At 56.8% G+C, this 230,686-nt stretch carries 198 protein-coding genes, 2 tRNA genes, 2 other RNA genes, 3 pseudogenes and 1 other annotated feature (1 of these 206 only partly in view); of the genes and pseudogenes, 125 read left to right on the plus strand and 80 right to left on the minus strand.

Annotation, left to right across the window (positions count from 1 at the left end; all coding sequences use genetic code 11):
* Positions 1–473, minus strand: the 5' portion of a protein-coding gene (gene ldcA, locus ACE3MN_RS10305) for a muramoyltetrapeptide carboxypeptidase (RefSeq protein ID WP_049090164.1). It extends 442 nt beyond the left edge of the window; 473 of the gene's 915 nt are visible here — the first part of the coding sequence; its start codon is at positions 471–473; the stop codon falls past the left edge of the window.
* 95 nt (positions 474–568) lie between these two features.
* On the opposite strand from ldcA, the gene emtA reads away from it, so the two are divergent.
* Entirely contained in the window at positions 569–1,180 is a 612-nt protein-coding gene (gene emtA / locus ACE3MN_RS10310; protein ID WP_009651970.1) for a membrane-bound lytic murein transglycosylase EmtA, read from the plus strand.
* 56 nt (positions 1,181–1,236) lie between these two features.
* On the opposite strand, the gene ACE3MN_RS10315 is transcribed toward emtA, so the two are convergent.
* The 3 genes from ACE3MN_RS10315 to ACE3MN_RS10325 form a co-directional block, all read right to left on the minus strand.
* Positions 1,237–1,458 (minus strand): hypothetical protein, encoded by a 222-nt coding sequence (locus tag ACE3MN_RS10315; protein ID WP_064342858.1) that lies wholly within the window; start codon positions 1,456–1,458, stop codon positions 1,237–1,239.
* A gap of 26 nt (positions 1,459–1,484) precedes the next feature.
* On the minus strand, positions 1,485–2,336 hold the full coding sequence (locus ACE3MN_RS10320) for a hypothetical protein (protein WP_004138533.1): 852 nt from the start codon (positions 2,334–2,336) through the stop codon (positions 1,485–1,487).
* A gap of 154 nt (positions 2,337–2,490) precedes the next feature.
* On the minus strand, positions 2,491–4,239 hold the full coding sequence (locus ACE3MN_RS10325; protein ID WP_375364355.1) for an alpha,alpha-trehalase: 1,749 nt from the start codon (positions 4,237–4,239) through the stop codon (positions 2,491–2,493).
* 516 nt (positions 4,240–4,755) lie between these two features.
* Here ACE3MN_RS10325 and ACE3MN_RS10330 point away from each other — a divergent pair.
* The 7 genes from ACE3MN_RS10330 (at position 4,756) to ACE3MN_RS10360 (ending at position 14,712) form a co-directional block, all read left to right on the plus strand.
* Positions 4,756–6,114 carry a glycoside-pentoside-hexuronide (GPH):cation symporter gene (locus ACE3MN_RS10330; RefSeq protein ID WP_024357834.1) on the plus strand — a complete coding sequence of 453 codons (1,359 nt, stop codon included), beginning with the start codon at positions 4,756–4,758 and terminating at the stop codon, positions 6,112–6,114.
* Positions 6,115–6,216: 102 nt separating this feature from the next.
* Complete coding sequence (locus ACE3MN_RS10335) at positions 6,217–7,608, plus strand: carbohydrate porin (protein WP_024357835.1); 1,392 nt, start codon at positions 6,217–6,219, stop codon at positions 7,606–7,608.
* Positions 7,609–7,691: 83 nt separating this feature from the next.
* On the plus strand, positions 7,692–10,472 hold the full coding sequence (locus ACE3MN_RS10340; protein ID WP_375364356.1) for a glycoside hydrolase family 3 N-terminal domain-containing protein: 2,781 nt from the start codon (positions 7,692–7,694) through the stop codon (positions 10,470–10,472).
* Positions 10,473–10,766: 294 nt separating this feature from the next.
* Positions 10,767–12,206, plus strand: coding sequence for a circularly permuted type 2 ATP-grasp protein (locus ACE3MN_RS10345; RefSeq protein ID WP_024357837.1), 1,440 nt, complete (start codon positions 10,767–10,769; stop codon positions 12,204–12,206).
* Complete coding sequence (locus ACE3MN_RS10350) at positions 12,200–13,129, plus strand: alpha-E domain-containing protein (protein WP_004121935.1); 930 nt, start codon at positions 12,200–12,202, stop codon at positions 13,127–13,129. The genes ACE3MN_RS10345 and ACE3MN_RS10350 overlap by 7 nt, the downstream gene beginning before the upstream one ends.
* Positions 13,126–13,941 (plus strand): transglutaminase domain-containing protein, encoded by an 816-nt coding sequence (locus ACE3MN_RS10355; protein WP_004121934.1) that lies wholly within the window; start codon positions 13,126–13,128, stop codon positions 13,939–13,941. The genes ACE3MN_RS10350 and ACE3MN_RS10355 overlap by 4 nt, the downstream gene beginning before the upstream one ends.
* A gap of 18 nt (positions 13,942–13,959) precedes the next feature.
* Positions 13,960–14,712 carry a proteasome-type protease gene (locus tag ACE3MN_RS10360; RefSeq protein ID WP_004121932.1) on the plus strand — a complete coding sequence of 251 codons (753 nt, stop codon included), beginning with the start codon at positions 13,960–13,962 and terminating at the stop codon, positions 14,710–14,712.
* Here ACE3MN_RS10360 and ACE3MN_RS10365 read toward each other — a convergent pair.
* On the minus strand, positions 14,697–15,464 hold the full coding sequence (locus ACE3MN_RS10365) for a helix-turn-helix transcriptional regulator (RefSeq protein WP_024357838.1): 768 nt from the start codon (positions 15,462–15,464) through the stop codon (positions 14,697–14,699). The two genes, ACE3MN_RS10360 and ACE3MN_RS10365, sit on opposite strands and share 16 nt — an antisense overlap.
* A 94-nt stretch (positions 15,465–15,558) precedes the next feature.
* Here ACE3MN_RS10365 and ACE3MN_RS10370 point away from each other — a divergent pair, with 94 nt between their 5' ends.
* The 3 genes from ACE3MN_RS10370 (at position 15,559) to ACE3MN_RS10380 (ending at position 18,578) form a co-directional block, all read left to right on the plus strand.
* The gene (locus ACE3MN_RS10370; protein ID WP_024357839.1) at positions 15,559–16,698 is read left to right on the plus strand and encodes a multidrug effflux MFS transporter; all 1,140 of its coding nucleotides are present in this window, start codon (positions 15,559–15,561) and stop codon (positions 16,696–16,698) included.
* Positions 16,699–16,801: 103 nt separating this feature from the next.
* Complete coding sequence (locus ACE3MN_RS10375) at positions 16,802–17,785, plus strand: fatty acid desaturase (protein ID WP_024357840.1); 984 nt, start codon at positions 16,802–16,804, stop codon at positions 17,783–17,785.
* The gene (locus ACE3MN_RS10380) at positions 17,778–18,578 is read left to right on the plus strand and encodes a phosphate/phosphite/phosphonate ABC transporter substrate-binding protein (RefSeq protein WP_049130772.1); all 801 of its coding nucleotides are present in this window, start codon (positions 17,778–17,780) and stop codon (positions 18,576–18,578) included. The genes ACE3MN_RS10375 and ACE3MN_RS10380 overlap by 8 nt, the downstream gene beginning before the upstream one ends.
* Before the next feature lie 179 nt (positions 18,579–18,757).
* Here the strand turns inward: ACE3MN_RS10380 and ACE3MN_RS10385 are convergent, their stop codons facing one another.
* The 7 genes from ACE3MN_RS10385 to ACE3MN_RS10415 form a co-directional block, all read right to left on the minus strand.
* Positions 18,758–20,110, minus strand: coding sequence for an LLM class flavin-dependent oxidoreductase (locus ACE3MN_RS10385; RefSeq protein ID WP_082237035.1), 1,353 nt, complete (start codon positions 20,108–20,110; stop codon positions 18,758–18,760).
* A 46-nt stretch (positions 20,111–20,156) separates the two neighbouring features.
* On the minus strand, positions 20,157–21,056 hold the full coding sequence (locus ACE3MN_RS10390) for an ABC transporter substrate-binding protein (protein WP_102649726.1): 900 nt from the start codon (positions 21,054–21,056) through the stop codon (positions 20,157–20,159).
* Positions 21,057–21,097: 41 nt separating this feature from the next.
* On the minus strand, positions 21,098–21,766 hold the full coding sequence (locus ACE3MN_RS10395) for an ABC transporter permease (protein ID WP_004133632.1): 669 nt from the start codon (positions 21,764–21,766) through the stop codon (positions 21,098–21,100).
* Positions 21,766–22,395 carry an ABC transporter permease gene (locus ACE3MN_RS10400; RefSeq protein ID WP_064342852.1) on the minus strand — a complete coding sequence of 210 codons (630 nt, stop codon included), beginning with the start codon at positions 22,393–22,395 and terminating at the stop codon, positions 21,766–21,768. Before ACE3MN_RS10400 ends, ACE3MN_RS10395 begins: the two co-directional genes overlap by 1 nt.
* Entirely contained in the window at positions 22,388–23,476 is a 1,089-nt protein-coding gene (locus ACE3MN_RS10405; RefSeq protein WP_024357843.1) for an ABC transporter ATP-binding protein, read from the minus strand. Before ACE3MN_RS10405 ends, ACE3MN_RS10400 begins: the two co-directional genes overlap by 8 nt.
* Before the next feature lie 179 nt (positions 23,477–23,655).
* Entirely contained in the window at positions 23,656–24,342 is a 687-nt protein-coding gene (locus tag ACE3MN_RS10410) for an RluA family pseudouridine synthase (protein WP_024357844.1), read from the minus strand.
* Between the two features lie 59 nt (positions 24,343–24,401).
* Positions 24,402–25,295: a LysR substrate-binding domain-containing protein gene (locus ACE3MN_RS10415; protein WP_004133627.1), complete on the minus strand. Its 894-nt coding sequence runs from the start codon at positions 25,293–25,295 to the stop codon at positions 24,402–24,404.
* A 314-nt stretch (positions 25,296–25,609) separates the two neighbouring features.
* On the opposite strand from ACE3MN_RS10415, the gene pckA reads away from it, so the two are divergent.
* Positions 25,610–27,250: a phosphoenolpyruvate carboxykinase (ATP) gene (gene pckA, locus ACE3MN_RS10420; RefSeq protein ID WP_134878391.1), complete on the plus strand. Its 1,641-nt coding sequence runs from the start codon at positions 25,610–25,612 to the stop codon at positions 27,248–27,250.
* 228 nt (positions 27,251–27,478) lie between these two features.
* Positions 27,479–27,964 (plus strand): hypothetical protein, encoded by a 486-nt coding sequence (locus ACE3MN_RS10425; RefSeq protein WP_024357846.1) that lies wholly within the window; start codon positions 27,479–27,481, stop codon positions 27,962–27,964.
* 96 nt (positions 27,965–28,060) lie between these two features.
* Here ACE3MN_RS10425 and ACE3MN_RS10430 read toward each other — a convergent pair whose 3' ends face one another.
* Positions 28,061–28,588: a lipocalin family protein gene (locus ACE3MN_RS10430; protein WP_004133622.1), complete on the minus strand. Its 528-nt coding sequence runs from the start codon at positions 28,586–28,588 to the stop codon at positions 28,061–28,063.
* Between the two features lie 226 nt (positions 28,589–28,814).
* On the opposite strand from ACE3MN_RS10430, the gene uraH reads away from it, so the two are divergent.
* A complete protein-coding gene (gene uraH, locus ACE3MN_RS10435) occupies positions 28,815–29,225 on the plus strand; it encodes a hydroxyisourate hydrolase (protein ID WP_024357847.1) in 411 nt (136 codons plus the stop codon).
* Between the two features lie 69 nt (positions 29,226–29,294).
* On the opposite strand, the gene ACE3MN_RS10440 is transcribed toward uraH, so the two are convergent.
* Together ACE3MN_RS10440 and ACE3MN_RS10445 are read right to left on the minus strand one after the other, a co-directional pair.
* A complete protein-coding gene (locus ACE3MN_RS10440; RefSeq protein WP_004133620.1) occupies positions 29,295–29,729 on the minus strand; it encodes a PTS sugar transporter subunit IIA in 435 nt (144 codons plus the stop codon).
* Entirely contained in the window at positions 29,726–31,165 is a 1,440-nt protein-coding gene (locus ACE3MN_RS10445; protein WP_004133618.1) for a sugar porter family MFS transporter, read from the minus strand. Before ACE3MN_RS10445 ends, ACE3MN_RS10440 begins: the two co-directional genes overlap by 4 nt.
* Positions 31,166–32,173: 1,008 nt before the next feature.
* Here ACE3MN_RS10445 and ACE3MN_RS10450 point away from each other — a divergent pair.
* The 3 genes from ACE3MN_RS10450 to ACE3MN_RS10460 all read left to right on the plus strand — a co-directional run bounded on the left by ACE3MN_RS10450 (position 32,174) and on the right by ACE3MN_RS10460 (position 36,528).
* Positions 32,174–35,386, plus strand: a complete 3,213-nt coding sequence (locus tag ACE3MN_RS10450; RefSeq protein WP_004133617.1) for a molybdopterin cofactor-binding domain-containing protein — start codon at positions 32,174–32,176, stop codon at positions 35,384–35,386.
* 12 nt (positions 35,387–35,398) lie between these two features.
* Positions 35,399–35,857, plus strand: coding sequence for a (2Fe-2S)-binding protein (locus ACE3MN_RS10455; protein WP_024357848.1), 459 nt, complete (start codon positions 35,399–35,401; stop codon positions 35,855–35,857).
* A gap of 65 nt (positions 35,858–35,922) precedes the next feature.
* The gene (locus ACE3MN_RS10460; protein WP_004133616.1) at positions 35,923–36,528 is read left to right on the plus strand and encodes an NTP transferase domain-containing protein; all 606 of its coding nucleotides are present in this window, start codon (positions 35,923–35,925) and stop codon (positions 36,526–36,528) included.
* Between the two features lie 64 nt (positions 36,529–36,592).
* Here the strand turns inward: ACE3MN_RS10460 and fdhF (ACE3MN_RS10465) are convergent, their stop codons facing one another.
* Together fdhF (ACE3MN_RS10465) and ACE3MN_RS10470 are read right to left on the minus strand one after the other, a co-directional pair.
* Positions 36,593–38,740 carry a formate dehydrogenase subunit alpha gene (fdhF, locus tag ACE3MN_RS10465; protein WP_077253451.1) on the minus strand — a complete coding sequence of 716 codons (2,148 nt, stop codon included), beginning with the start codon at positions 38,738–38,740 and terminating at the stop codon, positions 36,593–36,595.
* A 136-nt stretch (positions 38,741–38,876) separates the two neighbouring features.
* A complete protein-coding gene (locus ACE3MN_RS10470) occupies positions 38,877–40,349 on the minus strand; it encodes a nucleobase:cation symporter-2 family protein (RefSeq protein WP_004133613.1) in 1,473 nt (490 codons plus the stop codon).
* A 510-nt stretch (positions 40,350–40,859) separates the two neighbouring features.
* Here ACE3MN_RS10470 and ygfT point away from each other — a divergent pair.
* Together ygfT and ACE3MN_RS10480 are read left to right on the plus strand one after the other, a co-directional pair.
* Entirely contained in the window at positions 40,860–42,800 is a 1,941-nt protein-coding gene (gene ygfT / locus ACE3MN_RS10475; protein WP_064342848.1) for a formate-dependent uric acid utilization protein YgfT, read from the plus strand.
* Complete coding sequence (locus ACE3MN_RS10480; protein WP_102649724.1) at positions 42,797–43,273, plus strand: 4Fe-4S dicluster domain-containing protein; 477 nt, start codon at positions 42,797–42,799, stop codon at positions 43,271–43,273. Before ygfT ends, ACE3MN_RS10480 begins: the two co-directional genes overlap by 4 nt.
* A 98-nt stretch (positions 43,274–43,371) precedes the next feature.
* Here the strand turns inward: ACE3MN_RS10480 and ssnA are convergent, their stop codons facing one another.
* Both ssnA and ygfK read right to left on the minus strand, forming a co-directional pair.
* The gene (ssnA, locus tag ACE3MN_RS10485; protein WP_177951870.1) at positions 43,372–44,703 is read right to left on the minus strand and encodes a putative aminohydrolase SsnA; all 1,332 of its coding nucleotides are present in this window, start codon (positions 44,701–44,703) and stop codon (positions 43,372–43,374) included.
* Positions 44,704–44,705: 2 nt separating this feature from the next.
* Positions 44,706–47,810 (minus strand): putative selenate reductase subunit YgfK, encoded by a 3,105-nt coding sequence (gene ygfK, locus ACE3MN_RS10490; RefSeq protein ID WP_116943556.1) that lies wholly within the window; start codon positions 47,808–47,810, stop codon positions 44,706–44,708.
* Positions 47,811–48,343: 533 nt separating this feature from the next.
* Between ygfK and ACE3MN_RS10495 the strand changes: the two genes are divergently transcribed.
* Positions 48,344–49,177, plus strand: coding sequence for an XdhC family protein (locus ACE3MN_RS10495; RefSeq protein WP_102649721.1), 834 nt, complete (start codon positions 48,344–48,346; stop codon positions 49,175–49,177).
* A gap of 48 nt (positions 49,178–49,225) precedes the next feature.
* On the opposite strand, the gene arcC is transcribed toward ACE3MN_RS10495, so the two are convergent.
* The 5 genes from arcC to ygeW form a co-directional block, all read right to left on the minus strand.
* Complete coding sequence (gene arcC / locus ACE3MN_RS10500; RefSeq protein WP_004133343.1) at positions 49,226–50,158, minus strand: carbamate kinase; 933 nt, start codon at positions 50,156–50,158, stop codon at positions 49,226–49,228.
* A 12-nt stretch (positions 50,159–50,170) separates the two neighbouring features.
* On the minus strand, positions 50,171–51,577 hold the full coding sequence (gene hydA, locus ACE3MN_RS10505; protein ID WP_024357854.1) for a dihydropyrimidinase: 1,407 nt from the start codon (positions 51,575–51,577) through the stop codon (positions 50,171–50,173).
* A gap of 50 nt (positions 51,578–51,627) precedes the next feature.
* A complete protein-coding gene (locus ACE3MN_RS10510; protein ID WP_024357855.1) occupies positions 51,628–52,839 on the minus strand; it encodes a YgeY family selenium metabolism-linked hydrolase in 1,212 nt (403 codons plus the stop codon).
* A gap of 63 nt (positions 52,840–52,902) precedes the next feature.
* Positions 52,903–54,102, minus strand: coding sequence for a diaminopropionate ammonia-lyase (gene dpaL, locus ACE3MN_RS10515; protein ID WP_049130497.1), 1,200 nt, complete (start codon positions 54,100–54,102; stop codon positions 52,903–52,905).
* A gap of 62 nt (positions 54,103–54,164) precedes the next feature.
* Positions 54,165–55,352 (minus strand): knotted carbamoyltransferase YgeW, encoded by a 1,188-nt coding sequence (ygeW, locus tag ACE3MN_RS10520; RefSeq protein ID WP_004133351.1) that lies wholly within the window; start codon positions 55,350–55,352, stop codon positions 54,165–54,167.
* Positions 55,353–55,843: 491 nt separating this feature from the next.
* Between ygeW and ACE3MN_RS10525 the strand changes: the two genes are divergently transcribed.
* Positions 55,844–57,628 (plus strand): sigma 54-interacting transcriptional regulator, encoded by a 1,785-nt coding sequence (locus tag ACE3MN_RS10525; protein ID WP_024357857.1) that lies wholly within the window; start codon positions 55,844–55,846, stop codon positions 57,626–57,628.
* A gap of 73 nt (positions 57,629–57,701) precedes the next feature.
* Here ACE3MN_RS10525 and ychF read toward each other — a convergent pair whose 3' ends face one another.
* Positions 57,702–58,796 carry a redox-regulated ATPase YchF gene (gene ychF / locus ACE3MN_RS10530; protein WP_004133353.1) on the minus strand — a complete coding sequence of 365 codons (1,095 nt, stop codon included), beginning with the start codon at positions 58,794–58,796 and terminating at the stop codon, positions 57,702–57,704.
* A gap of 117 nt (positions 58,797–58,913) precedes the next feature.
* On the minus strand, positions 58,914–59,498 hold the full coding sequence (gene pth, locus ACE3MN_RS10535) for an aminoacyl-tRNA hydrolase (protein WP_004121831.1): 585 nt from the start codon (positions 59,496–59,498) through the stop codon (positions 58,914–58,916).
* A gap of 272 nt (positions 59,499–59,770) precedes the next feature.
* Here pth and ychH point away from each other — a divergent pair, with 272 nt between their 5' ends.
* The gene (ychH, locus tag ACE3MN_RS10540; protein ID WP_004121828.1) at positions 59,771–60,046 is read left to right on the plus strand and encodes a stress-induced protein YchH; all 276 of its coding nucleotides are present in this window, start codon (positions 59,771–59,773) and stop codon (positions 60,044–60,046) included.
* A 210-nt stretch (positions 60,047–60,256) separates the two neighbouring features.
* Positions 60,257–61,303, plus strand: a complete 1,047-nt coding sequence (locus ACE3MN_RS10545) for a MerR family transcriptional regulator (protein ID WP_049133206.1) — start codon at positions 60,257–60,259, stop codon at positions 61,301–61,303.
* On the opposite strand, the gene dauA is transcribed toward ACE3MN_RS10545, so the two are convergent.
* From dauA to lolB, 4 genes are all read right to left on the minus strand, one after another.
* Entirely contained in the window at positions 61,304–62,983 is a 1,680-nt protein-coding gene (gene dauA / locus ACE3MN_RS10550; RefSeq protein WP_074181134.1) for a C4-dicarboxylic acid transporter DauA, read from the minus strand.
* Positions 62,984–63,233: 250 nt separating this feature from the next.
* Positions 63,234–64,181: a ribose-phosphate diphosphokinase gene (gene prs / locus ACE3MN_RS10555; protein ID WP_004103157.1), complete on the minus strand. Its 948-nt coding sequence runs from the start codon at positions 64,179–64,181 to the stop codon at positions 63,234–63,236.
* A gap of 183 nt (positions 64,182–64,364) precedes the next feature.
* The gene (ispE, locus tag ACE3MN_RS10560; RefSeq protein WP_162685334.1) at positions 64,365–65,213 is read right to left on the minus strand and encodes a 4-(cytidine 5'-diphospho)-2-C-methyl-D-erythritol kinase; all 849 of its coding nucleotides are present in this window, start codon (positions 65,211–65,213) and stop codon (positions 64,365–64,367) included.
* Positions 65,213–65,824: a lipoprotein insertase outer membrane protein LolB gene (lolB, locus tag ACE3MN_RS10565; protein WP_004133358.1), complete on the minus strand. Its 612-nt coding sequence runs from the start codon at positions 65,822–65,824 to the stop codon at positions 65,213–65,215. The genes ispE and lolB overlap by 1 nt, the downstream gene beginning before the upstream one ends.
* A 273-nt stretch (positions 65,825–66,097) precedes the next feature.
* Here lolB and hemA point away from each other — a divergent pair, with 273 nt between their 5' ends.
* Genes hemA through kdsA form a run of 6 tightly spaced genes read left to right on the plus strand, consistent with a single transcriptional unit; the run spans position 66,098 to position 71,418 of the window.
* Entirely contained in the window at positions 66,098–67,354 is a 1,257-nt protein-coding gene (gene hemA, locus ACE3MN_RS10570) for a glutamyl-tRNA reductase (protein WP_375364357.1), read from the plus strand.
* A gap of 43 nt (positions 67,355–67,397) precedes the next feature.
* Positions 67,398–68,480, plus strand: coding sequence for a peptide chain release factor 1 (gene prfA / locus ACE3MN_RS10575; protein ID WP_004133359.1), 1,083 nt, complete (start codon positions 67,398–67,400; stop codon positions 68,478–68,480).
* Positions 68,480–69,319, plus strand: coding sequence for a peptide chain release factor N(5)-glutamine methyltransferase (prmC, locus tag ACE3MN_RS10580; RefSeq protein ID WP_049130988.1), 840 nt, complete (start codon positions 68,480–68,482; stop codon positions 69,317–69,319). The genes prfA and prmC overlap by 1 nt, the downstream gene beginning before the upstream one ends.
* On the plus strand, positions 69,316–69,708 hold the full coding sequence (gene sirB2 / locus ACE3MN_RS10585; RefSeq protein ID WP_154954955.1) for an invasion regulator SirB2: 393 nt from the start codon (positions 69,316–69,318) through the stop codon (positions 69,706–69,708). Before prmC ends, sirB2 begins: the two co-directional genes overlap by 4 nt.
* Positions 69,709–69,711: 3 nt before the next feature.
* On the plus strand, positions 69,712–70,524 hold the full coding sequence (gene sirB1, locus ACE3MN_RS10590; RefSeq protein ID WP_024357862.1) for an invasion regulator SirB1: 813 nt from the start codon (positions 69,712–69,714) through the stop codon (positions 70,522–70,524).
* 39 nt (positions 70,525–70,563) lie between these two features.
* The gene (kdsA, locus tag ACE3MN_RS10595; protein ID WP_004851877.1) at positions 70,564–71,418 is read left to right on the plus strand and encodes a 3-deoxy-8-phosphooctulonate synthase; all 855 of its coding nucleotides are present in this window, start codon (positions 70,564–70,566) and stop codon (positions 71,416–71,418) included.
* Between the two features lie 89 nt (positions 71,419–71,507).
* Here the strand turns inward: kdsA and chaA are convergent, their stop codons facing one another.
* Complete coding sequence (gene chaA / locus ACE3MN_RS10600) at positions 71,508–72,608, minus strand: sodium-potassium/proton antiporter ChaA (protein WP_024357863.1); 1,101 nt, start codon at positions 72,606–72,608, stop codon at positions 71,508–71,510.
* A 265-nt stretch (positions 72,609–72,873) separates the two neighbouring features.
* Between chaA and chaB the strand changes: the two genes are divergently transcribed.
* Together chaB and ACE3MN_RS10610 are read left to right on the plus strand one after the other, a co-directional pair.
* A complete protein-coding gene (gene chaB, locus ACE3MN_RS10605) occupies positions 72,874–73,104 on the plus strand; it encodes a putative cation transport regulator ChaB (RefSeq protein WP_004133373.1) in 231 nt (76 codons plus the stop codon).
* Positions 73,105–73,254: 150 nt separating this feature from the next.
* Entirely contained in the window at positions 73,255–73,935 is a 681-nt protein-coding gene (locus ACE3MN_RS10610; RefSeq protein WP_142476359.1) for a gamma-glutamylcyclotransferase, read from the plus strand.
* Between the two features lie 35 nt (positions 73,936–73,970).
* Here ACE3MN_RS10610 and ACE3MN_RS10615 read toward each other — a convergent pair whose 3' ends face one another.
* Both ACE3MN_RS10615 and ACE3MN_RS10620 read right to left on the minus strand, forming a co-directional pair.
* Positions 73,971–74,213 (minus strand): DUF1883 domain-containing protein, encoded by a 243-nt coding sequence (locus tag ACE3MN_RS10615; RefSeq protein WP_002910387.1) that lies wholly within the window; start codon positions 74,211–74,213, stop codon positions 73,971–73,973.
* Between the two features lie 238 nt (positions 74,214–74,451).
* Positions 74,452–74,805 (minus strand): DsrE/DsrF/TusD sulfur relay family protein, encoded by a 354-nt coding sequence (locus ACE3MN_RS10620; RefSeq protein WP_014229754.1) that lies wholly within the window; start codon positions 74,803–74,805, stop codon positions 74,452–74,454.
* 68 nt (positions 74,806–74,873) lie between these two features.
* On the opposite strand from ACE3MN_RS10620, the gene nasR reads away from it, so the two are divergent.
* The 7 genes from nasR (at position 74,874) to ACE3MN_RS10655 (ending at position 87,416) form a co-directional block, all read left to right on the plus strand.
* Positions 74,874–76,064: a nitrate regulatory protein NasR gene (gene nasR, locus ACE3MN_RS10625; RefSeq protein ID WP_004133379.1), complete on the plus strand. Its 1,191-nt coding sequence runs from the start codon at positions 74,874–74,876 to the stop codon at positions 76,062–76,064.
* A gap of 248 nt (positions 76,065–76,312) precedes the next feature.
* Positions 76,313–77,569 (plus strand): CmpA/NrtA family ABC transporter substrate-binding protein, encoded by a 1,257-nt coding sequence (locus ACE3MN_RS10630; RefSeq protein ID WP_004133381.1) that lies wholly within the window; start codon positions 76,313–76,315, stop codon positions 77,567–77,569.
* Position 77,570: 1 nt separating this feature from the next.
* The gene (gene ntrB, locus ACE3MN_RS10635) at positions 77,571–78,455 is read left to right on the plus strand and encodes a nitrate ABC transporter permease (RefSeq protein WP_049088167.1); all 885 of its coding nucleotides are present in this window, start codon (positions 77,571–77,573) and stop codon (positions 78,453–78,455) included.
* Between the two features lie 10 nt (positions 78,456–78,465).
* The gene (locus ACE3MN_RS10640; RefSeq protein WP_049130989.1) at positions 78,466–79,254 is read left to right on the plus strand and encodes an ABC transporter ATP-binding protein; all 789 of its coding nucleotides are present in this window, start codon (positions 78,466–78,468) and stop codon (positions 79,252–79,254) included.
* A gap of 9 nt (positions 79,255–79,263) precedes the next feature.
* Positions 79,264–83,334 (plus strand): nitrite reductase large subunit NirB, encoded by a 4,071-nt coding sequence (gene nirB / locus ACE3MN_RS10645; protein WP_375364358.1) that lies wholly within the window; start codon positions 79,264–79,266, stop codon positions 83,332–83,334.
* On the plus strand, positions 83,334–85,934 hold the full coding sequence (locus ACE3MN_RS10650; RefSeq protein WP_375364359.1) for a molybdopterin-dependent oxidoreductase: 2,601 nt from the start codon (positions 83,334–83,336) through the stop codon (positions 85,932–85,934). The genes nirB and ACE3MN_RS10650 overlap by 1 nt, the downstream gene beginning before the upstream one ends.
* Positions 85,935–86,096: 162 nt before the next feature.
* On the plus strand, positions 86,097–87,416 hold the full coding sequence (locus ACE3MN_RS10655) for a YchO/YchP family invasin (RefSeq protein ID WP_181247226.1): 1,320 nt from the start codon (positions 86,097–86,099) through the stop codon (positions 87,414–87,416).
* Here the strand turns inward: ACE3MN_RS10655 and narL are convergent.
* Complete coding sequence (gene narL / locus ACE3MN_RS10660; protein ID WP_004132998.1) at positions 87,413–88,063, minus strand: two-component system response regulator NarL; 651 nt, start codon at positions 88,061–88,063, stop codon at positions 87,413–87,415. The two genes, ACE3MN_RS10655 and narL, sit on opposite strands and share 4 nt — an antisense overlap.
* 10 nt (positions 88,064–88,073) lie before the next feature.
* Positions 88,074–89,852 carry a nitrate/nitrite two-component system sensor histidine kinase NarX gene (gene narX / locus ACE3MN_RS10665; RefSeq protein ID WP_024357868.1) on the minus strand — a complete coding sequence of 593 codons (1,779 nt, stop codon included), beginning with the start codon at positions 89,850–89,852 and terminating at the stop codon, positions 88,074–88,076.
* 311 nt (positions 89,853–90,163) lie between these two features.
* On the opposite strand from narX, the gene ACE3MN_RS10670 reads away from it, so the two are divergent.
* The 5 genes from ACE3MN_RS10670 to narI all read left to right on the plus strand — a co-directional run bounded on the left by ACE3MN_RS10670 (position 90,164) and on the right by narI (position 98,608).
* Positions 90,164–91,552, plus strand: a complete 1,389-nt coding sequence (locus tag ACE3MN_RS10670) for a NarK family nitrate/nitrite MFS transporter (RefSeq protein ID WP_024357869.1) — start codon at positions 90,164–90,166, stop codon at positions 91,550–91,552.
* 396 nt (positions 91,553–91,948) lie between these two features.
* The gene (locus ACE3MN_RS10675) at positions 91,949–95,692 is read left to right on the plus strand and encodes a nitrate reductase subunit alpha (protein WP_024357870.1); all 3,744 of its coding nucleotides are present in this window, start codon (positions 91,949–91,951) and stop codon (positions 95,690–95,692) included.
* Complete coding sequence (gene narH, locus ACE3MN_RS10680; protein ID WP_024357871.1) at positions 95,689–97,224, plus strand: nitrate reductase subunit beta; 1,536 nt, start codon at positions 95,689–95,691, stop codon at positions 97,222–97,224. The genes ACE3MN_RS10675 and narH overlap by 4 nt, the downstream gene beginning before the upstream one ends.
* Positions 97,221–97,931 carry a nitrate reductase molybdenum cofactor assembly chaperone gene (gene narJ / locus ACE3MN_RS10685; protein WP_004133005.1) on the plus strand — a complete coding sequence of 237 codons (711 nt, stop codon included), beginning with the start codon at positions 97,221–97,223 and terminating at the stop codon, positions 97,929–97,931. Before narH ends, narJ begins: the two co-directional genes overlap by 4 nt.
* Positions 97,931–98,608 (plus strand): respiratory nitrate reductase subunit gamma, encoded by a 678-nt coding sequence (narI, locus tag ACE3MN_RS10690; protein ID WP_004121739.1) that lies wholly within the window; start codon positions 97,931–97,933, stop codon positions 98,606–98,608. The genes narJ and narI overlap by 1 nt, the downstream gene beginning before the upstream one ends.
* Here narI and ACE3MN_RS10695 read toward each other — a convergent pair.
* Positions 98,605–99,501, minus strand: coding sequence for a DMT family transporter (locus ACE3MN_RS10695; protein ID WP_024357872.1), 897 nt, complete (start codon positions 99,499–99,501; stop codon positions 98,605–98,607). The two genes, narI and ACE3MN_RS10695, sit on opposite strands and share 4 nt — an antisense overlap.
* A 107-nt stretch (positions 99,502–99,608) precedes the next feature.
* Between ACE3MN_RS10695 and ACE3MN_RS10700 the strand changes: the two genes are divergently transcribed.
* Positions 99,609–100,052, plus strand: a complete 444-nt coding sequence (locus ACE3MN_RS10700) for an Lrp/AsnC family transcriptional regulator (RefSeq protein ID WP_004133011.1) — start codon at positions 99,609–99,611, stop codon at positions 100,050–100,052.
* 107 nt (positions 100,053–100,159) lie between these two features.
* Here ACE3MN_RS10700 and ACE3MN_RS10705 read toward each other — a convergent pair.
* The 5 genes from ACE3MN_RS10705 to ACE3MN_RS10725 all read right to left on the minus strand — a co-directional run bounded on the left by ACE3MN_RS10705 (position 100,160) and on the right by ACE3MN_RS10725 (position 102,042).
* Positions 100,160–100,290: non-coding RNA, RtT sRNA (locus tag ACE3MN_RS10705), on the minus strand.
* 44 nt (positions 100,291–100,334) lie between these two features.
* Positions 100,335–100,419 (minus strand) — tRNA-Tyr (locus ACE3MN_RS10710).
* A 35-nt stretch (positions 100,420–100,454) separates the two neighbouring features.
* Positions 100,455–100,539, minus strand: a tRNA-Tyr gene (locus tag ACE3MN_RS10715).
* Positions 100,540–100,698: 159 nt separating this feature from the next.
* Entirely contained in the window at positions 100,699–101,541 is an 843-nt protein-coding gene (purU, locus tag ACE3MN_RS10720; protein WP_024357873.1) for a formyltetrahydrofolate deformylase, read from the minus strand.
* Positions 101,542–101,583: 42 nt separating this feature from the next.
* Positions 101,584–102,042 carry a YchJ family protein gene (locus tag ACE3MN_RS10725; protein ID WP_004132203.1) on the minus strand — a complete coding sequence of 153 codons (459 nt, stop codon included), beginning with the start codon at positions 102,040–102,042 and terminating at the stop codon, positions 101,584–101,586.
* Between the two features lie 112 nt (positions 102,043–102,154).
* On the opposite strand from ACE3MN_RS10725, the gene rssA reads away from it, so the two are divergent.
* The 3 genes from rssA (at position 102,155) to galU (ending at position 105,257) form a co-directional block, all read left to right on the plus strand.
* Positions 102,155–103,054, plus strand: coding sequence for a patatin-like phospholipase RssA (rssA, locus tag ACE3MN_RS10730; RefSeq protein WP_102649715.1), 900 nt, complete (start codon positions 102,155–102,157; stop codon positions 103,052–103,054).
* Between the two features lie 89 nt (positions 103,055–103,143).
* Positions 103,144–104,157, plus strand: coding sequence for a two-component system response regulator RssB (rssB, locus tag ACE3MN_RS10735; protein ID WP_375364360.1), 1,014 nt, complete (start codon positions 103,144–103,146; stop codon positions 104,155–104,157).
* A 197-nt stretch (positions 104,158–104,354) separates the two neighbouring features.
* Complete coding sequence (gene galU / locus ACE3MN_RS10740) at positions 104,355–105,257, plus strand: UTP--glucose-1-phosphate uridylyltransferase GalU (protein WP_004121722.1); 903 nt, start codon at positions 104,355–104,357, stop codon at positions 105,255–105,257.
* A gap of 134 nt (positions 105,258–105,391) precedes the next feature.
* Here the strand turns inward: galU and hns are convergent, their stop codons facing one another.
* Complete coding sequence (gene hns, locus ACE3MN_RS10745; protein ID WP_004121719.1) at positions 105,392–105,799, minus strand: histone-like nucleoid-structuring protein H-NS; 408 nt, start codon at positions 105,797–105,799, stop codon at positions 105,392–105,394.
* 556 nt (positions 105,800–106,355) lie between these two features.
* Here hns and tdk point away from each other — a divergent pair.
* The gene (gene tdk, locus ACE3MN_RS10750) at positions 106,356–106,973 is read left to right on the plus strand and encodes a thymidine kinase (RefSeq protein WP_004132199.1); all 618 of its coding nucleotides are present in this window, start codon (positions 106,356–106,358) and stop codon (positions 106,971–106,973) included.
* A 174-nt stretch (positions 106,974–107,147) separates the two neighbouring features.
* Here tdk and adhE read toward each other — a convergent pair whose 3' ends face one another.
* The gene (gene adhE, locus ACE3MN_RS10755; RefSeq protein WP_004132197.1) at positions 107,148–109,823 is read right to left on the minus strand and encodes a bifunctional acetaldehyde-CoA/alcohol dehydrogenase; all 2,676 of its coding nucleotides are present in this window, start codon (positions 109,821–109,823) and stop codon (positions 107,148–107,150) included.
* 478 nt (positions 109,824–110,301) lie between these two features.
* Here adhE and ACE3MN_RS10760 point away from each other — a divergent pair, with 478 nt between their 5' ends.
* From ACE3MN_RS10760 to ACE3MN_RS10790, 7 genes are all read left to right on the plus strand, one after another.
* The gene (locus tag ACE3MN_RS10760; protein ID WP_004132196.1) at positions 110,302–110,949 is read left to right on the plus strand and encodes a YchE family NAAT transporter; all 648 of its coding nucleotides are present in this window, start codon (positions 110,302–110,304) and stop codon (positions 110,947–110,949) included.
* 747 nt (positions 110,950–111,696) lie between these two features.
* The gene (gene oppA, locus ACE3MN_RS10765) at positions 111,697–113,328 is read left to right on the plus strand and encodes an oligopeptide ABC transporter substrate-binding protein OppA (protein ID WP_004134042.1); all 1,632 of its coding nucleotides are present in this window, start codon (positions 111,697–111,699) and stop codon (positions 113,326–113,328) included.
* Positions 113,329–113,416: 88 nt separating this feature from the next.
* Positions 113,417–114,337, plus strand: a complete 921-nt coding sequence (gene oppB, locus ACE3MN_RS10770) for an oligopeptide ABC transporter permease OppB (RefSeq protein WP_004121700.1) — start codon at positions 113,417–113,419, stop codon at positions 114,335–114,337.
* Between the two features lie 14 nt (positions 114,338–114,351).
* Positions 114,352–115,260: an oligopeptide ABC transporter permease OppC gene (gene oppC / locus ACE3MN_RS10775; protein ID WP_049085441.1), complete on the plus strand. Its 909-nt coding sequence runs from the start codon at positions 114,352–114,354 to the stop codon at positions 115,258–115,260.
* 11 nt (positions 115,261–115,271) lie between these two features.
* On the plus strand, positions 115,272–116,285 hold the full coding sequence (locus ACE3MN_RS10780; RefSeq protein ID WP_024357876.1) for an ABC transporter ATP-binding protein: 1,014 nt from the start codon (positions 115,272–115,274) through the stop codon (positions 116,283–116,285).
* Positions 116,282–117,286, plus strand: coding sequence for a murein tripeptide/oligopeptide ABC transporter ATP-binding protein OppF (oppF, locus tag ACE3MN_RS10785; protein WP_004121693.1), 1,005 nt, complete (start codon positions 116,282–116,284; stop codon positions 117,284–117,286). The genes ACE3MN_RS10780 and oppF overlap by 4 nt, the downstream gene beginning before the upstream one ends.
* Before the next feature lie 45 nt (positions 117,287–117,331).
* A complete protein-coding gene (locus ACE3MN_RS10790; RefSeq protein WP_098065656.1) occupies positions 117,332–118,168 on the plus strand; it encodes an ion transporter in 837 nt (278 codons plus the stop codon).
* A gap of 67 nt (positions 118,169–118,235) precedes the next feature.
* On the opposite strand, the gene ACE3MN_RS10795 is transcribed toward ACE3MN_RS10790, so the two are convergent.
* Both ACE3MN_RS10795 and cls read right to left on the minus strand, forming a co-directional pair.
* Positions 118,236–118,565, minus strand: a complete 330-nt coding sequence (locus ACE3MN_RS10795; RefSeq protein ID WP_004103097.1) for an HI1450 family dsDNA-mimic protein — start codon at positions 118,563–118,565, stop codon at positions 118,236–118,238.
* A 34-nt stretch (positions 118,566–118,599) separates the two neighbouring features.
* A complete protein-coding gene (cls, locus tag ACE3MN_RS10800; protein WP_004134054.1) occupies positions 118,600–120,060 on the minus strand; it encodes a cardiolipin synthase in 1,461 nt (486 codons plus the stop codon).
* A 143-nt stretch (positions 120,061–120,203) separates the two neighbouring features.
* On the opposite strand from cls, the gene ACE3MN_RS10805 reads away from it, so the two are divergent.
* On the plus strand, positions 120,204–120,377 hold the full coding sequence (locus ACE3MN_RS10805) for a YciY family protein (protein WP_004121687.1): 174 nt from the start codon (positions 120,204–120,206) through the stop codon (positions 120,375–120,377).
* Between the two features lie 58 nt (positions 120,378–120,435).
* Here the strand turns inward: ACE3MN_RS10805 and ACE3MN_RS10810 are convergent, their stop codons facing one another.
* From ACE3MN_RS10810 to ACE3MN_RS10820, 3 genes are all read right to left on the minus strand, one after another.
* Complete coding sequence (locus ACE3MN_RS10810; RefSeq protein ID WP_004103089.1) at positions 120,436–120,732, minus strand: YciI family protein; 297 nt, start codon at positions 120,730–120,732, stop codon at positions 120,436–120,438.
* Positions 120,733–121,732: 1,000 nt separating this feature from the next.
* Complete coding sequence (locus ACE3MN_RS10815) at positions 121,733–122,086, minus strand: hypothetical protein (protein WP_170918840.1); 354 nt, start codon at positions 122,084–122,086, stop codon at positions 121,733–121,735.
* Entirely contained in the window at positions 122,079–122,600 is a 522-nt protein-coding gene (locus tag ACE3MN_RS10820; RefSeq protein WP_375364361.1) for a hypothetical protein, read from the minus strand. The genes ACE3MN_RS10815 and ACE3MN_RS10820 overlap by 8 nt, the downstream gene beginning before the upstream one ends.
* 1,267 nt (positions 122,601–123,867) lie before the next feature.
* Here ACE3MN_RS10820 and ACE3MN_RS10825 point away from each other — a divergent pair.
* On the plus strand, positions 123,868–124,185 hold the full coding sequence (locus ACE3MN_RS10825; protein WP_375364362.1) for a hypothetical protein: 318 nt from the start codon (positions 123,868–123,870) through the stop codon (positions 124,183–124,185).
* 46 nt (positions 124,186–124,231) lie between these two features.
* Here the strand turns inward: ACE3MN_RS10825 and ACE3MN_RS10830 are convergent, their stop codons facing one another.
* From ACE3MN_RS10830 to ACE3MN_RS10845, 4 genes are all read right to left on the minus strand, one after another.
* Complete coding sequence (locus tag ACE3MN_RS10830) at positions 124,232–124,594, minus strand: protease inhibitor I42 family protein (protein WP_052954250.1); 363 nt, start codon at positions 124,592–124,594, stop codon at positions 124,232–124,234.
* 330 nt (positions 124,595–124,924) lie between these two features.
* Positions 124,925–125,548: a recombinase family protein gene (locus ACE3MN_RS10835; RefSeq protein WP_042947327.1), complete on the minus strand. Its 624-nt coding sequence runs from the start codon at positions 125,546–125,548 to the stop codon at positions 124,925–124,927.
* Between the two features lie 210 nt (positions 125,549–125,758).
* Positions 125,759–126,256 carry a PH domain-containing protein gene (locus ACE3MN_RS10840; protein ID WP_004898926.1) on the minus strand — a complete coding sequence of 166 codons (498 nt, stop codon included), beginning with the start codon at positions 126,254–126,256 and terminating at the stop codon, positions 125,759–125,761.
* A 339-nt stretch (positions 126,257–126,595) separates the two neighbouring features.
* Positions 126,596–128,167: a recombinase family protein gene (locus ACE3MN_RS10845; protein ID WP_375364363.1), complete on the minus strand. Its 1,572-nt coding sequence runs from the start codon at positions 128,165–128,167 to the stop codon at positions 126,596–126,598.
* Positions 128,168–128,256: 89 nt separating this feature from the next.
* On the opposite strand from ACE3MN_RS10845, the gene tonB reads away from it, so the two are divergent.
* Positions 128,257–128,985 carry a TonB system transport protein TonB gene (tonB, locus tag ACE3MN_RS10850; protein ID WP_217993227.1) on the plus strand — a complete coding sequence of 243 codons (729 nt, stop codon included), beginning with the start codon at positions 128,257–128,259 and terminating at the stop codon, positions 128,983–128,985.
* A 19-nt stretch (positions 128,986–129,004) separates the two neighbouring features.
* On the opposite strand, the gene ACE3MN_RS10855 is transcribed toward tonB, so the two are convergent.
* The 3 genes from ACE3MN_RS10855 to pfkB all read right to left on the minus strand — a co-directional run bounded on the left by ACE3MN_RS10855 (position 129,005) and on the right by pfkB (position 131,293).
* Positions 129,005–129,877, minus strand: a complete 873-nt coding sequence (locus ACE3MN_RS10855; protein ID WP_024357879.1) for a fructosamine kinase family protein — start codon at positions 129,875–129,877, stop codon at positions 129,005–129,007.
* 106 nt (positions 129,878–129,983) lie between these two features.
* Positions 129,984–130,268, minus strand: a complete 285-nt coding sequence (ghoS, locus tag ACE3MN_RS10860; RefSeq protein WP_004134059.1) for a type V toxin-antitoxin system endoribonuclease antitoxin GhoS — start codon at positions 130,266–130,268, stop codon at positions 129,984–129,986.
* Between the two features lie 92 nt (positions 130,269–130,360).
* Positions 130,361–131,293 (minus strand): 6-phosphofructokinase II, encoded by a 933-nt coding sequence (pfkB, locus tag ACE3MN_RS10865; protein WP_024357880.1) that lies wholly within the window; start codon positions 131,291–131,293, stop codon positions 130,361–130,363.
* 290 nt (positions 131,294–131,583) lie between these two features.
* Here pfkB and ACE3MN_RS10870 point away from each other — a divergent pair, with 290 nt between their 5' ends.
* From ACE3MN_RS10870 to btuC, 11 genes are all read left to right on the plus strand, one after another.
* Positions 131,584–132,342, plus strand: a complete 759-nt coding sequence (locus tag ACE3MN_RS10870; protein WP_004121674.1) for a YdiY family protein — start codon at positions 131,584–131,586, stop codon at positions 132,340–132,342.
* Between the two features lie 270 nt (positions 132,343–132,612).
* On the plus strand, positions 132,613–132,846 hold the full coding sequence (locus tag ACE3MN_RS10875) for a hypothetical protein (protein ID WP_064411005.1): 234 nt from the start codon (positions 132,613–132,615) through the stop codon (positions 132,844–132,846).
* A 449-nt stretch (positions 132,847–133,295) separates the two neighbouring features.
* Complete coding sequence (gene thrS / locus ACE3MN_RS10880) at positions 133,296–135,224, plus strand: threonine--tRNA ligase (RefSeq protein WP_024357882.1); 1,929 nt, start codon at positions 133,296–133,298, stop codon at positions 135,222–135,224.
* Between the two features lie 3 nt (positions 135,225–135,227).
* On the plus strand, positions 135,228–135,770 hold the full coding sequence (gene infC, locus ACE3MN_RS10885) for a translation initiation factor IF-3 (protein ID WP_071830666.1): 543 nt from the start codon (positions 135,228–135,230) through the stop codon (positions 135,768–135,770).
* Positions 135,771–135,866: 96 nt separating this feature from the next.
* Complete coding sequence (gene rpmI, locus ACE3MN_RS10890) at positions 135,867–136,064, plus strand: 50S ribosomal protein L35 (protein ID WP_001124225.1); 198 nt, start codon at positions 135,867–135,869, stop codon at positions 136,062–136,064.
* Positions 136,065–136,114: 50 nt separating this feature from the next.
* Complete coding sequence (gene rplT / locus ACE3MN_RS10895) at positions 136,115–136,471, plus strand: 50S ribosomal protein L20 (protein ID WP_004102963.1); 357 nt, start codon at positions 136,115–136,117, stop codon at positions 136,469–136,471.
* Positions 136,472–136,589: 118 nt separating this feature from the next.
* Positions 136,590–136,715 (plus strand) — a sequence feature (Phe leader region).
* On the plus strand, positions 136,595–136,639 hold the full coding sequence (gene pheM / locus ACE3MN_RS10900) for a pheST operon leader peptide PheM (RefSeq protein WP_001386830.1): 45 nt from the start codon (positions 136,595–136,597) through the stop codon (positions 136,637–136,639). It overlaps the preceding feature by 45 nt.
* Before the next feature lie 154 nt (positions 136,716–136,869).
* The gene (gene pheS, locus ACE3MN_RS10905) at positions 136,870–137,853 is read left to right on the plus strand and encodes a phenylalanine--tRNA ligase subunit alpha (RefSeq protein ID WP_004134066.1); all 984 of its coding nucleotides are present in this window, start codon (positions 136,870–136,872) and stop codon (positions 137,851–137,853) included.
* A gap of 15 nt (positions 137,854–137,868) precedes the next feature.
* Complete coding sequence (gene pheT, locus ACE3MN_RS10910) at positions 137,869–140,256, plus strand: phenylalanine--tRNA ligase subunit beta (RefSeq protein WP_102649713.1); 2,388 nt, start codon at positions 137,869–137,871, stop codon at positions 140,254–140,256.
* Positions 140,257–140,260: 4 nt separating this feature from the next.
* The gene (gene ihfA, locus ACE3MN_RS10915; protein WP_004102960.1) at positions 140,261–140,560 is read left to right on the plus strand and encodes an integration host factor subunit alpha; all 300 of its coding nucleotides are present in this window, start codon (positions 140,261–140,263) and stop codon (positions 140,558–140,560) included.
* A 96-nt stretch (positions 140,561–140,656) separates the two neighbouring features.
* On the plus strand, positions 140,657–141,643 hold the full coding sequence (gene btuC, locus ACE3MN_RS10920) for a vitamin B12 ABC transporter permease BtuC (protein ID WP_004134071.1): 987 nt from the start codon (positions 140,657–140,659) through the stop codon (positions 141,641–141,643).
* Positions 141,644–141,667: 24 nt separating this feature from the next.
* Here the strand turns inward: btuC and ACE3MN_RS10925 are convergent, their stop codons facing one another.
* Positions 141,668–142,468 carry a MetQ/NlpA family ABC transporter substrate-binding protein gene (locus tag ACE3MN_RS10925; protein ID WP_102649712.1) on the minus strand — a complete coding sequence of 267 codons (801 nt, stop codon included), beginning with the start codon at positions 142,466–142,468 and terminating at the stop codon, positions 141,668–141,670.
* A 224-nt stretch (positions 142,469–142,692) separates the two neighbouring features.
* On the opposite strand from ACE3MN_RS10925, the gene ACE3MN_RS10930 reads away from it, so the two are divergent.
* The 4 genes from ACE3MN_RS10930 (at position 142,693) to selO (ending at position 146,108) form a co-directional block, all read left to right on the plus strand.
* A complete protein-coding gene (locus tag ACE3MN_RS10930) occupies positions 142,693–143,244 on the plus strand; it encodes a glutathione peroxidase (protein WP_004134072.1) in 552 nt (183 codons plus the stop codon).
* Complete coding sequence (btuD, locus tag ACE3MN_RS10935; RefSeq protein WP_049088741.1) at positions 143,244–143,993, plus strand: vitamin B12 ABC transporter ATP-binding protein BtuD; 750 nt, start codon at positions 143,244–143,246, stop codon at positions 143,991–143,993. The genes ACE3MN_RS10930 and btuD overlap by 1 nt, the downstream gene beginning before the upstream one ends.
* An 81-nt stretch (positions 143,994–144,074) precedes the next feature.
* Positions 144,075–144,539 (plus strand): NlpC/P60 family protein, encoded by a 465-nt coding sequence (locus tag ACE3MN_RS10940; protein WP_004134084.1) that lies wholly within the window; start codon positions 144,075–144,077, stop codon positions 144,537–144,539.
* Between the two features lie 126 nt (positions 144,540–144,665).
* Positions 144,666–146,108: a protein adenylyltransferase SelO gene (gene selO, locus ACE3MN_RS10945; RefSeq protein WP_102649711.1), complete on the plus strand. Its 1,443-nt coding sequence runs from the start codon at positions 144,666–144,668 to the stop codon at positions 146,106–146,108.
* A 34-nt stretch (positions 146,109–146,142) separates the two neighbouring features.
* Here the strand turns inward: selO and hemP are convergent, their stop codons facing one another.
* The 3 genes from hemP to ACE3MN_RS10960 all read right to left on the minus strand — a co-directional run bounded on the left by hemP (position 146,143) and on the right by ACE3MN_RS10960 (position 148,522).
* Positions 146,143–146,322, minus strand: a complete 180-nt coding sequence (gene hemP, locus ACE3MN_RS10950) for a hemin uptake protein HemP (protein WP_162685329.1) — start codon at positions 146,320–146,322, stop codon at positions 146,143–146,145.
* Between the two features lie 165 nt (positions 146,323–146,487).
* The gene (aroH, locus tag ACE3MN_RS10955) at positions 146,488–147,534 is read right to left on the minus strand and encodes a 3-deoxy-7-phosphoheptulonate synthase AroH (RefSeq protein WP_102649750.1); all 1,047 of its coding nucleotides are present in this window, start codon (positions 147,532–147,534) and stop codon (positions 146,488–146,490) included.
* Positions 147,535–147,688: 154 nt separating this feature from the next.
* Positions 147,689–148,522, minus strand: a complete 834-nt coding sequence (locus ACE3MN_RS10960; RefSeq protein ID WP_004119141.1) for a pyruvate, water dikinase regulatory protein — start codon at positions 148,520–148,522, stop codon at positions 147,689–147,691.
* A gap of 342 nt (positions 148,523–148,864) precedes the next feature.
* On the opposite strand from ACE3MN_RS10960, the gene ppsA reads away from it, so the two are divergent.
* On the plus strand, positions 148,865–151,243 hold the full coding sequence (gene ppsA / locus ACE3MN_RS10965; RefSeq protein ID WP_024357890.1) for a phosphoenolpyruvate synthase: 2,379 nt from the start codon (positions 148,865–148,867) through the stop codon (positions 151,241–151,243).
* A 79-nt stretch (positions 151,244–151,322) separates the two neighbouring features.
* Here the strand turns inward: ppsA and rprA are convergent.
* Together rprA and ydiK are read right to left on the minus strand one after the other, a co-directional pair.
* Positions 151,323–151,430, minus strand: an RNA gene (rprA, locus tag ACE3MN_RS10970) — antisense sRNA RprA.
* A gap of 213 nt (positions 151,431–151,643) precedes the next feature.
* Complete coding sequence (gene ydiK, locus ACE3MN_RS10975) at positions 151,644–152,765, minus strand: AI-2E family transporter YdiK (RefSeq protein WP_024357891.1); 1,122 nt, start codon at positions 152,763–152,765, stop codon at positions 151,644–151,646.
* Positions 152,766–152,968: 203 nt separating this feature from the next.
* Between ydiK and ACE3MN_RS10980 the strand changes: the two genes are divergently transcribed.
* From ACE3MN_RS10980 to ACE3MN_RS10990, 3 genes are all read left to right on the plus strand, one after another.
* Positions 152,969–156,025: an FAD-binding and (Fe-S)-binding domain-containing protein gene (locus ACE3MN_RS10980; RefSeq protein ID WP_049088738.1), complete on the plus strand. Its 3,057-nt coding sequence runs from the start codon at positions 152,969–152,971 to the stop codon at positions 156,023–156,025.
* Complete coding sequence (menI, locus tag ACE3MN_RS10985) at positions 156,022–156,432, plus strand: 1,4-dihydroxy-2-naphthoyl-CoA hydrolase (protein ID WP_004132130.1); 411 nt, start codon at positions 156,022–156,024, stop codon at positions 156,430–156,432. Before ACE3MN_RS10980 ends, menI begins: the two co-directional genes overlap by 4 nt.
* A 335-nt stretch (positions 156,433–156,767) precedes the next feature.
* Positions 156,768–157,016, plus strand: a complete 249-nt coding sequence (locus ACE3MN_RS10990; RefSeq protein ID WP_004102935.1) for a GlsB/YeaQ/YmgE family stress response membrane protein — start codon at positions 156,768–156,770, stop codon at positions 157,014–157,016.
* A 516-nt stretch (positions 157,017–157,532) separates the two neighbouring features.
* Here the strand turns inward: ACE3MN_RS10990 and ACE3MN_RS10995 are convergent.
* Both ACE3MN_RS10995 and ACE3MN_RS11000 read right to left on the minus strand, forming a co-directional pair.
* On the minus strand, positions 157,533–158,162 hold the full coding sequence (locus ACE3MN_RS10995) for a helix-turn-helix domain-containing protein (RefSeq protein WP_004132907.1): 630 nt from the start codon (positions 158,160–158,162) through the stop codon (positions 157,533–157,535).
* Positions 158,163–158,241: 79 nt separating this feature from the next.
* On the minus strand, positions 158,242–158,901 hold the full coding sequence (locus tag ACE3MN_RS11000) for a winged helix-turn-helix transcriptional regulator (RefSeq protein WP_004132909.1): 660 nt from the start codon (positions 158,899–158,901) through the stop codon (positions 158,242–158,244).
* Positions 158,902–159,333: 432 nt separating this feature from the next.
* Between ACE3MN_RS11000 and ACE3MN_RS11005 the strand changes: the two genes are divergently transcribed.
* The 12 genes from ACE3MN_RS11005 to ACE3MN_RS11060 all read left to right on the plus strand — a co-directional run bounded on the left by ACE3MN_RS11005 (position 159,334) and on the right by ACE3MN_RS11060 (position 171,714).
* Complete coding sequence (locus ACE3MN_RS11005; RefSeq protein ID WP_004132911.1) at positions 159,334–159,864, plus strand: fimbrial protein; 531 nt, start codon at positions 159,334–159,336, stop codon at positions 159,862–159,864.
* A 58-nt stretch (positions 159,865–159,922) separates the two neighbouring features.
* On the plus strand, positions 159,923–160,600 hold the full coding sequence (locus ACE3MN_RS11010; protein WP_049088737.1) for a molecular chaperone: 678 nt from the start codon (positions 159,923–159,925) through the stop codon (positions 160,598–160,600).
* A 44-nt stretch (positions 160,601–160,644) separates the two neighbouring features.
* A complete protein-coding gene (locus ACE3MN_RS11015) occupies positions 160,645–163,188 on the plus strand; it encodes a fimbria/pilus outer membrane usher protein (RefSeq protein ID WP_102649710.1) in 2,544 nt (847 codons plus the stop codon).
* 2 nt (positions 163,189–163,190) lie between these two features.
* Positions 163,191–164,138 (plus strand): fimbrial protein, encoded by a 948-nt coding sequence (locus tag ACE3MN_RS11020; RefSeq protein WP_049130945.1) that lies wholly within the window; start codon positions 163,191–163,193, stop codon positions 164,136–164,138.
* An 11-nt stretch (positions 164,139–164,149) separates the two neighbouring features.
* Complete coding sequence (locus ACE3MN_RS11025) at positions 164,150–164,662, plus strand: fimbrial protein (protein ID WP_064342829.1); 513 nt, start codon at positions 164,150–164,152, stop codon at positions 164,660–164,662.
* A gap of 442 nt (positions 164,663–165,104) precedes the next feature.
* Positions 165,105–165,482, plus strand: a complete 378-nt coding sequence (gene sufA, locus ACE3MN_RS11030; protein ID WP_004119171.1) for a Fe-S cluster assembly scaffold SufA — start codon at positions 165,105–165,107, stop codon at positions 165,480–165,482.
* 2 nt (positions 165,483–165,484) lie between these two features.
* Entirely contained in the window at positions 165,485–166,972 is a 1,488-nt protein-coding gene (sufB, locus tag ACE3MN_RS11035; protein ID WP_024357897.1) for a Fe-S cluster assembly protein SufB, read from the plus strand.
* Between the two features lie 16 nt (positions 166,973–166,988).
* Complete coding sequence (gene sufC, locus ACE3MN_RS11040; protein WP_004132414.1) at positions 166,989–167,735, plus strand: Fe-S cluster assembly ATPase SufC; 747 nt, start codon at positions 166,989–166,991, stop codon at positions 167,733–167,735.
* Positions 167,710–168,984: a Fe-S cluster assembly protein SufD gene (gene sufD, locus ACE3MN_RS11045; protein WP_101867915.1), complete on the plus strand. Its 1,275-nt coding sequence runs from the start codon at positions 167,710–167,712 to the stop codon at positions 168,982–168,984. Before sufC ends, sufD begins: the two co-directional genes overlap by 26 nt.
* The gene (gene sufS, locus ACE3MN_RS11050; RefSeq protein WP_064342828.1) at positions 168,981–170,201 is read left to right on the plus strand and encodes a cysteine desulfurase SufS; all 1,221 of its coding nucleotides are present in this window, start codon (positions 168,981–168,983) and stop codon (positions 170,199–170,201) included. Before sufD ends, sufS begins: the two co-directional genes overlap by 4 nt.
* Before the next feature lie 11 nt (positions 170,202–170,212).
* Complete coding sequence (sufE, locus tag ACE3MN_RS11055) at positions 170,213–170,629, plus strand: cysteine desulfuration protein SufE (RefSeq protein WP_024357900.1); 417 nt, start codon at positions 170,213–170,215, stop codon at positions 170,627–170,629.
* Between the two features lie 101 nt (positions 170,630–170,730).
* Positions 170,731–171,714: a L,D-transpeptidase family protein gene (locus ACE3MN_RS11060; RefSeq protein WP_049086017.1), complete on the plus strand. Its 984-nt coding sequence runs from the start codon at positions 170,731–170,733 to the stop codon at positions 171,712–171,714.
* A 64-nt stretch (positions 171,715–171,778) separates the two neighbouring features.
* On the opposite strand, the gene lpp is transcribed toward ACE3MN_RS11060, so the two are convergent.
* Both lpp and pykF read right to left on the minus strand, forming a co-directional pair.
* On the minus strand, positions 171,779–172,015 hold the full coding sequence (lpp, locus tag ACE3MN_RS11065) for a murein lipoprotein Lpp (protein ID WP_003029373.1): 237 nt from the start codon (positions 172,013–172,015) through the stop codon (positions 171,779–171,781).
* Positions 172,016–172,326: 311 nt separating this feature from the next.
* Positions 172,327–173,739, minus strand: coding sequence for a pyruvate kinase PykF (gene pykF / locus ACE3MN_RS11070; protein WP_004119183.1), 1,413 nt, complete (start codon positions 173,737–173,739; stop codon positions 172,327–172,329).
* Between the two features lie 509 nt (positions 173,740–174,248).
* Between pykF and fumD the strand changes: the two genes are divergently transcribed.
* On the plus strand, positions 174,249–174,461 hold the full coding sequence (gene fumD, locus ACE3MN_RS11075) for a fumarate hydratase FumD (RefSeq protein WP_004132406.1): 213 nt from the start codon (positions 174,249–174,251) through the stop codon (positions 174,459–174,461).
* Between the two features lie 26 nt (positions 174,462–174,487).
* Here the strand turns inward: fumD and ACE3MN_RS11080 are convergent, their stop codons facing one another.
* On the minus strand, positions 174,488–175,126 hold the full coding sequence (locus tag ACE3MN_RS11080) for a TetR/AcrR family transcriptional regulator (protein WP_004132404.1): 639 nt from the start codon (positions 175,124–175,126) through the stop codon (positions 174,488–174,490).
* Positions 175,127–175,252: 126 nt separating this feature from the next.
* Between ACE3MN_RS11080 and ACE3MN_RS11085 the strand changes: the two genes are divergently transcribed.
* The 3 genes from ACE3MN_RS11085 to ACE3MN_RS11095 all read left to right on the plus strand — a co-directional run bounded on the left by ACE3MN_RS11085 (position 175,253) and on the right by ACE3MN_RS11095 (position 179,365).
* Positions 175,253–177,106, plus strand: a complete 1,854-nt coding sequence (locus ACE3MN_RS11085) for a bifunctional sugar phosphate isomerase/epimerase/4-hydroxyphenylpyruvate dioxygenase family protein (RefSeq protein ID WP_024357902.1) — start codon at positions 175,253–175,255, stop codon at positions 177,104–177,106.
* Positions 177,107–177,185: 79 nt separating this feature from the next.
* The gene (locus tag ACE3MN_RS11090; protein ID WP_024357903.1) at positions 177,186–178,505 is read left to right on the plus strand and encodes an MFS transporter; all 1,320 of its coding nucleotides are present in this window, start codon (positions 177,186–177,188) and stop codon (positions 178,503–178,505) included.
* Between the two features lie 23 nt (positions 178,506–178,528).
* A complete protein-coding gene (locus tag ACE3MN_RS11095; protein WP_024357904.1) occupies positions 178,529–179,365 on the plus strand; it encodes a shikimate dehydrogenase in 837 nt (278 codons plus the stop codon).
* A 63-nt stretch (positions 179,366–179,428) separates the two neighbouring features.
* Here ACE3MN_RS11095 and ACE3MN_RS11100 read toward each other — a convergent pair whose 3' ends face one another.
* Positions 179,429–180,235 (minus strand): DNA-binding transcriptional regulator, encoded by an 807-nt coding sequence (locus ACE3MN_RS11100; RefSeq protein ID WP_102649709.1) that lies wholly within the window; start codon positions 180,233–180,235, stop codon positions 179,429–179,431.
* A gap of 190 nt (positions 180,236–180,425) precedes the next feature.
* Between ACE3MN_RS11100 and ACE3MN_RS11105 the strand changes: the two genes are divergently transcribed.
* The 9 genes and pseudogenes from ACE3MN_RS11105 to ACE3MN_RS11145 all read left to right on the plus strand — a co-directional run.
* A complete protein-coding gene (locus ACE3MN_RS11105; protein WP_049099399.1) occupies positions 180,426–182,093 on the plus strand; it encodes a bifunctional 3-(3-hydroxy-phenyl)propionate/3-hydroxycinnamic acid hydroxylase in 1,668 nt (555 codons plus the stop codon).
* Position 182,094: 1 nt separating this feature from the next.
* The gene (gene mhpB / locus ACE3MN_RS11110) at positions 182,095–183,039 is read left to right on the plus strand and encodes a 2,3-dihydroxyphenylpropionate/2,3-dihydroxicinnamic acid 1,2-dioxygenase (RefSeq protein WP_102649708.1); all 945 of its coding nucleotides are present in this window, start codon (positions 182,095–182,097) and stop codon (positions 183,037–183,039) included.
* 17 nt (positions 183,040–183,056) lie between these two features.
* Positions 183,057–183,923, plus strand: coding sequence for a 2-hydroxy-6-oxonona-2,4-dienedioate hydrolase (mhpC, locus tag ACE3MN_RS11115; RefSeq protein ID WP_064342823.1), 867 nt, complete (start codon positions 183,057–183,059; stop codon positions 183,921–183,923).
* A gap of 9 nt (positions 183,924–183,932) precedes the next feature.
* On the plus strand, positions 183,933–184,739 hold the full coding sequence (gene mhpD, locus ACE3MN_RS11120) for a 2-keto-4-pentenoate hydratase (protein ID WP_102649707.1): 807 nt from the start codon (positions 183,933–183,935) through the stop codon (positions 184,737–184,739).
* Entirely contained in the window at positions 184,732–185,682 is a 951-nt protein-coding gene (gene mhpF / locus ACE3MN_RS11125) for an acetaldehyde dehydrogenase (protein WP_049088727.1), read from the plus strand. The genes mhpD and mhpF overlap by 8 nt, the downstream gene beginning before the upstream one ends.
* Positions 185,679–186,695 (plus strand): 4-hydroxy-2-oxovalerate aldolase, encoded by a 1,017-nt coding sequence (mhpE, locus tag ACE3MN_RS11130; protein ID WP_024357910.1) that lies wholly within the window; start codon positions 185,679–185,681, stop codon positions 186,693–186,695. The genes mhpF and mhpE overlap by 4 nt, the downstream gene beginning before the upstream one ends.
* Positions 186,696–186,769: 74 nt before the next feature.
* The gene (mhpT, locus tag ACE3MN_RS11135) at positions 186,770–187,966 is read left to right on the plus strand and encodes a 3-(3-hydroxy-phenyl)propionate transporter MhpT (RefSeq protein ID WP_160183510.1); all 1,197 of its coding nucleotides are present in this window, start codon (positions 186,770–186,772) and stop codon (positions 187,964–187,966) included.
* A gap of 177 nt (positions 187,967–188,143) precedes the next feature.
* On the plus strand, positions 188,144–188,878 hold the full coding sequence (locus ACE3MN_RS11140) for a polyphenol oxidase family protein (RefSeq protein ID WP_375364364.1): 735 nt from the start codon (positions 188,144–188,146) through the stop codon (positions 188,876–188,878).
* A 6-nt stretch (positions 188,879–188,884) separates the two neighbouring features.
* Positions 188,885–189,137: pseudogene (locus ACE3MN_RS11145) on the plus strand (DUF1996 domain-containing protein); the annotation flags it as partial.
* Between the two features lie 259 nt (positions 189,138–189,396).
* On the opposite strand, the gene ACE3MN_RS11150 reads toward ACE3MN_RS11145, so the two are convergent.
* On the minus strand, positions 189,397–190,977 hold the full coding sequence (locus ACE3MN_RS11150) for a rhodanese homology domain-containing protein (RefSeq protein WP_160183511.1): 1,581 nt from the start codon (positions 190,975–190,977) through the stop codon (positions 189,397–189,399).
* Between the two features lies 1 nt (position 190,978).
* Positions 190,979–191,575, minus strand: a complete 597-nt coding sequence (locus ACE3MN_RS11155) for a cysteine dioxygenase (protein ID WP_024357913.1) — start codon at positions 191,573–191,575, stop codon at positions 190,979–190,981.
* 107 nt (positions 191,576–191,682) lie between these two features.
* Between ACE3MN_RS11155 and ACE3MN_RS11160 the strand changes: the two genes are divergently transcribed.
* The 7 genes and pseudogenes from ACE3MN_RS11160 (at position 191,683) to ACE3MN_RS11190 (ending at position 198,727) form a co-directional block, all read left to right on the plus strand.
* The gene (locus ACE3MN_RS11160; protein ID WP_004139949.1) at positions 191,683–192,576 is read left to right on the plus strand and encodes a LysR family transcriptional regulator; all 894 of its coding nucleotides are present in this window, start codon (positions 191,683–191,685) and stop codon (positions 192,574–192,576) included.
* Between the two features lie 145 nt (positions 192,577–192,721).
* Positions 192,722–193,826: pseudogene (locus tag ACE3MN_RS11165) on the plus strand (LLM class flavin-dependent oxidoreductase).
* A gap of 34 nt (positions 193,827–193,860) precedes the next feature.
* A complete protein-coding gene (locus ACE3MN_RS11170) occupies positions 193,861–194,949 on the plus strand; it encodes an acyl-CoA dehydrogenase family protein (protein WP_050498334.1) in 1,089 nt (362 codons plus the stop codon).
* 11 nt (positions 194,950–194,960) lie between these two features.
* Positions 194,961–195,935 carry an ABC transporter substrate-binding protein gene (locus ACE3MN_RS11175; RefSeq protein WP_024357915.1) on the plus strand — a complete coding sequence of 325 codons (975 nt, stop codon included), beginning with the start codon at positions 194,961–194,963 and terminating at the stop codon, positions 195,933–195,935.
* Positions 195,932–196,969 (plus strand): ABC transporter substrate-binding protein, encoded by a 1,038-nt coding sequence (locus tag ACE3MN_RS11180; protein WP_024357916.1) that lies wholly within the window; start codon positions 195,932–195,934, stop codon positions 196,967–196,969. Before ACE3MN_RS11175 ends, ACE3MN_RS11180 begins: the two co-directional genes overlap by 4 nt.
* Positions 196,950–197,945 carry an ABC transporter permease gene (locus ACE3MN_RS11185; RefSeq protein WP_024357917.1) on the plus strand — a complete coding sequence of 332 codons (996 nt, stop codon included), beginning with the start codon at positions 196,950–196,952 and terminating at the stop codon, positions 197,943–197,945. The genes ACE3MN_RS11180 and ACE3MN_RS11185 overlap by 20 nt, the downstream gene beginning before the upstream one ends.
* Entirely contained in the window at positions 197,939–198,727 is a 789-nt protein-coding gene (locus tag ACE3MN_RS11190; protein ID WP_004139963.1) for an ABC transporter ATP-binding protein, read from the plus strand. Before ACE3MN_RS11185 ends, ACE3MN_RS11190 begins: the two co-directional genes overlap by 7 nt.
* A 195-nt stretch (positions 198,728–198,922) precedes the next feature.
* Here the strand turns inward: ACE3MN_RS11190 and ACE3MN_RS11195 are convergent, their stop codons facing one another.
* Entirely contained in the window at positions 198,923–200,944 is a 2,022-nt protein-coding gene (locus tag ACE3MN_RS11195; protein ID WP_171820841.1) for a TonB-dependent siderophore receptor, read from the minus strand.
* Positions 200,945–201,500: 556 nt separating this feature from the next.
* On the opposite strand from ACE3MN_RS11195, the gene ACE3MN_RS11200 reads away from it, so the two are divergent.
* The 8 genes and pseudogenes from ACE3MN_RS11200 to ACE3MN_RS11235 all read left to right on the plus strand — a co-directional run bounded on the left by ACE3MN_RS11200 (position 201,501) and on the right by ACE3MN_RS11235 (position 208,655).
* Positions 201,501–202,322: an ABC transporter ATP-binding protein gene (locus ACE3MN_RS11200; RefSeq protein WP_024357919.1), complete on the plus strand. Its 822-nt coding sequence runs from the start codon at positions 201,501–201,503 to the stop codon at positions 202,320–202,322.
* The gene (locus tag ACE3MN_RS11205) at positions 202,319–203,344 is read left to right on the plus strand and encodes an iron ABC transporter permease (protein WP_024357920.1); all 1,026 of its coding nucleotides are present in this window, start codon (positions 202,319–202,321) and stop codon (positions 203,342–203,344) included. Before ACE3MN_RS11200 ends, ACE3MN_RS11205 begins: the two co-directional genes overlap by 4 nt.
* Complete coding sequence (locus tag ACE3MN_RS11210; protein WP_024357921.1) at positions 203,341–204,393, plus strand: iron ABC transporter permease; 1,053 nt, start codon at positions 203,341–203,343, stop codon at positions 204,391–204,393. The genes ACE3MN_RS11205 and ACE3MN_RS11210 overlap by 4 nt, the downstream gene beginning before the upstream one ends.
* Positions 204,384–205,357, plus strand: a pseudogene (locus tag ACE3MN_RS11215) (ABC transporter substrate-binding protein); the annotation flags it as partial. The gene ACE3MN_RS11210 and the pseudogene ACE3MN_RS11215, both read left to right, overlap by 10 nt.
* Complete coding sequence (locus tag ACE3MN_RS11220; RefSeq protein WP_004139584.1) at positions 205,354–206,253, plus strand: MurR/RpiR family transcriptional regulator; 900 nt, start codon at positions 205,354–205,356, stop codon at positions 206,251–206,253. The pseudogene ACE3MN_RS11215 and the gene ACE3MN_RS11220, both read left to right, overlap by 4 nt.
* A 95-nt stretch (positions 206,254–206,348) precedes the next feature.
* Positions 206,349–207,116: a basic amino acid ABC transporter substrate-binding protein gene (locus tag ACE3MN_RS11225; protein ID WP_004139585.1), complete on the plus strand. Its 768-nt coding sequence runs from the start codon at positions 206,349–206,351 to the stop codon at positions 207,114–207,116.
* Positions 207,117–207,181: 65 nt separating this feature from the next.
* Positions 207,182–207,946, plus strand: a complete 765-nt coding sequence (locus ACE3MN_RS11230; protein WP_004113535.1) for an amino acid ABC transporter permease — start codon at positions 207,182–207,184, stop codon at positions 207,944–207,946.
* Positions 207,933–208,655 (plus strand): amino acid ABC transporter ATP-binding protein, encoded by a 723-nt coding sequence (locus tag ACE3MN_RS11235; protein WP_024357923.1) that lies wholly within the window; start codon positions 207,933–207,935, stop codon positions 208,653–208,655. The genes ACE3MN_RS11230 and ACE3MN_RS11235 overlap by 14 nt, the downstream gene beginning before the upstream one ends.
* A gap of 100 nt (positions 208,656–208,755) precedes the next feature.
* Here ACE3MN_RS11235 and ACE3MN_RS11240 read toward each other — a convergent pair whose 3' ends face one another.
* The gene (locus ACE3MN_RS11240; protein WP_004139588.1) at positions 208,756–209,961 is read right to left on the minus strand and encodes an MFS transporter; all 1,206 of its coding nucleotides are present in this window, start codon (positions 209,959–209,961) and stop codon (positions 208,756–208,758) included.
* 283 nt (positions 209,962–210,244) lie between these two features.
* Here ACE3MN_RS11240 and ACE3MN_RS11245 point away from each other — a divergent pair, with 283 nt between their 5' ends.
* Entirely contained in the window at positions 210,245–211,396 is a 1,152-nt protein-coding gene (locus ACE3MN_RS11245; RefSeq protein WP_064411024.1) for a M20 aminoacylase family protein, read from the plus strand.
* Between the two features lie 151 nt (positions 211,397–211,547).
* Here the strand turns inward: ACE3MN_RS11245 and fdhF (ACE3MN_RS11250) are convergent, their stop codons facing one another.
* Positions 211,548–213,698 (minus strand): formate dehydrogenase subunit alpha, encoded by a 2,151-nt coding sequence (gene fdhF, locus ACE3MN_RS11250; protein WP_024357925.1) that lies wholly within the window; start codon positions 213,696–213,698, stop codon positions 211,548–211,550.
* A 237-nt stretch (positions 213,699–213,935) separates the two neighbouring features.
* Positions 213,936–215,018 (minus strand): malate/lactate/ureidoglycolate dehydrogenase, encoded by a 1,083-nt coding sequence (locus ACE3MN_RS11255; RefSeq protein ID WP_102649706.1) that lies wholly within the window; start codon positions 215,016–215,018, stop codon positions 213,936–213,938.
* 497 nt (positions 215,019–215,515) lie between these two features.
* Between ACE3MN_RS11255 and ACE3MN_RS11260 the strand changes: the two genes are divergently transcribed.
* From ACE3MN_RS11260 to ACE3MN_RS11270, 3 genes are all read left to right on the plus strand, one after another.
* Entirely contained in the window at positions 215,516–216,604 is a 1,089-nt protein-coding gene (locus tag ACE3MN_RS11260; protein WP_004136699.1) for an ABC transporter substrate-binding protein, read from the plus strand.
* A 71-nt stretch (positions 216,605–216,675) separates the two neighbouring features.
* Positions 216,676–218,445: an iron ABC transporter permease gene (locus tag ACE3MN_RS11265; protein ID WP_024357940.1), complete on the plus strand. Its 1,770-nt coding sequence runs from the start codon at positions 216,676–216,678 to the stop codon at positions 218,443–218,445.
* The gene (locus ACE3MN_RS11270) at positions 218,438–219,508 is read left to right on the plus strand and encodes an ABC transporter ATP-binding protein (protein ID WP_102649705.1); all 1,071 of its coding nucleotides are present in this window, start codon (positions 218,438–218,440) and stop codon (positions 219,506–219,508) included. Before ACE3MN_RS11265 ends, ACE3MN_RS11270 begins: the two co-directional genes overlap by 8 nt.
* A 57-nt stretch (positions 219,509–219,565) precedes the next feature.
* Here ACE3MN_RS11270 and ACE3MN_RS11275 read toward each other — a convergent pair whose 3' ends face one another.
* Genes ACE3MN_RS11275 through budA form a run of 3 tightly spaced genes read right to left on the minus strand, consistent with a single transcriptional unit; the run spans position 219,566 to position 222,829 of the window.
* Positions 219,566–220,336 (minus strand): (S)-acetoin forming diacetyl reductase, encoded by a 771-nt coding sequence (locus ACE3MN_RS11275; RefSeq protein WP_049085106.1) that lies wholly within the window; start codon positions 220,334–220,336, stop codon positions 219,566–219,568.
* Positions 220,337–220,359: 23 nt separating this feature from the next.
* On the minus strand, positions 220,360–222,039 hold the full coding sequence (gene alsS / locus ACE3MN_RS11280) for an acetolactate synthase AlsS (RefSeq protein WP_024357943.1): 1,680 nt from the start codon (positions 222,037–222,039) through the stop codon (positions 220,360–220,362).
* Positions 222,040–222,049: 10 nt separating this feature from the next.
* The gene (gene budA, locus ACE3MN_RS11285; protein WP_004119304.1) at positions 222,050–222,829 is read right to left on the minus strand and encodes an acetolactate decarboxylase; all 780 of its coding nucleotides are present in this window, start codon (positions 222,827–222,829) and stop codon (positions 222,050–222,052) included.
* A 106-nt stretch (positions 222,830–222,935) separates the two neighbouring features.
* Here budA and ACE3MN_RS11290 point away from each other — a divergent pair, with 106 nt between their 5' ends.
* Positions 222,936–223,808, plus strand: a complete 873-nt coding sequence (locus ACE3MN_RS11290) for a LysR family transcriptional regulator (protein WP_024357944.1) — start codon at positions 222,936–222,938, stop codon at positions 223,806–223,808.
* 48 nt (positions 223,809–223,856) lie between these two features.
* Here ACE3MN_RS11290 and cspF read toward each other — a convergent pair whose 3' ends face one another.
* Together cspF and ACE3MN_RS11300 are read right to left on the minus strand one after the other, a co-directional pair.
* Entirely contained in the window at positions 223,857–224,069 is a 213-nt protein-coding gene (cspF, locus tag ACE3MN_RS11295) for a cold shock-like protein CspF (RefSeq protein ID WP_004136705.1), read from the minus strand.
* 170 nt (positions 224,070–224,239) lie between these two features.
* Positions 224,240–224,410, minus strand: a complete 171-nt coding sequence (locus ACE3MN_RS11300) for a YnfU family zinc-binding protein (RefSeq protein WP_216356110.1) — start codon at positions 224,408–224,410, stop codon at positions 224,240–224,242.
* Between the two features lie 467 nt (positions 224,411–224,877).
* On the opposite strand from ACE3MN_RS11300, the gene ACE3MN_RS11305 reads away from it, so the two are divergent.
* Both ACE3MN_RS11305 and ACE3MN_RS11310 read left to right on the plus strand, forming a co-directional pair.
* Positions 224,878–226,065 (plus strand): PLP-dependent aspartate aminotransferase family protein, encoded by a 1,188-nt coding sequence (locus ACE3MN_RS11305; protein ID WP_098067566.1) that lies wholly within the window; start codon positions 224,878–224,880, stop codon positions 226,063–226,065.
* Complete coding sequence (locus ACE3MN_RS11310; protein ID WP_375364365.1) at positions 226,058–227,476, plus strand: Na+/H+ antiporter NhaC family protein; 1,419 nt, start codon at positions 226,058–226,060, stop codon at positions 227,474–227,476. The genes ACE3MN_RS11305 and ACE3MN_RS11310 overlap by 8 nt, the downstream gene beginning before the upstream one ends.
* A gap of 92 nt (positions 227,477–227,568) precedes the next feature.
* Here the strand turns inward: ACE3MN_RS11310 and ACE3MN_RS11315 are convergent, their stop codons facing one another.
* Positions 227,569–228,906, minus strand: coding sequence for a serine dehydratase subunit alpha family protein (locus ACE3MN_RS11315; protein WP_375364366.1), 1,338 nt, complete (start codon positions 228,904–228,906; stop codon positions 227,569–227,571).
* A 278-nt stretch (positions 228,907–229,184) separates the two neighbouring features.
* Complete coding sequence (locus tag ACE3MN_RS11320) at positions 229,185–229,325, minus strand: hypothetical protein (protein WP_098067567.1); 141 nt, start codon at positions 229,323–229,325, stop codon at positions 229,185–229,187.
* 306 nt (positions 229,326–229,631) lie between these two features.
* Between ACE3MN_RS11320 and ACE3MN_RS11325 the strand changes: the two genes are divergently transcribed.
* Positions 229,632–230,540: a DUF535 family protein gene (locus tag ACE3MN_RS11325; protein ID WP_004136711.1), complete on the plus strand. Its 909-nt coding sequence runs from the start codon at positions 229,632–229,634 to the stop codon at positions 230,538–230,540.
* Positions 230,541–230,686 lie beyond the last annotated feature (146 nt).

Consider the following 230,686-nt stretch of genomic DNA (forward strand, 5'->3'; position numbering starts at 1 on the left):
TCGAGGGTAAACGCCGGGTCGCGCAGCGCCTGCCAGAAATGGTGTTCAGTAAATTCGTTCAGCGTTTCCGCGCCGAAGTTTCCCGCCAGCATCGGTCCGCTAAAAGTGATTATGCTACCCTTTGCCAGCAGGCCCATCTGAACGGCGGTGAAATCGCTGTGGCCGCAAATAAGCAGCGGATCCTGCTGCTGGCGGGCGATCAGCGCCTGCCAGTCAATGTGCGGCAGCAGGCGAGTCGCGCCGTAGCCGCCGCGTACCGCCAGCACGATACGGTTTTTGCCGTCGAGGGCGGCGAGCTGGTTGATGTCGCCAAGGCGTTCATTCTCAGTTCCGGCAAACCGCAGCGCCCGGCGGGGAATGACCTGCTGGTGCGCGACCTGATGCCCGGCCTCCTGCAGACGCTGTACGCCGCGGTACGCCGCCTCCTGGTTGATGCAGTAACCGGAAGGGGCGATGAGATAAAACTGAGACATGACAATTCCTTGCTAAGAATGAAAGGGTTATCATGCCGCCTGGAGCGTTTATTGTCATCTCCGTGCGGCAAACTTCAGCCAATAAGGATAGATGTGTGAAATTGAGATGGTGTGTTTTTTTATGTGTATTATTGGCCGGTTGTAGTTCAAAACACGATTATCGTAATCCGCCGTGGAACCCGGAAGTGCCGGTTAAGCGGGCGATGCAGTGGATGCCAATCAGCGAAAAAGCCGGTGCGGCATGGGGCGTTGACCCGCAGCTGATTACCGCGATCATCGCCATTGAATCCGGCGGCAACCCGACGGTGGTCAGCAAATCCGGCGCGGTTGGCCTGATGCAGCTGAAACCCTCGACCTCCGGTCGCGATGTTTACCGGCGGATGGGCTGGAGCGGAGATCCTTCGGTGAGCGAGCTGAAAAATCCCGAGCGTAATATATCCATGGGGGCCGCTTATTTAAGCATTCTCGAAAACGGTCCGCTGGCGGGAATTAAAGACCCGCAGGTGATGCGCTACGCGGTGGTGGTCTCCTATGCTAACGGCGCAGGCGCGCTGCTGCGGACGTTCTCGTCCAATCGCCAGGATGCGATCGAGGAGATTAACGATATGGACGCCGATGATTTCTTTGAGCATGTAGTGAAGAAACACCCGGCTCCGCAGGCGCCGCGCTATATCTGGAAGCTGCAAAAAGCGCTGGACGCGATGTAGGGCATCATTTTACCCCGCGGACCAGGCGTTGTGCGGGGTAAACTCTTCAGGTATTCCTAATCCTCCGTGCGAAGCGAAGAGATATAGCTTATCGGAGCAATCAAATCTTTATATTCCCGATAGCTTTCCGGGAGAGAATCGACACCGTTTACCGCAAGACAGAGCATGGCCGTGGCGCCATCCATTTTATCGCTATTTAGCGCCAGTGCCCCTCGCAAGAAATCGATGCAGGCATGGGCGCCGTTATACGAGATATCGTTGTTATCCAGTCGAAGCATTTTGCTTATAGCGTCTCACCCGATGGTTAATCAAGCCGTTGCACAGAAAATGGATAATTTATCGATTTGATGATTTCCCGGTATTCGCGATAGCGCTCGGGGAGCAGGCTGGTTTTGCCGATAGCGACGCAATAATCAGCCGTTTCATCGGTTATCTGTTCCTTATCGGCGACAAGAGTATTCTTTAATTTATCAACATAACTACGAAGAATATTAATCGAGATACCTTCCCGGTCCAGCCGGGTAACATTTAAGGTGATGAGTAACATTAACAGCCACCACAGACCGGAAACGACAAACATCGCAAGCCAGCTAAATACGCTGAAATTAAGCAGAGCGTTATTAGCGAATAACGTTTTCCAGCCTAATATGGCGATTAAAAACAATGAAGGAACGGCAACTAATATCATGTTCCACGTTTGTTGCGTAGGGCTTAGCATCAGGCCCGCGCAGCGGGTATCCGTAGACCAGTGATTTTTCTGGGCGACGTAAAGTTCAAGGGGTAAATTCTGGTTGCCGGGTTTTGGTGAAGAAAAGTGGTTAAAGAGGATTTTTTCTACGCACGTCATTTTACACTCCGCGTACTGCTGATTCGCGCGCAGCTCGATACCCTGGGCTGAATGAATGATGGTGACGTAATTTTTCCTTAATAGTCTAAACGTAGCCAACTGAATAATACCGGTCGCTTTATCATGCAGCCAGGCTAAAAATGAGGGGGGGATGGAATAGGGGGGCGGTATCGGCGTGCCTTTCTCAGTAGGGCGAGTCATCGATATAATGATATTGGCCACGATATATATAACCGTGGTGGATAAAACGTGATAGCCCATAAAGGATAATGGATGTAAATCGGAGATAAAACTGACGACTGCATTCACTTTTTATTCCTTGTGCCAGTCATAACAGGCGTTTCCCGGGAGAGGTCTTCCCGAGTGCCAGAGTAGTATTTTTAATTAGCCGACTCAAGATAAGCGTAAAAATATAACCATATGGAGAAAATAGATGCGCGGCGGAGACCCGCCGCGCGAAGGTTTACTGCGCGACTTTTTTATCCCCTGGCGCAATAGAATTATTGGCCGCGGGTTGAGCCGCGTTATCTGTCGCCTTACTGGTATCGTCATTCGCCGCCGGGCGGGTGGCCGGAACCGAATCACAGGGTTTCTCTTTCGGACACACCAGGTCCAGCATCTTCAGGGTGACTCCGTTAGTCCAGCCAAATCCGTCCTGTAACGGATACTCGCCGCCGCCGCCACCGGTTCCCGTCGAGCTGACGTCATATTTTTCCACCAGCTTCTGTTCGCTGTTGTAGGTATGCTGAACATTGCTGAGGAAACGCCAGCTCACCTCCATCGCTATTTTCTGTTGACCATATTTTTGCAGGCCTTCCGCGGCGACCCACTGCAGCGGCGCCCAGCCGTTTGGCGCATCCCACTGCTGGCCGCTATTGACGGTCGTGGTGGTCAGGCCCCCCGGTTTGAGCAGGCGCGCTTCGGTCGCGGCGGCGACTTTAGCGGCGCGCTCGCTGGAGGCGGCGTTGACGTACAGCGGGAACAGCGCCGCGGCGGTCAGCTGATTGCGCACCTTATGACTTTTCAGATCGTAATCGGCGTACCAGCCCTCTTTATCGTTCCACAGGTATTTCTCCAGCGCTTTCTGTCGGGCGTTGGCCAACGCGTCATACTGCGCGGCTTTCGCGCTATCGCCAGCGGCTTTACTGGCGCGGGCGATGGCTTTTTCCATGTGGAACATCAGCGAGTTGAGGTCGACCGGAACAATCGAGGTGGTGCGGATGGTGCCGAGCTGCTGCGGGTTATCCATCCAGCGGGAGCTGAAGTCCCAGCCGGATGCCGCGGCGGAGCGCAGATCGCGGTAGATTTCAGTGGCCGGGCGGTTGGGATTGTTTTTGGCGGTGGTGACATCGTCCAGCCAGGATTCCGGACGCGGCGTGTCGTTATCGTCCCAGTAGCGGTTCAGCAGCGAGCCATCGGCCATACGCACCACGCGCTTATTGGCGCCGCCGGGCTCAAGCGCTTCGGCGCCATCCATCCAGTACTGGTACTCTTTCTCCATCTGCGGCAGCCATTTTTTGAGCGCCTCATCGCCATCGTGCGTGGCCAGCAGTTCGACCATAAACGGGAAGAACGGCGGCTGCGAGCGGCTCAGATAGTAGGTGCGGTTGCCGTTGGGAATATGCCCCCAGGCGTCGATTTCTGCGGCAAAGTTGGTCACCATATCTTCAATTTTATCCCAGTGGCCGCTCTCCGCGAGTCCTAGCATTGTGAAGTAGCTATCCCAGTAATAGACTTCACGAAAGCGTCCGCCGGGCACCACGTAGGGTTTTGGCAGCGGCAACAGTGAATCCCACTTTTCCACCTCGACGGTGCTGCGGGTCAGCACCGGCCATAAACCGTTGATATGCTGGCGCAGCGTTTGTCCTTTTGGCGGAACGTACTGGTCGTTTTCGCGAGGCAGGGTAAAGTTGAGCTCGACGAAGTGCCGCAAATCAAAACTGGTCTGACTTTTCTGCATACGATAATCGGCCAGGATCATCAGCGGGTCGCCGTTCGGGATGGCGTCGGCAAACGTTTTCTGGTCGGAAAAAAGCTTTGCGCTTTGCACATCGTTAAATAGCGGACCGAGCAGAATATCGGGTGATTGCGGGATTGGGCGGGTTTCTTCAGCCTGAGCCGTCAGCGTCGCCAGGGCGACAAACGCGCCCCCGAGCGCGAGACGAAGAGCATAGGGCAGGGTGGCGGGGCGACGGGAAACGGGACTCGTCATAGGTTGTTCTCCTTATCATTGCAGACTATGTGCCACTGCATTCGGCCATCAGAAAACCTTAGACGAATATCCGCCGCTGCGCGTGTCGAAGCTAACATTTTGCAGCAAAACAGAGAAATTACCTGCCTCAGAAGACCCCCGGCCGGCCATCTCCTGAACAGTACAATATTATAATCTTAATTATATAAAACCAGGCTATTTATATTTCTAGTGTGAATGTTTTCGTATAAATTAAAAACGCCGTGCGAGCCTCAGGTAAGAAAATAGAAAACTAGCTGCTATTTATATATGCGGGTGCTGTTTTCGCTTATCGCGTATTAAAAAATACGCAAAGGATTAAAAGCTGTGATCTGTCATGCAAAAAGTCTCGGATTAATACGGCTGAAAGCTGACAGGATCACATAAATTAAAAAACATAAATAATTAATAAAAAAACATAATGGCGCCAGCATAGCGGATAAGTAAAAAATGCAGACATTACCGAAACCGGTTTCATTTTGCATAAAGGAGTGGTGTATGTCCGCTGGCGACAAAATTTCAGTCAGAGAAAAAGTAGGCTATAGCCTCGGGGACGCGGCAAGTCACATCGTGTTTGACTCGTCCGTGGCAATCCTCGCTTACTTTTATACCGATATTTATGGCCTGCCGCCCGCCGTGATGGGGACGATGTTTTTGCTGGTTCGTCTGCTGGATGCGATTACCGATCCGATCATGGGGGCGATTGCTGATGCCACCTCTACCCGCTGGGGACGCTTCCGTCCGTGGCTGCTGGCGATCTGCGTGCCCTTTGCGGTGAGCTGCGTGCTGGTGTATTCCATTCCGTCCTTTTCCGACTCGGGGAAAATTGTCTACGCCGTTGCGGCTTATATATTCATGACGTTGATGTATACGGCGATTAATATTCCTTATTGCTCGCTGGGGGCGGCCCTGACCTCCGATCCGCGCGAGAGCCTCTCCCTGCAATCCTGGCGTTTTGCCATCACTCCGATTGGCGGCGCGCTCGGTACCGCGTTTATTTTGCCGCTGGCTGATTTTCTCTATCCTGGCGACCGCGCTACCGGTATTCAGGTCTCCATGGCGTTATTCGGCGTGATTGGCTGCCTGATGTTTGTTATCTGCTTTGCCACCACCAAAGAACGCGTGCAGCCGATCAAAGAAGAGAACCTGAATATTGCTCGCGATGTGAAAATTCTTTTTCGTAACGATCAGTGGCGTATTCTTTCCGTTTACAACTTTATGATGCTGGTTGCCGTGGTTATTCGCGGCGGTGCGGTGGTGTATTACGTGAATAACGTGCTGAATAAAGGCTCGGACGTTATTACGATATTCATGCTCGGCGGCATGTTTGCCTCAATGCTGGGGTCGGTGCTGGCCAAACCATTCGGCACCCGTTTCTGTAAGGTCAGATTTTCGTTCTGGGTTAATCTGCTCACCGCTGCGCTGGGCGTCGTATGCTTTATGCTTCCGGTGCAATACTGGATTGCGGTACTCGGCGTGCATATTCTGATTTCCATCATTCAGGGCGGCAACGGCGCGCTGCAGTGGTCGATGATTACCGACGTCAATAACTATGGCGAATGGAAAACCCAGCGGCGTATAACCGGTATGAACGTCGCGGCAAATATCTTTGTCATTAAGCTGGGCGTGGCGGTCGGCGGGGCGATTCTTGGCTGGGTGCTGGCCTATTACCACTACGCCGCTAACACCGCGGTGCAGCCGGCTTCAGCCGTCCAGGGCGTGGTGCTGCTGTTCACGTTAGTTCCTTCCATTTTTTATGTTCTTACCGCTATCTCTATTAAATTTTATGGCTTAACGGAAAATAGAATGAACGGCATCGTCGATGACTTGAACCACGGAACCTTCGCCGAATCCTGATAATTCAACGCTGTATTAAAAGGGCTATGCAGGTTATTTCCCTGAATAGCCCCGGTGAAAATCTGGATGAAACAAATAATAATGTAATTAGGGACGTTAATAATGAAAGTGAAATATATAGCTCTGGTTATTAGTGGCGTATTCTCCTCTGGTCTTTTGGCCGCGACAAATAATCAATCTGCGGATATTGAAAAACGGTTAGCCCAGCTGGAACAGCGTTTAATGAACGCTGAGCAACGGGCGGCCGATGCGGAAGCGAAGATCCAGACGTTAACCCGGCAGCAGGCCGTCGCGGCGAAAAGCGCGCCAACGGTGAAGGTGCAGTCCGCGGAGCCTGTCGCACCGGGCGCTGAGCCGACGAAACTGACGCTCTCCGGCTACGGCGATATCAAGTTTTATGGCGATGTCGAATTCAACATGGACGGCGCCAGCAGCAGCGGCAGCCTGACCTCGGTAAAAACCACGGCGAATAAAGACTGGGCGCCGGGCAATAACGAACGCTGGGATATTAACGGCCGACTGCTGTTAGGTTTTGACGGCATGCGCAAAATGGATAACGGCAATTTCGCCGGTTTTTCCGTCCAGCCGCTGGCGGACCTGAACGGCAAAATGAACCTTGATGATGCGGTGTTCTTCTTTGGTCAGGAAAAAGACTGGAAGGTGAAGGTTGGGCGCTTTGAGGCTTACGATATGTTCCCGCTGAACCAGGATACGTTCGTGGAATACTCCGGCAACACCGCCAACGATCTTTACAGCGACGGCTACGGCTATATCTACATGATGAAGGAAGGGCGCGGCCGTAGCAGCAGCGGCGGCAACTTCCTGGTCAGCAAAACCTTTGATAACTGGTATTTCGAACTCAATACCCTGCTGGAAGACGGCAGCACGCTGTTCCAGGATAAGCAGTATCACGGGACTGACCTGGAAAATGAGAAAAATGTGGCCTATTTGCGCCCGGTCGCCGCGTGGAACAGCGGGCGCTTCTCCACCGCCATCGCGATGGAAAGCAACGTGGTCAATAACGCCTATGGCTATCACGATGCGAAAGGGCACTGGGTCGATCAGTCCAGCCGTACCGGCTATGGCTATACGATGACGTGGAACGGGCAAAAAACCGATCCGCTGGATGGCGTGGTGACCAATCTTAACCTCGCCTGGATGGACGCCGAGGATGAAACCGACTTCACCGCGGGGGTGAACTCCCTGTGGCGCGGCTTCGAGCTTGGCTACATTTACGCGCATAACAAGATCGACCGCTTTAACACCGCTAATTTTGTCGCTAACTGCGACGATAGCTGCTGGATTGCCGATCCGGGCAAATACGATATCCACACGATTCATGCGTCTTACCTGTTCCCGAACGTCATGAATATGAAGAACTTCAACATCTATCTTGGCGCCTACGCCTCGTGGATTGAATCCAACCCGACCAGCGGCGACGGCCAGCAAGACTCCCGCTATGGCGGTCGTCTACGCTTCAAATATTTCTTCTGATCAATGCAGAGCCCGCATCGTGCGGGCTCTGTTCATTACGTGATTAAGCCTCCCGCGGAGGCATGAGTTAACAGGACAACGCCATGTTTGACAGTAAAGCGGGGACCCCGCTGGAAGGGTTTGCCGAATTTGCCGCCGCCGCTGCCGCCGAAGGCGCGGTGCTGCTGAGAAACGATCGCCAAATGCTGCCGCTCGATCCCGGGCAGCCGGTTTCGTTGTTTGGCCGTACGCAGATTGACTACTATTGCAGCGGCACCGGGTCAGGCGGGGCGGTTAACGTGGTGAGCCGGACAACCTTGCTGCAGGCGATGCGCGCGCGAAACGGGGAGAGGCTGAATGAGCAACTGGCCGGGCTCTATGAACGCTGGATTGCGCAGCATCCCTTTGACAACGGCGGAGGAGCCTGGGCCGCCGAGCCCTGGCATCAGCAGGAGATGCCGCTTAGCGACCAGCAGATTCGCCAGGCGCGCGCCGTCTCCAGCCTGGCGGTGATTGTGCTTGGCCGTACCGCGGGGGAGGACCAGGACAACGGCGATGTAGAAGGCGGCTATCGGCTAACCGCCGACGAGATAACTCTGCTGCGCCAGGTCTGCCGCGAGTTTGATGACGTGACGGTGGTGCTGAATACCGCCGGGCTTATCGATCTCTCGTGGGCTGACGATCCTCTGCTGCGTAAACGCGTTCGTGCGCTGCTGTACGTCTGGCACGGGGGCGCCGACGGCGCCCGGGCGGCTGCGTCGCTGCTGTACGGCGATGTAACGCCCTCCGGTAAGCTGGTAGGCAGCATCGTCGCCTCTCTGGATGACCATCCGGCATCGCCCTGCTGGGGAGCACAAGCGCAAAACCTTTATCAGGAAGATATTTACGTCGGCTATCGCTACTTCGAAACCTTTTGTCCCCAGCGCCTGCAGTTTCCTTTCGGGTTTGGTCTCTCATACACCCGCTTCACCCTGTCATCGGCGCGGGCGCAGGCCTTCGGCGATCGGATCAAGGCGACCGTTACCGTGACTAACCGCGGCGACCGCTTTGCCGGCAAAGAAGTGGTGCAAATCTACCTCCAGGCACCGCAGGGATCCCTCGGCAAACCGGCCCGGGCGCTGATGGCCTTCGCTAAAACCCACCTGCTGCAGCCGGGTGAAAGCGAAACCTTAACGCTATCGATCCCGCTGGAGCGTTTTGCGTCTTTGGACGATAGCGGGGCGACAGGTCACCCGCATTGCTACGTGATGGAACCCGGTCTTTACCGCGTGCTGATCGGCAACAGCGTACGCGATCTGCAGCCGTTACCGGTTGACGGAGAGGCGGGGTATTCGCAGAAGACGCTGCGGGTCCTGTCCCGTCACCAGCAGGTACTGGCCCCGACGGTGCCTTTTGTCCGTATTAAACCGGTTGCCGACGGCGACGATGGCCGCTATCAGATCGAATGGGAAGACGTGCCGCGCCGGGAGATTAATCTGCGCTCGAGGATTGAGGCGCGCCTGCCGGAGACGATTACCCTCACCGGCAACCAGGGGCTTACTCTCAGCGACGTTGCTGAAGGGCGCGCCACGATGAACGCCTTTATTGCCCAGCTGTCGGTGGAGGAGCTGGCCTGCCTGGCGCGCGGAGAAGGCATGTGCAGCCATAAAGTCACCCCCGGCGTCGCGTCGGCCTTTGGCGGAGTGGCCGATAGCCTGCTGGAAAAAGGGATCCCGCTGGCATCCACCGCCGATGGGCCTTCCGGCATCCGTATGGATAACGGCGCGAAGGCCACACTGCTCCCCAGCGGGACGCTGCTGGCCTCCAGTTGGGATCCGATCCTCGTTGAGCGCTTATACGTGATGGAGGGAAAAGAGCTGCTGCGCAACGGTATTGACCTGCTGCTGGGGCCGGGGATGAACATCCAGCGCCATCCGCTCAACGGGCGTAATTTCGAATACTTTTCTGAAGACCCGCTGCTTAGCGGAATGATGGCGGCGGCGGTGGTTCGCGGCATTCGCAGCGGCGGCGGGATAGCGACCCTCAAGCACTTCGCCTGTAATAATCAGGAATTCGCCAGAGCCAGGGCGGACTCGGTGGTGTCGGAGCGCGCGCTGCGCGAAATCTATCTGAAAGGTTTCGAATACGCGGTGAAAACCGGCGGCGCCAGCGCGGTGATGACCGCCTATAACCCGCTCAACGGCTACCATGCCGCATCCAACTACGATCTCACCACCACCGTACTGCGCGAGGAGTGGGGCTTTCGCGGGATCGTCATGACCGACTGGTGGGCTACGATGAACGACCCCATCGATGGCGGCGCGGCGAGCACCCACAACACCGCGGCGATGATCCGCGCGCAGAACGATCTCTATATGGTGGTCAACAATAACGGCGCGGAGATTAACGCGGCCGGGGATAATATCCTTGCGGCGCTGGCGAAAGGTGAACTGACGCTCGGCGAACTGCAGCGTAGCGCGGCAAACATCCTCCATTTTATGCTGCAGACCCAGGTGTTTAAGCGCGGGGAGAAACCGCGGGCGGATATCGTCCGTCTGGCGGCGGAACCGGGCTGCGCCGCGGACTGCGAGGGAGCGATAAAAATCGCCGAGCAATCGCGTCTGCGCTGCGACGAGGAGCTGGTGCTGAGCGTTGAGCAGGCCGCGCGCTACGATGTTCTGGTCAATGTACACGCCAACGGCGCGCCGCTGGCGCAAACCGCCTGCAATCTGCTGCTCAATGACCAGTTCGTGGCGACCATCCAGACCAACGGCACTCTTGGCCGGGAGAGCGTGCAGAAGCTGTGCCGGATCGAGCTGCAGCCGGGGAAATATCGGGTGGGCTTTGATTTTATCAAACCGGGTCTGGTGGTGGACTGGCTGGAGCTAAGGCACGTTAACGACTGACCGCTGCTGATGTTTGGCCAGAGGAGCGCCTTTTACCGAATGGCCCGACGGGTTGGGTACCCTCGGCGATGTGGGACGGGCGCAGGCGGCAAAGCGGAAACGGACGCCCCATATTGGTGCATTTCGGGCGTCCAACAAACCATAAATAAGCAAAGCGTCTGGTTGTTTTTTATTCAATTGGGCGCGGCGGCGCGATAACGTTACCCCCAGCAGCCGCGCTGCGCTACCTGGCATAATTAATGCTTATCTCTTACCGGGATTACCTCAAAGTGAGTACAACCGGAGGAGACGGCCATGATAAAAATAACGCTTCCTGACGGGCATTATTATGATGAGATGCTTACCGCACAGGGAGAGCAGCGTCAGCACTATAACGCCTGGTGGCAATGGTTTCGCAGTACCGATCAATTCTCTATCCGGCAGAAAAAAGCGCAGGCGGAGCTGCTCTTTCACCGTATCGGCATCACCTTTAACGTTTACGGTGAGGATGAGGGCACCGAACGACTGATCCCATTTGACAGCGTGCCGCGCATTATTCCCGCCGGCGAGTGGCAGCGGATTGACCGCGGCATCCGCCAGCGGGTGAAAGCGCTCAACGCTTTCCTTTACGATATTTACCACGATCAAAACATCCTCCGCGCCGGGCTGATCCCGGCCGAGCAGGTGCTGGCGAACGAACAGTATCAGCCCTGTATGCAGGGGATAAATTTACCCAATAACACCTATGCCCATATCACCGGGGTCGATATGGTGCGCAACAGCGACGGCCAGTATTACGTGCTGGAGGATAATCTGCGCACGCCTTCCGGCGTCTCTTATATGCTGGAAAACCGCAAAATGATGATGCGGCTGTATCCTGAAATGTTCGAACAGCACCACATTGCGCCGGTCGAACGCTACCCCAGCTATCTGCTGCAAACGCTGCGTGAAAGCTCGCTGGTGGACGATCCGTGCGTGGTGGTGATGACGCCCGGACGGTTTAACAGCGCCTATTTTGAACACAGCTTTTTGGCCCAGCAGATGGGCGTTGAGCTGGTGGAAAGCGCGGATCTGTTTATTAAAACCGGGGCGGTGTACATGCGTACCACCGAGGGGCCGCGGCGGGTGGACGTCATTTACCGGCGTATCGACGACGCGTATCTTGACCCGCTGGCCTTCCACGCCGACTCGATGCTGGGCGTTCCGGGGCTGCTGTCGGTGTATCGCGCCGGGGGCGTGGTGCTGGCGAACGCCATCGGCACCGGCGTCGCCGACGATAAATCGATCTACCCCTTCGTGCCGGAGATGATCCGCTTCTATCTGGGCGAGCAGCCGATCCTGAGCAATATCCCCACCTGGCAGTGCCGTAAAGCGGAGGATCTCAGCTACGTGCTGAGCAATCTTGAACTGATGGTGGTGAAGGAGGTTCACGGCGCGGGCGGCTACGGCATGCTGGTCGGTCCGCGCTCGACTAAAGAGGAGCGCGAAGCGTTCCGCCAGCGCCTGCTGGCGAATCCGGCCAACTATATCGCCCAGGACACCCTGGCGCTGTCGACCTGCCCAACCTTTATTGACGAGGGGCTAGCGCCGCGCCATATCGATTTACGTCCCTTCGTGCTCTCCGGCCAGGAGATCCGCCTGGTTCCCGGCGGCCTGACCCGGGTGGCGCTAACCGAAGGCTCGCTGGTGGTGAACTCGTCGCAGGGCGGCGGCACCAAGGATACCTGGGTGATGGAGGATGATGAATCATGTTAAGCCGCACAGCGAGTGAACTCTTCTGGATGGCGCGCTACCTTGAGCGCGCGGAAAGCTATGCCCGGGTGCTGGACGTAACCTGGAAGCTGTCGATGATCCCCCGCCATAGCCAGCAGTCGCGGGATCTAGCCTTGCCGCTCAATCTGTCGCTGACTCATGAGCTGTTTCAGGCGCGCCACGCGCGTTTCACCATGAGCAATCTGCTCAATTTTTTCGCCCTCGACGGCAACAACCCGTACAGCATTTTCAGCTGCGTCGAGATGGCGTGGAACAACGCCCACGCGGTGCGCGGCAGCCTGTCGGCGGAGGTGTGGGAAAGCATCAACGCCACGCGCATTGAGCTGCGAAAACTGCGCCAGCAGGGGATCGGCGAGCTGGGCAATGACGCTTTTTTTGAATGGGTCAAAGAGCGGGTGCATCTGTTTCGCGGTGCGATTCTCGGCACGCTGCTGCGCAATGACGCCCTGAGCTTTATCGGCATCGGGACGCTGATCGAACGGGCGTCCGCCACCGCGCAGCTGCTGTTGATTAAGGATCAGCAGTTGACCAGCGATCCCGACCCGGTACGCGAGTACTACCGGCTGGATACGCTGCTCAACGCGGTCAGCGCCCGCGAGGCCTATAACAGCATCTACCGCCAGCCGGTAAGCCGCGAGACGGTAATGGAACTGCTGATCCTGCGCGACGATGTACCGAGATCGCTAAGAGCGAGCATCTCCGACCTCGTCGGGCAGCTGGAGCAGATTGCCAACGATCGCTCGCACCTGCCGCTGCGCCTGGCGCACCAGCTGAACGTCGACCTGCGCTTCAGCACCCGCGACGATCTGGCGCAGGCCGATTTACAGATCACCCTTAATGCACTGCTGGCGCGGATTAACGCGCTTTCTGACAGCATCAGACAAACCTATCTGGAGGCGTTATGAAACTGGTTATCGATCACCTGACCCGCTACGGCTACGATGAAGAAGTGAAGTTTTCGACCCAGTATCTGCGCCTGACGCCGCGCAGCACCGGTCGCCAGAAGATCACCGCCTGGTCATTGACCTTGCCGGACGGTTCCGCCGTCGCCACCACCGACGCGTGGGGCAACGTGCTGCACGTGCTGACGCTGGATAATCCGCATAAAGAGATAACCATTCGCGCCAGCGGGATCGTCGATATTGCGGAAGAGGGGGACGATATCGGCGCGGAGCCGCAGGAGCTGCTGTCGCCGCTGGTTTTCTTGCGCTGTACGCCGCTTACGCGCGCTGACGGCCCGATCCGCGAATTCGCCCAGCGCTGGTATCAGCCCGAGGCGCAGGAAGAGAGCCTGAACCAGTTAATGGGCGAACTACTGCTGAGAATGCCCTATTCGCCGGGCGCCACGCAGGTGCAGGATTCCGCCGCCGATGCCTTTGCGCGCGCGAAGGGCGTTTGCCAGGATCACACCCACGTGTTTCTCGCCTGCTGCCGGGCGCTGGAGATCCCGGCGCGCTACGTCAGCGGCTACGTCTACAGCGATAATGCCGAGCACGTCGCCATGCACGCGTGGGCCGAAGTGTGGCTCAACGAGCGCTGGCAGTCGTTTGATATCACCAATAACACGCGCAGCCTCAATCAACATTTGCGGCTGGCGACCGGGCTGGACTATCTTGATGCGTGCCCGGTTCGCGGCACCCGCCTCGGCGGCGGGGGAGAAATCATGTTAACTAACGCTGAAGTGCGCGAACATTCGCAGCAGGCGCAGCAGCAATAACGGCAGGAACGAAAAACGATGACCTACTGTGTGGCCATGTGTTTGTCAGATGGACTGGTATTTGCCTCAGACTCCCGCACCAACGCGGGAGTAGACCATATTGCAACGTTTAAAAAACTGCACGTTTTCCATCAGGATGGCGAACGGGTCATGGTGCTGCAGTCGGCGGGCAACCTGGCCACCACGCAAAGCGTGATTAGCCTGCTCAGCGGCCGCATTCGTACCCAGCAGGAGCCTAATCTGATGCAGGTGACCTCGTTATACGACGCGGCGATGCTGATCGGTAAAACCTTGCAGGAGGTGATTCAGCGCGACAGCAGCAATCAGCAGAACTGCGGCAATACCAACTTCAACTGCAACCTGCTGCTCGGCGGGCAGATCGCCGGGGAAACGCACCGGCTGTTTCATATCTACCCGGAAGGCAACTTTATCGAAGCCACGCGCGACACGCCCTATTTCCAGATTGGCGAGAGCAAATACGGCAAGCCGATCATCGACCGGGTGTTGACCATCGATACTCCGCTGGAGCAGGCGATGTGCTGCGCGCTGATCTCGATCGACTCCACCCTGCGCAGTAATCTTTCGGTGGGGCTGCCGCTGGACACGCTGCTGTACCGCAGCGGGAGCCTGAGCAGCGCCGAACAGCATCGGATCACCGAAAGCGATCCCTATTTCAATACCATTCGCAAAGCGTGGTCCGAGGGGCTGCAAAGCACCTTTCTCAAGCTGCCGCCGTTTACGCCGGGCGGCCAGAATCAGGCGGAAAAATAACGCCCCGGGGTCATGCCGGTCATGGTGCGGAAAAAGTAGATAAAAGCGCTATCGCTGGCGAAGTCGAGCGCCTGTGCCGTATCGGTGATGCGCTCCCCGGTTGCCAGCATCTCGACCGCTTTCATTAATCGCCACTGTTGTCGCCACTGCTGGTAGGTCATCCCGGTATCGCGGCGGAACAGGCGGCTGATGGTTTTTTCGCTGGCGCCGCAGCGGGCAGCGAGCGCCCCAAGCGCCGGCGGCAGCGCGTCGCCGCAAACCATCGCCAGCCGTTTATCCTGCGGCAGCGCGAGCATCATCGGCTCCCGGGCCGCGAGGCGAATTTCCGCCTGGCACAGGGCGGCAAGATGCCGCGCCGGTTCGGCTTCCCAGTCGGTATCCCAGGGGCTGGCGCTGATGCGTTCTAATAGCTCGCGCAGCAGCGGCACCACGTTGAGTATCGCCGACTGCGTTGGCAACTGAGGGTAACGCTGCGGCTGAAACCAGACGGAACGATAGTCGACAATGTTTTTCATCTCCGCGCGATGGCGGACTTCGGCGGGGATCCAGGCCGCGCGCCCCGGCGGAAGCAGGCACAGCAGGGCGCCATCGTTAAGGGTCAAACGGACGCATCCCTGACGGGTAAACAGAATCTGCGCCATCTTATGCTGGTGGCTACCGGAATCGTGATCCCCTAACGCCGACTGCACGCCAATCAGGTGAGTTTTTAAGGTATCCGGATCGAATGCCGCATCAGCGTCAAGCCAGGCCATAATGTCTGATTTCCGATATTTAAAGTCATTATGTTTATAATGTTCGAAAAACGGCCTGCCTACAATAGCGCCTCTTGTTTATCAGGAGGTGGATATGTTGGGACGTGCCGCGCGGGTGCTGGTGACCGCGCTACTGATGTTTCCGCAAATAGCGGAAACGATTTATAGCCCGGCGCTGACCGATATCAGCGCCCAATTTTCCGTGAGCGCGCCGCAGGCGGCGCAAACCCTCTCCGTCTACTTTATCGGTTTTGCCGTCGGCGTACTGCTGTGGGGCGGATTCAGCGATCGCTACGGTCGGCGTCCGGCTCTGCTGGTCGGACTGGGCGTTTATGCGATGGGATGTCTGATGGCGCTGTGGGCCGCGGATTTTTCGCTGCTGTTGGCGGCGCGGATAGTGACGGCTATTGGCGCGGCAACCGGCTCCGTAGTGACGCAGACGGTCCTGCGGGACTGCTATAGCGGGCGGCAGCTGGCGGGGATTTTTTCGTTTATCGGCCTGGCGCTGGCGGTGAGTCCGGCCGTCGGGGTCTATATCGGCGGCGGACTGACCGCCATCTGGGGGATGCGCGGCGTCTTCAGCGCGCTGGCGCTTCTGGCCGCCGTGCTCCTGCTGGGCTGCCTGCGGCTGATGCCGGAAACGCGTCCGCAAAATCGCGCTGGGGAGCCGTTTCTTCGCGTGCTGCGGCGGATGGCGGGGGATAAATATATTGCGCTGGCGGCAATACTGGTGGCGGCATTTAACGTCAGCCTGTTCAGCTACTACAGCCTGGCCCCCTTTCTCTTCGCCCGATTCGATCTTGATACCCTGACCTTTGGCTACAGCGGCATGGCGCTTGCCGCCGGTTCGCTGCTCGGCGCGCTGCTTAACCGCGTGCTGCTGCGTCAGCATGTCCCGCTGGGGCGGATACTCGCCATCGCCTGCATTCTGCACTTCGTCGGCGGCGTCGCGGTGTACGTGCTGCGGGAATCGATCTGGTTTGTGGCGCCGGTGGCGCTGGTCACCCTTGCCTGGGCCATGGCGATCCCGCTGGTGCTGGGGTCGGCGCTGAGCGCCTACGGCGACTGTCGGGGCACCGCCGGCGCCTTTTTCGGCCTGTTTTATTATGTGCTGATTGGCGCCGGTCTGCTGGCGGCCGGGTGGGGGCAATCGCTGGGAGCGTCGCTGCTGGTTTGCGCAGGCGTGAGCATTTTTGCCGGGTGGCGCTATATCACCGTGTTCGACAGAGGGTAAGGTCATTTTCTGGCAAAGCTAAGTGATTTAACTTCTTTGTTATTTAACGCGTTATCTCACATCTTCGGGGGACAAAAGATAACGCGAAAAGGTAGCGGCAGGAATGGCAAAAAGCAGGTCGGTCTATCTGCATCCGCAGCAGCGTGAGCGGATTCATCAGTTTTCCCGTAGCTGGTTGTGGCGCAGCGAGCTGCCCACCTGGCTGCTGATCGTTGCCGTCTACGGCGGCTGGTTTGCCTCGCTGGCCTGGTGGCGCGAGCTGGGGATTTTCCCCGCCACGCTGCTGCTCATCTGGTTCACCGCCTGGTATATGTCATTGCAGCATGAGCTTATTCACGGTCACCCCACGTCGCGGCCATGGTTTAATCAGCTGCTGGGGACGCTACCGCTGGCGGTCTGGTATCCCTACGGGCTGTATCGCGACTCGCACCTGGCGCATCATAATCATCAGCTGCTGACGCAGCCCGTTGACGATCCGGAATCCTACTATTTTACGCCGCAGAGCTGGCGACGTTTTGCCCCCTGGCAGCGCAGCCTTATTCATCTGCGCAATACGTTTCTCGGCAGGCTGCTGGTGGCGCCGCTGCTGGATATTGCCCAGACGCTCGCCAGCGCGCTGGCGGCATTTCGTCACCGGCGGGTGAACGTGATAGCGATGTGGCTGGTTCACGGCCTGCTGCTGGCGGCGCTGTTCGCGTGGATGAATCACCTCGGCTTTTCGCCGCTTTATTTCGTGCTGGCTATCAGCTACCCGGCGCTGGCGTTGACCAAAGTGCGCTCTTTCCTTGAACACCGCGCCGCGGACGATCCGCTGGCCCGTTCGGTGATTAACGAAGCGGGGCTGGTCTGGCGGGTGCTGTTTCTCAATCTCAACTACCATTCAGTGCATCACGATTTGCCGGGCGTGCCGTGGTACGGGCTGCGAAAAATCTATCTGTTTAATCAGGCGGACTACCAGCGGCGCAACGCCGGGTTTGTGGTGCGCGGTTACGGTGAATGGCTACGGCATTTTTTTGCCAGATCGGTGGCGGTGAATGCTCATCCCGGGTTCAACCAGCAGGGTAAGGCGGATAAAGACCATGAGTGAAAGGCTGGCGTTTCCGATGTACGCGGTGAATGACGAGGATACTCAGGCGCTCTGGCGGGCGGTGCGGCAGCTGCTGGCGGCCCGTGGCGTGGTGGATGAGGATACGCTGTCATATCAGGTACCTGAGGATCTGCTGACCCACTGGCGCCATCCGGCGCTGCTGCTGAGCCAGACCTGCGGTTATCCGCTGATGACGCGGCTGCCGGCAGCGCAAACGGTGGGCTGTTTTCACTATTCGGCGCCGGGGTGCGAAGGGCGGAACTACCGCAGCCTGCTGGTGGTGCGTGAGGCGGAGAGCCGGCAGACGCTGGCGGATTTTCGCGGGCGTCGGGTCGCGTGCAATTCGCCGGATTCCCAGTCCGGCTATAACGTGCTGTTAAAAATGGTCGCGCCGCTGTCGCGCGATGGGCGTTTCTTCTCGGCGGTAGCGTTTAGCGGCAGCCATCGTCAGTCGCTGCGTGAACTTCAGCAGGGGACAGCGGATATCGCCGCCATTGATTGCGTGAGCTGGGCGCTGCTGCAGCGCCATCAGCCGGAGGCGCTAGCGGGGCTGGTGGTGATTGCGCATAGCCCGCTCGCCCCGGGTCTGCCGCTGATTACGTCGGCGACGACGTCCGCGGCGACGCTGGGGCTGCTGAGAGAGGCATTGCAGCAGTTGGTGAGCGATGAACGCTACCGGCCGCTTTGCGAAGCGCTGTTTATCTGCGGCTACAGCGATATGCGGCGCGCGGACTATCAGCCGCTGCTGGCGTGGCGTGATGAGGCGGCGGCCAGAGGCGTCGTGCGGCTGTAGGCGGCAATTTTCCCGGGCAAGGCGCGTTGAGCGCCGCCCCCGGGAGCAGAGCGCAGAGTGGCTGAATTGCCCGGGGGCGATGCTTGCGCATCTGTCCGGGCTACCGGCCCTCAGACGGCTGGGAACCCGTAGCCCCGGTAAGGCGCCAGCCGCCACCGGGGAAATAAGCAGAAGCCGCGCTATGACGCCTGCGGTTTGCCATCCCGGCGGGCGAAGCGGTTTTCGACGACCGGCAGGCCCAGCTTCTCGCGCAGCGTGCCGGTCGGATAGCGATCCCGCATCGCGCCGCTGCGCTGCAGAATCGGCACCACCTGCTCAACGAAGCGGTCGAAGTCCCCCGGCAGCAGCGGGAACATCAGGTTAAAACCGTCGGCGGCGCCGGCGCGCCAGGTTTCCGTCAGCGTGCTGGCGATCTCCTCGGCGCTGCCGATTAGCAGCCAGCTATCGGAGCTTTGCAACAGCAGCTTGCCCAACGCCAGGATCGTCAACCGCGGATCGTAATCACGAATTAGCCTGAGGGCGGTGCGGATCCCATCAAAGGTCTCTTCCTCCGGCAGCGGCGGCAGCGGTTGGTCGACGGGATAAGCGGATAAATCCATGCGCAGATAGGAAGAGAGCAGGTCGATGGCCATCTGGTCGCTCATTAGCTGCTCGTTAAGCCGCTGGCGTTCCTCCTTTTCCGCGTTTGAATTCACCACCACCGGTAAAACGCCGGCGATGATTTTGAAATGCGCCGGATCGCGGCCGTGGCTGCGCAAACGCTGGTTTATCTCCTCGCGGTAGGCCAGCCCCTCAGCGATAGATTTGATAAACACAAAATGCATATCTGACCAGGCGGCGGCGAGGTTTTTACCCGCCTCAGACGAGCCGGCCTGCACCAGGACCGGATGCCCCTGCGGCGGGCGAGGGACGTTCAGCGGCCCGCGCACGCGGAAGAACTCGCCCGCGAAATCAAGATGATGCACCTTGCTGGAATCGGCAAATAGCCCGCTGGCTTTGTCATAGCGCACCGCGCCGTCTTCCCACGAGTCCCACAGCTGAGTGACCACATCAATAAACTCGCCGGCGCGCTGGTAGCGGCTGCCGTGCTGCGGCAGGTGGTCAAGGCCGAAGTTGGCCGCTTCCTCCTCCAGCCATGAGGTCACGATATTCCAGCTGGCCCGCCCGTTGCTGAGAAAATCGAGGGAGGCGAAATAGCGGGCGAGATTATAGGGCTCGTTATAAGAGGTGGACGCCGTGCCCATCAGGCCGATATGTTCTGTTACCGCCGCCAGCGCCGAGAGAAGAGTGATGGGCTCCAGCCGGGCGTTGGCGTAATGGGTTAAGCCGCTGGGCACCGTATCCCAGATAGCGATATGGTCGGCGATAAAAATGGCGTCGAGCGTCGCGGCCTCCGCTTTACGGGCCAGATCGACATAGTACTTGAGGCTGAAAATTTCCTTCTCCGGCGCCTGCGGGTGACGCCAGGAAAAGCGGTAGTCACCCTGAGGATTGAAGAAGAAAAGGTTCAGGATCATAGGATTATTTGGCATTTTCTCGGCTCATTTGGAGGTGATGCCTTCCCTGGCATGGCGGCGATCAGTTGCCGTTGAGGTGCGTTTTGACCCACTGTTCGGCCACCGCCGCCGGATCTTTATGCTGCAGATCGACCTGCTGGTTAAGTTCGATCAGCGCGGCGTTGTTCAGCTTGCCGGAGACCTCATTGAGCACTTCGCTGATTTTCGGCGTCAGGCTGGCTTTGCGCACCAGCGGCACCACGTTCTGGCTTGGCTGTTCATGCTTATCATCCTCCAGGACTACCCAATCCTCTTTTGCGAGGTTGCCCTGAGTGGAGACAACCGTGGCGACGTCGATTTTGCCGGAGTTAAGCGCCAGACGGGTCAGCGGACCGCCCATATCCAGAGATTTCACCGCCTTAAATTCAAGCCCGTAGACGCGCTTAAGGCCCGGCAGGCCCAGGGCGCGTACCGGGAATTCCGGCGGGCCGCCGATAGTCAGCTGATGGGCCACGGGCTGCAGGTCGGAAAGCTTGCTGAGGTGATATTTTTTTGCCGTTTCCGCGCGCACGGCCCAGGCGGTAATGGACGAGGCCGGGGAGGGGGTGAGCAGCGTAAAGTCCGCCGGCAGCGCTTTGGCTAACTCAGCGCTAACGTCGCTCTGGCTGGTGGCCAGCGTTTTGCCGTCATAATAGTTCAGCAGGGCACCGAGATATTCCGGAACAATATCAATTTCGCCGCTCTGCAGCGCCGGAATAATAATCTCGCGATTGCCGAGATTAAGGCGGGTTTTCACCGCAATATCGTTTTTCTTTAGTGCGCTGGCGTAAATATTGGCAAGGATTGAACTTTCGGTGAAATTCGCTCCGCCAATGGTGACGCCCTGCGCCAGGGCGTTAAAACTTAAGCTTAATAATCCCGCGGTGAATACCGAAAGACGCAAGCGGCGACGATGCGCGGAAATGCCAAATAGCTGCTTCATAATACCTCTTTACCTGCAGGTGGTTTTTTGTTGTTGGGGAATTAATTTATTTGCGCGACCGGCGCCGGGACGATGCGCCGGGAGAGTAATGAAAAAAGCAGTTCGCAGCCGATGGCCAGCAGCGATACCACTAGCGAACCGGCAATAACCTGGGGAATATCGCGCTGGCCAAGTCCGTCGATCAGAAAGCGCCCGAGGCCGCCAAGGCCGGCGTAGGCGGCGACGACGGCGGTCGCGATCAGCTGTACCAGCGCGGTCCGCAGGCCGGCGAGTATCAGCGGCGCGGCGAGCGGTATCCGCAGCTGCCACAGGCTCTGGAGCGGCGTCATGCCCAGCGCTTTTGCCGCATCGCACAGCTGACGGTCGGCATGATAAATGCCAACCCAGGCGTTGGTGAGGATCGGCGGAATCGACATCGCCACCAGCGCGGTAAATACCGGAATATCATTAAAGCCAAACACAATAATGCATAACAGGATTAAACCTAAAGAGGGAATGGCGCGACCAATATTAAACAGATTAATAATCACAAACGCGCCCTTGCGCCAGTAGCCGAGAATAATCCCCAGCGGCAGCGCAATCGCCGAGGCAACGACTATGCTGATCAGCACATAATAAAGATGTTCGCGCAGGCGAAGTAATATTCCCGCATCGCCTGTCCAGTGCTGCGGTTGTAATAACCAGTGAAACGTTGCTTGCAGGATATCCATTAGCGGGCCCACGGCGTTAGCCAATAGCCGATGCGGGCAATCAGCGAATCCAACAGCAGAGATAGCACAACGCTGAGCGCCAGGCTGACCGCGATAGGCGTGACAAAGTTCTGGTTAAACCCGGCTAACAGAAGCTGTCCGAGACCGCCCTGGCCAATTAAGGCGGTGACCGTCACCAGCCCGACCAGCGTCACCGAAGCGATGCGTAACCCGGCGAACAGCGAGGGCAGCAGCAGATGCAGCTCTATATCGACAAAACGAAACCCGCGGGTATAGCCCAGCGCGCGCGCCGACTCCAGCACCGGCGCCGGGAGTTTCTCTATTCCGGCGATAACGTTGCGCAGCAGGATCAGCAGCGAGTAGAGCGTCAGGCCGATAATTGAGGTCATCAGCGACAGTCCGGTAAACGGCAGTAAGAGAATAAACAGCGCCAGAGACGGGATAGTGAACAGGATCCCGCACAGGTAGATCAGCGGCTGGGCGGCCGCGGGCCAGCGCAGCGTCAGGCTAATCAATACGCCGGTGAAGAGGGTGCCGAAAAACAGCGAAACGATCACCAGCTGTACATGCTGCCAGAGCAGTTCGCCGATCATGATTTTGTTGTCGAGGATCCACGGCCAGTCAATCATAGCGGCGAAGATCCACGTGGCCTTCCAGCACGTTCTGCAGCAGAGCGTGGGAGATGCTGCCCTGATATTCACCGTCGGCATCGACATGAACCACTACGCCGCCGGGGGCATCCAGCAGCGCGCTGTAGGCAAAGCGCAGCGTGTTGATAGCCGCCAGCGGCGCGTCGACCGGCAGCGTCCGGCGCTTAACCGGATCGAACCAGTTTAGCGGACGCCGTTTTTTGTCCAGCACCAGGCGCAGCGGACTGGCGACCGGCGGATGCGGGCTGGCGATGGGGGAGAGGCTCTCATCAATAAGCGGCACGTCATGGCGCGGGAGCTGTCCGACCTGAATTCTCCCCAGCCGTTGCAGATTCGGTTCGGGGCCGATAAAGCGGCGCACAAAGTCGCTGGCCGGATGCGACAAAATATGGTCAGGCGTAGCGAACTGCGCCAGCTCGCCGCCCTCCTGGAAGATAGCGATTCTATCGCCAAGGCGGATAGCTTCATTGATATCATGGGTCACCAGGACGATCGTTTTGCGCAGGCGCTGTTGCAGCAACAGCAGCTCGTCCTGCAGGCGCTCGCGAACGACCGGGTCGATAGCGGCAAAAGGTTCGTCCATCAGGAGAACAGGCGGATCGGCGGCCAGCGCTCTGGCGATCGCCACGCGCCCCTGCTGGCCGCCGGAAAGCTGGTGCGGATAGCGGGGCAGGACGTTGCGGTCGAGAGACATCAAATCCACTAATTCGTCGATGCGCGCCTGGATATGCTTTTTGCTCCAGCCGAGAAGGCGCGGAACCGTGGCTATATTTTGCGCGACCGTACGATGTGGAAAGAGGGCGGCGCTTTGCATGACAAAGCCAATTTGGCGGCGCACCTGAATAATATCGGCAGCGGCAAGCTTAACGCCCTGAACGTATACGTCACCGGCATCAGGAACATCCAGCTGATTAATCATCCGCAGTATGGTTGTTTTTCCGCACCCGCTGGGGCCAACGAAAGTGCACAGTTCGCCGCTATTAATCACCAGACTAAGGCCGCGAATAGCCGCATGCGCGCTGCCGGGGTAGGTCTTGCGAATATTATCGAGTTTAATCATAAAGCCGTTGTGCCCTGAATGTTCTTTCATGAAAAGCATGAATAGAGCACAAGCTACAGAGGCGGTGATTAACGAGCAAATATGATATTTGCATTTGCAATGCCGCGATTCGAATTAAAGCGTCGACGTCAATCAGCGTGCGGGAGAGATTCGGTACAGGGGCTGGCGAGTGGGGCGAGTTAAAATCCGCTGGGACTTATCGCATCGATCCGCTCTCCGCTAACCGGATGCATGAAATGCAGTTCGCTGGCGTGCAGCATCAGGCGCGGCGCCTGTTCTGTTCCCGGAAGTAGCAGACCGCCGTAGAGGTCGCAGCCCAGAATAGGGTGACCAAGCTGCTGGCAGTGAATACGCAGCTGGTGGGTGCGGCCGGTTTCCGGCGTCAGCTGGACCCGCGTCACCGGCACGCTATCTTGATAACGCAGGCGCTCAACCACCCGATAGCCGGAACGGGCTGGCTTGCCGCGGCGCGGGCAAATCGTCATCAGCGGAAACAGCGCCGGATCTTTGGCTATCGGGGCGTCAATGGTACCTTCATCGTCCGCCAGATGCCCGCACAGCAGCGCGCTGTAGACTTTGCTCACCGCACGCTGGCTGAACTGCTGGCAGAGGGCGGCGTTGATGACCTTGTTGCGCGCAATCACCATCAGCCCGGAGGTGCCGAAATCAAGACGATGCGCCAGAGCGCAGCCGGGAAACTGCTGTACCAGCCGATAATGTACCGAGTCGAGATTGCGCGGATTTTTCCCTGACAGACTGAGCAAGCCTGCGGGTTTATCGATCAGCAGCAGATGCTCATCCTGATAGAGTATGTCGATTTCAGCGTGGCACGGCGGGGCGATAAAGGTATCGATAATCGTAGACATCAGGCTGCGCGAATAAGGAGTGGATGCGGATGATAGCGAATTTTCCGCCGCCAGGCGAATTATGCGCTCACGGCGCTCGTCGACTTAATATGCTGCCAGAAACGCTCGGCGGACTGATTGAGCCGCGCGCCGGAGCGATAGATGTAGGCGCCGATGGGCAGCGACAGGCTCGCATCCATAATCGCCAGGCGGCCTTCCTCAAGCTCGCGCTTGATCGAGTACTGCGGCAGCCAACCCACCCCGTCGCCGTTGAGGATCATGCGTTTTAATAGCTCGCTCATGGAAGATACGAAGGTTAACGAGAAGGTAATCTCCGGCTTGCGGTCGATAACCTGGTTCACCTGGCGACCCATATAGCTGTCGTTGGCGTATTTCATCAGCGGCAGCACCCCGCGGTGCAAATTAAAAAGCGGCCTGCCGTGTTTATCGCAGGGGGAGACGAGATGCAGCGCCGAGTCGAATATTTTGTGATTGATAAACGGATAGTTCATCAGCTCTTCATTATAAAACGACAGGATAAAATCACTCTTGCCTTCTTTCAGATTGAACACGGCGTCGTTGACGTTAATCGATTCAACATGAAAAGTTTTATTCTTTCTGTCGGTATAACCGGCGATAATTTCGGGGAGCAATAAAACGGAAAGCGAAGGCGCCGCGTCGATTCTTATTTTCTGAGTCGTGTTGTTCAGCCCTTTAATTCGGCTGATCTGGAAGTCCATATCGTCGAGCATATTACGCGCATAGCCGATAAAAATCTTTCCGCGGTTGGTGAGCTGGAGCGGGTTCGCCGAGCGGTCGAAGATGCTGAAGCCCAGCGAAGCCTCAAGCGCCTGAATCCGGCGGCTGAACGAGGATTGTGAGATATTCCGGCTTTTTGCCGCCAGCGTAAAGCTTCTGGACTCCTCAAGGGCAATCACATCGTAAAGCCATTTTACTTCCAGATTTGCCAGCACAGACTCTTTCCCCACCCCTGCAATAATAGCTATGCAATTTTAGCATAACGCATAGAAACTATGCAATTAACATAATTATCTACAGGTGTTAACATTTTTTGCAGAGTTAGCTTATGACTTATTCGTGTAAGCGATATGTCTAAAGTACAGGCGAAACCCTACACGAGCACGATTTTAAATCGCCGGCTCTGGTCTGCTCATCCTGTTTATTTAATTACCCGATGGTTTTTTATTAAAATAAATCCATCCGTTTCACTGACAGGTTGAAATAGCCTAATAGCATCTTATCCAGCCAATAGTTTGTCAGGAGTGCCATGTCACGTATTGAATCAGTAAAAGACGCTCTTCTTTCGCTCGGTATTCAGGAGAGCAGCGAGCTGTTTTATAACCCCGATTACGACTTGCTGATTGCGCATGAAACCAGCCCGGAATTAACCGGCGCGGCGCGCGGCGTCATGACCGAGTCCGGGGCGGTTGCCGTGGATACCGGGATCTTTACCGGGCGCTCGCCGCGCGACAAATATATCGTCAGGGACGAGCTGACGCGTGACACCGTCTGGTGGGCCGATTCCGGCCTGGGCCGCAACGATAATAAGCCGCTGAGCAGCGAAATCTGGGCTGACCTGAAGGCGCTGGTCGCCGGGCAGCTGAGCGGCAAGAAACTGTATGTTGTTGATGCCTGGTGCGGCGCCAGCCCGGCGACGCGCCTCGGCGTCCGCTTTGTCACCGAGGTGGCCTGGCAGGCGCACTTTGTGAAAAACATGTTTATTGCGCCGAGCGCCGAGGAACTGGCGGAATTTACGCCGGACTTCGTTGTCCTCAACGGCGCGGGCTGCACCAACGATAAATGGCAAGAGCAGGGGCTTAACTCCGAGAACTTTGTCGCGTTTAACCTCAGCGAAAAAATTCAGCTGATCGGCGGCACCTGGTACGGCGGCGAGATGAAGAAAGGCCTCTTCTCGGTGATGAACTATCTGCTCCCGCAGCAGGGAATTGCCTCGATGCACTGCTCGGCGAACCGCGGCGAAGCGGGCGACGTGGCGCTGTTCTTCGGCCTTTCCGGCACCGGTAAGACCACGCTTTCCACCGATCCGCTGCGTCAGCTGATCGGCGATGACGAGCACGGCTGGGATGATGACGGCGTGTTCAACTTCGAAGGCGGCTGCTATGCCAAGACCATTAATCTTGACCCGCAGGCCGAGCCGGAAATCTATCGCGCGATTCGCCGTAACGCGCTGCTGGAAAACGTGGTGGTCAGAGCCGATGGCAGCGTGGATTACGCCGACGGCCGTAAGACTGAAAATACCCGCGTCTCTTATCCGTTATCGCATATTGAAAACATCGTGAAACCGGTGTCGCGCGCGAGCCATCCGTCGAAGGTGATTTTCCTCGCCGCCGATGCGTTTGGCGTGCTGCCGCCGGTATCCCGCCTGACGACCGAGCAGATGCAGTATCACTTCCTGTCCGGTTTCACCTCGAAGCTGGCCGGCACCGAGCGCGGCATTACTCAACCGACGCCGACGTTTTCCGCCTGCTACGGCGCGGCGTTCCTGCTGCTGCACCCGACGCAGTACGCCAGCGTTCTGGCGGCCAAAATGGCGGAGGCCGGCGCCGAGGCCTGGCTGGTTAATACCGGCTGGAACGGCGAAGGCAAGCGCCTTTCGCTGCGCGATACGCGCAATATCATCAGCGCGATTTTAAACGGTACCACCGGCGAGCTGCGTGAAGAAACCGTGCCGGTGTTCGGTCTCGCTATCCCGCAAAGCGTGCCCGGCGTCGACAGCGCGCAGCTTGACCCGCGTAGCGGCTGGCCTTCTGCCGACAAATGGCAGGAGAAGGCCGAGAGCCTGGCGCAGCTGTTTATGGATAACTTTAAGCAATACAGCGATACCGACGCCGGGGCCCGGCTGGCGCTAGCCGGCCCGACGCTGGCCAAATCCGCCGTCACGGCATAAGCTATTTTTTCAGCGACAAGCCCGGGCACCCGCCCGGGTTTTTTTATATCCGCAGCGTTCCTGGGCCAGGAACTTGACTCTGCCTGGTTAGCGATTATAAATAAAGGGATGCGGGGTTAAGTATTGGGGCTAAATAACTTCATGGCACAATTGTCATGAGAATTATCCTGGTAACCCTGCGGCAATGCTCTTCCCGCTACGGGGATATGGATAAATAAAGGAATGACTATGAAACTCTGGAGTAAAACGCTGATCGCTTCTGCCGTATGCTTATTTCTTGCCGGCTGTGATGATTCATCAAAAGTGGATGCCAATCTGGATAAAGCTAAAGACAATGCGCAACAAATTAAAGAGGCGGCGTCCGATAAAGCCGAGGCAATTAAGGATCAAGCCGATAAACACATCGACGCGATAAAAAAACAGGCGGCGGACGAGGCCAACAGCCTCAGCAGCCAGGCCTCCAGCATCAAGGCGGAAGCGGATAAAAAAGCGGAAGCTATTGCCCAGCAGGCACAAGCTCAGGCCGATGCCGTTAAGCAGGATGCCCGACAGAAAAGCGATCAAATTGTCCAGGAAGCGGGAAAAATTAAAGACAACGCGATTGTTGACGCGAATAACCTTGCCAGCGATGCCGCGAATAAAACCAAAGAGATTAAAGAGAGTATCGCTCCCGCGAAAAGCGCTGACGATGCGGCTGCGGCTCCCCAGCAATAACTCTGTCATTATCACCCCCTTTTACGACATTATCTTCAGACCTCAGGTTGGCTGAAGATAATGTTGGTAAAAGAGGCCCGCGAACTATCCCCGGCGCTATCGATGATTCACCCAGACGAGCTTTTCGACCGGGAAACCGAGCTCCCGCGCAATGCCGAGATACTCCTGCCTCACGGATTCCGGGATGGTCGGCGTGCGCGACAGGATCCATAAATAGCCGCGATCGGGGCCGCTGACCAGCGCATATTGATACTGGCTATCCAGCGCAATCACGTTGTAGCCGCCGTAAAACGGGCCAAAAAAGGAGACTTTCAGCGCGGCGGTGGTCGGCGCGCCGGTGAAATACGCTTTACCTTCGCTCTCGCTCCATTTCTGTTTCCGCGGATCATAACCGCGGTTGAGAACGCTGATACCGCCGTCTTTCCGTTGACCGTAGGTCGCGGTAACCCGCTCCAGACCGCGTTCAAAGCGGTTTTCGAGCCGGGCCACCTCATACCATTTCCCCAGATAACGGCTTGCGTCAAAGTTATTTATCGGCTGGACGCCCTTGGGCGGCGTAGGGGATTTACAGGCGACGAGCGTTAATGCGATAGCAACACCCGTCAGAACAGGCCAAATCTTCATGTGAAGTCCTTTTGTGAACGCGGAGAAAATAAGTATAGCGCAAGCGAGCGGGCCTTTATTCACGCCCCAGGGATGCACATTATATTCAGATAATTCTATAACTTCGAATGTGCTCGCTATTTTCCTCGTCCTGCTTTCGTTAAGGCGATTATCACAAAAAGTTGAATATATTTTAGCGGCCCAGGTGCTAACGTTTGAACGTTATTATTCACAACGGGAAAAGATCGTGAAAAAATTATCCAGTTTGATTCTGTTATCTGCAATCTCTGTCGCTCCAGCCGCGTTTAGCGCCCCCGTCGGGACGCTCAGCGTGCATATCCTCAATCAGCAGACGGGGCTGCCTTCGTCGGGTGTGACCGTTACCCTTGAAAAACAGCAGGCGGATAAATGGACGGCGCTCGCGAGCGGCGTCACTGATAACGATGGGCGTATTAAATCGCTGTATCCAGCAGAAGGGGATATGCAGCCGGGGGTTTATAAAGTGACCTTTAAAACCGGCGATGATTTCAGCAAACAGAAGCTGGCGACGTTTTTCCCGGAGATCCCGGTACTGTTTACCGTGACGCGTACCAATGAAAAGCTGCATATTCCGCTGCTGCTCAGCCAGTACGGCTACTCCACCTACAAAGGCAGCTAGGCGCGACGTCTATCCTGAATAAGCAAAAAGCCTGCGCGTAAGCAGGCTTTTATCAGGCGATGGCCGTGCTTAGTGATTCTGCTGGAGGATCCTTAAAAAATCCTCTTTATTGGCAATCAACGACAGCGCTCTGGCGATGACTTCGTCGCTAAAGATCGACGCCACCTCTCTCAGCACATCAATATGCTCACTCTCTTTGGCGATCACGCCAATGGCAATAAACATGACGTTATTTCTGTCCCAGATCACTCCGTCAGGGAACTGATAAATCTCCACCCCCGTTTTGACAATGATGCTGGTGGCTGATTTAGGCAGATGCGGCAGCGTAATGCCGTTACCCAAAAAGGTGGAGACCTGGCGCTCTCTTTCGGCAAGAAACGCCACGCAATCTTCGCTGACGTACCCTCTGGACCTGAAGTCCGCGCCAATCATGGCCAGCACTTCCGCTTTATTTTTCGCCCGGCACGACAGATGGAGATTATCCTGCGTAATAGTATCGATCATAATCCGCTTTCCTTGGTGGCCGTATTGAATCCTGCAGTAGATTTATTTGCCGACAGCTCCTCTTCCAGCTGCTCCAGCGATTTATTCGATGTTTCTGGCAGCGCCGTTATCACAAAGACAATCGCCAGGTAGTTGATCGCGGCAAAAATCAGGAATACCGGACCTAAACCGAGCTTGGCCTGCAATAATGGGAACAGATAGCTGACGATGGCGTTCATCACCCACATGAAAAATACCGATATGCCCATCGACAGTCCGCGAAACTTCAGCGGGAAAAGCTCCGCCAGCACCACCCAGGTGATAAAGCCCATGGTTCCCTGCATAACGCCAACGAACATCGCGCCGAGCAGCCAGATTGCCGTTGCTTTGATGTCACCGACCAGCGTGTAGTCTACGCCGGCAATGATAAGGTGCAGGGTGGCCATCAGCGCGAAACCATAAATAATGATGGTTTTACGTTTAAAACGGTCAACGAGGAATAGCACGCCAAAGAGCATGCCGCCGACGGAGAACACGCCATTGAGTACGTTGCAGATGAGGGAGGTTCTTTCTGAGAAGCCGGCGCTGCTGAGGATCTCAGTACCATAGTACATGATGACGTTGACCCCGGTGGTTTGCTGCAGCGCCGCCCAAATCACGCCGACCAGCAGGAGTTTGAAAATCCACGGCGTCTGAAGAATGGTGATAAAGGCGTTCTGGGAATGCAGCTTTTTGTCCGCCTCGGCCTTAATCAAGGTGGTGATATCGTTGAACTCTTTGGTTGCACGTTCAAGCGGGCGGATTTGTTTTAATATTTCCAGCGCTTCTTCATGACGGTTTTTACTGATTAGCCAGCGCGGGCTTTCCGGCGACCGCAGCATACCGATAAACAGGCAGATGGCGGGGATCGTCTGCACCATCAGCATATAGCGCCAGACGTCCGGTAGATGGCCCCAGAGAATGCCAATAATGGCGTTGATAGCAAAGGCGGCGAGCTGCCCGATAACAATGGCGACTTCGTTTAAGCCGGTCAGCTTACCGCGCATTTCGGTGGGCGCCACTTCAGAAATAAAGGTGGGCGCGGTGACCGAGGCTCCGCCGACGGCATAGCCGAGGATGAAACGTGAAATAAGCAGTACGGTAATGTCCGGCGCCAGCGCGGACATTAAGGCGCCGATGAAAAAGATGAAGGATAAAAAGAGCAGGTACTTTCTTCTGCCAAAGAAATCCGCGAATTTTCCGCCGAAAACGCTACCTAGCGCGGCGCCGATCAGCAACACGCTCATGACCAGACCTTCTGTGGTCGGGGTCAAGGCCATATATTGTTTCAGTGAGGAAAATGCGCCATTAATAACGCCGGTGTCATAACCGAATAACAGGCCACCGAATGTCGCTACTAAGGTTATTTGGTGTAGTCGCTTTCTCTGCTGTAGGTTCAGATTCATAATAAGAGACATTTTTATACCTTTTGTTTTGATTAACGGCACGAGATAAAAATGTGTCATCCCATCCCAACCACGCTCTGTCTTTTCGCTTTATGAAGCCTGGCTGACATAAAATGGTTTTTTGCCCTGAGTGCTCCTATCCAGCGCGATTGCAGCGCGCTAAATAAAACCGGTCAAAGAGGTTTCTTTTTGATGAATGATGAATCATCGGTATACGCGGGGTTTTGTCCTCCGGGATGGGTGAGGTTCAACATGTCCCGGGCAGCGTTGTGGTATGAACGGATGGTATGGCAAGGGCCAACATAAACGGTTCTGATAACTCCTGATCTCACTTCCTTCATTGCATCCTCCGGGGTTTGGATTTCTGCTGCACCATCAAGGTGGTCAGGGTGCGTTTAGTGAGAGGGTATTATTACCGCTGTAACTGAAACAAAAGTGCAAATAGATCACATTTTGAAAGTTTTATTTCGCTTTGTCGTTGTGGATTATCTGTAACATCTATGTGTCTATAAAGGCTGTTTTTATAATTAACTGATATATAAAGTAATTCTTATGATTGATTATCGCCTTTCACAGCGACCTCAGGGAAGTGAATTGTTAAAATTATGATATATATCACATTTGTTAACACGCCTGGTTATGGAATTTAAATTTCATTATTGAATTTATTTTATTTTTTATTCGAAATTTGAGGGGCGCTGCGGTAAGGGAAAAGTTGAACGGATCGCGCCGTCAGCGCGCTTTTTGACGCCGGTTGATGGAGGGTAATGATACTTATGGTCAATACCTGGCGGCGGGCCCTCTCTGAGAAATACCATTGAGAAGCGCCAATTATCATTGTGATACGCACGCTCTCTTTTTGATAATCCTCCCGACGATATCATCCGCTTTTTCTGGTTTAACCTGCCGCTATTTTTAGAGGCGCCTCACATAACTAAGCCTGAAATAACCCTTTATTTATAGGTGGCATAGCCATTGCTTTATTCCGTTATCTTTCTTTGTGAGTGGAGACTGAAAAATATGGATACATTGCTGGTTGGCAGTGAGGTGCCCCGCGTCGATGGGCTCGCCAAGGTGACGGGTAAAGCGGTCTACGGCGATGACATTATTATGAACAATATGCTGTATGGCGTCTGTCGCTACGTGGATATACCTGCCGGGCGCATCGACGCGCTCGACCTGTCGGAGGCGGAAAAAGTGCCCGGCGTCGTGCGTATTGCCACCTGGAACGATATTCCCGGCCAGCGCAAGCTGGGGGCGATCGTTCCCGATCATCCGCCGATTATCGACAAGGAGATCGCCTATCGCGGCGACGTGGTTGCCGTGGTGGCGGCGGAAACCTACGAGGCAGCCTGCATCGCGGTCGATAAAATCAAAATCACCTACACCCCGTGGGAGCCAATTACCTCCCCGGAAGAGGCGATGAAGCCCGGGGCGCGCCTTATTCACAGCGAACTCGATAGCAACATCATTAACCGCCACCATACGGCGAAGGGCGATATCGACGCCGGATTCGCCGCCTCCAGCCATATTTTCGAACGCGAGTATGAGGTGGGTTTCCAGGAGCACGGCTATATTGAGCCGGAATCGATTACCGCCTATCTGGATAATAATGAACAGATCATGACCATCGAGGGGTCGATTCAAAACGCTCACCGCACCCGGGCGGTGATTGCCAAATATCTTGACCTGCCCCAGGCGAAGGTGAACATTAAGCGCTCCGTGCTGGGCGGCTCTTTCGGCGGCAAGGATGACATTATTGATAACGTCTCCTGCCGGGCGGCGCTGCTGGTGCACCTGACCGGGCGGCCGGTAAAAATCTCCTATAACCGCGAACAGTCGATGCGCGAAAGCTACAAGCGCCACCCCTATAAGATGAAATACCGCATTGGCGTGGACGACGATGCGCGTATTCAGGCGATTAAAATCGACATTATCGCCGATGGCGGCAGCTACTGCGGCCAGACGGTGTTTGTCACCTGGCGCAGTTCCGTGCAGGCGGCGGGCCCCTACAATATTCCTAACGTGCGCGTCGATCTGGTGGGCGTTTACACCAACAACAACTACACCTCGGCCTACCGCGGCTACGGCGCGCCGCAGGTCATTTTCGCCAACGAATCGCTGATGGATGACGTGGCGGGCGAACTGGGCCTGTCGCCCGTCGAATTCCGTCTGCGCAACATACTTAAGCAGGGCGACACCAGCATGGCCGGGCAGGTCTTCAGCGAGCATACCGTCTCCGCGCAGGAGGTGCTGGAGAAAACGCTGCTCAAGGCGGAATACGAGGCCAAACGCGAGCACTACAAAAAGCTTAACGCGGAAGGCGGACCGATCCGCTACGGGATTGGCTTCGCGCTGAGCCATCGCGGCTGCTCTCTGGGGGCCGAGGGTCTGGATGCGTCCTCGGCGCTGATTCAGGTGAATGCCGACGCCAGCGTCAACATCTCCACCTCGGTATCGGAGAACGGACAGGGGCTGCAGACCACCATGTCGCTGCTGGCGGCGGAAGCCTTTGGGATTGGGCTCGAGCGGGTGATGTTCAGCGAACCGGCCACGGCGATGATCGCCGACGGCGGCTCAACGGTCGCTTCGCGCGGTACCCTGATGGGCGGACAGGCGATTCTGAGCGCGGCGAACAAAATTAAACAACGCATGGCGGAGGCCGTCAGGGAAACGCTGAAAGCGCAGAGCATCGACGATATCGCCTGGCAAAACGGCAAGGTGTTTAACCGCCGCCGCCCGGAGCTGAGCCTCAGCTTCCAGCAGGTGTGCGATATGACCCGGGCTACCGGGGCCAACCTCTCCGCCTACGGCTGGCACGTGGCGCCGAATATTCACTGGGATGAAGAGAAGGGCTGCGGCAGCCCCTATTTCACCTGGGTGTACGGCTGCCAGCTGGCCGACGTGGCGGTGGATATGCGCACCGGCAAAATCACCGTCAATAACGTCGTCGCCACCCACGATGTCGGTAAAGTCATTAACCCGGTTGGTTTTAGCGGCCAGGTTTACGGCGGCGTGCTGCAGGGGATGATCGGTTACGGCATGCTGGAGGATTTCAACACCGAGCACGGGGTGGTGAAATCGGAAAACTTTGATACCTATCTGCTGCCGACCATCAAGGATATGCCGCACATCGATATCATTGCGGTGGAAAACTACGATAAAGCGGGGCCGATGGGGGCGAAAGTTATCGGCGAACCGGTACTGGAGCTCGGCGCTGCGGCCCTCAACAATGCGGTGAGCTTTGCCATCGGGCGGCCTAACCGGACCCTGCCGCTGACCCTCGAGCAGGTTCGCCTGGGTTACAACCTCAAAAAGCCGGAGCGCCAGAGCGAGCAGATGCTGGAGTCCGGCGATAAGAAACAGGTTCATCGCCTCAATACCCTGTCGCTGAGCGTCCCGCAAACCCTGAAGCAGGCCCTGACGCTGATGGCCGGGAAGGGGGCGATGCCCATCGCCGGCGGTACCGATGTGCTGGTGCAGGCCCGGATGCTGTCCGGCGAGGTGCCGCTTGTCAATATCGCCGGGCTGGCGGAGCTGAAGGAGATTTTTGACGTTGAGGGCGGCGTCTCGATTGGCTCCGGCGTCTGCTTTACCGATCTGGTTAAGCATCCGTTGATTCAGCAGCGCTATCCGCTGCTGGTTACCGCCTGTAAAACCGTCGGCTCCCTGCAGCTGCGCAATCGGGCAACGATCGGCGGCAACATCGTCAACGCCGCTCCGTGCGCGGATTCTATGCCGCCGCTGATTATTTACGAGGCGGAGGTGGAGCTGCGCAGCGCGCGTGGGACGCGCCGGATGCCGGTCAGCGAATTTGTCATCGGCGGCTATCGCACCCTTCTTGAGCCCGATGAGCTGGTTATCCGCTTTATCCTGCCGGCGCCGACCCAGCAGCCGCTGATCAATCGCTATCTGCAGCTTGGCCGGCGCAATGCGTTGAACATTACGCGCCAGAGCTTGACCGGGCAGTTCATGGTCGATAAAGGCGTGGTTCGCCTGTGCCGTCTGGTGGATGGCGCGCTGCTGGCCAAACCGCAGCGGCTGCTTGAGGTTGAGCAGGCGCTCATCGGCCGGACGCTGGACGCCGCCACCATTGACTACGCGGCCGGCGTGCTTCACGCCAGGGTAGAGAAAGCCATCGGGGGACGCTGGTCAGCGCCTTATAAGGTCCCGGTATTTATCGATATGTTCCGGCAGATGCTGCAGGAAGTCATGACAGAGCAGAAAAAATAAGGAGCCATGAACATGAATCATATTGAGCTAAAAGTGAATGGCATCCGCATTGCCCGCGATGTGAAAGACAATGTCCGCCTGATCGATTTTCTCCGTGAGGAGCTGAAGCTAACCGGCACCAAAGAGGGCTGCTCGGTGGGGGAGTGCGGCGCCTGCACCGTGATTATGGACGGCAAATCTGTCTGCTCCTGCCTGCTGCTGGCCGCCCAGTGCAACGGGGCGGAGGTCACCACCGTCGAAGCGCTGCACCACGATCCGGTCGGTAAAAAACTGCAGAACGCATTTATTCGTCACGGCGGCGTTCAGTGCGGCTTCTGCACGCCCGGCGTGTTGATGAGCGCCAAGGCGCTGCTGGATACCAACCCGAACCCCAGCGACGATGAGCTGAAAGAGGCGCTGGAGGGCAATATCTGCCGCTGTACGGGATATCAGCCGATCATCACCTCGATTAAAGCGGTGCTGAAATCCTGATCGCCGCAAGCGCCGCCGTCGCCAGTCGACGGCGGCGCTTTTTCGGCTGCAGGAGGAGGATGACAATGAGCAAAAAAGTCGATAAGCAGTGCATTATGCTGGCCGCCGGGCTCTCAAGCCGGATGGGCAAGTGGAAAATGATGCTGCCGTGGGGCAAAGGAACGATTCTGGATAGCGCCCTGGCCAGCGCCCTGGCGTTCTGCGATCGGGTGGTGCTGGTGACGGGGTTTCGCGGTGATGAATTGGCCGCGTGCTATCAGGATCATCCGGGCGTTGAGGTAGTCTTTAACCCGCAATATCAGGACGGCATGTTCTCTTCTGTGCAGTGCGGGGTCAGCCATATTCGCGACTCCCGGTTCTTTCTGGCGCTGGGCGATATGCCGGAGGTGACGCCGGGCGTCTACCGCCGGCTGTGGGACAACCCCGACGCCGAGAGCTGTCTTATTCCCGCCTACGAGCGCGGTAAAGGCCACCCGGTTCTTCTGCCGCAGCGGGCAATCTCGCTGATTCATCGCGCCCCGCAAGGGGCCACCCTACGAGACGTTATCGGTCAGATGGCGGTGCGCGTTATTCCCGTGGCGAGTCAGGGGATTCACTGGGACGTTGATACTCCGCAGCAGTATCTTGAGGTCGCGCGTCGCTGCCGTAAGGATCAGGCCGCTGTCGGTTAGCGTTGGCGAAGGGAATGAGAAGAGACACTATCGCCCCGGGGTGCGCACCGCGGGGCGATATTTTTTACCCTGCGGCGCTGTCGCGCAGACGGGTTTTCAGCTGGTTGTATTGATCAATAACGTACCGTTCGGCGGCTTGGCGATCGGCAATGCGCTCAACGTTAACCGCGCAGTACTTATACTCCGGGGTTTTAGTTATCGGGCTGAGATTCTCGGTGACCAGCTCGTTGCAGGCGCCGATCCACCACTGGTAGGTCATATAGACCGCCCCTTTATTCGGCCTGTCGCTGACCTTCGCCCGGGAAATCACCTTGCCTTTGCGCGAGTTAACCCACACCAGTTCTTCGTCCTCAATGCCGAGCCGTTTGGCGTCGGCGGTGTTGATCTGGATGTATCCCGGTTCGTCCGCCAGTTTGGCCAGCGCCGCGCAGTTGCCGGTCATCGAGCGGCAGGAGTAGTGGCCCACTTCGCGCACCGTGGAGAGCACCAGCGGATACTCGTCGCTCAGCTTATCGATCGGCGCCTGCCATTCACAGGTGAAGAACTGCGCCAGCCCGTTCGGCGTTGAGAAGCGCTCCGCAAACAGATACGAAGTGCCCTGGTCCGCCTCCGACTCGTCGCGGCACGGCCACTGCACGTAGCCCAGCTCTCCCATCTTCTCGTAGGTCGCGCCGAAAAAGTTGGGACACAGCTGGCGGAGCTCATCCCAGATCTGCTGCGTGTTGTCGTACTTCATCGGATAACCCATGCGGGTGGCGATCTCGCCGATGATCTGCCAGTCGGTCTTCAGATCCCACTTCGGCTCTACCGCCTTGAAAAAACGCTGGAAGCCGCGGTCCGCAGCGGTATAGACGCCCTCATGCTCGCCCCATGAGGTCGAGGGCAGAATCACATCGGCCGCCGCGGCGGTTTTGGTCATGAAAATATCCTGGACGATAACCAGCTCCAAATCCTCGAAGGCCTGACGCACGGCGGATAGCTCGGCGTCGGTCTGCAGCGGATCTTCCCCCATGATATACGCCGCCCGCACTTCACCGCGCGCCACGCGGTGCGGCAGCTCGCTGATGCGGTAGCCGGGGTTCTCCGGCAGGCTCTCGACGCCCCAGGCGTTGGCGAACTTCTCCCGGTTTTCCGGGAATTTCACATACTGATAGCCCGGAAAGGTGTCCGGCAGCGCGCCCATGTCGCAGGCCCCCTGGACGTTGTTCTGGCCGCGCACCGGGTTAACGCCGACGTGCGGTTTCCCCAGGTTGCCGGTGAGGATCGCCAGGCTGGTCAGGGAACGCACCGTTTCGACGCCCTGCCAGAACTGGGTCACCCCCATTCCCCATAGAATCATGGCGTTTCCGGCGGTGGCGTACAGCCGCGCGCATTCGCGAATCTGCCTGGCGCTGATGCCGGTGATGGCTTCCACCGATTCCGGCGTATAGCTTTCGACGATGTTGCGATACGCGTCGAAGCCTTCGGAACGCCCGGCGACGAAGGATTTATCGTACAGATCCTCTTCGATAATGACGTGCCCGATGGCGTTGAGCAGCGCAATATTGGAGCCGTTTTTCAGGGCAAGGTGCAGATCGGCAATGCGCGCGGTTTCGATTTTACGCGGATCGCAGACGATAATTTTCGCCCCGTTGCGTTTGGCGTTGAGGATATGATTCGCCACGATAGGGTGCGAATCCGCCGGGTTATAGCCGAAAATAAACACCAGATCGGTATTATCGATCTCGGTGATGGCATTACTCATCGCGCCGTTGCCGACCGACTGGTGCAGACCTGCAACCGAAGGGCCGTGTCAGACGCGAGCGCAGCAGTCGACGTTATTGGTACCAATAACGGCGCGCGCGAATTTTTGCATGATGTAGTTGGTTTCATTGCCGGTGGCGCGCGAAGATCCGGTGGTCTGAATCGCGTCCGGCCCATACTTCTCTTTAATGGCGCTCAGACGGGTGGCGACGTAATCGAGCGCCTCATGCCAGGAGACGGATTCTAGCCTGCCGCCGCGTTGGCGGCGGATCATCGGGGTTTTCAGGCGCGGCGTGAGGATCTGGGTATCGTTAATAAAATCCCAGCCGTAGTAGCCCTTCAGGCACAGCGTACCCTGATTGTTTTTTCCCATCGCGGCGTCGGCGCGGGTAATATTTCCCTCCTCTACCGTGAGCTGCATTTTGCAGCCGGAGGCGCAGTAGGGGCAGACGGTCGTTATTCTCTTCATAGCAAGGGTCCTTAACCTTAGAACAGCAGGGCAAAACTAAAGCGGCCGTTCAGGCCCTGGGCGATCCCCTGCTGCACGACGGGGATCGCCAGCAGCAGCAGGGTTAGCAATGCGAACAGGAGTCTGGTGAGCATCATTACCCCTCCTGGGCTTCTTCCGGCTGTCTCTCCTTTTGAACTTTGCGCAGCAGGAGCCACATTCTGACGGTTCTGACGGCCATGTTGCGCGCCGCCGAGCTTGGCGGGGCCGGATCGGGGACCGGCGTTTCGTGGTTAACGCGCAAAGGTACGCTGCCGTTGAGGGTGAGGTTGGCGACGATAGCCGTCAGGGTACCGATCGTAATCCCGCTGTGCAGAAACAGCTGAACCATCGGCGGAAACTGGGTGAATAAGTTGGGCACCAGCACCGGCATCATGCCGAGGCCGAGCGTTAATGCCACCACCATACCGTTATTATTGTTGCGGTAGTTGACCTGCCCCAGGGTACGGATACCGGACACCGCCACCATACCGAACATGACGATGCCCGCGCCGCCGAGGATCGGTTTCGGTATCAGCACCACCAGCGCCGCCATCCTTGAGAACACGCCCATCAGAATCAGAATGATGCCGGAGACCGACACCACAAAACGGCTGCGCACCCCGGTTAAACCGATCAGGCCGACGTTCTGCGCGAACGCGGCGTAGGGAAACAGATTGAAGAAGCCGCAAATAGTGGTCGCGATACCGCAGGTGTTAAGGCCGTTGCGCAGCATCTTCGCGTCCACCTTTTTCCCGACGATATCCCCGGTCGCCATCATCGAGGACATGGTTTCCACCATTACCACCACCATCACCATCGACAGCAGGGCGACGGGAATAATGTGAAACTCAGGTTTGGCGAAGGGCATCAGGGTCGGTAGATGGAGCCAGGGGGTGGCGTGGACGAGGCTAAAGTCGAGAGGCTTAAAGCAGCTCCAGAGTACGGTGCCGATGATAAGACCGATCAGCACCGACGTGTTTTTCACGACGCCGGAGGCAAAGGTGTAAATATTGAGAATAATCACCAGCGTAATCGCCGCCATCAGCAGCGAGAAGGGGGCGCCAAAGCCGCTCATTTCGCTGCTGCCGCCGCCAATCCATCCGCCTGCGACCGGCATAATTGACATGCCGATAAGCGTGACGATGCTGCCCATCACCACCTTGGGAAAGAAGCGGATGAGCTTACTAATCCACGGCGCGCAGCAGAGGATGAATATACCGGACACGATCACCGCCCCGGAAATACCGCCGATCCCGTACTCCTTACCGATCAGCACCATCGGGATTAGCGCCGCGAAGGTGCAGCCCTGGATAAGCGGCAGCCGACAGCCGAGCCACTTACCGACCCCCAGCGACTGCACGATGGTGGCCGCGCCGCAGATAAACAGGTCGGCGCTGATGAGTAAAATAATGTGTTCCGGCGGGAGCCCTACCGCGTTGCCCACCACCAGCGGAACCGCGACGGCGCCGGCGTACATCACCAGCACGTGCTGTAGCCCATAAAGAATCATTTGCGTAACGGGTAAAACTTCATCGACCGGCGCGGTCGAGCTCCCGTTTCGTGAGGCGGAATTGGCGATATCTTTCATGAAGTTGTTATCTCCTGTACGACTTCACTCTGTATAAGCGAGGACAAAGTTGAAGTTACGATTCGAAGGCCGCTGCCTCCCTGAGCCGATACGTTCATCAGCGTGTTGCGCGCACAATGAGGGATATGCGTAAGCTGTGCCAAAAATAAGCGCTGAGGGAATTGATGGGGAATTGTGTGAAATAACTCACGCGAAAAGGGCGGAATATCTTCCAGTCTGAAATTTCCTGCAAGACGCCCCGCGATAAATAAACGCGCGCTATCACATTGAGATAGGCAGAATCTCATTTTGGTATCGCGATCGATACGGTGAATTATCAACATGATTAAACCCGGGTGAAGGAAAACATCATCGCTCCGCGGCAGGGGATATTTATCGAGTCGCTAAGCGGGAATAAAGCCGTTTTTTTGAGGCTGCTCGCAAAAATGAGCGGCATATTAATCGCTTTTAAAAATGCGTCTGATTATTGCATTGCTCCCCGGTGAGTCCTGGAATAATAAAGGGAAGCAAATGAATAAATTTATCGTTGCCGATTCTGCAAACTGTATTGGCTGCCACGCCTGTGAAGTGGCCTGCGTCACCTCTCATCGCCAGGACAGCTGGCCCCAGCAGCGCAGCGACTTTCTTCCGCGCATCCGCGTGTTCTTCAACCGCAAGGCCAGCAGCGCGACGACCTGCCGCCACTGCAACGACGCCCCCTGCGTCGGCTCGTGCCCGACTCAGGCGCTGAGCGTGGCTAACGACAGCGTTCAGTTTACCGAGGCGCTGTGCATCGGCTGTAAAAACTGCGTCATCGCCTGTCCTTTTGGCGCCATTGAGATGGTGGCCAACGATGACGACGCGCCGCAGCTGGCGCAGAAGTGCGATCTTTGCCGTCAGCACCCGTCCGGCCAGCAGGCCTGCGTAGCCAGCTGTCCAACCCAGGCGCTGCGCCTGATGGATGAAGCCGCCGTTAACCAGCTGCGCACCGCGCGGCAGATCCGCTCCGCGCTGGAAAGACCGCTGGAGGGCGTTCGCGGTGCGAGACGTAACGCGATACTCAATAAACCTCCGCGCGTTGGGGCGAAAAAAGTGCCCGCCGATGACCGCCTGCGGCATTTCGGCGAAATCTATCAGCCGCTGAGCGAGCGCGATGCGGAATATGAGAGCGAACGCTGCCTCTACTGCGCACAGAAGGCGTGGTGCAACTGGACCTGTCCGCTGCATAACCACATTCCCGATTTCATCCGCCTGGTGAACGAAGGCAAGATTATCGAGGCGGCGGAACTGTGCCATCAAAGCAGTTCCCTGCCGGAGATTTGCGGCCGCGTCTGTCCGCAGGACAGGCTGTGCGAAGGGGCCTGCACCTTAAAGAACGAGGGCGGCTCGGTCGCCATTGGCAATCTTGAGCGCTATATCACCGATACCGCGCTGGCGATGGGCTGGCGACCGACCATCGACAACGTGGCCCCGCGCCCGGAGCGGGTGGCGGTGATTGGCGCCGGGCCCGCCGGACTGGGCTGCGCCGATATTCTGGTGCGCGCGGGCGTGCACGTTGACGTCTTCGATCGCCATCCGGAAATCGGCGGCCTGCTGACCTTCGGTATTCCGCCGTTCAAGCTGGATAAAAACGTGCTTGAGAGGCGGCGCGACGTTTTTAGCGCCATGGGCGTCAATTTTCATCTCAACCAGGAGGTGGGACGCGACGTGGCTTTTGCCGATCTGCTGAAAAACTATGACGCCGTTTTCCTCGGCGTGGGCACCTACGGTCTGATGGCCGCCGGTCTGGAGGGAGAGAACGCCCCCGGCGTGATTCAGGCGCTGCCGTTTCTGATTGCCAGCACCCGCGAGGTGATGGGGCTCGAAGAGAGCGCCGAGTATCCGCTGACCGACATCAAGGGGAAACGCGTGGTGGTGCTTGGCGGAGGCGATACGGCGATGGACTGCCTGCGCACCGCCGTTCGCCGCGGGGCCGAGAGCGTAACCTGCGCCTACCGTCGCGATGAGCTAAGCATGCCCGGGTCGAAAAAAGAGGTGGTGAACGCGCGGGAAGAGGGGGTGAAATTTGAGTTTAACGTGCAGCCGCAGCGCATTCAGCTCAACCGTAAGGGGCAGGTCTGCGCGGTGGAGATGATCCGCACGAAGATGGGCGATCCGGGCCCGGACGGCCGCCGCCGGCCGCAGCCGATCCCGGACTCCGGGTTTGAACTTAAAGCCGATGTGCTCATTATGGCGTTTGGCTTTCAGGCTCACGAGATGCCGTGGCTGCGCGGCCACGGCATTAAGCTGGACCGCTGGGGGCAGATAGTCACCGGCGGCAAAGGGCGCGGAACGACGCAAACCAGCCATGACAAAATCTTTGCCGGCGGCGACGCCGTGACCGGCGCGGACCTGGTGGTCACCGCCATGGTCGCCGGGCGGCAGGCGGCCAGCGAGATGTTGGCGCAATTCACGGCCCGGGAGGAGATATGACCCGTTTTATCGTTGCCAGTTCGCAGGCCTGCATCGGCTGCCGGACCTGTGAGGTAGCCTGTGCGCTGGAACACGTGGCGCCGGGGGCGGAGTTTCACCCCCGCCTGAAGGTGATGCGCCTCGACGATCTTAGCGTACCGGTGATGTGTCATCAGTGCGAGAATGCGCCCTGCGTGGGCGCCTGCCCGACCGGGGCGCTGAGCATGGGGGCGGAGAAGGTGGAAGCCGACGGCGGGCGCTGCATTGGCTGCCAGAGCTGCGTTGTCGCCTGCCCGTTTGGGGCGATTACCATCGAGGTGGAGGCCGGTCTGACGCCGGTTATCGTCAAGTGCGACCTTTGTGGTACCCGCGAGCGCGGCCCCGCCTGCGTTGATGTCTGCCCGACGGCGGCGCTGAGTATCATGACCGAAGAGCAGCTCAGAGCGCTGCAAAAGCAGCGCAATATCGCTACTGCCGCGCTGCTGTCGCTATAAACGTTGCGCCCGGCGGCGCGTAAGCTGCCGGGTCATTTCACGCGCGCTGTCTGCAAAAAAAACCGGCTTGTCAGGCCGGTTTAGCATTTTTGCACGGGCTATGCGGGGAGCGCATCCATTCGCGCCCACATTTTTTTCGCCACTTTCTGCGCTTCGCGGAATATCGGCTCGCAGTCGAAGCTGAACTGGCGATCCTCGTAGATCATCACGCCGTTCACCATCACGCTGCGCACGCTGTTTGCTCCCAGGCCGAAGGCGATATGTCCGGCGATGTTTTCCGCGATAAGCGGCGTCGGCGCCATATAGTCGCAAATGGTGAGGTCCGCTTTATAGCCCGCCTCAAGGCGGCCAAAGTGGGCGTTGAAGTTGCGATTCAACAGTTCATTACCGTTACTCAGCGCCTTCGCGAAGCTGTCCGGCCACAGCGGGCCGCCGGCGTCGCGGTGTTTAAAGAAGGCAAACTTCAGCTCCTCGAACATATCGGAACCAATGCCGTCGGTGCCGAGCGCCAGATTACGGATCTGCGGCAGGTGGTAGTTGTAGCCGACGTGATTGTTCATATTGGAGCGCGCGTTATGCACCAGGAAACCGTCCTGCGCATTGAGCAGCTCCACGTCAGCATCGGAGATGTACAGACCGTGAGCAATCAGCGTTTTACTGTTGATAAGGCCGAACTCCGCCAGCCGCGCCAGCAGATCCTTGCCGTAAAGGTGATGGCTGTGAGAGACATCGTAGCGGTCTTCCGCCGCGTGGATATGCAGGCCGCGGCCGGTGGCTTTTAGCGCTTCGCCCAGCATCGCCAGACCTTCATCCGGCACGGTGAACGGCGCATGGGCGCCGATATGGGCCTCGACCAGATAAGGCTGGTCTCCCTTCTCGCGGGCGGCGTCGATCTCTCTGGCGAAACGAATGTTCTCCTCAACGCTGTCGCGCAGCTCGCGGCTGCCAAAGTTGCGGTCGGTGGTTTCGAAGCAGGTCATCCCGCGCAGCCCGATTTTGAGGAAGGCGTTGCGCAGCTGGCTCAGGGAGCCCGTGATATAGTGGGGCGACGCATGGTGATCGATAACCGCCGTGCAGCCGCTACGTACGGCCTCCATAGCGCAGATCAGCCCGCTGTAGTAGAGCGACTCTTCGTCCAGCGCCCGGTCAAGGCGCCACCACAGGTTTTTCAGCGTGGAGATAAAGTCCGGACTGGGGGCGATATTGGCCTGAATCCCCCGGGAAAGGCCGGAATAAAAGTGATTGTGCGAGCAGACCATGCCGGGCATCACCAGTTGCCCGCGCATCTCTTTCACCTGCGCCTGCGGATAGCGCTGGCACAGGCCGGGGCCGACAGCGAGAATTTTATCATTCTCAATGGCGATATCGACGTTCTCCCACACTTTCGCCGGATAGATCTGCGCGGCGGTGGCATTTTTCAGGATCAGGATACTCATACTTCAACGCCTCCCAGAAGATAGCTTTGGTGCTGATGAATATGGCTTATGATGCGGCACATGGCATCCAACTGGGCCGGTACCTCGTTAAACTGGCCGCGGTCGTTTATTTCCAGCTGCCACGTCTGGTCGTCCTGACGCACTTTGACGCTGGCGCCCGCGACGAAGAAGCCCGGATTGGTGCTGTTGACAAAATCCTGCTCCAGGCTGAACACGGTGATTTTGTCTTTATACGGTTTTCCCTGCCACGGGCAGAACTGAGCGCAGTTGCCGCATTCGTTGCAATAAGCGTCCAGATGCAGGGTCTGGAAGCGATTCTGGAAGCCCGGGACGGCCACGGAAATATTGGCGCGGTTCGGACAGACGTCGACGCACTTGCTGCACACGTAGTTACACTCCAGGCAGCGGCTGGCTTCCTGCTCGACAAAAGCCTCGCGCTGGTTTTTATCCACCAGGGTGACGGCGATGGCGCCTTTGCGCTGGTACACCTTCGCCGGATCGACATTGTTCCAGACTTTGTTTCCGTAGCGGCTGGCGATATTTTCCCGGGCCAGAATCACGTCCGTGGCCCGTCGCGCGTTGCCGATAGCGGAGACGATAGATGAGGGGCCGCGCTGAACGTCGCCGATCAGGAAGACGTTCGGCTTGCTGGTCTCGCCATCGGCGTTGACCACCGGCCAGCCCTGCGGGTCGAGCGGGATCCCCATTGCCGACAGCGCTTCGCCGTCCTGCTGCTCGCCGATGGCGGTAATCAGGGAGTCGACTTTCAGCGTGCGAAGTTCATCGGTTTCTACCGGACGGCGGCGGCCTTTCTCATCCGGCTCGCCCAGCTTCATGACGCGTACGACGAGCGTTCCGTCGGCGTTAAACTGTTCCGGGTTACATAGCCACTCGAAGCCGACGCCGTCGAGCAGCGCCTCATCGTACTCTTCGCGCCAGGCGGGCATCTCCTGCTGAGAACGGCGATAGACGATGGTCGCGCTCTGCACGCCCGGTACGCGCAGCGCCGCGCGGGCGCAGTCCATCGCGGTATTGCCGGCGCCGACCACGGCCACATGTTTGCCCAGATTCAGCTCGGCGCCGCGGTTAAACTGACGCAGGAACTGCAGCGACTTATGCACGTTCTGGTTGTCGCCGCCCAGCTTCACGCCGCTGTTTTTATCGGTACCGGTGCCGACCAGCACGTAACGAAAACCTTTCGCCAGCAGCTTTTCCACGCTCAGATGCGGATCGCAACCGTATTCAATTTTGACGCCGTGGGCGACGACAAAATCAATATCGTGCTGGATAAGTTCCCCGGGAATGCGGAACTGCGGAATGATATTCTGTACCACGCCCCCGGCGTTGGCTTCACGTTCAAAAACCGTGACCGGATGCCCGGCGCGGGCGAGGAAGTAGCCGGCGGCGAGACCGGCAGGGCCTGCGCCGATCACCGCTACCGGGTGCCGGGAGCCGGATCCCGCGGGCTTATGCCAGCGGCTACGGTACGCGTCCCAGCCTTTCTCCAGCGCCACTTTTTTCAGTTCGCGGATGTTGAGCGCGCTGTCGTAATCCAGCCGCGTACAGTTGTACTGGCACTGGTGATCGCAGATATGGCCGGTGATGGCCGGTAAAGCGTTGCGCTGATAGATCAGCTCCAGCGCGTCGGCGTAGCGATGCTCGCCCAGCAGGCGGATATACTCCGGAATATCCTGCTTGATGGCGCAGGCCGTCACGCAGGGGGCGACGTAGCAGTCCAGCAGCGGCAGCGGCTCGCCGGTATCAATGCGCTCTTCCGGCTTCCACTGTTTCTGGGTGTAGTCCATGCGCACCGCTTTTTCCGCCAGCGCGTTGAGGCGCTCGACATCGATCTGCGTCATGTTCCAGCCGTCGGCTTTCTCCAGCTCGCGCATGCACTCGCTCAGGCGCAGATATCCTCCCGGCTTCAGCAGGTCGGTGGCCATGGTGATAGGGCGAATACCGGTGTCGAAAATCTCGCGAATGTTGAGCTGGCTGGCGCCGCCGGAGTAGGAGATCGGCAGCTTGCCGTCAAACGCCCGCGAGAGCAGGGCGGCCACGTTGATAGAGAGCGGGAACAGCGCGCGCCCGGACATATACATTTCATCCCCGGGCAGCGCCCCCTTGTTGTTGACGGTGCCGAGGGTGTTGGTCAGCTTGACGCCAAAGCCGAGGCTGCGCTCCTTCGCCAGCGCCATCAGGCGCGTCAGCATCTCCAGCGCCCGGTCGATCTTAAGGTCGTGGTCAAACGACGCTTCGCTAAGGCCGATATAGCCGAAGCCGCAGGCGTCGAGGATCTGGCGCACGCGCGGATAGCCGAGCAGGGTCGGATTGAGCTTCACAAAGGTATTGAGATTTTTCTCGGTCAGCATATAGCGGCAGATGGCTTCAATCTCATCCGGCGGGCAGCCGTGCATCGTCGAGAGGGTGACGCCCTGGACCAGCCTGGCCGGTACGCGCTGCGCCAGGTTGTCCAGCCCGTCTTTGCGCGCGCATGTTGGCAGGCTGTCAATAAAGGGTTTATTTTGCAGCCAGCGGTTCAGCGTGTCGCGGTACTGGGCGAATTTAGGATGCGCGGAGGCGTCCATCATGTTGTCGATAAATTCCTGCATCGGCGGCTGCTTAATACCGTCAAGGTTGTAGCCGACGCTCATATTGAAAATAAACGACTTGCTCTCTTTATTCGTCGCCAGCGGAAAGATCTGCTCCAGCAGATGCAGGGCGAACCAGGCTTTCAGGTACTCATCCCAGGCTTTGTTCAGGGTAAATTCGGTGGACCATTCGGTGTTGAAGCACTCATCTTCCGCATCGATACAGGGCTTTTCCAGCTCCAGGCGGTCAAGGATCTGAACGGTTTTCAGCTCTATAAACCGTCCGCCGGTTAGCCAGGCGGTAATAATGTTCTGCGCCAGCTGGGTGTGCGGCCCGGCAGCCGGGCCGAGAGGCGTGGCGCAGCTTTCGCCGAATACGCCGATCGAATGCTGCGCCTGCGGCGAATAAAACTGCTGTTCAGGAATGCCAAAAATAGATCGCTGACTCTGATACTCATCGAAAATGCGCGTTAATAGCTCCTCAAACGGCACGGGACGCATTATATCTCCCATAACCCACTCCTTAGATATCATTGTAAGATCGACATTGCCGGTGGTCATCATCCCGACGGATAACGGAAGAGGAGCAACAATCACACCAGTTATTCAAACCGCGGCGGCGGAATAATTAATTTGTGAACCAGGTCGAAACTCAACGCCGCGGCGTGAATAATTTCATCGTTGGGGAATGAGAACTCAAATCAATACGTTTTTTGAGCGGGTGAGATTTCTCAAAATCAGATCGCAAATATCAGAATGATAATTTACCCGGGCCGCCCGGCGGCGTTTTCAGCGGGCGGCGGAAATTTGGCTCGGCGGTTGACGGAATAATCGGCGCGATAGCCTAATTTCAACGTCGCCAGGGCTAAAAAAATGACCTGATTCACAATTCGCGATAAAAAACGGCGGGGCAGTATAAATATTGCATAGCCATAATCGGTCGCTGCGACGGTATTTTCAACGGAGGGTGAGCTCTCAAACTGAGAAGCCGGGCAATATCGCAGACAATCCCCAAAACCGTAAAAGAAATTGCCTTTGAGGTTGGTATGAATATTTTCGCAGAAGCAGCACGGCTTGAAGAACAGAACCGCCCCTTTGCCCTCGCGCAGATTGTTGAAAGCCGGGGCTCCACCCCCCGACACGCCGCTCAGATGCTGATCCGAGAGGACGGTTCGATTGTGGGGACCATTGGCGGCGGGATGGTAGAGCGTAAAGTTATCGATGCGGCGCAGGCGGCGCTGCGCGAGCGGGAATCGCGAATGTTTCACGGCCGTATGGCGCGCACCGGCAGCGACGCCGTGGGCTCCGACTGCGGCGGCGCGATGTCGGTATACATCAGCGTTCACGGCCTGCGCCCGCGCCTGCTGCTGGTCGGCGCCGGGCACGTTAACCGCGCGGTTGCCCACGCCGCGGCGCTGCTGGATTTTGATATCTGCGTCGGCGATACCTATGCCGCAAGCCTCTGTCCCGACGCTTTCCCCGCTTCGGCGCGGCTGGCGTACGCCGCCAGCTTCACGGACGTGGTGGAGGCGATGGCGGTACGGCCGCAGGATTTCGTGCTGATTGCCACCAACAACCAGGATTGGGAGGCGCTGGACAGGCTGATAACCCAGCCGGTCGCCTGGCTGGGGCTGCTGGCCAGTCGGCGGAAAGTGCAGGCCTTTGTACGCCAGCTGCGGGAGAACGGCGTGCCGGAGGCGGATATCAGCCGCCTGCGGGCGCCGATTGGCTACGACATCGGCGCCGAGACGCCAAACGAGATCGCCATCAGCGTGCTGGCGGAGATCCTGCAGGTGAAAAACGGCGCGCCGGGGGGGCTGATGAACCAGGTGAAACAGGCGGGCCAGCAGGAATATGCCGTGGAGGCGGTGGAAATCTGAGGTCCTGCCAGGGGAAATGTTGCCGGGAGGCGCCCGGCAACGCGTGGCTTACTGGCTAATGATGGTGCCGGTTTTCCCTTCGATACCCTCTTTGGCTTTGCTTAACATGGTGATCAGCGCCTGGCGTCCCGGCCGGGAGCGGGCGAAGGCGGCGGCGGCTTCCACTTTCGGCAGCATCGAGCCTTTGGCAAAGTGTCCCTCTGCGATAAAACGTTCGGCATCGCGCAGGGAGAGGTTATCCAGCCACTGTTCGCCAGGTTTACCGAAGTTGATCGCCACCTTTTCCACGGCGGTGAGAATGATCAGCAGGTCGGCGTCGATCGTCTCCGCCAGCTTCGCGCTGGCCCAGTCCTTGTCGATGACCGCGCTGGCGCCGCGCAGATGGTTACCCTCGCGAATCACTGGAATGCCGCCGCCGCCGACGGTGATCACCACGTGGCAGTCATCCATCAGCGCTTTTACCGTTTGTTTCTCGATAATATCGACCGGCTTAGGCGATGCCACGACGCGACGGTAGCCGCGCCCGGCGTCCTCTTTCATGATGTAGCCGTTTTGGCTCAGCTTTTCGGCCTCTTCTTTGCTGAAGAACGAGCCGATGGGCTTGGTCGGATTAAGAAAAGCTTCATCGTTAGCGTCCACTTCCACCTGGGTTATCAGGGTCGCCACTGGAATATCCAGCTGGCGCGACAGCAGCTCTTCGCGAATCGCGTTCTGCAGGTCGTAGCCGATGTAGCCCTGGCTCAACGCTACGCAGACCGACATCGGCAGCATGGGCGTGTGGGCCTCGGTCTTGGCCGCGGCTTCAAAGGCCTGGTTGATCATGCCCACCTGCGGGCCGTTACCGTGAGTCACCACCACCTGATGACCAAGGGCGATAAGATCGACGATCGTCCGCGCGGTGTGCCGTACGGCCTGCATCTGTCCGGCGAGATCGTCGCCCAGCGCATTCCCGCCGAGAGCGAGAACAATTTTTTTACTCATAGCATCCTCTCATTACGTTTCTGTTCCGCTGACGGCCAGGTGAGCGGTGGAAAAGGGTTGTCGGCGTAAAAAACGGCCCTGCCCGGCGGTGCCGCTAAAGGTGCCGTTATCAAAAATCACCCTGCCGTGGGAGAGCGTCTGGCGAATCGCGCCCTGGCAGATAAAGCCCTCATAGGGTGAATAGTCAGCGTTGTCGTGCAGCATGTCGTGGCGAATGGTGGTGGTGCGTTTGGGGTCGATGATCACCACGTCGCCATCGGCGCCGGGCGCCAGCAAGCCCTTCTGCGGCCACAGGCCAAACAGCTTCGCCGGATTGGCGCTGGTGAGCGCCACAAAGCGCTCGGGGGTGATGCGCCCGGTCATGACCCCATGCGAGAACAGCAGCAGCAGGCGGTTTTCCACTCCCGGCAGACCGTTCGGGCAGCGGCTAAAGTCGCCGCCGGAGATCTGCCTGCGCTGCTGTGCTGAGAACGCGCAGTGGTCGGTGGCGACCGTGTCAATGTCGCCATTGCTGATACCACTCCATAGCGCATCGTTGTTGCTGGCGTTGCGCAGAGGAGGGCTGAGCAGATAGTTAAGTGCGTCTTCGCGCTCGTAGCAGCGCTCGTCCAGCAGCAGATACTGCGGACAGGTCTCCACCCACACCGGCTGGCGGCGTCTTCTGGCCAGGCGTAGATATTCCAGACCCAGGGCGTTGGAAAGATGCACGATATACAGCGGCGCGTTACCCGCCAGCTGCGCAAGGTTGATGGTTCGGGCGATAGCTTCCGCCTCGCACTCCAGCGGGCGGCTCAGGGCGTGATAGCGCGGCGCGGTTTTACCGGCGTTGATAAATTCAGCCCGGCGCTGGGCGATGGCGGCATCGTTTTCGGGATGCACGGTAGTCAGCGCGCCGGCGCGCTGGAGGTGGCGCATCGCCTGCAATATCTCATCATCGTTGAGTTTGTACTGGTAGGTCAGATAGAGCTTAAAGCTGCTGATGCCGCTATCCACCATCATCGGAATCTCGTCGAGAATGCCGTGGTTAACGTGCTGGATAACGCCGTGAAAACTGTAGTCGATAACGGCTTTATAGGCGGCGTAGCCGCGATAGACTTCGAACTGGTGGCGTAGATGGCAGCCGACGGGCCCGAAGCCCATATGATCAACAATGGTAGTGGTACCGCCGCAGGCCGCGGCCCGGGTGCCGGTAAAGAAATCATCGCAGCTGCGGGCGAGACCCACGTCAATATTGAAATGGGTATGAACGTCGACGCCGCCGGGCATCACGTAGCAGCCCTCGGCGTCAATCACTTCGCAGGGTTGTTCGGCCTCAATTGAATCGGCAAGGCGCTTGACGAGGCCATCTTCGATAAGCAGGTCCTGCTTTACCTGGCCGTCGGCGTTGACGACGAGGCCATTTTTAATCAGTACGCGCATAGAAACCTCAATATGCCGCCGCAGGACGCGGCGGCAGACAGGACGAACGATTACTCCGTGGCCAGCCAGCTCAGCGGGATGGCGGCATACATCGCGGCGCAGGTCACCAGATGCGATTTCCAGGTTTTCTCATTTGGCGCATGCGCTTCCGGCTCTTTCCCTGGCCCAAAGCCGATAACCGGAATGCCGTGGCGGCCCATAATGGAGACGCCGTTGGTGGAGAAGGTCCACTTATCCACCACCGGCGCTTTGCCGAACAGCCCTTCATAGGCGTTGCTCAGGGCGCGGACGGTGAAGTGGTTCTCTTCCACTTTCCAGGTCGGGAAGTAGCATTCGGTCGGGTAGACCAGGCCGGTCCAGGAGGGACGCTCGTAGTTGTACATCGAGACCACCGCGGCGGCTTTTTTCACCGCCGGCAGCGCGCGGATTTCATCCAGCGCGCCTTCCCAGGTTTCGCCCCAGGTCAGACGGCGGTCGATGGAGACGGCGCAGCTATCCGCCACCGCGCAGCGGCTCGGCGAGGTGAAGAAAATCTCGGAAACGGTCAGGGTGCCTTTGCCGAGGAATTCGTCATAGCCCAGCTTCTGCGAAAGCTGCTCCAGCTCGGTCAGGATCGGCGCCATTTTGAAGATGGCGTTATCGCCGCGCTCCGGGGCGGAGCCGTGGCAGCTGACGCCCTGAACCTCCACGCGGATCTCCATACGCCCGCGCTGCCCGCGGTAAATCTGGCAGTCGGTGGGCTCGGTGCTGACCACAAATTCAGGACGTATGCCGGATTGTTCGATGATGTACTGCCAGCACAGGCCGTCGCAATCCTCTTCCTGAACGGTACCGGTGACCAGCAGGGTATACTCATCTTCCAGGCCCAGATCTTTAATAATTTTACCGGCGTATACCATGGAGGCCATTCCGCCCTCCTGGTCAGACGCGCCGCGTCCGCCGATCAGCTCATCGGTTTCCATACCTTCGTACGGGTCGAAGTTCCAGTTTTTGATATTGCCAATACCGACGGTATCAATGTGCGCGTCCATCGCCAGCAGACGCGGGCCGTGGCCGATGTAGCCCAGCACGTTGCCCATCGGATCGATTTCAACTTTATCGAAGCCGACTTTTTCCATCTCTTCTTTAATGCGGTGCACCACGCGCTTCTCATCGCTGCTTTCGCTGGGGATAGCGATCATATCGCGCAGGAAACGGGTCATCTCTTTTTCGTACTGTTTTGATTTTTCCAGGATTGCGTTGAACGGAATTTGCTTAGCCATAACGATGTTCTCCAGTTCTGAATACGAGCTTCCCGCACGGCGGGAGGAATTTTGCCAAGTCGGCTACTGCGCCGCCGGATGCCTGCCTTCCCAGACGACTTCGCGATAGTGCTTAACGTCGGTGTCGCCTTCGGTGCTAATCACCAGCACCACGGAGCGGCTGTCCAGCTTGAGCTTGTGCATCAGCGCGTCGCGCTGCGGATGGAAATGAATCGCCGCCAGCAGGCCGAGACCGACAGCGCCGGATTCGCCGGAAATAATGCGCGGATCCTGGCCCGTCGGGTTTCCCAGCACTCGCATGCCGAGGGCGGCGACGGCGTCCTGGCAGGAGACAAACTGCGTGGCGCAGTTGCGCAGCACTTCCCAGCCCAGCGGGTTGGGCTCACCGCAGGCAAGGCCGGCCATAATGGTCGCCATATCGCCGCTGACGTTGACCATCTGGCCCTTCAGCGCAGAGCGGTAGAGACAGTCGGCCAGCTCCGGCTCGACGATAATGGAATGGAGATGCTTTGCGCCGTAGACGTCGGCCAGATAGCCCAGCACGCCGCCGGCCATCGCGCCCACGCCGCCCTGCAGGAGCACGTGCGTAGGGCGGGCGATACCCATTGAGGAGAGCTGTTCTACCGCTTCATCGGCGAGGGTGGCGTAGCCCTGCATAATCCAGGTCGGAATTTTTGTGTAACCTTCCCAGGCAGTGTCCTGCACCACCTCCCAGCCGTTTTTCTGCGCGGTCTGCATGGTAAAGCGGACGGTGTCGTCGTAGTTCATGTTGGTGACGATGCATTCCGCGCCGAGGCGCAGAATGGCGTCAACCCGCTCCTGCGCGGAGCCTTTCGGCATATAGATGACCGCGTTCTGGCCTAACTGGCGGGCCGCCCACGCCACGCCGCGGCCGTGGTTGCCGTCGGTGGTGGTGGCGAAAGTCATCTTCTCTTTGATGCTGGATTTAAGCGTTTCGAAGGAGAGGTCGTTGATATCTAAATCGTATTTTTCACATAGAAGCCGGGCAATGGCGTAAGAGCCGCCGAGCATTTTGAAGGCGTTGAGGCCAAAGCGCCGGGATTCGTCTTTGACGAGGATTTTTTGCACGCCAAACAGGGCGGAAAGTTCGTTCAGCGCCACCAGCGGCGTGGGCTTATAGCCGGCAATCTTTTGATGAAAGCGGCGAGCCTGCTGCGCCTGCTGGCGTGAAAACAGCGGTGAAGTCTCCGCGTTAAAAAAACGGTTTTCGGCAATATCCATTTTCAATGAGAAAGCAGACATACTCGATCCTTATCCTTTGAAGTTCGACAGTCGTGGGGCTGGCCCGTGGGCCAGCCGGGGGATTATTTGATGCGTTTCTGCGCGTCCTTGAGCAGCTGCTCCAGCACCTTGCCCGGGTTCGCGTATTTGCGGCAGACGATCATCGCGGCGATGATGTACGGCTTCCAGCTTGCCTCTTTGTAGGTCGGGATCCGGTACTTCTCGAAGACCCCTTCGGTGACTTCGCCCGCCTCGCAGGAGACGCCGGTGATATCCGCCGGCAGGCAGTGCATGTACAGCGCTTCGCCGTCGCGGGTATGCTTCATCATCTCTTCCGTACAGTGCCAGTCTTTATGCCCGGCGTTCTGTTCCAGGCAGGCTTTCTCCAGCGCCTTCAGCCCTTCGTGGTCGTTAGCGCGCAGCAGTTCGGTGCGTTTTTCCATCACTTTGTACGGCGCCCAGGATTTCGGATAGACGATATCGGCGTCTTTAAAGGCTTCCTCCATGCTGTTGACCTGGCGGAAGCTGCCGCCGGAGGCCTGTGCGTTGTTTTTCGCCACTTCGATAACGTCCGGGATCAGGTCGTAGCCTTCCGGGTGGGCGAGGGTGACCTCCATACCGAAGCGGGTCATCAGGCCGATAATGCCCTGCGGTACCGAAAGCGGTTTCCCGTAACTCGGCGAATAGGCCCAGGTCATGGCGATCTTCTTGCCTTTCAGGTTCTCCAGCGAGCCGAAGTGCTCGCGCAGCCAGGCGAGGTCCGCCATGGACTGCGTTGGGTGGTCGATATCGCACTGTAAATTGATCAGCGCCGGACGCTGCGGCAGCACGCCCTGCTTGTGGCCGTCATCCAGCGCTTCGCCGACTTCGCGCATATAGGCGTTGCCCGCGCCAAGGAACATGTCATCACGGATGCCGATGGCGTCGGCGCAGAAGGAGATCATGTTGGCGGTTTCACGCACCGTTTCGCCGTGGGCAATCTGCGATTTTCCCTCATCCAGATCCTGCTGCGCCAGACCTAACAGGTTGAGCGCGGAAGCATAGGAGAAGCGGGTGCGGGTTGAGTTATCGCGAAACACGGAAATACCCAGGCCGCTGTTAAACACTTTGGTGGCGATATTTTCAGCGCGCAGCGTTTTCAGCGCGGCGGCGACATCCAGCACCTGTTTCAGCTCATCCGGCGTTTGTTCCCAGGTCAGCAGAAAGTCTTTCTCACTGAGATGCGAGTTAAGTTGATTGATATCCTTAATCAGTTCGTTAACAGTTTTCATGTTTCAATCCTGGTCGTAAATGACGGCTTAATGATTGCTGTGCGGTCGGATATGCAGAGTTGCCGAATTAGCGACTGCCAGCGCTGTATTATCACTAACAATAAGCGTGCCAAATTCTCGAGGAGAGGCGGCGGACAGGATTGAACGGTTAGGATTATGCTAAGTCTGTCACGAATTCAGGATAGTATTTGTCGACGGGGAGAGGGGACGTTTTTACTCCCGCCATAAATTTCAGCGTAATGGGCAATTGCTGGCGTCAGGAATAATGGGATTATCATCTGCGCATCGCACCAATATGATAAAAGTCGCCATAAATTTATCATAATGATAAGAAACTGTGATTCCTATTGCATATTTAAGATAAGGTGCCGAGATTAGCCCTATCTATATCAATGCTCCCTGGCAAAGGGAGTGATATCATCTGCAGAACATAAATAAAGCCACCGCGCTCGACGCTCTTCAGGTGCGCAATAATGAGAAGGCCGATATACATGATACCGTCCAAAACACCCTCCATTTTAATGCAAATTCAGCCTACAATTCAGAAGTTTGCACGGATGCTTTCCAGCGTCCTCCAGCTGGAAGTCGAAATTGTCGATAACGAATTATACCGGGTAGCCGGAACCGGGGCTTATAGTAAGCAGATTGGCTATAAATTAAATTCAAATTCGCGGCTTCTTCGCTACATTATTGAAACACAGACCGAAAAGGTCGTCACTCATTCCCGCTTCGACCCCCTTTGCAAAGGCTGTAACAATAAAGATAAATGTGAAGAGAAAGCCTTTCTTGGCACCCCGGTGATGTATCACGACCGCTGCGTCGGCGTTATTAGCCTTGTCGCGCTGACGCGCGAGCAGCAGGAGCGTATTAATGCGAATATCCAGGAGTTTTCTGATTATGTTCGCCATGTATCAACCATATTCGTTTCCCGATTTTTACAGGAACGAGCGGTCGGCGACAATATCCATAAAATATTTTTAACCATGATTGAAAATATGGATCAGGGCGTGCTGGTGGTGGGTAACGATCAAATAGTCAAATTTGCCAATCAGGCCGCGCTGAAAATAATGAGCGTGACGCAGGGACAGGTTATTGGTAAGGCAATCCAGTTTCAGCCGTTGACCTTCGAAGATAATTTCAAGCACGGACATATGCAGCACATTATCTCCTTTGACGATCGCAAGGAGCTCATTATCGGCCAACTGCACGCGGTGCAGGATCAATGGCTATTTTTAATGGCGTTCCATCAGTCGCACTCGTCCGCCGATTTTAGCAGCGGGCAGGAAGGGCCGCAGATTGAGGCGATGGTCGGAGAGTGTCGGCCCATGCGGCAGCTTAAAAAGCTGATCAGCCGCGTGGCGCCGAGCCCTTCCAGCGTGATGATTGCCGGCGAGAGCGGCACCGGCAAGGAGGTTGTGGCCCGCGCAATCCACAAGCTCAGCGACCGCCACGCAAAGCCCTTTATCGCGATTAACTGCGCTGCGATACCCGAGCAGCTGTTAGAAAGCGAACTGTTTGGCTACGTGAAGGGGGCGTTTACTGGCGCATCGGCAAACGGTAAGACTGGCCTGATTCAGGCGGCGAATAGCGGGACGCTGTTTCTTGACGAGATTGGTGATATGCCGCTTACGCTACAGGCCAAGCTGCTGCGGGCCATCGAATCGCGGGAGATTCAGCCGGTGGGTGCCAGCCACCCGGTTCAGGTCGATATTCGTATTATTTCCGCGACCAATCAAAATCTTGAACTGTACATCGCGGAAGGAAAGTTTCGCGAGGACCTCTATTACCGTCTGAACGTGATCCCGCTGCGCCTGCCGCCGCTGCGCGAACGGCAGGAGGATATCGAGCTGCTGATTCACTATTTCCTGCATCTGCATACCGGCCGGCTCAACCTGGTATACCCCGGCGTGGCGCAGGATGTGATCGATTTCCTTAAACGCTACCGCTGGCCGGGCAATATTCGCGAACTCAGCAACCTGATGGAGTACCTGGTCAACGTGGTGCCGTCGGGAGAAATCATCGATATGTCGCTGCTGCCGCCCAATCTGCTGAGCAGCAGCGAGCTGGCGAGTCAGCCGCCGTCTTCTGCTTCCGCGGCAGCGACCCTCGCTCAGGAGGAGAACGTGACGGCGCTGGAAGAGATGGAGCGGCAGATGATCCGCGATGCGCTCTCGCGCTACAGTAATAAAAAACAGGCGGCGGACGAGCTGGGGATTGGTATCGCTACGCTGTATCGCAAAATAAAGAAATATTCGCTGGCGGCGGGCCAGAACTGACGGCAATGGCGGGCAATAAAAAAATCCACGCGAGCGCGTGGATTTTATGGATGATGTTACTGCGAAGAAAAGCTTAGACGTTGAACAGGAAGTTCATCACATCGCCATCTTTCACGATGTAGTCTTTACCTTCGGCGCGCATTTTCCCGGCTTCTTTGGCGCCCTGTTCGCCTTTATAGGTAATAAAGTCTTCATAGGCGATGGTCTGCGCGCGGATAAAGCCTTTTTCAAAGTCGGTGTGGATTTTACCCGCGGCCTGCGGGGCAGTGGCGCCGACCGGGATGGTCCATGCGCGGACTTCCTTCACCCCTGCGGTGAAGTAGGTCTGCAGGTTCAGCAGCTCGTAACCGGCGCGGATAACGCGGTTCAGGCCCGGCTCTTCCAGACCCAGCTCGGCCATAAACTCATCGCGGTCGGCATCGTCCAGCTCGGCGATATCGGACTCAACGGCGGCGCAAACGGCGACGACCACCGAACCCTCGGCGGCGGCGATTTCGCGGACTTTATCGAGATAGGGGTTGTTCTCAAAGCCGTCTTCGTTGACGTTGGCGATATACATGGTCGGCTTCAGGGTCAGGAAGCTCAGGTATTTAATCGCCGCTTTGTCTTCTTCGGTCAGGTTTTTCAGCGCACGCAGCATACCGGCGTTTTCCAGCTGCGGCAGGCATTTTTCCAGCGCCGCCAGCTCGGCTTTCGCGTCTTTATCGCCGCCTTTGGCTTTCTTCTGCACGCGGTGGATAGCGCGCTCGCAGGTATCCAGGTCGGAGAGCGCCAGCTCGGTGTTGATAACCTCGATATCGTCAGCCGGATCCACTTTATTGTTAACGTGGATGATGTTGTCGTTTTCGAAACAGCGCACGACGTGGCCGATAGCTTCGGTTTCGCGGATGTTGGTCAGAAACTGGTTGCCCAGACCTTCACCTTTCGACGCGCCTTTTACCAGGCCCGCGATATCGACGAATTCCATCGTGGTCGGCAGAATACGCTGCGGTTTGACGATTTCAGCCAGTTTGTCCAGACGCGGATCGGGCATCGGCACGACACCGGTGTTCGGCTCAATGGTACAGAAGGGGAAGTTGGCCGCTTCAATACCCGCTTTGGTGAGCGCATTGAACAGGGTGGATTTGCCGACGTTGGGCAAACCGACGATACCGCATTTGAATCCCATGATTTAAATCACCTTAATCTTTGGATAATCAACCTGTTACAGCGAACAGATTGCAGAAAAGTAAATAGCTTCGCCTATTATACACGGTGCGTGACAAAAATTCCGCACGCCGACCGGTTATTGCGCTTTAAAAGCGTGTAAACGGTTGGTCGCTTTGGTCAGGCCATCCTTCAGCCACACCTCGGTGCAGCGTGCCGCTTCGTCAACGGCCTCATCAATCAACTTCTGTTCGCTGGCGGGCGGTTTGCCCAACACAAAACCGACAACTTTATTTTTATCGCCCGGATGGCCGATTCCCACGCGTAAGCGGTGAAAGTTCGGGTTATTGCCCAGCTTGCTGATGATGTCTTTCAGGCCATTATGGCCGCCATGACCGCCGCCCAGCTTGAACTTAGCCACGCCTGGCGGTAAATCGAGCTCATCGTGGGCGACGAGGATTTCGTCCGGGTTAATGCGAAAGAAGGTCGCCATCGCGCCGACGGCTTTGCCGCTCAGGTTCATAAAGGTGGTCGGCACCAGCAGGCGGACATCTTCGCCGGCAAGGTTAATCCGCGAGGTGTAGCCGAAGAATTTACTCTCTTCGCGCAGCGGCGCGCGGTGGCGTTCCGCCAGTAAATCCACGTACCAGGCGCCGGCGTTATGTCGGGTCGCTGCGTATTCAGCGCCGGGGTTCGCCAGGCCGACAATCAATTTTATGCTCACTTTTTTATCCTGCTTGGGTCGTTCTCTGGCGCGTAGTGTACTGTCTGCGCGCGCGGTTGACAAAGTTCTGCCAGCGAAGCGCGGCTGACAGAGGTAATAACGGGTTTGAATAATTAGAATTTGATGTTGTTCAGTGGGTTATTTGTAAACTTTTGTGGGCAAGATGTTCGCTTCTGTGATCCTTCACGCAATCGGTATATTGCTCATTGTCTATACTACACCTATAAGATTTGGGGATATTCCCATGCAACCCAAGGTTCCGGAGGTGACATATGAAACGCAGAAACGCTTCGTTACTCGGTAATGTGCTGATGGGGTTGGGGTTGGTCGTCATGGTTGTCGGCGTTGGTTACTCTATTTTAAACCAGCTTCCGCAGCTTGACCTGCCGCAGTTTTTCGCACACGGCGCGATCCTGAGTATCTTTGTCGGCGCGGTACTGTGGCTGGCTGGCGCTCGCGTCGGCGGTCATGAACAGGTTAGCGACAGATACTGGTGGGTTCGCCACTACGACAAACGCTGCCGCCGCGATCAGCATCGCCACAGTTGAGTGAATTCCATACCACCAGCCGTTGTGAACGGCTGGTGCGTTTTAACGCCGTCCGTTCAGGCTGCCCGCTTGTTGTTGTCTCAAATCCTCCTTATCTCTCTTCATCTTTCATCGGCACAGTCTGCCTAATACAATTCCGGTACTGAGCGCTTGACCCTGACGTAACGTCAGGCTGCAGAGTGGCGCCACTGGCCGATGAAAGGAGCAATCATGTTAATTCAGGTGGGAGAACTGGCGAAACGCGCCGGAATAACCGTCCGTACGCTACATCACTATGAACAAACGGGATTGCTAACGCCTTCGGCCAGAAGCGCGGCGGGTTACCGGTTATATAATCTGGCGGCCGTTAAGCGGCTGCATATGATCAAAGCGCTGGCGCAGGCCGGGCTGGAACTCGCCACTATCAAGGACTATCTCGACCGGGACACTTTCTCGCTGTCCGATCTGCTGGTTAAGCAGATAACCACCCTCGACCGGCAGCTACAAACCCTCTCAACGCTGCGCCAGCGCCTGGCGCTGCTGCGCGAAGAGCTGGACAGCGGAGGCGAACCCGACCTGGAGTCCTGGCTACAAACGCTGGAGTTAATGAAAATGTACGATCGCTGGTTTAGTCAACAGGAGTTACAGGTGCTGCCGTTCGCGGAGCAGGATGAGCAGCGCAATCAGATCTGGCTGGAGCTGGTTAACAAAGCGCAGCAGCTCATGCGCCAATGCTGTCCGGCAGACGCGCCGCAGTCAATGGCGCTGGCAACCCGCTGGATGGAGCAGCTGGAGCAGGATACCGCCGGAAGGCCTGAGTTTCTGACCCGGCTGAATGACATGCACGCCGCCGAGCCGCAGATGCGCGAGCAAACCGGGGTGACCCCGGAGACGATTGATTTTATTACCCGCGCCTTTGCGGAAAGCAAGCTGGCCATCTGGGCGCGCTATCTGAATGCCGAAGAGCTGGCGTTTACGCGGCAGCACTATTTCGATCGCCTGATGGAGTGGCCGGCGCTGGTGGCCGACCTGCATCGGGCCTGTCGTGAAAAGCGGGACCCGGCATCGGCGGAGGGGCAGCAGCTGGCGCAGCGCTGGCTGGCGCTGTTCCAGTCTTATGCGGGAACGGATCCCCACACGCAGCAGAAGTTTCGTTATGCCATGGCGCGGGAGCCGCATTTGATGAAGGGAACCTGGATGACGGCGGAGGTGCTTGGCTGGCTTCAGCAGGCGATTGGCGTGATGATGCGGCAGGCGTCAGGGCCTGCCGCCGGGTAATTAAATATCCGCCAGCGCGGCGTTGCGGTCCGGGTAGAAGCTCAGGCGGCCCGGAATCGGTTTAACGCCTGCCCGCGCCAGGGTGCGCAGCGGCTGAAATTCCAGGTTCGACACGCGCAGCTCACAGCCTTCCGGCAGCTTCTTCACGAAACGCTGGAAGGCATCCAGTCCGCCGGCGTCCAGCACCGGCACCGCATCCCATTTCAGTACCACGATACGCTTGCCTGCGACCCGCGTTTCCAGATCGGTAAATAATCCTTCCGCGGCGGCGAAAAACAGCGGACCTATGACGCGCAGCACCAGCACATCATCCGGAACCTCAACGTTGACCGGCGCCAGGCGGGTCATCCGCGCGATCCGGCGCATAAACAACAGGGAAGCCAGCACGATGCCGACGCTAATCGCGATGACCATATCAAACAGTACGGTCAGCGACATGCACATCAGCATAACGATAATGTCGTCTTTTGGCGCATAGCGCAGCAGGTTAACGACCTTGTGCGCTTCGCTCATATTCCATGCCACCATCAGCAGCAGCGCCGCCATCGCGGAAAGCGGCAACCAGGAGAGCAGAGGGGCAAGCACCAGCAGCGCCATGATCACCAGCAGCGCGTGGATCACGGCGGAAACCGGCGAGGTCGCCCCGGCGCGGACGTTGGCCGCCGAGCGGGCGATGGCGGCGGTGGCGGTAATGCCGCCGAAGAACGGCGCCACGATATTGCCGAGCCCCTGGCCAATCAACTCGCTGTTGGCCTTGTGTTTGGTGCCGGTCATGCCGTCCAGCACCACGGCGCACAGCAGGGACTCAATCGCCCCGAGCATGGCCATGGAAAACGCCGCCGGCAGCAGCGCCTGCAGCGAGGACCAGCTGAGGGTGAAGTCTGAACCCGGCATATCCCACGGCAGCACCAGCTGCGGCAGCAGCTGCGGAATACCGTTGCCCTGGCTGCCGTCGGCGAGAATATAGTGGAACTGAGAGCCAATGGTGGCGACGTGCCCGCCAAGCAGGTTGACCACGCCCATCACCGCGCAGCCCGCCAGCAGGGCCGGCAGGTGGCCCGGCAGACGAATCCCCAGACGCGGCCAGATAATCAGCGTGCCCAGCGTGACAACGCCGATGGCGGCATCGCCGGGATTAATGGTCGGCAGCGCCATCGCCAGCGCGCCGACTTTCTGTAGATAATGTTCAGGCACGTGCGCCATCTGCAGACCGAGAAAATCTTTAATTTGCATGGTACCGATGGTGATACCGATCCCGGAGGTGAAGCCGAGGGTGACCGATAGCGGAATATACTCAATCAGGCGGCCAAAGCGCGCCAGGCCGAAAAGAATCAGGAAGATCCCCGACATCAAGGTTGCGACCAGCAGTCCGGCAAGCCCGAACTGCTGCGAGACCGGGTAGAGGATCACCACGAAAGCGGCGGTAGGCCCGGAAACGCTAAAGCGCGAGCCGCCGGCTAACGCAATGACGATCCCCGCCACCGCGGAGGTATAGAGACCGTACTGCGGCGCCACCCCGCTGCCAATAGCCAGCGCCATCGCCAGCGGGATAGCGATAATCCCGACGGTAATCCCGGCAATCACATCACGAGTAAACCGCGAAGCGGTATATTTTTCTTTCCAACAAGCGTCGATGAGGGCGCGGAAAGGCATCACATGTGAGGAAAATAATCTATTCACAATAATGTTTCATCCATGAGCGCATCATCTGTCAACTAAATGGCAGGTGAAGGAGGCATCGGTCATTTCCACGTCATCCTTCGGGATGCCTCTGTGTTGGCTGCGTTCATTTACCCCGATCCCGTACTGCCTGTACGCTGCCGGAGATTCATTCACTTGCCGCCTTGACGCATGCCGAATGATTTTGTGGAAGAATAAAAGGTTCAGAGACAAAAAAACCCGCCGCAGCGGGTTTTTGTGCCGGGCTCGATTAATGTTCGAACATAGCAGAGATAGATTCTTCGTTGCTGATACGACGAATCGCTTCGGCCAGCATACCAGACAGCGTCAGGGTACGGACTTTTTCCAGCGCTTTGATTTCCGGCGTCAGCGGAATGGTATCGCAGACGACGAATTCGTCAATCACTGAGTTTTTGATGTTCTGGATAGCATTGCCGGAGAAGATCGGGTGCGTTGCGTAAGCGAAGACGCGTTTAGCGCCGCGCTCTTTCAGCGCTTCAGCCGCTTTACACAGGGTGCCGCCGGTATCGATCATATCGTCAACCATCACGCAGTCGCGGCCGGCGACGTCGCCGATGATGTGCATCACCTGAGAAACGTTAGCGCGCGGACGGCGTTTGTCGATGATAGCCATATCGGTATCGTTCAGCAGCTTGGCGATAGCGCGAGCGCGAACCACGCCGCCGATGTCCGGAGAAACCACGATAGGGTTGTCCAGGTTCAGCTGCAGCATGTCTTCCAGCAGGATCGGGCTGCCGAATACGTTATCAACCGGAACGTCAAAGAAGCCCTGAATTTGTTCTGCGTGCAGGTCAACGGTCAGAACGCGGTCGACGCCGACGCTGGACAGGAAGTCAGCAACCACTTTCGCGGTGATAGGCACACGAGCAGAACGAACACGACGGTCCTGGCGAGCATAACCGAAGTAAGGGATAACAGCGGTGATACGACCTGCCGAAGCACGACGCAGAGCATCAACCATAACAACCAGTTCCATCAGGTTGTCGTTGGTGGGAGCACAAGTGGACTGGATGATGAAAATATCACCACCGCGTACGTTTTCATTGATTTGTACGCTGACTTCACCGTCGCTAAAACGACCTACGGCGGCGTCGCCAAGAGAAGTGTACAGGCGGTTGGCAATACGTTGTGCTAGTTCCGGGGTGGCGTTACCAGCAAAAAGCTTCATATCAGGCACGAGAAGAACCTCAGGCATGCGTCCAGTGGTGGATGAAATGGGCCAAAAAACTGTGCGGGTGGGCACGATTTCATCCAGGCGGTGTATTAAAGAGCCCGATGCAACGTCTGGAACAGGGTGACGTTGTCACCGTAACTCAGTTTCCCCGGCGTTTTCGCCAAATTTGCAATAATTTAGCAGAACTTAGCGCAGCGCCTGCTTGAGCGGAGAGATGTTAACACCTCGCGCCACGAAGCCATGCAGCCATGCCGGGGCTTTTTCAAGCACCTGACGAGCGGCGGATTCAGTGTCAAATTCAGCAAATACACATGCACCGGTGCCAGTCAGGCGCGACGGCGCATATTCTAACAGCCAGGAAAGCGCCGCATCAACCTCACGAAAACGTTTTCTTGCGATAACCTCGCAATCATTGCCGAATTTACATTTTAATAACGTATTAATTGACCTGGCCGGGGTATCGCGCGGCAGTTGCGGATCGCGAAAAATGATCGGCGTTGGAATGCTGACCCCCGGATGCGCCACCAGATACCATTTTTCCTCCGGTTCGACCGGGGTCAGAATTTCCCCGATGCCTTCGGCAAAGGCCGCATGGCCGCGAACGAACACCGGCACGTCGGCGCCCAGCTGCAGACCCAAAGCCGCCAGCTCATCTTCCGAGAGATTACAGCCCCATAAATGGTTCAGCGCCACCAGAACGGTCGCGGCGTTGGACGAGCCGCCGCCGAGGCCGCCGCCCATCGGCAGCACTTTGTTGATGCTGATATCGGCGCCGCTGCCCGCAGGAAGCGTCCCGGCCTGCGCTGCGGCCTGCATTAATAGCCTGGCCGCGCGGATGATCAGGTTCTCTTCATCCGGCACGCCGTCAACCGGCGTCAGCAGACGCAGCTGGCCGTCGTCGCGCGGCTCAATCGTCAGCGTGTCGCCATAATCCAGAAACTGAAACAGCGTTTGCAGCGTGTGGTAACCGTCGGCGCGCCGCCCGGTAATGTACAAAAACAGGTTCAGCTTTGCGGGAGAGGGCCAGCGGGTCATCATTTCACAATCCAGTTATCCATTTTCAGCTTGATGCGCTGGCTTCCGTCGTTAAGCTCCATATTGGCCGGCAGCGACGGTTTGGTGTCGGAGGTGTAGCCGCCCCAGGTGACATGCCAGGTCTTGCCGTTTTGCGTGTAGTTCAGTTCGCGCAGGCGGTACTGGTCATCAAGCGAGTAGTCGGTGGCGTCGCCAGGCAGGCCAATAATCCACTGGCGCAGGCTATTGAGCGGAATCGGCATACCGGTCAGACGGCCAATCATCTCTTCGGCATCGGTCGCCGTGTAGGTCTGTCCTTTATTGTCAATCAGCTGCACGTTGCCCGGCTGGGCGGTTAACGACAGCTCGGTGCTGCCGAGCGGGTTAGTCAGCAGCAGGCGATAGCGGTCCTGGCCGGTTTGCTGCCAGAAGAAGCGGGCATACACCTTTTGCTCATCCGAGAGATAAGCGAAAGCGCCGCGCGTCTGGAACTGATTAAGATTGCGGACATCTTGCTGGTGCTGACGCCACTGCGGTGAATCCGGGCTTTTACCCGGCCCTTTCGGAGCATTAATCGCACAGGCGGTCAGAACGAGGCTTGCCAGCGGCAACAGGCGGAACAGTCGATTCATAATGATGACAAATCCTTGATGTCTACAGTGAAATGCGGCAAATGAGAGTAACAGCTGGCCGATTTGTGTAGCGGGTTACAATAATAACCATTAATGCTAGCGTTGCCGGGCGGTAGCGTCTACGTTCAAGTTGTCTGAAATCAAAAAATTACCGTTAATGGCTATTACAGATTAGCTATTACTCCAAAAGGGGAGCCTCTCTTTTATTGATTACGCGCATCCTGTATGATGCCTGCAGACTAACCTTAGCAACGCTGGTACTACTCCCTCACAATGACGCTTTTAGCTCTTGGCATTAACCACAAAACAGCTCCTGTAGCGCTGCGAGAACGCGTAACGTTTTCGCCGGATACGCTCGACCAGGTGCTGGAGAGCTTGCTGGCCCAGCCAATGGTGCAGGGCGGGGTGGTGCTGTCGACCTGTAACCGCACGGAACTCTACCTCAGCGTCGAAGAGCAGGATAACCTTCAGGAAGTTCTTATCCGCTGGCTGTGCGATTACCACGGCTTAAATGAAGACGACCTGCGCAAAAGCCTCTACTGGCATCAGGACAACGATGCGGTCAGCCATCTGATGCGCGTCGCCAGCGGTCTTGATTCGCTGGTGCTGGGCGAGCCGCAGATCCTCGGGCAGGTGAAAAAAGCCTTTGCTGATTCCAGTCGCGGACATCTGAACGTCAGCGAGCTGGAGCGCATGTTCCAGAAGTCGTTCTCGGTGGCCAAACGCGTGCGTACCGAAACCGATATCGGCGCCAGCGCGGTCTCCGTGGCGTTTGCCGCCTGTACTCTGGCGCGACAAATCTTTGAATCGCTCTCCAGCGTTACCGTGCTGCTGGTCGGCGCCGGTGAAACCATTGAGCTGGTGGCCCGCCATCTGCGCGAGCATAAGGTGCGCAAAATGGTGATTGCCAACCGCACCCGCGAGCGCGCTCAGGCGTTGGCCGATGAAGTCGGCGCGGAGGTGATCGCCCTGAGCGACATCGATGAGCGGCTTAAAGAAGCGGATATCATTATTAGTTCTACCGCCAGCCCGCTGCCGATTATTGGTAAAGGGATGGTGGAGCGCGCGCTGAAGGCGCGCCGCAACCAGCCGATGCTGCTGGTCGATATCGCCGTTCCGCGCGATGTCGAACCGGAGGTTGGCAAACTGGCGAACGCCTATCTCTACAGCGTGGACGATCTGCAAAACATCATTCAGCACAACCTGGCGCAGCGTAAAGCCGCGGCGGTGCAGGCGGAAACCATTGTTGAGCAGGAAGCCAGCGAATTTATGGCCTGGCTGCGCGCCCAGAGCGCCAGCGAGACTATCCGCGAATATCGCTCCCAGGCCGATCAGGTCCGCGAGGAGCTGACGGCTAAAGCGCTGGCGGCGCTCAATCAGGGCGGCGATGCGCAGGAAATCATGCAGGATCTGGCACGCAAGCTGACTAACCGCCTGATCCACTCGCCAACCAAATCTCTTCAGCAGGCCGCCCGTGACGGGGATGATGAACGCCTGCATATTCTGCGCAACAGCCTCGGGCTGGAATAGCGCACCTTTCTCTCTTTTTTTAGGACAGGGTGAATTCACGCCTATGAAGCCTTCTATTGTTGCCAAACTGGAAGCCCTTTACGAACGCCATGAGGAAGTTCAGGCGCTACTCGGCGATGCCGCGACCATCGCCGATCAGGATAAGTTTCGCGCGTTATCCCGCGAATACGCGCAGCTGAGCGACGTCGCCCGCTGCTACACCGACTGGCGCCAGCTGCAGGATGATATCGAAGCCGCGCAGATGATGCTCGATGACCCGGAAATGCGCGAAATGGCGCAGGAAGAGCTGCGCGAAGCGAAAGAGAAGGGCGAACAGATGGAGCAGCAGCTGCAGGTTCTGCTGTTGCCCAAAGACCCGGACGACGAGCGTAACGCGTTTGTTGAAGTTCGCGCCGGCACCGGCGGCGATGAAGCGGCGCTGTTCGCGGGCGATCTGTTCCGTATGTACAGCCGTTACGCGGAATCACGCCGCTGGCGCGTGGAAATCATGAGCGCCAACGAAGGCGAACACGGCGGCTTTAAAGAAGTGATCGCCAAAATCAGCGGCGACGGCGTCTATGGGCGACTGAAGTTCGAATCCGGCGGCCATCGCGTGCAGCGCGTACCGGCCACCGAATCCCAGGGGCGTATCCATACCTCCGCCTGCACCGTGGCGGTGATGCCGGAGCTGCCGGAAGCCGAAATGCCGGATATCAGCCCGAGCGATCTGCGCATCGATACCTTCCGCTCCTCCGGCGCGGGCGGTCAGCACGTCAACACCACCGATTCGGCGATCCGTATTACCCACTTGCCGACCGGTATCGTCGTCGAGTGTCAGGACGAACGCTCCCAGCACAAAAACAAAGCGAAAGCGTTGTCGGTGCTTGGCGCGCGCATCCGCGCCGCGGAAGTGTCCCGGCGCCAGCAGGCGGAAGCCTCCGAGCGCCGTAATCTGCTGGGTAGCGGCGATCGCAGCGATCGCAACCGCACCTATAACTATCCGCAGGGCCGCGTGACCGATCATCGCATCAACCTGACGCTTTATCGTCTGGACGAAGCGATGGAAGGCAAACTGGATATGCTGATTGAGCCGATCGTTCAGGAATATCAGGCCGATCAGCTGGCCGCCCTTTCCGAGCAGGAATGATGACTTTTCAGCAGTGGCTGACCCAGGCCATCGCCCGCCTGAGCCAAAGTGAAAGCCCGCGCCGGGATGCCGAAATCCTGCTGGGCCACGTGACCGGCAGGGCGCGGACCTATATCCTCGCCTTTGGCGAAACGGCGCTGACCGCGGCGCAGGCCGCCGAGCTGGAAACGCTGCTGAGCCGTCGCGCCCGGGGCGAACCGGTGGCTCACCTGGTGGGCCAGCGCGAATTCTGGTCGCTGCCGCTGTTCGTCTCTCCCGCGACGCTGATCCCGCGTCCGGATACCGAGTGCCTGGTTGAACAGGCGCTGGCGCGCTTATCCGATGAGCCGTGTCGCATTCTCGATCTCGGCACCGGCACCGGCGCGATCGCCCTGGCGCTGGCCAGCGAACGCCCGGACTGCCGCGTCACCGCCGTCGATGTGATGCCCGATGCGGTCGCGCTGGCCGCGCGTAACGTTGAGCATCTCGCGATCCCTAACGTCAGCGTACTGCAAAGCGACTGGTTTAGCGCGCTCGCCGGACAGCAGTTCGACATCATCGTCAGCAATCCGCCCTATATCGACGAAACCGACCCGCATCTGGCGCAGGGCGATGTCCGCTTTGAGCCGAAAACTGCGCTGGTCGCCGCCGATGGCGGTCTGGCCGATCTGGCGCATATCATCCGCGAAGGCCGCCGCTATCTGGCTGCCGGCGGCGTGATGTTGCTGGAACACGGCTGGACGCAGGGCCAGGCGGTGCGGGAACTCTTTCGCGAGGCGGGTTATGGCAATATTGCCACCTGCCGCGATTATGGAGACAACGAGCGCCTGACGCTCGGGCATTATCAGGGAGAGGTATGAATCTGTTTAACGCGGTACTGTATTTGCATATCGCCTGCGTGGTGGTCTCGGTCAGCCTGTTCGTGCTGCGCTACTGGTGGAGCTGGAGCGGGAACCGCCTGCTCGACCAGCGCTGGGTCCGCATTGCGCCGCACTGTAGCGATACGCTGCTGTTTCTCAGCGGCGCTGGATTAATGGCAATAACGCACTATCTGCCGTTTACCGAAGAGGGTACATGGCTGACTGAGAAGCTGTTTGGCGTTATCATTTATATCGTATTGGGATTTATCGCGCTGGGCCGTCGTCGCTCGCGCAGTCAGCAGAGCCGGTTTGTCGCCTTTCTGCTGGCCCTGGTGGTGTTGTTTATCATTATTCAACTCGCCATCACAAGAATACCGTTATTGGGGTAAGGCATGAGGTCGTTAGCTGATTTCGAATTTAATAAAGCGCCGTTATGTGACGGCATGGTCCTCATTTCTGAATTAATCCGCGACGATTTTCCGACGCACTATGTGCAGGATGAGCTGGAGCGGCTGCTGGCCCTGGCGCAGGAGGAGATTGCCTCTTCCTGGGACCAGGAGCGCCAGATAGAGCGTCTGCTGGAGCTGTTCTATCACGACTGGGGCTTCAGCGATTCGCGCGGCGTTTACCGTCTGTCCGATGTGCTCTGGCTTGATAAGGTTCTCAACAACCGCCAGGGCAGCGCGGTGTCGTTAGGCGCAATCCTGCTGTGGATCGCACAGCGTCTGGCGCTGCCGGTGGTACCGGTTATTTTCCCGACCCAGATGCTGCTGCGCGCCGATCCGCAAGAGAGCGAAGAGATGTGGCTCATTAATCCGTTTAACGGCGAAACGCTGAACGAGCATACGCTGGAAGTGTGGCTGAAGGGCAATATTAGCCCGGTCGCCGAGCTGTTTAACGAAGATCTCGACGAAGCCGACAACGCGGAAGTGATCCGCAAGCTGCTCGACACGCTCAAATCGGCGCTGATGGAAGAGCGGCAGATGGAGCTGGCGTTACGCACCAGCGAGGCGCTGCTGCAGTTCAACCCGGAAGATCCGTACGAAATTCGCGATCGCGGGCTGATATACGCCCAGCTCGATTGCGATCACGTGGCGCTGCAGGACCTCAGTTACTTCGTTGAACAGTGCCCGGAGGATCCCATCAGCGAGATGATCCGCGCGCAGATCAACACCATTTCGCATAAACAAATTACATTGCATTAGTCTGAAACCATTCCGGTTACACCCTGATAAGGCGAACTTATGAAACAAAAAGTGGTTAGCATTGGTGATATCAACGTAGCAAACGACCTGCCATTCGTGCTGTTTGGTGGCATGAACGTGCTGGAATCCCGCGATCTGGCGATGCGTATATGCGAACACTACGTGACCGTCACGCAGAAGCTGGGCATTCCTTATGTGTTTAAAGCCTCTTTTGATAAAGCTAACCGTTCTTCCATCCACTCCTATCGCGGGCCGGGGCTGGAAGAAGGGATGAAGATTTTCCAGGAGCTGAAGCAGACGTTCGGCGTGAAAATCATCACCGACGTTCACGAAGCCAGCCAGGCTCAGCCGGTGGCTGATGTGGTTGACGTTATTCAACTGCCAGCGTTCCTCGCCCGCCAGACCGACCTGGTTGAAGCGATGGCGAAAACCGGCGCGGTGATCAACGTGAAAAAACCGCAGTTTGTGAGCCCGGGCCAGATGGGCAATATCGTCGATAAGTTCATCGAAGGCGGCAATGACAAAGTCATTCTTTGCGATCGCGGCGCGAACTTCGGCTACGACAACCTGGTGGTCGACATGCTGGGCTTCGGGGTGATGAAAAAAGCCTCCAATAACTCACCGGTTATCTTCGACGTTACCCACGCTCTGCAGTGCCGCGACCCGTTTGGCGCCGCGTCCGGCGGACGCCGCGCGCAGGTTGCCGAACTGGCGCGCGCCGGGATGGCGGTAGGCATCGCGGGCCTGTTTATTGAAGCGCACCCGGATCCGGAACATGCGAAATGCGACGGTCCATCCGCGCTGCCGCTGGATAAACTGGAGCCGTTCCTCAAGCAGATGAAAGCCATCGACGATCTGGTTAAAGGCTTCGATGAGCTGGATACCAGCAAGTAATCGCGCCTGAAATGACAAAAGCCTGCCCGTTGCAAAACCGGCAGGCTTTTTTTATCTCCCCGGCAGAGGTAGAGGCCGCCGGGGGAGGCTCAGGCAAAAATGGTCATCAGGTAGGCGGCGAACAGCGCCAGGTGCGCCGCGCCGTTCAGCACGTTGGTGCGTCCGGTAGAGAACGAAATCTGGCACAGCAGCAGGGAGGCAACCATCACCACCATTTCCGGTGCCCCAAGGCCAAAGCGTAGTTCGTTACCGGTGAGGAAGGCGATAAGCGTTACCACCGGCACCGTCAGAGAAATGGTGGCCAGCACGGAGCCGAAGAACAGGTTCATCGCCCGCTGGACCTGATTGTTCAGCACCGCTTTCAGCGCGCCAAGGCCTTCCGGAGAGAGGATCAGCAGCGCGACCAGGAAGCCGGTAAAGGCCACGGGGGCGTTCATGCTGGTCAGCAACGTCTCAAGCGGATTGGCGTTCATTTTGGTTACGGCGATCACCGCAACCAGGTGTACCAGCAGCCAGGCGGTGTGCCACTTGCTGCTATGCGCCGACGGTTTGCCGTGGTGCGGGTCATCGTCGTCGCCATCATCTTCATGCTCGTAAACAAACAGGCTCTGGTGCGTTTTCGTTTGAATCAGCAGGAATACGCCGTACATGGCGGCGGAAATCAGCGCAACCAGCAGCGCCTGGCCGGTGGTGAAGTTAGCCCCGGGCAGCGCCATCGGGAAGACCAGGACGATAATCGCCAGCGGAAAAAGGGCGATCAGGTACTGTTTAAGGCCGAACAGATTCATATACTGGGTGGCGAATTTGCGCCCGCCCAGCAGTAAAGAAAAACCCACCAGCCCGCCGGTGACAATCATGATGATTGAATAAAGCGTATCGCGCATTAGGGTCGGCGCGGCATCGCCGGTGGCCATTAATGCGGAAATCAGGCTGACTTCGAGAATAACCACTGAAAGGCTTAAAATTAATGAACCATAGGGTTCGCCAAGGCGGTGCGCCAGAACGTCGGCGTGGCGAACAACGCTGAACGCGCTGCTCAGAATCCCGACCAGCGCCAGGATATTAATGGCAACGACCACTGGCAGTGACTGGCTGCTTCCCCAGAAAAACAGCACCGCCAGCGCCAGAACCGGAAAGGCGAGGGAGGTCTCCTTGTGGCGGGTCTTCACCGCCTCATGTGCATCGGTCATGAATTATCTCCAGGTATGCAGGTGTTATAATTATAGATATTGTAAGTTAATAAAATAACAGACATTGCGGGGACTATTTTGTTTTTTTACTTAAATTTACCACTCTGACTCTGTAAAAGTGGTAGATTGGCATAAACTGCGGTTACTATTTTTTTGTATTTATTATTCAGATAATTACTAAAACATCTTTCTCATTTATCTCTCGCCTTGCCAGCCGGCTGATCCTCTACCAGACTCACTATTCACCCTTAAACCGGAGGTTGCCATGCCCTATAGCAACAAAAGTGAATTGCCCGACAGCGTTCAGCACGTTCTGCCCGCGCATGCTCAGGAGATTTACAAAGAAGCCTTTAATAGCGCCTGGGAACAGTATAAGCATAAAGAAGACCGACGCGACGACGCCAGCCGTGAAGAGACCGCGCACAAAGTCGCCTGGGCGGCGGTGAAAAATGAGTACCAAAAAGGCGATGATGATAAGTGGCATAAGAAGAAGTAATCGCTTTTGCTACGACATGTGCTGCCTGAGCCCTTGCCCGCGGCTCGTTCATTGCTTATTGTCAAATAAAGCTGGATAATAATTCGGCAATACTTCACGGATGGCACCAGATCATCGCCGGGAAGCGGGCAGTGGCGGAGGTAGTAGAAAGTGTTAACGCGTGATTTCTTACTGAATGCGGATTGTAAAACAGCGTTTGGCGCTATTGAGGAATCGCTTCTTTGGTCGGCAGAGCAGCGGGCAGCCTCTTTAGCGGCGACCCTGGCCTGTCGTCCGGACGATGGCTCGGTGTGGATCTTTGGCTACGGTTCGCTGATGTGGAACCCGGCGCTGGAGTATCGTGAATCCTGTACCGGTACCCTACCGGGCTGGCACCGCGCGTTTTGCCTGCGGCTCACCGCCGGGCGAGGTAGCGCAACTCAGCCTGGCCGTATGCTGGCGTTAAAAGAGGGCGGGCGTACCACCGGCGTCGCCTATCGTCTGCCTGATGAAACCCTGGAAGAAGAGCTGACCCTGCTGTGGAAGCGGGAGATGATCACCGGCTGCTACCTGCCGACCTGGTGCAAGCTGGATCTGGACGATGGCCGCACCGTCAACGCATTAGTTTTTATTATGGATCCGCGTCATCCGCTGTTCGAGGCGGACACCAGCGCGCAGGTCATTGCGCCGCTGATAGCGCGCGCCAGCGGGCCGCTTGGCACCAACGCTCAGTATCTGTTCTCGCTCGATCAGGAGCTGCGGAAGCTCGGTATGCACGATGCCTGCCTCGACGATTTAGTCGGCAAGGTGCGTCATCTGATGGGGGAAAGTAGCCAGCCCGGGCTGGCTTAAGAGTACATCGCCCGGGTTTCCCCGGGCGTTTGCTATCAGGCGGGAACGTAGCTTATTGAATGCTCCAGCGACTGGCTATGGCTGTCGATAAGAACGTTCCAGGTGCCGCTGTAAGGCACGGTCAGATACGCGCTATCTCTGTCCTGTACGCTCAGAATATCCGCATGACTATCGCCAGGCACTTTGGCGCTCATCAGGTGAATGTGGCAGCGTTCGGAACAACGCACCACCAACGTATCACCGCCAAACAACGTTAAACTTGCTTTTACCATTGCCATTTAATCTTAACCCCGTTTCTGTCTACAGCATCCTGCCAGCCCATTAACCCGCGTGATATTGTTCACACTTTGCTCTGTGCATAACACCAAAGGGGAGGGAGGCAGATGCTGATTTTGATCAAAAAAAAGAATAAAGATTAAACAAAAATGACGTTGTTCCTGAAAGCTTTCAGCTGGCATTGTTTTCGGTCACCAAACGCCGCCAGCTTGATATTTAATCCCGTTGAACGGGAGATATTTAGAAGGTCAGAACTTTATCCGCCGCCAGCGTCCACTGCGCCAGCTCGACGAGGGTACCAATCTCCACGCCGTCAATCAGCGGCAGCGCGCCGATCCCCCGGCCATCGGCGCAGGTTTTACACAGCTTCACCGGCACGTTTTGCGCGGTGAGGATCTCCAGCATCTGCTGAATGTTGTAGCCTTCCGCAGGCTTCTGGCCGCGCAGGCCGGCGGTCACCGCATCGGACATTAAAAACAGCTTCAGTTCGAGGTCCGACTGCTGCTCGCGCAGGGCGATCGCCAGACGCAGGCTATTAAACAGGGATTCGCTGCCGTAGGCGGCACCGTTCGCGATAATCACAATACGTTGCATAAGGACTCCTTCTATAAGGCACGGTTATTGCTTGGCTGAAGTATAAAGCGTTAAGCCGGGAGAGGGGTATGAATAATATGGCGGGCAATACGCCTGAGGTGGTCGACTGGTTTGCGCGCGCGCGTCGCTTACAGAAGCAGCAGCTGCACCAACTGGCGCAGCAGGGGACGCTGGCAGGCCAGATAAGCGCGTTGGTACATATGCTGCAGTGCGAGCGTGGCGCGTCAAATATCTGGCTGTGCTCGGGCGGCAGACTGTATGCGGCGGAGTGCCGGGCGGGCGCGGCGCTGGTCGATGAGCAGCTCACGCGGTTTTATGCGGCGCTGGAGCCCGCGCGCGACGCCGCCAGTAGCGCGCTATGCTGGCGCATTGCCTGCGCGGTGTGGTATCTGCCCCAGCTTGCGGCGCTGCGTAAACGCGTGCGCGACCGGGAGATTGCCGCCGAAGAGGCCACCGGGCAGTTTAGCCGCATTATCCGCCACTTGTTGAATATCGTACCGCAGCTCAACGACAGCATCGACGATCCGCAAATCGCCGGCCGCATGGTTGCGCTTTACAGCTTTATGCAGGGAAAAGAGCTGGCCGGACAGGAGCGCGCGCTGGGCGCGCTGGGCTTTGCCCGCGGGCAGTTCAGCGATGAGCTGCGTCAGCAGCTGGTGGACCGCATTGACGGCCAGCAGCCCTGTTTCGACAGTTTTCAGGCCTTGGCCCAACCGCCGCAAACCGCCCTGTTCGCTGAACAGTGCCAGGCCAGCCTGGAGATTGAACAGCTACGACGGGTTGCCTGCACCCGTCAGCCGCCGGCGGACGAGGGAGAAACGGCGCTGCGCTGGTTTTGCGCTCAGACTCAGCGCCTCGAGCAGCTGCGCGGCGTGGAAGAACTGCTGATCGTTGATCTGCTTAACGCTGCGGACGCGCTGCTCGAGGGCGAAGAGCCGGAGGCTCAGCTACCGCCCGCTGACTGGCAGGAGGACAGTATAGCCCTGCGGCTGGATAAGCAGCTGTTGCCGCTGGTGCGCCAGCAGGCCCATGAGCTACAGCAGCTCTCCGGCCAGCTTGCGTCATTAAAAGATGCGCTTGAAGAGCGCAAGCTGATTGAAAAGGCCAAAAGCGTGCTGATGACCTACCAGGGAATGCAGGAGGAGCAGGCCTGGCAGGCGCTGCGTAAAATGGCGATGGACAAGAATCAGCGCATGGTTGAGATAGCCCGCGCGCTGCTGACGGTAAAGGCTCTATGGCGCGTAACCCCAAAGGAGTAGATGCACAATCAGCGGGCATTTATTGCCAGCCGACGGTGCATTTTTCGCTTTAAACGCGCCCGGGTAGTGAGCCAAAGCGCGTGAAATGGCCTTCGGAAAAACTGGCATTAGCTTTGCATTAGATAAAATGAGTGAATAAAAGGTTTTGGGCAGCGCGCCAATGGCGGCGCGTATGTCCAGGGATAAAGGCGTCCAGCGGTGCGTAAGCACCGCCGGGCGCTTTTTTTTTGCGCGTTTCTGGAGCGGTTATGGGCGATAAGTTTTCGATTTCACGGCGACGTTTATTACAGACGGGGGCGGCGCTGGGCGGCGCGATGCTGCTCCCCGGCATAATGCAGGCGGCGTGGGCGGCTGGGTCGGATAAACCGGAACAGACCACCGTGCGGGTGGGGTTTATTCCGCTAACCGACTGCGCTCCCTTAGCCATTGCCTCCCTGAAGGGGTTCGATAAAAAGTACGGTATCACCCTCGTGCCGAGCAAAGAGGCCAGCTGGGCCGCGGTGCGCGACAAGCTGGTTGCCGGAGAGCTCGACGCCGCGCACATTTTGTACGGCATGCTCTACGGCCTGGAGCTGGGGATCGCCAGTAAACCGCAGGCGATGGCCAACCTGATGACCCTTAACCGCAACGGCCAGGCGATTACGCTCTCCAGCGAGCTGCAGGAACAGGGCGTCACCGACCTGAGCGGGCTGAAAAAACGGATCGGCCAGCACGCGCCGGGCAGCTACACCTTCGCCCACACCTTTCCCACCGGTACCCACGCGATGTGGCTTTACTACTGGCTGGCGAGCGGCGGAATTAACCCATTCGCCGATATTCGCACCGTCGTCGTGCCGCCGCCGCAGATGGTGATGAACATGCGCATCGGCAACATGAGCGGCTTTTGCGTCGGCGAGCCGTGGAACGCGCGCGCCATTAACGATCGTATCGGCTTCACCGCCGCCACTTCTCAGGATATCTGGCCGGAACACCCGGAAAAAATTCTCGGCACCCGCAGCGAATGGGTTACGCGTCATCCCAACACCGCGCGCGCGCTGGTAGCGGCGCTGATGGAGGCCCAGCGCTGGATTGAAGCCTCCGCCGACAACACCCGCGAAACGGCGCGCCTCCTTGCCAGACGCGCGTGGCTGAACACCAAAGAGCAGTACCTCACCGGGCGCATGCTCGGCGAATACGACAACGGTATCGGCCGCCGCTGGCAGGACGCGCATCCGATGCGCTTCTACGAACAGGGGGAAGTGAGTTTTCCGTGGCTCTCGGACGGCATGTGGTTTTTGACCCAGTTCCGCCGTTGGGGATTGCTGAAGTCGGCGCCGGATTATCTGGCGGTGGCCCAGCGCATTAACCGGATTGACGTCTGGAAAGAGGCCGCCCAGGCGGTCGGCGGCATCAGCGCGCCGACGCAGGCGATGCGCAGCAGTACGCTGATCGATGGCAAGGTCTGGAATGGGGTCGATCCGGAAGGCTACGCCCGCAGTTTCGCGATTCAACGTAAGGGGGCATGAGATGAAACACGCATATAAACCGCAACCGCCGGCCAGCGCCGATAAAGCGCCCGGCGAAATTATTACCCTGCCGCCGCTGCAGGTGCGCAAAACCACGCCTCCGCTCAGCCGCTGGCTGCGCGATGTTACCCAACGTCTTCTGCCGCCGCTGCTCGGGCTGGGATTGCTGCTGCTGGGCTGGCAGCTGGCGGCGATGAACAGCAAAGGTTTCCCGACGCCGCTCTCCACGCTGGATTCGGCGCTGACCCTTTTCGCCGACCCGTTTTATCAGGACGGACCGAACGACATGGGCATCGGCTGGAACGTGCTGGCGTCATTGCAGCGGGTGGCGGTGGGGTTTGGCCTCGCCGCGCTGGCGGGAATTCCGCTCGGCTTCCTGATTGGCCGCTCGCTGTTTTTCGCGCGGATGTTTAACCCGCTGATTGCGCTGCTGCGCCCGGTGAGCCCGCTGGCCTGGCTGCCTATTGGCCTGCTGCTGTTCCAGAAAGCGGAACCGGCCTCCAGCTGGACCATTTTTATCTGCTCGATCTGGCCGATGGTGATTAACACCGCCGAGGGCGTGCGGCGCATTCCTGAGGATTACCTCAACGTCGCCCGGGTGCTGCAGCTTTCCGAATGGACGGTGATGCGCAAGATCCTCTTTCCGGCGGTATTGCCGGCGGTGCTGACCGGGGTTCGTCTCTCCATCGGTATCGCCTGGCTGGTGATTGTCGCCGCCGAAATGCTCACCGGCGGCTTAGGGATCGGCTTCTGGATCTGGAACGAGTGGAACAACCTCAACGTCGAAAACATCATCATCGCCATCGTCATTATCGGCGTGGTCGGTCTGCTGCTGGAACAGGGGCTGATGCTGCTCGCCCGCCGTTTTAGCTGGCAGGAAAAATAAGGAGTCGCAGATGAAACCATTAATTCAGGTCCAGGGCGTCAGCCAGCGTTTTAACACCGCCAGCGGCGAATTCCTCGCATTGCAGAACGTCTCCTTCGACATCTACGAAGGGGAAACCATCAGCCTGATCGGCCACTCCGGCTGCGGTAAATCAACCCTGCTGAATCTGATAGCCGGGATAGCCCTGCCGACGGAGGGCGGCCTGCTGTGCGACAACCGCGAAATCGCCGGGCCGGGACCGGAACGCGCGGTGGTGTTTCAGAACCACTCCCTGCTGCCGTGGCTGACCTGCTTTGACAACGTGGCGCTGGCGGTGGACCAGGTCTTTCGTCGCAGCATGAGCAAAGGCGAGCGCAAAGAGTGGATTGAGCACAACCTCGAGCGGGTACAGATGGGCCACGCCCTGCACAAGCGTCCGGGGGAGATCTCCGGTGGGATGAAGCAGCGCGTTGGCATTGCCAGGGCGCTGGCGATGAAACCGAAAGTGCTGCTGCTGGATGAACCCTTTGGCGCCCTTGATGCCCTGACGCGGGCGCATTTACAGGACGCGGTGATGCAGATCCAGCAGTCGCTGAATACCACCATCGTCATGATTACCCATGATGTGGATGAGGCGGTGCTGCTTTCCGACCGGGTGCTGATGATGACCAACGGACCGGCGGCGACGGTCGGGGAGATCCTCGACGTCAATCTGCCGCGACCGCGCAATCGCGTGCAGCTGGCGGACGACAGCCGCTATCACCATCTGCGCCAGCAGATCCTGCACTTCCTCTATGAAAAACAGCCGAAAGCGGCATAGGGGGCGGCGATGACGCGGCAACTGGTGATTATCGGCAACGGTATGGCGGCCACGCGCCTGGCGCAGGCGCTGGTGGAGCGGGATGCGCGGCGGTTTAGCATCACCATTATCGGCGATGAACCGCGCCAGGCCTATAACCGCATTCAGCTTTCGCCGGTGCTTGGCGCGGAGAAAACCGCAGGCGCGACGCGACTGCTGCCCGCAGAGTGGTATTCGCAACATAACGTCACGGTACGCGCCGGTGAAACGGTTACCGCGGTGGATATGGCGGCCCGTACGCTGCAGACCACCGCAGGCGAACTTGGCTGGGATGAACTGGTGTTCGCCACGGGGTCGCTGCCGTTTCTACCGCCGCTGCCGGGCATCACGCTGCCGCACGTTTTTGCTTTCCGCACCCTGGCGGACGTCGAAGGCATTCTGGCCATCGACGGCCCGGCGGTGGTCATCGGCGGCGGCGTACTCGGCGTGGAGGCCGCCGCGGCGCTACGTCGTCATGGTGACAGTGTCACTTTACTGCACCGCGGAAGCTGGCTGATGGAGCAGCAGACTGATGCCTTTGTCGGCGAACAGCTGCAAATGCTGCTCGCCGAGCGCGGGATCGGCTGCGTGATGGAGAGCCGTATCGCCGCCATTGATGAACATCAGGTGCTGCTGGAGGACGGCCGCGCGTTTGCCGCCTCGCGGGTAGTACTGGCGACCGGCGTACAGCCGAACAAACGGCTGGCCGAGCGCAGCGGGCTGGCGTGCGGTCGCGGAATTCTCGTCGACCGCCGGCTGGCAACCGCGCAGCCGGGAGTCAGCGCCCTCGGCGAATGCTGTGAAATCGACGGTCAGACCTGGGGGCTGGTGGCGCCGTGCCTGCGCCAGGCGGAGGTGCTGGCGGACCGCCTGTGCGCTATCCCTGGCGAAGATTTCCGCTGGCAGGATAGCGGCACCCGCCTGAAGGTCACCGACATTGAACTGTTCAGCGCCGGCGAGCTGCGGGCCGATGAGCAGGATGACGTTTATACCAGTTGGGATCCGCTGGACCGCCACTACCGTCGCCTGCTGCTGCGCGACGGTAAGCTGCGCGGCGTACTGCTGCTCGGGGATTGCAGCAGCGCCGCGCCCCTCACCGCTCTGCTGGGGGCGTCAGCGCCCGCGCCGGCAGAGTGGCTTTTCGACCCCTCTTCAACGATGCAGCCGCGCGCTGTGGGACAAACTACGATGACAAAACCTGTATTAGTGCTGGTCGGACACGGTATGGTCGGCCACCATTTTCTTGAGCAATGCGTCAGCCGTGACCTTCATCAACAGTATCGGATTGTGGTGTTCTGCGAGGAGCGCTATGCCGCCTATGACCGGGTGCATCTGACGGAATATTTCGCCGGACGCAGCGCGGAATCGCTGTCGCTGGTGGAAGGGGATTTTTTCACTCAGCACGGTATTGAGCTGCGCCTGAGCGAATCGGTCGCCAGCATCGACCGCGAAGCGCGGGTGGTGCGCGATGCCTTCGGTCACGAAACCCACTGGGATAAGCTGGTGCTGGCGACGGGCTCTTACCCGTTTGTTCCGCCGGTGCCGGGCCATAATCTTGAGGGCTGTTTTGTTTACCGTACGCTGGACGACCTCGACCAGATTGCCGCCCGCGCCGCAACCGCCCGACGGGGCGTGGTGATCGGCGGCGGCCTGCTCGGGCTGGAAGCGGCCAACGCGTTGAAGCAACTGGGGCTGGAAACTCACGTTGTCGAGTTTGCGCCGAACCTGATGGCGGTGCAGCTGGACAACGGCGGCGCGGCGATGCTGCGGGAAAAAATCAGCGAGCTGGGCGTCGGAGTGCACACCAGCAAGGCGACGACGGAAATTGTTCGCAATGAGCAGGGGCTGCAGCTGAACTTCGCCGACGGCAGCTCGCTGGCGACGGATATGCTGGTGTTCTCCGCCGGTATTCGCCCGCAGGACGCGCTGGCGCGCAGCGGCGGACTGAGCGTAGGTGAACGCGGCGGGATCTGCATCGACAACCAGTGCCGTACCTCCGACCCGGACGTGCTGGCGATCGGCGAATGCGCCCTGTGGGAGAACAAAATTTATGGCCTGGTGGCGCCAGGCTATCAGATGGCGCGCGCCGCGGCGGCCACTCTGGCGGGCGAGGCGGGCAGCTTTAGCGGCGCGGATATGAGCACTAAGCTGAAGCTGCTGGGCGTTGATGTCGCCTCGTTCGGCGACGCCCAGGGGCGTACCCCGGGCTGTCAGAGCTATCAGTGGACGCACGGGCCGCAGCAGGTCTACAAAAAAATCGTGGTCAGCGCGGATGGCAAAAACCTGCTCGGCGGGGTGCTGGTCGGGGATGCCGGCGACTACGCTACGCTGCTCCAGATGATGCTTAACGGGATGGCTTTACCCAAACACCCGGAAAGCCTGATCCTTCCGGCGCTGGAGGGCAGCGCGCCGAAGGCGCTCGGGGTCGCGGCGCTGCCGGACGGCGCGCAGATTTGCTCCTGTCACAACGTCAGCAAAGGCGATATCTGCCAGGCGGTGAGCGCCGGCGCGGGCGACATGGCGGCGATAAAAAGCCGCACCAAAGCGGCGACCGGCTGCGGCGGCTGTAGCGCGCTGGTGAAACAGGTGATGGAGTACCAGCTTGCCGAGCAGGGCGTCGAAGTTAAAAAGGATATCTGCGAGCACTTTCCGTGGTCGCGCCAGGAGATCTATCACCTGGTTCGCGTCAACCATATCCGCACCTTCGAACAGCTGATTGCCCGTTATGGACAGGGCCACGGCTGCGAGGTCTGTAAACCTCTGGTCGCCTCGGTACTGGCCTCCTGCTGGAATGAATATCTGCTGAAGCCGGCGCATCTGCCGCTTCAGGACACCAACGATCGCTACTTCGCCAATATTCAGAAAGACGGCACCTATTCGGTGGTGCCACGCATGGCGGCGGGAGAGGTGACGCCGGACGGTCTGATTGCGATCGGCCAGATCGCCAAACGCTATCAACTGTACAGTAAGGTGACCGGCGGCCAGCGTATCGACCTGTTCGGCGCGCGCCTGGAACAGCTCCCGGCAATCTGGCGCGAGCTGGCCGAGGCGGGATTCGAAACCGGCCACGCCTACGGCAAATCCCTGCGGACGGTGAAATCCTGCGTCGGTTCGACCTGGTGCCGCTACGGCGTCCAGGACTCCACCGGCCTGGCGGTCACCCTCGAACATCGCTACAAGGGGCTGCGCGCGCCGCACAAAATTAAAATGGCCGTCTCCGGCTGTACCCGCGAATGCGCGGAAGCCCAGGGGAAAGATATTGGGGTTATCGCCACGGAGAAGGGGTGGAACCTGTACGTTTGCGGCAACGGCGGCATGAAGCCGCGCCATGCCGACCTGTTCGCCAGCGATCTTGATGAAGCCACGCTTATCCGCAGTATTGACCGGCTGCTGATGTTCTATATTCGTACCGCCGATCGCCTGCAGCGCACCAGTACCTGGATGGATAACCTTGAGGACGGGGTCGACTATCTGCGCGAGGTGATCCTCGAAGACAGCCTCGGCATCGGCGAAGAGCTGGAGCAGGAGATGGCGCGGGTGGTCGAGAGCTACCAGTGCGAATGGCAAACCACCCTTAACGATCCGCAGCGGCTGGTGCTGTTCCGCTCCTACGTGAACAGCGATGAGCCGGACGAAACCGTACAGCGGCAAACCCTGCGCGGCCAGCCGCAGCTGGCCCCCTTCGCGGCGCAGGGCGAACCGGCGCTGCCGTCGCGCCCGTGGCAGGCCATTTGCGATCTCGACGCCATTCCGCAGCAGGCGGGGATTGGCGCGCGGCTCGGCGAGCGGCAGATTGCACTGTTCCGCTTTGGCGACCAGGTGTATGCCCTCGATAACCTCGAACCGGGCAGCGAGGCCAACGTTCTGTCGCGCGGTCTGCTTGGCGATGCGGGCGGCGAACCGATCGTGATTTCACCTCTGTATAAGCAGCGAATCCGCCTGCGCGATGGCCGCCAGTGCGACGGCGGCGAACAGGCGGTGCGCGCCTGGCCGGTCAAAGTGGAGAACGGCAAGGTGTGGGTTGGCAACCAGCAGCTGCTGGCGCGCGCGGAGGCCTCCTGATGACGGAAACCAGAACCACGTGCCCCTATTGCGGGGTTGGCTGCGGGGTTATCGCCAGTAGGGCGCCTCACGGTCAGGTGAGCGTGCGCGGCGATGAGCAGCACCCGGCAAACTTTGGCCGCCTGTGCGTTAAAGGAGCGGCGCTGGGCGAAACCGTCGGCCTGGAGGGACGAATGTTATTCCCGGAAGTCGACGGCGAACGCGCGACCTGGCCGCAGGCGCTGGCGCTGGCAGGTTCGCGCCTGCGGGAGATTATCGATCGGCACGGGCCGCAGGCGGTGGCGTTTTACGCCTCCGGCCAGCTGCTCACCGAGGACTATTATGCGGCGAATAAGCTGATGAAGGGGTTTATCGGCGCGGCGAATATCGATACCAATTCGCGGCTGTGCATGTCTTCAGCGGTCACCGGCTACAAACGGGCGCTGGGCGCGGACGTGGTGCCGTGCAGCTATGAGGACGTGGAAAACAGCGATCTGGTGGTGCTGGTCGGGTCGAACGCCGCCTGGGCGCATCCGGTGCTTTATCAGCGGCTGGCGCAGGCGAAGCGCGACAATCCGCAGATGCGGGTAGTGGTCATTGATCCGCGTCGGACCGCCACCTGCGATATCGCCGACCGGCATCTGGCGCTGGCCCCCGGCAGCGACGGCGGGCTGTTTGTCGGCCTGCTGAACGCCATTGCCGCCAGCGGCGCCATCAGCGACGATTTTAACGATGCGCAGCGGGCGCTGACCATCGCCCAGGACTGGGACCTCGACAAAGTGGCGCAGTTCTGCGGCCTGCCGCGCCAGCAGATTGCCGATTTCTACCGCGAATTTATCGCCGCCCCGCGCGCCATCACGCTCTATACCATGGGAATCAACCAATCCGCCAGCGGCAGCGATAAATGCAACGCTATCATCAACGTACACCTGGCCTGCGGTAAATACGGGCGTCCGGGCTGCGGGCCGTTTTCGCTGACCGGTCAACCTAACGCCATGGGCGGGCGCGAGGTGGGCGGCCTGGCGACCATGCTGGCGGCGCATATGAACTTTGACCCCGACGATTTACGGCGCCTGGCGCGATTCTGGGGCAGCGAACGTCTGGCGCAAACGCCGGGGCTGACGGCGGTGGAGCTGTTCGCCGCCATTGGCCGCGGCGAGGTAAAAGCGGTATGGATTATGGGCACCAATCCGGTGGTGTCGCTGCCGGACAGCCACGCGGTAAGCGAAGCGCTGGCGCGGTGTCCGCTGGTCATCGTCTCCGACGTCGTCGCTGATACCGATACCGGACGCTTCGCCCATATCCGTTTTCCCGCGCTGGCGTGGGGAGAGAAGAGCGGCACGGTGACCAACTCCGAACGGCGGATCTCCCGCCAGCGCGCTTTCATGCCGCCGCCGGGAGAGGCCAGGGCCGACTGGTGGATCGTCGCCCGCGTGGCCGAGGCGCTGGGCTTCGGCTCCGCCTTTGCCTGGCAGCATCCGCACGAGGTGTTCAGCGAACACGCCGCGCTTTCAGGATATGAAAACGATGGCCAGCGGGCGTTTGATATCGGCGGACTGGCGGATCTCAGCCGCGAAGCGTGGGATGCGCTGGAACCGGTGCGCTGGCCGGTGAGCCGCAGCGAAGCAGCCTGGAGTGTGCATAAGGGCTGGCATCGCGACGGTAAACTGCGGATGGTGCCGGTCGCGCCGCAACCTACCCGGGCGACCACCGATGCGTTCTATCCGCTGATACTCAACAGCGGGCGGATCCGCGATCAATGGCACACCATGACCCGCACCGGCGCGGTGCCGCGTCTGATGCAGCATATTAACGAGCCGGTGGTGGAGGTCGCGCCGGCGGACGCGCAGCGTTATCACCTGCTGGAAGGTGAACTGGCGCGGGTCCGCTCACCGAATGGGGTGATGGTCGCAAAAGTGACGATCGGCGACGGGCAACGGCCCGGGTCGCTGTTTGTGCCGATGCACTGGAATAATCAGTTTGCTCGTCAGGGACGGGTGAACAACCTGCTGGCTGCGGTCACCGACCCGCACTCCGGGCAGCCGGAAAGTAAACAGACGGCGGTGGCGATAGCCACCTGGCTTCCTGCGTGGAAAGGCGAGCTTTTTTCGCGCCAGCCGGTTCCGCTGCCCGCTTCGCTGCACTGGCGGCGGCGGGCGGCGCAGGGCATTATCCATCTTTCGCTGGCGGGGGATACCCGCTCCCGCGACTGGCTGGTGGAGTGGTGCCAGCGGCAGGGATGGCAGATGCAGGTAGCCGAGGGCGGCAAGGTCTGGAACCTGCTGGCGTGGCGGGCGGGAGAGCTGATGCTCGGCTGGTGGAGCGACGCCAGCGAGCCGGCTATCGATGCCGACTGGATTCACGCCGCGTTTCGCGTTCCGCCGCAGAACGCCGCCCGGCGCCACGCGTTATTGAGCGGCAGAAAAGGCGGCGTTGAGATGCCGCGCGGGCGTATTATCTGCAGCTGCTTTAGCGTGGGCGAACGGGCGATAGGCGAAGCCATTGTCGGCGGCTGCCGTACGCCCGGCGCGCTGGGGGGAAAACTGAAATGCGGCACCAACTGCGGCTCCTGCATCCCGGAGCTGAAAGCGCTGCTGGCGGCGAAGCTGGCGCAGGCCTGAGATTCAGCATATTCCTGGAATCGTCCGCAGGGCTGCGGGGGAGCGCAAAAAACGATAAACTCATGTTTTGCCGCCACCACTTCGTGAGTAGACGTAACCGATTTGAGCTCTCTGCCGTTCCGCGTAACCCCGCTTTTACCGCTTCTCCTGCTGCTGACAGGCATGCCCGCCCGCGCGCTGCAGGATAACCAGGCGTTCTCTAAGGGGCCTGAGACCTTACCCGACCTCGGCCTCGCGCCGCAGGTGGATGACGATGCAAAGCACTTTGCCGAGATGGCGAAAAAATTTGGCGAAGCCAGTATGAGCGATAACGGGCTGACAACCAGCGAACAGGCGCGAGTATTTGCTATCGGTAAGCTGGGGAACGAGGTCAGCCACCAGCTGGAGAACTGGCTTTCGCCGTGGGGCAACCCCAACGTCGATCTGCTGGTCGACAAAGAGGGCAATTTTACCGGCAGTAAGGGGAGCTGGTTTGTCCCGTTGCAGGATAACGGCGACTACCTTACCTGGAATCAGTACTCGGTCACCCAGCGGGATACGGGTCTGGTCGGCAATATTGGTCTCGGCCAGCGCTGGCGGATGGGCTCCTGGCTGCTGGGCTACAACTCTTTCTACGATAAAGCCCTGGACGATCGCATGGCGCGCGGCAGCGTCGGGGCCGAAGCCTGGGGCGAGTCGCTGCGCCTGTCGGCGAACTACTACCAGCCTCTTGGCGGCTGGCAGCAGGGGAGTAGCCTGACCCAGCAGCAGCGTATGGCGAGCGGCTACGATGTGACCGCCCAGGCGCGGCTGCCGTTTTATCAGCACATTAATACCAGCGTCAGCGTGGAGCAGTATTTTGGCGATAGCGTCGATCTGTTCCATTCGGGTACCGGCTACCACAACCCGGTCGCGGTGTCGGTGGGGCTGAATTACACTCCCGTTCCGCTGGTGACGGTGACGGCTAAGCATAAGCAGGGCGAGAGCGGCGTCAGCCAAAATGATGTCGGGCTGAAGCTGAACTATCGCTTCGGCGTCCCGCTGAAGCAGCAACTGGCGGCCGATGAAGTCGCCGTTAGCCGATCGCTTCGCGGCAGCCGCTACGACAGCCCGGAACGGGATAACCTGCCGGTCGTTGAATATCGCCAGCGCAAAACGCTGTCGGTTTATCTGGCGACGCCGCCCTGGGATCTTCAGCCGGGGGAGACGGTGCAGCTGAAACTACAGATTCGTAGCCTGCACGGCATTAAGTCGCTGAGCTGGCAGGGGGATACCCAGGCGCTAAGCCTGACCTCGCCGATTGAGGCCAACAGTACGGACGGCTGGACCGTGATTATGCCGCGCTGGAGCAGCGAAGCCGGGGCGAGCAACCGCTGGCATCTTTCGCTGGTGGTGGAGGATAAAACGGGTCAGCGCGTCTCATCCAATGAGATCGCACTGGCGCTGACGGAGCCGTTGGTACACGTACCGGCCGAGGGCGTTTCGTGGCCGCAACAGCCCTAGAATACGCGTTCCTGATGGACCCAAACCGCCGCTTCCACGCGCGATTTTAGCTTCATTTTCTTGAGCATATGCTTAACGTGCACTTTAACGGTGCTTTCGGTGATATCCAGACGGCGGGCAATCATTTTATTCGGCAGGCCCTGGGCAATCAGCTTGAGAATATCGCGCTCGCGCGGGGTCAGTTGGCTGATGTCGCGGTCCGAGGTGGCGCGATTGGCGCGCAGGCTGGCCGCCAGCACCGGGGTTAACGCTTCGCTGAGCACCATTTCGCCCGCCGCCGCCTGCTGCAGCGCTTTCAGGAGATCTTCCGGTTCCATATCCTTCAGCAGATAGCCGTCGGCGCCGCGTTTCAGGGCGGTCACCACATCTTCTTCATGATTAGAGACGCTAAACACCACCACGCGGCCGGAAAGCGACTTCTCGCGCAGCCTGTCGAGGGTTTCCAGACCGTTCATGCCCGGCATATTGAGATCCAGCAGAATTAAATCCGGATCTAAGGCTTCCGCCATCGCAATACCCTGCTCGCCGTTGCTGGCTTCGCCGATCACCTGGATGTCCGGCGCCATGCTGATCAGCTGTTTGACGCCGGTGCGCAGCATGGGATGGTCGTCGATGAGAAGGATGGTTGCCCGTTCCTGTTGACTCATGGAGTTCTCCTTATTGAATTGAAAACGATTTTTCAGGGATAAAAGTAACCACCACTTCGGTTCCGCCGGTTTCCCGCCGCCGGACCTGGCAGTCCCCGCGCAGGCTTTGCGCGCGATCGCGCATGATAATCAAGCCGTAATGGTTGCTGCGTTCCGCGTGGTCCGGCACGCCGCGGCCGTTATCGGCGACCACCAGGCGGACCTGATTCTCCCGCAGCGTCACGCTGACGCTGACCTCCGTGGCGCTTGCGTGCTTCAGCGCGTTGCTGAGCGCCTCGCGGGCGATTTGCAGCAGATGAATGGCCTGGTGCGACGGCACAAAACGCGGCGGCAGTTGGTAATCCAGGCGCACCGCAAAACCGAAGCGGGCGCTGTATTCCTGGCAGCTGGCCTCCAGCGCCGGGCGCAGCCCCGGTTCGGTGAGCTGTAGCCGGAAGGTCGTCAGCAGTTCGCGCAGCTGGGCCCAGGAGGTATTGAGTTCATTACGAATTTGCCCCAGCAGCTGGCGGCTCGCTGCCGGCAGATCGTCGCCCTGCATCTGCAAGCAGCTGACCTGCATTTTCATACAGGAGAGCGACTGGGCGATGGAGTCGTGGAGTTCGCGGGCGATGGTGGCGCGCTCCTCCATGACGATAAGCTGCTGCTGGCGCTCCTGATGCCGATCGAGGGCGAGGGTGCCGGTGAGTTGTTCAACCAGCGTATCCACCAGCTGCTGCTGATCGTGGCTCAGATGGCGACCGGTGGGCAGGGTGGCCAGCAAAATACCGTACTGATTATGGGCGTCCGACAGCCGCCATTTTAAGGTGGTGCCGGTATCTGGCAGCGGCGGCAGGTCGCGCGGGCAGAGGTAGCAGCCTCTGTCGTCGCACTGAATATCGGAGTGGCAGGAAAACTCCTGATGATTGTCTTCATCTTCGAGGTCGTAAACGCGAACTTCAATATCGCGCAGCAGGGTTAACCCCTGCAACCCGTTCAGAACCGGAGAAATGCGTTCGCAGAGCGGCGCGTTCGAGTGCAGACGGCGGTTGGCCTGCCACAGGAAGGCGAGGATCTCGTTTTTCTGCTCCAGGCCCGCGGTTTTTTCCTGCACCCGGCGTTCCAGCACCGAATAGCTCTCCGCCAGCTCTTCAGACATATTGTTCAGCGCCATGCCGAGCGTCGCCATCTCGTTGCGTCCGCTAATCTGCGCGCGCTGGGTAAAATCGCGTCGGCTCACCGCGCGGGCCATACCCAGCAGCTGTTTCCACGGGCGCAACAGGCGCGCGCGCAGCCAGACGATGGTGAACACCAGCAGCAGCGCCATTCCCACAGCCATGATGCGCTGGATCCAGACAACGTGTTTAATCCGCTCTTCGGTGGTGTGATCGAAGGCGGTAACCAGCTGGTCTATACGGTCGACAAACCCGGCGACATCGGTCGCCACCGAGGCCTGATTTTGCGCTTTGCGCATGCCCGGCGCCAGCTCCAGCTGCCAGTAGTGCTGCAGCGCCTGGAGCTGCCGCTGCTGATCGTCATGGCGCGCGGCGTACTGCAGTTCCGGGCTAAAGACGGTTGCCGTCATTTCATCCAGCAGCTTTTCATCGTTTTCGCCCAGCGGTACTGCCGCCAGCAGGCGATAGCTCTGCATGCGCAGCGAACCGGCTTTATTAATGGCGTGCGCGCTGCCCTGGACGCCGTGCACCAGGCGAGAAGAGATCGCCATTCCGGCGACGCCGATGAGGGTAGCCAGCAGAACGATCAGCGCGAGTTGATTCACCAGCGTCAGCGGCGTAAAAAGACGTTTCAACATGGGGTACGGGGCTCCTGACCGGTAAATTATCCGGGAGTGGCGCTTATTCTCGGCCATCCCCCGGAGTATACCCATACCCCTAAAGGATTACCCCTTAATTGTCAGGGCGGGGTGGGCTGGTGGCAGGTGTTCGGGGAATTCCAGCACTGGCGTGAAAAACCACACTTTTTTCCGCAGAAATAGCTACTCACTTCGGGTGATGCGTTTTTTTTCGCCAAATCGGCGCCCACTTTTCCTTTGATTTATATCAACTTACCGCCGCCTGTAACCCATAAGGTAGCCAGGGTTAATACGAATTATCAGAGGTGTCTATGAGTCACTCTTCAATCCCGGAGAAGACTACCCGCTCAGTCATTAGCGACTGGCGTCCCGAAGATCCTGAATTCTGGCAGCAGCGCGGTCATCGCGTCGCCAGCCGCAATCTGTGGATCTCCGTTCCATGTCTTTTGCTGGCATTCTGCGTCTGGATGTTGTTCAGCGCCGTTGCCGTCAACCTGAATAAAGTCGGCTTTCAGTTTACCACCGACCAGTTGTTTATGCTGACCGCGCTTCCGGCGCTGTCCGGCGCGCTGCTGCGCGTGCCGTACGCGTTTATGGTGCCGCTGTTCGGCGGCCGTCGCTGGACCGCGTTCAGCACCGGGATTATGATCGTCCCCTGCGTCTGGTTAGGCTTCGCGGTGCAGGATACCGCTACGCCCTTCAGCGTTTTCGTGATTATTTCTCTGCTGTGCGGCTTTGCGGGGGCGAACTTTGCTTCCAGTATGGCTAACATCAGCTTCTTCTTTCCGAAACAGAAGCAGGGCGGCGCGCTGGGCATCAACGGCGGCCTCGGGAATATGGGCGTCAGCGTAATGCAGCTGGTTGCCCCTCTGGTGGTATCGCTGTCTATTTTCGCCGTCTTTGGCGGAACCGGCAGCGAGCAGCCGGATGGCTCCATGCTGTATCTGGAAAACGCGGCGTGGATCTGGGTGCCGTTCCTGATTATCTTCACCCTGGCGGCGTGGTTCTTTATGAACGACCTGTCGGCGTCGAAGGCCTCGCTGAGCGAGCAGATACCGGTACTGAAGCGCGCGCATCTGTGGATTATGGCGCTGCTCTATCTTGCCACCTTCGGATCGTTTATAGGCTTCTCTGCGGGCTTCGCCATGCTGTCGAAGACCCAGTTTCCGGATGTGCAGATTCTGCACTATGCCTTCTTCGGGCCGTTTATCGGCGCCCTGGCGCGCTCAACCGGCGGGGCGATCTCCGACCGCCTCGGCGGGACGCGCGTGACGCTGGTGAACTTCGTGGTGATGGCTATCTTCTGCGGCCTGCTGTTCCTGACGCTGCCGACCCACGGCGAGGGCGGTAACTTTATCGCCTTCTTCGCGGTATTTATGGTGCTGTTCCTGACCGCCGGTCTGGGCAGCGCGTCGACCTTCCAGATGATCTCGGTTATTTTCCGCAAAATGACCATGGATCGCGTTAAGGCCCAGGGCGGCAGCGAAGCGCAGGCCATGCGTGAAGCGGCGACCGATACGGCGGCGGCGCTGGGCTTTATTTCGGCGATTGGCGCGATTGGCGGGTTCTTTATTCCCAAGGCGTTTGGTATTTCGCTGGATCTGACCGGTTCGCCGGCCGGCGCCATGAAGGTATTCCTGGTGTTCTATATCGCCTGCGTGGTGATTACCTGGGCGGTCTACGGACGTAAGCAGAAATAATATTTCTTTTTGAATTTCTGCAAAGGGCGCAACGATATTTGCGCCCTTTTTATTGGTTATTACTTAGTTACAACATACTAGTGGTTTTGGGGGATATTAAAAGCCGCCTGAAGTCACAAAAAAAATGACTTCAGGCGCGCCTACCCCTTAATACCGTGGGGAATAACAAACCCCGGGTTTCTGCAGGCTTTTTCATTAAATATCTTTATTTATCAATAAAATAATAAATAGAAATAAATACTACTTTGGTGGTAATTCGCGTTTTACCTCGCTTTTATAAGCCCTATGCTCTTGATCGTTATCAATTCTCGCCCTCTTTCATAGCGTTACCTTCGCTGCAAATCCAGCAATGTCGATTTATCAGAGAGCCGTCAGGCTCCACACAGGAGAAACCCGATGAGTAAATTCCTGGACCGGTTTCGCTACTTCAAACAGAAGGGTGAAACCTTTGCCGATGGGCACGGCCAGCTTCTAAAAACCAACCGGGACTGGGAGGATGGATACCGTCAACGTTGGCAGCACGATAAAGTTGTGCGCTCCACCCACGGCGTCAACTGCACCGGCTCGTGCAGCTGGAAGATTTATGTCAAAAATGGTCTCGTCACCTGGGAAACCCAGCAGACTGACTATCCGCGCACCCGTCCGGATATGCCAAACCACGAGCCGCGCGGCTGCCCGCGCGGCGCCAGCTACTCCTGGTACCTCTACAGCGCCAACCGCCTGAAGTATCCGCTGATGCGCAAACGCCTGATGAAGATGTGGCGTGAAGCGAAGGCGCAGCACAGCGATCCGGTTGACGCATGGGCCTCGATTATTGAAGACGCTGATAAAGCGAAAAGCTTCAAGCAAGCGCGTGGTCGCGGCGGTTTCGTGCGTTCATCCTGGCAAGAGGTGAACGAGTTGATTGCCGCCTCGAACGTCTATACCGTCAAAAACTACGGCCCGGATCGCGTGGCGGGCTTCTCGCCCATTCCGGCGATGTCGATGGTCTCCTATGCCTCCGGCGCGCGCTATCTGTCGCTGATCGGCGGCACCTGCCTGAGCTTCTACGACTGGTACTGCGACCTGCCGCCTGCCTCTCCGCAGACCTGGGGCGAGCAAACCGACGTGCCGGAATCCGCCGACTGGTATAACTCCAGCTACATCATCGCCTGGGGTTCCAACGTTCCGCAGACCCGTACCCCGGATGCCCACTTCTTTACCGAAGTGCGCTATAAGGGCACCAAAACCGTTGCTATCACCCCTGACTACGCCGAAATCGCCAAGCTTTGCGATCTGTGGCTGGCGCCGAAGCAGGGTACGGATGCGGCGATGGCGCTGGCGATGGGCCACGTGATGCTGCGCGAGTTCCATCTCGATAAACCGAGCCAGTATTTCACCGATTACGTGCGTCGCTACACCGACATGCCGATGCTGGTGATGCTCGAAGAGCGCGATGGCTATTACGCGGCGGGCCGTATGCTGCGCGCGGCGGATCTGGTCGATGCGCTAGGTCAGGAAAAGAATCCGGAATGGAAAACCGTCGCTTTTGATGAGAAGGGCGAAATCACCGTACCGAACGGTTCTATCGGCTTCCGCTGGGGCGATAAAGGCAAATGGAACCTTGAACAGCGCGACGGTAAAACCGGCGAAGATGTCGAGCTGCGCCTGAGCCTGCTGGGTAGCCATGACGATATCGCCAACGTCGGCTTCCCCTATTTTGGCGGCGAAGGTACCGAACACTTTAATAAAGTCGAACTGGAAAACGTGCTGCTGCACAAACTGCCGGTCAAACGCCTGCAGAAAGCCGACGGCTCTAGCGTGCTGGTCGCCACCGTGTACGATCTGACCATGGCCAACTACGGTCTGGATCGCGGTCTGGGCGATGAAAACTGCGCCAGCGGCTATGATGACGTGAAAGCGTATACCCCGGCATGGGCGGAGAAAATTACCGGCGTTTCCCGGGCGCATATTATCCGTACCGCGCGCGAGTTCGCCGATAACGCCGATAAGACCCACGGCCGTTCGATGATCATCGTCGGCGCCGGTCTGAACCACTGGTTCCACCTCGATATGAACTATCGCGGCCTTATCAATATGCTGATCTTCTGCGGCTGCGTCGGTCAGAGCGGCGGCGGCTGGGCGCACTACGTGGGCCAGGAAAAACTGCGTCCGCAGACCGGCTGGCAGCCGCTGGCGTTTGCCCTCGACTGGCAGCGTCCGGCGCGTCATATGAACAGCACGTCGTACTTTTATAACCACTCCAGCCAGTGGCGCTATGAAACCGTCACCGCGCAGGAGCTGCTGTCGCCGTTAGCGGATAAATCCCGCTACAGCGGCCACCTGATTGACTTCAACGTGCGCGCTGAACGTATGGGCTGGCTGCCGTCGGCGCCGCAGCTGGGCACCAACCCGCTGCGCATTGCGCAAGAGGCGAAAAAAGCGGGCATGACGCCGGTCGACTACACCGTCAAATCCCTGAAAGAGGGCTCCATTCGCTTTGCCGCTGAGCAGCCGGAAAACGGTAAGAACCATCCGCGCAACCTGTTCATCTGGCGTTCCAACCTGCTGGGCTCTTCCGGTAAGGGCCACGAGTACATGCTGAAGTATCTGCTGGGTACGGAAAACGGTATTCAGGGCAAAGATCTTGGCAAGCAGGGCGGCGTGAAGCCGGAAGAGGTGGAGTGGAAAGACAACGGTCTCGACGGCAAGCTGGATCTGGTGGTGACGCTGGACTTCCGTTTGTCGAGCACCTGCCTCTACTCTGACATCGTGCTGCCGACCGCCACCTGGTATGAAAAAGACGACATGAATACCTCGGATATGCATCCGTTTATTCATCCGCTGTCTGCCGCCGTCGATCCGGCCTGGGAATCGAAGAGCGACTGGGATATCTACAAGGACATCGCGAAGAAATTCTCTGAAGTTTGCGTAGGACACCTGGGCAAAGAGACCGACGTAGTGACGCTGCCCATCCAGCACGACTCCGCCGCCGAACTGGCGCAGCCGCTGGACGTTAAGGACTGGAAAAAAGGTGAATGCGACCTGATTCCAGGCGTCACCGCGCCGCATATCATGACCGTTGAACGCGATTATCCGGCGACTTACGAACGCTTCACCTCTATCGGCCCGCTGATGGAGAAAATCGGCAACGGCGGTAAAGGCATCGCCTGGAATACCCAGAGCGAGATGGATCTGCTGCGTAAGCTCAACTACACCAAAGCGGACGGTCCGGCCAAAGGTCAGCCGATGCTTAATACCGCAATTGACGCGGCGGAGATGGTGCTGACCCTGGCGCCGGAAACCAACGGTCACGTGGCGGTGAAAGCCTGGGCGGCGCTCAGCGAGTTTACCGGTCGCGACCATACGCATCTGGCGAAGAATAAAGAGGAAGAGAAAATTCGCTTCCGCGATATTCAGGCCCAGCCGCGCAAAATTATCTCCAGCCCGACCTGGTCAGGGCTTGAAGACGAGCACGTTTCCTATAACGCCGGCTACACCAACGTTCATGAGCTGATCCCGTGGCGCACGCTTTCCGGCCGCCAGCAGCTGTATCAGGATCACCAGTGGATGCGCGACTTCGGCGAAAGCCTGCTGGTCTATCGTCCGCCAATCGACACCCGTTCGGTGAAAGCGGTGATGGGTAAGAAATCCAACGGCAACCCGGAAAAAGCGCTGAACTTCCTGACGCCGCACCAGAAGTGGGGGATCCACTCCACCTACAGCGACAACCTGCTGATGCTGACGCTGTCCCGCGGTGGCCCGATTGTGTGGATGAGCGAGGCGGATGCCAAAGATCTGGGGATTGAGGATAACGACTGGATTGAAGTGTTCAACAGCAACGGCGCGCTGACCGCCCGCGCGGTGGTCAGCCAGCGCGTGCCGGCCGGGATGACCATGATGTATCACGCCCAGGAACGTATCGTAAACCTGCCGGGTTCAGAGGTAACCGAGCAGCGCGGCGGGATTCATAACTCCGTGACCCGTATTACGCCGAAGCCGACCCATATGATCGGCGGCTATGCCCAGTTGGCCTACGGCTTTAACTACTACGGCACGGTAGGGTCTAACCGCGATGAGTTCGTGGTGGTACGTAAGATGAAGAATATTAACTGGTTAGATGGCGAAGGTAACGACCAGGTACAGGAGAGCGTAAAATGAAAATTCGTTCACAAGTCGGCATGGTGCTGAATCTCGATAAGTGCATCGGCTGTCATACCTGCTCGGTCACCTGTAAAAACGTCTGGACCAGCCGCGAGGGGATGGAGTACGCGTGGTTTAACAACGTTGAAAGTAAACCGGGCGTCGGTTTCCCGAACGACTGGGAGAATCAGGAAAAGTGGAAGGGCGGCTGGATCCGTAAGATCAACGGCAAGCTGCAGCCGCGCATGGGCAACCGCGCGATGCTGCTAGGTAAAATCTTTGCGAACCCGCATCTGCCGGGCATCGACGATTACTACGAGCCGTTTGACTACGACTACCAGAACCTGCACAACGCGCCGGAGGGCAAACATCAGCCGATCGCCCGTCCGCGCTCGCTGATCACCGGCCAGCGGATGGATAAAATCACCAGCGGCCCGAACTGGGAAGAGATTCTGGGCGGCGAGTTCGAGAAACGCGCCAAAGACCAGAACTTCGAGAACATGCAGAAGGCGATGTACGGTCAGTTCGAAAACACCTTTATGATGTATCTGCCGCGCCTGTGCGAGCACTGCCTGAACCCGGCGTGCGTCGCGACCTGCCCGAGCGGCGCCATCTATAAACGTGAAGAAGACGGCATCGTGCTGATCGACCAGGACAAGTGCCGCGGCTGGCGTATGTGCATCACCGGCTGTCCGTACAAGAAAATCTACTTCAACTGGAAGAGCGGCAAATCCGAGAAGTGCATCTTCTGCTACCCGCGTATCGAATCCGGGATGCCGACCGTCTGCTCGGAAACCTGCGTGGGGCGTATTCGCTACCTCGGCGTGCTGCTGTATGACGCGGACGCCATTGAAAATGCCGCCAGCGCGGAGAATGAGAAAGACCTGTATCAGCGTCAGCTGGACGTGTTTCTCAACCCGAACGACCCGAAAGTGATTGAGCAGGCGCTGAAAGACGGCGTGCCGCAGGGCGTTATCGAGGCCGCCCAGCAGTCGCCGGTCTACAAAATGGCGATGGACTGGAAGCTGGCGCTGCCGCTGCATCCGGAATATCGCACGCTGCCGATGGTCTGGTACGTGCCGCCTCTGTCGCCGATTCAGTCAGCCGCCGATGCGGGTGAACTGGGCAGCAACGGCATTCTGCCAGACGTAGAAAGTCTGCGTATTCCGGTGCAGTATCTGGCCAACCTGCTGACCGCGGGCGATACCCAGCCGGTGCTGCTGGCGCTGAAGCGCATGCTGGCGATGCGTCACTTCAAGCGCGCGGAAACGGTGGACGGCGTCGTGGATACCCGGGCGCTGGAAGAGGTTGGACTGACTGAAGCCCAGGCGCAGGAGATGTATCGCTATCTGGCGATCGCCAACTACGAAGACCGTTTCGTGGTGCCGAGCAGCCACCGCGAGCAGGCCCGCGACGCCTTCCCGGAGAAAAGCGGTTGCGGTTTTACCTTCGGCGACGGCTGCCACGGTTCTGACAGCCAGTTCAATCTGTTCAACAGCCGCCGTATCGATGCTATCGACGTCACCAGCAAAACGGAGCCGCACCCATGATTGAACTCGTCATTGTGTCGCGTCTTCTCGAGTACCCTGACGCTGCCTTATGGCAGCATCAGCAGGAGCTGTTTGACGCTATCGCCGCTTCGGAAAAACTGGCGCCGGAGGATGCCCATAAGCTGAGCGTTTTCCTGCGCGACCTGACCGCCCAGGACGTGCTGGACGCGCAGTCTCGCTACAGCGAACTGTTCGATCGCGGCCGTGCGACCTCGCTGCTGCTGTTTGAGCACGTGCACGGCGAATCCCGCGATCGCGGCCAGGCGATGGTAGACCTGATGGCGCAGTACGAGCGCCACGGTCTGCAGCTGGACAGCCGCGAACTGCCGGATCATCTCCCGCTGTATCTGGAGTATCTGGCGCAGCTGCCGGAAGCGGAAGCGCGCGGTGGATTGCAGGATATCGCGCCGATACTCGGCCTGCTTAGCGCTCGCTTACAACAACGCGAAAGCGGCTACGCGGCGCTGTTTGAGCTGCTGCTCAAGCTGGCGAACGCGCAGGTCGATAGCCGGAAAGTGGCGGAAAAAATCGCCGATGAAGCCCGCGACGATACGCCGCAGGCGCTGGACGCCGTCTGGGAAGAAGAACAGGTGAAATTCTTTGCCGATCGGGGCTGCGATGATTCGGAGATCGCCGCTCACCAGCGTCGTTTTGCCGGAGCCGTTGCCCCGCAATATTTGAATATCTCTAACGGAGGACAGCAATAATGCACTTCCTGAATATGTTCTTCTTTGACATTTATCCGTACATCGCCGGGACGGTGTTCCTCGTCGGCAGCTGGCTGCGCTACGACTATGGGCAGTACACCTGGCGCGCGGCCTCCAGCCAGATGCTGGACCGTAAAGGGATGAATCTGGCTTCGAACCTGTTTCATATCGGGATTCTCGGGATCTTTGCCGGCCACTTTCTCGGTATGCTGACGCCGCACTGGATGTACGAATCCTTCCTGCCGATCGACGTGAAGCAGAAGATGGCGATGATTGCGGGCGGCGCCTGCGGCGTGATGACGCTGGTGGGCGGCCTGCTGCTGCTCAAGCGTCGTCTGCTGAGCCCGCGCGTTCGCGCCACCACCACCGGCGCGGATATTCTGATCCTCTCCCTGCTGATGGTGCAGTGCGCGCTGGGCCTGCTGACTATTCCATTCTCCGCTCAGCATATGGACGGTAGCGAAATGATGAAGCTGGTGGGCTGGGCGCAGTCGGTGGTGACCTTCCACGGCGGCGCTTCACAGCATCTGGACGGCGTGGCGTTTATTTTCCGCGTGCACCTGGTCTTGGGGATGACGCTGTTTGTGCTGTTCCCGTTCTCCCGTCTGGTGCATATCTGGAGCGCGCCGGTCGAGTACCTGACGCGCAAATACCAGATTGTTCGCGCCCGTCGCTAATTCGCTGTTTTGATACCAACCCCGCCTTGGCGGGGTTTTTTTTCGCCCCAGCCAAGATTGTTGCCTGCCGCAGCCAACAGGATCAGCGCGCCGCCGAACAACTGGATCAGGTTTAGCGAATGGCCAAATACCCGGTTATCGACAACGATCGCCACGACGGGATAGATAAATGACAGCGAGCCGATAATAGGGGTGGGAAGCTTCTGTATCGCGCTGTACAGCAGTTGATACATTACGCCGGTATGCACGATCCCCAGCGTTAATAGCATCACCCATGGGAAAGGAGGCGTGAGCGACGGCATATGCGCCAGCGGTAAAAGCATTACCACGCCGGTGAGCACCTGAATAAAGGCGATATGCTGCGGCGCGAGGGATTTGAGCTTGCGGGTAATTATTGCCGTGAGCGCGTAGAAGAAGGCCGCGCCCAGCGCGAGGCCGATACCGGCGAGCCAGTCGGCGCCACGAGCGCCGGTTAACTCCGTGGAGAGCAAAATGACCACGCCGCCAAAGGCGAGGAACAGCCACCCCCATTTCACCAGGCTGACGCGCTCACCGAAAAGCATCCCCATCAATACCAGCATAAACGGCTGGGTGTTATACACCACGGTAGAAAGACCAATAGAGATCCGTTCATAGGCGGCGAAGAGCAGGAGCCAGTTCACCACTAAGGCCACGCCGCCGAGAATAGCCAGCAGCAGCGTAATGCGGGTGAGTGGGCTAAACGGTTTTCGACTCATCCGAATAAAAATAAACAGTGCAATAGCCCCGATAAGACAGCGCCAGAATACGACTTCGGTCACCGGCAGGCCGGAAAGTAAAACAAACGCGCCAATCGATCCGGAAATTAACATCGCCAGGCTCATTTGCCAGACGCCTTTATGTAAATCACGCATCATCCACCTCCTGATTAATGACGCTATTGTTGAAAATTGCTGTCGGCTTTTACAGGGGTGATATAAGGTTGAAAACGTAAATGGCTTTTTAAAATTAGGTGAAAATGATGGATAACCTTATTGATGATATTGACCGACAAATTTTAGCCTGTCTGGTGGAGGATGCGCGCGTCTCGCTGAAGGTGCTGAGCGGTCATATTGGCCTGACCTCGCCCAGCACGGCGGAGCGTCTGAAAAGGCTTGAGGAGCGCGGGGTGATTCAGGGTTACGGTGCGCGGGTGAATCTTGCGGCGTTAGGCTATACGCTGCAGGCGCTGGTGCGGGTTCGCCCATTGCCTGGGTTGTTACATAAAGTGGATAAGTACATTCAGGCGATGCCGGAGTGCATTGAAAGCGACAAAGTGACCGGCGAGGATTGCTTTGTCATCAGGCTGGTGGTGCGGTCGATAGAGCAGTTGGATACGCTGCTCGATGGCCTGGCGGAGCATGCCCAGTGCAATACCTCTATCGTGAAGAGTTCGCCGGTCAAGCGCCGGCTGCCGCCGATGTAGCCGTGCGTCGCCGGGTGACGGCAGAGTCTTACCCGGCCTACGACAAGGCAACGACATAACGGGTGGCAATGTATTTTTCAGGGATAATTAAGCTACAGAAGAAATGATGGTGGTGGGGGAAGGATTACTCGTCGCGCTGCGCCTCGCCCTTCGGGTCGTTGCCTGCGGCAACGCTTTCTCGCTTCGCTCGAATCGAACCTTAGTCGAAGCTTCTCATCCTTCCCACATGGGATGAATACGGGGCGCTGAGCGAAGTGTGAATTTAAAACGATATGCAAGTGATGGTGGTGGGGGAAGGATTCGAACCTTCGAAGTCGATGACGGCAGATTTACAGTCTGCTCCCTTTGGCCGCTCGGGAACCCCACCAGGGGTAATTTAAATTTTGAGGTCAAGCTGCGAGATGGTGGTGGGGGAAGGATTCGAACCTTCGAAGTCGATGACGGCAGATTTACAGTCTGCTCCCTTTGGCCGCTCGGGAACCCCACCACGGGGTAATGCTTAATACTGGCCTGCTTCCTTATCGGTAAGCGGGGCGCATCATATCAAATGACGCGCCACTGTAAAGTATTCCTTTGATAAAAATAAACTGATTGCCTGATTTTTATGCGTAAAGACGCAAAGCTAACCAGCTAATTTCATTATCGATTAAAGAATAATCGTCCGGTTACCGTAAACGAATACCCGCTGAGCAAGAACCTGATACAGCGCGCGGCTCAGAACGTTTTTCTCGACGTCGCGTCCAGCGCGCATCATATCTTCCGCAGTGTAGGTATGATCGACGTGAATGACATCCTGCATAATGATTGGACCTTCATCCAGATTATCGTTCACGTAGTGTGCGGTGGCGCCGATGATCTTCACCCCGCGGTCATAGGCCTGGTGATACGGACGCGCGCCGATAAAAGCAGGCAAGAATGAGTGGTGGATATTAATAATTTTATTCGGGAAGCGAGAGACAAACTCGGGGGTCAATACCCGCATGTATTTCGCCAGCACGACATAATCTGGTTCAAGCGCGGCGATAGCGTCGCCCATCTTTTTATCATGCTCTTCGCGGGTTAACCCCTCATGGCTCACCAGTTGGAAGGGAATATCAAAGCGTTCTACCAGCGAGCGCAGAGTTTCGTGATTGCCGATGACGGCGGCGATTTCTACGTCCAGCCCGCCATAGTTGGCTTTCATCAGCAGATCGCCGAGGCAGTGCGCTTCTTTGGTGACCAGAATGACGACCCGACGGCGTCCTGCCGGGTTGAGCTCACGAATTGAACCTTCCGGCAGCGCGCTGTCGAGGTCAGCCAGGAGAATGGAGTCATTGAAAATACCCTCGAGCTCGGTACGCATAAAGAAGCGGCCGGTCCGGTGGTCAACGAACTCATTGTTCTGCACGATGTTAAGTTCGTGCTTGTAGCAGATATTCGTGATACGCGCGATGAGGCCTTTCTGATCAGGGCAAATGGTGCGTAGTACTTTACGTTGTAGTGAATGCATCGCGGGGAAAATCCTGTAGTGTTTGCTATTCCTGCTGCTGGCTTACTGGCCGCAGCATTTTTTAAATTTTTTACCTGAACCGCAAGGGCAGGGATCGTTACGACCGATTAGCGGTCGCGTGCCGTCAATATAATACCACTGTCCGTTTTCTTTTAAGAATCGGGATCGTTCAATAATGGCCCCGGAGCGGTTATCGTCAGCGTAACGAGCGATAAAGCTGACGAAGCCCTCATCGGGGCTCTTGCCTTTATCGGCGGCAAAGACGGTGAGACCATGCCACTGCGTGCGGGTAAAACCGTTTTCAAGGTCAGCGCGAAACTGCTGCGCCTGGCAGGAGGGATGCCAGGTTTTAATCAGATAGTCGGCGTCTTTCATTACAAACGCGCTATAGCGGGAGCGCATCAGCTGTGACGGATCGGGCGCCAGCTGCGCGCCAGCCAGATAACGCTGACAACATGAGCTATACTCCAGAGCGCTGCCACAGGGGCATAATGGCGACAAAACGGCCTCCATGGGTAAAAGAGAGACGGCGCTATGCCGCCAAAGCGCATTATGTTAACTGAGGTATGGCGATGATGCCATGCCCGGAGTGGAAGGATATGTTTCGGCACTAATGAGAAAGCTTAAAATTGGATTGGCGCTAGGGGCTGGCGCCGCTCGGGGATGGTCGCATATCGGCGTGATTAATGCGTTACGGCGGACGGGTATCGACATTGATGTTATCGCAGGGTGCTCAATTGGCTCACTGGTAGGGGCGGCGTACGCCTGCAACCGACTTCCGGCGCTGGAGAAATGGGTCTGCTCCTTTAGCAACTGGGATGTCCTGAAATTAATGGATCTTTCCTGGCAGCGGGGCGGCCTGCTGCGGGGCGAGCGCGTATTTAGCCAATACCGTAAACTCATGCCCGTCAGCGAGATTGAGCGCTGCGAGCGCCGGTTTGCGGCGGTCACCACGAATTTAAGCACCGGTCGCGAACTGTGGTTTACGGAAGGGGATCTGCATCTGGCGATCCGTGCGTCCTGTAGCATGCCTGGCCTGATGGCGCCGGTGATACATAATGGCTACTGGCTGGTGGATGGCGCGGTGGTGAATCCGGTGCCGGTATCGCTGGCTCGGGCAATGGGCGCAGATATTGTCATTGCCGTTGATTTGCAGCACGATGCGCATCTGATGCAGCAGGATTTGTTATCCATGGAGGTGCCGCATCCGGAGAGCGAAGAAGATTTCTCGTGGCATTCACGGTTGCGTTCTCGCCTGGCGCGTATGACTTCGCGACGGGTGACGAGAGCGCCAACGGCGATGGAAATCATGTCGACGTCTATTCAGGTTCTGGAGAATCGCCTCAAGAGAAACCGCATGGCGGGCGACCCGCCTGATATTCTGATTCAGCCCTTTTGCCCGCAAATCTCCACGCTTGATTTCCATCGGGCTGGCGAAGCTATCGCCGCCGGGCATCTGGCAGTGGAAAAGAAAATGGATGAACTATTACCTTTAGTGCGTACCTCCGTGTAGCGCATTTGATGCATACTTAAGTAAATTCTGACAGGCGGTAGTGTGAATATCATGCCACTATTAAATTATCGTCAGTCAGGGGAGAGATCATGACGCAGCCATTGGCGGGAAAACAGATTCTGATAGTTGAAGACGAACCCGTTTTCCGCTCTCTTATGCACACTTGGTTGGCTTCACTTGGCGCGACCATCGTCCAGGCGGAAGATGGTGTGGATGCGCTGCAAAAAATGGCCGAGTCCAAACCCGATTTGATGATTTGCGATATTTCAATGCCGCGAATGAACGGTCTGCAGCTGGTAGAGCATGTGCGTAACCAGGGCGAGCAGTTGCCGATTCTGATGATTTCAGCGACGGAAAACATGGCGGACATCGCCAAAGCGTTGCGCCTGGGCGTTCAGGATATTCTGCTCAAACCGGTAAAAGATTTCGATCGCCTGAGAGAAACCGTTTATGCCTGCCTCTATCCCAATATGTTTAATTCACGTGTTGAAGAAGAAGAGCGCCTGTTTGAGGACTGGGATGCGCTGGTTAGCGATCCTACCGCGGCGTCAAGGCTGCTACAGGAGCTCCAGCCGCCGGTGCAACAGGAAATGTCACGTTGCCGGATTCACTATCGGCAGCTTGTCTCCGCCGATAAGCCTGGATTAGTGCTGGATATTGCGCCGCTATCAGAAAACGATCTGGCGTTTTATTGTCTGGATGTCACACGAGCAGGTGATAATGGGGTCCTGGCAGCCTTATTGCTGCGCGCGCTGTTCAATGGGTTGCTGCAGGAACAGTTTGCCCATCAGGGTCAGCGTTTACCAGAGATGGGCAGCCTGTTAAAACAGGTTAACCAATTGCTGCGGCAGGCTAATTTACCGGGGCAATTTCCATTATTGGTAGGGTATTACCACAGTGGCTTGAAAAATTTAATTTTAGTCTCTGCGGGTTTGAATGGCACGCTGAATACGGGGGAGCACCAAATTCAGATTAGTAATGGCGTTCCGTTGGGGACATTAGGTAATGCATATCTTAACCAAATTAGTCAACGCTGTGCATCATGGCAGTGCCAAATTTGGGGGGCTGGCGGACGTTTACGCCTGATGTTGACTACGGAGTGAACAATTGTACTTATTTTTAGGCTCGCGGGATTACCACGCGATCTTTTGTGGTGGTACTATCGCCGGGTTTAATGCGTAAAATTCCTAATTCGAAGATATCTAATCCTTTTCGGAACAGGTTTGTCTGATCAGGCTGATATACTCGATACCATATTATTAACGAGAAGTTTAAAAAACGAACAGTCCAGGAGATTTCAATGGCTGCGCTTAATTCAAAAGTAAGAAAAGCTGTCATCCCGGTTGCGGGATTAGGCACCAGGATGTTGCCCGCTACTAAGGCTATTCCGAAAGAAATGCTGCCGCTGGTAGATAAGCCATTAATTCAATATGTTGTTAACGAATGTATTGCCGCCGGGATTACTGAAATTGTTCTGGTTACGCACTCTTCGAAAAACTCTATCGAAAACCATTTCGATACCAGTTTTGAACTGGAAGCGATGCTGGAAAAACGCGTAAAACGCCAGCTGCTGGAGGAAGTACAATCTATTTGTCCGCCGCACGTAACTATTATGCAAGTGCGTCAGGGGCTGGCTAAAGGTTTGGGTCACGCTGTGCTTTGCGCGCACCCGGTTGTGGGTGATGAGCCGGTCGCGGTCATTTTACCGGACGTTATTCTTGATGAATATGAATCCGATCTGTCTCGCGACAACCTGGCCGAAATGATGGCTCGTTTTGATGAGACCGGCGCAAGCCAGATCATGGTTGAACCGGTTGCTGACGTCACCGCGTACGGCGTTGTCGATTGCAAAGGCCTGGCCCTGCAGCCGGGTGAGAGCGTGCCGATGGTTGGTGTCGTTGAGAAACCGAAAGCGGACGTGGCGCCATCTAATCTGGCGGTTGTCGGCCGCTACGTGCTGAGCGCGGATATTTGGCCGCTTCTGGCAAAAACGCCTCCGGGAGCCGGGGATGAGATTCAGCTGACCGATGCCATCGATATGCTGATCGAAAAAGAAACGGTAGAAGCCTATCATATGAAAGGCAAGAGCCACGACTGCGGTAATAAACTGGGCTATATGCAGGCTTTTGTTGAATATGGCGTACGCCACAAGTCGCTGGGCGAAGAATTTAAAGCCTGGCTGGAAAAAGCCGTAGCGAAGTAATCGTTCGTGACAGAATGCGAAACCGGGAGCGAAATTCGTTTCCCGGTTTTTTTATGCCCGACCGGGACCGGTCCCGAATAACGGATAAAAAAAATCCCGCCGAAGCGGGATTTTTAAACGGATACGATAGCTTATTACAGCAGGAAATCGTCCAGGGATTTACCTTGCTCATCCATCGCTTTCTTGATCACTGCCGGAGTACGACCCTGACCAGTCCAGGTTTTAGTTTCGCCATTCTCGTCAACGTAGCTGTATTTAGCCGGACGTGCAGCGCGCTTGGTTTTCGTTCCTGCTTTAACTGCAGCCATGGTGCTCAGCAGTTCATTAGGATCAATACCGTCTGCAATCAGCATTTCACGGTATTGCTGCAGTTTACGAGTGCGTTCTTCAATTTCCGCAGCCGCAGCGCTTTCTTCTTCACGACGTTCGTTAACGACAACTTCTAATTTTTCCAGCATTTCTTCGAGCGTTTCAAGGGTGCATTCTCTTGCCTGCGCACGAAGAGTACGGATGTTGTTCAAAATTTTAAGTGCTTCGCTCATTGTAGTAATCTCAAACTTATATTGTGGGGTGGTTTGTTGGACTAATAATAGAGCGATAAATTCAGATGTGCAATAGGGGAGAATGTAAGGAAGTCAAAATAACTTGTTATTTGTCTCGGGAATTAATTCATTTAACTTAAATTTTATGTGCGGGTTCACATCTTTTTTGCTTATAGGATGGCGGAAGGCATTAGCTAAAACCCTGAGATAGTATGCTTTTTCCGACGCGCGGTGGGGAAAATTATACTGTGTATGGATAAATATCTTTGTGGGTATTAGCGCAGCAGCGGCGATGATGTTTAATATAAAACACTTGTCCACAGCGGTTATAGCTATCAGAAAATGCTCGATAAGCACAAAAGGGCAATAGTGACGTCAGCGTGGCCGCTTGGGTCGCACCAATAGCAGGCATTACCATTCAATTAAGAGGCTTAATCTTTCGGGTATCCACACCGTGAACATTACCGGCAATACCCACACGGAGAGGGCTGATAGTAGGTGAATATATGATACAATTTTACGGCAAAAAAACACATTGATTGGGGTTACGCGGCCGATGGCACAACTTTATTTCTACTATTCAGCAATGAATGCAGGCAAGTCTACCGCTCTGTTGCAGTCTTCATACAATTACCAGGAGCGAGGGATGCGCACGCTGGTTTATACCGCGGAGATTGATGACCGCTTTGGTTCGGGGAAAGTGAGTTCAAGGATTGGCCTCTCATCGCCCGCGCGGTTGTATAATACTCAGACGGCGTTATTTGCAGACATTGCGGCAGAACATAAGCGTCAGCCGATTCACTGCGTATTAGTTGATGAGAGCCAGTTCCTGACCCGTGAGCAGGTACGCGACCTGTCTGAGGTGGTGGACCAGCTTGATATTCCGGTGTTGTGTTATGGGTTGCGAACAGATTTTCGCGGCGAACTTTTTACGGGCAGCCAATATTTGCTGGCGTGGTCCGATAAGCTGGTTGAATTAAAAACTATCTGTTTCTGCGGTCGTAAGGCGAGTATGGTTTTGCGCCTCGATCAGGAAGGGCGCCCGTACAATGAAGGGGAACAGGTCGTGATTGGCGGTAATGAACGTTATGTCTCGGTATGCCGTAAGCATTATAAAGAGGCGCTGAGCGAAGGTTCTCTGACCGCTGTACAGAACAAACAGCACATTTGCTAACCCTCCCCGCCAAACCCTCTCAGGCGCTTTTACAGCGCCTTTTTTCCATCGCTAAGCTAGCGCCTGGATTATACGTTTCGGCTGTCTGAGGCGATTTGTCGGCTGCTGAACGGCGGATAAAAAAAGCCCCATCAAAAGATGGGGCTTCGCGTCACTGACTTTACAGCTGTTGGATTAAGCGGATTTTTTCGCTTTCTTCTCAGCTTTAGCCGGTGCGGCTTCTTTTTTCTCTTCCACACCGCCTTCAACGTAGTTACGTCCGTAGAAGGTATCCAGCAGAATCTGTTTCAGCTCGGCGATCAGCGGGTAGCGCGGGTTTGCGCCGGTGCACTGGTCGTCAAAAGCGTCTTCAGACAGCTTATCAACGTGGGCCAGGAAGTCAGCTTCCTGCACGCCAGCTTCGCGGATAGACTTAGGAATACCCAGTTCAGCTTTAATTTCGTCCAACCAGCCAAGCAGTTTTTCGATTTTCGCTGCGGTGCGGTCACCCGGAGCAGTCAGACCCAGATGGTCAGCGATTTCAGCGTAGCGACGACGAGCCTGTGGACGGTCGTACTGGCTGAAGGCCGTCTGTTTGGTCGGGTTGTCGTTAGCGTTATAACGAATCACGTTGCTGATCAACAGGGCGTTCGCCAGACCGTGAGGAATGTGGAACTGAGAGCCCAGTTTGTGCGCCATTGAGTGACATACGCCCAGGAAGGCGTTCGCAAACGCGATACCGGCGATGGTCGCAGCACTGTGTACACGCTCACGCGCTACCGGGTTTTTAGACCCTTCATGGTAGGACGCCGGCAGGTTTTCTTTCAGCAGCTTAAGCGCCTGCAGAGCCTGACCGTCAGAGAACTCGGAAGCCAGTACGGAAACGTAAGCTTCCAGGGCATGCGTCACGGCATCCAGACCACCGAAAGCACACAGTGACTTCGGCATTTCCATAACCAGGTTGGCGTCAACAATCGCCATGTCCGGAGTCAGCGCATAGTCTGCCAGCGGATATTTCTGACCGGTTGCGTCATCGGTAACCACGGCGAACGGCGTAACTTCAGAACCGGTGCCGGAAGTCGTGGTGATCGCCACCATCTTCGCTTTGACGCCCATTTTCGGGAACTTGTAGATACGTTTACGGATATCCATAAAGCGCAGCGCCAGTTCTTCGAAGTGGGTTTCCGGATGTTCGTACATGACCCACATAATTTTCGCAGCATCCATCGGGGAGCCGCCGCCCAGCGCGATAATCACGTCTGGTTTGAAGGAGTTGGCCAGCTCAGCGCCTTTACGTACGATGGTCAGGGTCGGGTCAGCTTCAACTTCAAAGAAAACTTCCGTTTCTACGCCAGCGGCTTTCAGCACAGAAGTGATCTGGTCTGCATAGCCGTTGTTGAACAGGAAGCGGTCGGTCACGATCAGCGCGCGTTTGTGACCATCAGTAATCACTTCATCCAGCGCGATTGGCAGTGAGCCACGACGGAAGTAGATAGATTTCGGAAGTTTGTGCCACAACATGTTTTCAGCTCGCTTAGCAACGGTTTTCTTGTTGATCAGGTGCTTAGGACCAACGTTTTCCGAGATGGAGTTACCACCCCATGAACCACAACCCAGAGTCAGGGAAGGTGCGAGTTTGAAGTTATACAGGTCACCGATACCACCCTGAGAAGCCGGGGTGTTGATCAGGATACGCGCGGTTTTCATCAACTGGCCGAAGTAAGCAACGCGTTCTGGCTGGTTGTCCTGGTCGGTATACAGGCAGGAGGTGTGGCCGATGCCGCCCATTGCTACCAGTTTTTCAGCTTTATCAACTGCGTCTTCGAAATTCTTCGCACGATACATCGCCAGTGTCGGAGACAGTTTTTCGTGGGCAAACGGTTCGCTTTCATCAACGTCGGTAACTTCACCAATCAGAATTTTGGTGGAAACAGGGACGGTGAAGCCAGCCAGCTCAGCGATTTTATACGCTGGTTGACCAACGATCGCGGCGTTCAGCGCGCCGTTTTTCAGGATGATGTTCTGCACAGCCTTCAGTTCCTGGCCCTGCAGCAGATAGCCGCCGTGGCTGGAGAAACGTTCGCGAACGGCATCGTATACGGAATCAACAACCACAACGGACTGCTCAGAAGCACAAATAACGCCGTTATCGAAGGTTTTTGACATCAGTACGGAAGCGACAGCACGCTTGATATCAGCCGTTTCGTCGATGACAACCGGGGTGTTACCCGCGCCAACGCCGATGGCAGGTTTACCGGAACTGTACGCCGCTTTAACCATGCCTGGACCGCCGGTCGCGAGGATCAGGTTGATATCCGGGTGGTGCATCAGCGCGTTCGACAGTTCTACGGAAGGCTGGTCAATCCAACCAATCAGATCTTTCGGCGCGCCGGCAGCGATCGCAGCCTGCAGGACGATGTCAGCAGCTTTATTGGTTGCATCTTTAGCACGCGGATGCGGAGAGAAGATGATGGCGTTACGCGTCTTCAGGCTGATCAGAGATTTAAAGATCGCAGTTGAAGTCGGGTTAGTGGTTGGGACGATACCGCAGATAATACCAATCGGTTCAGCGATGGTGATCGTACCGAAGGTGTCATCTTCAGACAGGACACCGCAGGTCTTTTCATCTTTATAGGCGTTATAGATGTATTCAGAAGCAAAGTGGTTTTTGATCACTTTATCTTCGACGATACCCATGCCGGATTCGGCAACGGCCATCTTCGCGAGAGGGATTCGAGCATCAGCAGCGGCCAGAGCGGCGGCGCGGAAGATTTTGTCGACTTGTTCTTGAGTGAAACTGGCATATTCACGCTGGGCTTTTTTTACGCGCTCTACGAGTGCGTTAAGTTCAGCGACATTAGTAACAGCCATAATGCTCTCCTGATAATGTTAAACTTTTTTAGTCAATCAGTAGCTCGATTCGACAGTATAGACATTGTGTTAACGGCTTGCATGTAAATGTTAACGTAAAGAATTTTGTGCTTCTGACTTCACCGATTGACTAAAAAAGCTTTGCTTTATTCTTTCAGGTACCGCTGTTTTGCCTCCTCGCTGGATGTAAACAAGGTTACTCACTTCTGGGTACAATTTATGTGATCTAAATCAATAATCAGCCAAGCTGATACCTTTCAGCAGGTCGTTTTTTGACCTGTTTGATCAAGTGTAATGATTAGGTATGCTAATTAAAGGATTAAATAGCATTGCGGAAACAAATAAGTAACATCCGAGCGTAATTATGAGCTTATGCGTCAGCAGAGATGAATTATGCCATCAAACAGCGTATCTTCTCGCGGATATTTTATGCTGGTAACTATCAACAGCCATTTTTAATGATGCTGCGGAGCGCCCTGTGATTCAGTCGATGTTTGATTTTTCAGCTTACTTTAAATTTTTTATTGGATTATTTGCGCTGGTCAACCCGGTAGGCATTATCCCGGTCTTTATTAGCATGACCAGCTACCAGACGGCGGCGGTGCGTAACAAAACCAACCTGACAGCCAACCTGTCGGTGGCCATTATCCTGCTCACATCGCTATTTTTAGGCGACGCGATTCTGCAGGTCTTCGGGATTTCCATCGATTCATTCCGTATTGCTGGCGGAATTCTGGTCGTCACCATCGCCATGTCGATGATCAGCGGCAAGCTTGGGGAGGACAAACAGAACAAGCAAGAAAAATCAGAAACGGCCATTCGCGAAAGTATCGGCGTTGTTCCGCTGGCGCTGCCTCTGATGGCGGGACCCGGCGCCATCAGCTCAACCATTGTCTGGGGAACCCGCTACCATAGCGTCGCCCATTTTGTCGGATTTTCAGTGGCGATTGCTCTTTTTGCGCTGTGCTGCTGGGGGATTTTCCGTATGGCCCCCTGGCTGGTTCGCCTGCTTGGCCAAACCGGCATTAACGTGATTACCCGTATCATGGGGCTGTTGCTGATGGCGCTTGGGATCGAGTTCATCGTTACCGGGATTAAGGCGCTCTTTCCTGGCCTCGTGAATTAACCAGCGTCCGACTCGCGGGACAATCTGTTCCGCGTTTGCTCATTATCGGCAAAACATATTAAAAAAAGTGATTTTCCGCCCTGCAATACGCTTTTCTAATGCTTTGTCATTACTGTTTATTATCAAGAATTTACCCATTCCCCTCGTCACCATCGCGGCTTTTTACCCACATTAATTACTGTTATTTTCTTCACATCATTCTCTGGTGCTTGCCGTCTGATAATCGAAATGATATTAGTAATTTCCCCTATGAAGCAGATGAATGTGCTAAATAATAAGCGATTGTTAAATTTTCGTACAAAAAAGCAGCTGTTCGGCGCGGGATGACGCATAGCGTGAGGGATTTATCACAATCCTTTGATAGTAATAAGATTAATAAACTTGGCCGTGCGAATAAGGGAATAAAACTCCGCCGCCTGCGGGCCACAAAAGAGAATTCGGTAACATATTTGCAAATTGCATTGGCGGACAATAAAGCGTTTTGGTACTTTCCGGCGTGATCTTTGGCGGAATACCTACGCAAATGAGAATTTTTATTATATAGCCCCTCGGGACTAAAATTGCCTCCGGACAGGGGGGTAAGAATCGACGTCAAGGCTGCCGTTTGAGCGGCCGTAATAAATAAGTCGGTGATAGCAAGCAGTACTCTCTGACAGCAGCATAAACTCCTGCACTGTTCAGAATCCAGAAAAGAGAAAACAGGCTGGTTAAATAACCAGTAATTATAATGATTGGAGTAACAAACACATGACCATCATCACGAAAAAAAGCCTGGTAGCCGCAGGAGTACTCTCTGCGTTAATGACCATCAACGCCGCCGTTGCGGCAGATGTACCGGCAGGGGTACAGCTGGCGGACAAACAAACGCTGGTACGTAACAACGGCTCCGAAGTTCAGTCCCTCGATCCGCATAAAATTGAAGGCGTGCCGGAGTCCAATATTAACCGCGATTTGTTTGAAGGGCTGCTGGTAAGCGACCTCGACGGTCATCCGGTCGCGGGCGTTGCGGAAAAATGGGACAACAAAGATTTTAAAGTCTGGACCTTCCATCTACGTAAAGATGCAAAGTGGTCCGACGGCACGCCGGTTACGGCACAAGATTTCGTTTATAGCTGGCAGCGCCTGGCGGATCCGAAAACCGCTTCTCCTTATGCAAGCTATCTGCAGTATGGTCATTTAGCCAATATTGACGACATTATCGCCGGGAAAAAACCAGCGACCGATCTGGGCGTAAAAGCGCTTGACGATCATACCTTTGAAGTGACCCTTAGCGAACCGGTGCCGTACTTCTACAAACTGCTCGTTCACCCATCCGTTTCGCCGGTACCTAAATCCGCCATTGAGAAATTCGGTGACAAATGGACCCAGCCGGCCAATATCGTCAGCAATGGCGCGTATAAATTAAAAGATTGGGTTGTTAACGAACGCATTGTTCTGGAGCGTAATACCAACTACTGGGATAACGCCAAAACCGTGATTAATCAGGTCACCTTCCTGCCGATTTCTTCAGAAGTCACCGACGTTAACCGCTACCGCAGCGGTGAAATCGATATGACCTATAACAACATGCCGATCGAGCTGTTCCAGAAACTGAAAAAAGAGATCCCGAAGGAAGTTCACGTCGATCCGTATCTGTGTACTTATTATTACGAAATCAATAACCAGAAAGCCCCGTTTACCGACGTTCGCGTGCGTACGGCTCTGAAGATGGCGCTGGATCGCGACATTATTGTCAATAAAGTGAAGAACCAGGGCGACCTGCCAGCCTATAGCTACACGCCGCCTTATACCGATGGCATGAAGCTTATTGAGCCCGAGTGGTTCAAGTGGTCGCAGGAAAAACGTAACGAAGAAGCGAAAAAATTGCTGGCCGAAGCGGGCTATAGCGCTGATAAGCCGCTGACCTTCAATCTGCTGTATAACACTTCCGATTTGCACAAAAAACTGGCTATCGCGGTGGCGTCCATCTGGAAGAAAAACCTCGGCGTAAACGTGAAGCTGGAAAACCAGGAATGGAAAACCTTCCTTGATAACCGCCATCAGGGCACCTTTGATATTGCGCGCGCCGGCTGGTGTGCGGACTATAACGAACCGACCTCCTTCCTCAATACGATGCTGAGCGACAGCTCAAACAACACATCACATTATAAGAGCCCGGCTTTCGACAAGATTATCGCTGAAACGCTGAAAACCAGCGACGAAGGGAAACGCGCGGACCTCTATGCGCAATCTGAGCAGCAGCTGGATAAAGACTCCGTCATCGTACCGGTCTTCTATTATGTCAACGCCCGTTTGGTTAAACCGTGGGTAGGTGGCTATACAGGCAAAGACCCGCTGGATAATACCTATACAAGAAATATGTACATTGTGAAGCACTAATGGCAATACGTGGGGCAGGCGTTAACGCTTGCCTCACGGTGTCTTATTTCATCGCACTATTAAAGGCACAGGCCAGAAGGTACGGGCAATGTTAAAATTCATCTTTCGTCGCTGTCTGGAAGCGATTCCGACGCTATTTATTCTTATTACTATCTCTTTCTTCATGATGCGTCTTGCACCGGGAAGCCCTTTTACCGGTGAACGTACGCTGCCGCCGGAAGTCATGGCGAATATTGAAGCAAAATACCATTTAAACGACCCCATCATGACCCAGTACTTCAATTACCTGAAGCAGCTGGCGCACGGTGATTTCGGTCCTTCCTTTAAATATAAAGATTACTCGGTTAACGATCTGGTCGCTTCCAGCTTCCCGGTGTCAGCCAAATTAGGCTTCGCCGCGTTTTTTCTGGCGGTTGTGCTTGGCGTGAGCGCCGGGGTGATTGCGGCTTTGAAGCAAAATACAAAATGGGATTTTGCCGTGATGGGGGTGGCAATGACCGGGGTGGTGATACCGAGTTTCGTGGTCGCGCCGTTACTGGTCATGATATTTGCTATCACCCTGCACTGGCTGCCGGGCGGCGGATGGAACGGCGGGGCGCTGCAATATATGATTTTGCCGATGGTCGCCCTGTCGTTGGCCTATATCGCCAGCATCGCGCGTATTACCCGTGGCTCTATGATCGAAGTTCTCCACTCTAACTTCATTCGCACCGCCCGGGCAAAAGGCTTACCGATGCGGCGCATTATTCTGCGCCATGCATTAAAGCCCGCGCTGCTGCCGGTGCTCTCCTATATGGGGCCCGCCTTTGTCGGCATTATTACCGGCTCAATGGTTATCGAAACCATCTATGGCCTGCCGGGAATCGGTCAACTGTTCGTCAACGGCGCGCTGAACCGCGACTACTCGCTGGTCCTTAGTCTGACCATTCTGGTGGGCGCATTGACCATTCTGTTTAACGCGATTGTTGACGTGCTGTACGCCGTTATCGATCCGAAGATCCGTTACTAACGCTGGGGTTCGCCATGATGTTAAGTAAGAAAAACAACGAGGCGCTGGAAAACTTCAGTGAAAAGCTGGAAGTCGAGGGACGCAGCCTCTGGCAGGACGCTCGCCGCCGCTTTATGCATAACCGCGCTGCCGTCGCCAGCCTGATTGTGCTGGTGATTATTGCGCTGTTTGTCACCATCGCGCCGATGGTATCGCAGTTTTCCTATTACGATACCGATTGGGGCATGATGTCCAGCGCGCCCGATACGGAGTCCGGGCACTACTTTGGTACCGACTCTTCCGGCCGCGACCTGCTGGTGCGGGTGGCGATTGGCGGGCGTATCTCATTAATGGTCGGCGTGGCCGCTGCGCTGGTGGCGGTGATTCTGGGAACGCTTTACGGGTCGCTTTCCGGCTATCTTGGCGGCAAAGTGGATTCGGTAATGATGCGTCTGCTGGAAATCCTCAACTCCTTCCCGTTTATGTTCTTCGTCATCCTGCTGGTGACCTTTTTTGGTCAGAATATCCTGCTGATTTTCGTTGCCATCGGGATGGTCTCCTGGCTGGATATGGCGCGTATCGTTCGCGGCCAGACCCTGAGCCTGAAGCGTAAAGAGTTTATTGAAGCTGCGCAGGTTGGCGGCGTTTCAACGGGCAATATCGTTATCCGCCATATCGTGCCTAACGTGCTTGGCGTGGTCGTGGTGTATGCCTCACTGCTGGTGCCGAGCATGATTTTGTTCGAATCCTTCCTGAGCTTCCTCGGCCTGGGTACCCAGGAGCCGTTAAGCAGCTGGGGCGCGCTGCTCAGCGATGGCGCCAACTCGATGGAAGTTTCGCCGTGGCTACTTCTGTTTCCTGCCGGTTTCCTGGTGGTAACGCTGTTTTGTTTTAACTTTATCGGCGATGGCCTGCGTGATGCCCTCGACCCGAAAGACCGCTAAGGAGCGCCGACATGAGTACGATGGAAACGGCGAAAGCGCCGCAGGCAGCACAACAATCCGGACTGCTTCTGGATGTGAAAGATCTCCGCGTCACCTTTGGTACTCCCGATGGTGATGTGACCGCGGTCAACGATCTCAATTTTAATCTGCGGGCAGGGGAAACCTTAGGCATCGTGGGCGAGTCCGGTTCCGGCAAATCGCAGACCGCTTTTGCGCTGATGGGCCTGCTGGCGGCGAACGGTCGCATCGGCGGTTCTGCGACCTTTAACGGTAAGCAGATCCTCAACCTTCCGGAGCGCGAACTGAATAAGCTGCGCGCCGAGCAGATCTCAATGATTTTTCAGGACCCGATGACCTCGCTGAATCCGTATATGCGGGTAGGGGAGCAGCTGATGGAAGTCCTGATGCTGCATAAAGCGTTGAGCAAAGCCGAAGCCTTTGAAGAGTCGGTGAAAATGCTGGACGCGGTCAAAATGCCCGAAGCGCGTAAACGGATGAAAATGTATCCGCACGAATTTTCCGGCGGCATGCGCCAGCGCGTAATGATTGCGATGGCGCTGCTGTGCCGGCCTAAGCTGCTGATTGCCGATGAGCCGACAACGGCGCTGGACGTGACCGTACAGGCGCAAATCATGACGCTGCTTAATGAGCTCAAGCGCGAGTTCAATACGGCGATCATTATGATTACCCACGATCTCGGCGTCGTCGCCGGGATCTGCGATAAGGTGCTGGTAATGTACGCCGGGCGTACGATGGAATATGGTCAGGCGCGCGACGTCTTTTATCAACCATCGCACCCTTATTCTATCGGTCTGCTCAATGCGGTGCCGCGGCTGGATGCGGAAGGCGATGCTCTGTTAACGATTCCGGGCAATCCGCCGAACCTGCTGCGGCTGCCGAAGGGCTGTCCGTTCCAGCCGCGCTGTCCGCATGCGATGGAAATTTGCAATAGCGCTCCGCCTCTGGAGGAGTTTGCACCGGGCCGCCTGCGCGCCTGCTTTCAACCGGTGGGGGATTTGCTATGAACGCCGTAACGGAACAAAGAAAAGTCCTGCTCGAAATCGCCGATCTGAAAGTGCACTTTGATATTAAAGACGGTAAACAGTGGTTCTGGCAGCCGTCGAAAACGCTGAAAGCGGTGGATGGCGTAACGCTGCGTCTGTATGAAGGTGAAACCCTGGGCGTGGTCGGCGAGTCCGGATGCGGAAAATCGACCTTCGCGCGCGCGATCATTGGTCTGGTCAAAGCCACCGACGGTAAAGTCGCCTGGCTAGGTAAAGATTTGCTGGGAATGAAGGCCGACGAATGGCGCGACGTGCGCAGCGATATTCAGATGATCTTTCAGGATCCGCTGGCGTCGCTAAACCCGCGCATGACTATCGGGGAAATTATCGCCGAGCCGCTGCGTACCTATCATCCGAAAATGCCGCGTCAGGAAGTTCGCGATCGCGTTAAGGCGATGATGATGAAAGTGGGGCTGCTGCCGAACCTGATTAACCGCTACCCGCATGAGTTCTCCGGCGGCCAGTGTCAGCGCATCGGTATTGCCCGTGCGCTCATTCTTGAGCCGAAGCTCATTATTTGCGATGAGCCGGTTTCGGCGCTGGATGTGTCGATTCAGGCGCAGGTAGTGAATCTGCTGCAGCAGCTGCAGCGTGAAATGGGACTATCGCTGATTTTTATCGCCCACGATCTGGCGGTGGTGAAGCACATTTCTGACCGCGTACTGGTGATGTATCTCGGGCATGCCGTGGAACTGGGCACCTACGATGAGGTGTACCATAATCCGCTGCATCCTTATACCAAAGCGCTGATGTCGGCGGTGCCGGTGCCGGACCCCGATAAAGAGAAGAATAAAACTATCCAACTGCTGGAGGGGGAATTGCCATCGCCGATTAACCCGCCGTCGGGATGCGTATTTCGCACGCGGTGCCCGATTGCCGGGCCGGAGTGCGCTAAGACGCGACCGGTGCTGGAGGGCAGTTTCCGACACGCGGTTTCCTGCCTGAAGGTAGACCCGTTATAATCTCTGGGGCTGACGCAGGTCAGCCCTTTTTTTAGCGAGGTTAACGTGGCTTTTCATATTCATGCCGCTCGTCTGCGGCTGTATCATTTACTCTTCGATCAAAACCGTCGCACCGGCCGGCATTTTGAGGGATTCTGCGGCCTCTTTGCGCTGCTTAGCGTGCTGGTGATATTTATCGAGTCCGGATTGGGAACGCAATATCATCTGACGGTAGATGAATGGCATGTCTTTGTCTGGCTTGAGCTTATTGTCACCGCGGTTTTTACCTGCGAGTATATTCTGCGCATTATCAGTTGGCCGAATCCGCTAAAGTATATTTTCAGCTTTTGGGGAATTATTGATCTTGCCACTATCTTACCGCTCTACGTAATGTGGCTATGGCCTGAGATCAGTATTGAGTACGTGTTCGCCTGGCGGGCCATGCGCGCGATTCGCGCTCTGCGTATTCTTAAACTGCTGCGTTTTATGCCGTCGCTGAATATTTTCTGGACCGCCATCGTCAGCGCTCGCCACCAGTTGATTCTGTTCTACTCTTTTATTGCCATCGTGATGGTGATTTTTGGCGCCCTGATGTATCTGGTTGAGGGGCCGCGATATGGGTTTACTACGCTGAATGCGTCGGTTTACTGGGCGATTGTGACGATAACCACGGTGGGATATGGCGACATCACGCCGCATACGCCGCTCGGGCGAATTCTGGCCTCCATCCTTATCTTAATCGGCTACTCAATTATTGCGATTCCCACCGGCTTAATTACCACCCATATGACCACGACCTTTCAGAATCGCCGTACTCAGCGCATATGTTCGAATTGTCAGCATGCAAATCATGAAAAAGACGCCCGCTACTGCAACGCCTGCGGCAGTAAACTACCCGAATAAATAAAAAAGCCTGCTCTGGTTAAACCCGGCAGGCTTATTCTGTATCGTTATTTACTTAAGAAAGATTTTATTCGCGCCACAGGATATGACAGAGCTTGTGGTCTTTTTCACGGCACAGCAGCACGCGCGCAAAAATATCGTTAATCTCGCCGCCATCTTCATCGGCCAGGCCAATGACCACTTCCGCGAAGAAGTCAGGGTTGAGGTCAAAATCGACGTGCTCTTCCCAGTCAGGCGCCGGGTCAAAGAGCTCAGCGCCGCCGCGTTCTTCAAACTGCAGATTGAACAGAATGACATCCGCCGGGTCGAGGTTGTCGACGGCCAGCTCGAGGAAAATGTCGTAAGCCTGTTCAAGCGTTTCGTCTTCGGTCAGGCGATTGTTTAAATCCATATCCATGATTGCTACCCATTAAACATCTGATTGGCACGTTTTACAGCAACGGACTGAAGAAGTAAAACAGTCGCTCGGCGATCCGCTGCCACAGCGGACGTTTTAACCATAGCCTGGCGTCCAGCAGGCGCGAGCGGGAGATATAATCATCCTGCACCGCGGCCAGATCGCTGCCAAATCCGGCATCGTCAATCACCAGCGTAATCTCGAAGTTCAACCACAGGCTGCGCATGTCGAGGTTAACGGTGCCCACCAGGCTGAGCTCGCCGTCAACCAGCACGCTCTTGGTATGCAGCAGGCCGCCTTCAAACTGGTAGATCTTCACCCCGGCAGCCAGCAGTTCGGTAAAGAAGGCGCGGCTGGCCCAGCCCACCAGCAGCGAGTCGTTCTTGCGCGGCAGGATGATGCTGACATCGACGCCGCGCTGGGCGGCGGTGCAGATGGCATGCAGAAGATCGTCACTGGGCACAAAGTAGGGAGTCGTCATGATCAAATGCTCTTTGGCCGCGTAGGCGGCAGTGAGCAGAGCCTGATGGATCAAATCTTCCGGAAAGCCCGGGCCCGAGGCGATAGTGTGAATCGTGTGCCCGCTGGCCTCTTCGAACGGCATAATGTTCGCGTCCGGCGGCGGCGGTAAAATACGTTTACCGGTTTCAATCTCCCAGTCGCAGGAGTAGACAATGCCCATGGCTGTCGCTACAGGCCCTTCCATTCGCGCCATCAGATCGATCCACTGGCCAACGCCGGAGTCCTGCTTAAAGAAACGCGGATCAACCAGATTCATACTGCCGGTATAGGCAATATAGTTATCGATCATGACCATTTTACGGTGCTGACGCAGGTCCATACGGCGCAGGAAGACGCGCATCAGGTTGACCTTCAGCGCTTCGACGACTTCAATGCCGGCATTACGCATCATCGCAGCCCAGGGGCTGCGGAAAAAGGCCACGCTCCCGGCGGAGTCGAGCATCAGCCGGCAATGTACACCGCGTCTGGCCGCCGCCATTAATGATTCGGCGACCTGGTCGGCCATGCCGCCAGGCTGCCAGATATAGAAGACCATCTCAATATTGTGCCGGGCGAGCTGGATATCGCGGATGAGCGCTTGCATGACGTCATCGGACTCGGTGAGCAGCTGGAGCTGGTTTCCTTTGACGCCGCCAATTCCCTGACGGCGTTCGCAGAGTTTGAACAACGATTCGGCGACCGGGCTATTATCATCGGCAAAGATATGCTTGCAGGCTTTGAGATCTTTTAACCACTTGGCCGTCGAGGGCCACATGGCCCGCGCGCGCTCGGCGCGGCGTTTACCCAGATGCAGTTCGCCGAACGAGAGATAGGCGATAATTCCCACCAGCGGAAGAATATAAATGACAAGCAGCCAGGCCATCGCTGACGGGACCGCGCGTCTTTTCATTAATATCCGTAATGTTACACCGGCGATAAGTAGCCAGTAACCAAGTATAACCAGCCAGTTCACCACCGTGTAAAAGGTTGTCATAGATGAAAAATCCTTTTGAATGACTTGATGACATGAGTTTACGCATCAACATCCATCTGGCAAATAAAAACGCAGCGAAAGCGTTGGTTAGCCAGATTCATCGGTCTATAATGCAGGCTGTTTTCACTCGTAGAGTAGTTGTAATGAAGCGTAGTAGAACGGAAGTAGGGCGCTGGCGCATGCTTCGGCAGGTGAGCCGCCGTAAAGCACGCTGGCTGGAAGGCCAGTCGCGTCGTAATATGCGCATCCTCGCCATCAGAAAAGAGCTGGTTAAGCGGCAACGACACTCTCTGCTGTTCACCTTCTCTGAGTTTTGAGAGTCGAAACAAAAGGCACCGCTCGCGGTGCCTCTGTTTTTTGCCAACATTTGGTTCTTTAGAATACTTTTTTATACGGTTTTACAGATACTTTCTGATAAACCCCTGCGGCGATATACGGATCGTCATTGGCCCATGATTGCGCCGCTTCCAGTGATTCAAATTCCGCAATTACCGTTGAGCCGGTGAAGCCCGCCGCGCCGGGTTCATTACTGTCGACTGCGGGCATTGGGCCGGCGGTCAGTAAACGACCTTCATCATGTAATAATTGCAAACGCGCCAGGTGGGCGGGACGTACCGACGTCCGTTTTTCCAGAGAGTCGGCGATATCTTCAGCGTAGATAACGTAAAGCACGGCATGGCTCCTTATCAATAAATTGGCGAATCACGTTAAGTGAAACCGTCGTTGACTGCAATGCAAAGATGCTCACGATCCCCAGAATGCCACGTCCCGGCGGCTTTTTGTCATAAATCAGGGCAAATTTTGATACAAGCCAACAACCCTAGTTGAATATGATTGCTATTTGCATTTAAAATCGGGGCATCATTTTTCAACAGAAACGACTATGAGCGCAATGACCCTTGAATATAGGCTATTCGGGTTTTGGGTTATCTGGCGTTCATTTGACTTGCAAGCCTCCTTTAAGTCCCTTCTCATCTCACATTGCCAATTGATTGCCACGCTGGTTTTATGTACAGTGAATCGTGATAAAGCAAGTAGCATTCAGGAGATTACATATGTCCTCTTATGATTCGCGGGTTCAGTTGACGTCAAAAAGCAGCGTTATCTATAAGTTTCTGGTTCATGCGGATAGCCCGCAGGGGGCAAGAGTCAAAGTCCAAAATCATCTGAGAAAGCTGGGAGATTTTGATTTCAGTGAAATTTGCATTTCGTCTATGGAGGTGAGGGGGGATGTCTTGCTTCTAAACCCTGACGGTACAAAGTGCCTGATTATTTAAGGTACAAGCTATCATCGAAATGTATGTTTTTTGAGCAAATGGACTATAGCGATGTGATGTCGCTGCTTATCACTACACCCTGCAATACCGTAACGCTTAACCAATTCATAGCCGACCTTATCCAGCCTTTTCAGTAGCTGTTCAGGTAGCGATAAGACCAAATTAAAGGCTACGGGGGTAATCACCTCTTGCTTATCATTTTGTTTCAGTGGGTTGAATGCGTAAAGGTTCATTGTTCAGTCTCCACGTTTCGTAGCATTTCACCAATTGCCAGTATTAGACGCTGTTCTTCTGACTTAATCCCGCTACCGATTCGGCTTGCCAGCCTTTCCAGTTTCCCCAAATAAAAAGGGTGAAGGTTGAGAGCTATGTTTGCTCGTACTTTCTGACCATATTCATTGAAGAGTTGATTCATTTAGCCCTCCCATCGACTGAGCAACTTCAGCCGCTTCTGAGGCTGCTGTTATGGCTTTGTTTCGTTTTGTCTGTGCTTCAAGGATTCGTACAGTTGCATCACGCTGCAAGCGGGTGACCTTTGAAGAAGCTGCTTTCAGAATCCCGTCACAGAATGCTTTATGCTGGTTGCTCATGGCGCTGGTGGCCTTAACGTAATCAGCGGGATTAATACCTATAGCTTCACAGAAAGGCTGTACAGCGTCGATAGCAGTCACCGTATGGCGTTGCATTAACTGAGCCTGTAAAGCAGCAATCTGAGCCTTGTAAGCGGCTTCAGTGACTTTGTTAGTCATTACCCACCTCATCAGCGACAATCACAGATAGATACGATTCAAGCGGTTTAATTCCCGATAACGCTTCTTCAGCCTGTTTCACCAATACGTTGTGGGCATGGATAGCCCTATTTATCTTATTCGCTTTCTCAGTGATTCCTGCATCAACAAATTTCTCAGCAGCTTTCTTACATGCCTTTTCAATCTCAGCAAGCGGGTTATGTTTTGGTGACTGCTGTAATGGTACAAACTTGATAAATCCAGCGCCCATCTCATACACAACGTAATTCTCATTCATCATGTTCTGAATAATAGTCTGTACCATCGCTGGGTGTGTAACCTGTCGGATTCGGAACCCGTAATCTTCGACTGGCTGAGACATTAGCTGCTTAGTCTTGACAGCAATAAGAGTATCTTTATTCAGGCTGTCTGCGTTGTAAATATCCTTTGCATCTTCGATATTTTCCAGTGCAGCTTTAATTTTGGGGATGAAGTGTGATTCGATTTCAATTCGTTTCTGTGTAGGACTATTCATTATTAACGCTCTCGTGAAATTCAGATACAAAAATACACCACACAGGCCGTCTTTTTACGTAACCCGTGTAGTGTAATCTGGAATGTGTAAGGGGTTGGCTAACCTGTCTCCGAGGAAGGATGCCACAGGAAAGCCATTAATTTGTCAGGAAATCAATCCAATATACAAATGTTAACATGTTGTTAAATCCTGTCAAGGGGTTTCAGTTTCTGACAGATAGCCTTAATGATTTCGTACCGTCTGGTTTTAGTCATCATACGAGGCGGGGTGTAATCAGAGGGAGGTGTAATTCCTGTTAATTCGGAAAGGCTCTTATACTGCATGTAGAATTGATGTGTCTTTTCAGCTACGATAGTAAAGTATTTCTTCATTCATATTAATAATCCTTAAACAGGAAAGGTCACCCCCCCATGATAAAACCTGAGAAAGTGACCTGCCAGCTATTCTCATCTATCTAAGACCCTGTTGACCGATTTTGATAAATGAGCATTACTGTATTATTATCATACGTAACTGTGTTTTTGTCCAGTGGTATTTTGTTATTACTGAAATTGATGGATGGTTATTATTGGCATGGTGGAAAAGCATATTTAGCACTTTTTGCTATTGACGGATTTTTTACGATTGATATAATGCATTAAGACCTTTACAGATTGTTTTTAAAGTTTTCTGATTATCACTAATTGAATGCTGCAATAAGAAAATGGCTTACGCCAAAAGCCATTAAAATCTTATTATCTCTTCAAAGATACTTAATCAATACCTTTAAAGATTACTGTTAAGATGTGGAATCACCAATCAAGGAATTATCCTTTCAACATTCGCATGGCTTCGCGTTGTCATGCTTCTTGCTTTCGCCTTGTAATCTATTCAGATAGCCTATCAGAATCCCTCAGCGAGTGCTAAACCAGCTCAGATTATAATTGCATCAAACCATCATCTTTGATAGAATAATCAGTCTATTAGGAGATGAATGTGAAACGTCGGAAACGATGTGGTAATTCTGCTGTAACGGCTCATTTAGTTGAGTTTGTAACAGATTCCAGTAAGCCCACCCGATTAGCAATCATCAAATAACAGACCGATGAACGGTGAAGGATTCACACCCCAAATGTGACCAACCTACAGCTATCACTTATTATCGGTTCCAATCGCTGCCTACACCCTGAAACAGCAGCACATAACGCTTACACGGCAAGGGTTTTTCTTTCACTGGTGATTTCTGCTAGTGGACTTGATTAACTTTTGAACATGGACAAACAGTGTTATGAGCGTTCTACCTTTCGATTTACCTGATAAGGCTATTCAGCCAACTAATCAATTCATCTTTCTGACTGGTACAGAAGACTTCACCACACGTAAAACTGCTGCGGCAAAGATTGCCAGAGCACGCGGTCAGCGTTTCTTTGTTCACATGTGCAAGAGACATGGTGCCAGTGAACATTATTCAAGCTGCATGGCTTGTGTTGAATGCCAGAAACAATGGTACAGGGATAACGGTAAGCATAAGCCGGATCCAGACATCAAATCTTTTAGCTCTGCCTATACAATTGCAGCGGTATTTTTCAAAGGTATTAGGCTGTGAGTAGATGATACATCCCTCCCTGCGAAAACAAAGAGGGAGGGCAAGATTACTTAATCACAACTTTAACTTCTTTTTCCTGCCAGCTTGATTTGTTAAATGACTGACCGTAAATGAGTTTTAGTGTGCTTTCCCCTTTCTTTTCACCAATGAAGTGAAGCACTTCTTCACCACCGCACCCTACGGCACCTTTCGGACAGTCTTTTGACTGCTCATATCCTCCAGAAACGAAAATCAATCCGTCAGGAAGGTCTTTAATCATCCAGCCGTAACCCGTAGTCGGATTGGACTCAAGGTATAGTTTGACATCTTTACCGACTTCACCTGTTACAGTAGTGGTTTCATTTGCAGCATTGGCTGTTATAGCAGCAGACATCATAACTCCGAAAACAACAGCTTTAACTTTGTTCATGTTACTCTTCCTTTTCACATATAAATCGACCAAAAAACCAGTGATACAACAATATCTGTTTTTCCATCTGCATGATTGAATCATGGCAGACTATGAATCCATCTCGAATGGCATTAATCTTATTTTTCCCAAAATTGGGTAAGGTCGTTTGATAGTCCAATATTTATACACTATGGAACATATCTATGAGGGTCTGGAAGATTTGATGAGCAGATGAATACCTGCTTAGAAGGCGAACCTGAGAAAGTAGCGGTTAACAAGCACTTTTTTGACATATCTACAATGAAATCAACAAGAAATCCCCGCTAAGATGCAGGGCGCGACTCCAAATTAAGCTAATTCTTTGAGACTCTTACTCACCTTTGCAACAGTCGCACGTGAACAGTTCACCGTGTCCATGATGTCACTGTACGACATACCAGCCTGCAACAGCTTGGCTATCTTCTCATTCCGCTGAGTGTCTTCTGGACGCCCCTTGAACTTGCCTTCAGCTTTGGCTTTAACAATCCCCTGAGCTTGTCTTCTCTTACGGTCGGTGTAATCCTTACGTGCAATAGCTGCCAGCATGTCAAGCATCATACCATTCAAAGCCTCCAGCATACGGTTAGTGAACTCATCACCCGATTGAATCAACTGGTGGCTGGTGGGCAAGTCCAGCGCTACAACCTTCACACCTTTCTCGTTGATGAGTGAACGCAACTTGTTCCAATCTTCACCACTAAGGCGAGACAGACGGTCTACTTGTTCCACAAGCATCACATCGCCTTTCTGTGCAATCTCAAGCAGTCTGAACAGTTCAGGACGTTGAAGAGATGCACCTGATTCATTCTCGGTGAAGTACGTGGCAATTGTCATACCGTTGGATTGAGCGAATTCATCAAGCTGCTGTTTAGCTCGTGAGGCGTCTTGCTCTTTCGTCGAAGCTCTGAGGTAAGCATAAACACGTGTAGTCATAATAGTGAACCCTTGGGAGTCTGTTTAAAGTGGTTCAATTATAACAGTCTGGTTTGAGTGGTTCAATAACTCATTTTCGGGGTGAACTGGTTCACTAATTCGGTACCTGTTGAGGTATACCTTAACCAGACCAAAAAAATGACAGGAGAAAAAAGAAGGGGTAAGCGGAGATTGAGGGGCAACCTAAAGAGGAAGCCCCAGAAAAATTTATTAAGCCGAGGTTTCTTTTTCTTCTAAGAAATTGTTAACAATTCTGCGGAAATCAAGAGGTTTCTTAATTGATGGAATCGGCGTACCTGTACCGCCAGTTCCTTTTACAACAACCGTACCGTAACCCAGCAAGCGCCCTAAAAGCCCTTGATTGATACTGATACTTTCAACCTTTTCAAGGCGCAACTCGATGGTTGAGCGACGAATAAAACCGAATTTTGCAATGATACGTTTGTTGGTCAGCGCGAGTTCCGTTGTTGCAACCTTAACAACAACATTAAGCAGCATAAACAGCCCCAGAAACAGAAAGACCCAGCCTACGCTATTTGGATGAGCTTCCCCTTCTTTCGCTGCTGCCGATGCCATGAATCCACCAAAAGCAATGAAAAGAAAGAACAGCGAAACAATAATAGTGATAAGGAATGATAACCATGAGACATGTGCCCTCACGATAACCTCTTCACCTTTGGATAAGTTTGAATCAACGTAACTTGCCATGCACAATTCCTTCGCAATAGTAATAATCCGAAACATTATAAAATGTTTTCTGTTTGTAAATACATAGTGTCAGCCGATTTTTAGTGACATCCTCTGAGCATCAGTGAGTAAACTAACAGAATCAGTCCTGTAGCCTTACGTGAAACAGTAAAACGCCCTCAACCGTTGGTATCACTGGGCTGATGGTGAAACTTCAGATGCCTTGATACACTGATAAACCCTGTTAATAAAGTGATTATTTATGCGGTTTTTGCAGTATTATCAGGGTTGTGGTGTTTATTTATGCATATTTCAAAAATGAAAAAGGGAAGCCGTCAGGTCATAGCGTAAAATCTCTTGCTAAGAACGTTTTGTAACCTGCTTACCAGACTTCCTGAACTCTTCATCAGATGTAATGACGCTGAACATATCGATGTCTTTAGGTGACGGGGATGACACAACTTGCTTCATTAAATCCTGCGATAACACAGGGGATAAGTCTCTTGATTTTCCAATTACAGTACCGTTTCGAAGCGTGATTATTATCATTTCACGTTGCAACTCGATGGATTGTACGAATTTTGACAGTATGAGTTGTGCTTCTACTCTCCCTGCTTTGGTCGTCAAGTCAATCTCCGACAGGTGATGTAACGGCTTATCACTCAATGTTTCACGCTGATTGAGTTCGTCTAATTCACTTTGCATGTTACTGCGTTGAATGTTCAGTTCTTTGACCTGTTCTTTAAGCTCTGTAACATCATCCAGTTCGAGAAGCAGGGTGGCTGCCTTTTTTAACTTGCTGGTGACCAACGAAATTTGATACTCAATCTCAGCTTTACGTTTATCTGTGTTGTTACCATCAGACCTCTCAAGGAAGCCAACGATGTTATCAAGCATCCATTTATCAAAGGGTTTACGTTTAATGGTAGGAACATTGCAACGACCATCAGGGACATTGTTACAACGGTAGACACCTTGATAGGTTGCCTTGACGCCTGTGGGATGTACTGAGGCACCACATTGACAGCGAATGATTCCCTTAAACAGATTGATAGTAATTGGATTGTCACTGGCTGGCGCTCTGCCTACACGATTTTTTGACAGAATTTCCTGAGCCTTATTAAAGGTGGCAATATCAATCGCTGGTTCATAGTAGTTGGGGATAGCGGGGCGGTCATTACGCTTGGATGCCGCCAGTGTTCCAACGGTTGACTCAGAGCGTAAGATAGTACGGACAGAGTGAACACTAAAGCCATTCGCTTTTTCACGTCGAGAGAATGACTTAATGTTGTTTGCCTGAAGGTAACGAGCAATGTTGTGAAGAGATTCACCAGAAAGGAGCAAATCGAAAATTGTCACAACGGTTGATGAATGCTCGTTAAGTTTACGAGTATCAGGGTCAATCCAGCCAGGGACATTTTTAGTCAGTTGCTGTTTGCCTTCTAATGCAAGCTGTGCTCTATGCTCCCATGCAGCACTTACCTTGATTGATTTCTCTTTTGATTGCTGATGTGCGATGTGTGCGGCTATCTTCAACTGAATAGATGTATCAAGGTCATCAATATTGGTGCTGGTGTAGATTTTGCCTGATTCGAGACAAATCACATCGACACCTTTACCCGTAATGAGGTCTACAAGGCTTTCGGTATTACGTGCTTTCTGTCGGTTAAGACGGGTTTCTGATTCGACAAGTAAGACAGTTTGCCCTGACAGGTACTTACCATCCTGTATGTTTTGAAGCATTCGTCCAAAATCGCCTTTCAGATGGTGACCGTGATATGCCGATGCACCTTCATCTGAGAATTCATCGACAACTTTTGCATCAGGGTTATCTTTCAGCCATCTCTCAAATAGACCTTTCTGGCGGCGTATTGAGTCACCACGTTCTTGTGGCTTACTGCTGAAACGAAGGTATGTAATTACTTGACGCATAGTGATAGACTCGACGTAAATGATTATCAATTAGCAAAGAACCTTGAAAAACTATGGCTTATGCTACCTCGCCGAATAGCTCAAATACAATGACCTTTGATTTACCTCGCCGCTTTCCGTGGCCCACGCTACTGTCTGTGGTTATCCACGGCGGTGTTGTCGCGGCGCTGCTCTATACTTCGGTACATCAGGTTATTGAACGGCCGTCACCCTCACAGCCCATTGAGATTACTATGGTGGCCCCGGCAGATCTGGAACCGCCTCAGGCGGCTCAGCCGGTCGTTGAACCCATCGTTGAACCGGAACCAGAGCCGGAATCGGAAGTGATTCCTGAACCGCCAAAAGAGGCGCCGGTCGTTATCCATAAACCGAAACCTAAACCGAAGCCAAAGCCTAAACCGAAGCCGGAAAAAAAGGTTGAGCAACCGAAGCGTGATGTAAAACCGGCGGAAACGCGCCCGGCCTCGCCGTTTGAAAATACAAATACGGCGCCAGCGCGCACCGCGCCGAGCACCTCAACCGCGAACGCTAAACCGACCGTCACGGCGCCGACCGGACCGCGGGCGTTAAGCCGTGGAGAACCGAGCTATCCTGCTCGTGCGCAGGCGCTGCGCATTGAAGGGAATGTTCGGGTTAAGTTCGACGTCACGGCGGAAGGGCGCGTGGATAACGTGCAGATCCTCTCTGCCCAGCCGGCCAACATGTTTGAGCGTGAAGTGAAAAACGCTTTACGTAAATGGCGCTATGAACCGGGTAAACCAGGAACCGGCATTACCATGACCATTCAGTTCCGCCTGAAAGGCGTACAAATCAGCTAATCCGCATAAGCAAGGCCCCTTACGGGGCCTTATCCATGAACACGTCATCAAGCGCTTTCTGCGCCGTCACCAGATGTTGTCCGCCAAACAGAATTGCGCGATTCAGCAGCGTATAGAGCTGGTAGATGGGTTGCCGCTCAAGAAACCCGGACGGTAGCGGCGAAACGGATTGATAGCCATCATAGATTTGCGGCGGCTGTTCCGGATGCAGCGGGAGCATCGCCAGATCGCATTCGCGATCGCCCCAGTAGCAAGCGGGGTCGAAAATATAGGGTCCGTTTGGCCCAAGCGCGCAGTTACCGGACCATAAATCACCGTGGAGCAGCGACGGCTGCGGCTGATGATTGCTCAACCGCTGCTGAATAATATCAACAAGGCTATCGATATCGCCAAAATGCAGGCCTTTCTCGGCGGCGAGCTCGAGCTGCCAGCCGATGCGCTGTTCGGCAAAGAACGTGGACCAGCGACGCTGCCAGGCGTTCGGCTGGGGAGTCGTGGAAAGGTCATTGTCAAAATCCAGACCAAACTGCGGCTGATCGCTCCATTGATGCAAATGGGCGATTTGCTGGCCTAACAGGAAAGCGTTGTGCGCATCCAGCGGGCGAGGGGGGAGATATTCCATGACCAGAAAACTATAATCACGATCGCTGCCTACGGCAAAAACCTGCGGTACGTTCACGGTTTTACTTCGCGACAGCAGCTCAAGCTGGTCTGCCTCGGCCGTGAAGATGGGTAAAAGCTCACGTTCGTCGCATTTTACGAAGTAATCGCGTCCGCCAAAGCGTAAATGCCAGGCGGCGTGGATCTCTCCACCGGGTAGTTCGTTTCGCAGTTCGATTTCAGCTGCTTCGGTATGCAAATCGCTTAACAAATTGCTGATAGCTTGCCACATGCCGTCTCTCCCCATGTCTTCCAACATTTCATAAGGTTAGCGCATAACCCCGGCGTAAAATTCGAACTGACGCACAACTGAACGTTTTCCGTTGCGTCAATCGCACTTATTGAGCTTTTATCCACTCGCTGAATGTTGACACGGTGACGTCAACGGCTCTTCCCAGCGCGGTTTCGGCCAAACCCGCGCTTAACGCTTTAACTTCATCGGCATTCTGCATGGAAAGCAGGCCGAAGGTATTGGTGCCGAGCTCGTGGACGTTCCCTTCATCATCGTTTAAGACAAGGGTAAACCCGGCGCGAGTGAGATGATTACTGAGTTCGTTAATTTCCGTTAACGTCTCTTCGTGGAAACGAACCGTGACGACCCAGGCGGTAATTTCGCTACTCATTTTTCACCCCGTTGTTATCCATGGCATTTTTAGCATAGACCATCATGCTGATTTGGCGACTCCCTCCGTTTTGCCAGAGGGAGAGAAGGAGATTATAAACCGCGCAGATAATCGTAGATTTTTTGCGTATTTTCCTGCGAGCAAAGGCGGGTGCCCTGATTGATGGTGGCCGCGCTACCCGCCGCGACGCCAAAGCGAACCATATCTTCAAGCGAGGCATTTTCCGCCAGCCTTAAGGTCATCGCGCCAACCATGCTGTCACCGGCGCCGACGGTACTCTGGCTTTTCATCGGCGGCGGTACGACCTGAACGCTACCATCGGCGTCAACACCAAGCGCTCCCTGTGCTCCCAGGGAGACGACGACGCGCTGGACTTTGCCGGAACGAATTAACTCTTGCGCGGCGAGCCGCACATCATCCGGCTGGCTCAGATCCCGCTGGACCAGCGCGCTCAGCTCTTTCTGGTTCGGTTTAACCAGTTCAATATTGCCGACATCAAGCGCTGCGGCGAGAGCATCGCCGGAACTATCAACAATACAGCGCAATCCATGCCGCTGCGCGTTTTTCACCAGCTGCGTCAGGTTTTCGACGCTGATGCCCGGCGGCAGACTGCCGCTAATTACCAGCAGCGAGCCGGGGGCGATAGTGAGAACTTTTTCCTCAATGAGGCGGAGCTCATCCGCAGTTAATGCGGCGCCAGGCATCACGAAACGATATTGCTCGCCGCTGGCGTTCACATGAACGTGAAGATTCTGCCGCGTCCAGTCGTGAGTCTCTACCGTATCGACGGGAACGTGTTCATCCGTCAGCAGCGCTGTCAGGTGTTCACCCGTTGCGCCGCCGACGGGAAAGATAGCCGTGGCGCTGCCGCCAAGAAAAGTGATGGCTCGCGCCACGTTAATACCGCCGCCTCCGGGTTCAAATACGGGGGCGCTACAGCGTAGCTTGCCTTCCGGGTAAATTTGCGGGGTTTGCGTGGCGCTGTCGAGCGAGGGGGCTAACGTGAGCGTATAGATTTTGGTCATCCGGTTTCCTCCATAATACGAATTTAGCTGCTCTGATTTTTAAGCATGGCACTTAAAGGAGGTAAGGGGAAGCGACGACTAGCTTATGCCCCGGTACCCCATTTTATCTTTATGAAATAAAAATTGTTTTGCGAAGCGTCTTATACAAAAAACGAAAGAGTAATTGATTGCTAAGTTAATCGTGCTTTTTTATAATTTACTCCCTTTCTTAGGACCGGCTATTAGCGATCCTCGCGAAAGCTCCCGGGACCCTCCTGGTCTCCTTATAGGTTGTACGGACTTAAAATTAAATGAAGCTTTTGAAGACAGTACCCGCAGCGGTGATGCTGGCGGGAGGGCTCTTTGCGTCTGCGTGCGCAATGGCCGATGATTCCGTTTTTACTGTCATGGATGACCCTTCTTCTGCAAAAAAACCTTTCGAAGGTACTGTTAACGCCGGTTATCTGGCGCAGTCCGGCAATACGAAAAGTTCCTCAATGACCGCCGACTCCACGTTGACCTGGTATGGCGATACCACCGCATGGTCGCTGTGGGGAAATGCCAGCAATACGTCGTCAAACGATCAGCGCTCTTCGGAAAAGTACGCGGTGGGCGGACGTAGCCGTTATAACCTGACCGACCAGAATTATCTTTTTGGTCAGGCGAGCTGGCTGACGGATCGTTACAATGGTTATCAGCAGCGTGATGTGTTCACCGCGGGTTATGGTCGTCAGATCATGAACGGCCCGGTACACAGCCTGCGTTTTGAATTTGGTCCTGGCGTACGCTATGACGAGTATACCGATGGTGATAATGATACTCAGCCGTTGGGCTATGCTTCCGGTACCTACGCCTGGCAGATGACCGATAACGCCAAATTTACCCAAGGCGTCTCGGTATTCGGCGCTGAAGATACGACGCTGAACTCTGAAAGTGCGTTAAACGTTGCGATTAACGCGCACTTTGCCCTCAAAGTAGCCTATAACCTGACGTGGAACTCTGAACCGCCGTCATCGGCGCCGGAACATACCGATCGCCGCACCACGCTATCGCTCGGTTATAAAATGTAATATTTTCAGGCCGGATATTCCGGCCTGATTGTTTTAAATTTAGCAATAAGTGGCATTATTATTTTTGGTCTCTTGTTTTGTTTTTTATAAAAAGAAATGGTCTCCATAATTTCCTCATAATTGCTATTTTGCTGACAAATATGCAGTCAATTTGACACGAAAAGATAAATATTGGGTCGGACAAAAATGTGATCTGGATCTATACTGTTCAACACAGGCGGAGATAACGAATCCGTTCTATTATCTGCAACAAATAAGAGAATGACTATCATGAGAAATAGCAAAATCGCACTCGCGGCCGTGATGCTGTGCACGCTGTCTTTTGGCGCATTTGCCGCCGCTTCCGCACCGCAGCCGGGTAATCACGATCGTACGCCAGTGGGCATTGCCAAAGCGACCGATGTCGAAGCGGGCTCCAACATTGCTCCGGGCTCACAATCAACCGGACAGTCAATGAACGACGCGTTTGATGTTCATAAACTTGTCGCCGGCGAATGGTCCTGATATTTAAACACCATTCATAACTTCTCTTTTATTATTTCGTCAAGCAGTAAACCGGGTAATGCTGTACCGGTTTCGCTTTCCGCGTTTGGTGTTAAATCGTCATAATTTATGTGAAATCATAAATATTCTATATGCGTCATATCGCGCTGTCGTCGTTTCTTCCGATCTATCGCTGAAGCAATTATGCAGCGTTTGTTACGCCGCCCCCTTTTTTTTCCATCAACAATAACCATTTAGTCTTATGTGACTTTTATCACGCACTAATGATGTGTAAACTAACCCTCGGTGTTATCAACAGGCGGCTGCAGGTGGGGACGTGTCGGTGAACGAGCGTGCACATATTTTCGCAGAGTGAAGCGGGAACTGGGTCTGAACTTGTTGATAATTATGATTATATTGTTTTGTATGTGCTCTTTCGTGCGGGGCACCACTGCAAATAAGGACATGAAATGCCTGTAATTACACTTCCTGATGGCAGCCAACGCCATTTTGATCACGCTGTGAGCCCGATGGACGTCGCTCTGGATATTGGCCCCGGTCTGGCGAAAGCCACTATCGCTGGTCGTGTCAACGGCGAGCTGGTTGACGCCTGTGACTTAATTGAAAACGACGCAACGCTCTCTATCATCACCGCGAAAGATGAAGATGGTCTTGAGATTATTCGTCACTCCTGTGCGCACCTTTTGGGGCATGCGATTAAACAGCTGTGGCCAAATACCAAAATGGCGATCGGCCCGGTTGTCGACAATGGTTTCTACTACGATGTCGATCTGGACCATACCCTGACCCAGGAAGATATCGACGCGCTCGAAAAACGTATGCATGAGCTCGCCGAGAAAAACTACGACGTTATTAAGAAGAAAGTCAGCTGGCACGAAGCGCGTGAAACCTTTGTGAAGCGTGGCGAGAGCTATAAAGTCTCTATTCTTGATGAAAACATTGCTCATGATGACAAGCCTGGCTTGTATCATCACGAAGAATATGTCGACATGTGCCGTGGGCCGCATGTGCCGAATATGCGTTTCTGCCATCACTTCAAACTGATGAAGACCGCTGGCGCCTACTGGCGCGGCGATAGCAACAATAAAATGCTGCAGCGCATCTACGGTACCGCCTGGGCAGATAAGAAAGCGCTGAATGCCTATCTGCAGCGCCTGGAAGAAGCCGCTAAGCGCGATCACCGTAAAATCGGTAAGCAGCTCGACCTGTATCATATGCAGGAAGAGGCGCCGGGTATGGTGTTCTGGCATAATGACGGATGGACTATCTTCCGCGAACTGGAAACTTTTGTGCGTTCTAAGCTGAAAGAGTACCAGTATCAGGAAGTTAAAGGCCCGTTTATGATGGACCGTGTGCTGTGGGAAAAAACCGGCCACTGGGACAACTATAAAGATGCGATGTTTACCACTTCTTCCGAGAACCGTGAATACTGCATCAAGCCGATGAACTGCCCGGGTCACGTGCAGATCTTCAACCAGGGCCTGAAATCCTACCGCGATCTGCCATTACGTATGGCTGAATTCGGTAGCTGCCATCGCAATGAGCCGTCAGGCGCGCTGCATGGCCTGATGCGCGTACGCGGGTTTACTCAGGACGATGCCCATATTTTCTGTACTGAAGATCAGGTTCGTGATGAAGTTAACGCCTGTATTCGTATGGTCTACGATATGTACAGCACCTTCGGCTTCGAGAAAATCGTCGTCAAGCTGTCAACTCGCCCGGAAAAACGCATCGGTAGTGATGAGACATGGGATCGTGCTGAAGCGGATCTGGCGGTGGCGCTGGAAGAGAACAATATCCCGTTTGAATATCAACTGGGTGAAGGCGCCTTCTATGGTCCGAAAATTGAATTTACCCTGTATGACTGCCTCGATCGTGCATGGCAGTGCGGTACTGTACAGCTGGACTTCTCCCTGCCGCAGCGTTTAAGCGCCTCCTATGTTGGCGAAAATAACGAACGACAGGTACCGGTAATGATTCACCGTGCGATTCTTGGTTCGCTGGAGCGCTTTATTGGCATCCTGACCGAAGAGTTTGCCGGCTTCTTCCCAAGCTGGCTTGCGCCAGTGCAGGTTGTGATCATGAATATTACTGATTCTCAGGCTGAATACGTTAACGAATTGACGCGTAAACTACAAAATGCGGGCATTCGCGTAAAAGCAGACTTGAGAAATGAGAAGATAGGCTTTAAAATCCGCGAGCACACTTTACGTCGTGTCCCTTACATGTTGGTCTGTGGCGACAAAGAGGTAGAAGCTGGCAAAGTTGCCGTGCGTACCCGTCGTGGCAAAGACTTGGGCAGCCTGGACGTAAATGAAGTTATCGAGAAGCTGCAACAAGAGATTCGCAGCCGCAGTCTAAAACAACTGGAGGAATAAGGTATTAAAGGCGGAAAACGAGTTCAAACGGCACGTCCGAATCGTATCAATGGCGAGATTCGCGCCCTGGAAGTTCGCTTAACAGGTCTGGAAGGCGAAGCTTTGGGTATTGTGAGTCTGAGAGAAGCTATCGAAAAAGCTGAAGAAGCTGGAGTAGATTTAGTTGAAATCAGCCCTAACGCCGAACCGCCAGTTTGTCGTATCATGGACTACGGCAAGTTCCTTTATGAAAAGAGCAAGTCTTCTAAGGAACAGAAGAAAAAGCAAAAAGTTATTCAGGTCAAGGAAATCAAATTCCGACCTGGCACCGATGATGGCGACTACCAGGTAAAACTCCGCAGCCTGGTTCGCTTTCTGGAAGAGGGTGATAAAGCTAAGATCACGCTGCGTTTCCGCGGCCGTGAGATGGCTCACCAGCAGATCGGGATGGAAGTGCTTACCCGCGTCCGTGACGATCTGAGTGAACTGGCAGTAGTCGAATCCTTCCCAACGAAGATCGAAGGCCGCCAGATGATCATGGTGCTCGCTCCTAAGAAGAAACAGTAAGGCCTTCAAGTAGCAATGTCTGTGGAGCCTTTAGGTTCCGCAGCTGTTGTTCGCCTATGTTTCGTTTATTAACAATGCGAAGTGGAAGTTATTAAAATGCCAAAAATTAAGACCGTACGCGGTGCTGCTAAGCGCTTCAAAAAAACCGGTAAAGGTGGTTTTAAGCACAAGCACGCTAACCTGCGTCACATTCTGACCAAAAAAGCTACTAAGCGTAAACGTCACCTGCGTCCGAAAGCCATGGTTTCCAAAGGCGATCTGGGCCTGGTCATCGCGTGCCTGCCGTACGCATAAGTCGTTAACCCTTTTAACTTTTTAATTAGAATAGATACAGGAGAGCACATATGGCTCGCGTAAAACGTGGTGTAGTTGCCCGTGCACGTCACAAGAAAATTTTGAAACAAGCTAAAGGCTACTACGGTGCGCGTTCTCGCGTATACCGCGTTGCCTTCCAGGCTGTTATCAAAGCTGGTCAGTACGCTTATCGTGACCGTCGTCAGAAAAAGCGTCAGTTCCGTCAACTGTGGATTGCGCGTATCAACGCAGCAGCACGTCAGAACGGTATTTCTTACAGCAAATTCATCAACGGCCTGAAAAAAGCCTCTGTTGAAATCGACCGTAAGATCCTGGCTGACATCGCAGTATTCGACAAATTAGCGTTCACCGCGCTGGTCGAAAAAGCGAAAGCAGCTCTGGCATAAGCCAGTTGAAAGAGGGAGCTTGTCTCCCTCTTTTCGTTTCAAGGCTATCAATACATTGACTTTTATCCGCGTAAGCATTTCAATATCGGTCTTACGTTTTTTACCAGACAAGGTAATGCAAGCATGAATGCTGCTATTTTCCGCTTCTTTTTTTACTTTAGCACCTGAACTCAGGAGGCTAGCGCGTGAAAGAAGAAACGGAAAACAGCGCCAAAAAGCCTCCCCCTGTGGAGGCTTTTTTTGTATCTGAACTGGCTCGTTCTATTTCAAGCTCCAGACGCGTGGGTTGACCTGAATCATTCGGTCAACTGAAGGATTACCTACGGTCTGCGGCTCGAAATAGTGAGAGCAAAATAATAACCATAACCGGTGTCTGCACCGACATAATGAGGAAAACCATGTCACATCTCGCAGAGCTGGTTGCCAGTGCGAAGGCAGCCATTAACGAGGCATCAGATGTTGCTGCGCTGGACAACGTCCGCGTGGAATACCTGGGTAAAAAAGGGCTTCTGACCCTTCAGATGACGACCCTGCGCGAGCTGCCTGCTGAAGAGCGCCCGGCAGCCGGCGCGGTTATCAACGAAGCCAAAGAGCAGGTCCAGCAGGCGCTTAACGCGCGTAAGACCGAGCTCGAAAGCGCAGCGCTTAACGCGCGCTTGGCCTCGGAAACCATTGATGTCTCTCTGCCGGGACGTCGTATTGAGAACGGCGGACTGCACCCGGTTACCCGCACCATCGACCGTATCGAAAGTTTCTTCGGTGAGCTCGGCTTTACCGTCGCGACCGGCCCGGAAATCGAAGATGACTACCACAACTTCGATGCGCTGAATATTCCTGGCCACCATCCGGCACGCGCTGACCACGACACTTTCTGGTTCGATGCGACGCGCCTCCTGCGTACGCAAACTTCAGGTGTGCAGATCCGTACCATGGCTAACCAGCAGCCGCCGATCCGCATTATTGCGCCAGGCCGCGTGTATCGTAACGACTACGATCAGACCCACACCCCAATGTTCCATCAGATGGAAGGCCTGATCGTTGATACCAACATCAGCTTTACCAATCTGAAGGGAACGCTGCACGATTTCCTGCGTAACTTCTTTGAAGAAGATCTGCAGATTCGTTTTCGTCCGTCCTATTTCCCGTTCACCGAGCCCTCTGCGGAAGTTGACGTCATGGGCAAAAACGGCAAATGGCTGGAAGTGCTCGGCTGCGGTATGGTGCATCCAAACGTACTGCGCAACGTGGGTATCGATCCGGAAATCTATTCCGGCTTTGCCTTCGGCATGGGCATGGAGCGTCTGACCATGCTGCGCTACGGCGTGACCGACTTACGCGCGTTCTTCGAAAACGATCTGCGTTTCCTCAAACAGTTTAAATAAGGGCAGGACAGAACAATGAAATTCAGTGAACTGTGGTTACGCGAGTGGGTTAACCCAGCTATCGATAGCGAAGCGCTGTCGGACCAGATAACGATGGCCGGGCTTGAGGTTGACGGCGTTGAGCCGGTCGCGGGCAGCTTCAACGGCGTTGTTGTTGGCGAAGTGGTCGAGTGCGCTCAGCACCCTAATGCCGACAAACTGCGCGTGACAAAAATCAACGTCGGCGGCGAACGCCTGCTGAATATCGTGTGCGGCGCGCCGAACTGCCGTCAGGGCCTGAAGGTTGCCGTGGCGACCATCGGCGCCGTCCTGCCGGGCGATTTTAAAATTAAAGCGGCAAAGCTGCGCGGTGAGCCGTCGGAAGGCATGCTGTGCTCCTTCTCCGAACTGGGTATTTCCGACGATCACAGCGGCATTATTGAACTGCCCGCCGATGCGCCGTTGGGTACCGATATCCGTGAATATCTGAAGCTCGACGATAACACTATCGAAATCAGCGTCACGCCGAACCGTGCCGACTGTCTCGGTATTATCGGCGTGGCCCGTGATGTCGCCGTGCTCAACAAGGCGCCGTTGAATGTCCCGGAAATGCCCCCGGTAGCCGCCACCGTCAATGACGTTCTGCCAATCCAGGTCGATGCGCCAGAAGCGTGTCCGCGCTATCTGGGGCGCGTGGTAAAAGGCATTAATGTCAAAGCGCCGACCCCGTTATGGATGAAAGAGAAGCTGCGCCGCTGCGGTATTCGCTCCATCGATGCGGTGGTTGACGTGACCAACTACGTCCTGCTCGAGCTGGGCCAGCCGATGCATGCCTTCGATAAAGACCGCATTGAAGGCGGAATTGTCGTGCGTATGGCGCATGAAGGAGAAAGCCTGGTCCTGCTGGACGGCTCCGAGGCTAAGCTGGACACCGATACTCTGGTGATTGCTGACCATCAGAAAGCTCTGGCCATGGGGGGGATTTTCGGCGGCGAGCACTCCGGCGTAAACGATGAAACGCAAAACGTTCTGCTGGAATGCGCGTTCTTCAGCCCGCTGTCCATTACCGGGCGCGCCCGCCGTCATGGCCTGCATACCGATGCTTCCCACCGCTACGAGCGCGGCGTGGACTCCGCGTTGCAGTATCAGGCGATGGAGCGTGCGACCCGCCTGCTGATGGATATTTGCGGCGGCGAAGCTGGCCCGATCATTGACGTCACCAACGAAGCGACCCTGCCGAAGCCTGCGACCATCCAGCTTCGCCGCAGCAAGTTGGATCGTCTGATTGGTCACCACGTTGAGGATGCGCAGGTTAGCGATATTCTTCGTCGTCTGGGCTGTGACGTCACCGAAGGCCAGGACGAGTGGCAAGCCGTCGCGCCGAGCTGGCGTTTCGATATTGCCATCGAAGAGGATCTGGTCGAAGAAGTCGCCCGCGTCTATGGTTATAACAATATTCCTGACGAACCGGTGCAAGCGGGCCTGATCATGGGCACCCACCGCGAAGCGGATCTGTCGCTTAAGCGCGTGAAAACGCTGCTCAACGACAAAGGCTATCAGGAAGTGATTACCTACAGCTTCGTTGATCCGAAAGTACAGCAGTGGATCCACCCCGGCGAAGAAGCGCTGATTCTGCCGAGCCCGATCTCCAGCGAAATGTCGGCGATGCGCCTGTCATTGTGGACCGGCCTGTTAGGGACGGTGGTCTACAACCAGAACCGTCAGCAGAGCCGCGTACGCATCTTTGAGAGCGGTTTACGCTTTGTTCCTGATACTCAGGCTCCGCTGGGCATTCGTCAGGATGTGATGCTGGCCGGCGTGATTTGCGGTAACCGTTATGAAGAACACTGGAACCTGGCAAAAGAGACCGTCGATTTCTATGATTTAAAAGGCGATCTGGAGTCGGTCCTCGACCTCACCGGCAAGCTGTCCGACATCGAATTCCGCATCGAAGCCAATAATGCGCTTCATCCGGGTCAGTCGGCGGCGATTTATCTGAAAGGTGAACGTATTGGTTTTATTGGGGTTGTTCATCCTGAGCTGGAACGTAAGCTGGATCTGAACGGTCGCACTTTGGTCTTTGAACTGGAGTGGAGCAAGCTTGCAGACCGCGTGGTGCCTCAGGCGCGTGAAGTTTCTCGCTTCCCGGCGAACCGTCGCGACATCGCCGTCGTTGTGGCAGAAAACGTTCCCGCTGCCGATGTTTTAGCCGAGTGTAAGAAAGTTGGCGTAAATCAGGTAGTTGGCGTAAACTTATTTGACGTGTACCGCGGCAAGGGCGTAGCAGAGGGTTTCAAGAGCCTCGCTATCAGCCTTATCCTCCAGGATACCAGCCGTACACTCGAAGAAGAGGAGATTGCCGCTACCGTCGCCAAATGTGTAGAGGCATTGAAAGAGCGATTCCAGGCATCATTGAGGGATTGAACCTATGGCGCTTACAAAAGCTGAAATGTCAGAATATCTGTTTGATAAGCTTGGGCTTAGCAAGCGGGATGCCAAAGAGCTGGTAGAGTTATTTTTCGAAGAGGTCCGTCGCGCTCTGGAAAACGGAGAGCAGGTAAAACTCTCCGGGTTCGGCAATTTCGATTTGCGAGATAAGAACCAACGCCCGGGCCGTAACCCGAAAACGGGAGAGGATATCCCTATTACAGCCCGGCGAGTGGTGACTTTCAGACCTGGCCAGAAGCTAAAAAGCCGTGTCGAAAATGCGTCACCCAGAGATAAGTAATCTGAACTAACTAAAAAGGCCGCTATGCGGCCTTTTTTCTTTTCCTGGCCGAATACCGTAAAATCAACCACATCCTTTTTCTCGATTCAGAAATCTATGCTGACCTTTGCTCAAATTCAACGGCGCCGGAACCGGCGCTGGCTTGCGGTATTAACGTTGCTGCTGCTGGTCACGTCGACCATCAGCCTGTGCGCCGGCGATCAGTGGATTGGCCCCGGAGAATGGTTTAGCGCCAAAGGTGAGCTGTTTATCTGGCAGATTCGTCTGCCGCGCACCCTGGCCGTCCTGCTGGTGGGGGCCGCGCTGGCGCTGTCCGGGGCGATTATGCAGGCGCTGTTTGAAAATCCGCTGGCGGAGCCTGGGCTGCTAGGGGTATCAAACGGGGCTGGGGTTGGCCTGATAGCTGCCGTCTTGCTGGGAAAAGGCATGCTTCCAGGCTGGGCGCTCGGGCTATGCGCGATTGCTGGCGCGCTGGTTATTACCTTTATTTTACTGCGTTTTGCCCGGCGGCATCTCTCAACCAGTCGCCTGCTGCTGGCGGGGGTCGCGCTCGGCATCATTTGTAGCGCCCTGATGACCTGGGCGGTCTATTTCTCCACCTCTTTCGATCTCCGCCAACTGATGTACTGGATGATGGGCGGCTTTGGCGGCGTGGACTGGCAGCAGCTGTGGCTGATGCTGGCGCTGCTGCCGGTGCTGGCCTGGGTGTGTCTGCAATCGCAGCCGCTCAATCTGTTAGCGCTGGGGGAGGTTTCCGCACGTCAGCTGGGGTTGCCGCTATGGCTATGGCGTAAAGTGCTGGTGGTCGCTACCGGTTGGCTGGTGGGCGTCAGCGTGGCGCTGGCGGGAGCGATTGGCTTTATCGGTCTGGTTATTCCGCATATTTTGCGGCTATGTGGTTTGAGCGATCACCGCGCGCTGCTTCCGGCCTGTCTGTTAGCGGGAGCCAGCGCTCTGCTGGGGGCGGATATCGTCGCGCGTCTGGCGCTCTCGGCGGCGGAATTGCCGATTGGCGTGGTCACCGCCACCCTGGGTGCGCCGGTGTTCATCTGGTTATTATTAAAATCAGGCCGCCCGCAGTGACGGGCGGCCGTAAGCGGTGGCTAATTACCAGCCCTTAATCGCATCGCCTTTGTAGACTTCCGCTGCCTTGTCGGCAACCGCTTGAGTCTGGAAGGCCTCTTTCAGCTCCTGAACCTTTTTGCTGTCTTTATTCTCTTCGCGTGAAACGATGGCGTTGACGTACGGCGAGTCCGGACCTTCCATAAATAAACCATCGCGGGCGGCCGACAGGCCGGCCTGGGCAGAGAAGTTGGTGTTAATAATCGACAGGGCGACATTCGGGTCGTCAAGGGTACGGGTCAGCTGCGGCGTGTCGACTTCGACGATTTTTAGCTGTTTAGGATTGTCGATAATATCCAGCGTTGTAGGCAGATAGCCTGTCCCTTCTTTTAGCTTGATTAAACCTTGCGCCTGCAGCAGCAGCAGGCTGCGGCCCAGGGTTGTGGTTTCGTTAGAAATGGAAATCGTCGCGCCGTCAGGCAGTTCGCTGATATTTTTGATTTTCTTCGAGTAGGCGGCGATCGGGAAAACGAAGGTTTTACCGACAATCGCAAACTTATAGCCGCGCTCTTTTGATTGCGCCTCAAGGTAAGGCAGCGTCTGGAAGGCGTTAGCATCGACGTCTTTATTGTTCAGCGCTTCGTTCGGCAGTACGTAATCATTAAATGAGATAACCTCCACGTCGAGGTTATATTTCTCTTTGGCCACCTGTTCTACGACTTTCCAGATAGCCTCATCCGGCCCGGTATTAATGGCGACTTTGATCTTATTATCTTCATCCGGTGTGCAGGCCGCCAGCAGCGCGACGGAGGCCGCAATTAACACCGTGCTAAACATCTTCTTCATCAATAAAACTCTCTTAAATTAACAATTAACGAAATGCTATTACATCCATTCATCACTGTACACTGAATTGCGTGCTCCCGGTGTTGAGATGAATTCATGTTGTATGGCCTGTTACATCAAGAGACACTCCCGGGGGATTCAAAGTAGAATGACCCGGTCTGAATCCGCTACAGTAGATAGGGATCACCTGAAGCAGAAACCGGTTTATTCACTGAGGGAAGGCTATGCAACACGATATTCTCAATACTGAAGTCACCACCATCGATGGTGAAACCACAACGCTTGCCCCATGGGCGGGCAAAGTGCTGCTGATCGTTAACGTTGCTTCAAAATGCGGCCTGACGCCGCAGTATGAGCAGCTGGAAGCGCTGCAAAAAGCGTTTGAAAGCGAAGGTTTTAGCGTGCTGGGCTTCCCGTGCAACCAGTTCCTGGGGCAGGAGCCGGGCAGCGAAGAAGAGATTAAAACCTTCTGTAGCACCACCTACGGCGTCACTTTCCCGATGTTCAGCAAAATTGACGTCAACGGCGAGCATCGCGCGCCTCTATATCAGAAGCTGGTTGATGCCGCCCCGCAGGCCGTCGCGCCGGAAGGCAGCGGTTTTTATGAGCGCATGGCCAGTAAAGGCAGGGCGCCGCTGTATGTCGATGATATTCTATGGAACTTTGAAAAATTCCTGATTGGCCGGGACGGACAGGTTATCGGTCGTTTCTCACCGGATATGACGCCGGATGACCCCCAGCTGGTGGCCGCCATTAAAGGAGCTTTAGCGAAATAATGCCGTTTTTGATGCAGCTACAGGACGTAGAAGAGGCGGGGCGGCTGGCGCCGTTTTCAGCGGATATCCGGCCGGGAGAGATTATCCATCTGGTAGGGCCAAACGGCGCGGGGAAAAGCACGCTGCTGGCGCGTATGGCGGGACTTTCTACCGGACCGGGGCGGGTCAAACTGAATGAACGCCCTCTGAAGGATTGGCCTGCTCAGGAGCTGGCGCGTCATCGGGCCTATTTAAGTCAACACCAGATGCCGCCTTTCGCGATGCCGGTCTGGCATTATCTGTCGCTGCATCTGCATAACGACGCGCAAAACGCCCTGCTGACGGCTATCGCGGAGAAACTGGGCTTAGGCGATAAGCTTGGGCGCCAGGTGAATCACATCTCTGGTGGGGAGTGGCAGCGCGTGCGGCTGGCGGCGGTAATACTGCAGATTCATCGGCAGGCTAATCCGGTCGGGCAATTGCTCTTGCTGGATGAACCAATGAACAGCCTGGACGTGGCGCAGCAGTCCGCGCTCGATCGCGTATTAAATGAGCTCTGCGCATCCGGGGTTGCTATTGTGATGAGCAGCCACGACCTTAATCATACCCTCCGGCATGCCCATCGCGCCTGGCTTATCTGCCGGGGGAAAACCATCGCCTGCGGTAGTACCGCTGAAGTCCTTAACGAAGAAAACTTAACCGCCGCCTACGCCATGGACTTCCAGAGAGTCGAGGTGGCTGGTCATCTTATGCTCGTTCCGTCACAGTAGCACGCAGTCAGCTTGCCAGCGAATTGATAAACAAGCTAAATTATTCTGCTAACAGGATAAGGAACAGAGGATTCGTCTGAGATGCGTTTCTGGCTCGTTTTGTGTGTTGCGTTATTTCTGGCGGGTTGTAGCAGTCACCGGGCGCCGCCGCCAAATCCACGGCTGGCTGATTCGATTACCGTTGTGGCCAACCTGAATGAGCAGTTAAGGAACTGGCGGGGAGCGCCTTATCGCTACGGCGGCATGTCGCCGCGCGGCGTTGATTGCTCCGGGTTTGTGTTAATGACCTTTCGCGATAAGTTCGCGCTGCAGCTACCGCGTGAGACACGCGAGCAGGCGGAGATCGGCACCAAAATTGATAAGAGCGAACTGCTGCCCGGCGATCTGGTCTTTTTCAAGACCGGCTCCGGAGAGAGCGGTCTGCACGTCGGTATTTACGACACGGACAACCAGTTTATCCACGCCTCCACCAGCCAGGGCGTGACGCGCTCATCGCTGGATAATGTCTACTGGCATAAAAAATTCTGGCAGGCGCGAAGGATCTAACGTCAGCCGCCACCGGGCAATGGCAGAAGCGCGCACAATCCCCGTGCGGCTTATTATGGCAATAACCCCGTACTCGCCCCGTGTTAATAATTTGTTGAAAGCACTACACTGAAGGCAGGAGGAACCATGACCCTGTCTTTTACTACCCACTGGCGTGATGAACTGCCGGATTTTTACACTGCTTTAGCCCCCACGCCGCTGGAGAATGCGCGGCTTGTCTGGCACAACGCGCCGCTGGCGCGATCGCTGGGCGTCGCCGAGTCGTTATTTAGCCCGGAGAAGGGCGCTGGCGTATGGGGCGGCGAAACGCTGCTGCCGGGAATGTCGCCGCTGGCGCAGGTCTACAGCGGCCACCAGTTCGGCTCCTGGGCCGGGCAGCTCGGCGACGGGCGCGGCATTCTGCTCGGCGAACAGCAGCTCGCGGACGGTCGTCGCTTTGACTGGCACCTGAAAGGCGCCGGGCTCACTCCCTATTCACGGATGGGGGACGGACGGGCGGTGCTGCGCTCAACGATCCGCGAGGGGCTGGCCTCGGAAGCAATGCATGCGCTGGGCATTCCCACCACTCGCGCGCTGGCGATAGTGGCCAGCGACACCCCGGTATACCGTGAAACCGTTGAACGCGGGGCGATGCTGATGCGGCTGGCGGAAAGCCACGTACGGTTTGGCCATTTTGAGCACTTCTACTACCGCCGCGAGCCGCTCAAAGTGCAGCAGCTGGCGGATTACGTGATCCATCACCACTGGCCGCATCTGCAAAATGAAGCGGATAAGTACATTGCCTGGTACAGCGACGTGGTCGCCCGAACGGCTGAAATGATTGCCAGCTGGCAAACGGTCGGCTTTGCGCACGGGGTAATGAATACCGATAACATGTCGATCCTCGGCCTGACGATGGACTACGGTCCATACGGTTTCCTTGACGATTTCCAGCCGGGATTTATCTGTAACCATTCCGATTATCAGGGGCGCTATAGCTTTGATAATCAGCCGGCGGTAGGGCTATGGAATCTGCAACGGCTGGCGCAGACGCTGTCGCCGTTTATCAGCGCGGAGTTATTGAACGGCGCGCTGGATAGTTACCAGCACGCGCTGCTCACGGCATATGGCCGCCGCATGCGCGACAAGCTTGGCCTGTTTACCCAGCAAAAAGGGGATAACGAGCTGCTGGACGGTCTGTTTGCCTTAATGGCGCGCGAAGGCAGCGACTATACGCGGACCTTCCGAATGCTCAGCGCCAGCGAGCAAGAGAGCGCCGCTTCGCCGCTACGCGATGAGTTTATCGACCGCGAGACCTTCGATAGCTGGTTTGCCGATTATCGCGCGCGCCTGCGTGATGAACAGGTTGACGATGCGCAAAGGCAGGCGCGGATGCGCAGCGTGAATCCGGCGCTGGTGCTGCGCAACTGGCTGGCGCAGCGGGCAATTGAACTGGCGGAGCAGGGAGATATGAGCGAGCTGGAACGTCTGCATAATGCGCTATCCCAGCCTTTTATCGACAGGACGGATGATTATGTCAATCGTCCTCCTGACTGGGGAAGGCGTCTTGAGGTGAGCTGTTCCAGCTAGTCGTTATTATCCCTGCCTTAATCGGCGGGGATAATTATTTGGTCAGGATCAGCTTACCTGAATGAGTCTGGCGCAGCAGGTAGCGCTGACCGCCGTGTTCAATCACTACCCGTCCCTCGCTGCCTAATAATGTGCGGCTGCTTATCTCTCTGTCCGTCGGAACAGGGTACGGGGCATTGTCTTTAGTTTTTTCTGCTGTGGCAGTGTTATCCATACGCGTCATAGCACTAAAAATAAAAATCAAGGTAACAATGATAATCATTATCAATAATGTTGTTTTTCACGGCAAGCATTATTTATCGAAATAGCCGATTTAGCCGGTGAACGAGCGGACGAGGGCGGGAAATAACCCCGCCGCGGAGACGGCGGGGAGGGGGAACTACAGGCGAGTGGCGGTTGCGGCGGCTAATTCATCCAGCAGCCGTTCGCTATCGTCCCAGCTCAGGCAGGGATCGGTAATCGACTGCCCCCAGGCCAGCGGCTGGCCTGCGACCACCTTCTGCGTGCCTTCCTGAAGGAAACTCTCGGCCATGATCCCGGCGATAGCGGTCGAGCCGGCGCGGATCTGCTGGCAGATATCGGCGCACACCTCCAGCTGACGGCGGTGCTGTTTCTGGCAATTGCCGTGGCTAAAATCCACCACCAGCTGTTCCGGCAGGTCGAACTCAGCCAGCGCTTGACCGGCTGCGGCGATATCGGCAGCGTGGTAATTTGGTTTTTTGCCGCCGCGCATAATGATATGACCGTACGGATTACCGCTGGTCTGATAGATCGTCATTTGCCCCTGCTTATCCGGCGACAGGAACATATGGCTGGCGCGGGAAGCGCGGATAGCGTCTACGGCGATACGGGTATTGCCATCGGTACCGTTCTTAAAGCCCACCGGGCAAGAGAGCGCCGAGGCCATTTCGCGGTGGATTTGGCTCTCGGTCGTACGCGCGCCAATAGCGCCCCAGCTTATCAAGTCGGCAATAAACTGCCCGGTCACCATATCGAGAAACTCGGTGGCGGTCGGTACGCCCAGTTCATTGACCTGCAGCAGCAGGCTACGCGCCAGCTCGAGGCCGTGATTCACCCGATAGCTGCCGTTGAGGTCGGGGTCGGCGATCAGCCCCTTCCAGCCGACCACCGTGCGCGGCTTCTCAAAATAGGTGCGCATCACGATTTCCAGCTGCGGCTGGTAACGTTCGCGCATGCCCTGCAGGCGGCGCGCATACTCCATCGCCGCATCAATGTCGTGGATGGAGCACGGACCGATCACCACCAGCAGGCGACGGTCCTCACCGTTGAGGATTCTCTCAATGCGGCGGCGCGAAGCGGAGACGTGAGCTGCTGCTTCGGCAGACACAGGATGCCGTTGCGCCAGTTCCGCGGGCGTTACCAGGCTTTCAATGCGCGCGGTACGCAATTCGTCTGTTTTATTCATTGGGGTCTCAAAAATCTGTTTCTTCCGCGGCGAAAATGCCGGGAAGTGATGCGCATCACGATAAACCAATCCCCGCTTATTGCAAGAGCAGGGCATGATCCTGTATAGGCCACGGGTGATAGCATAAACAAATTTTTAATAATGTACTAGTGTGTTAGTACATTCTGCGGCTTAACCCCATAATATCCATGATTTTGGTGGCGATCTCTTCCACGGAATAGTTGGTACTGTTCAGGCAAGGTATCTTGTTTTTGCGGTAAAGCGCTTCGACTTCGGTCACTTCCATCCGGCACTGACGCATAGAAGCATAGCGGCTGTTTTCGCGTCGCTCTTCGCGGATGGCCGCCAGGCGCTCTGGATTGATCGTTAAGCCGAAGAGCTTGTGCTGTAGCGGCTTGAGGGAGGCCGGAAGAATCAGATTGTCCATATCATCGGCGATAAACGGGTAGTTGGCGGCGCGGATACCGTACTGCATCGCCAGGTACAGGCTGGTAGGGGTTTTCCCGCAGCGCGAAACGCCGAGGAGGATCACCTGGGCCTGGTCGAGGTTGCGCAGCGAAATGCCGTCATCGTGGGCAAGGGTATAATCGATAGCGGCGATGCGCGCGTCATATTTGTTGAGGTTGCCCGGCGTCAGGCCGTGGGTTCGGTGAGCGATGGGCGTCGGGTCAAGGCGCAATTCCTGCTGCAGGGGGGCCACCAGCGCCTGAACGATATCCTGACAAAAGCCTTCGCTTTGTATGATGATGTCGCGGATTTCCGGCAGCACGATGGAGTAGAACACCAGCGGTCGAATGCCGGTCTGCTGGAAAATGGCGTCAATTTGCTCCTTCACGGCGCGCGCGCGGCTGATATTTTCGACAAACGGCAGGGTTACGCTGCTGGTGGCGACCGGGAATTGCGACATGACCGCATGACCCAGCACTTCCGCCGTAATAGCGGTACCGTCGGAAATATAAAAGACGTGGCGATCTACAGCACTTTCCATTTTGACCATCCGGTATAATGAGTTTAATTGTCTGAAAGCTGATATTAAATTTAAGCATAACGCTCCAGGCTTTGTCTCATATTTAAAAAATGAAACGCTATTTTTATTTTTAATGAAAAGGTGAGTTCATTTTTCGCAACCGCGTATCTTTTGTATCAAATTTCATCAGATTTCTGAAGAATCATTAGCTTAGCTATATCTGGCAAAGAATCCTAAAAACGAAAAAATAATTTGCTTGAACGATTCACCGTTTCTTTCAGCTGGATAAATATGTCAGGATAAATCTCGTAGTCGATCGTGAATTATTTATCACTGGTATTAAATCACAAAAGGATTGTCTCGATGTCCAACAATGGCTCGTCACCGCTGGTGCTTTGGTATAACCAACTCGGCATGAATGATGTAGACAGGGTTGGGGGCAAAAATGCCTCCCTTGGTGAAATGATTACAAATCTGTCGGGTATGGGCGTTTCCGTACCGAACGGGTTTGCCACCACCGCTGATGCCTTTAATCAGTTTTTGGACCAAAGCGGTGTTAACCAGCGCATTTATGAACTGCTGGATGAAACCGACATTGACGACGTTTCCGCATTAGCGAAAGCGGGCGCACAGATCCGTCAGTGGATCATCGATACGCCGTTCCAGAGCGAACTGGAAAATGCGATTCGTGATGCCTATACCCAGCTCTCCGCCGATGACGCTGAGGCCTCTTTTGCCGTGCGCTCCTCGGCGACGGCGGAAGATATGCCGGACGCTTCCTTCGCCGGTCAGCAAGAGACATTCCTTAACGTGCAGGGCTTTGACGCCGTGCTCGTCGCGGTGAAGCACGTGTTTGCTTCGCTGTTTAACGATCGCGCCATTTCCTACCGCGTGCATCAGGGGTACGATCATCGCGGGGTGGCGCTTTCCGCCGGGGTGCAGAGGATGGTCCGTTCCGATCTGGCCTCGTCCGGCGTGATGTTCTCCATCGATACCGAATCCGGTTTTGACCAGGTGGTGTTTATCACCTCCGCCTGGGGACTCGGCGAAATGGTGGTGCAGGGGGCGGTCAACCCCGATGAGTTCTACGTCCATAAACCGACGCTGGAAGCGGGCCGTCCGGCCATCGTCCGCCGCACCATGGGGTCGAAAAAGATCCGCATGGTTTACGCCCCTACCCAGGAGCACGGCAAGCAGGTGCGTATCGAAGACGTGCCGCAGGCGCAGCGCGACGTTTTCTCGTTGACCGATGCGGAAGTGCAGGAGCTGGCGCAGCAGGCGCTACAAATCGAAAAACACTACAACCGCCCAATGGATATCGAGTGGGCGAAGGATGGTCATACCGGTAAGCTATTTATCGTGCAGGCCCGTCCGGAAACCGTCCGTTCGCGCGGCCAGGTCATGGAGCGTTATACCCTCCATGCGCAAGGACAGATTATTTCGGAAGGGCGCGCTATCGGCCATCGCATCGGCGCGGGTCCGGTAAAGGTCATTCACGATATCAGCGAAATGAACCGCATCGAGCCCGGCGACGTGCTGGTGACCGACATGACCGACCCGGACTGGGAACCGATCATGAAAAAAGCGGCGGCGATCGTCACCAACCGCGGCGGGCGTACCTGTCATGCGGCGATTATCGCGCGTGAGCTGGGGATCCCGGCGGTGGTTGGCTGCGGCAACGCCACCGATCGCATCCAGGAAAACCAGAACGTGACCGTCTCCTGCGCGGAAGGTGATACCGGCTACGTGTATGCCGAAATCCTCGACTTCAGCGTGAAGAGCTCCAGCGTTGGCGCGATGCCGGATCTGCCGCTGAAGATCATGATGAACGTCGGCAACCCGGACCGCGCCTTTGACTTTGCCTGCCTGCCGAACGAAGGCGTAGGCCTGGCGCGACTGGAGTTCATCATCAACCGTATGATCGGCGTCCACCCGCGCGCGTTGCTGGAGTTTGACGATCAGGAGCCGGGTTTGCAGAACGAAATCCGCGAGCTGATGAAAGGCTACGACTCGCCGAGAGAGTTTTACGTCGGTCGCCTGACGGAAGGGATCTCGACGCTGGGCGCGGCATTCTTCCCGAAACGAGTGATTGTGCGTCTTTCCGACTTTAAATCTAACGAATACGCCAATCTGGTCGGCGGCGAACGTTATGAGCCGGAAGAGGAGAACCCGATGCTGGGCTTCCGCGGGGCCGGCCGTTATGTGTCCGAAAGCTTCCGCGACTGCTTCGCGTTGGAATGTGAAGCGGTTAAACGGGTGCGTAACGACATGGGGCTGACCAACGTCGAAATCATGGTGCCGTTTGTCCGCACCGTCGCGCAGGCAAAAGCGGTAGTTGAAGAGCTGGAACGCCAGGGCCTCAAGCGCGGCGAAAACGGCCTGAAGCTGATTATGATGTGTGAAATCCCATCGAATGCGCTGCTGGCTGAACAGTTCCTCGAATACTTCGACGGCTTCTCTATCGGATCTAACGATATGACGCAGCTGGCGCTGGGCCTGGACCGTGACTCCGGCGTGGTCTCCGAACTGTTCGATGAGCGTAACGATGCGGTGAAAGCGCTGCTGTCGATGGCCATTCGCGCGGCGAAGAAACAGGGCAAATATGTCGGTATCTGCGGGCAGGGTCCGTCCGACCACGAAGATTTTGCCGCCTGGCTGATGGAAGAGGGGATCGATAGCCTGTCTCTGAACCCGGATACGGTCGTGCAAACCTGGCTCGGCCTGGCGGAATTGAATAAGTAAGTTCGCGCCGCATTCTCGCTAAAAAGACCATCCCCGTCAGCAGTGGCGGGGATTTTTTTTGGGGGGGAGCAGAAAACGGACAAAAAAAAGCCCATCGTGGGAGATGGGCAAAGACTACACACAGCAATTCGTTGTTTCACTCAGGGGATTTCCATGCTTATAAATCAATATGTTGATTTATAACCGTGAGCTAATACTAGGCACTGAGGCTTTTTGCGTCGATCGGATTCCTCTCAATAGTTAAATTAAGGTAAAGAATCTGTGCAGCAAAAAGGGTTAGCAGGCAGAGGAATGCGGGATGCGGTGAGAGATAGATTAGTATTTCTTAATATTTTAGATTGTCCCGCTCGATGGTTATCACGGGCGTAATGGGGAAAGGCGGGTTTCCCCGCCTTTTCGCTTACTTACCCTGCGAGGCTCGCGTATTCAGCTCGCTCAGTTCTTCAAGCACCAGATCGGGGTCTTTCGGCGGCGGCGGCGCTTCGTTAACCCACGCATCGTACAGCCGCCAGGAGACCGCCAGCAGTACCGGACCGATAAACAGTCCTATCATGCCGAACGCCACCAGGCCGCCGATAACGCCGGAAAGAATCAGAATCATCGGCAGGTCGGCGCCCATGCGAATCAGCAGCGGACGAATAAAGTTATCCATGGTGCCGACGACGCAGCTCCAGACCAGCAGCACGGTGCCCCAGGTGGTATCGCCGCTCCAGTACAGCCAGATAATTGACGGTACCAGGACCAGCAGGGGTCCCAGCTGTACGAGGCAGGTGAAGATCATCACCACGGTGAGCAGCGCGGCGTAGGGCACGCCGCTGACCGCAAGGCCAATACCGCCAAGCACCGCCTGGGCCAGCGCGGTAACGACCACCCCCAGCGCTACGGCGCGAATCGCCTGTCCGGCGAGGATCACCGCCGCGTCGCCGCGTTTGGACGCCAGGCGGGTGGCAAAATGACGGAAGCCATAGGCGACCTGTTCGCCGCGCCAGTACAGCAGGGCGCTGAACAGCAGCATCAGTCCGCAATAGACCAGCAGCTTGCCGATATGCGCCGCCTGGCCGACAAACCACGTGGTGGTGGTGCCAAGATAGGGGCGAATTTTGACCATAATCGCCGTTCCCCCCATCTCCAGTAAGTTATGCCAGCCGGTATACAGCTTATCGCCGATTAGCGGAACGCTATTTAGCCACGCCAGGTCCGGCGGCGTAAAGTTGCCGCTGGTAATCACTTTTATTAATGGCGTGCTGTTATCGACCAGGCTATTGACCAGCAACGCGATGGGGATAACGAACAGTAAAAAGAGCAGTAGCGTCATCACCAGCACCGCCAGGGCGCGCTTGCCGAACAGCAGGCGCTGCAGGCGCAAAAGTACCGGCCAGGTGGCGATAACCACGGTACCGGCCCAGGCGAATGACAGGATAAAAGGCTGCACGACCCACAGACAGGAAATAATAATCAGGGACAAAAACAGCACCGACAGCAGAACTTGCGGTATGTCCCGGGGCTGATTGGGGTTAATCATAGTGAAGTTTTACCTTTGCAGTCGCGTCAAAAGGCTGACGCAGCGTAATTCCATGTACTGATAATAATATCAATATGTTCGCGCGCCTGATTTTGCCCTTAATTCTGGCGGGCGCATATGAAAAAAATGTGATAAAAAGTTGAGGGCACTACGCAAACGTTTAATCACTTACAACACAACATAGTCAGGCAGGGTCGAGCGTCATGATCCCACAGATTTCTCAAGCGCCAGGTGTCGTTCAACTGGTGCTGAATTTTTTGCAGGTACTGGAGCAACAAGGTTTTACCGGGGATACCGCCACCAGCTATGCCGACAGGCTAACGATGGCGACTGATAACAGTGTATATCAACTGTTGCCGGATGCGATTATATTCCCTCGTTCCACGGCGGACGTGGCTCTGCTGGCCAGGCTGGCGGCGGAAGAACGTTTTAAATCACTGATCTTTACCCCGCGCGGGGGCGGTACCGGCACCAACGGTCAGGCGCTGAACGCCGGGATCATCGTCGATATGTCCCGCTATATGAACCGCATTATAGAAATCAACCCGGAAGAAGGGTGGGTGCGGGTGGAAGCCGGGGTCATTAAAGACCAGCTTAATAAATTCCTTAAGCCATACGGTTACTTTTTCGCGCCGGAGCTGTCGACCAGCAACCGCGCCACGCTTGGCGGGATGATCAACACCGATGCTTCCGGGCAGGGCTCGCTGGTCTACGGCAAAACGTCCGACCACGTGCTGGGGGTGCGCTCGGTGCTGATCGGCGGCGACATTCTTGATACCCAGCCGATTCCGGTAGCGTTGGCGGAAACGCTAAGCGCTCAGCAGTCGGCTATCGGGCGTATTTACCGCACTGTCTATCAGCGCTGCAAAGCGCAGCGCCAGCTGGTTATCGATAAATTTCCCAAACTCAACCGCTTCCTCACGGGCTACGATCTGCGCCACGTCTTTAATGACGAGATGAGCGAATTCGATCTCACCCGCATTCTGACCGGTTCCGAAGGGACGCTGGCGTTTATCACCGAAGCGCGGCTGGATATCACCCGTTTGCCGAAAGTGCGTCGACTGGTCAACGTGAAGTACGACTCCTTTAACTCCGCGCTGCGTAACGCGCCGTTTATGGTTGAAGCCAGGGCGCTCTCGGTCGAAACCGTCGACTCGAAAGTGCTTAATCTGGCGCGCGAAGATATCGTCTGGCATTCGGTCAGCGAGCTCATTACCGACGTGGCGGATAAAGAGATGCTGGGGCTGAATATCGTCGAATTCGCCGGTGACGACGTCGAGCTGATTGATAGCCAGGTGACGGCGCTGTGCCAGCGTCTGGATGAGTTGATATCGCGCAACGAAGCGGGCGTCATCGGCTGGCAGGTTTGTCACGATCTCGACGGCGTGGAGCGCATCTATGCGATGCGTAAAAAAGCGGTCGGCCTGCTGGGTAATGCCAAAGGGGCCGCCAAGCCGATACCGTTCGCCGAAGATACCTGCGTGCCGCCGGAGCATCTGGCCGACTATATTGCGGAATTTCGCGCGCTGCTCGACGGCCACGGGCTGAGCTACGGCATGTTTGGCCATGTGGATGCCGGCGTGCTGCACGTGCGTCCGGCGCTGGATATGTGCGATCCTCAGCAGGAGATGCTGATGAAGCGGATCTCCGATGACGTCGTAGCGTTAACCGCTAAGTATGGCGGCCTGCTGTGGGGGGAACACGGGAAAGGCTTCCGCGCCGAATATAGTCCGGCGTTCTTTGGCGAAGCGTTATTTGGCGAGTTGCGCAAGATTAAAGCCGCCTTTGACCCGGATAACCGCCTTAACCCGGGTAAAATCTGCCCGCCTGAAGGCGTTGACGCGCCGATGATGAAGGTGGATGCGGTTAAGCGCGGCACATTCGATCGGCAGATTCCCATCGCTGTGCGCAGCTCATGGCGCGGGGCGATGGAGTGTAACGGCAACGGCCTGTGCTTCAACTTTGATGCCAAAAGCCCGATGTGTCCGTCGATGAAGGTCAGCAATCACCGTATCCACTCGCCGAAAGGCCGGGCTACGTTGGTGCGCGAATGGCTGCGGCTGCTGGCGGACCGCGGTATCGACCCCAATCAACTGGAAAAAGATCTGCCGGAAAAGCGCGCCAGCCTGCGTACCCTGGTGGAACGTACCCGCAATAGCTGGCACGCGCGGAAGGGAGAGTACGATTTCTCTCATGAGGTTAAGGAGGCGATGTCCGGCTGTTTGGCCTGTAAAGCCTGCTCGACCCAATGCCCGATTAAAATTGACGTCCCGGAGTTTCGTTCGCGTTTTCTCCAGCTTTACCACAGCCGCTATTTGCGCCCGGTCCGCGACCATCTGGTGGCGACGGTTGAATCCTACGCGCCGCTGATGGCGCATGCGCCGAAGACCTTTAACTTCTTTATTAACCAGCCGTGGATGCGCAAGCTGTCGGAAAAGCATATCGGTATGGTCGATCTCCCGCTGCTCTCCGTGCCGTCGCTGAAGCAGCAGATGGTTGGCCACCGTTCGGCGAATACCACGCTGGAGCAGTTGGAAGAACTGAGCGCAGAGCAGAAAGCGAAAATGGTGCTGGTAGTTCAGGATCCGTTTACCAGCTACTACGATGCGCAGGTGGTCGCCGATTTTGTTCGCCTGGTTGAGAAGGTGGGCTACCAACCGGTATTGCTGCCGTTTTCGCCAAACGGTAAGGCGCAGCATATTAAGGGCTTCCTGACGCGATTCGCGCGCACCGCGCAGAAAACCGCCGATTTCCTTAACCGGGTGGCCGAGCTCGGCATGCCGATGGTGGGGGTCGATCCGGCGCTGGTGCTCTGCTACCGCGATGAATATAACCAGGTCCTCGGCGACAAGCGCGGCGATTTCCGCGTCATGCTGGTGCACGAGTGGCTGCCTCAGGCGCTGTCGGAAACCGCGGCCCAGGATAAAGGCGGCGAGTCGTGGTATCTGTTTGGCCACTGTACCGAGGTGACGGCGCTTCCCGCGTCCACCCGGCAGTGGGCGGATATCTTCGCCCGCTTTGGCGCGAAGCTGGAAAACGTTAGCGTGGGCTGCTGCGGCATGGCAGGTACCTACGGTCATGAAGTGAAGAACCACGCCAACTCGCTGGCGATCTACGCGCTCTCGTGGCAGCAGGCGATGGAGCGGTTGCCGCGCAATCGCTGCCTGGTCACCGGCTACTCCTGTCGTAGCCAGGTGAAGCGTATTGAAGGCAGCGGCGTACGCCACCCGCTGCAGGCGCTACTGGAGATTATGGGATGATTTGGAAACGTCACAGCACCCTGGAACAGCTGAACGCGATGGGCGAGGGGAACATGGTCGGTCTGCTGGATATCCGCTTCGAGGCGATAACCGACGACGCCATCATTGCCACCATGCCGGTAGATAGCCGCACCCATCAGCCGTTTGGCTTGCTGCACGGCGGCGCGTCGGTGGTTTTAGCGGAAACGTTAGGTTCGGTCGCGGGCTATCTGTGCAGCGAAGGCGAGCAGAAGGTGGTGGGGCTGGAGGTGAACGCCAACCACATTCGTTCGGTGCGCAGCGGCAGGGTTCGCGGCGTGTGCCGGGCGCTGCACGTTGGCGCCCGTCACCAGGTGTGGCAAATCGAAATCTCTGATCAACAGGGGCGCCTTTGCTGTTCGTCACGGCTAACCACCGCCGTGATCTAAGTTAACCAGGGGGGATTCCCCCCTTACAGCTTTTGTATCCCCGGAACAACTATCATCGAAACGCCCGGACGTTTTTACTAAGCCTCATTGCGTTGCCACTTCAACTATTCATACGAAAATTCCAGGTATATCTCCGTTCCGCGCAAGTTTAATAGCCCGCGGCGCGATGCCTACGCGTGCTGCTTATTTGGCCGCCACGCTCGCAGGGCGTAGACCATTATCTCTCCGGTGGCAAGTATATAAATATCAAATATAAATTTCTCAAACATCACTAATAATTATGCTAATCTTTTATATACCAGAGATTTACAAGTAACGAGAGGATGGAGTTAGCTATGGGTATCATTTCATGGATCATTTTTGGCCTTATTGCCGGTATTTTAGCCAAGTGGATTATGCCGGGGAAAGACGGTGGCGGATTTATCGTTACCGTAATTCTCGGTGTCATCGGTGCAGTTGTCGGGGGTTGGATTAGTACTTTCTTCGGCTTTGGCCGTGTAGATGGTTTTAATTTCGGCAGCTTTGTCGTGGCGGTGATTGGCGCGCTGGTGGTCCTGTTTATCTACAGGAAGATCAGGAGCTAATTCGCGCACCGTATCAGCTATGCCATAAAGTGAAGAGGCTGCCGCCATTGTCGGCAGCCTTTTTAATATCCTGCCAATGCCTGTCCGGGCAATATCGCCTCTCTGAATCCTTGACCCAATATGCGCTCACCGGCCCGGTACGACGTCGGCCAGGGCCTGTTCCTTTATCAATATAAAGATCTGTCCGGCGACGGCGAGGCTCACGGATTTTTCGAGGGAAGAGGTTAATCGAGCAAAACGCTAATAATTAACAATACGACCATACACATCGACATGACATCTGTTTCTATTTCCATAATTCAGTACTACACAGGTTCCCGAACGGTCGCCGTTGCGACATTGCGTTAAAAGATGAAGGAAATTTAGCAGCGCATTCTACATGAGCCAGCCAGCAGTGAATAAATCTTTATTTTTGTGAAACGACAATACTTATAATGAAAACGAATAGAATTCGTTTCATGAATGCATTGGGCTGGCGACCGGATTGAGAGAAGAGCGCACGCTCAATCCTGTTAATCAGTACTTAGCAGGAAGCTTGTTGATTTTTATCAGTTTTCCCTCTTCCATTTCGATGAAGCCGCCGGTTTTTAGATCGGCCAGAATGCGCATAACGCCGCTACGGGAAAGCTGGGTTTTCTCCCGGATATAACGTTCAGCCGTCACGCTGTGCCGATAATCCGCTTCTTCCTCCATTAGCCTGAGCAACTGCTGGCGAATCATCTCGTAGGCCGTTGGCGCCCCCTGGGGCATGACGTTGTGATAGAGGCGGTTATAGACAAACATCAGCTGTTTAGAAAGTAATCCCCATAGCGCCTTCTCTTTAATAATTTCCTCGACGCGATCGGTGGTAAGAACGCCAATCAGGCACGGCGTGACGGTTTTAAAATAATCATTGAAGTAAATGTCCGTCAGGTTAGCGAGGCCGAAAATCGCGGGGCTGCGCGAAGTGGAAAGCATCATATCGTCACTTCTGCGGTATAACGCTATTGTCCCTTCAAGAATGAGATAACACATCCCTTGACCCTTCACCTGAAGGTCAAATCGCTCACCACGCCCTGTACTGTACGGAGTGCAGTATGGCTGTAAATGAGAAATAAACTCCTGTGCGTAAGGTGAGCCGCGAAATGCTTGCTTTGCCGATGACATAGTCAGAAATTCCTGAAGAGGATCGGACTTATTATAACCTTGCGCTTATCTCTTGCCACCCCCGCAGTTAATGGCACAATCAGTATTTCCGCGGTAGGTGGTGGATGTCGATCAGTACGCCGCGTTCCATCGTTATGTATTTACCCGTTCTTAGCTCCGCCAGAATGCGCATCACGCCGCTGCGGGAAAGATAGGTTCGGCTTTTGATATAGGCCGCCGCGGTGGTATTTTTCCTGATAGCTTCGGGCTCTTGCATTAATTCAACAAGTTGAAAGCGGATGATATCGTAGGCCGACATTTGCGATATCTGGGCGCAATGTTCATAGACCCGTGATGCGGTATAGATCAGCAGCTTTGAAAAATGCTCCCATAGATTTTGCTGCGCCACCACGCGATTAAAACAGTCCAGCGAAACGGCCGCGATTTCCGATGTTTCCAGAACTCTGACATACAGGCGTTCGGAGGAAAACTGGCTACATACGCCGAGAAGAAAGGGCGATGACTCGGAGTTTAAAACAATACCATCGCCACGACGATGCAAAGCAACGCTGCCGTGGATAAGTAAAAAACACTGCCGAACTTCATTATCGTAATAATGGACGATATCGCCTTTTGATACAATTCGCCTCTCGGCATGCGGCAGAATATTATCGATTAACCTTTCAATGTGCTTAAAGGGTTTTATACTCAGAACCTCAGCAGGCTCATTGCAGAGTTCAGGAATAATTCGCGTATTCATAAGATACCTCACTAACTTATGCGATCGTTTTTTGATCGATGTTGGGAATTATCTTAAAAAACATCATTTCAGGGAATGTTTACGTCAGGTCTATTAATAGACCGATCATGAATTTTCTCTTAACTAATTGATTTAATTGTTTTTGTGTTTTGGTCCAAAAATAGACTGGGAGACGTTTGATTAAGGAGTTCCTTAATTTAATTGTTTTATTTTTGTTAACTTTGAGTCTACGGGTAGACCGCGAAATAGATTGTGTGCTGAAAAATAGTTGTATAAATTTTGTCTCGTCGGCAGGGGTAATCCGGTTTGAATAAAGCGTTTCAGTGGTGAGTGATATACCACTGGTTCCCGGCAATATATTAAAGCAATGGCAAGATGCGGACATTAAGTATTTTGCCTGAATGTCAATAAAGTAAAACAGGATATGGCGTTATGAAAAAGACAATTGTTATTGCTATGCTTGCAGCAGGTTCTGCATTATCTATGAGTCATGCTTTCGCAGCAGCGGGTACCGTTAATTTTAATGGCAATATTTTGGATGCCGCCTGCGACGTCGATGTCGCGTCTAAAAATCAGGTCGTGGTGTTGGGCGATTATTATAAAACTGAATTCCCGGCAGCCGGTTCCAGAACCGCCGCGACGAAATTCGATATTATTTTGAAAAACTGTCCGGCAACTGTTATCAATGCCAAAGTGCGCTTCGATGGAACCCCCGATTTAAGCAATTCCAGCCTGCTGGCAATTGATTCGTCGGTTCCTGGCGCTGCCACCGGCGTCGCAATTAACCTAATGACGGCGGATAAAGCCGACCTGCCTCTGCACGGCAGCAACGGTTATTCTTATACTCTCAGCAGCACCGCTGATAATACGCTGAATTTTTATGCTCAGTATCAATCGACTAATGCGGCGGTGGTCGCCGGTCCAGCTAACTCGGTCGCTAACTTCTCCGTAGTTTATAACTAAGTTTTTTGCAGTAATCAGTAGGGGGCCGGCCCGGCCCCTTTGTTTTAAGAGGTATACAATGCGTTTTATCAGAACATTTGGCCTGGCGATGACAATATTAACGCTGATGCAGGCGAGCGCTATCGCCGGAGTTATTATTGGCGGCACGCGGATCATTTTCGATGGTGCGAAAAAAGAATCCTCCATCAGCGTTAATAATCCTGACACGACGCCTTATTTAATTCAATCATGGATAGATGAGCGAGACGGGGGGTCTGGTAAAACGCCTTTTATTATTACGCCTCCGCTGTACCGTCTGGATAGCGGACAAAAAAATATTGAACGAATTGTCGCGACAGGTTCACTGCCTCAAACGCAAGAAAGCTTGTTCTGGGTGAATATTAAAGCAATTCCCTCGGCATCAAAGCAGATGAACTCCCTGCAAATTGCCGTGAAAACGCGGATCAAACTGATTTACCGACCCGTCACTCTTCGTGGGTCAACGCCGGAAGAACAGGCGAATAAGCTCACCTGGCAAAGAAGCGGCGATGAACTTCAGGTGAATAACCCAACGCCTTACGTCATTAACTTCAATGAAATTAGCGTGGGCGGGAAAGCGCTGGCGCAGGTGTCGTATGTTTTGCCTGCTTCGACAGCCCGGTTCCCATTGCCGGAGGGGGCCGCCGGTAATGCCCTGACATTTAAAATCATTAATGACTATGGTAGCCCCGGAGCATCACATCAAGCCAATTTGTAACCCCTGAACACATGGCCCGTCCTGCGTTAAATAGGTTAATAGCGATGTCAATAAAAAATAATAAATTGCGACCTGCGCGTCTGGCGACGCTTATCGCCTTCGCGTTTACCGGTATTTCACAGGGGCTGTATGCCAGTGATTCGTTTAATACGGCGCTGGTAGAACTGGATAACCCCGGGGTGGGCAAAGCGGATTTATCGGCTTTCGAGTCTGGCTCCCAGGCGCCGGGAACATACCACGTGGATATTATTCTTGATGACCAGCTAATGGATACCCGGGATATTCCATTTGCGATGGCAAAGACCGCTGACGGTAGTGAAGCATTACAGCCCTGTTTGAGCATTGAACTCTTAAAACAGTGGGGCGTGAAAACCGATCTTTTTCCCCAGTTGGCGGTAGAAGAAAGTGATTGCGCCAATCTCCAGGCGATTCCGCAGGCCAGCGCCGATTTTCAGTTTGGCGCCCAGCGGCTGGTCATCAGCATTCCCCAGGCGGCGATCGACCTGCCGGCAAGGGGCTATGTGCCGCCGGAAATGTGGGATGAGGGGATTACTGCGGCCATGCTCAATTACAGCCTGAGCGGAGCAAACAATTGGGCGAAAACGGGTCAAGGCGCCAGCAGCGACAGCCAGTATGCGAACCTGCGTCCGGGTATCAATATCGGGCCGTGGCGTTTTCGCAACTACACCACCTGGTCACGGGAATCCTCCGGCCAGGATAAATGGGATACCGTGTATACCTACGCACAGCGCGCCATTATTCCGCTGAAAGGCCAGCTTACCGTCGGGGACAGCTCCGCGCCTGCCGATGTGTTTGACAGTATGCCGTTTCGCGGTGGCCAGCTGGCGTCAGATGACGATATGTTACCGGATTCTCTTAAGGGCTATGCGCCCGTGGTGCGCGGTATTGCTCGAACCAATGCGCAGGTCGTGGTGCGCCAGAACGGCTATCAGATCTACCAAAGCTACGTTGCGCCGGGGGCGTTTGAGATTAGGGATATGTATCCCACCGGCGGCGCGGGCGACCTCGACGTGACGATTAAAGAAGCCGATGGCAGCGAACAGCACTTCACACTGCCCTACGCCTCGCTGCCGGTATTGCAGCGGGAAGGGCGCTTAAAATACGCCATCACCGGCGGGCAATACCGCTCCTATAACAGCAGCGTGGATAAGACCCCTTTCGGGCAAGCCACCGCAATTTATGGTCTGCAGCACGGCATTACCCTCTATGGCGGCCTGCAAGAGTCAAGCAAATACCAGTCGCTTGCCTTTGGCGTGGGCAAAAATATGGGAGCGTTAGGCGCTATCTCCGCCGACGTTACTCAGGGCTGGTCAACGCCGGATAAAACGGAAAAATCACAGGGCCAATCCTGGCGAGCGCGTTATAGCAAAAACTTCGCCGGGACCGGGACCCACTTTTCCATTGCGGGCTACCGCTATTCGACCAGCGGCTATTACGGGATGCAGGAAGTCCTCGATTCATATGGCGACAGCAGCGCGCTGCAGGAGCGCAGGCGCAACCGCGCGGAGCTGACGATGAGCCAGACGCTGAGTCGTGAGCTGGGGTCGCTTACCCTCAGCGCGGCGCGGGAAGACTACTGGAATTCCGCCAGGTCGATGGCTTCCTGGAGCGTCGGATACAACAACTACTGGCGCAATATTAGCTACGGCCTGACCTGGACGTACAGCAAAAATGGCAGCGCTGCGTCATACGACGGCGGGCGCGGGCGAAACAGCGACCATGACCAGCAGTTGGCGTTTAACGTCAGCGTACCGCTGGAGAAATTCCTCCCGCAAACGTGGGCCAGCTATGGCATGAACGCCAGCAAGAATAACGGAACGACGCACAACATCGGCATCAACGGCGTCGCGCTGGAAAACAACTCGCTGAACTGGAACGTACAGCAGGGTTACGGTACGAATGGCGTGGGTTACATCGGCAATATGAACGGTGACTATAAAGCCACGTACGGCGAAGTGACGGCGGGCTATAGCTACGACAGAAATAGCGAGCGGCTTAATTATGGTCTGCAGGGCGGCGTTATCGCCCACGCCGACGGCATCACGCTTTCTCAACCGCTCGGTGAAACCAACGTCTTAATCAAAGCTCCCGGCGCGTACGGCGTGAATATTCGCAATCAACCCGGCGCGCGCACCGACTACCGGGGATATACGGTGGTCAGCAATATTTCCGTCTATCGGAAAAACGACCTGACGCTCGACCCGCAAAGTATGCCTGATGATGTCGAGCTGGAGATCAACACCGATACGGTCACGCCGACGCGAGGCGCGGTGGTGAGGGCCGATTACCTTGCAAAAGTGGGGCGCCGGGTACTCATGACCTTAACGGACAATAACCACTTTGTGCCGTTTGGCGCCGTGGTGACGCTTGCTGATGGTAATCAAAGCAGCTTTATCGTCGGCGATCGCGGCCAGGTTTTTTTAAGCGGAATGCCCGAACAGGGGGCGATAGTCGCAACATGGGGCCGCCAGTCCAGCCAACAGTGCCGTGCTGATTTCAGCCTGCCGAAACAATCAACCTACGCTGGAATAACCGAAGTTAGCGCCAGTTGTCATCAGGAACGTTAAAAATGAGATTGATTTATTCTGTTATTTTGCTCGGCTTAATGGCCGGATGGAATAGCGCGCGTGCCGGAACCTGCACGACAATTATCCCGCAGCTCTCCACGCTGTCTGTGGGAACCCTTACCGTACAGCGTGATGCGCCGGTCGGAACGGTTATTTTTTCTCGTAACGCGACGATAACCAGCTCTTATTTAACCGGATGCACCAACCCATTAATGCTTGGGTTTAGCATGCGCTACCTTAGCGCGACGCCGAGTAGCTACGGTAATCATGTTTACGCCACCAATGTCGCGGGGATTGGTATTCGCTTCTCTTCCGGGAATTACTTTGAAAACCCGAGTAATACCTTTTCTTATGAAGCGCAGTCCTCCTACGTGGAGTGGTGGGGCGGTAAAATTGAGCTGGTGGTCACCGGCCAGGTGTCGTCGGGCGCATTAACGCCGGGAACGATCGGCGTGGTGACGCTACAGGGCAGCGACGGCGTCTACCGTGACGGCCTGACCACCAAACTCACCGATGGGACCATTAACGCGCTGGCCTGCAATATCACGACGTCTCAGCTGACCTTCCCGATTGGCGATATTTCAGCGGCAACGTTCGGCTCGGCCGTCGGCACCACGCCTGCGGGCGCGCAGAATACGCAGAATCTGGGATTAAGCTGCAGCGCCGGAACCAATATTAATGTATCGCTGAGCGGCGTACAGCATCCGGACGTTGCCGATACCAGCGTCATGGCATTAACGGGGCAGGGCAGCGCCGGGACGGCAAAAGGCGTGGGAGTCCAGCTTTTATATAACGGCGCTCCGTTGGCTATCAATAGCCCGCTGTTATTAAAACGCTCTGCGGGCGGCCAGGAAACGCTGCCGTTGACGGCCCGTTATTACCAGACCTTAACGTCCGTTGAGTCAGGCTCGGCAAACGCGACCGCCACGCTGAATTTGACGTACCAGTAACAGGTGAAAAAATGAAAATACCCCACAAAAAAATGCTTCTTCTGGCTTTTCTGTGCTGGAAAGCGTTTTCTGCCGACAGCGTGAGCGTAGGCGTAACGGGAAATATTGTTGCCTCGCCCTGTATATTTAATGGCGGAAATAGCAACCTCAATGTCAATCTTGGCGATATTCAGGCAACAAATATGGTTACGCCAGGGTCATCCTCCGACCCGGTGGCCTTTAATTTGCTGTTTACCAACTGCCCGGCGGGAACGCGCAGCGTAACGACCTCCTTCACCGGAAACCCGGATCCGGTTGCCGGCCCTGACTATTATATGAATAGCGGTACCGCAACAAACGTGGCGATCGCGATGAGCGAAGCGGGCAGCGGCGCGCTAAAGGGGACGGGTTCCAGTATTATGCGCAACATCGCGGCAGACAGAACCGCCACCCTGGCCATGCAGGCCTCGGTTAAATCGATGTCAGGGGGCGCGACGCCCGGCAGCGTGAGTGCCGTTGTGGTCATGACGCTACAGTACAATTAAACCGGCAACCGTGTCAGCGCGACGCCGGTTACGTATTTTTTTATGGAATCGTCGTGACGCTGCGTCGTTCTATTCCCGCCGTTAGTCAGGCCTTTTCGGCCTCATAGCCGGTAAAGCTCCCACTTTTCTACCCGTAATAGGCGACGGTAAGTCTGTTGCCTTCCACGGCGGGTTGTATGCAAGGCAAATCATCTATCTCAAAAATAGGTATTTTCGATGCATATTTTAATTTTCCAGCAACTTCTGCCTTCCACCCCATGAAATACATTATTAATCAAAGTATTGAACAATTTATTCCATCTCCGATATCTCTCCTGTCAGGGTCTATGCTTATAAAAAGAGCCTGATGGGGGAATACCCCTTCTTCGGATGGGTTGAAGTGATAATCATTATCACTAACATAGCGGTATGTCCCGATGGCGTCAACCTATGAGGTAGAGCGATGAATTCACATGCAGGAACTTTCAATCCCGAAGATTTTAGCTGGCGTGGGCTGGTCATGACTCCAGCCGCCGCCGCCCATATTCGCGATCTGGTCCGCAAACAGCCTGATATGCAGGGGCTGCGCCTGGGGGTTAAAACCAGCGGCTGCGCCGGTTTTGGCTACGTTCTCGAATTAATCGCTGAACCGGCGAAAGACGACCTGCTCTTTGAGCGCGACGGCGCGAAGCTATGGGCGCCGCTGCAGGCCATGCCGTTTATTGATGGCACCGAACTCGATTACGTTCGCGAAGGCTTAAATCAAATCTTCAAATTCCATAATCCAAAAGCCCAGCACGAATGCGGCTGCGGCGAAAGTTTTGGCGTTCAGGCGGAGTAACTATGTCTCGTAATACTGAAGCAACCGACGATGTCAAAACCTGGAGCGGCGGGCCACTCAACTATAAAGAAGGCTTTTTCACGCAGCTGCAGACCGATGAGCTGGCGAAAGGCATAAACGAAGAGGTGGTTCGGGCGATTTCCGCGCGCCGCAATGAGCCGGAATGGATGCTGGAGTTTCGTCTAAACGCGTTTAAGGCCTGGCAGGCGATGGAAGAGCCGCACTGGCTGAAGGCGCACTACGACAAGCTGAACTATCAGGATTACAGCTATTACTCGGCGCCCTCCTGCGGCAACTGCGATGACGCCTGCGCCTCTGAGCCTGGCGCTTTGCAGCAGACGGGCTCCAGCGCGTTTTTGACCAATGAAGTTGAAGAGGCGTTCAATCTCCTCGGCGTGCCGGTGCGCGAGGGGCGGGAAGTGGCGGTCGACGCCATTTTTGACTCGGTTTCCGTCGCCACCACCTATCGCGAAAAGCTGGCGGAGCAGGGGATTATCTTCTGTTCGTTCGGCGAGGCGATCCACGAGCACCCGGAACTGGTGCAGAAATACCTCGGCACCGTGGTGCCGGGCAACGACAACTTCTTTGCCGCCCTCAACGCGGCGGTGGCCTCCGACGGGACCTTTATCTATGTTCCTAAAGGCGTACGCTGCCCGATGGAGCTGTCGACCTATTTCCGCATCAACGCGGAAAAAACCGGCCAGTTCGAGCGCACCATTCTGGTCGCCGACGAAGGCAGCTATGTAAGCTACATTGAAGGCTGCTCGGCGCCGGTACGCGATAGCTACCAGCTGCACGCGGCGGTGGTTGAAGTGATCATTCATAAGGATGCCGAGGTGAAGTACTCCACGGTGCAAAACTGGTTCCCCGGCGACAACAACACCGGCGGGATCCTTAACTTCGTCACCAAGCGCGCGCTGTGCGAGGGCGAGAACAGCAAAATGTCGTGGACCCAGTCGGAAACCGGCTCGGCGATCACCTGGAAATATCCAAGCTGTATTCTGCGCGGGGATAACTCCATCGGCGAGTTCTTCTCGGTGGCGCTGACCAGCGGCCATCAGCAGGCGGATACGGGGACCAAGATGATCCATATCGGTAAAAACACCCGCTCGACGATTATCTCGAAGGGGATTTCTGCCGGCCACAGCCAGAACAGCTATCGCGGGCTGGTCAAAATTATGCCCACCGCAACCAACGCGCGCAACTTCACCCAGTGTGATTCGATGCTGATTGGTCCGGACAGCGGGGCGCATACCTTCCCTTACGTGGAATGCCGGAACAACAGCGCGCAGCTGGAGCATGAAGCGACCACGTCGCGGATCGGCGAAGATCAGCTGTTTTACTGCCTGCAGCGCGGCATCAGCGAGGATGATGCGATTTCGATGATCGTCAACGGTTTCTGTAAGGACGTTTTCTCAGAGCTGCCGCTGGAGTTTGCCGTAGAAGCGCAGAAATTACTGGCGATTAGTCTTGAACACAGCGTCGGCTGATAACAAAGGAAATAAGATGTTAAGTATTAAAAATTTGCAGGTCGCCGTCGAAGACAAAGAGATCCTGCGCGGACTGAATCTGGACGTTCGCCCCGGCGAAGTGCACGCCATTATGGGGCCGAACGGCTCCGGGAAAAGTACGCTCTCCGCCACCCTGGCCGGACGCGAAGACTATGAAGTGACCGGCGGTAGCGTGGCGTTTAAAGGCAAAGATCTGCTGGAGCTCGCCCCGGAGGATCGCGCCGGCGAAGGCATCTTTATGGCCTTCCAGTATCCGGTGGAAATTCCCGGCGTCAGCAATCAGTTTTTCCTGCAAACCGCGCTCAACGCCGTGCGCCGCTACCGCGGCCAGGAGCAGCTTGACCGCTTTGACTTCCAGGACCTGATGGAAGAGAAAATTAAGCTGCTGAAAATGCCCGAGGATCTGCTGACCCGTTCGGTTAACGTCGGCTTCTCCGGCGGCGAGAAAAAGCGCAACGATATCCTGCAGATGGCGGTACTGGAACCGGAGCTGTGCATCCTCGACGAGTCCGACTCCGGGCTGGATATCGACGCGCTGAAGATTGTCTCTGACGGCGTTAACGCCCTGCGCGACGGCAAGCGCGCGTTTATTATCGTCACCCACTATCAGCGCATTCTCGACTATATCAAGCCGGATTACGTCCACGTGCTGTACCAGGGGCGGATCGTCAAATCCGGCGACTTTACTCTGGTCAAACAACTGGAGGAGCAGGGCTATGGCTGGCTTACCGAACAGCAGTAACGCGCTGCAGCAGTGGCACCATCTGTTTGAGTCGCAAAGCGGGCAGCGCAGCCCGCAGGCGCATCAGCATCTGCAACAGCTGCTGCGGCTGGGCCTGCCGACGCGTAAACATGAAAACTGGAAATATACGCCGCTGGACGCGTTACTGAATCAGACCTTTGTCGCCGCTCAGCCGCAGGCGCTGACGGCGGCCCAGCGAGACGCGCAGGCGCTAACGGTGGAGGCATGGCGCCTGGTGTTTGTCGACGGTCAGTTTAGCGACAACCTGAGCGACGATCTGGCCGCCAGCGGCTATGAAGTGCAGGTGGATAACGAGCGTCAGCATCTGCCTGACGCCGTTCAGCCCGAAGTCTTTCTGCATTTGACCGAAAGCCTGGCAACCACCGTCACCCACATCCGGGTCAGGCGCAACCAGCGCCCGCAAAAACCGCTGCTGATTATGCACCTGACGCGCGGACTGGCGAGCGATGAAATGAATACCGCCCACTATCGCCATCATCTGGAGCTGGAGAGCGGCGCGCAGGCGACCATCATCGAACACTATCTGAGCCTCAACGACCAGCGCCACTTTACCGGCGCAAGGCTGACGATGACCGTGGCGGATAACGCCCACCTGCAGCATATCAAGCTGGCGTTTGAGAATGCGCAAAGCTACCACTTTGCCCACAACGACCTGGCGCTCGGGCGCGACAGCTCCGCCTTCAGCAGCAGTTTTCTCCTCGGGAGCGCGGTGCTCCGCCACCACACCAGCACGCGGCTGAACGGAGAAAACAGCAACCTGCGGATTAACTCGCTGGCGATGCCGGTCAACGGCGAAGTCTGCGACAGCCGCACCTGGCTCGATCATAAAGTCGGATACTGCAACAGCCGCCAGCTGCATAAAACCATCGTCAACGACAAAGGGCGGGCGGTGTTTAACGGCCTGATTAACGTCGCGCCGCATGCGATCAAAACCGATGGCCAGATGACCAACAACAACCTGCTGCTTGGCCGCTTATCGGAAGTGGATACCAAACCGCAGCTGGAGATTTACGCTGATGACGTGAAGTGCAGCCACGGCGCGACCATTGGGCGCATCGATGATGAACAGCTGTTTTATCTGCGCTCGCGCGGCATTACGCAGCAGGCGGCGCAGCAGATGATTCTTTACGCCTTTGCCGCCGAGCTCACCGAAGCGATCGATGATGAGGCGCTCAGGCAGCAGATACTGGCGCGTATCGGCCAGCGTCTGCCGGGAGGTAACCTATGACATTTTCTGTGCAACGCGTGCGCGCGGATTTTCCGCTACTCCACCGCGAGGTGAACGGCCAGCCGCTAGCCTATCTCGATAGCGCCGCCAGCGCGCAGAAGCCGGAAGCGGTAATTAACGCCGAGGCGGGATTTTACCGCCACGGCTATGCGGCGGTGCATCGCGGCATTCATACGCTCAGCGCGGAAGCCACGGCGCGCATGGAGCAGGTGCGCCAGCAGGCGGCGACGTTCCTCAACGCCAGCTCGGCGGAAGAGGTGGTGTTTGTTCGCGGCACCACGGAAGGCATTAACCTCGTGGCCAACAGCTGGGGGAACGCCAACGTCGGCGCCGGCGACAATATCATCGTCAGCGCGATGGAACATCACGCTAATATTGTGCCATGGCAGATGCTGTGCGCCAGAGTAGGCGCGCAGCTGAGGGTGATCCCGCTGAATCAGGACGGTACCCTGCAGCTGGATGCGATCCCCGGCCTGTTTGACGATCGCACCCGCCTGCTGGCCATCACCCAGGTGTCTAACGTGCTGGGAACCGAAAACCCGATCGCCGCCCTGGCCGCTTTAGCCCATCAGCATGGCGCGAAGGTGCTGGTGGACGGCGCGCAGGCGGTCATGCACCATCCGGTTGATGTTCAGGCGCTGGACTGCGATTTTTACGCCTTCTCCGCGCACAAGCTGTATGGCCCCACCGGGATCGGCGTACTCTACGTCAAACAGGACATTTTGCAGGCGATGCCGCCGTGGGAAGGGGGCGGATCGATGATCGCCACCGTCAGCCTGACGGAAGGCACCACCTGGGCAAAAGCGCCGTGGCGCTTCGAGGCGGGAACGCCGAATACCGGCGGCATCATTGGACTGGGCGCGGCGCTGGATTACGTCAGCGCGCTGGGGCTGACGCAAATCGCGGAATATGAACAAACCCTGATGCGCTACGCGCTGCAGGCGCTGGAGAGCGTGGCGGATTTAACCCTGTACGGCCCGCCAAATCGCCTGGGAGTGATTGCCTTTAATCTCGGCAAACATCATGCCTACGATGTCGGCAGCTTCCTGGATAACTACGGCATCGCGGTGCGGACCGGGCACCACTGCGCCATGCCGCTCATGGCGTTCTACGGCGTCCCTGCCATGTGCCGGGCATCGCTGGCGATGTACAATACCACGGAAGAGGTGGACCGGCTGGTAGCGGGCCTGCAGCGGATCCACAAATTATTAAGCTAAAGGAAGTGACTATGGCGGCGTTACCGGACAGAGACAAACTGCTGCGCAACTTTAGCCGTTGCGCGAACTGGGAAGAGAAATATCTCTATATTATTGAACTGGGACAGCGCCTGGCGCCGCTGAGCCCGGAGGAACACAGCGCACAGAACATCATTCAGGGCTGCCAGAGTCAGGTGTGGATCGTGATGGCGCAGGAGCCGGGTGGGGCTATTGCGCTTCGCGGCGACAGCGACGCGGCCATCGTGAAAGGACTTATCGCGGTGGTATTTATCCTTTATGACCAGATGACGGCTAAGGATATCACCGCTTTTGACGTGCGCCCGTGGTTTGAAAAAATGGCCTTGACGCAGCATCTTACCCCCTCGCGCTCGCAAGGACTGGAAGCCATGATCCGCGCAATTCGCGCGAAAGCTGCAAATCTTAGCTAGAATAAAACAGTAGATTTCATTCTGTTATGCACGACGGGAGGCTAGCCTCCCGTCGTGCATAACAGGCCTGGCGTTTTATCAGCGAAAGAAGGAATCTCAGTATGAAACGCGCTTCTCTTATCACCCTGGCTCTTCTGAGCGCCCTCAGCGCGTCACACGCAGCCTGGGCCGTTGATTACCCCCTTCCTCCTGCCAATAGTCGTCTGATTGGTGAGAACCAGTTCTGGACGGTACAGGAGGGCGACCGCAACCTGCAGGCGATTGCCCGTCGTTTTGATACGGCGGCGATGCTGATCCTCGAAGCGAACGATACCATTGCGCCGGTGCAGCCTAAACCGGGTACACAGGTGCTGATACCCTCGCAGATGCTGCTACCGGACGTGCCGCGTGAGGGCATCGTCGTCAACCTGGCAGAACTGCGCCTCTACTACTTCCCGCCGGGAATGAATCAGGTGCAGGTTTATCCCCTGGGGATTGGTCAGCAGGGGCTGGAGACGCCGGAGATGACCACCCGTATCGGGCAGAAAATCCCGAACCCCACCTGGACGCCGACGGCGGGCATCCGCGCCCGCTCGCTGGAGAAGGGGATTAAACTGCCGCCGGTGGTGCCCGCAGGGCCGAATAACCCGCTAGGTCGCTATGCGCTGCGTCTGGCGTACGGCAACGGTGAATATCTTATTCATGGCACCAGCGCGCCGGACAGCGTCGGTCTGCGCGTAAGCTCCGGCTGCATGCGCATGAACGCGGCGGACATCCAGGCGTTATTCAATCAGGTGAAAAGCGGCACCCCGGTGCGGATAATCAACCAGCCGGTCAAATTCGCCGTGGAGCCGGACGGTAAGCGCTATGTTGAAGTTCATCGCCCGCTGACGCCGGATGAGAGCAGCAACGCGCAGACCATGGCCTATACGCTTCCGGCGGAGTTTCATCAGTTTGCGGGGGATAAAGCGGTTGATGAGGCGCAGCTTAAACGCGCGCTGACCAGACGAGCAGGCTATCCGGTGGCGATCTCCGCGGGTGAAAGCGCCGCGTCGGGCCTGTCGGTACAGAATACGCCGCTGGATGAAGCGAAAAGCGTGCAGTAGGCGGGGATGCGGAAGACAAAAAAAATGGCGCACAATGTGCGCCATTTTTATTACACAGATACTATTACTTACGGTATTTAGTAGCTGCGTTGTCCAGACGCTGGTTAGCGCGAGCTGCGTCATCTTTAGCAGCCTGAACGTCGGAACGCATTGCGTTCACGTCGTTGCTCAGCTGGTCAACTTTAGCGTTCAGAGTCTGAACGTCAGAAGACAGCTGATCGATTTTAGCATTGCTGGAGCAACCAGCCAGCAGAGTAGAACCCAGGATTACCGCGCCCAGTACCAGTTTAGTACGATTCATTATTAATACCCTCTAGATTGAGTTAATCTCCATGTAGCGTTACAAGTATTACACAAACTTTTTTGTGATGAGAATATTTTTTTACCTGAATACGCTTATTTTTGATCGTTCGCTCAAAGAAGCATCGAAATCATCACGTAACTTTAAAAAGGCGAGTGAAAACAGCGCGCTTCCATCGGATTCATCTTAGATAATCTCGCGTTAAATAGTAAATTCCGATTTGCATTTTTATTAATAGCGGCTAGTGCCGGAATAAAAAAAAGCGCCCCGAGAGGCGCTTTTAAAGGAAATACTAATTAACCTGTAAATTATTACAGCACGTGCACGGAAGCGGTATTGGTGGTTCCGCTCGGGACTAACGCGCCGGAAACCATAACAACCACGTCGCCTTTACGCGCCAGGCCGCTCTGCAGCGCCAGTTCTTTACCCTGGATGTAGAACGCATCGGTAGAGGAGATATCTTCAACCAGCTGCGCCACAACGCCTTTGCTCAGCACCAACTGACGCGCGGTGGTTTCGTTGGTGGTCAGCGCCAGGATAGTGGCATCCGGGAAGTATTTACGTACGGCGCGCGCGGATTTACCGCCCTGGGTTGCCACAACGATCAGCGGCGCTTCCAGTTTTTCAGCCGTTTCTACCGCACCGCGGCACACCGCTTCGGTGATGCGCAGCTTACGGTTGTCGTTGTTGTACTCAAGACGGCTGGTCATGACGCGGTCGGTACGTTCGCAGATGGTCGCCATGATGGTGACCGCTTCCAGCGGGTATTTACCTTTCGCGGATTCGCCGGACAGCATAACTGCGTCGGTGCCGTCGAGGATGGCGTTGGCCACGTCGCCTGCTTCCGCACGGGTCGGACGCGGGTTTTTGATCATGGAATCCAGCATCTGGGTCGCGGTGATAACGACTTTACGCGCGCGGATACATTTCTCGATCATCATCTTCTGCGCGAAGATAACTTCTTCAACCGGGATTTCAACGCCCAGGTCGCCACGGGCTACCATGATGCCGTCAGAGGCTTCGAGGATTTCGTCGAAGTTGTTCAGGCCTTCCTGGTTTTCGATTTTGGAGATGATCTGGATCTTCTCGCCGCCGTGGGCTTTCAGGTGCTCACGGATTTCAACAACGTCAGAACGCTTACGGATAAAGGATGCCGCAACAAAGTCAACGCCCTGTTCGCAACCGAAGATCAGATCCTGTTTGTCTTTTTCAGCCAGCGCCGGCAGCGCGATAGATACGCCCGGCAGGTTAACGCCTTTGTTCTCGCCGAGGTCGCCGTTGTTCAGCACTTTACAAACAACTTTGTTGCCTTCGATAGCGGTCACTTCCATACCGATCAGACCATCGTCAACCAGTACCGTGTTGCCAACGCTCAGGTCGCTGGTGAAGCCTTCATAGGTCACCGCAACGATTTCGTTATTACCGACAACGGATTTATCGGTGGTGAAGGTGAAGGTCTGGCCCGCTTTCAGGGAGACGTCGTTGCCGCCTTCCAGCTTAATGGTACGGATTTCCGGACCTTTGGTGTCCAGCAGGATTGCCGCTTTCTTACCGGTTTTACTCATCACATTGCGCAGATTCTGGATGCGCTGACCGTGTTCCGCATAGTCACCGTGAGAGAAGTTCAGACGCATAACGTTCATGCCCGCGTCCAGCATTTTGGTCAACATCTCTTCGGATTCGGTTTTCGGACCGATGGTGCAAACAATTTTGGTCTTTTTCATGACAGTTTAATCTTTAAGTTGTGAAGGATAGGGATGGGGAATCTGACTCCGTGGGCGCACTGCCGCAGAGTTAAACCTGTATTACGAAAGTTGCTATGCCACGCTCTAAGGATAGGTGACAACAAAAGAGCGTGCAGAAGAATGTGTGCTGGCGGTTCAGCCCATGAAAAGAGGCAACGTGTTATGCGTTTAGTCATGCAATCCAATGCGCTGAAACCATTCAATAAGAATTTGTTGGGCATTATACGTTGCCCAATCCAAAAAAGAAAATGAAAACCATGTTTCATTTCTATAGTTACATACTTAACAAAATGCAAACTAATCCTATGCTTATGCGCAACACATTTTTTCATCACCTGACAAGATAAAGAGGGTGGAAACGCGGGTTTATTCACAAGTTTGGCCGGGAAAAGCGGTCTCTGAGGCGAAAACGGCGCGCTGGTTTGCTTTAAGCGGGAAATATATCAATAATGATTTGATAGATAATGAAAATTTGAGAGCGGAATACGATGGGAAACACAGCCAAAGATGAGGCGTTGTATCAGGAAATGTGCCGGGTGGTCGGTAAAGTCGTGCTGGAGATGCGCGACCTGGGCCAGGAGCCGAAGCATATCGTTATCGCCGGCGTGGTGCGTACCGCCCTCGCGAACCCAAAGGTCAAACGTTCCGCCCTGACGCAGGAAGCGATGGAGAAGGTGGTCCACGCGCTTTCCGGAAGCTAGCCGCCTCAGGGCACTACCCGCGCGCTTCAGGAAATCACGAAGCGGATCACCGCTTTTACCGCTATATCGCAGTGGTGGGCGACCATGGCCTCATCATCGATCGCCGGCATCGGATCGTCCAGGTACAGGCTGCTAAAGGTATAAAAGTTCGACACCTGATAGAAGCTAAAGCTGCTGATCAATCGATGCACATCGCGCGCTTCCAGCCCCGCCTGAAACACGCCTTGCCGCTGACCGCGCTGAAGAATATCTTCCAGAATCGACAGGGCGGTGCGGTTTAGCGGTTTCAGCTGGCCCGAGCTTTTCAGCCACTTCCCGCGCTGCATGTTTTCCATACAGATGACCCGCATATAGTCGGCGTGGGTGGCGTGATAGCGCACGCTCCACTTCACCAGCTGCACCAGCGCCTCGACCGGCGGCACGTTTTCCAGCCCAAGCTGCTGCTCGGTTTCGCGGATCCTTGCGTAGACGTGCTGCAGCACGGCCTGATAAAGCTGCTCTTTGGTCTTGAAGTAATAGACCACCATGCGTTTGGTGGTCTGCGCTTCGGTGGCGATTTGCTCCATCCGCGCCCCCGACAGTCCATGCTCGGCGAAAACGGTAATGGCGGCGGCGAAGATCCGCTCTTTCAGAGACTGCGCTTCATCATGAGCAACGACGGACATAACGGCTCCTTTTCTTGAGATGCAAAAAATACACATATTGATCACAATTTAGCAACCAACCATGGCGCGATTGAACCAAATGATACATATTCAGGTCATTACCTCAGCCAATGACCCGAGGACACTATGTTGCGCTCCATCGCCACCGTCTCGATCTCCGGTACCTTACCCGAAAAGCTCCATGCCATCGCGGCGGCAGGCTATCAGGGCGTCGAAATCTTCGAAAACGATCTGCTCTATTATACCGGTACCCCGGCTGATATCCGCCACCTGGCGGCAGATTTAGGGCTAAAAATCACGCTTTTTCAACCGTTTCGTGATTTTGAAGGCGCCAGCCGCAGCCAGTTCGCCGCCAATATGGAACGCGCCAGGCGCAAATTTGCGCTTATGCATGAGCTGGGCTGCGACACTATGCTGCTGTGCAGCAACGTTCAGCCGGACTGTTCCGCCGACGTCGAGCTGCAGATCGCGGATTTGCGCGCCCTGGCTGAACTGGCGGAGCAGGAACAAATCCGCATCGGCTACGAGGCGCTGGCCTGGGGCACCCACGTCAACCGTTGGCATCAGGCCTGGTCACGGGTCAAAAGCGTCAACAGTCCGGCGCTGGGCATTGTGCTCGATAGCTTCCACGTGCTGGCGCGCGGCGACACGCTGCAGCGGCTAGGGGAAGTACCGCCGGAGAAAATCACCTTTGTGCAGATGGCCGATGCGCCGCTGATGAAAATGGATATTCTGGAGTGGAGCCGGCACTTCCGCTGCTTTCCCGCTCAGGGGCAGCTGCCGCTGGTGGATTTTGCCTGCGATCTTACCCGCTGCGGCTATCGCGGTCCCTGGTCGCTGGAAATTTTCAACGACAGCTTCCGGGCGTCGCCCAACGGTGCGACGGCGAAAGATGGCTATCGCTCGCTGCTGTGGCTGGAAGAGCAGGTCCGTCAGCGGCTACCGGAAAGCCGGGCGCCGCTTTTTGCTCCCGTTGAACTGCCCCTCTACGCCGGGCTGGAGTTTATCGAGTTTGCCGCCGCGCCGGCGCAGGCGGGCGAGCTCGGACAAACGCTGGCGCAGCTCGGCTTTGCCGAGGAGGGGAGCCATCGCTCAAAACGGGTCTCCCTCTGGCGCAACGGCGGGGCGCGGGTGGTAGTCAACGCCCAGCCGCACAGCTGGGCCGACCATTTTCACCAGCGTCACGGGGTTTCCCTCTGCGCCATGGCGCTGCGCGTCAGCCAGAGCGCGGCGATCGTGGAACGCGCCCGCGCATACGGCTACGCCACCTGGCAGGGCGATGCCGGGCCGAATGAAAGCCCGATCCCGGCGGTTTGCGCGCCGGACGGCAGCCTTATTTATCTGATTGAGGTGGGGGATGACATCTATACCCGCGATTTTCATCTGCGCGCGAACCTCACGCCGCGCGACGATTATCAGGGTATCGATCATCTGGCTCTCGGCATGGAAGCGGACAGCCGCGATAACTGGATCATTTTTTTCCGCAGCGTTTTCGGCTTTATCCTCGAGCATGAACAAACGCTACCCGATCCGTACGGGCTGGTGCGCAGCCTGGCGGTACGCAGTCCGCAGGGCGACATTCGCCTCGCGCTCAATATTTCGCAAAGCCGCGCCACGCAAATTGCCCGTTCGGTCGCCTGTTATCAGGGCGCCGGTTTACAGCACGCGGCGTTTGCCTGCCGCGATTTACCCGCCACGCTCGCCAGCCTGCCGCAGATTGCGGTCGAGGCGCTGCCCATCCCGGCGAACTATTATGACGATCTGCTGGCCCGTTTTGGCGAAGACGCTCAGGTTAACCTTTTGAAGAATCATCAGATTCTTTATGACCGCGATGGAGACGGCGGGGAGTTCCTGCATCTTTATACCCGCCCATTTTCTGCCGGACGCTTTTTCTTTGAATTGACCGAGCGGCGCAACGGTTACGCACTTTATGGTGCTGTAAATGCAGCTGTACGCTTGTCAGCAATGCAGTACACCTAGTAATGTAGCAGATGGTTCACAACCCAACGTCGCAAACACAATAACAACATCCGGCTGTACCCTATGACAGGAAACGACTATGAACTCTTATAGCCATAATCAGACGACGGCGGCCTCCGCGTCCGGCGCGCGGCCTTCCCGGCGGCGTATCGGTATCCTTGCGCTGCTGGCGGTCGGCACCATGATCAACTATCTCGACCGCACGGTGCTGGGTATCGCCGCGCCGCAGCTGACCGCAGAGCTGGGGATTGATGCCGCGATGATGGGCATCGTATTCTCCGCCTTCGCCTGGACCTACGCGCTGGCGCAGATCCCCGGCGGCATCTTCCTTGACCGCTTTGGTAATAAAGTCACCTATTTTCTGGCGCTGACCCTGTGGTCGTTATTCACCCTGTTCCACGGCATGGCGGTTGGCCTGAAAAGTCTGCTGCTGTGCCGCTTTGGCCTCGGCGTCAGCGAAGCACCCTGTTTCCCGGTAAACAGCCGGGTAGTGAGCGCCTGGTTTCCGCAGCAGGAGCGCGCCAAGGCGACGGCGGTCTATACCGTCGGCGAATATCTCGGGCTGGCCTGCTTTGCGCCGCTGCTGTTCTGGATAATGGGCAGCTTCGGCTGGCGAGCGCTGTTTATTAGCGTCGGCGCCGCCGGGGTGTTGTTTGCGCTGGTGTGGTGGCGCTGCTACCGCGAGCCGCATGAGGATAAACATCTCAATCAGCTGGAGCGCGAGCACATTATCAACGGTGGCGGAATGTCCACCGGCGCGGAGCAGCATACCGCCTTTAGCTGGCCGCTGGTTCGCCAGCTGCTGGCTAAACGGCAGATCCTCGGCGCCAGCATCGGGCAGTTCGCCGGTAATACGGTGCTGGTCTTCTTCCTCACCTGGTTCCCGACCTATCTGGCCACCGAGCGCCATATGCCGTGGATCAAAGTCGGCTTCTTCGCCATCATGCCGTTTCTCGCGGCGGCGGGCGGCGTCATGTTCGGCGGCTGGGTCTCGGATAAGCTGCTGAAGGCCACCGGCTCGGCAAACCTCGGGCGTAAGCTGCCGATTATCGCCGGTCTGCTGATGGCGAGCACCATTATCGCCGCCAACTGGCTGACCAGCGATCTGGCGGTGATCCTGGTGATGTCGTTCGCCTTCTTTGGTCAGGGGATGGTTGGACTGGGCTGGACGTTAATCTCCGATATCGCGCCGAAGGGCCTTGGCGGACTGACCGGCGGCCTGTTTAACTTCTGCGCTAACCTTGCCGGGATCCTGACGCCGCTGATTATCGGTTTTATCGTTGCGGCCTCCGGCAACTTCTTTTACGCGCTGATTTATATCGGCGGCGCCGCGCTGCTGGGCGTAGCGGCCTATCTGTTTATTCTCGGCGATGTTAAACGTATCGAACTTTCGCAGTAGCGCAGTAGCAAAAGGAGCAGTAAATGGTGATTAGTGGAAATACGCGGCTGATAGCGCATCTTGGCTACCCGACCGCGAAGTTTAAAGCGCCGATGATTTACAACCCGTGGCTGGTTCATCAGCAGGTTGACGCCAAAGTGGTGCCGATGGGCGTGAAGCCCGAGGATTATGCCGCCTTTGTGCCGATGCTGTTTAAGATGACCAATATTATTGGCGCGCTGGTCACCATGCCGCACAAAATCGCCACCTGCGGGCTGGTGCAGCGTCTGAGCCCGACGGCGGCGATAGCGGGGGCGTGCAACGCGATTCGTGCCGAAGCCGACGGTACGCTGAGCGGCGATATGTTTGACGGCGAAGGCTTTGTCCTCGGTATTAAACGTAAAGGTTTCCAGACGCGAGGGGCGCGGGCGCTGGTGGTGGGCAGCGGCGGCGTCGGCTCGGCTATTGCCGCTTCGCTGGCGGCGGCGGGCGTCAGCGCGCTGACGTTGTACGACGTCCGTTCGCAGACGGCTGAAGCGCTGGCCGGGCGTCTGCTTCAGCACTATCCTCGGCTGGATATTACGCTGATGCGGCGCGATCCGCAGGGGCACGATCTGGTGGTCAACGCCACGCCGCTGGGGATGAAAGAGGGCGATCCGCTGCCGTTAGATCCGCAGCGCCTGACGCCGGGCACCTTTGTCGGCGAAGTGGTCATGGCCCAGGAGTTCACCCCGTTATTGCAGGCGGCGCGGGCGGCGGGCTGCCCCATACAGCGCGGCACCGACATGCTGTTTGAGATGATACCCGCTTACCTTCGTTTCTTCAATCTGCCGGTGGCGACGCCGGAACAGCTGCGCGAGCTGGCGGAAATTCGCTACTGAAGCCGGAACTGCGCCAGGCCTGCCGGAGATATCTGCCAGGCCTGGGTTCCTTTCAGAACCAGCCTATCCGTAAAAAACCTCTTCATCGGACATCCGTTCCTCAATCTGACCGGCGACCTTTTGCAACGAGGCGAGGTACTTTTGCGCCGCCTGGTCGATAGTCATGGCCTGGGCCATATACACCAGGTTCAGGCAGCCGATAACCCGCAGCTGGCGGCGAATGGGGACGGCAATGGAGGCGATTTTCTCCTCCTGCTGCCAGCCGCGAAAGTTTTCACCGTAGCCGTTTTGCCGGGTGCGTTCGAGGATGGCGGCCAGCTTCTCCGGCTCGCGCGCCAGCTGATACTCCGCTTCCGGCCGGGCGGCCAGCATCTCAACGATCGGGCTTCGTTCATGCTCCGGGGCGAAGGCCAGCCAGGTTAATCCGGAGGCGGTCAGCAGCAGCGGCAGTCGGCGGCCGACCATCGCCCGGTGGAAGGAGAGGCGGCTGAAGCGGTGGGTAGTTTCGCGCACGACCATCGCATCGACGTCGAGAGTCGTGATATCGGTAGGCCATAAAACCTCCCGCAACAGCTCGCCAAGCAGCGGCGTGGCGAGGGCAGAAATCCAATGTTCGTCACGAAATCCCTCACTTAACTGACGCACTTTAATCGTCAATCGGAAGCTGTCATCGGAGCGGCTGCGGCGCACATATCCCTCATCCTGTAGCGTTTCCAGTAGCCGCCTGACGGTGGTGCGGTGCAGGCCGCTAAACTCGGCCAGGGTGCCAACCGTCGCGCCTCCGTCGAATTTATTTAACAAATTTAATAACAATAAGCCGCGGCTTAAACCGCGTACCGTTTTGTAATCCGCCGACGAGTCTTGGTCCATGCTGCCTCAATAAACATCAAATTAAACAATGATGTGCACCTGGTGCACGTTAGGTGATGTTTTGATTGTAGCGCAAATCACCGCCCCTATACTGACCTCACTATAAAAATAAATTCACATTTAGTTAACAAATTACCGCGTTGATTTTTCTGCAATGTTGGTAATGCGTCCGAAGCGTGAGGTTTTGAAAATGACAACATCTAATCCTGATATTCAACCGGCCGTACAGCACACCGCCCAGGTTGCGATTGTCGGCGCCGGTCCGGTGGGCCTGGCGATCGCCAACTACCTCGGGCAAATGGGCGTGAGCGTCCTGCTGATTGAGAAGCTCGAGTCGCTGATCGACTATCCCCGCGCCATCGGTATTGACGATGAGTCGCTGCGGGCAATGCAGGCGGTGGGGCTGGTGGACAAGGTGCTGCCGCATACCACGCCGTGGCACGCGATGCGCTTCATGACGCCGAAAGGGCGCTGCTTTGCCGATATTCAACCGATGACCGACGAGTTTGGCTGGTCGCGGCGTAACGCGTTTATTCAGCCGCAGGTTGATGGGGTGCTGTACGCAGGCCTGAGCCGCTTCCCCAACGTGCGTTGCCTGTTTTCCCGTGAAGTGGAGGCTTTTAGCCAGAATGGTGACAACGTCACGTTAAATCTCAAAGGCAGCGCTGGCGAACATGAAACCGTACGCGCCGACTGGCTGGTGGCCTGCGACGGTGGAGCGAGCCTGATTCGCCGCACGCTCAATATCCCCTTCGAAGGGAAAACCGCGCCGAATCAGTGGATTGTTATCGATATCGCCAACGACCCGCTGGCGACGCCGCACGTCTATCTGTGCTGCGATCCGGTGCGCCCGTACGTGTCAGCCGCGCTGCCGCACGGGGTACGGCGCTTTGAATTTATGGTGATGCCCGGCGAAACCGAGGCCCAGCTCAGCGAGCCGCACAACATGCGCCAGCTGCTGAGCAAGGTGCTGCCGGACCCGGACAACGTCGAACCGATCCGCCAGCGCGTCTACACCCATAACGCGCGTATCGCCGAACGCTTTCGCGTCGATCGCGTGCTGCTGGCGGGCGACGCCGCGCACATCATGCCGGTCTGGCAGGGGCAGGGCTATAACAGCGGCATGCGCGACGCCTTTAACCTGGCGTGGAAGCTGGCGCTGGTGGTGAACGGCAAAGCTGGCGAAGCGCTGCTCGACAGCTACCAGCAGGAGCGGCGCGATCACGCCAAAGCGATGATCGACCTGTCGGTGACCGCCGGCAACGTTCTGGCGCCGCCGAAACGCTGGCACGGCGCGGTGCGCGACGGCATTTCGTGGCTGCTCAACTATCTGCCGCCGGTCAAACGCTACTTCCTTGAAATGCGCTTCAAGCCGATGCCGCAGTATCGCGAAGGCGCGCTGCTGGTGGAAGGCGAAGGCAAAACGTCCCCGGTAGGCAAAATGTTTATCCAGCCGAAGGTCACGCTGGAGGACGGTCAGGTGACGCTGCTGGATGAGGTGATTGGCGCGAACTTTGCCATCATCGCCTGGGGCTGCAACCCGCTATGGGGGCTTAACGACGAGCAGATAGCCCGCTGGCGCGCCGTCGGCGTGCGGTTTATCCAGGTGGTGCCGGAGGTGCAGATTCATTGCGATCAGGACAACGTACCCGGCGTCATCCGCCTTGGCGATACGCAAAACCGCCTGAAAAGCTGGTTCGCGCAGCACGATACCGCCATCGCCGTGGTGCGTCCGGACCGCTTTGTCGCCACCGTGGCCATCCCGCAAACCCTGAGCAAAAAGCTCGACGCGCTGGCAAGCAAGATGCGGCTGGCGGTCTCCGCGCAGGCGGCAACGACGATTGAACAGGTGGCCTGATATGAACGCGTATCTTCATTGCCTCTCGCATACCCCGCTGGTGGGCTACGTTGACCCGGAACAGGCGGTGCTGGACGAAGTGAACGCCACCATCGCCGACGCGCGGGCGCGCATTGCCGCCTTCGACCCGGAGCTGGTGGTGCTGTTTGCACCCGATCACTACAACGGCTTTTTCTACGATGTGATGCCGCCGTTTTGTTTAGGCATCGGGGCGACCTCTATCGGCGACTTCAGCAGCGCCAGCGGCGTTTTGCCGGTGCCGACGGCGCTGGCGGAGGCCTGCGCCCACGCGGTGATCAAGGACGGTATCGATCTGGCGGTTTCCTACTGCATGCAGGTGGACCACGGCTTTGCGCAGCCGCTGGAGTTCCTGCTCGGCGGGCTCGACAGGCTGCCGGTTCTGCCGGTGTTTATCAACGGCGTCGCCACGCCGCTGCCGGGCTTTCAGCGCACCCGCATGCTGGGCGAAGCCATCGGCCGCTTTCTGACCACCCTCAATAAGCGGGTATTAATTCTCGGCTCCGGCGGCCTGTCGCATCAGCCGCCGGTACCGGAGCTGGCGAAGGCCGATGCCCCTATGCGCGACCGGCTGCTGGGCAGCGGCAGGCAGCTGCCGCCGGACGAGCGTGAACTGCGCCAGCAGCGGGTGATTAGCGCGGCGAAACGGTTTATCGAGGACCAGCACTCGCTCTATCCGCTCAACCCGGTCTGGGATAACCGCTTTATGAGCCTGCTGGAGCAGGGGCGGCTGACGGAGCTGGACGCCATCAGTAACGAAGAGCTGTCGGCGATGGCCGGGAAATCAACGCACGAAATTAAAACCTGGGTGGCCGCATTTGCCGCGCTATCCGCATTTGGCCGCTGGCGCTGCGAAGGCCGCTATTACCGACCAATCCCCGAGTGGATTGCCGGGTTTGGCTCGCTGAGCGCCGCCGCGCAGAACTGAATTAACGGGAGAAGATGATGAGCTACCAACCGCAAACCGAAGCCGCCACCAGCCGTTTCCTCAACGTTGAGGAGAACGGAGAGACATTACGCATCCATTTTAACGACTGCGGGCAGGGGGATGAAACCGTGGTCCTGCTGCACGGTTCAGGTCCTGGCGCCACCGGCTGGGCCAACTTTAGCCGCAATATCGACCCGCTGGTGGAGGCGGGCTACCGGGTCATTTTGCTGGACTGCCCCGGCTGGGGAAAAAGCGATTCAATCGTCAATAGCGGCTCGCGTTCCGACCTGAATGCCCGGGTGCTGAAAAGCGTCGTCGACCAGCTGGATATCAGCAAAGTACATCTGCTGGGCAACTCGATGGGCGGCCACAGCGCGGTGGCTTTCACCCTGACCTGGCCGGAGCGCGTCGGCAAACTGGTGCTGATGGGCGGCGGAACCGGCGGCATGAGCCTATTTACGCCGATGCCGACGGAAGGCATCAAGCTGCTGAACGGCCTGTACCGTGAGCCGACCATCGAAAACCTGAAAAAGATGATGAATATCTTTGTCTTCGATACCCGCGATTTGACCGACGCGCTGTTTGCAGCGCGCCTCAACAATATGCTGTCGCGCCGGGAGCATCTGGATAACTTCGTCAAAAGCCTGGAAGCCAACCCGAAGCAGTTCCCGGATTTTAGCCCGCGTCTCGGCGAAATCCGCGCGCAGACCCTGATCGTCTGGGGGCGTAACGATCGCTTTGTACCGATGGACGCCGGGCTGCGCCTGCTGGCGGGCATTAACGGTTCCGAGCTGCATATCTATCGCGACTGCGGCCACTGGGCCCAGTGGGAGCACGCGGAGAGCTTTAACCAGCTGGTGCTCGATTTTCTGGGGCGTCCCTGAGGAATCCTGATGACAACTTTATCTCTTGAACAACTGGCGCAGCGGCTGCGCGATGCCGAAACGCGCGGCCAGGCCATTGAACCGCTGCGCGATACGCTCGGCGTTGACAATGCGGAAGCGGCCTACGTCATCCAGCGGATGAACGTGCAGCACCACGTGGCGAACGGCCGCCGGGTGGTGGGGCGCAAGGTGGGACTGACCCACCCGAAAGTGCAGCAGCAGTTGGGCGTTGATCAGCCGGACTTCGGCACCCTGTTTGCCGATATGTGCTACGGCGATAACGCCGAGGTCCCGTTCTCCCGGGTGCTGCAGCCGAAGGTGGAGGCCGAAATCGCCCTGCTGCTGAAGCGCGATCTGCCGCATGCCGATACCACCTTTGATGAGCTGTACGCCGCCATCGACTGGGTACTGCCGGCGCTGGAAGTGGTCGGCAGCCGTATTCGCGACTGGTCGATTGGCTTCGTCGATACGGTCGCCGATAACGCCTCCTGCGGCGTTTACGTGCTGGGCAGCCCGGCGCGGCGCCCGGACGGGCTGGACCTGAAAAACTGCGCGATGCGCATGACCCGTAACGAGGAAGAGGTCTCCAGCGGGCGGGGCAGCGAATGTCTCGGTCATCCGCTGAACGCGGCGGTGTGGCTGGCGCGCAAAATGGCCAGCCTCGGCGAGCCGCTGCGGGCGGGCGATATCGTGCTCACCGGGGCATTAGGCCCGATGGTGGCGATTAACGCCGGCGATCGCTTTGCCGCCCATATCGACGGTTTAGGTTCAGTGGCGGCGACCTTTGTCGCCAAAGAGGAAGAGAGTGATGAGTAAACGTAAAGTCGCCATTATCGGCTCCGGTAATATCGGCACCGATTTAATGATCAAAATTCTGCGCCACGGGCAGCATCTGGAAATGGCGGTAATGGTCGGCATCGACCCGGAATCCGACGGCCTGGCCCGCGCCCGGCGCATGGGCGTCGCCACCACGCACCAGGGGGTGGGCGGCCTGATGCAGATGGCCGAATTCGCCGATATCGATTTTGTTTTTGATGCCACCAGCGCCGGGGCGCATGTGAAAAACGACGCCGCGCTGCGCGAAGCTAAACCGGGGATCCGGGTGATCGACCTGACCCCGGCGGCCATCGGCCCGTACTGTGTGCCGGTGGTCAACCTCGAGGCTAACCTTGCGGAGGGTAACGTCAATATGGTCACCTGCGGCGGCCAGGCGACGATCCCGATGGTGGCGGCGGTCTCCCGGGTGGCAAAAGTGCACTATGCGGAGATCATCGCCTCGATTGCCAGCAAATCCGCCGGGCCGGGGACGCGCGCCAATATAGATGAGTTCACCGAGACCACCTCGCAGGCCATCGAGAAAGTCGGCGGGGCGGCGAAAGGCAAAGCGATTATCGTGTTGAACCCGGCGGAACCGCCGCTGATGATGCGCGATACCGTTTATGTTCTGAGCGAAGCGGCATCACAGCAGGACATTGCCGCTTCGATCGCCGAGATGGCGGCGGCGGTGCAGGCTTATGTGCCGGGGTATCGCCTGAAGCAGCAGGTGCAGTTTGAGGTGATCCCGGAAGATAAACCGGTAAACCTGCCGGGCGTCGGCCGCTTCTCCGGCCTGAAAACGGCGGTTTACCTTGAGGTCGAAGGGGCGGCGCACTATCTGCCAGCCTACGCGGGCAACCTCGATATTATGACGTCGGCGGCGCTGGCGACGGCGGAGAAAATGGCCCAGGCGATGAACGACGCGGCGGGAGAGGCAGCATGAACGGTAAAAAACTCTATATCTCGGACGTGACCCTACGCGACGGAATGCACGCGATTCGCCATCAGTACTCGCTCGACAATGTGCGCCAGATTGCCCGCGCGCTGGACAGCGCGGGCGTTGATTCGATAGAAGTGGCCCACGGCGACGGGCTGCAGGGCTCCAGCTTTAACTACGGCTTCGGCGCGCACAGCGACCTGGAGTGGATTGAAGCGGCGGCGGAGTCGGTCAGCCAGGCGAAAATCGCCACCTTATTGTTGCCCGGCATTGGCACGCTGCACGATCTGAAAAACGCCTATCAGGCCGGGGCGCGGGTGGTGCGGGTGGCGACCCACTGCACCGAGGCGGATGTCTCGGCGCAGCATATCGCCTTCGCCCGCGAGCTGGGCATGGACACCGTCGGCTTTCTGATGATGAGCCATATGACCGCCCCGGAGCAGCTGGCGCAGCAGGCGCTGAAGATGGAGTCCTACGGCGCGACCTGTATCTACGTGGTCGATTCCGGGGGGGCGATGAATATGCGCGATATCCGCGATCGCTTTCGCGCCCTCAAGGCGGTGCTGAAGCCGGAAACCGCCACCGGGATGCACGCGCACCATAATTTGAGCCTCGGCGTCGCCAACTCGATCGCCGCGGTGGAAGAGGGCTGCGACCGTATCGACGCCAGCCTGGCGGGAATGGGGGCCGGGGCGGGCAACGCGCCGCTGGAGGTGTTTATCGCCGCCGCCGACAAGCTCGGCTGGAATCACGGTACCGATCTGTATGCGCTGATGAACGCCGCCGATGAGCTGGTGCGCCCGCTGCAGGATCGCCCGGTGCGGGTTGACCGCGAAACCCTGGCGCTGGGCTACGCCGGGGTTTACTCCAGCTTTCTGCGCCACAGCGAAGCGGCCGCCGGGCGCTACGGCCTGAGCGCGGTGGATATTCTCGTCGAACTCGGCAAGCGGCGGATGGTGGGCGGTCAGGAAGATATGATCGTCGACGTCGCGCTGGATCTGCTTAAGCGTAAAAAATAAAAGCAACGCGCGGCTGGCAACGTATCAGCCGCCATGCACCTGCTCCGCTTGTCCGGATATCGCAAAGGTACCCTATGACCCAAACAACGACTGCAAGCAATTCGCGCCAGATGGTAACCGTCGGGCTCTGTTTTATGGTGGCCCTGATGGAAGGGCTGGATCTGCAGGCGGCGGGGATTGCCGCCGTGGGCATGGCGCAGGCGTTCGCGCTGGATAAAATGCAGATGGGCTGGATTTTCAGCGCCGGGATCCTCGGCCTGCTGCCCGGCGCGCTGGCGGGCGGCATGCTGGCGGATCGCTACGGCCGCAAGCGTATTCTGCTGGGCTCGGTGCTGCTCTTCGGCCTGTTCTCGATCGCCACCGCGCTGGCGTGGAACTATCCGACGCTGCTGCTGGCGCGACTGCTGACCGGCGTCGGGCTGGGCGCGGCGCTGCCGAATCTGATTGCGCTCACCTCCGAGGCCGCTGGTCCACGCTTTCGCGGCAGGGCGGTCAGCCTGATGTACTGCGGCGTGCCCATTGGCGCGGCGCTGGCGGCGGCGCTGGGCTTTTTCGGCCTCGCCGCCGCCTGGCAAACGGTATTCTGGGTCGGCGGTATCGTTCCGCTGCTGCTGGTGCCGTTGCTGCTGCGCTGGCTGCCTGAATCGCCGGTTTTTCAGCGCAGCGCGCAGGGCGTGCCGCTACGCGCGCTTCTCGCGCCGGGCAACGCTACCGCCACGCTGCTGCTGTGGCTGTGCTACTTCTTCACGCTGCTGGTGGTCTATATGCTGATCAACTGGCTGCCGATGCTGTTAGTCGGCCAGGGATTCAGCGCCAGCGAGGCGGCGGGGGTGATGTTTGTCCTGCAGTTTGGCGCCGCCTGCGGCACGCTGCTGCTGGGGGCGCTGATGGATAAGCTCAGCCCGCTATGGATGTCGCTGCTGATCTACAGCGGTATGCTGGCGTCGCTGCTGGCGCTGGGCACCGCGACCTCGCTCGCCGCGATGCTCTTTTCCGGCTTCGTCGCCGGGCTGTTTGCCACCGGCGGGCAGAGCGTGCTTTACGCGCTGGCTCCGCTGTTCTATCGCACCGAAATTCGCGCCACCGGCGTGGGGACGGCGGTGGCGATCGGTCGTCTCGGCGCGATGAGCGGCCCGCTGCTGGCGGGCAAAATGCTGGCGTTGGGCACCGGCACGGTTGGCGTGATGGCAGCTTCCGCGCCCGGCATTTTGCTGGCAGGCGTAGCGGTGTTCTGGCTGATGAACCGCCAAAAGCGCGCCGCGCTGGCCTGAGCATTTTCGTTTATTCCCGGGGGCGGCGCGGTAAACCCGCGCCTTGCCCGGGCTACCGGCCCGCAGAAGCTTGTTGCTTGTAGCCCGGCTAAGCGTAGCGCGAGCCGGGGAGCCGCCTTGCGCATCTCTCCACTTTGGCATACGTTAAATCATCATCCACTGATTCTTCCGGGCATCATGTCTTTTACCTCCCGTTTATTAAGCGATATCCCCGGCATCCGCTACGCCTTCCTCGACGTGCATGAAACCGCCGCCTTTCCCTATAGCGAAATGGCGCCGGTTAAACTGGTTCACGGCAATATCGTGCATGAGAATCGCGCGCCGCAGGTGGAGCGACCCCACGCCGATGCGATGTTTACCGCCGTCAGCGGGCAGAAGGTGGGCGTGGTGACCGCCGACTGCCTGCCGCTGCTGATGGCGTCGCGCGACGGGCGCTATGTCTGCAGCGTGCACGCAGGCTGGCGCGGCGCGGCCAGCGGGATTATCGAAAATAGCCTTGCGCTGTTTCAGCGTTATCACGTCGACCCGCAAGATCTGGTGGTGGTGAGCGGGCCGCATATTCATGCCTGCTGCTATGAAGTCACTGGCGACTTCTACCCGGCGCTGCTGGCGATGCCCGCCGGCGAACTGGCGAAACGCCATCGGCAACAGCTTTTCCTGCCCCAGCAGGCGGCGTCCGTGGGACAACAGGCGAAAGCGAGCGGTGACGACAATTTTTGGTTCGATCTGCGGGCCTTTGCGCGTCTCCTGCTGCGCGGGGCGGGCGTGCCGGATGAAAATATGGAGTGGCTGGGGAGCTGTACCTACTGTACGCCCCAACTGCTGGGGTCGTTTCGCCGGCGTACGCATTTTCCGGCGCCGAAGTCATTTCAGTATTCATGGATCATGCGCGAGCCTGATGAGACGAAATGATGTTTGATGATGTGTAACATCGGCGGTCGTTGGCTATCAGACCTCCCGGAAACCACCTGCGATAACAAAGCCGATAGCTCCGCCTACTGGGCTCCGTCGCTGAAGCTGCCGGCTGGACAGGCGAAACCTACTATCAGACAAGCAAAGTGGAACAGCATCCGCTGCAAGCGTTCCCGGCGGGTCTCAAACTACGTGCGGGCGACCATCGCGGTTCGGTCTCCCGCTAACGGAATACGGTTTTTGCGCCAACGGCAAAGGTAATGGACGGCGATAAGCGTCAAGAGCGCTGGGGCATTATTGATACCGCCCCGGAAACCTGGCGGTCAGCGATAACGCCGCAACTTGCCCGGGCTAGCGGATCGTAGATGGCGGTGGGCTTGTAGCCCGGGTAGGCGCTTTGCGCCGCCCCCGGGAGTGAGGGTATTTCCCGGTGGCGATGCTGTGTACCTGCCCAGGCGACCGGATCGCAGATGTCGGTGGACTCGTAGCCCCGCTAAGCGCAGCGCGAGCGGGGGAATTTACAACACCGTAAACCCGTGCGTGTCATCGCGCTTGAGCTGTTCAACCAGGCCGAACTCCCAGTCGAGGTAGGCCTGCATTGCCGCGGGGGAGTTATCGGTGCCTTCATACGGGCGTTGATAGCGATCGCTGCGCGGCGTCGCCAGATGCGTCTCGCCGTGCTCCAGCGCCAGCCCGGCGTCAATCCACGCCAGGGTGCCGCCGCTCAGCAGCCGCACCGGTTTACCGGTTAACGCCGCCACCTCAGGCGCCGCGTAGCGGGCCAGCAGGCTGCTGCCGCAGGTGACAACGTAACGTTCGGCTGAAGGGATAACCTCCAGCGCCTGGCGCAGCTGCGAACGTATTAGCCAGTAAGCGCCGGGAATGTGCCGGGCGACATAGTTGGCGCTGGTGGTGAAATCTAGCACTACGGTCCCCGGTTCTCGCAGCTGTTGCGCCAGCTGCGGCGCAGAGATCTCCTCCACCTGCGAACCCGGCGGTACGCGGCCCGCTGGGGTTCCGCGCTCGCTAAAATCTTCCGCGCGCGCATCGCGCAAGACCGCCACCTCCCAGCCCATCTGCGCCAGCCAGGACGCCGTTATCGGCGCGCGAATCTCGTCATCGGCAACCAGCACAATACGCGCCCCGCGCACGCTGGCGAAATGGTCGGTCTCCTGCACCAGCTGCCCGCCGGGCGCGCTGACGCTCTGTGGCAGATGGCCCGCGGCGTACTCTTCCGGACTCCGGACGTCGAACAGATAGGTGGTGCGTGCGGGCTGCCGCAGCCAGCGCTGGAGGGTGGGGCTATCGATAAAGGCGACTCCGGCGCGCTCCGCTACCTGTCTCACCGTCGCCGCGCGTTCGGCTGGGGCGCGAAAATCGGCGTCATAGCGCCGCTGCTGGCCGCGCTCAAGGTCAAACCCGGCTAAGGTCCAGCCGATGGTGCCATTGCGTAGCGCATAGACCGGATTGGGCAAACCGGCATTGCGCAGCGACTGCGTGCCGATAATGCTGCGCGTGCGCCCGGCGCAGTTGACGATCACCGTCGCCTGCGATGATGGAACCAGCCCCTCAATGCGCAGCGCCAACTCCCCGCCGGGCACGCTGATGCTGCCGGGAATATTCATGGTTTGATACTCATCGAAACGGCGCGCATCGACCACCACCACCTCCTGTGAGCTATCGAGCAGCGCTTTCACTTCCCCGGCGCTCAGCGAAGGGGTATGCCGCTCGCTCTCCACCAGCTCGCCGAACGCTTTGCTCGGCGAATTGACGTCCTGAAACAGTTCCCCGCCGCTGCGCTGCCAGCCCGACAGGCCGCCTTCCAGCAGGGCGACATCTTCGTAGCCCCAGCTCTGCAGGCGTTCAACGGCCCGCTCCGCCAGGCCTTCGCCGCCGTCATAGACGGTAATCGGCGTCGTCAGGCGCGGTACGCGCCGAAAAATGTCCAGCTCCAGCTTGCTGAGCGGCAGATTGGCGGCAAACAGCGGATGGCTGCGGGCAAAGTCGGCCTCTTCGCGAACATCGATCAGCGCCAGCTCCGCGCCGTCAAGCAGCGCCTGGCGCAGCTGCGCGGCCGGACGATAAGAACAGGTGGGCATATTAATTATCCTTTGAGAGATCCCAGATATTGGGTAAGTGGCGGTTGGAGTAACCGGAGACAAAAGGTTTGACGAGGCCTTCCGGGGTATATACCGCGCGCCTGACGCCGCCGATATTGCCGCCGTAAACGTGGATACTGATCGAGACCCGGTCCGCCAGGGCGTTGCTCACCCGGTGAATATCGTCGTCGCGGGAAGAGACTTTTTCCACTTCGCCGGGGGAGAGGCGTTCGGCAACGCCGCTAACCACCGGCAGGCCGCGCTCGTCCAGGCGGTAGCGCTGATTCTCCTCCGCGCCGCGCAGCATGCCGATGGCGCCCCACACCCGATGGTCGTGAATCGGCGTCGATTGCCCCGGTCCCCAGACGAAGCTGACGATAGAGAAACGCTGTCCGGAGTCAACATGCAGCAGGTACTGCTGATAGTGATGGGGATGCGGCAGGGTGTACTCTTCCGGCAGCCAGTCATCTTTTTTCACCAGCGCGGCCAGGCGCAGAGCTACGGCGTCGAGCAGGGCCGTCTCGTCGGCAAACTCGCGATGCAGGGCATCAAGGTCTTGAATAAACTGGCGTAATTTTTCCACTCGCGGTGCGGTCATGGTCGCTTCCTGTTGTCGGGACTGGTCTTTACGCTAGCAAAGGCGTTAATATAATTAAAATGCAATTTCCGCATATATTAATATGCAAAAATCACATTAAGGACGCTATGCGCATTGACGACATCGACGCACTGCTGGCCACCGTGCAGTTTTCCTCGCTTAACCAGGCCGCGGAATATCTTGGTATTACCCAATCGGCGATTACCCGTCGTCTGCAGCGTCTGGAACACACCCTCGACGTGACGCTGCTGGAGCGTCAGACCCGGCCGCTCACCCTGACCGCCGCCGGGCACCGGGTTTACGAGCAGTGTTTGAGCATCAAGCGGGAGACCAAAAAGCTGTACGGCCTGCTCGACCCCGAAGCGGAGCCGCACGGTATTCTGCGTCTCGGCGTGCCGCAGAGCGTGGCGGAAATAGCCCTGCAGCCGGCGCTGACCGCGCTGCGCCAGCAGTTTCCCGCCCTCCAACCTCAGGTAACCTGCGGCTGGAGCGGTCTGCTGCAAAAGCGCCTCGAGAGCGTCGAGCTGGACGGGGTGCTGGCGATGGGGCCTGAGCAGCAACGCTTTGCCGAAGGCTACGGCGGACGGCTGCTGTGCCCGCTGGATATCGTGGTGATAGCGGCAAAAAGCTGGCGCCTGCACGCCGGGGCGCTGCGCGACTGCGCGGAAAAAGGCTGGGTGCTCAATCCCGACGGCTGCGGCCTGCGGGCGGGGCTGATCCGCGAGCTGCAGTCCCAGGGGCTGCGCTTAGCGCTGAATGTCGAGACCGCGGGCGCCCAGCTGCAAATCAGCCTCGTGGCGCAGGGGCTGGGGCTTGGCCTGGTGCCGCGCGCCGCGCTGGCCGCCAGCCCGTGGCGCGATGACGTCGCCGTGCTGACCCTCGCTGACTTCCAGCCCGCGGTGCATCTGTGGTTGGTTCACGCGCAGAATCTGGCTAATCTGAGCCAGCCGCTGACTTTTTTCGCCGGCAAAGTCGTTCAGCAGCTAAACGTATCTGACTGAAACCTAAATACAATTTTTATTAATGCTTATCTCGCATATTAAGATATGACAAAAATGCATTTTGTTCATTAAGAGCCCGTGTATAGGGTAATGAAAACGCGCCGCCGCGGCGGTCCACTCATTATCCTGCTACAAGGAGTTCTGCATGAGCATTCAGTTTCTCGGCATGATCGGCCACCGCCTGTCGTCGGAAACCATCGCCCCGGTCGGCCCGATTTTTGACCGTGATTACATCGTGCGTTTCGCGCAAACCCACGAGGCTGCCGGGTTTGACCGCCTGCTGGTGGGCCACTGGTCCGATCAACCCGACGGCTTTCTGGTGACCGCGCTGGCGGGGCTGTCGACGCAGCATATCGGCTTCCTGCTGGCTCATCGTCCCGGTTTTGTCTCGCCGACCCTCGCCGCGCGTAAGTTCGCCACCCTTGAACATCTGCTGGGCGGCCGCCTGGCGGTACATATCATCAGCGGCGGCAATGACGCCGAGCAGCGCCGCGACGGCGATTATCTCGATCACGACCAGCGCTACGCGCGAACCGATGCCTTCCTTGAGACCGTCCGCAAGGTGTGGACCGCCGAACAGCCGGTGGATATCGCCAACGATTTTTATCAGGCTGAACAGGCGTGGTCGGCGATTCGCCCGCTGCAAAAGCCGCATATTCCCCTCTACTTCGGCGGTTCCTCGGAAGCGGCCATCGCCGTGGCCGGTAAACATGCCAACGTTTTCGCCCTGTGGGGGGAGTCGCTGGCGCAAACCGCGGAAACCATCCAGCGCGTGCGGGCCGAGGCGGCGAAACATCAGCGTGAAATCGGCTTTAGCGTCTCGTTCCGGCCGATTATCGCCGCCAGCGAAGCCGAGGCCTGGGAGAAAGCCGAGCATATCCTGCACGTCGCCACCGAGCGGGCGGCGCAGAGCGGGGGCGGTTTCAAAGCCAAGCCCGACAGCGTCGGGGCGCAGCGTCTGCGGGCCACGGCGGCGCAGGGCAAGGTGGTGGATAAACGCCTGTGGACCGGGATCGCGCAGCTGGTGGGCGGCGGCCATAACTCCACCGCGCTGGTGGGCACCCCGGAACAGGTCGCCGACGCGCTGCTCGACTACTACGACCTCGGCGTGCGCAACTTCCTGATCCGTGGGTTCGATCCGCTCAACGATGCTCAGGAGTACGGTAAGGCCCTGCTGCCGATAACCCGCGAAAAAGCCGCCCTGCGCGCCGTCGCGGAGCGCGCATCGTGACCGGGCAAGCCACCGATGACTGGACGCGGCGGCTGACGGAGATCCGCCAGCTGATGGCGGAGCAGGCGGCCAGCCTTGACGCCAGCGGCGACTTTCCCCGCAACAATATCGCGCATCTGCGCCAGCGCGGCTTTTTGTGCCTCGCCGTGCCGCAGCAGTACGGCGGAGCGGGGGCCGGTTTAGCCGAACTTCAGCAGGCGGTCGCCGCCATCGCCTGGGGCGAACCGGCGACCGCACTCATTGTTTGCATGCAGTATCTGCATCATCTGCGACTGGCGGAAAACGCTGGCTGGGCCGAGCCGCTGCGTCAGCGGGTTTTTCACGATGCCGTCGAGCGGGGCGGGCTGATCAACAGCCTGCGGGTGGAGCCGGAGCTCGGCTCACCGGCGCGCGGCGGCCTGCCGCAAACCGTGGCGACCCGCCGCACCGGGGGCTGGCAAATTAACGGTCACAAAATCTATACCACCGGCATTGAGGGGCTGAGCTGGCTGGCCGTCTGGGGACGCAGCGACGACGCTCGTCCACTGGTCGGCACCTGGCTGGTTCCAGCCGACAGCGAGGGCGTCAGCGTGGTGAAAAGCTGGGATCACGCCGGAATGCGGGCAACCGGCAGCCACGAAGTGGTGCTCAACAATGTGCGGGTGGCCGATGAGTACGCGGTGGACGTGTGGGCGGCCGATGCGCCTCCCGCGCCGGACGCCGAGCAGTTTCGTCTGTTTGCCAATCGCCATACGGCGCTGCTGGCGGCGATCTACGACAGCGTGGCGCGCGCGGCCCGCGACTGGCTGGTGACGTGGCTGGGTACGCGTATTCCGGGCAGCCTTGGGCAACCGCTTTCCAGCTTGCCGCGGGTGCAGGAAAAAGTTGGCCAGATGGACGGATGGCTGCTGGTCAACCGCAGCCTGCTGGAAAAGGCCGCGCAGCTGGGCTTTTCCGCCATTGAGGCCAATCTGGCGAAAGTCACCATTACCGATAACGCCATTCAGGCGGTAAACCTGGCGCTGGAGCTGACCGGCAACCATGGCCTGAGCCGGCAAAATCCTCTGGAACGCCACTATCGCAACGTCCTGTGCGGGCGGGTACATACCCCGCAGAACGACAGCGCGTGGCTGGCGGCAGGCAAATACGCTTTTCAAAAATAAGGATAATTCATATGCGCAAACTTCATTTTACCCGTGTAGCCGGGGCGCTGATGCTGCTGGCGCTGAGCGGCTATACGGCGGCCCAGGAGCGAATCACCCTGCGAATCGCCGATCAAAAGGGCGGCATGCGCTCGCAGCTGGAGGCCGCCAACGCCCTGCGGGATCTCCCCTACGAGATTAAATGGGCCGAGTTTCCGGCCGCCGCGCCGCTGGCGGAAGCGCTTAACGCCGAGGCGGTGGATGCGGGGATTATCGGCGATGCGCCGCTACTGTTCGCGCTGGCTAACGGCGCGCCGGTCAAAGCCATCGCCGTCGATAAAAGCAACCCGGCCGGCACCGCGGTGCTGGTCTCGCCCGACAGCGCATTGAAGAGCGCCGCGGATTTAAAAGGCAAACGCATCGCTACCGGTAAAGGATCGATTGGCCACTTTGTGGCGCTGAAAGCGCTGGAGCAGGCGGGAATTTCGCCGAAAGAGGTGCAGTGGGTGTTTCTCGGCCCGGTGGACGCCAAAGTGGCGCTGCTCAACGGTTCGGTGGACGCCTGGGCGACCTGGGAGCCCTATACCACGCAGCTGGTGAAGACCGCGGAAGGAAAGATTCTGGTCAGCGGTAAAGGGCTACTGCCGGGCAACACCTTCCTGGCGGCAACCGATGATGCCCTGAAAGACCCGCAAAAACGCGCGGCGCTGCAGGATTACCTTACCCGCCTGGCCGGCGCCGAGCGCTGGGCCTACGCCAACCTTGATAGCTACGGTAAAACGCTGGGGGAGATTATTCGTTTCCCGGCGGATATCGCCCGCGCGCAGTTTGCCAATCGCCAGTCGCAGTGGCAGCCTCTGGACGCGCAGACGGTCGCTCAGCAGCAGTCGACGGCGAATTTTTACCTCGCCAACGGACTCATCCGCGCAAAGCTGGACGTGACGCCGACCTTTGATAACGGCTTTAGCGTGCCCGCCGCCCAGGCCCATGCGGAGGTGGCGCCATGATGAAAGCCGCTTTTTCCCGCCGTCGTTTCTTACGCTTGACCGGCGGTCTCGCGCTGGCGGGAGCATCCCTGCCGCTTTGGGCTCACGATATGGCGGCCATGGCGAGCGGGGATGAACACCCGGCGCTGCGCCTGGCGCAGCCGTATAAAATCAAGCTGGCGATCAACAAAAGCGCGGTGTGCCTGGCGCCGGTTGCCGTCGCCGAGCAGCAGAAGATCTTCAGTAAATACAATCTCGACGTGGAGTTCGTTAACTTCGGCAACTCGACGGACGTGCTGCTGGAGGCGATTGCCACCGGTAAGGCCGACGCCGGCGTCGGGATGGCGCTGCGCTGGCTGAAGGCGCTGGAGCAGGGCTTCGACGTGAAGCTCACCGCCGGAACCCACGGCGGCTGCCTGAATCTGCTGACGGCGAAAAACTCGCCGTTCGGCGGCCTGGAGAGCCTGAAAGGGCAAACCATCGGCGTCACCGATATGGCCGGGCCGGATAAAAACTTCTTCGCTATTTTGCTCAAGCGCCACGGCATCGACCCGATCAGCGATGTGCAGTGGAAAGTCTATCCGCCGGACCTGCTCAGCGTGGCGCTGGATAAACGCGAAATCGCCGCCATCAGCGGCAGCGAGCCCTTTAGCTATCGCCTGCTGGCAACCGGCAAGTATCAGCTTATCGCCAGCAATATGACCGGCGATTACGCCAACCTGAGCTGCTGCGTACTGGGCGTCAGCGGTAGCCTGGCACGCGATCATAAACCGGCCGCCGCCGCGCTCACTCAGGCGATTCTTGAGGCGCACAGCTATGCCGCCGCGCATCCGGAAAGCGTGGCGCAATCCTTCCTCGCCCATGCGCTGAATACCAATGAGGCGGAGGTCAGCGGCATTCTCCACGGCCAGGGGCACGGCCATCACGCGGTGGGCGAGGCGTTTGTCAAAGAGCTGACCCAGTACGCCGTGGATCTTCAGCGGGTGCAGGTCATTAAGCCGGGCACCGATCCCCATCAGTTTGCGGAGAGCATTTATGTCAACGTTTTCGCCTGAACGGGCGCTGGCGCGTACGACAAGCGGCAGGCCGCTGTGGACGGAAGGACTGCTTGCCGCCGCGCTATGGCTGCTGGGGGGCCTGTTTACGCTGGCCTGGCCCGATGCCGGGCGGCGCTGGCCGTTTAGCGAAGGGTGGGCGCTGGCGCAGTTCACCCTCGGCGGCGGGCTCTTGCTGCTGGCGCTGAGCTACCGCTACTGGCGGCAGCGCGGGGCTCGCCTGCAGCATGCCGGAAAGTGGCTGGCGCTGCTGCCGGTACTCTTTGCGCTGTGGGAGGGGCTGACGGCAAAGACGGCCTTTCTGCCGGTGCCGTTTTTCGCACCGCCGCAGGCGCTGATTGAGGTACTGCACGATGACTGGCCGCGCCTGCTCGATAGCCTTCTGCATTCGCTGGGGCTGCTCGGGCTCGGGGTGCTTCTGGGCACCAGCTGCGGCTTTATCAGCGGGCTGGCGATCGGCTGGTCCCAGCGGATCGGCTACTGGGTGCATCCGGTGTTGCGTCTGCTGGGGCCGGTGCCGTCCACCGCGCTGCTGCCGCTGTGCCTGTTTATTTTCCCTTCCAGCTTCGGCGCCAGCGTGTTCCTGATCGCGCTCAGCACCTGGTTCCCGGTGACCGTGCTGACCTGGTCCGGAGTGATCGGCATCGATAAGGCATGGTATGACGTCGCGCGGACCCTGGGCGCCAGCCAGCGCTTCCTGATCCTGCGCGTGGCGATCCCCGCCGCGCTGCCCAACGTCTTTGTCGGCCTGTTTATGGGGCTGGGCGCATCGTTTTCGGTGCTGATCGTCGCCGAAATGGTCGGGGTGAAATCGGGTATTGGCTTTTATCTGCAGTGGGCGCAGGGCTGGGCCGCCTACCCCAATATGTACGCGGCGCTGCTGGTGATGGCGCTGCTCTGCTCCGGCCTGATTAGCGGACTGTTTATGGTCCGCGACCGGCTGCTGAGCTGGCAGCGGGGAGGCATGCAATGGTAACCGCGAACGCAAGACCTCAGGCGGCATCGGCCGGAGCGGCGGTGTCGATAAGCCACCTGCATCATGCTTTTAGCCTTGGCAAACAGATGGTGCCGGTGCTGGAGAATATTAGCCTGCAGCTGCGGCCCGGAGAGAGCGTCGCGCTGCTCGGCCCCTCGGGATGCGGTAAATCCACTCTGCTGCGGCTGCTGGCGGGACTGGAGCCGCAGCAGTCCGGGCAAATTCAGATTGATGAGGCGGCGATGGGCGGACCGGGGCCCGAACGGATACTGGTGTTTCAGGATCCGACCCTTTATCCGTGGCTGACGGTGCGGCAAAACGTGCTGCTGGGGCCGCAGGCGCAGGGGAAAAAGGGGCTTGAGCCCAAGGCCGACGCGCTGATTTCACGCATCGGGCTGCAGGGGTTTAGCGAGGCGTGGCCGCGCCAGCTCTCCGGCGGCATGGCGCAGCGTGCGGCGCTGGCGCGCGCGCTGCTGAACGAACCGCGCCTGCTGCTGCTCGATGAGCCGCTGGGCAAGCTGGATTCGCTTACCCGCATCAGCATGCAGCGGGAGCTGATCGCCCTGTGGCAGCAGCAGGGCTATACCAGCCTGCTGGTCACCCACGATATTGAAGAGGCGCTGCTGCTCTGCGAGCGGGTGCTGGTCATGTCGCCGCGTCCGGGGCGGATTATCGCCGAGTTTGCGCTTCCGCTGGCGTTTCCCCGCCATCGCGATAATCCGCTGCTGGTGCAGCATCGGCAGGATATTTTGCGCATTCTGGGACAGGAAGAGGATTGGTAAAGCAACGCGCTAACCGGGGGCTGCTGGACGGCCTGCGTTTGACGGAGCGCCGGGATATTCCCGGGGGCGGCGCGGTAGGGCCGCGCCTTGCCCGGGCTACAGGGAGCGCGCTGATTCTTGCCCGGATGACAAGGAGTGAGGGGGCTGTAGCCCGGATAAGGCGCAGCGCGCCGCGATCCGGGACAGGGATAAGGCTTAAAAATCCATCTTCAGCGTAAACTGCACTTCCCGCGGGTCGCCGATCTGGTTACCGAGGTTGTTGGTGCCGATGGAGGAGGTGTAATAGGTCTTATCAAACAGATTCTTCACGTTAACCTGTAGCGTCACCGGATATTGCAGCTTCATCTTATAGGCCGCAAACACATCCGCCACCGCATAGCCCTGCAGATAATAATCCGCGCCGTTGGTACCGGAACGTTTGCTTACCGCGCGACCGCCGCCGCCCACCGTCAGGGTATTGCTGTCGTAGACGTTATGAATGTCGTAGCTCAGGAACACAGAGCCGGTGTGTTTCGGCACGTTCGGCAGCGGTTTGCCCTTGTAATCCGGATCGTCGGTGACTTTCGCATCGGTATAGCCGTAGCTGGCGATGACGCTCAGGTTATCGGTCAACGATCCGGCCACGTCCACTTCGACGCCGCGGGAGCGCACCTTACCGGCGGTTTTCGCTACGGTTTCATCGCCCACCGATTCGGTATAGAGGACGTTGCGCTTATCAATATCAAACAGCGCGATATTGGCGGTAACGCCGTTGAAGAGCTCGAACTTCGCGCCCAGCTCGTAAGAGGTTGACTCTTCCGGCGGCAGATTGCCGATATAGCTGGCGATGGAGGACTGCGGCATAAACGACTGCGCCACGTTACCAAACAGCGAGACGGACGGCGTCAGCTTATACACCAGGCCCGCTTTCGGCGTCCATTTCTGGTCGCTGCTGTCGGTATTGACGTTAAACGGGCGGCCTTTCCCGGCGTACTGGGTGTAATACTGATAGCGCACCCCGGCAATGGCGATCCACTTATCGCTAAGATAGAGCGCGTCCTGGACGTAGCCCGCATAGCTCTCCTGCTGAGTACGCTGATCGCTATCGGATGCCGAAACGCTGGAGCATTTGTCGAGCGTACCATAGACCGGGTTATAGATATTAAATCCCTTGACGTTCTTACAGCGGATCATATCGGTACGCAGCAGATCGTAGTTCTCGTAAGCCAGGCCGGTGAGGATCTCGTTGTAGAAGCCGCCAATGACCACGTTACCCTGTAAATCCGCCCGCGTAGCGTGCATTTTCTGGGTTGAACCGTGGGTGGCGTCGACGCGGCGGGTCAGGTTGCCGGTCGCCGAATCGTAGGCCATTACCCGGGCCTGATCGTCGTTGTAATGATCCTGGCTGTAGCTGTAGTCGAAGCGGGCGGTCCAGGCGTCGCTGAGCCGGTATTCGGCATTCAGCTGCGCGAGGTCGGAATAACCGTCGGTAATATTAAACGGTTCATCAAAACGCGTTTTGCGATCGACATTCACCGCATGACCGGTGTTCAGATCGAAGATGGTGCCGCGATCGAATGGGGTACTGTAGTTACGGTGCGAATAGGAGACGTTCACCGTTGCCCGCTCGCCGAACCAGGTCAGGGAAGGGTTGATAAAGCTGGTCTTCTGTTTGCCGAAATTACGCCAGTAATCTTCATGCTGATATTCGCCAATCACCCGATACGCCAGCGGCGTCCCGTCGATGGGGCCGGTGACGTCGAACTGCCCGCTACCGCCGCCAAAGCTGGTGGAGGTGGCGGAGACGGAGCCGCCGAAGCTGCGCTCCGGGCGTTTGGTGACGACGTTGATTAATCCGCCGGGGTCGAGAATGCCATACAGCGTTGAGGCCGGGCCTTTGAGCACTTCAACGCGTTCGGTGGCAGCGGTAAAGCTGCGCGGCAGCACGGTGCGCAGGCCGTTGGTCATGATCGAGCCGTCGCGGTTGGCGCCGAAGCCGCGGCGGCTAAAGGCGTCCTGGGTTCCGCCGAGGGTATTGGTTTGTACCACGTTGGCGACGTTATACAGCGCTTCGTCGAGGTTCGTCGCATGCTGATCCTCGAGCACCTGCTCGCTGACGGTGTTGACCACCTGCGGAATATCCAGCATCGGCATGGTGGTCAGCGTGGCGGTCGAGGTATTGACCGGCTGATAACCGTTGGTAGCGCTCTGCCGTGAACCGTCGGCGACGACCCTCATCGTTTCGTCAGTCGTTTTTTTTGTCTGAGTGGCGCTATTTTCCGCGGCCACTAATCCCGGTGAGGTGAAAAAAATCAGTGAAAAAAGCGCACGCCCTTTTAATGCCGAAAAAGGGACATTTAATGGAATCATTTTTGTGTCTCGTGAACGAACCTCGCCTTTGCGCAGAGGTAAAGCCAATAAAATCATTGCCCTGAAAAAGAAAGCTATCTGTTATTAACGCCAGAAGGCGTGCAGATATGTAATTGAGAATCATTCAATCACGAAGGAATGTAGTAGTAAACGTTATGTAAGATAAAAAATCGCCGACGCAAATAACCACGCAATCAGCGCTGAACGAGCAGAGTGGATATAAATGAATTTATTGTTTTTATTAGTTATTAATTCATTTTCTGGAGGTGCGGTTGTCGGTAGTAGACCGCCGTTATCGATGCGGTCGCGGGGTATTGACTACTACATTCATCCGCCGCATGATCAAAAGAGAATGAGATTTATTTTTGTTTGAGTGCGGAACGAGCGGGCCTGGCGCCACGCCGTTGCGGCGCGGGAGCGAGTTATGCCACAGCGGGTGTTGCCTGCAGAGCAGGGGATCGTCCTCGATTCCCTGTCGGCCGGATATGGCCAGACGCTAATTGTCGATAATATTCATCTGACCATCCCCCACGGGAAAATGACGGTACTGGCCGGCGCCAACGGCTCGGGGAAATCGACGCTGCTGTCGACCATCGCCCGGATACTCAAGCCGCTGGGCGGCTGCGTACGTCTGGACGGCGAGGTGATTCATCAGATGCCGACCCGTGAGGTCTCCCGGCGGCTGGGGATTCTGCCGCAATCGCCGCTAACGCCGGAAGGGTTGACGGTGTTTGAACTGGTTTCCCGCGGGCGCTACCCCTGGCAGGGTCTGATGCGTCAATGGTCCGAGGCCGATGAACGGGCGGTCGAAGAGGCGCTAATGCTCACCGGCACCGCCGAATTTGCCCATCTAGCGGTTGATAGCCTCTCCGGCGGCCAGCGTCAGCGCTGCTGGATCGCGATGGCCCTCGCTCAGCAAACGGCGACAATTCTGCTGGATGAACCCACTACCTGGCTCGATCTGCGCTATCAGGTCGACATTCTCGAACTGCTGCAAACCTTAACCCGCGATCACGGCCGCACGGTGGTCACCGTCCTGCACGACCTGAACTTCGCGGTGAACTACGCCGACCTGCTGGTGTTTCTTAAAAAAGGACAGATCGCCGGGGTGATTAATGAACAGGAGATCTGTACGCCGGAACTGATCAAAACTGTTTTTGACGTGGACGTGCAGATGTCGCTCAACCCGCAGACCGGCAAGCCCTTTTTTATGCCGTTCCGCGCCCGTGAGGAGAAGGCGTTATGAGCGCCTCCGCGCTGCTGCTGCCGCGCCGACAATCCCGGCCCCGGCTGGCGCTGGTACTGCTGAGTTTACTGCTGCTGGGCGGCTCGCTGGTACATCTCGGGCTCGGCGCGCGCTGGATTGCGCCGCAAACGGTGCTTCAGGCGCTGTTTCACTACGATCCGCGCAACTTTGACCACCGCATTATCGTTGATTTACGCCTGGTACGTCTCGCGGCGGCGCTGCTCACCGGCGCGGCGCTCGGCGTGGCGGGGCTGCTGCTGCAAACCGTGATCCGCAATCCGCTGGGCGAGCCGCATATTCTCGGCCTTAACGCTGGCGCTTCGCTGGCGGTGGTGGCGACGTCGGCGCTCGGAATCAGCCTCGGCGGCGTGGCGTTAGCCAGACCGCTCACCGCCGCCTGCGGCGCGGCGCTGCTGTTTGGCGGCGTGATGCTGCTGTCGTCATCCGGGCGCGGTGGCGTGACGCCGCTACGCATTACCCTCTGTGGGGTAGCGCTGTCGGCGTTTGCCTCGGCGGTCACGGCGGCGATTCTGATCCTCGATGAACAAACGCTACTGGCGATGCGTACCTGGCTGGCGGGCGATCTTGCCGGACTGAACTGGCAAACGCTGCGCGCGGCGCTGCTCCCGGCGCTGGCGGGAGTGACGGTCGCGCTGGCCATCGCGCCGCGTCTGAACGTGCTGGCGCTGGGCGATAAAGTCGCGCTGGGGCTGGGGGTGAAGATTGTTCAGACCCGCCTGCTGGGGCTGGCCGCCATTGCGCTATTGTGCGGCTCCGCGGTGGCGGTGGCCGGGCCGATCGGCTTTGTCGGGCTGGTGGTCCCCCACGCGGTGCGTCGGCTGATTAGCGAAGATATTCGCCTGGCGCTGCCGCTGGCCGCCCCGGTTGGCGCCCTGGTGCTGCTGCTGGCGGATATCGCCGCGCGTACCCTGGTCGCGCCCCAGGAGCTGGCAACCGGCGCGATGACCGCGCTGGTGGGGGCACCGGTATTTATTTTTATCGCCGCGAGGTTTTTTAAATGAAAAGCGCCGCCCGTCGCGCCGGTTTTCAGCCGCTTGCCTGCGGCGGCAGGCATTTTTTGCTGCGGCCCGCGGCGTTAAAAATCGCAGCCGGCATGCTGCTCGTTATTCTGCTGCTGGCGCTGTTTGGCCTGACCCACGGCAGTTTCCCGATGCCTTCCGGTACCCTGTTTCGCGCGCTGCTGGGCGCGGAAAACGTCGCCGAACAGCCGCGTTTTATCCTGTTTGATATCCGCCTGCCGAGGCTGTTGATGGCGCTGCTGTGCGGGGCGATGCTCGGCCTGGCCGGCGCGGCGATGCAGAGCATTACCCGCAACGGTCTGGCGGACCCTGGGCTTATCGGAGTGAAGGAGGGGGCCAGTATTGTGGTTCTGGCGCTGGTGCTGTTCTTTCCGGCGGTGGGCGTCATCTGGCGGCCGCTGGCGGGGATGCTCGGCGGCGTGCTGGTGGCGCTGCTGGTTCTGGCGCTGGCCCGCGACTGTTCGCGCCCGCGCTTTATTCTCATCGGCATCGGCGTCTCCTGGACGCTGGCGGCGGCGGTCGGCATTTTTATGACCACCGCCGACGTGCGCGATGTACAGACGGCGATGATCTGGCTGGCGGGCAGCCTGCACGCGGCGACCTGGCCGCTGTTGGCCGTCGCTTTCTGCTGGGCGCTACCCGGGGCGATGATCCTTTTTTTGACCGCCGGGGCCGCCGATGCGGCGCTGCTCGGCGACCGCACGGCCATCGGCCTCGGGGTACGTCTGCAGCAGCTCACCCTGCTGCGCTTTTTCGCGCCGGTGCTGCTCACCTCCGCCAGCGTCTCCTGCGTCGGTAGCCTTGGCTTCGTTGGCCTGATGGCGCCGCATATGGCGCGTTTTCTGCTGCGCGGCGGCCAGGTGGCGCTGCTCTGCGGCAGCGCGTTGATCGGCGCGCTGCTGGTGTTAGCCACCGATACCATTGGCCGGCTGGCGTTCGCGCCGCTGCAGATCCCTGCGGGGATCGTGATTGCTCTGGTCGGCTGTCCGTTTTTTATCGTTCTGCTCTGGCGTCGCCGTGACGCCCTGTAAATCAAAAAGGATCGCTATGCGTTGGTTCGTTTCTCTGCTGGTGCTGCTGGCGGGCGTCGCCTCGGCCGCCGATACGCAAACCTTCACCGACGACTTAGGTCGCGCGGTGACCGTTCCGCTGCACCCGCAGCGCATTGTGTCGATGCACGATCTGGATATCACCATTCCCCTGATTGAGCTTGGCGTCCCGCCGGTCGCCAGCCACGGGAGGACCCGTCCGGACGGCAGCCACTTTTTACGCTCCAGCGCACAGCTGACCGGGATTGATTTCGATAACAGCGCGATTCAGTTTATCGGCACGGCGGATATCGACCTCGAAGCGGTGGCCGCCGCGAAACCGGACCTGATTATCACCGAGCCGAGCCGCCACGTCTCGGTGGAGCAGCTGGAGAAGATTGCGCCAACGGTCAGCATCGACCATTTGCAGGGCAGCGCGCCGCGCATTTACCGCAAGCTGGCGCAGCTCACCGGTACCCAGCCGCGGCTCTTAATCCTCGAACGCCGCTATCAGGCGCAGATAGCCCAGCTAAAGGCGATGGTGGATACGCAAAACATCGTTGTCTCGGTGATTCAGGCCAACAACGGCAAGGTGACCGTGCATCACTCCTATCATGCGCTGGGCCGCGTGCTGCGCGATGCCGGATTCCGCTTCCCGCCGCTGATTGACAACATCCCCGAGGGCCAGCGCATTGACGTCAGCGCCGAGCAGCTACCGGAGCTGGATGCCGATTTTGTGTTTGCCACCTGGCGCTCCGATACCGGCGGTAAGCCGCAGGATGAGCTGCGGGCGATGGAGGGCGTGATGCCTGGCTGGTGCGACTTTATGCGCGCCTGCCGTACCGGGCGCTATATTCTGCTGCCGCGCGAGGAGGTTATCTCTAACTCCTACGCCGCGCTGTCGCTGATGGTCACCCAGGTGCAGTCGCACATCGCCGGGCGTCCTCTACCCGAGGGGCTGAAATGAAAATGGCGGTTAAGAGAGAGAAGGGGCGGGTTGACCTGTTCGGCGAACGTTTTCGCGCCCGCGCGCATCAGCTTTCGCCGCGTCTGCTGGCGGTGGCGAGCTATATCAACGATAACCGGGAAGCGGTGCTGGAGCGCACGGCCATGGAAATCGCGAGCGCGACCAACACCTCGGACGCCACGGTGGTACGCGCCATCCAGGCGCTCGGCTTCGCCGGACTGCGGGAACTAAAGCAGACCATGGAACGCTGGTTTGGCCCATCGGCGACCTCGTCGGAAAAGATGATTTCAACGGTGAGCGCGCTCTCCAGCGATGTCCATTCGAGCATTGATTTTGTCCTTGAGGGGCATCAGCGGGCCTGCGAAGTGCTGTCGCGACCTGACAACCGCGCGGCGGTGGCTCAGGCGGTGGCGCTGCTGACCGGCGCGCGCCAGGTGGGCATTTTCGGGATCGGCGCCTCGGGCATACTGGCGGAATATACCGCCAGGCTACTGAGCCGCATCGGCCTGCCTTCGTACGTGATGAACCGCACCGGCTTTAGCCTCGCCGAGCAGCTGATCGGCCTGCAGCGCGGCGATGTGCTGATTATGATGGGGCAAAAGTCGCCGCACCGGGAGGGGATGACTACCCTGCGCGAGGCCCGGCGCCTGGGGATCCCGACGATCTTGCTGACTCAGGCGCTGGACTCCCGCTTTAGCCAGCAGGCGCAGGTGGTGATTGAGGTGCCGCGCGGCGGCGATAACGGGCGGGTGCCGCTGCACGGGACGGTGCTGGTATGCCTGGAGATGATCGTGCTGTCGGTGGCCTCCACCGCGCCGCAGAAGACGGTGAAATCGATGAAGCGGATCAATGAATTGCATCGGGCCATCGGGAAATCCGGCGGTAAACGAAGCTAAACGGCAGATAATTTACCCTCGGCAAGGTTTCCGGTTGCATGCCATGCTGACTCTGTGTATTTTTATGCAAAATTAATGCATAAAACGGAGTTGTCATGGTTAAGAACTGGATGAAAGCATGCTGCCTGGTCGCGGCGATGATCGGCACCGCCCACGCGGCTCAGCAAACATACGTGGTGGGCTCCGGCGGAACCTATCGCCCGTTTGAGTTTGAGAACAGCCAGAAACAGCTGGAAGGTTTTGATATCGATATCATTAAAGCGATCGCCAAAGCGGAAGGCTTTGATATCAAACTGGTCAATACGCCGTGGGAAGGGATCTTCGCCACCCTGAGCACCGGCGATCGCGACATTATTATCTCCGGGATCACCATCACCGATAAGCGTAAGCAGATGGTGGATTTCTCCGCCCCTTATTTCCCGGCCGAGCAGTCCATCGTCGTGCCGGCGGATTCAAAAGTCACCTCCCTTGAGGCGCTGAAAAGTGAGAAAGTCGGGGTGGTGAACTCCAGCACCGGCGATATCGTGGTCTCCGACGTGCTGGGCAAGAACAGCACCTCGATCAAGCGTTTTGATAATACCCCGCTGATGCTGCAGGAGCTGTTTGAAGACGGCGTCAGCGCGGCGGTTGGCGACGTCGGCGTGGTGAAATACTACATCAAGCAGCACCCGGAGAAGCAGTTCAAGCTGGTGCCGGATGCCAAATTTGAGCGCCAGTATTTCGGTATCGCGGTGGCGAAAGGCAACAGCGAGCTGCAGGCGAAAATCAACGCCGGTTTACAGAAAATCATCGCTGACGGCACCTACGCCAAAATCTATAAAACCTGGTTCGACGACAACGTCCCGACGCTGCCAGCGCAATAATTCGCATATTTGTTTTCATCACGGCTATCGACTCTGGCGATAGCCGTATTTTTTAGGGAAGGGTTATGACGGGATTCCGTTGGGAGATCATTGAGGAGTACGGTCCGCTGTTTATGGACGGTGCCCTGATGACCATTAAATGTACCATTATCTGCGTGATCCTTGGCACCCTGTGGGGGCTGACTCTCGGGCTGGGGCGGATGGCGAAAGCCGAGCACGGGGTATGGAAATACGTTCTGCGTTATCTGGTGCAGTTTCCGGTGCGCTTTTACGTCAGCGCGTTTCGCGGCACGCCGCTGTTCGTGCAAATTATGGTGGTGCACTTCGCGCTGGTGCCGCTGTTTATCAACCCGCGCGACGGTCTGCTGGTGACCAGCGGCATGATGAGCGCCGATTTCGCCCGCGAGCTGCGCTCGAACTACGGCGCGTTTCTCTCCTGTATCGTGGCGATTACGCTGAACGCCGGGGCCTACGTCTCCGAAATATTCCGCGCCGGGATCCAGTCGATCGATAAGGGGCAGATGGAAGCCTCCCGGGCGCTGGGAATGCCGTGGTGGAAAACCATGCGTCAGGTGATTTTGCCGCAGGCGTTTCGCCGCATTCTGCCGCCGCTGGGCAACAACGCCATCGCCATCGTCAAGGACTCCTCGCTGGCGTCGGCCATCGGTCTGGCGGACCTGGCCTACGCCGCGCGCACCGTTTCCGGCGCCTACGCCACCTACTGGGAACCCTACCTGACCATCTCCCTGGTTTACTGGGTCATTACTTTCCTGCTGGCGCAGCTGGTTAACCGTCTGGAAAAGAGGTTTGGCAAAAGTGATTCACATTAACAATCTGCACAAGCGCTTCGGCGATAGCCACGTTCTGCGCGGCATCAGCTGCGATATCAAACCGCAGGAAGTGGTCTGTATTATCGGCCCGTCCGGCTCCGGGAAAAGCACCTTCCTGCGCTGCATGAACGCGCTGGAAACCGTCAGCGAAGGCGAGGTGGAGGTGAACGGCTTTGCCGCCCACGATCGCGCGACCGATCTGAATAAGATGCGGGAAAGCGTCGGCATGGTGTTTCAGCGTTTTAATCTGTTCCCGCACAAAACGGTGCTGGAAAACCTGATTATGGCCCCGATGAACCTGCGCGGCATGGCGCGCGCGGAGGCGGTGCGTCTGGCGGAAGAGCTACTGGCGAAGGTCGGGCTGAGCGACAAGCGCGACGCCTGGCCCTCCAGCCTCTCCGGAGGGCAGCAGCAGCGGGTGGCCATCGCCCGCGCGCTGGCGATGAAGCCGTCGATTATGCTGTTCGATGAGCCCACCTCGGCGCTCGATCCTGAGCTGGTGGGCGACGTGCTGGAGGTGATGAAAAACCTCGCCAGCGAAGGGATGACCATGGTTATCGTGACCCACGAAATGGGCTTTGCCCGCGAAGTGGCCGACCGGGTTATCTTTATCGACCAGGGCATCATTCAGGAAGAGGGAAAACCGGCGCAGATCTTTAGCGCGCCGACTAACCCGCGCACCGCCGCGTTTTTAAGTAAAGTGCTGTAATCGATAACGACCCCGGCGCGCGGCTGCGCCGCCGGGGAGAAGATCTTGCGCGGGCGATGAGGGCGCTTTCGTTTTGTCGAACCGTGACGGCCCTTAAGCGCTACTGCGCCGCCTCGCTAATATCATCCATCTCTTCTTCGCGCTCGCGTTCGTCCGCCAGCAGCGCTTTTTCGCTTTTACCCAGGCACTGGATCAGCAGGAACAGCGCGCCGCTGACAAACAGCGTCATCAGCAGACCATCATAGCCCGCGACGCTGATTAACAATCCGCTGACTACCGGCCCGGCCACGCTGCCCGCGGACCAAAAGAATCCCAGCAGGGCGTTGATCATAATCAGCTTCTGCCCGGAGAAGGTTTTCCCGGCGCGGACCAGCGACAGGGTATAGAGCGCCCCCGCCGCGGCGCCGAGAAGCAGGCAGCCGACAATCAGCTGGATATGCGACGCCAGCAGAAACGGCAGGGCCAGCAGGGCGAGGCAGAAGACCACCGCACAGGTCAGATGTACGCGGCGGATGCCGAAGCGGTCGGCAATCCAGCCCAGCGGCGCCTGGAATACGGCGTCGCCGGTCAATACCACCGTCACCAGCAGCACCGCCGTGACTTCACTTAGCCCTTTATCCATACCGTACAACGGCAGCAGCGCCAGAATGCTGGCATCAAAAAAGGCAAAACAGAATACGCCGGAAGCCAGTACCGGCAAAAAAGCGCCGAGGCTGCGCCAGCTGGCGCGTTCCGCCAGCCGTTCGCGGCTGCCGGAGGGCAGATGGCGGAGCATCAGCAGGCAGGCGAGGGTCACCAGCCCGACGAGCAGCAGCGTCCATGATTGATACGCTTCTCCGGCGGAGATCAGCAGCGGCCCCGCCAGCTGACAGCCGGTAAAGGCGGAGGCATAAATGCCGGTCAGGGTTGCCCGGTTTTTCCCCGCCGCGCCGCCGGTGATCCAGCTTTCGCCAATGACGATAATCACCCCCGACGCCAGGCCGGTAACCAGCCGCGGCAGCAGGAGATGAACCATATCAAACGACAGGCAGGAGGCGATGGTTGCCGCAGCCAGCGCCACCAGACTGACGGAGAGCAGAAGCCCCATCTCAAAGCGTCGGCACAGCGCGGGTGAGAGGAAGGAGGAGATCATCATCCCCGCTGGCGGTAGCGCGGCCAGCAGGCCGACGTAAACGGTATCAATCTGCTGCTGCGCCAGCTCCAGACTGATTAAGGGCACCGTGTATCCGGTGATAAATCCCACTAATGAAGCCGCCATGATCATCGCCAGCGTGGGGGCAAGGCGATTCTGCTCTGGGTTGAACATTTTATTTCCGGTTAAGGAGGTATGAAGAGTGAATTATTCGGTAAAACGCCAGTATAGCTGCATAATAATTAATCGCACGCCTTATGTCACCGTTGATATCACTACAAAAAAGGACGGCGCTGGCGAGGGAGCCGCGTAAAGGCGCGCCGGCGCAGGGTTTGGCGGAAGTTGTCAGCGAGCAGGCGAAAGGATATAACCAATAGGCTGGCGGACTACCTGTAGCCCCAATTTATTGAATAACACACTCGTTCAGCGCTGATGCTGTGCAGGAAAGGAGTATGACATGGCAGTATCCTCTTCACTGATCGCCGAGGCCATTCGCTGGCGACGTGATTTTCATGCTTGCCCTGAGCTGGGGTATCAGGAACAGGAAACCTCGCGCCGGGTGGCTGAACTGCTCGCGTCGTTTGGCCTCCAGGTGCATCGCGGGCTGGCGGGTACCGGCGTGGTCGCGACCCTGGAGAACGGCCCCGGTCCGGTGATTGGCCTGCGGGCCGATATGGACGCGCTGCCGATCGCCGAGCAGAGCGATGTCGGCTATAAATCGCGCAATCCTGGCGTGATGCACGCCTGCGGCCATGATGGTCATAGCGCGATGCTGCTGGCGACAGCGGCGCATCTGGCGCAGACCCGCCGCTTTCGCGGTACCGTGCACTTTGTTTTCCAGCCCGCCGAGGAGAACCTGGGCGGCGCGCGGAAAATGGTAGAGGAGGGGCTGTTTGAGCGCTTCCCGATGGATGCCATTTATGCGCTGCACAACTGGCCGGGTATGCCGCTGGGCCAGGTGGCGATCGGCAGCGGGGCGATGATGGCCTCTCTCGACGCGTTTGAAATTACCCTGACCGGCAAAAGCTGCCATGCGGCGATGCCGGAGCGCGGAGCGGACCCGATTGTCGCCGCGGCGCAGCTGATTATGGCGCTGCAAACCATTCCTTCGCGCCGCCTGTCGCCGCAGGAGTCGACGGTGGTGAGCATTACCCAGATTGCCGGCGGAGAGGCGATCAACGTGCTGCCGGATAAAGTGGTGCTGCGCGGGACCTTCCGCTGCCTGGACAACCAGGTGCGCGCGCGGGTCAGGGGGCTGATTGAGAGCTATGTCGCCGCCCAGCCGCAGGTGTCAGAGGTGGAAGGCGCAATCGCCTGGTATCCCGGTTATCCGGTGACCACTAACCATCCGGCCGAAGCGCAAAAGGTGCGCGAGGTAGCGACCGCGCTGCTGGGGGAGTCGGCGGTGAGCTGGAACGGGAACCCCTCCATGGCCTCGGAAGATTTTGCCTGCATGCTGGAGGCTTGTCCCGGCGCCTATTTTTGGATTGGCGCCGATGGCGAGACGGCGTCAAAGCCGTTGCATAACGCCGGCTATGATTTTAACGATGATCTGCTTCCTCACGGCGTGGCGCTGTGGACGGCGCTGGTGGAGAAACTGCTGGCGTAAGAGGGCGATCCCGGAGGCGGCGCTGCGCATCTGTCCGGGCTACCGCTCCGCAGACGGCACTGAACCTGTAGCCCGGGCAAGGCGCGTTGAGCGCCGCCCCCGGGAACAAAAGTGGCTATGCAGGGAGACGCGCGCATCTCCCTGCGTTGTTTTACACGTTCACCGCCGCTTTCAGGCGGGCTTTCATCTCGCTATAGCTTGTCCAGGCATACTGTTCGGCCCAGCGCTGATCCGCGATAGCCTCCACCTTCACCGCGCAGTATTTGGTTTCCGGCGTTTTCGAGATCGGATCGAGATTATCCTGCGTCAGCTCATTACAGGCGCCAACCCACCACTGATAGGTCATGTACACCGCGCCTTCATTAATGCGATCGCTGATGTCGGCGCGGGTAATCACCTTGCCGCGCCGCGAGCTGACCCACACCAGCTGCTGGTCGGCGATCCCGAGGCGCTGCGCGTCGGCGCGGTTGATTTGCACCCGTCCTGGCTCATCGGCAAGCGACTGCAGAGCCGCGCAGTTGCCGGTCATCGAACGACACGAGTAGTGGCCGACTTCGCGCACGGTACACAGCACCAGCGGATACGCTTCATCCGGCGTCTCGGCAGGCGCACGCCACGGGGCGGCGAACAGCTGACCTTTACCGGTCGGCGTATCGAAGAGGTTATCTTTATACAGCCACGGAGTACCGGGATGATCCAGCGTCGGGCACGGCCACTGGACGTGGTTCATATCGCCCATTTTCTCGTAAGTGACGCCGTAGAACAGCGGGCAGAGTTCGCGCATTTCGTCCCAGATCTGCTGGTTATTATCGTAATGCATCGGATAGCCCATTTCGCTGGCCAGCAGGCTGATGATTTCCCAGTCGCGCTTAACGTTACCGGTGGCGATAATCGCCTGCTCAAAGCGCTGGAAGCCGCGGTCGGCGCAGGTAAAGACGCCGCCGTGTTCCCCCCAGGAGGTGGCGGGCAGCAGCACATCGGCGATTTCGGCGGTTTTGGTCATAAAGATATCCTGCACCACCACAAAATCGAGCGCCTCAATCCCTTTACGCACCAGACCCAAATCGGCTTCGGTTTGCAGCGGATCTTCACCCATGATGTAGTAGGCTTTGATCTCGCCGGTCAGCGCTTTGTGCGGCACTTCGGTGATCCGGGTACCGACCTGGTCGTCCATGCTCGCCGGATCAATCCCCCAGGCGTTGGCGAATTTGGCGCGAACGCCGGCGTCGGTGACGTCCTGGTAGCCGGGGAACATATTCGGCAGGACGCCCATATCACAGGCGCCCTGGACGTTGTTTTGCCCGCGTACCGGCCCCACGCCGACGTTGGCGCGCCCGAGGTTGCCGGTTAACAGCGCGAGGCTCGCCAGCCCTCTGACAACGTCCACCGCCTGGCCGAACTGGGTGACGCCCATGCCCCACATAATGGTGGCGGAAGGCGCGGCGGCAAACATGCGCATCGCCTGGCGAATTTCAGCGGCCGGGACGCCGACGATGCCTTCGACGGCTTCAGGGGAATAGTCTTTCACCATCTCACGATAGGCATCCAGCCCCTCGGTAAAGCGGTCGACGTAGTCGTGGTTATACAGATCTTCTTCCAGCAGGACGTGAGCGAAGGCGTTGACCAGCGCCATGTTGCTGCCGTTATTGAGCTGCAGATGGCGATCGGCGATGCGGGCGGTTTCGATACGACGCGGGTCGCAGACGATGATTTTTGCCCCGTTTTCGCGGGCCTTAATCACCCGGCGGGCGACGATTGGGTGGGAGTCGGCGCAGTTATAGCCAAAGACCAGCAGGCATTTTGAGTTCTCAATATCGCTAATCGAGTTGCTCATCGCGCCGTTGCCGAGCGCCAGCTGCAGGCCGGCGACCGACGGGCCGTGGCAGACGCGGGCGCAGCAGTCGACGTTATTGGTGTTGAGCACCCCGCGGGCGAACTTCTGCATCACGTAGTTGGTTTCATTGCCGGTACCGCGCGATGAACCGGTCGTCATAATGGCGCGCGGGCCATGCTTCTCCTTTATTTCACGCAGTTTTTTCGCCGTATAGCGGATGGCTTCATCCCAGCTTACCGGGGTGAACTTGCCGCCTTTCTGGTAGCGAATCATCGGCTGCTGCAGACGCGGCGTCAGCAACTGGGTGTCGTTGAGAAAATCCCAGCCGTAATAGCCTTTCAGGCACAGCTGATTTTGGTTGGTAACGCCATCAGCGGCTTCGGCTCGGATAATCTTATTGTTTTCGACGACCAGCTTAAGTTTGCAACCGGCCCCGCAATAAGGGCAAACGCTCGTGATTTTTTTCATCAGTAACAGACCTGTTAACAGAGAATAAACAACAATGGACAGGCCGGGCCCGGCCCGCCCTTGTCAGGGCGTCATGCGCCAGCGTACCGGCAGATGACGGGAGCGTTATGCATAGGATGTGCCAAATTTTAACTTATTGAATTTATTTAGAATAGTCGGGAGGTGCAGGCGGGGCGGCGGCGATGTCGACACTAATGACGATGACATGACGCCCGCTCGGGCGTCATCAAGGGACAATCAGGCTAGCTTCTGGCGTAGCTGCGCGAGGGTGTCGGCGGGTACTCCTACCTCCTCGGCGGCGGCGCAAATCGCCTGCCAGCTTCCGGCGTCCAGCGGAATGCCCTGCGCCAGACGCTGCCGACGGTTCGCCTCTTCCCACTCCCCCGGCGCCAGAATCGGCGCGTCCGGCTCGTGCGGCGACTGTTTACACCAGTCGATAAACGCTTCGGTCTCGCGCTGCATATCCGGCGCATCGAACGCTTCCGGGCTGAGAATAATGGTGGTCATGCAGTTGAAGATGGCGTCCACGCTGCCCTGCAGCGTCTCATGATGCGAGGTTTTGCCGCCGGATACCGCGCCGCCGATCGCTTCGCACAGCGTCGCCAGCGCGTAGCCTTTATGTTCGGCAAAGGTCAGCAGCGCCCCCAGCGGCGAGGTCTGCATCACCGCCGGGTCGGTGGTGGGGACGCCGCGAGCGTCGATCAGCGACCCTGCCGGTACCGGAACCCCTTTATGCCAGGCGACGCGGGTTTTACCGAAGGCGATGGCGCTGGTGGCGTAATCCAGCAGCAGCGGCGGATGGCCGACGCGCGGGAACACCACGCACAGCGGGTTGGTGCCGAAGCGGCTGTCTTTCCCACGGAACGGGGCGACCATCACGTTGCCAACGACGTTAACGAAATGGATAGAGATCATTCCGGCGGCCGCGCACTGTTCCGCCCAGTAGCCGATGCGGCCAATATGGTGCGCGTTGCGCAGCGCCACGGCGGCCAAACCGTGCTGTTTTGCCTTCTCAATACCGATCTGCATGGCTTCATGGGCCACCACCTGGCCGAATCCGCCGTTGCCGTCCAGCGTGACCACCGCGCCCGCGTCCTTCATCACGCTGGCGTGGCGGTTGAGCTGGAGATAGCCCTGCGCGTGGGAGCGTACGTAGCTTGGGATCATACCGACGCCGTGGGAATCGTGCCCGGCCAGGTTGGCGGCAATCAGGTGGTCGGCGATAAGCGACGCTTCGGTGGGGGAGCTTCCCATATGGGTGAAAAGGGTTTTAACAAATTGATGCAGATCCGTGGCCTGGAAGCGATGTCCTGTTTGCACTGATTCTCTCCTGTGAATGGGTTGCGGATTATTGTTTTAGCGTGTTTGCATTTCCATGCTGCGCTGAGCAACGGCGAAGATCAAGGTATTGACTTTTGTATTAAAGGCTTTTCGCTGGCGGTTATTGCTGCGGAGAGGATGGAGACAAATCCTTGAAGCTGGTGATATATAAACCACGCCATGGCGGTCAAGCCCCTGTGTTAGCGGCAGAGTGAGACGCGTTATACCTTTCTTTGCAGGTAAAACGGAGCGTCACTTTTATTATTCTAGTTAATCAAAGCCAAAATTCGGCGAGCCATATATGCAAAAAAACTTAATGTTTTCTTAATATTCCCGCCGCAGAGCGTTAATCGCTTTCGCTTTATCCCGCGAATCTTCCTTTAAATTACGCCAGCGTCACAAAAGCCGTAAAAAAACAAAATCCGGCGTTGCAAGGCTCTGGCGTCCCGCTATATGTTAAAATTACGTTTAATAATTGATACCTAAAGGTTGATTTTATGTATATGAAAATTAGTGGGTTAATGATTTCACTGACGGCAATATTCTCCGGTCAGGTTCTTGCCACAGTCCCTGAGGGCTACCCGGCGGATTATCAAAAAGTGGTGGATGCCGGGATTAAAGAAGGCAAAGTGGTTATCTATTCAACGACCGATACCAAGGCGGCAGGCCCGTTAATTAAAGGCTTTGAGGCGCAATATCCCGGCATTAAAGTTGAATATAACGATATGAACAGTACCGAATTGTACAACCGTTATATCAGCGAACAGGCGGCGGGCGGCGGCAGCGGCGATGTGGTCTGGAGCTCTTCCATGGATACGGCGCTGAAGCTTGCCACCGAATACGCCGAAGAGTACGCCTCGCCGGAGCGGGATAAGCTGCCAAAATGGGCGGTCTGGCAACAAAAAGCTTACGGCACGACCTACGAGCCGGTGGTCTTTATCTATAATAAACGGCTGATCCCGCAGGGTGATGTTCCGGACTCGCATACCGCGTTGGCGAAGCTTATCTCCGCTCAGGCCGATAAATTCAAAGGCAAGGTCACCACGTACGATATTGAAAAATCAGGGCTGGGTTTTATGCTGGCGGTGCAGGACAGCAAAGCCGATGCTAACTACTTTAACGATCTGGCGGGCATTGCGAAAGGCGGCCTGACGGTGCAATCATCCACCGGTACGATGATGGAGCGCGTCTCCTCCGGTGAAAACCTGATTGGCTACAATATTCTCGGTTCCTACGCGGAAGCGCGGGCGAAAACCGACCCTTCGCTTGGCATCTCATATCCGAAAGATTACGTGCTGGTGCTCTCCCGGGTCTCCTTTATTACCGCAGAAGCCGAGCATCTTAATGCGGCGAAGCTGTGGTTTGACTACGTGCTGTCGGAAAAGGGGCAAAGCATCCTCGCGAACCAGGCCGATATTCCCTCCCTGCGCAATGATATCGAAGGTAAAAATGATATTGACGGCATGACCAAAATGCTTGGCAGCGCGCTGAAGCCGATTCCGGTCGATGAAACGCTGCTGGCGTATCTTGAGCCGAAGCAACGTCTGGAATTTATCAAACAGTGGCGTACCGCCGCGGCGAAATAACCCCTCGGCGCTGCGCCTCTTTTCCGGATGCGCAGCCCGCTTAATGCCCGCCAGATTTAAAGGGATCGCTTATGAATGTCTTACGTCGAAAATGGCAGGGTTTGCCGCGCGGTATCGTCGTCGTGATGACGGCGCTGGCGATTTATGTCCCGCTGTTGTTTATCGTGGTGCAGAGCTTTCTCTCGGCGCCTTTTTTTGCCCGCTCGAAGTCATTCAGCCTCGAAGCCTTCGCGTTTATCTTTAGCGACCCGGATTTTTATCTGGCGCTAAAATCCGGTTTTATTCTCGCCTTCGGTCTGGTGGCGATAGCCATCCCCCTCGGCGGGATCCTCGCTTTTTTAATGGTGCGCACCGATTTACCCGGGCGGCGGTTTATTGAGCCGCTGATTCTGGTGCCGATTTTCGTTTCGCCGATGGTGCTGGGCTTTGGTTACGTGGTGGCGGCCGGACCGGTAGGTTTCTTTTCGCAATGGGCGGAACAGCTGATCGGTTTCGTACCGTGGAATATTTACTCAATGTTCAGCATCGTGGTGATTGCCGGACTGACGCACGTTCCGCATGCCTATCTCTATATCTCTTCCGCCCTGCGCAGCGTCGGGTCGGACGTGGAGGAGGCCGCGCGCACGGTGGGCGCATCGCCGCTGCAGGTGATGACGGCGGTGAGCTTGCCCATGGTGCGACCGTCGATACTCTACGCCTGCGTGCTGCTGTTTTTCCTTGGTCTGGAAGTGTTTGGCCTGATGTTGGTGCTGGGGGACCCGGAGGGCAACATGGTGCTGGCGACCTATCTTTATAAGTTGACCAACAAGCTCGGCACCCCTTCCTATCACCTGATGGCGGCGGTAGCGGTGGTGCTGATCTGCATCACCATTCCGCTGGTAATGCTCCAGCGCCGCCTGATGCGCACTGCCAACCGCTTTGTCACCATGAAGGGGAAAGCGTCCCAGGCCCGCGCGCTGCCGCTGGGGAAATGGCGCTGGGTCGCCGGGATTGTGGTGGTGGCCTGGCTGACGGTCACTATCGGCGTGCCGCTGATCGGCGTGGCGCTGCGGGCCTTTATTTCAAACTGGGGCGTAGGCGTTTCGCTATGGGATGAGCTCTCGCTGGCGACGTTCCGTAGCATCTGGCAGCAGCCGAACCTGCTGCGCGCCATCGTTAACTCCATGGCGATTGGCGTGTTCGGCGGCGCGCTGGCGGTGGTCTGCTATCTGTTCGTGGGCATCGCCATGCACCGTAAACCGGATAACGTCACGCGCTTTCTTGACTACAGCGTGCTGGTACCGCGCGCCGTGCCGGGGCTGCTGGCCGGGCTGGCGTTTCTGTGGGTGTTTCTGTTTCTGCCGATGTGGCTCGATCAGTCGCTGAAAAACGGCTGGCTCTCGGCGCTGCCGGTGGCCGACTGGCTGCGCGAGCACCTGATCGTTCAGCTGCGCGCGCTGCGTAATACTATTTTTAGCGTCTGGCTGGCCTATACCGTGGTGTGGATGGCCTACGGCCTGCGGCTGATCTCCTCGACGCTGCTGCAGGTGGCGCCGGAGCTGGAAGAGGCCGCGCGCAGTACCGGCGCATCGCGCGGGCAGATTACCCGTCACGTCACGGTGCCGCTGTCGCGCTACGGCTTAATCGGCTCATGGCTGCTGATGTTTCTTATCTTCGAGCGCGAATACTCAACCGGGGTTTATCTGCTTTCGCCCGGAACCGAAACGATCGGTTCGATGCTGGTCTCGCTGTGGGCGGCGGGGGCTATCGATATTGTCGCCGCGCTCTCCTTCATCAATATCCTGCTGGTGGTCGTGGGGCTGGGTATCGCGCTGCGCTTTGGAGTGAAATTACATGATTGAATTATCGGTAGAAAACCTGCATCTGACCTACGGCGATAATCCGGTGCTTAAGGGCGTGTCCATGGAACTGAAGCGGGGAGAGGTGGTGTCGCTGCTCGGGCCATCGGGCAGCGGAAAAACCACGCTGCTGCGGGCGGTCGCCGGGCTGGAGAAGCCGACCGGCGGCATTATCACCATTGGAAAATCCCGCGTCTACGACGGCAACCCGCGTAGCGAAATTCCGGCCGAGGAGCGCAACCTGGGGCTGGTGTTTCAGTCCTACGCGCTGTGGCCGCATAAAACAGTGTTTGAAAACGTCGCTTACCCGCTGAAGCTGCGTAAGGTTGCCGCCGCGGAGATCAAGCAGCGGGTCCAGACCGTACTTGAACAGCTGGGGCTGGGGCATCTTGGCAATCGCCATCCGCATCAGCTCTCCGGAGGACAGCAGCAGCGCGTGGCCATCGGCAGGGCGCTGGTTTACAACCCGCCGGTGATCCTGCTGGATGAACCGCTGTCGAATCTGGACGCCAAGCTGCGGGAAGAAGCGCGGGTCTTTTTGCGCGAGCTGATCGTCAAGCTGGGACTGTCGGCGCTGATGGTCACGCACGATCAGAATGAGGCGATGGCGATTTCCGATCGCATTCTGCTGCTTAATAACGGCGTGATCGAGCAGCAGGGCACCCCGCAGGAGATGTACGGCAGCCCGAAAACGCTGTTTGCCGCCGAGTTTATGGGCAGTAATAATCGCCTGCATGGCACCGTTAGCGCGCTGGAGAACGGTCGGGCGCGCATTGAGGGGGCCAGCTGGGCGCTCTGGGGAATGGCGGGGGAAGGGGTCAGCGTGGGGGAAGAGGCGACGGCGGTGATCCGCGTTGAGCGCCTGCGCATCGCTTTAGCGCCTGAAGAGAACATGCTGGCGCTGCCGCTGTTGACCAGCATGTACCTCGGCGACCGCTGGGAGTATCTGTTTCGCACCGAAGGCGATGATTTCGCCATACGCGCCTACGGCAGCGCGCTGCGCGATGCCGAGCGTTGCCATCTGGCGTTGCCCGTCAGCGACCTGTGGATCTTCCCGAAAGGTTGAGATAAAAAAAGCCCCGGCGGTGAAGCCGGGGCAAACCATGTCAGAGCTTATTTATTATTAGTTAAATACCATGCCGCCATCGATCAGCAGCGATTGGCCGGTCATATAGTTGGAGTCTGGACCGGCGAGATAAGAGACGCAGGCCGCGACGTCTTCCGGCTCGGATAGCCGTCCAAGGGTAATGCGTTTGGCGAACTCCTGGGTTCCGTAACCCAGCGGTTTACCCGCCGCTTCGGAAACCTGGCGGTCAATCTCCGCCCACATTGGGGTTTTGACGATCCCCGGGCAGTAGCCGTTAACGGTAATTCCCAGATGCGCCAGATCGCGGGCGGCGGTTTGCGTCAGGCCGCGCACGGCAAACTTACTGGAGCTATAGACCGCCAGCTCCGGGTTACCTACATGGCCCGCCTGGGAGCAGGCGTTGATGATTTTGCCGCCGTGGCCCTCTTGTTTAAACGCCTCGACCGCGGCCTGGATGCCCCAGATAACGCCTTTGACGTTGATATTGTAGACTTTATCGATCACGTCCTCGCGAATCTCCTCGATTGGCGTGGAGGGCGCAACCCCGGCGTTGTTGACGATCACGTCAAAACCGCCGAGGCCCTTGCGCGCCTGTTCGACGGCGGCAAAAACCTGATCGCGTTGAGACACATCCACCTTCACCGCCAGCGCCCGGCCGCCGCTGCGGTTAATTTCATCAGCGACCGCCTGTGCGGTGGCGTCGTTATAATCGGCGATAGCCACGGCAAAACCATCTTTCACCAGGCGAAGGGCGATAGCTTTACCGATACCCTGGCCCGCGCCGGTGACGAGTGCGACTTTTTTCATTGATAGATTCCTTCTGTAGTGACTCAAAGTATTTGACTGAGATGGAGCTGGCCCATCAGCAGCGGGTTATCGCGGTAATCCACGGGGATGGCCACGACGGCGGGGCCGTCAACGTCCATCGCCGCCCGCAGCGTCGGCTCAAGGGCTTCGGCGCTCTCTACCGCAAACCCTTTGGCGCCGAAGGCTTCGGCATAGACTTTAAAATCCACCGGGCCGAACTCAACGCCGGAGAGCCGCTGGTATTTTTTCTCCTCCTGAATCGCCACCATGTTGTAGCCGTTATCGACCCAGATGATATGCAGGACGTTCGCTTTCAGCCGTACGGCGGTCTCCAGCTCCATGCTGGACTGCAGGAAACCGCCGTCGCCGGAAACGGAAACCACTTTGCGCTGCGGATTGACCAGCCAGGCGCCAATCGCCCACGGCAGCGCCACCCCCATGGTCTGTTGACCGTTGGAAATCATCACCTGACGGGCGCGGAAGCTGTAGAGATAGCGGGCGATCCAGATATGAAAGCTCCCCATATCGACGGTCAGGGTGACATCGCTATTGACGATGTCCTGCATGGCGCGAACGATGCGCAGCGGATGCAGCGCGAACTGGTTCAGCTGAGCGCCGCGGCGGTTGAGGAGCTCCCGCTGATGCTGGCGGTCGACCAGGATCTCGGCGGCCTGCGGCGACAGCACCAGCTGGTGGTCGATGCGCTGAGACAGTTTGTTCAGGGTGGCGGCGATATTGCCGACCAGCTCGACGTCCGGGGTATAGTTACGCTCTTCGTAAGCGGGCAGCACGTCGATATGCACCAGCGTGGCGTTACCGTTATTCCACATGGCCGGTTCGTACTCCACCGGGCTATAGCCGATGCAGATGACCAGGTCGGCGAGATGCAGGAGTCGATCCCCTGCCTGGTTGTTGAACAGCCCAACCCGCCCGGCGAAGCGGGTAAAGTGGTCCTGATTGACCGCGCCGGCGGCCTGATAGGTACTGGTTACCGGGATATGGCTTTTTTTCAGTAATTCGCGCAGCGCCGCGCTGTTTTCCGTCTGGCTGGCCATCAGGCCGAGCAGAAATATCGGATTTTTCGCGCCGGCAATCATCTTCGCGACTCGCGCAATGGCTTCGTCCGGCGCCGCGCCGGTCTGCGGCGCATCGCCGGCGGGCAGAACCCTGGCGTGGACCGGCCCGTCGACCACGTCCTGCGGCAGGCTGACGAAGGCGCTGCCGGGGCGTCCCTGCTCGGCTGCGCGAAACGCGTTGGAGACAACCTCCGCCAGCGCTTCCGGCGCGGTGACTTCCACCGAGTATTTGGTCACCGGGCTAAACATCGCCACCGTATCCATACTCTGATGCACCTGTTTGGCCTTATCGGCGCGTTTTACCGCGCCGCCCAGCGCCACCACCGGGTCGCCCTCGCTATTGGCCGTTGCCATCCCGGTAATCAGGTTAGAGCAGCCCGGTCCGGACGTGACCAGCGCGACGCCCGCTTTGCCGGTGATGCGGCCAACCGCGGCGGCCATAAAGGCGGCGTTGGCTTCGTGGCGCACCGGGATAATGCGAATGGAGGAGTCGAGCAGCGAATCGAAGACTTTATCGATTTTGGCCCCCGGAATGCCGAACACCTGGCGTACTCCCTGGGCCTCAAGCTGGCTGACGATGAGGTCGGCGCCGTGCGCCCACTGGCGCGGTTGATGTTGATTATCCACGAGAATCTCCTTAGTTTTCGACTGAGCGAATGGCGGCATCAAGATTGTCTGGATGCAGATCCGCCTGCAGGAAGGCGCTATCGGCAGGAAGGTCAATCATCAATTTGTGGATCTCGCCAAAGGTCAGCACGCCGTGGTCGAGCTGATAATCGAGCAGATGGCCGCCGCCCTGGCGGTCATCGGTGATGAAGTGTTCGTGGTAGCCGGCCACGTTAATGCCCTGCATATGCTGCGGCGTTCTGAACCCAACCAGGACCCCCTCGCGCTGGTTGAAGCGAAAAACCGGCTGGTCGTCGAGTACGTCGGTCATCGCCCGGTAGGGCGGCGTCTGGCGCGGTACCGTGCGGGTATGGGCGTGGCGAAAATGGCCGTTAATACGCAGGGCGCAGAACAGATTGTCCGACGGGATTTGCTGGTCGATGATGTCGTGCAGCTGTTCGCGGCTGACCGGTTTATCGAACGTTTTGCGATACTGCGGCTGAAACCAGGTCATCACCGCGAACGGCGTACGCTGTTCCATACGGGCTTTGCGGGCGCTGCCGTCGGCGCGCAGCTGGTAAACTTCGCTGCTAAACGCGATCAGCTCGCCGTCCAGTTCATTAAAGGTCCCGAGGCCGAAATCACCGTGGGTGAGCAAATCGGCGATGGTCGTATTACCTTCATAAACGCCGCTAAGCAGCGCGCTCATCAGAGAGGTCTGGTAGATGACGCTATCGGGATGTTGCGCGGAAAATCCTCGTAGAGTTTCACACAGGCTCTCTTCACAAGAGCATTCAGCAGAATGGTTCATTGCCCACTTCCTCGTTCAACGAATATCAGAAAGGTTAAATAAATGTTGACCCGATTCAGCTCACAGTTCCAATATAGAATCTATGATTGTTTGAGACGTTTTCGATATGGAACTTCGTTATCTGCGCTACTTCGTCGCCGTCGCCGAGGCGCGGCACTTCACTAAAGCGGCAAAAGAACTTGGCATCTCCCAGCCCCCGCTAAGCCAGCAAATTCAAAGGCTTGAAAGAGAAATTGGCACACCGCTTTTCCGCCGTTTAACGCGGGGCGTCGAGCTGACGGAAGCGGGGGAGTCGTTCTATGAGGATGCCTGCCAGATTCTGGCGTTAAGCGACGCGGCGCTGGAAAAAACCAAGGGAATTGCCCGCGGGCTGAACGGTCGCCTCTCGCTGGGCATTACCAGCTCCGACGCTTTTCATCCGCAAATCTTTAGCCTGTTACAGCAATTTCAGCAAAGTTACCCGGGGGTGACGTTACATCAGGTCGAGGGCAATATGGCGACGCTGATGGGGGCGCTTGGCGAAGCGGAGCTGGATATTGCTTTTGTGCGCCTGCCCTGTGAGAGCAGTAAAGCGTTCAATCTGCGGATTATCGATCAAGAACCGATGGTGATTGCCCTGGCGCGTTCGCACCCGCTATCGTCCCACCGCGAGCTGACGCTGGAGCAGTTGACGGACGTGGCGCCGATTCTTTTCCCGCGTGAAGTGGCTCCCGGACTCTACGAACTGGTGTATAACAGCTATCTGCGCGCCGGTATTGATATGCAAAGCGCCTATCAGTCATCGCAAATTTCATCGTCATTGAGCATGGTGGAGGCCGGATTCGGCTTTGCGCTGGTGCCGCAGTCGATGACCTGCATCACGCTGCCCAACGTGAGCTATCATCCGCTGATGGGGACGCCGCTGAAAACCGATATCGCTATCGCCTGGCGGCGCTACGAGCGCTCGCGCACGGTGAAGCGTTTTTTGGCCATGTTTTAACCGGCGGGGTGACGACGACAGGAAATATTTAACGCTTTTTAAAACTGTTTAAGAAAGGTAGACGTTGGCGGCGGTTGGGCCTCGCAGTCCGTTGACTCGACGAAATTCGACGCGGATTCCGGGGCTAATTGTGGTTGGTTCGCCGGGCGATAATGCGGAAATATGAACCTGAACGTCTTTACGACCATCGGAGGGGATTATCAGGCCTTTGCCTGTTTTATTATCAAACGCTTTGACAATACCTGTCATTTTTTGGAACAAATAAATACCTTTTAAATATGAAAACCGGCACGACTATACCGTAAGCGCGCGGGAAGTCTATTCAAATCAAAATAAAACCCGCGCAGGCGGGCTTTTTTTGCCAAATGAGTTCGGCGCTGGCTGATTATTGCGCAATCACGCGCGGCAATCGGCATCTGGCAAGGGAATAATTATGCAGCGGATCGTGATGAGGACTGAAAGAGTTTATGGCAGTAGGGGCAAATGAGTTGCGCACCTTTTTGGACTCGGCTGAAGCTGTGTTCTGAGTCCTGAGAGCAGTTAGGGCAGGAGCATTTAACGAGATAATTACGGCGAGTTTTAGCGTCTTTGCGTTCTGACATATGATATTTCCTGATTTAAGAGTGTATGACCATACAGCATTTCGCGGCAAATAGCTCTAACTCATTCTGGGCAGCCAGCGGCGCGGGTGACGAGCGGAAGAGCGCGCAAACGCAGGCCTGGCCAGGTGCGCAAGAGAGGAATTTTCCCCTATTTTTTGTGATTACCATCACCCTCTAAAATTAAATCGTTTTATATCAATGCATTAAAAGATACGAACTTTGGTTGCCAGAGAACGTTTTTCTCCATTTTTCCCTGATTAGAGGGAAAATAGGCAAAATTTTCTTTCCCGCCTGATATATATTTTAACGGTAGTCGGGCAACGCAAATCATGCTGTTAATGATGCGCTAGTCATATTTTTTAGGCTATTAAACGGAGTTTTGGCGGTTGTTTTATTCGCCAGCTGCGCTGACCATGACAATAAGAGCTCATGACATTTTATATCTGATAATAATTTGAGTGTACCCTATGAAAACCAGAACTAAAGATATTGCTACCCTGGCGGTTCATGCTGGAAATCAATCCGATCCGGTAACCCATGCTATATTTACCCCGATCGTCACGGCCAGCTCATTTATTCAACCTAATCTGTATGAAGGTGGCGATTTTTGTTATTCCCGGGTCTCTAATCCAACGCGTAAAGCTTATGAATCGGCTCTCGCCGAACTGGAAGGCGGCATTTACGCCACCGCCACCGCCTCGGGAATGGCGGCGACCAATATCGTTATGGAGCTCTTACCCAAAGACGCCCATATTATCGCGATGAAAGGCGTCTACGGCGGAACCTGGCGGCTGTTTGAAAAATTAAAAACGCATACCACCGGCGTCACGATTTCTTATATCGATCTGAATGATGAGCAATGCCTGATAAACACTATTCAGGAAAATACGGCGTTAATCTGGATTGAAACGCCGACGAATCCCTTACTGGAACTGGTCGATATTGCGAAGATTTGTCGTATTGCCAAAGAACGCGCTATTACTACCTGCGTCGATAATACCTTTGCCAGCGCCTGGAACCATAAGCCGCTTGAAATGGGTGCGGATATGGTCATGCTCTCTACCAGTAAATATGTCGGCGGGCATTCAGATTTAATTGGCGGCGCGGTGATCACTAATAATGAAGCGCTGGCGTCCCGTCTTGATTTCATTAAAACCACACTCGGCTCTATTGCTTCGCCATTCGATGCCTATCTTGCCCTGCGCGGCATGAAAACGCTGGATCTGCGCATGGCGCGTCAGTGCGGCAATGCGCTACGGGTAGCGCAATATCTGGAAAATCATCCGGCGATAGCCAGCGTCTACTACCCGGGCCTGCCGTCGCACCCGCAGCATCAGCTTTGCAGGCAGCAAATGCGTTCGGGCGGCGCGGTGGTGACCGCGACGCTGAAGGGAGATATCCAGAGCCTGAAACGCTTTATTGGCGGTCTGCACTATTTTGTGCTGGCGGAATCGCTGGGCGGAGTGGAGAGCATGATCAACCATTCGGCTTCCATGTCCCACGGGGCGATGTCAAAAGAGGAGCGGGAAGCCATCGGGGTTTACGACACGACGCTGCGTTTCTCCGTCGGCATCGAACATATCGATGATTTGCTGCAAGACCTGGAGAGCGCTTTCGCCGCTATGGACATCACACAGGATAATCATCATGCATGACTACGGTATCTGGACGATTATTACCCCGCTGGTCACGATTATTCTGGCGATCCTGACCCGCCAGGTGATCCTCTCGCTGCTGACCGGTATTTTTGTCGGCTACGCGGTGATTAACCACAGTATTATTCAGGGGATTGGCGGCACCCTGAACGGGATTATCGAAACCTTCGCCTCCGCCGGTAACGCGCGAACGATTGTGTTTATGGTGATGATCGGCGGCATTATGCGGCTGATCGTGGTGACCGGCGGGGTGCGTAAACTGGTGCAGTTTCTCTCGGAAAAAAACGATTTTGTCACCAATAAAAAATCGGTACAGCTGCTGGCGATGCTGGTGACCTCGTTGATTTTTATCGAGAGCTCGATAAACCAGCTGATCGCCGGCGCTTCGACAAAAAACCTGGCCCGGCGCTATAAAGTCTCGCCGGAAAAGATGTCCTATATTATCCAGACCTCCTGCGTATCGGTCTGCTCGTCGGTGATGATCAACGGCTGGGGGGCGGCGATGATGGGCGTTATCGGGGTGCAGATTGCGCAGGGTTACCTGACCGGCGAGCCTTTTGAAGTCCTGGCAAGCTCGATGATCTGGAACACGATGGCCTGGTTTTCATTAGCCTCGGTGCTGTTTTATATTCTCTCCGGCTGCAGCTGGGGGCCGATGAAAAAGGCGGAGCTAAAGTTTGAAACCGCGCTGATGGAAATCGAGCAAGAGCAGGGGGCAGACGAAGCGGACCCGGTTATCGATCACCCGGCCTGTCACTCGCTGCTCAACTTCTTTATTCCGATTCTTTCCACCGTCTTAATAGTTCCGGTGGTGCTATATATCACCGGCGATGGACAGTTCTCCAAAGGCAGCGGTTCGATGTCGGTCTACTCCGGCGTCATGTTTGGTACCGTCGTCTCTTTTATCTGGTTCCGCGCGCGCGGTATTCTGAACGTTGAGAACTTTTTCAAAGAGCTGTATATCGGCTACGCCAGCATGGTGAAAATTAGCTCAATCATGATCCTGGCTTTCCTGATGGGGCATATTTCAGCGGAACTGAATACCGGGCAGTATATCGCTTCCATTACCTCCGGCGTGATCCCCTCCGGATTCTCGATCGGCTTTATCTTTCTGATTGCTGCGGTCATGTCGCTGGCGACGGGCACCTCATGGGGAACCTTCGCCATTATGATCCCGATCGGCGTTCAGCTGGGGGTCTCATTAGGCATCGATCCGCACTTTATGATTGGCGCCGCGATTTCCGGCTCAATTTTTGGCGATATGACGTCCCCGATCTCCAGCGATGCTATCGTCGCCTCGATGGCGACCAACTGCGACCATATTGAGCATATTCGTACCCAAATGCCCTATGCCCTGGTGACGGGGAGCCTGGCGCTCATGGTTTATTTAATCGTCGGTTTTACTCTTTAATTCATAGGGTTAAGAACGGGTTACGCCTAAAGTTATTGCTCCAAAAAATGCGCCGCGGTAAATAACGCCAGTGTAGAATATTTCACCCCGCGTTATGCTTCGTTCCCGGCGCTTACCGCCTGATAACGCTTGTGCGCCATAATTTCGATGATTTGCCGGTCGGTGTGCTGCATGGCCCGCCCGGCAATGGCGCAAAGATTAGCAATCGAGTTTTCCACATCGCGATCGACGATGCCGTCGTTGCCGGAAACGACGGAGTTATCCAGCGCCAGCAGAATCGCTTTCCAGGCGGAAGAGATGCTGGTGGAGACCTTCATGGCGCAGCTGCCGGAAGCGCCATCGCAAATGATGCCGCTGACGTCGCCGATCATGTTGTTGATCGCCATGGCGATGGTGTCAAAGCTGCCGTTCATTAACCAGATAATCCCCGCCGCCGCGCCCATCCCGGCGGTGGTGGTGGCGCACAGGGCCGACAGGCGCGGGAGTTTACAATGGATATAGATGGCGACCAGGTGCGAGAGCGCCAGCGCGCGGGCCAGCTGCTGCCGGCTGGCGTTAAGACGTTCGGCGGCCACCACCACCGGCATGGTCGCCGTAATGCCCTGGTTGCCGGAACCGGAGTTAGTCATCGCCGGTAGCGATGCGCCGCCCATCCGGGCATCCGACGCGGCGCTGGTGCGGTAGAGGATCTCGGTAAACATATCGTCGGAAACCAGCCCGTTGTCGACCTGGCGCTTCAGCGTCGGGCCGATATGCAAACCCCACTCCTTAACCAGGCCCTTCTTTGACAGGGCGTCGTTCATCGCGCCCGCCTCGAGAATAAACGCGATCTCGTGCGGCGGAACCTCGCAAACGAAATCATAGATATCGCGCAGTGAGCTGCGGGCAACCAGCGTCAGCGGGTCGACGCCACGATCGCTGGCCGCGCTTTCGTGCTTGATAAACAGGGAGTGGCCCATTTTTTCAATGGCCACGACGTTGGTGTGGTCGCCGATGATGGTCACCGTCGCGTGCTCATCCCCCGCGTAGACCTTAGCGCGAACGTACAGAATCTCATCGCAGGGCTCCTGCAGTACCACGCGCACGGCGCCGGCCTCAAGCAGCGCCCTGGCGGCTTCCATTTCCCGCCGGGTGGCTCTCTTCAGCACCTCGAGCTTCGCCTGCGGATCGCCGGCGATGGCGCCGAGGGCCGCGGCGATAGGCAGGCCGGTCATTCCCGTCCCCGGGATAGTCACGCCCATGCCGTTTTTCATTAAATTCGGCGAAACCGCCGCTTCAATACGCACCACCGCGCCGGAGAGCTGCCGCGCGGCCACGGCGCAGGCGAGGGCGACGGAGACCGGTTCGGTACAGCCCAGCGCGGATTTGACTTCCTGTTTCAGGGCGTGAATAAAGGCGTTCCATTGAGCATGATTTTCCCGGTATGACATGACTGAGCCTCTGGGTCGGTACAGAAAAATGTCCGTCGAGCGAAGGCGTCCTTTCCCGACGTGGATTTACGCCTGCGGGCCGAGGGAGGGCAGTATGGCCGACAGGGACGATAGTCAGAATATTACCGCACCCGGCAGAGAAAAAAGTTGCAGGTTAAATTTGTAAAATGGCGTATCCGGAGAAAAATTTTCTTTGAAAGACGCGCTGAAGACGCTTTTAAGACCGACGGGGGGCGGCGAGGTGGGCAAAAAAACCGGCAGGATTGCCGGTTTAGCGGTTAGATCTTACAGGCGTCGCCGCAGTCATCATCGGCAACAATGGCCTGCGCTTTTTTATCGGCATCTTCAAGACGTTCAGCGTTGCGCTCTTGCGCTTCTTCCAGTCCGTTAAAGACCAGGTTATCGAGATCAATTTCCATGCGTTACCCACTTAAGTTCAGTTTTGACCGTGAGCAAGTATAGGCAAAACGGCTGGGGGATGCACCCGGCGCGCGCGCCGGCAGCACAGAGCGGTAAGTGCGGGTAGGTTCTGTTAAAGCAGGAAATAGCCGGCAACCTACCAATAATAATAGTTGAAAGACTATTTCAGAATCTGGCGGCGCTTATTTTAGCGCTGAGCAAATTATTTATTAAACGAATCGACAACGACCGGTAAGTTAAACATTGACTTGTATAAACTATGCTAATATTGGCGGGCTTATGGATGTATCTATGGATTATGGTCAATGGCTTCGACAACCGCAGTAGCCGCTATCAAAGAATGGCGGAAAAATAATAAATTTATTTGTCACGTTAAACTCAACTATAAAAAGGCATTGCGTAAATGCCGCGAGATATCGCTAATCGGAGGGAAATATAAGGAATATCAGACATTATGTGAAAACTACGCTTGCGCGAAATTAACCGGCGCAACCGAGGGGCTGGTTAACTTTGAAGATAAACCCTTCAAAGCCTATTTAAATAAAAAAATGTCAAAAAGAGCGAAACTCAATATTGCTCATGGCGCATTGAATTTTATAGAGAAAACCTTCCGTCCCGAGGCGTTGCCGCAGCTGTACGATATGGCGGCGTTCGGTCGTTCATTAATCGCTATTCCGCTGAAAAACGGTACCTGTATTGATGTGAAGCTTCTGGCATCGCCTTTTCAGGAGGAGGGGGAGCTGATGCTGTTAATGTTCCTCGGCGATAGGCGCGTCTACAGTATCTGTTTTTCCTGTACCGCAGATGGTCAGGCGTGGATTGGCGGGATCCAGGGGGGGAAAGACATTGATAATGAAGAAGTGAAGGCGCTGACCAAAGAGCTTTACGGCATCCGCCCTAAAAACTTAATTATCACGCTGCTGTACGGCTTTTTGTCGCATTTCAATATCAAGGAGATCTATGCGATTGACAGCCATTATCATGTTAAAAGTGAGAGAGTAAAAACCAGTTATTCTGAGCTTTGGCTGGAAATTGGCGGCGAGAAGCATCGTCGCGGCTGGTATAAATTACCGCCGAGCGAGATAAAGAAAAGCCTGGAAGAGGTTAAAAGCAAGCACCGCAGCCAGTTTATCAAGCGAGAAGGCTTGAAAGAGCTGGCACAGCTGGATCTTGCCGCCGCGCTACGCGATATTTGCGTCAAGCGTAACGGCTAATTACCCTCGCTGCGTATTTGCCGGCGGGCGGGGGCTGCCCACCGGCAATATCGGGGTAAACCTGCGCTGATGGACAATAATTTCATAACAGGAAAGCTGAGAAACCTTAAAGCAATGGGCATAGTTAAGAGAGATAAGGCCAATTG

It is taken from the genome of Klebsiella grimontii (genome assembly GCF_042137965.1).
Classification (GTDB): domain Bacteria; phylum Pseudomonadota; class Gammaproteobacteria; order Enterobacterales; family Enterobacteriaceae; genus Klebsiella; species Klebsiella grimontii.

Coding starts and splice junctions, on each gene's coding strand:
- ACE3MN_RS10315 (WP_064342858.1), bottom strand. CDS start 1,458: ATGCTTCGACTGGATAACAACGATATCTCGTATAACGGCGCCCATGCC.
- ACE3MN_RS10325 (WP_375364355.1), bottom strand. CDS start 4,239: ATGACGAGTCCCGTTTCCCGTCGCCCCGCCACCCTGCCCTATGCTCTT.
- ACE3MN_RS10330 (WP_024357834.1), top strand. CDS start 4,756: ATGTCCGCTGGCGACAAAATTTCAGTCAGAGAAAAAGTAGGCTATAGC.
- ACE3MN_RS10335 (WP_024357835.1), top strand. CDS start 6,217: ATGAAAGTGAAATATATAGCTCTGGTTATTAGTGGCGTATTCTCCTCT.
- ACE3MN_RS10340 (WP_375364356.1), top strand. CDS start 7,692: ATGTTTGACAGTAAAGCGGGGACCCCGCTGGAAGGGTTTGCCGAATTT.
- ACE3MN_RS10345 (WP_024357837.1), top strand. CDS start 10,767: ATGATAAAAATAACGCTTCCTGACGGGCATTATTATGATGAGATGCTT.
- ACE3MN_RS10350 (WP_004121935.1), top strand. CDS start 12,200: ATGTTAAGCCGCACAGCGAGTGAACTCTTCTGGATGGCGCGCTACCTT.
- ACE3MN_RS10355 (WP_004121934.1), top strand. CDS start 13,126: ATGAAACTGGTTATCGATCACCTGACCCGCTACGGCTACGATGAAGAA.
- ACE3MN_RS10360 (WP_004121932.1), top strand. CDS start 13,960: ATGACCTACTGTGTGGCCATGTGTTTGTCAGATGGACTGGTATTTGCC.
- ACE3MN_RS10365 (WP_024357838.1), bottom strand. CDS start 15,464: ATGGCCTGGCTTGACGCTGATGCGGCATTCGATCCGGATACCTTAAAA.
- ACE3MN_RS10370 (WP_024357839.1), top strand. CDS start 15,559: ATGTTGGGACGTGCCGCGCGGGTGCTGGTGACCGCGCTACTGATGTTT.
- ACE3MN_RS10375 (WP_024357840.1), top strand. CDS start 16,802: ATGGCAAAAAGCAGGTCGGTCTATCTGCATCCGCAGCAGCGTGAGCGG.
- ACE3MN_RS10380 (WP_049130772.1), top strand. CDS start 17,778: ATGAGTGAAAGGCTGGCGTTTCCGATGTACGCGGTGAATGACGAGGAT.
- ACE3MN_RS10385 (WP_082237035.1), bottom strand. CDS start 20,110: ATGCCAAATAATCCTATGATCCTGAACCTTTTCTTCTTCAATCCTCAG.
- ACE3MN_RS10390 (WP_102649726.1), bottom strand. CDS start 21,056: ATGAAGCAGCTATTTGGCATTTCCGCGCATCGTCGCCGCTTGCGTCTT.
- ACE3MN_RS10395 (WP_004133632.1), bottom strand. CDS start 21,766: ATGGATATCCTGCAAGCAACGTTTCACTGGTTATTACAACCGCAGCAC.
- ACE3MN_RS10400 (WP_064342852.1), bottom strand. CDS start 22,395: ATGATTGACTGGCCGTGGATCCTCGACAACAAAATCATGATCGGCGAA.
- ACE3MN_RS10405 (WP_024357843.1), bottom strand. CDS start 23,476: ATGATTAAACTCGATAATATTCGCAAGACCTACCCCGGCAGCGCGCAT.
- ACE3MN_RS10410 (WP_024357844.1), bottom strand. CDS start 24,342: ATGTCTACGATTATCGATACCTTTATCGCCCCGCCGTGCCACGCTGAA.
- pckA (WP_134878391.1), top strand. CDS start 25,610: ATGTCACGTATTGAATCAGTAAAAGACGCTCTTCTTTCGCTCGGTATT.
- ACE3MN_RS10425 (WP_024357846.1), top strand. CDS start 27,479: ATGAAACTCTGGAGTAAAACGCTGATCGCTTCTGCCGTATGCTTATTT.
- ACE3MN_RS10430 (WP_004133622.1), bottom strand. CDS start 28,588: ATGAAGATTTGGCCTGTTCTGACGGGTGTTGCTATCGCATTAACGCTC.
- ACE3MN_RS10440 (WP_004133620.1), bottom strand. CDS start 29,729: ATGATCGATACTATTACGCAGGATAATCTCCATCTGTCGTGCCGGGCG.
- ACE3MN_RS10445 (WP_004133618.1), bottom strand. CDS start 31,165: ATGTCTCTTATTATGAATCTGAACCTACAGCAGAGAAAGCGACTACAC.
- ACE3MN_RS10450 (WP_004133617.1), top strand. CDS start 32,174: ATGGATACATTGCTGGTTGGCAGTGAGGTGCCCCGCGTCGATGGGCTC.
- ACE3MN_RS10455 (WP_024357848.1), top strand. CDS start 35,399: ATGAATCATATTGAGCTAAAAGTGAATGGCATCCGCATTGCCCGCGAT.
- ACE3MN_RS10460 (WP_004133616.1), top strand. CDS start 35,923: ATGAGCAAAAAAGTCGATAAGCAGTGCATTATGCTGGCCGCCGGGCTC.
- ACE3MN_RS10470 (WP_004133613.1), bottom strand. CDS start 40,349: ATGAAAGATATCGCCAATTCCGCCTCACGAAACGGGAGCTCGACCGCG.
- ygfT (WP_064342848.1), top strand. CDS start 40,860: ATGAATAAATTTATCGTTGCCGATTCTGCAAACTGTATTGGCTGCCAC.
- ACE3MN_RS10480 (WP_102649724.1), top strand. CDS start 42,797: ATGACCCGTTTTATCGTTGCCAGTTCGCAGGCCTGCATCGGCTGCCGG.
- ygfK (WP_116943556.1), bottom strand. CDS start 47,810: ATGGGAGATATAATGCGTCCCGTGCCGTTTGAGGAGCTATTAACGCGC.
- ACE3MN_RS10495 (WP_102649721.1), top strand. CDS start 48,344: ATGAATATTTTCGCAGAAGCAGCACGGCTTGAAGAACAGAACCGCCCC.
- arcC (WP_004133343.1), bottom strand. CDS start 50,158: ATGAGTAAAAAAATTGTTCTCGCTCTCGGCGGGAATGCGCTGGGCGAC.
- hydA (WP_024357854.1), bottom strand. CDS start 51,577: ATGCGCGTACTGATTAAAAATGGCCTCGTCGTCAACGCCGACGGCCAG.
- ACE3MN_RS10510 (WP_024357855.1), bottom strand. CDS start 52,839: ATGGCTAAGCAAATTCCGTTCAACGCAATCCTGGAAAAATCAAAACAG.
- dpaL (WP_049130497.1), bottom strand. CDS start 54,102: ATGTCTGCTTTCTCATTGAAAATGGATATTGCCGAAAACCGTTTTTTT.
- ygeW (WP_004133351.1), bottom strand. CDS start 55,352: ATGAAAACTGTTAACGAACTGATTAAGGATATCAATCAACTTAACTCG.
- ACE3MN_RS10525 (WP_024357857.1), top strand. CDS start 55,844: ATGATACCGTCCAAAACACCCTCCATTTTAATGCAAATTCAGCCTACA.
- ychF (WP_004133353.1), bottom strand. CDS start 58,796: ATGGGATTCAAATGCGGTATCGTCGGTTTGCCCAACGTCGGCAAATCC.
- ychH (WP_004121828.1), top strand. CDS start 59,771: ATGAAACGCAGAAACGCTTCGTTACTCGGTAATGTGCTGATGGGGTTG.
- ACE3MN_RS10545 (WP_049133206.1), top strand. CDS start 60,257: ATGTTAATTCAGGTGGGAGAACTGGCGAAACGCGCCGGAATAACCGTC.
- ispE (WP_162685334.1), bottom strand. CDS start 65,213: ATGACCCGCTGGCCCTCTCCCGCAAAGCTGAACCTGTTTTTGTACATT.
- lolB (WP_004133358.1), bottom strand. CDS start 65,824: ATGAATCGACTGTTCCGCCTGTTGCCGCTGGCAAGCCTCGTTCTGACC.
- hemA (WP_375364357.1), top strand. CDS start 66,098: ATGACGCTTTTAGCTCTTGGCATTAACCACAAAACAGCTCCTGTAGCG.
- prfA (WP_004133359.1), top strand. CDS start 67,398: ATGAAGCCTTCTATTGTTGCCAAACTGGAAGCCCTTTACGAACGCCAT.
- prmC (WP_049130988.1), top strand. CDS start 68,480: ATGACTTTTCAGCAGTGGCTGACCCAGGCCATCGCCCGCCTGAGCCAA.
- sirB2 (WP_154954955.1), top strand. CDS start 69,316: ATGAATCTGTTTAACGCGGTACTGTATTTGCATATCGCCTGCGTGGTG.
- sirB1 (WP_024357862.1), top strand. CDS start 69,712: ATGAGGTCGTTAGCTGATTTCGAATTTAATAAAGCGCCGTTATGTGAC.
- kdsA (WP_004851877.1), top strand. CDS start 70,564: ATGAAACAAAAAGTGGTTAGCATTGGTGATATCAACGTAGCAAACGAC.
- chaA (WP_024357863.1), bottom strand. CDS start 72,608: ATGACCGATGCACATGAGGCGGTGAAGACCCGCCACAAGGAGACCTCC.
- chaB (WP_004133373.1), top strand. CDS start 72,874: ATGCCCTATAGCAACAAAAGTGAATTGCCCGACAGCGTTCAGCACGTT.
- ACE3MN_RS10615 (WP_002910387.1), bottom strand. CDS start 74,213: ATGGCAATGGTAAAAGCAAGTTTAACGTTGTTTGGCGGTGATACGTTG.
- ACE3MN_RS10620 (WP_014229754.1), bottom strand. CDS start 74,805: ATGCAACGTATTGTGATTATCGCGAACGGTGCCGCCTACGGCAGCGAA.
- nasR (WP_004133379.1), top strand. CDS start 74,874: ATGAATAATATGGCGGGCAATACGCCTGAGGTGGTCGACTGGTTTGCG.
- ACE3MN_RS10630 (WP_004133381.1), top strand. CDS start 76,313: ATGGGCGATAAGTTTTCGATTTCACGGCGACGTTTATTACAGACGGGG.
- ntrB (WP_049088167.1), top strand. CDS start 77,571: ATGAAACACGCATATAAACCGCAACCGCCGGCCAGCGCCGATAAAGCG.
- ACE3MN_RS10640 (WP_049130989.1), top strand. CDS start 78,466: ATGAAACCATTAATTCAGGTCCAGGGCGTCAGCCAGCGTTTTAACACC.
- nirB (WP_375364358.1), top strand. CDS start 79,264: ATGACGCGGCAACTGGTGATTATCGGCAACGGTATGGCGGCCACGCGC.
- ACE3MN_RS10650 (WP_375364359.1), top strand. CDS start 83,334: ATGACGGAAACCAGAACCACGTGCCCCTATTGCGGGGTTGGCTGCGGG.
- ACE3MN_RS10655 (WP_181247226.1), top strand. CDS start 86,097: ATGCCCGCCCGCGCGCTGCAGGATAACCAGGCGTTCTCTAAGGGGCCT.
- narL (WP_004132998.1), bottom strand. CDS start 88,063: ATGAGTCAACAGGAACGGGCAACCATCCTTCTCATCGACGACCATCCC.
- narX (WP_024357868.1), bottom strand. CDS start 89,852: ATGTTGAAACGTCTTTTTACGCCGCTGACGCTGGTGAATCAACTCGCG.
- ACE3MN_RS10670 (WP_024357869.1), top strand. CDS start 90,164: ATGAGTCACTCTTCAATCCCGGAGAAGACTACCCGCTCAGTCATTAGC.
- ACE3MN_RS10675 (WP_024357870.1), top strand. CDS start 91,949: ATGAGTAAATTCCTGGACCGGTTTCGCTACTTCAAACAGAAGGGTGAA.
- narH (WP_024357871.1), top strand. CDS start 95,689: ATGAAAATTCGTTCACAAGTCGGCATGGTGCTGAATCTCGATAAGTGC.
- narJ (WP_004133005.1), top strand. CDS start 97,221: ATGATTGAACTCGTCATTGTGTCGCGTCTTCTCGAGTACCCTGACGCT.
- narI (WP_004121739.1), top strand. CDS start 97,931: ATGCACTTCCTGAATATGTTCTTCTTTGACATTTATCCGTACATCGCC.
- ACE3MN_RS10695 (WP_024357872.1), bottom strand. CDS start 99,501: ATGCGTGATTTACATAAAGGCGTCTGGCAAATGAGCCTGGCGATGTTA.
- ACE3MN_RS10700 (WP_004133011.1), top strand. CDS start 99,609: ATGGATAACCTTATTGATGATATTGACCGACAAATTTTAGCCTGTCTG.
- purU (WP_024357873.1), bottom strand. CDS start 101,541: ATGCATTCACTACAACGTAAAGTACTACGCACCATTTGCCCTGATCAG.
- rssA (WP_102649715.1), top strand. CDS start 102,155: ATGAGAAAGCTTAAAATTGGATTGGCGCTAGGGGCTGGCGCCGCTCGG.
- rssB (WP_375364360.1), top strand. CDS start 103,144: ATGACGCAGCCATTGGCGGGAAAACAGATTCTGATAGTTGAAGACGAA.
- galU (WP_004121722.1), top strand. CDS start 104,355: ATGGCTGCGCTTAATTCAAAAGTAAGAAAAGCTGTCATCCCGGTTGCG.
- hns (WP_004121719.1), bottom strand. CDS start 105,799: ATGAGCGAAGCACTTAAAATTTTGAACAACATCCGTACTCTTCGTGCG.
- tdk (WP_004132199.1), top strand. CDS start 106,356: ATGGCACAACTTTATTTCTACTATTCAGCAATGAATGCAGGCAAGTCT.
- adhE (WP_004132197.1), bottom strand. CDS start 109,823: ATGGCTGTTACTAATGTCGCTGAACTTAACGCACTCGTAGAGCGCGTA.
- oppA (WP_004134042.1), top strand. CDS start 111,697: ATGACCATCATCACGAAAAAAAGCCTGGTAGCCGCAGGAGTACTCTCT.
- oppB (WP_004121700.1), top strand. CDS start 113,417: ATGTTAAAATTCATCTTTCGTCGCTGTCTGGAAGCGATTCCGACGCTA.
- oppC (WP_049085441.1), top strand. CDS start 114,352: ATGATGTTAAGTAAGAAAAACAACGAGGCGCTGGAAAACTTCAGTGAA.
- ACE3MN_RS10780 (WP_024357876.1), top strand. CDS start 115,272: ATGAGTACGATGGAAACGGCGAAAGCGCCGCAGGCAGCACAACAATCC.
- oppF (WP_004121693.1), top strand. CDS start 116,282: ATGAACGCCGTAACGGAACAAAGAAAAGTCCTGCTCGAAATCGCCGAT.
- ACE3MN_RS10795 (WP_004103097.1), bottom strand. CDS start 118,565: ATGGATATGGATTTAAACAATCGCCTGACCGAAGACGAAACGCTTGAA.
- cls (WP_004134054.1), bottom strand. CDS start 120,060: ATGACAACCTTTTACACGGTGGTGAACTGGCTGGTTATACTTGGTTAC.
- ACE3MN_RS10805 (WP_004121687.1), top strand. CDS start 120,204: ATGAAGCGTAGTAGAACGGAAGTAGGGCGCTGGCGCATGCTTCGGCAG.
- ACE3MN_RS10815 (WP_170918840.1), bottom strand. CDS start 122,086: ATGACTAACAAAGTCACTGAAGCCGCTTACAAGGCTCAGATTGCTGCT.
- ACE3MN_RS10820 (WP_375364361.1), bottom strand. CDS start 122,600: ATGAATAGTCCTACACAGAAACGAATTGAAATCGAATCACACTTCATC.
- ACE3MN_RS10825 (WP_375364362.1), top strand. CDS start 123,868: ATGAGCGTTCTACCTTTCGATTTACCTGATAAGGCTATTCAGCCAACT.
- ACE3MN_RS10830 (WP_052954250.1), bottom strand. CDS start 124,594: ATGAACAAAGTTAAAGCTGTTGTTTTCGGAGTTATGATGTCTGCTGCT.
- ACE3MN_RS10835 (WP_042947327.1), bottom strand. CDS start 125,548: ATGACTACACGTGTTTATGCTTACCTCAGAGCTTCGACGAAAGAGCAA.
- ACE3MN_RS10840 (WP_004898926.1), bottom strand. CDS start 126,256: ATGGCAAGTTACGTTGATTCAAACTTATCCAAAGGTGAAGAGGTTATC.
- ACE3MN_RS10845 (WP_375364363.1), bottom strand. CDS start 128,167: ATGCGTCAAGTAATTACATACCTTCGTTTCAGCAGTAAGCCACAAGAA.
- tonB (WP_217993227.1), top strand. CDS start 128,257: ATGACCTTTGATTTACCTCGCCGCTTTCCGTGGCCCACGCTACTGTCT.
- ACE3MN_RS10855 (WP_024357879.1), bottom strand. CDS start 129,877: ATGTGGCAAGCTATCAGCAATTTGTTAAGCGATTTGCATACCGAAGCA.
- ghoS (WP_004134059.1), bottom strand. CDS start 130,268: ATGAGTAGCGAAATTACCGCCTGGGTCGTCACGGTTCGTTTCCACGAA.
- pfkB (WP_024357880.1), bottom strand. CDS start 131,293: ATGACCAAAATCTATACGCTCACGTTAGCCCCCTCGCTCGACAGCGCC.
- ACE3MN_RS10870 (WP_004121674.1), top strand. CDS start 131,584: ATGAAGCTTTTGAAGACAGTACCCGCAGCGGTGATGCTGGCGGGAGGG.
- ACE3MN_RS10875 (WP_064411005.1), top strand. CDS start 132,613: ATGAGAAATAGCAAAATCGCACTCGCGGCCGTGATGCTGTGCACGCTG.
- thrS (WP_024357882.1), top strand. CDS start 133,296: ATGCCTGTAATTACACTTCCTGATGGCAGCCAACGCCATTTTGATCAC.
- rpmI (WP_001124225.1), top strand. CDS start 135,867: ATGCCAAAAATTAAGACCGTACGCGGTGCTGCTAAGCGCTTCAAAAAA.
- rplT (WP_004102963.1), top strand. CDS start 136,115: ATGGCTCGCGTAAAACGTGGTGTAGTTGCCCGTGCACGTCACAAGAAA.
- pheS (WP_004134066.1), top strand. CDS start 136,870: ATGTCACATCTCGCAGAGCTGGTTGCCAGTGCGAAGGCAGCCATTAAC.
- pheT (WP_102649713.1), top strand. CDS start 137,869: ATGAAATTCAGTGAACTGTGGTTACGCGAGTGGGTTAACCCAGCTATC.
- ihfA (WP_004102960.1), top strand. CDS start 140,261: ATGGCGCTTACAAAAGCTGAAATGTCAGAATATCTGTTTGATAAGCTT.
- btuC (WP_004134071.1), top strand. CDS start 140,657: ATGCTGACCTTTGCTCAAATTCAACGGCGCCGGAACCGGCGCTGGCTT.
- ACE3MN_RS10925 (WP_102649712.1), bottom strand. CDS start 142,468: ATGAAGAAGATGTTTAGCACGGTGTTAATTGCGGCCTCCGTCGCGCTG.
- ACE3MN_RS10930 (WP_004134072.1), top strand. CDS start 142,693: ATGCAACACGATATTCTCAATACTGAAGTCACCACCATCGATGGTGAA.
- btuD (WP_049088741.1), top strand. CDS start 143,244: ATGCCGTTTTTGATGCAGCTACAGGACGTAGAAGAGGCGGGGCGGCTG.
- ACE3MN_RS10940 (WP_004134084.1), top strand. CDS start 144,075: ATGCGTTTCTGGCTCGTTTTGTGTGTTGCGTTATTTCTGGCGGGTTGT.
- selO (WP_102649711.1), top strand. CDS start 144,666: ATGACCCTGTCTTTTACTACCCACTGGCGTGATGAACTGCCGGATTTT.
- hemP (WP_162685329.1), bottom strand. CDS start 146,322: ATGGATAACACTGCCACAGCAGAAAAAACTAAAGACAATGCCCCGTAC.
- aroH (WP_102649750.1), bottom strand. CDS start 147,534: ATGAATAAAACAGACGAATTGCGTACCGCGCGCATTGAAAGCCTGGTA.
- ACE3MN_RS10960 (WP_004119141.1), bottom strand. CDS start 148,522: ATGGAAAGTGCTGTAGATCGCCACGTCTTTTATATTTCCGACGGTACC.
- ppsA (WP_024357890.1), top strand. CDS start 148,865: ATGTCCAACAATGGCTCGTCACCGCTGGTGCTTTGGTATAACCAACTC.
- ydiK (WP_024357891.1), bottom strand. CDS start 152,765: ATGATTAACCCCAATCAGCCCCGGGACATACCGCAAGTTCTGCTGTCG.
- ACE3MN_RS10980 (WP_049088738.1), top strand. CDS start 152,969: ATGATCCCACAGATTTCTCAAGCGCCAGGTGTCGTTCAACTGGTGCTG.
- menI (WP_004132130.1), top strand. CDS start 156,022: ATGATTTGGAAACGTCACAGCACCCTGGAACAGCTGAACGCGATGGGC.
- ACE3MN_RS10990 (WP_004102935.1), top strand. CDS start 156,768: ATGGGTATCATTTCATGGATCATTTTTGGCCTTATTGCCGGTATTTTA.
- ACE3MN_RS10995 (WP_004132907.1), bottom strand. CDS start 158,162: ATGTCATCGGCAAAGCAAGCATTTCGCGGCTCACCTTACGCACAGGAG.
- ACE3MN_RS11000 (WP_004132909.1), bottom strand. CDS start 158,901: ATGAATACGCGAATTATTCCTGAACTCTGCAATGAGCCTGCTGAGGTT.
- ACE3MN_RS11005 (WP_004132911.1), top strand. CDS start 159,334: ATGAAAAAGACAATTGTTATTGCTATGCTTGCAGCAGGTTCTGCATTA.
- ACE3MN_RS11010 (WP_049088737.1), top strand. CDS start 159,923: ATGCGTTTTATCAGAACATTTGGCCTGGCGATGACAATATTAACGCTG.
- ACE3MN_RS11015 (WP_102649710.1), top strand. CDS start 160,645: ATGTCAATAAAAAATAATAAATTGCGACCTGCGCGTCTGGCGACGCTT.
- ACE3MN_RS11020 (WP_049130945.1), top strand. CDS start 163,191: ATGAGATTGATTTATTCTGTTATTTTGCTCGGCTTAATGGCCGGATGG.
- ACE3MN_RS11025 (WP_064342829.1), top strand. CDS start 164,150: ATGAAAATACCCCACAAAAAAATGCTTCTTCTGGCTTTTCTGTGCTGG.
- sufA (WP_004119171.1), top strand. CDS start 165,105: ATGAATTCACATGCAGGAACTTTCAATCCCGAAGATTTTAGCTGGCGT.
- sufB (WP_024357897.1), top strand. CDS start 165,485: ATGTCTCGTAATACTGAAGCAACCGACGATGTCAAAACCTGGAGCGGC.
- sufC (WP_004132414.1), top strand. CDS start 166,989: ATGTTAAGTATTAAAAATTTGCAGGTCGCCGTCGAAGACAAAGAGATC.
- sufD (WP_101867915.1), top strand. CDS start 167,710: ATGGCTGGCTTACCGAACAGCAGTAACGCGCTGCAGCAGTGGCACCAT.
- sufS (WP_064342828.1), top strand. CDS start 168,981: ATGACATTTTCTGTGCAACGCGTGCGCGCGGATTTTCCGCTACTCCAC.
- sufE (WP_024357900.1), top strand. CDS start 170,213: ATGGCGGCGTTACCGGACAGAGACAAACTGCTGCGCAACTTTAGCCGT.
- ACE3MN_RS11060 (WP_049086017.1), top strand. CDS start 170,731: ATGAAACGCGCTTCTCTTATCACCCTGGCTCTTCTGAGCGCCCTCAGC.
- lpp (WP_003029373.1), bottom strand. CDS start 172,015: ATGAATCGTACTAAACTGGTACTGGGCGCGGTAATCCTGGGTTCTACT.
- pykF (WP_004119183.1), bottom strand. CDS start 173,739: ATGAAAAAGACCAAAATTGTTTGCACCATCGGTCCGAAAACCGAATCC.
- fumD (WP_004132406.1), top strand. CDS start 174,249: ATGGGAAACACAGCCAAAGATGAGGCGTTGTATCAGGAAATGTGCCGG.
- ACE3MN_RS11080 (WP_004132404.1), bottom strand. CDS start 175,126: ATGTCCGTCGTTGCTCATGATGAAGCGCAGTCTCTGAAAGAGCGGATC.
- ACE3MN_RS11085 (WP_024357902.1), top strand. CDS start 175,253: ATGTTGCGCTCCATCGCCACCGTCTCGATCTCCGGTACCTTACCCGAA.
- ACE3MN_RS11090 (WP_024357903.1), top strand. CDS start 177,186: ATGAACTCTTATAGCCATAATCAGACGACGGCGGCCTCCGCGTCCGGC.
- ACE3MN_RS11095 (WP_024357904.1), top strand. CDS start 178,529: ATGGTGATTAGTGGAAATACGCGGCTGATAGCGCATCTTGGCTACCCG.
- ACE3MN_RS11100 (WP_102649709.1), bottom strand. CDS start 180,235: ATGGACCAAGACTCGTCGGCGGATTACAAAACGGTACGCGGTTTAAGC.
- ACE3MN_RS11105 (WP_049099399.1), top strand. CDS start 180,426: ATGACAACATCTAATCCTGATATTCAACCGGCCGTACAGCACACCGCC.
- mhpB (WP_102649708.1), top strand. CDS start 182,095: ATGAACGCGTATCTTCATTGCCTCTCGCATACCCCGCTGGTGGGCTAC.
- mhpC (WP_064342823.1), top strand. CDS start 183,057: ATGAGCTACCAACCGCAAACCGAAGCCGCCACCAGCCGTTTCCTCAAC.
- mhpD (WP_102649707.1), top strand. CDS start 183,933: ATGACAACTTTATCTCTTGAACAACTGGCGCAGCGGCTGCGCGATGCC.
- mhpF (WP_049088727.1), top strand. CDS start 184,732: ATGAGTAAACGTAAAGTCGCCATTATCGGCTCCGGTAATATCGGCACC.
- mhpE (WP_024357910.1), top strand. CDS start 185,679: ATGAACGGTAAAAAACTCTATATCTCGGACGTGACCCTACGCGACGGA.
- mhpT (WP_160183510.1), top strand. CDS start 186,770: ATGACCCAAACAACGACTGCAAGCAATTCGCGCCAGATGGTAACCGTC.
- ACE3MN_RS11140 (WP_375364364.1), top strand. CDS start 188,144: ATGTCTTTTACCTCCCGTTTATTAAGCGATATCCCCGGCATCCGCTAC.
- ACE3MN_RS11150 (WP_160183511.1), bottom strand. CDS start 190,977: ATGCCCACCTGTTCTTATCGTCCGGCCGCGCAGCTGCGCCAGGCGCTG.
- ACE3MN_RS11155 (WP_024357913.1), bottom strand. CDS start 191,575: ATGACCGCACCGCGAGTGGAAAAATTACGCCAGTTTATTCAAGACCTT.
- ACE3MN_RS11160 (WP_004139949.1), top strand. CDS start 191,683: ATGCGCATTGACGACATCGACGCACTGCTGGCCACCGTGCAGTTTTCC.
- ACE3MN_RS11170 (WP_050498334.1), top strand. CDS start 193,861: ATGGCGGAGCAGGCGGCCAGCCTTGACGCCAGCGGCGACTTTCCCCGC.
- ACE3MN_RS11175 (WP_024357915.1), top strand. CDS start 194,961: ATGCGCAAACTTCATTTTACCCGTGTAGCCGGGGCGCTGATGCTGCTG.
- ACE3MN_RS11180 (WP_024357916.1), top strand. CDS start 195,932: ATGATGAAAGCCGCTTTTTCCCGCCGTCGTTTCTTACGCTTGACCGGC.
- ACE3MN_RS11185 (WP_024357917.1), top strand. CDS start 196,950: ATGTCAACGTTTTCGCCTGAACGGGCGCTGGCGCGTACGACAAGCGGC.
- ACE3MN_RS11190 (WP_004139963.1), top strand. CDS start 197,939: ATGGTAACCGCGAACGCAAGACCTCAGGCGGCATCGGCCGGAGCGGCG.
- ACE3MN_RS11195 (WP_171820841.1), bottom strand. CDS start 200,944: ATGAGGGTCGTCGCCGACGGTTCACGGCAGAGCGCTACCAACGGTTAT.
- ACE3MN_RS11200 (WP_024357919.1), top strand. CDS start 201,501: ATGCCACAGCGGGTGTTGCCTGCAGAGCAGGGGATCGTCCTCGATTCC.
- ACE3MN_RS11205 (WP_024357920.1), top strand. CDS start 202,319: ATGAGCGCCTCCGCGCTGCTGCTGCCGCGCCGACAATCCCGGCCCCGG.
- ACE3MN_RS11210 (WP_024357921.1), top strand. CDS start 203,341: ATGAAAAGCGCCGCCCGTCGCGCCGGTTTTCAGCCGCTTGCCTGCGGC.
- ACE3MN_RS11220 (WP_004139584.1), top strand. CDS start 205,354: ATGAAAATGGCGGTTAAGAGAGAGAAGGGGCGGGTTGACCTGTTCGGC.
- ACE3MN_RS11225 (WP_004139585.1), top strand. CDS start 206,349: ATGGTTAAGAACTGGATGAAAGCATGCTGCCTGGTCGCGGCGATGATC.
- ACE3MN_RS11230 (WP_004113535.1), top strand. CDS start 207,182: ATGACGGGATTCCGTTGGGAGATCATTGAGGAGTACGGTCCGCTGTTT.
- ACE3MN_RS11240 (WP_004139588.1), bottom strand. CDS start 209,961: ATGTTCAACCCAGAGCAGAATCGCCTTGCCCCCACGCTGGCGATGATC.
- ACE3MN_RS11245 (WP_064411024.1), top strand. CDS start 210,245: ATGGCAGTATCCTCTTCACTGATCGCCGAGGCCATTCGCTGGCGACGT.
- fdhF (WP_024357925.1), bottom strand. CDS start 213,698: ATGAAAAAAATCACGAGCGTTTGCCCTTATTGCGGGGCCGGTTGCAAA.
- ACE3MN_RS11260 (WP_004136699.1), top strand. CDS start 215,516: ATGTATATGAAAATTAGTGGGTTAATGATTTCACTGACGGCAATATTC.
- ACE3MN_RS11265 (WP_024357940.1), top strand. CDS start 216,676: ATGAATGTCTTACGTCGAAAATGGCAGGGTTTGCCGCGCGGTATCGTC.
- ACE3MN_RS11270 (WP_102649705.1), top strand. CDS start 218,438: ATGATTGAATTATCGGTAGAAAACCTGCATCTGACCTACGGCGATAAT.
- ACE3MN_RS11275 (WP_049085106.1), bottom strand. CDS start 220,336: ATGAAAAAAGTCGCACTCGTCACCGGCGCGGGCCAGGGTATCGGTAAA.
- budA (WP_004119304.1), bottom strand. CDS start 222,829: ATGAACCATTCTGCTGAATGCTCTTGTGAAGAGAGCCTGTGTGAAACT.
- ACE3MN_RS11290 (WP_024357944.1), top strand. CDS start 222,936: ATGGAACTTCGTTATCTGCGCTACTTCGTCGCCGTCGCCGAGGCGCGG.
- ACE3MN_RS11300 (WP_216356110.1), bottom strand. CDS start 224,410: ATGTCAGAACGCAAAGACGCTAAAACTCGCCGTAATTATCTCGTTAAA.
- ACE3MN_RS11305 (WP_098067566.1), top strand. CDS start 224,878: ATGAAAACCAGAACTAAAGATATTGCTACCCTGGCGGTTCATGCTGGA.
- ACE3MN_RS11310 (WP_375364365.1), top strand. CDS start 226,058: ATGCATGACTACGGTATCTGGACGATTATTACCCCGCTGGTCACGATT.
- ACE3MN_RS11315 (WP_375364366.1), bottom strand. CDS start 228,906: ATGTCATACCGGGAAAATCATGCTCAATGGAACGCCTTTATTCACGCC.
- ACE3MN_RS11320 (WP_098067567.1), bottom strand. CDS start 229,325: ATGGAAATTGATCTCGATAACCTGGTCTTTAACGGACTGGAAGAAGCG.
- ACE3MN_RS11325 (WP_004136711.1), top strand. CDS start 229,632: ATGGCTTCGACAACCGCAGTAGCCGCTATCAAAGAATGGCGGAAAAAT.